Origin of the sequence: Agromyces sp. NPDC052230 (genome assembly GCF_040679595.1) — a bacterium.
Taxonomy (GTDB): domain Bacteria; phylum Actinomycetota; class Actinomycetes; order Actinomycetales; family Microbacteriaceae; genus Agromyces.
Map to the genome: position 1 here is coordinate 1 of NZ_JBFAVC010000002.1, position 226,394 is coordinate 226,394.

The window sequence follows — 226,394 nt, forward strand, 5'->3', positions numbered from 1 at the left end:
CGACGGGGTCGGCGAACAGCCGCGGCTGTGCCACGACCGGCGCGCCCTCGAGTTCGAGGCCGCGGCATCCGCTCGCCTCTCTGTCCTCGAAGCAAGCGCCGTCAGGTATGCACCGCAGGCATCGCCGGCCGGATGTTCTGGTTGATGTGGAAGAGGTTCCCTGGGTCGTATTCACCTTTGATCGCTGCCAGACGGTCGTAGTTGGCGCCGTAGGCCGCTCTGATCCGATCCTGTCCCTCGTCCATCATCATGTTGACGTAGGCGCCGCCGGCGGAGTGCGGGTGGAGGTCAGCCCAGTAGTCCTTGGCCCAGTCGGTCACGAGTGCCCTGTTCGCGGGATCGGGGTCGACCCCGCCGATGACCTGCGCGAAGTCGGCCTGCCGGAACGCCCACGGCGTCTCGTCGGCCGCGACGTCATGCACGGCCCCGCTGATCGGGTAGAGATGCATGGACGACAGCGGAGTCGGCATCTCGTTGCCGTGAGCCACATGCTGTGCGATGGCGTCATCGCTCAGTTCGGCGAAGAAGTCCGCCTTCCAGTACCACTGCAGCCCCGCTGGGACGAGCGCGTCGAACGAGCTCTGCAGGGCGGGATAGGGCATCGGCTGGATTCCGTCGAGGGTCGGTGCGGCGAAGGCGCGCACCGGCGCGAACACGGCATCGGCGTGCTCGGTCGGACCGGAATAGCACCAGATGATGCCGCAGACCTTCTGACCACGCAGCTCGGGCGGGAACATCGGCGCGGGTGGAATCGTCATGAAGGCGAAGAAGCCGTTGAGCTCGCGTGGCGCCGAGGTGATGAAATCGCGGTACCAGCGAAGCACGTCGGTCGCACGCTCGATCGGCCAGAACGTGGGGCCGCCCACGACGGTGTCGACCGGATGCAACCGGAACTCGAACGACGTGACGACGCCGAAGTTGCCGCCACCACCGCGCACCGCCCAGAACAGGTCGGGGTGTTCACCCGCGCTCGCGCTGACGACGGCCCCATCGGCGAGCACCATGTCCACCCTGAGGAGGTTGTCGACGGTGAGCCCGTAGTGGCGGCTGAGGTGACCGGTGCCGCCGCCGAGCGTCAGCCCGCCCACACCCGTCGTCGACATGATGCCGCTCGGCGTCGCCAAGCCGAACTCGTGGGTCGCGCGATCCAGCTCGCCCAGGGTGCATCCGCCCGCGACTCGTACGGTCCGGCGGTCGGGGTCGATCCGGATGTCGCGCAGCTGCGACAGATCGATGACGAGACCGGCATCGACCGAACCCAGCCCGGGGCCGCTGTGCCCGCCTCCACGGACGGCGAGCTCGAGGTCGTTCGCGCGCGCGAAGTCCACCGAGCTGACGACGTCGGCCACGTCGGCACAGCGTACGATGACGGCCGGCCGTTTGTCGATCATCGCGTTGTAGAGCCTTCTGGCTTCGTCATAGCGCGGGTCATCGGGGAGGACCACGCTTCCACGAATTCCGGCGCCGAATCCGTCGATGGCTGAACCATCGACTTGCTTCCTGGGGCGTTCCACGGTGTCCATGGCGGCCACCTTCCTTTCGATCCTCGCGTTGGTGGACGAGTCGCGCGTGAGCGCAGGAACCAGATGAGCATGAGGGCGGATGCCGCGAGATAGAACGTGTGCAGGAACCAGATCGGACCGATGGGCAGGCTGAACACGTAGATGGAGTGCACGGCGTTGCCGGCGTTGGTGATCGCGAGGTTGGCGAGGCTGTACGACGCGAGGTCCTTGGTGCGCGCAGCCTTCACCAGCATGGGCAGGTAGCTCATGACGAAGAGGCCGGTCGACATGACGCCGGCGAGCACGGCGAGGTCCATCTCACCGAAGCCACGAATCCCGCCCGTTCATGGCTTCCACCTCCCTTCCGATCTGGCGTTGGTGATGGAACCAGCCTTGTGATAAGGAGGATTGTCGGCATCGGGCAGCGCCTTAAGGACTCCTCAGATTCCGCAGGCGTCCGTCGAAGCCGGCGTGGACTTCTCCCACGAAGGGAGGCCGCCATGGTCGCCGGAGCAGGGGTCGACGAATCACGAGCCGGGCGAGTCTCATCGAGCCTGTCGGCCCTTCCTGCGGACACGACGAGCTTCGTGGGGCGACGGCGCGACGTCGATCGCCTCCGGCGACGGCTTGCGGACTCCCGCCTGCTGACGCTGACGGGCCCGGGCGGCATCGGGAAGACGCGGCTGGCGATCGAGGTCGCTCGTCGATCGGTGAGGCGCTTTGCAGGCGGAACCTTCTTCGTCGAGCTCGCGGGCCTGCGCGAACCGGGACTTCTTCTGCCGACGATCGCCCGTGCCGTCGGCGTCGGGGAGTTCGACGGCGAATCGACGATCGCGGCGATTGCCGATCGTCTGGGGGAGTCCGGGTCGCTGCTCATCCTCGACAACTTCGAGCAGATCGTGAGCGCCGGCCCCGATGTGGGTCGATTGCTCGCGGCGAGTCCGACGCTTCGTGTGCTCGTGACGAGCCGTATCCCGACGCATCTGGCCGGCGAGAAGGAGTTCCGGGTCGCGTCGCTCGAGATTCCGGATCCGGGGGCGCCGGCGTCGCCCGAGGTGCTCGGTCGCGTCGAGGCACTCACCCTGTTCGTGGAGCGGGCCCGGGCGATTCGACCAGGCTTCGCGCTGACCGAACGGAGCGCACAGGCGATCGCCCAGATCTGTCGCCGTCTCGACGGCCTGCCCCTCGCCATCGAGCTCGCCGCCGCCCGAACGAAGGTCCTCTCCGCCGAGGCACTGCTGCAGCGCCTGGAGCGCGGGCTCCCTGCGCTCGCCGTGGGGCCTGCCGATGCCCCGGAACGGCAGCGTACGGTCGAGGCGACCATCACCTGGAGCTACGAACTGCTGGACTTCACGGAACGGCAGACGTTCGGGCGGCTCGGCGTCTTCGTCGGCGGATTCGACCTCACCGCCTCGGAGTACGTCCTGGCCGGCTCGGTCGACGGGCCCGACGCCGACGCGCTGGACCAGTTGAGCCGGCTCGTCGACCACAGCCTCCTGCAGGTCGACTCGGATGAGGACGGCGAGGTGCGCTTCAGGATGCTCGAGCCCATCCGCCGGTTTGCGCTCGATCAGCTCTCCGTCGCCGATTCGGTGTCGGTGCAAGACCGTCACCTCGAGTGGTGCATCGGGCTTGCGGAGGCGGTGGAAGGATGCGGCAACGAGTACACGCACGGGGAGCGGATGCGTCGCCTCGTCGCGGAGCGGGACAACATCCGCGCGGCGCTCGCCCACGCGCTCGAGCGTGGCGATGGGGACCGGCTCCTGCGATTGGCAGGGGCGCTCGATCGTCGATTCTGGCTGGCGATCGGCGACCTGGATCTCAGCGAGAGCCGGCGGTGGCTCGAGGTAGGGCTCGAGCTGGGGGTGGAGGCCCGCGGCCGCATCCGTGCGGGCGCGCTGCAGCGGCTCGCATCGACGCACGCCCTCTCATCGTCGCGATGGCGCTCCGCCCTCGAGGAAGCGCTGGCCGAATACGGACGCACGGGCGACGAGGTGGGGATGGCTGAAGCGATGTGTGCCCTTGGACTGACGGACGTGTACCGAGGGGATCTCACAGCCGCCGACGCCCGGTTGCGGCGGGGGCTCGAGCTCGCGCGCCGAGCGGGCGCCCCGCTGGTGCTCCATGCAGACCTGCGTGCCTCACTCGGCCTGCTCGCATACCGTCGTCGCGATGAGGGTCTGGGACGCGATGAGTTCGAGGAAGCGCTTCAACTGGCCCGGACCTCCGGCGACGCCGTCAGCGTCGCGACCGCGCTCGGCCACCTCGGCCGCCTCGCGATGACGGAGGCGGACGGTGAGCGCGCTCAGCGTCTGCTCGCGGAACGCGTGGAGCTGGCTCGCGTCATCGATGACCCGGAGTTGCTCACGTGGGCCCTCACCGACCTGGCATCGGAGCGGGTCGCTTCGGGGGAGCTCGACACAGCACGCGCACTGGTCCTCGAGGCGGCGCAGGCGAGCTCGAGGTTGAACTGGTGGTTCGAGGTCATGGTGCTCGATGCGCTGGCGCAGTGGCTGTGTGCCGCCGGCGAACTCGACGAGGCGGCGCGCTGCCTGTCCGCGGCTGATCGAACTCGGCCGGATACCGAGATGAACTGGGATCCCGATCGGGTGTCCACCAGAACCGTGTTGGCAGATCGCACCAGATCGGTGATGCATCGCACGGCGTTCGACGCCGCCTGGGATGACGCACGGGTGATGAGCCGTGCCGCCGTGATGGACCGGGCGCTCACCGCGATGCGTGCCGCCGATATCCGGCAGCGTGAAGCGACGCGTCGAGCCCGTGGCAATGGGGGCCTCAGCCCGCGCGAGCTCGAGGTCCTCGGCCTGATCGTCGACGGCCGATCCGACGGCGAGATCGCGGAGGAGTTGACCATCAGCAAGAAGACCGCCAGCGTGCACGTCGCGCACATCAAGGACAAGCTCGGGGCCGGAAGCCGCGTCGAGATCGCAACGGAGGGCATCCGGCTCGGACTGGTGCATCCCCTCGGTCTCGACCGGACCGATCTCGACCGCGTTGACCCCGACCGAGGCTGAGCGGTGATCGGCGAGCGGATGCCGCGGCGGCGCGCCGCGGCATCCGCTCGCGCTCAGGTGAGCCGGCGGTCACCCGGCGCGAGGACGCGGAACCACCGGTACCCGTAGGCGTCGAGCTCCACGTCGACGCGTCCGCGATCGTCGAGTTCGTCGGCGTTCACCGCGAACAGGTCGGACAGCACAGCGCCTTCGGGATGCGGTCCGAGTTCGAGGGTCACCGTGACGGGCCGGGGTGCGAAGTTGTGCACGGCGACGAAACGCAGGTGATCCTCGACGATGCGATGGGCCAGCACGGCCGGCTCGCCCACGTCGAGCAGCTCGAAGCGGCCCCAGCCGATCTCGGGCGAGGCGCGGTACCGCGCGGCGAAGGCGCGGATGGTGGCGAGCAGCGAGAGCGGGTCGTGCATCTGCGCCTCGACATTGACGTGCTCCGGCGCGTACCCGTCGGAAGGCGGCGTCGCCACGAGGCGGCTCGGAGCGGCTCGCGAGAATCCGCCGTTCTTCCCGCTCGTCCACTGCATCGGCGTCCGCACGCTCTGGCGCTTGCCCATCTCGCCGTTCTCACCCATGCCGATCTCCTCGCCGTAGAACAGCACGGGCGTGCCGGGCAGCGAGAAGAGCAGGCTGTAGACCATGCGCACGCGGCGCGGGTCGCCCTCGAGCATCGGGGGAAGGCGGCGTACGATGCCGCGGCCGTAGACGCGCATCCAGTCCTCGGGCGCGAATGCGTCGAAGACCTCCTCGCGTTCGGTCTCGCTCAGCTTGTCGAGGGTCAACTCGTCGTGGTTCCGCACGAAATTCGCCCACTGCTTCTCGGGTTCGAGCTGCGGTCGGCGCGCGAGCGTGTCGCGCAGCGGTGTCGCGTCCTGCCGGGCGAGCGAGAGATACAGGCGTTGCATCGCCTCGAAGTCGAACTGCATCGTCAACTCGGCCGGGTCGCCCTCGTGTCCGAAGAAGGCGAGCTGATCCTCGTACGTCAGATTCACCTCGCCGAGCAGGATCGCCTCGCTCGCCCGTCGCTGAAGGTACTGACGCAGGTCCCGCATGAGTTCATGCGGGTCGCCGACATCCTCGCCGTCGGGTGGTTCGATGAGGAACGGCACGGCATCGACACGGAAGCCGGTGATGCCGAGCTGGAGCCAGAATCCGACGGTCTTCGCGATCTCGTCCCGGACGTCGGGATTCGCGATGTTGAGGTCGGGCTGGTGCTTGTAGAACGAGTGCAGGTAGTGCTGGCCGGTGGGCTCGTGCCACTCCCACACCCCTTCCTCCTCGCCGGGGAAGACGCTCTCGGGCGGGTTGGGCGGCACCTCGTCGCGCCACACGTAGAAGTCGCGGTACGGCGAGTTGCGACTGCGCTTGGCCGACTGGAACCACGGGTGCCGGTCGGAGGTGTGGTTCATGACCAGGTCCATGATGACCCGGATGCCGCGATCCCGCGCCGCGCGGGTGAACGACACCACGTCGCCGAGCGAACCGAATCTCGGGTCCACGCCGACGAAGTCGACGATGTCGTAGCCGTCGTCGAGGTCGGGCGACGGTTGGAACGGCATGAGCCAGATGCACGTGACGCCGAGCTCTGCGAGGTGATCGAGCCGTTGGGCGAGTCCGTCGAAGTCGCCGCAGCCGTCGTCGTTCCAGTCCATGAACGTCTCGATGTCGAGGCAGTAGACGACGGCGGTCTTCCACCAGAGGTCGCCCCGATCGGTGACCCTCATCGCCCCGCCGCCTTGAGATCGGGGAGCACCCGTTCGCCGAACGCCTGAATGAACGCGTCCTGCTCGGTGCCGACGTGGTGCAGGTAGATGCGGTCCACGCCGAGCTCCGCGATGGCGGCCAGGTGGTCGAGATGGCGCGCGGTGTCGGCGGAGGCGATCAGGGTCTCCGCCACCTGTTCGGGCGTGGCATCCTGCGTGCGCTCGTCGAACTCCTCGGGCCGGGCGAGCTCCCAGGCGAGGTGCGCCGGCACGAGGCTCTGCCGCCACTGGTCGTGCGCGATCGCGACCGCTTCCTCGTCGGTGGCCGCCCAGCTGAGATGCACCTGCACGGCGACGGGTCCGTCTCCGCCCGCACCGCGGTAGGCGTCCATGACCCCGCGAAGCAGGTCGGGTGACTGGTCGATGGTGATGATGCCGTCGGCCCACGCGGCGGCCTCGCCGGCCGTCTCGGTGCTCACCGCGGCCGCGAAGAGCGGCGGCGGCACCTCGGGCAGGCTCCAGATGCGGGCGCGATCCACCCGGACCAGGCCGTCGGCCGAGACCTCTTCGCCGGCGAGCAGGTGCCGCATCACGTCGATGGTCTCGACGAGGCGCGCGTCGCGCTCGTCCTTCTCGGGCCAGGGGTCGCCGGTCACGTGCTCGTTCACGGCCTCGCCGCTGCCGATGGCGGCCCAGAAGCGCCCGGGGAACATCTCGCCCAAGGTGGCGATCTTCTGCGCGGCGACGGCAGGATGGTATCGCTGCCCGGGCGCGGTCACCACGCCGAGTGAGAATCGCGTGGCCTGGAGCGCGGCGCCGAGCCAGCTCCACGCGTAGCCGGAGTGCCCCTGTCGGACGCTCCACGGCTCGAAGTGGTCGCTGCACATGGCGGCGTCGAAGCCCGCCTCCTCGGCCTGCTGAACGGCGTGCAGCAGGCGGCTGGGCGGGAGTTGTTCGTGTGAGGCGTGGAATCCCACGATCGTCATGCGGAGTCCTTCCGTTCGGAGTCGAGGTTCTCGTGACGACCGCCCGGCGGCAACCCCTTGCCCGGCCGCCGCGAGCCGTGTACCGGGCGTTCCGGCGTGTGTGAGCGGCCTAGGCTTGTGGGCATGGCAGAACGCGCATCCTGGTCGCTCGGTGCGGCCCTCCGCGGGGTCTTCGGGGCGAAGACGATCGACGAGGACACGTGGGACGACCTCGAGTCCGCCCTCATCCGCGCCGATTTCGGGCCCGCGGTCACCGAGGAGATCGTGGAAGCCATCAAGGCGCAGGTCGAGCGGTATCGCACCACCGATCCCCGCGATGTCCAGCGGATGCTGCGCGAGCTCATCGAGGAGCGCCTCGCGAAGTACGACCCCACGCTGAAGCTCACCGAACGCCCTGCCGTCGTGCTCGTGGTGGGCGTCAACGGCGTCGGCAAGACCACGACGATCGGCAAGTTCGCCAAGTTCCTGCGCAACTACAACCGCTCCGTGCTCGTCGGCGCGGGCGACACGTTCCGGGCCGCCGCCGTCGACCAGCTGGCCACGTGGGCGGAGCGCGCGGGCGCGGGTATCGTGCGTCCCGAGCGCGAGGGCCAGGACCCGGCATCCGTCGCCTTCCAGACCGTCGAACAGGCCAAGCGCGACGGCATCGAGATCGTGCTCATCGACACCGCCGGCCGCCTGCACACCAAGGGCGGGCTCATGGATGAGCTCGGCAAGATCAAGCGCGTCGTCGAGAAGCAGGCGCCGATCAGCGAGGTGCTGCTCGTGCTCGACGCGACGACCGGGCAGAACGGGCTCGCGCAGGCCGAGGCGTTCATCGAACACGGTGGCGTCACCGGGCTCGTGCTCACCAAGCTCGACGGCAGCGCGAAGGGCGGGTTCGTGCTCGCGGTACAGGAGAAGACCGGGCTGCCGATCAAGCTCATCGGACAGGGCGAGGGCATCGGCGACCTCACGGGATTCACGCCGCACGTCTTCGCGCAGAAGCTCGTCGGATAAGCACGGGAGAGAGATCATGGCGACCGAGCACGATTACTTCGGAGTCATCGGCAACGACTGGTCGGAGATGGTGGAGTACGCCGACCAGCGCGTGGAGGTGGTGCTCGACGCCCAGGACGACGGCGCCCAGATCTCGGCCCTGGATGCCGCGGCCGCGCTCGTCGTGGAGCTCGAGCTCGTCGACGACGAGCTCCGGTCGGCGTTCGTGAGCCAGCTCGACGCGCGCAGTTCCCCAGTGGTGCGATTCCTCGATGTGCTGCTCGACTCCGAGCTCGAGCAGACGGAGGAGATCTGGGCCGCCATCGGCCGGGACTCCGGAGACCACCAGATCGACGCGCTCCGCTCCATGACCCTTGTGCGCGTCGATCTCCGACCCGAGGCGCATGGGCCGGGGGAGGTGTTCGCCGAGTTCGAGTACGCGCTCGCTCCCGAGGAGACCGATGAGCGGCTCATCGCGTCGATCGACGTCGGGCGCGAGCTCGTGGAGGTCCGCTTCGAGGGGTGAGCGCGGGCCCGCTCAGCGGGGACGCATCCGCTCTCGCCTAGAATCGGTGACACCATGGCTACTTTCGGAAACCTGTCTGACCGCCTCGCCGAGACCTTCAAGAATCTCCGCACCAAGGGCAAGCTGTCGGCCGCCGACGTCGACGGCACCGTGCGCGAGATCCGCCGCGCACTGCTCGACGCCGACGTCGCGCTCGACGTGGTCAAGCAGTTCACGTCGCACGTGCGCGAACGCGCCCTCGGCGACGAGGTCAACAAGGCGCTGAACCCCGCGCAGCAGGTGGTGCAGATCGTGAACGAGGAGCTCGTCGCGATCCTCGGCGGCGAGCAGCGCCGGCTGCAGTTCGCGAAGAACCCGCCCACCGTGATCATGCTCGCGGGCCTCCAGGGCGCCGGAAAGACGACCCTCGCGGGCAAGCTCGCGAAGTGGCTCGTGAAGGACGGCCACACGCCTATGCTCGTGGCCGCCGACCTGCAGCGCCCCAACGCGGTGAACCAGCTGCAGGTGGTGGGTGGCCAGGCGGGCGTCGCCGTCTTCGCGCCCGAGCCCGGCAACGGAGTCGGCGACCCCGTGAGGGTCGCGAAGGACGCCATGCAGCAGGCGACCCGTGCCCAGCACGACGTGGTCATCATCGACACCGCCGGCCGACTCGGCGTCGACGCCGAGATGATGAAGCAGGCCGCCGACATCCGCAAGGTGACGAATCCAGACGAGGTGCTGTTCGTCATCGACGCGATGATCGGCCAGGACGCCGTCACCACGGCCAAGGCGTTCCAGGACGGCGTCGACTTCACGGGCGTCGTGCTCTCCAAGCTCGACGGCGACGCACGCGGTGGCGCGGCGCTCAGCGTGGCCTCCGTCACGGGTCGCCCGATCATCTTCGCCTCGACCGGTGAGGGTCTCGACGACTTCGAGCCGTTCCACCCCGACCGCATGGCGAGCCGCATCCTCGACCTCGGCGACATCCTCACCCTCATCGAGCAGGCCCAGCAGGCCTTCGACGAGGAGGAGGCGCTGAAGGTCGCCGAGAAGCTCGCGACGGAGCAGTTCACGCTCGAGGACTTCCTCGCGCAGATGCAGCAGCTGCGCGGCGCAGGTTCCATCAAGAAGATGCTCGGCATGCTGCCCGGCGCGGGCGGCATGAAGCAGCAGCTCGAGAACTTCGACGAGCGCGAGATCGTGCGCACCGAGGCGATCATCCAGTCGATGACGCTGGCGGAGCGCCGCAATCCGAAGCTGCTCAACGGATCGCGGCGACTGCGCATCGCGCGTGGCTCCGGCATGACGGTGACCGACGTGAACCAGCTCGTGCAGCGATTCGAACAGGCCGCGAAGATGATGAAGACGGTCGCACGGGGCGGGATGCCGCAGATTCCCGGCATGGGACCGATCCCCGGTGGCGGTGGGTACGGCGGCGGAAAGCGGCAGGCCGTGAAGGGCAAGAAGAAGTCGGGTTCGCGTTCGGGGAACCCCGCGAAGCGGGCCGCCGAGAACGCCGCGATCGCGTCCGGCGCCCCGGCCGGCCAGGGTTCCGCTCCGGCAGGATCGGGCTTCGGCCTCGGTGGCGGCGGTGCGAAGGCGGCACCGAGCGAAGAGGAGCTCGCCGCGCTCCAGAAGCTGCTCGGGCGCTAACCGCTCGAGTCGGCGAGCCGGGCCTCGATCTCGAGCATCCGGTCGATCTCGAGCGATTGCGCCGTCGCGATGGCGCGAGCCCACCGGGCGACCCCGGGATCGCCGGCCTCCGCGAGCCGTGCCTCGGCCATCTCGACCGCGCCGCGATGGTGCGGGACCATGGCGGTGAGGAACAACGCATCGAACGCCGTACCGTCGAGTTCTGCGGCGCGGTCGAGTGTGGACCGACTGATCTCGCCGCGCATCGCCACGTCGTGACCATGGTCGGTGGTGCTGCCGTCGTCGCTCCGGCGCCTGTCGAGCCACGACCGCATGTTCGCCGCCTCGGCGGCCTGCGTCACACGCATACGGCTCGCGAGGTCGGCGAGCTCCGCATCGGCTGCGCGGGAAGCAGCCAGGTCGGCGAGCTCGACCGCCTGCCCATGGTGCACCACCATCGCGGCGATGAACGCGACATCGGCCTCGGTCGCACCTTCGGACGCCGACGGGGTTTCGGCGCCCGTCGTTGCGGATGCGCCACCGGGTGGGGCCGGCGTGACGAAGGCGGGCGGCGTGGCGTCCTCCCCGGGCGAGGCGGTGCAGCCCGACAGCGCGAGTGCCGCCGACATCGCGAGCAACGCGAACCCGCCGCGACGCCGCGACGGCCGGCCCGACCGGACGCTCCGAGGAAGCCGCTCGCTCACGACCGTGCCCGACGTCGGCGAGCGAGCAGCGCGAATGCGGCGGCACCGACGCCCACGACGGCGAGCACCACGAGCAGCACGAACGGCCACCACGGCGCCTCCTGCTCGGCGCGCGGCTCCGGTGCCGGCGGGGATTCGACGACCACGTCCACCGTGCCGATCGCGAGTCGTGGCTCCGACGTGTCGCCGCGCACGACGAGGTCGTAGCGGCCCGCCACGAGCGGACCGGGCAGTGCCACCTCGCTGGCCGCGAGCGACCCGTCTGCGCCCGCCGTGAGCGTCGCGAGCACCGCCTGCGACGGCATCCACCACACGTCGGCGGTCTCGCCCGGTTCGAGGGAGCCGGGCGGCAGCGACACCGACACCGTCGCCGGGGACGCGGGTTCGACGGTGGCCGGCGACACCACGAGCGTCTCGAGGGGCGCGCGTTCGGCCGCGGTCGTCGGCACAACGGGGGCTTCACGCCACACCCACCGGTAGCCCGGCTGCGTCTGCGGGTTCAGCCCCGCATCGTCGTACCGGGCGGCGTCGGCGAACAGCGGATCGGTGAGACGCAGCACCTCCAGCCCCTCGTACATGTCGCTCGCGTAGAGGTGCCCGCGGTACGGGTACACCGACCAGATCCCGGCCGTGTAGTCCATCGCGTAGCCGTAGTCGGGCCGGTCGAACCAGGTGAGTTCCACGGGGGCGGCGGGGTCGGTGAAGTCGATCACCGAGACGCCGCCCTCGAGCCAGGCCTGCGCGACGATGAACCGGCCGGGTACCGGCACGAGTCCGCCTGAGTGCGCGACGCACTTCTCGAGGTCGGACTGCGTGCGCGGCAGCTTGTAGGTGCCGGACTTCTCCAGGCCGTCGGGCTGGATGAGCCACACCGCGTCGGCGCCCCGGTCGCCGCCGAACGCCGGCGAGCACGTGTTGATGAACCCGTCGCCGAGCTCGTCCTGGAACACGACGCGCGTCGCGTCGTGGTCGAAGATGCCCGAGTGCCAGAACGCGACGGCCGGATCGCGCACGCGCTGCAGGACCACGGGCGCCAACGGGTCTGCGATCGAGAGCAGCAGCCCGTCGCCACGGCATGCCGCCACGGCGATGCCCTTCGCGGGGTAGGCCGTGATGTCGTGGCATCCGGTCGTCGACCTCGTCTCGGCGCCGCCGGCGACCCGGTCCTCAGGTCCGAAGGCGGTCGCGTCGTCGAACAGGTCGAGTTCGGCTACGATGCCCGCGCGCTGCGGGTCGTCGAGCGGCACCTCGACGACCTGCAGCGGATTGCGTCCGGTGCAGTTGAGGGAGGCCCCGCGGCTGTACGCGTTGACGTAGACGAACACGCGCTCGGTGCCGGCCGGGTCCGGGACGATCGTGTGCGTGTGCGAGCCGCACCGCGTGCGAATGGCGGCCACGTACTGCGGATCGCGTGGATCGGCGAGGTCGAAGATCCGGAGGCCCTCCCAGTTCTGCTCCGTCTCGGGCACACGCCGGGCCTGGCAGGAGTCGTCGGACATGGTCTCGTCGATCGAGACGATGACGAGGTTGCCGACCGCGCTGATGTCGCCCTGCCCGCCGGGGCAGGAGACTGCGCTCAGGAGCGCGGGAGCCGACGGGTCGGCGATGTCCCACACCGAGAACCCCGCATAGTTGCCCTGCACGAGGTGGTCGCCCGTGAAGGCCAGGTCGGAGTTGATGAAATCGGGGTCGTCGCCCTGCCGGAAGGGGTTGTCGCGGTGCGCGACCCACTCGAGTCCCGGGCCGATCGAGGGTTCGCGATCGGTCGGCTGCGCCGCGGCGGGCGACACGAGCACCGCGGCGCAGAGGGCGATCGCGGTCGCCACGGCGGCCGGCCACGTTCGCCGCGCACCGCGATCGCGCATGGCGTCAGGCTGCGGCGTCGCCGTCGTGACGGGCAGGTGCGCCGTCGACGAACTCGTCGTACGTCGGGCCGCGGAGCAGTTCGATGGGGCGCTGGCCGTCGTTCGCGCGCCGCGCCATCGCGTCGGCATCGAACGGGGAGCCGGATGCCACGAAGACGATGTTGCCGAGGCTCTCAGCGGCGACGACCGCCTGCGCGGCGAGCGCGATCGCCTCGGGGAAGACGGCGGCGAGCGTCGCGGCGACCTCGCGGCTCATCGTGAGCCCGCTGGTGGCGAGGGTGTTGACGACGATGAGCCCGCCGGGCCGCACGAGCTCCCGGAGGGCCGTGAAGAACTCGGCGGTCGACATGTGACGCGGCGAGACGCTGCCCGAGAACACGTCGACGACGGCCACGTCGTAGCCGCCGTCGGTCCGCGTCGAACGCTCGACCGCCGTGCGTCCGTCGTCGTACTCGATCGTGAGGTCGACGTCGTCGTCGAGCGGAAGCGTGCCGAGCACGAACTCGAGCAGCTCGCGGTGGAGTTCGACCACATGCTGCGAGGAGCCGGGCCGGGTCGCCCCGAGGTACCGCGGAATGGTGAGGGCACCCGCCCCGAGGTGCAGCGCCCTGATCGGAGCGCCGGGCTCGAGCCATCCGTCGATCACCGCTGCGACCAGTCGCGTGTACTCGAGCTGCAGGTCGTTCGGGTCGCGCGGATTGACGTGCGACTGCGTGATGCCCTCGACGAGGAGGGAGTACCCGCCGTTCGTGCCGCGCCCCGGCAGGAGTCGCGCACTGACGTGCTCGCCGTCGAGTTCGAGTCGCGGATCGCCCATGCGTCCCACCCTAGGTGGGCCGAACCCGGCTGGCCAGATGGCGCGGCGATGTCGGATGTCTCGGAGCGGGATTCCCCGAACCGTCGCGGGCAGCGCCTAAGATGTGCGCCAAGGGGTCGCGTCCGACGGTGGCGGCGACGCCGGCACTGCCGGGGGTGGGAGGCACGGTGCGGACGGTGACGGATCAGACGGCGATCGGCTGGGATGACCGCATCCTCGCCGCGCACACACTCCCGCACTTCATGCAGTCGAGCACCTGGGCGAAGACCCGGTCGGGCGGTCCGTGGGAGGCGTCGGAACGAGACCTGGGCGCTCTCCGGAGCTACCCCGTCCTGACGTTCGAGCGCCACGCGGAGGGATTCGGCATCCTCCAGCACCTGCCACGCGTGAGCGGTCTCGAGCCCGACGACGTCGCCCCGCTCACCGAACGCCTGCGTGCTGAGCGCGGCACGGCCTTCGCGACGAAGATCGAGGTGCACCAGCCACGAGACGAGCGACTCATCGCGGCATTCGAGGAGAGCGGGTGGCTGCCGACGCGAGCATCGCAGTACCGGCACACCGTCGTCGTCGAGACGGCCGCGGGCGAGGAGGAGCTGCTCGCCGGCATGAAGAAGCGGGCGCGGGCCGAGATCCGCATCGCGGAGCGGAACGGCGTGGTCGCCGAACGCGTCGACCTCGATGAGGAGAACCGCCGGCGCATGCTCGACCTCGTGCGCGAGACCGAGGAGCGTTCGGGCGCCTTCTTCCGCGGGGCCGAGTACCTCGAGCGCGTGTGGAGCGCGTTCGACGCCGACGACCGCGGCAGACTGTACTTCGCCAAGCACGAGGGGCGCGTGATCTCGGGCTCGTTCGTCGCCCTCTACGGCAGCGGCGCGTGGTACAAGGACGGCGGCTCGCTCCGCGACCGGCCGCAGCTCATGGCGTCGCGTTACCTGCAGTGGCAGATCATGCGTGATCTCGCGGCATCCGGCATCGAGCGATACGACCTCGGCCACGTGCCGCCGCCGAACGAGCCGGAAGCCCCCGGTCAGGGCGTGTTGACCTTCAAGAGCGCGTTCGCACGCGACGTGCTCGAGTACATGCCCGCCTTCCAGCTCTCGTACGAGGACCGCGCCGAGGCCTGGCGTCGCGGCGAGAGCGAGTTCCTCGCCGCCCACCACGCACGCACGGGCGACTACTGGTATTGAGCCAGGGTCAGGCGGCGTCACTCGCCGCGGACCGGTGATGCCCGCGCGCTACAGTGAGGCCGTGCGGCAGCGGATGTCGCCACCCCGACGACTTGGAGCACGAGCATGACGACCGGCAACGCCGACTACCGCGACTCGGGCCTGGCCTTCCCCGACGACTTCCTCTTCGGTTCGGCGACCGCGGCGTACCAGATCGAGGGCGCCGTGCGCGAGGACGGCCGGGGCGCGTCGATCTGGGACACCTTCAGCCACACGCCGGGCAGGATCTGGAACGACGACAACGGCGATCGGGCGTGCGACCACTACCACCGGATGGAGTCCGACCTCGACCTCATGGTGGAGCTCGGCCTCGAGGCCTACCGGTTCTCGATCGCCTGGCCACGCATCCAACCCACCGGCCGGGGGCCCGCGAACGAGGCGGGACTCGCGTTCTACGAGCGCCTCGTCGACGGGCTCATCGCCCGCGGCATCCGCCCGATCGCGACCCTCTACCACTGGGACCTGCCGCAGGCGCTCGAAGATGACGGCGGCTGGACGAACCGCGCGACCGCCGAGGCGTTCGCCGAGTACGCCCGCATCATGGGGGAGCGCCTCGGTGACCGGGTGCCCCTCTGGACGACCCTCAACGAGCCATGGTGCAGCGCCTACCTCGGCTACGGCTCAGGCGCGCACGCGCCGGGACACCTCGACGGCGCGAAGGCGCTCGCCGCGGTGCACCACCTGAACCTGGCGCACGGGCTGGCGGTCGCGGCGCTCCGGGAGGTCGTGACGAACGACCCGGGTTTCTCGATCACGTTGAATCTGCAGGTGATCCGTCCGTCGGGCCCCACCGGCGCCGAAGCGGTTCGCCGTATCGACGGCCTCGCGAACCGCGTCTTCCTCGGCCCCCTGCTCGAGGGCGAGTACCCGGCCGACGTCATCGCGGACACGGCGAATGTGACGGACTGGTCGTTCGTGAAGCCGGGCGACACCGAGCTCATCCGGCAGCCCATCGACCTGCTCGGCGTCAACTACTACTCGACCGTGACGGTCGAGATGTGGGACGGCGTCTCGCCGCGCGTCCGCGCCGACGGCCACGGCGACACGGGCGGCACGCCGTGGCCCGGATCCGAGCACGTCGAGTTCCTCCTGCAGCCCGGCCCGTACACGGCGATGGGCTGGAACATCGATCCCTCTGGCCTGGAGGATCTCCTGGTGCACCTGCACGAGGCCTACCCCGCGCTCCCGCTCATGGTCACCGAGAACGGGGCCGCCTTCGACGATCTCGTCACGCAGGAACCCGACGGGCCGGCCGTGCACGACCTCGACCGGATCGACTACCTGCAGCGGCATTTCGCGGCCGCCCACCGGGCGATGGCGCGTGGCGTCGACCTCCGCGGGTACCAGGTGTGGTCGCTCCTCGACAACTTCGAGTGGAGCTACGGCTACTCCAAGCGGTTCGGCATCGTGCGCGTCGACTACGACACGTTCGATCGGCTGCCGAAGGACAGCGCGAAGTGGTACTCGGAGCTCATCCGGACCCGGGCGATCCCGGGCTGAACCCCGGGTCGACCCCCTCGCGCAGCTCTCGGGAGAGGTGGGCGACCACGGCGGTCAGGTCATCGCCCGCGGCCTCGGCGACGCGCAGCTGTCGTTGATAGCTCGCGCCGCCGTCGAGCATGGTGCGCACCTGCTGCAACTCGGGGCCGCAGCCGAGTCGCTCGGCGACGGGAACGAGGGTGGTCACGAGGTCGCGGATGTCGTCTGAGACGAGCCGCTCGGTGCCCGCGACATCCGTGATGACCTCGGCGTCCATGCCGTAGCGCGCGGCCCGCCACTTGTTCTCGCGCACGTACCACGGCTGCAGCACCGTGAGCGTGCCGCCCTCGTCGAGGCGGGTCGACATCCACTCGACGAGACACTGCACGAGCGCGCCGATGGCGCCGAGCTCGGCGGCCGTCGACACGCCGTCGCAGACGCGCACCTCGACCGTGCCCCAGCGCGGCGACGGCCGGATGTCCCAGCGAACCTCCGTGTGGTCCTCGATGACGCCCGTGCGCACGAGGTCGTCGACGAAGCGCTCGTACGCGGCCCAGTCGGGCAGCGGATACGGCAACCCGGCGGTCGGCAGCTGCTGGAACATGAGTGCGCGATTCGAGGCGTAGCCGGTCTCGACGCCGGCCCAGAACGGGCTCGACGCCGAGAGCGCCTGCAGGTGCGGGAGATAGGCGAGCAGGCCGTCGAGGATCGGCAGGGCCTTGTCGCGGTCCTCGATGCCGACGTGCACGTGCACGCCCCAGATCATCATGTTGCGCCCCCACCACCGGGTGCGATCGATGAGCTTGTGATATCGCGGCTTGTCGGTGAGGTGCTGGTCGTACCACTGGCTGTACGGGTGCGAGCCGCTGCACATGAGTTCGTACTCGCCGAGTTCGTCGATGACGGCGCGCACCTCGGCGAGCTGCGCCTCGAGGTCGGCCACGGCGCCGGTGACCTGCTCGTGCACGCCGCTCACGAGCTCGACGGTGTTCGTGAGCAGCTCGGAGGTGATCGACGGATGCCGCCCGCCCTCGCTTCGCTCGTCGAGGAGCTCGAGCACCCGGTCGGCGATCGACGCCAGCTCCCCCGTGGCACGGTCGACGATCGCGACTTCCCACTCGAGACCCACGGTGGACCTGGCCGACCTCGCGAACTCGATCTCCATACGCGAACCCCCTCGCTACGGCGGATGCACCGATGTCGGCCCATCTTGGCATGCGACCCCGGCGATTATCCTTACGACGCGATATCTGCAAGAATGGTCAGTCGAGTTCTGTACCGCCCGACCCTCTATCCGGCGCGCAGAATCCCTATGAGCTTCCGCCGAGTGTGCACCCCACGCTCACGGCTGTCAGTTCGCCAACTTCATCACATCATCAGGAGAATTGTGGCTGTCAAGATCCGTCTCAAGCGCCTCGGCAAGATCCGTGCGCCGTACTACCGCATCGTCGTCGCCGACTCGCGCACCAAGCGCGATGGTCGCGTCATCGAGGAGATCGGCAAGTACCACCCCACCCAGAACCCGTCGTTCATCGAGGTCGACTCCGACCGCGCGCAGTACTGGCTCTCCGTCGGCGCCCAGCCGACCGAGCAGGTCGCCGCGATCCTCAAGCTCACGGGCGACTGGGGCAAGTTCAAGGGCGACAAGAACGCCACCTCGCGTGTTCAGGTCGCCGAGCCCAAGGCGGCGTACGTCGCCGACGAGGCGAAGAAGCCCGTGCTGAAGCCCAAGGCCGAGAAGCCGGCGAAGGTCGAAGCGGCCGCCGACGAGACGCCCGCCGACGAGGCCGCGACGGACGAGGCGTAGGCCTTGCTCCAGTCCGCGCTCGAACACCTCGTCAAGGGGATCGTCGATCACCCTGACGACGTGAAGGTCGTCGCCGCGTCGAGCGCACGCGGCGAGGTCCTCGAGGTTCACGTGAACCCCGAGGACCTCGGTCGCGTCATCGGGCGCGCCGGCCGCACCGCGAAGGCGCTCCGCACGCTCGTGACCGCACTCGCCGACGGCCGACGCGTCCGCGTCGACGTCGTCGACACCGACGACTGACGTGAGCGCCGCAGCCCGAACGCAGCTCCGGGTCGGCCGCCTCACGAAGGCGCACGGCCTGAAGGGCGCCCTCAAGCTCGAGCTCTACACCGACGACCCCGAGCGCCGTTTCGTACCCGGCGCGGAGTTCTCGCTGCAGGTGCCCGCCGATTCGCCGTGGCACGGCAAGCACCTCACGCTGCGCGAGCTCCGGTGGTACAACGGGCACCCCGTGGGCTTCTTCGACGGCGTCGACGACCGTTCCGCCGCGGAGGGCCTCGTGAAGGCCATCCTCTGGGTCGACCACGTCGACCAGGAGGCACCCGAGCCCGACGCATGGTACGACCACCAGCTCATCGGGCTCGCGGTGCTCCGCAACGGCGAGAAGGTCGGCGAGATCATCCACGTCGACCACCTTCCCGCGCAGGACCTGCTCATCGTGAAGACGCCGACCGGCGAGGTCATGGTGCCCTTCGTCGGCGCCATCGTCCCCGAGGTCGACGTGGCCGCCGGCACGGTCACGGTGACGCCTCCGGCCGGACTGTTCGAGGAGTTGGCCGAAGCGGATGACACGGCGGCCGAGCCGTCCGACGCCGCCGAGTAGGGTCGCTCGCATGCGGATCGACATCGTCACGATCTTCCCGTCGTTCTTCGACGTGCTCGATCTGTCGCTGCTCGGCAGGGCCCGTCAGTCGGGCCTGATCGAGGTGCACACGCACGACCTGCGGGACTTCACCCACGACCGGCACCGCACCGTCGACGACACGCCGTACGGCGGTGGCGCCGGCATGGTCATGAAGCCCGAGCCGTGGGGCGAGGCGCTCGACTCGATCGTCGGCGACGGGGCATCCGACGCCCTGCTCGTGCTGCCCTCGCCCGCGGGTGAGCCGTTCACGCAGGCCATCGCGCGCGAACTGGCCTCGGAGCAGCACGTCGTGTTCGCCTGCGGTCGCTACGAGGGCATCGACCAGCGCGTCGTCGACCACTACGCCACGCGGATGCGGGTGCGGCTCATCAGCCTCGGTGACTACGTGCTGAACGGCGGCGAGGTCGCCGTCATGGCCATGATCGAGGCGGCCGGACGGCTCGTTCCCGGCGTCGTCGGCAACCCCGAGAGCCTCGTCGAGGAGTCCCACGAGGACGGCCTTCTCGAGTACCCCAGCTACACGAAGCCCGCCGTCTGGCGGGGGCTCGACGTGCCGCCCGTGCTGCTCTCGGGCAACCACGGCAAGGTCGCCGAGTGGCGCCGCGAACAACAACTCGAGCGCACCGCGCGGGTGCGACCCGAGCTGCTCGGCGACGCCGCCGACGCGCCCGCCACCGACGCCCGCGACGCACCCGCCGACGCCTCCGCGTGAGGCACTCTTCACCTGCCGGAAACACCCGGGTGCGGTTCGCGAAACACGGCCTGCATAGCGTCGATGCCGGCGGGTGAGACCGGATTCCGCCGGAAAGCGCGGGTCTGGAGATGGTCGGGTCGAGTGAGACGGGCGTCCCGGCGGATCAGCTCGGCGCGCATCCACTCCGACTCGTCGCCGTCACGCACGGCGCTCCATCAGCGGAGAACCGCGAGGCGGTGATCCGCCTCGTCGACGGGGTGGCTTCCGAACGTCCCGATCTGGACGTCTCGATCAGCTTCGTCGACGCCTCGAACGCGGATGTCGCGGCGGCCCTCGCGGCCGATTCCGAGCACGACGCCGTCATCGTTCCCCTCGTGCTCTCGGCCGGATTCCACGTGCGCACGGGCCTCTCGCTCGGCCTCGATCGCCTCGGCGGCGGCGCCCACCTCGCGGCGGAGCTCGGGCCCGACGACCGCATCGTCGAGGTGCTCGCCGCGCGCCTCGATCGCCTCGGCCTCGCCGACGGCGACACCGTGCTGCTCGCCGCCGCCGGGTCCAACGACCCGCGAGCCGTGCGCGAGTGCTTCGAGACCGCGAGGCGCCTCGGACAGCGCCTCGGCCGTCCCGTCACCGTCGGCTTCATCGCCGCGGCCATCCCGCGGCTGCCCGACGCGATCGAGATGATCCGCGAGGTGCATCCCGGTTCGCGAGTCGTTGTGGGGCCGTACCTGCTCGCACCAGGCACGTTCTACGACGCGGCATCCGCCGCCGGCGCGGACATCATCGCCGACCCACTGCTGCTGCCGGGGGAGCCGGCCGCCGCCGAGCTCGTCGAACTGGTGCTCGAGCGCTACGACACCGCCGACGCCGGCACCCGCGAGCGGGCCTGACGCCTGGCGTGGAGCCGGTGAAACGGGCCTGACGGCTGGCGCCGCCGACGCCGTCAGGCCGTGAGGCTCGGGGTCTCGTCTGTCTCCGCCGCCCGTGCGAGCACGTCGGCGATGCGGCCCTTGCAGCCGCCGCATCCGGTGCCCGCGCGCGTGTCGCGGCCGACGCACTCGACGGTCGTGTTGCCGCCCGCGGCCGACTCCTCGATGCGACCGACCGTGACGCCGTTGCACCAGCACACCGTCGTCGACGGGGCGAACGCCTCGACGTCATCGCTCGGGTCGTAGTCGGGCCCGTCGAAACGCAGTAGGAGCGACCGGTCGGCGGGCAGCTCGCCGCGCCGCTCGAAGAGCAGCGTGAGCTCGGCGGCCGTTCGCGGCATGCCGACGCTCACGAACCCGGTGAGCCGGCCGTCCTCGGTGACCATCTTCACGTAGCGGAGGTGCTCGGGGTCGGCCCACTGCGACACGCGCCGGGTGGGCACCAGGGCGTCGTCGTCGAACGGGTCGGCCGAGACGTCGCCCACCGCGACCACGTCGACGTGCTCGGCCTTGAGCATCACGATGGGGTCCCGCTCGGTCGGCACCGTGGCATCCGCCGACAGGTCATCGACCGCGGCGTCGGCCGCGCCGGCGGCCGCGACCTCCGCCGCGAACCGGTCGGCGAGCCATGACGCCTGACGCCACCCGGGCCCGATGAGGCCCACGGGGGCGCCGGGCAGCACCCGCCGGCCGGCGAGCTCGTCGGTGCGATCGACGACCTGCGCGCAGTCGCCGATCGCGTACACATTCGGGTCGGTCCAGCTGCGAAGCCCGTGGTCGACCACGATGCCGACCGCCGTGCGGAGTCCCGCGAGCGTGGCGAGCTCGTTGCGCGGGGTCACCCCGCACGACAGCACGAGGAGATCGCCGCGCAACTGTTTTCCGTCGGCGGTGACGAGCAGGTCGAACCGTCGCGTCCCGTCGTCGTCGGTGCGGAAACCCACCGCCTCGGCGCGACTGTGCGCGACGACGGTGATGCCCGTGCGACGGAGCGCCGAACGCAGAACGTGGCCCGCGCCGCGGTCGAGATTGCGCGGCATGGGGTGCGGGCCGTGATGCACGACGCACACCTGCGCTCCGGCATGCGCGGCGGCGAGCGCGAGTTCGAGTCCGAGCACGCCCGCCCCCAGCACGATGATGCGACGGCGCTCGCGCACCGCCTCGAGCACCCGGTCCGCGTCGGCGAGATCGCGGAGCGTCGTGACGCCCTCGGGCAGGGCGTCCTCGTGTGCCACGAGTCGGTCGCCGTACTTCTCGAGTGCGGTGAGGTCGCGACGGTGTCGCTCCACGCCCTCGAGGGTCGGCACGTTGGCACGCGACCCGGTGGCGAGCACGAGGCGGTCGTACGGCAGTTCCTCGCCGGTGCGGAGCAGGACCATGCGGCGCTCGCGGTCGATCGAGGTCGCCGCGACGCCGAGCAGCACACGGGCACCGGCGGCCTCCGCGATGTCGCGGTCGCCGACGAGCATCGCATCGAGCTCGGTGTTGCCGACCGCGTACTCGGCGACGAGCACGCGGTTGTACGCCTCGACGTCCTCGCCGGCGACGATCGTGAGCGCAACGGCACCCGATGCGACCGACGGCAGCAGTTCCTCGACGAAGCGGGCGCCGACCGGGCCGTAGCCGACGAGGACGATCCTGAGGGCGGCGCTCATACGAGGACTCCGGCTTCCACGAGGCGCCTGGCGCGCACGACGTTGGTCTTGAACTCGGGCATCGACGAGACGGGGTCCACCGCGTCGCTCGTCAGGAGGTTCGCGGCCTGCTCGTCGCCGTAGTGGAACGGCAGGAACACGGCGTCGGGGCGGATGTCGGTGGTCAGTCGCACCCGGCAGTGCACGGTGCCGCGGGCGTTGCCGAGCTCGATGGGCTCACCGTCTTCGATGCCGAGCCTGTCGCCGGTCGACGGATGCATCGACGCGATCGCCTCGGGTCGCGCATCGTGGAGCTCGGCCACCCGCCGGGTCTGGGCGCCGCTCTGGTAGTGCTCGAGGAGACGCCCGGTGAGGAGCGTGAGCTCACCGTCGCCGGGACGCTGACGCGCCGAGTCGCGCATCGACACGGCGACGAGCCGCGCGCGACCGTCGGGGTGCGCGAACCGGTCGGCGAAGAGCCGTGGCGTTCCTCCGCTGCCGCGTGGGTACGGCCAATAGGCGGCCTCGCCGCGGTCGAGCAGCGCGTAGTCGATGCCCGAGTAGTCGGCGATACCGCCCTCCGAGGCGAGGCCCAGCTCCTCGAAGACGGCCGCGGGGTCGGTGTCGAACGTCGCCGTGCTCCCGAGCCGCCGGGCCAGTTCGGCGAACACCCACAGCTCGTCACGAACTCCCGGTGGCGGAGCGATCGCCCGGCGGCGACGGATGACGCGGCCCTCGAGGTTCGTCATGGTTCCCTCCTCCTCGGCCCACTGCGTCACCGGCAGCACCACGTCGGCGAGCGCGGCCGTCTCGGAGGGGAAGAAGTCGCACACCACGAGGAGGTCGAGCCTCGAGAGGCCCGCCCGCACGTCGGTGACGTTCGGCGACGAGACGACGAGGTTCGAGCCGTGCACGAGCAGCCCGCGCACACCGCCCGGCGCGCCGAGGGACTGCAGGAGCTCGACGGCGGGCACGCCCGGGCCGGGGATGACGGCCGGGTCCACGCCCCAGACGCGGGCGACGTGGGCACGCGCCTCGGGGTCGGTGATCTTGCGGTAGCCGGGCAGCTGGTCGCACTTCTGCCCGTGCTCGCGGCCGCCCTGGCCGTTGCCCTGGCCGGTCAGGGTGCCGTACCCGCTGCCGGGCCGACCCGGCAGTCCGAGGAGCAGCGCGAGGTTGATCGCCGCGGTGGCAGTGTCGGTGCCGTCGACGTGCTGCTCGACCCCACGGCCAGTCAGGATGAACGTGTTGCCGCCCGACGCGAGTCGCCGCGCGAGGTGGCGCACCGTCGGCGCCGGGACGCCCGTGACCGACTGCACGCGCTCGGGCCACCACGAGGCGACACTGCGGCGCACCGACTCGAAGCCGGTCGTGCGGGCAGCGAGGTAGTCGGCATCGACGAGCCGCTCGGCGATCACCACGTGGGTGAGACCGAGGAGGAGGGCGAGGTCGGTGCCGGGTGCCGGCTGCACGTGCATCCCGCGACCCTCGTCGGTGAGCCGCGCGGTCGGCGTGCGACGAGGGTCGACGACCACGACTCCACCGGCCGCCTGCGCGCCGGTGAGGTGGCCGATGAAGGGCGGCATGGTCTCGGCCACGTTGGTGCCGAGCAGGAGGATGGTCGACGCCGCGTCGAGGTCCTTGAGCGGGAACGGAAGCCCGCGGTCGACGCCGAATGCGCGATTGCCCGCCGCGGCGGCCGACGACATGCAGTACCGGCCGTTGTAGTCGATGCGGCTCGTGCCGAGCGCGAGCCGCGCGAACTTGCCGAGCAGGTACGCCTTCTCGTTCGTGAGACCGCCGCCGCCGAAGACGCCGACCGCGTCGGCGCCGTGCTGCGACCGGATGCCGCGCAGCCGGGTCGCGACGAGGTCGAGCGCCTCGTCCCAACTCGCCTCGCGCAGGGCGCCGTCGGAGCCGCGCACCAGGGGAGCGGTGAGCCGCGACGGAGCGCGGAGCAGCTCCGCCGACGTCCACCCCTTCTTGCAGAGCCCGCCGCGATTCGTCGGGAAGTCGCGTCCGGCGACCGCGACGGGCGCGGCCGAGGCATCCGGAGCCCCCGTCGGCGTCAGCGTCATGGCGCACTGGAGGGCGCAGTACGGGCAGTGCGTGTCGGCGGCGGCGGTCACTCGAGGCTCCTCAGATCCGCGTTCCGGCGCGACGGGCGCCGAACACGTAGACGACCGCGGTGAGCACGAGCATCCCGGCATACGCCCAGACGAACCAGCCGAGACCCGTCGTGTAGTCGCCGAACGTGGTCTTCGAGAGCCCGAGCAGCTGCGGGATGGCGAAGCCGCCGTACGCGCCGATCGCCGAGATGATGCCGAGGGCGGCGGCCGCCTTGCGCTGGGAGCTGATGTCGCCGGCAGTGCGGTGCGCATCGGTCGCGCCCGCCTTCAGGGCGAAGACCGTCGGGATCATGCGGTAGGTCGAGCCGTTCCCCACGCCGGAGGCGGTGAAGAGCAGGAGGAACAGGCCGAGGAACAGCCAGAAGTTGCCGACGGGGAGCGTCCAGATGACCGCGAGGGCACCGAGCGCCATCACCGCGAAGGAGGCGATCGTGATGGCCGCACCGCCGAAGCGGTCGGACAGCTTCCCACCGAACGGCCGCGCGAGCGACCCGACGAGTGCGCCCATGAAGGCGAGCGAGATCGACGCCGAGCCGACGGCGAACGTGGAGAAGTCGGGGAACTGGTCGGCGATGAGCTTCGGGAAGACACCTGCGAACCCGATGAACGAGCCGAAGGTGCCGATGTAGAGCACCGCGAGGACCCAGAGGTGCGGCTCGCGCAGCGCTGCGAGGGACGCGGCGACGTCGGCCTTCGCGCTCGACAGGTTGTCCATGTACCGGTAGGCGCCGAACATCGCGAGCAGGATGAACGGGATCCACACCCAGCCGGCGAGCGGGAGGTTCAGGGTCGCCGCCGCGCCGACCGTGATCACGATGGGCACCACGAACTGCGCCACCGAGGCGCCGAGATTGCCGCCGGCGGCGTTGAGGCCGAGCGCCCAGCCCTTCTCCCGCTGCGGGTAGAAGAAGGTGATGTTCGCCATCGAGCTCGCGAAGTTCCCGCCGCCGAATCCGGCGAGGGCCGCGATCGCGAGCATCACGGGGAACGGCGTGTCGGGGTTCGAGACCACGATTCCGAGGCTGATCGCGGGGATGAGCAGTAGGCCCGCCGAGACGATGGTCCAGTTGCGGCCGCCGAAGCGCGGCACCATGAAGGTGTACGGGATGCGGAGGGTGGCTCCCACCAGGGCGGGGATCGAGATGAGCCAGAAGATCTGGCCCGTGTCGAAGGTGAAGCCGGCCGCAGGCAGCGACACGACCACGATCGACCACAGCTGCCATACGACGAAGCCGAGGAACTCCGCGAAGATCGACCAGCGGAGGTTCCGGCGCGCGATGGTGCGGCCCTGCCCTTCCCACTGGACATGGTCCTCGGGGTTCCAGTTGTCGATCCATCGGCCGGGCCGCGTGGCGAGGGCCGGCGCGGCGGGCTCGACGGCGGTGGGTGCGAGGTGCGGGGGAGCGGTGCTCGTGGTGTCGGTCATCGTTGCCTCCGGGGGTCGGTCACGGGTGGAGATCGTGCTGCCGACGCTATGCGGCCGGTGTTTCGGCGGATCGTGCCGGTGGTAAACCCTGCGTCTCCACCTGCTCACCCGGGAGGGTGCGCCGTGTGAGGTCGAGGTCAGACATCGATCCGGTAGCCGCGCTTCACGACCGTCGCGATGAGCCCGGGCACCCCGAGCGTCTGTCGGAGGCGACTCAGCGCCACCTCGAGGGCGTGCTGATCGGTGGTCCCGGGCAGCGCGGCCGCGAGCCGGTCGCGTCCGACCACGGAGCCACGAGCCTGCACGAGCGTGCGAAGGATCGTGAGGGCCACCGGGGCGAGTGCGACCCGCCGGTCGACGACGTCGACGACCGAGCCACGCAGCGCGAGCGGTCCGTGCCGGGTCTCGAGGCGGATGATGCGGGTCGACTCCAGGTGCTCGCACACGAGCCGGATCAGCGCGCCCATGCGGTAGCGCTCGGGCTGGATGGGCTCGATGCCGGCTGCGAGCAGCGGTGCGGCCGTCACGGGACCGACGGCAGCAGCGACCACCGGACCGCACATGGCGTCGATGAGGTCGTCGTATCGGCCGCGCGCCTCGGCGGCGCTGAACAGCGCGTGCACCGCCGGGGCGCTCGTGAACGTGATGGCGTCGAGGCCGCCGGAGCAGACGGCGTCGATCAGCCGATCGACTCGGTCGTCGGTGTCGTCGGTCTCGATCCAGCGGTAGGGCTCGACGGTGAGGACGCGCGCGTGGGCCTCATGGAGGCGGTCGAGCTGCCACGGGTTCAGGAAGCCGTGCAGCTGCACCGCGACGGTGAGGCCGGGCGGGTACTTCACGAGCACCTCGTCGATGAGCGACTCGGTCGTCTCCTCCGCGCTCATGCCGACGTCATTGAGGCCGGCGGCACGGATGCCTCCGCGGGCCTTCGGCCCGCGCACGAGGATCGCGGTGTCGGCGAGCGCGTCGACGAGGTCCTCGCCGAGCCCCGCGGCATCCGCCACCTCGAACCACCGACGCACGCCGTACGCGGTCGTCGCGAGGAGCACGTCGGGCCGGGCCTCGATGATCGTTCGCGTGTCGGCGATCACGGGGTCGTCGGAGACCGCGTTGGCCATGCGCAGCGTGGGTGCATGCAGCACCTGCGCGCCGCGCCGTGCCAGCGCATCGATGAGGTCGGCCGACCTCCGGTCGCTCGTGACCCCGATGCGGAAGCCCTCGAGCTGGTCGGGGCGGAAACCGGGCGGGCACTCCAGGGTGTCGGTCATGACGTCACCGCCGCGAACCCTGCGGCGCGCGTCATCAGGTCGGCGGCGCTCGCGTCGCCGTCGTGCGCGAGCCGCACGACCTCGCCGACCACCACCACGGCGGGCGAGGAGACGCGGGCGCGACCGGCGGCGACGACGATGCCGGCGAGGTCGCCGACCGTCGTGCGCTGGCCGGCGCTGAATCCTCGCTCCACGATGGCGACGGGCATGTCGGCGCGCATGCCGTGGCGGGCGAGCCCTGCGGCGAGCTGCGGGAGCGAGTTCACGCCCATGAGCACGACGATGGTGCCGCCGAGTCCCGCGAGGTGCGCGAGCTCGTCGTCGGTGAGCGGGGCATGGCCCGACACGACGGTGAACAGGTGGCTCACACCGCGGTGCGTGAGGGGGATGCCGGCGGCTCCGGGCACGGCGACCGCGCTCGTGACGCCGGGGATCACCTCGACGGGCACGCCCACGGCGTGGCAGGCGAGCACCTCCTCGCTGCCGCGGCCGAGCACGTACGGGTCGCCGCCCTTCAGGCGCACGACGTGCCGGCCGGCGAGGGCGTGCTCGACGAGGAGCGCCTCGATGTCGGACTGGGGCACGGCATGGTGGCCGGGGCGCTTGCCGACGTCGACGAGCTCGGCGCCCGGCGCGAGCTCGGCCAGGCGCTCGTGGGGGGCGAGGCGGTCGTAGAGCACGACGTCGGCCCCCGCGAGCGCGCGCACGGCCGCGACGGTCAGGAGGTCCTCGCGGCCAGGCCCGCCGCCGACCAGGGTCACTCGGCCCCGGGTGGCCCCGCCAGGGGACATCCCGCCCGTCACGCGTCCGCTCCCCGGACGGGGATCGACGGCCCGGCGACGAGCACCGCCTCGCCTCGAGCGCGTTCCTCGGGTGTGGCGGGCCGGAACTGCCCGCGCTGGTCGGGCACCCGCGCGATCGACGGGTCGGGCGCGTTCGGCGCATTCACGAACGAGCGGAAGCGGCGAAGGCGGTCGGGGTCGGCGAGGGTCGCGGCCCACTCGTCCTCGTAGGAGTCGACGTGCCGCGCCACGGCCTGCTCGAGCTCGTCGGCGAGGCCGAGCGAGTCGTGCACCACGACGTCGCGCACGTGGTCGAGGCCGCCCTCGAGGTCCTCCATCCAGCGGGCGGTGCGCTGCAGGCGATCGGCCGTGCGGATGTAGTACATCAGGTAGCGGTCGATGTAGCGCAGGAGGGTCTCGTCGTCGAGGTCGCTCGCGAGGAGCTGCGCGTGGGCCGGCTGGAAGCCGCCGTTGCCGCCGACGTAGAGGTTCCAACCCTGCTCGGTCGCGATGACCCCGACGTCTTTGCCGCGGGCCTCGGCGCACTCCCGTGCGCAGCCCGAGACGCCGAACTTCAGCTTGTGCGGCGAACGCAGGCCGCGGTAGCGCAACTCGAGCTGCACGGCCATCGCGACCGAATCCTGCACGCCGTACCGGCACCACGTGGAGCCGACGCAGCTCTTCACATTGCGGAGCGACTTGCCGTATGCCTGCCCCGACTCGAAGCCGGCGTCGACGAGGCGCCGCCAGATCTCGGGAAGCTGGTCGAGGCGGGCGCCGAACAGGTCGATGCGCTGGCCGCCCGTGATCTTCGTGTAGAGGCCGAAGTCGGTGGCGACCTGCGCGATGACCGCCAGCTTCTGCGGTGTGATCTCGCCCGCCGGGATACGGGGGACGACCGAGTAGGTACCGTCCTTCTGCATGTTCGCCATGGCGCGGTCGTTGGTGTCCTGAAGGCCGCCGCGGCCGCCGTCGAGGATGTACGAACCCTGCTGGGTGGCGAGGATCGACCCGATGACGGGCTTGCAGACGTCGCAGCCGCGGCCGGTGCCGAGTCGCGCGATGATGTCGTCGAACGACGCCAGCTCGAGCACGCGGATCGACTCGAACAGCTCCTGCCGGGAGATGGCGAAGTGCTCGCAGAGGGCACGCGACGGCGTGACGCCCGCCTTCTTCAGTTCGGACTCGAGCAGCTTCTTCACGAGCGGCACGCAGGAGCCGCACTGGGTGCCGGCGCGCGTGCACGCCTTCAGCGCTCCGAGGTCGGTGCAGCCCTCCTCGTGGGCCTCGTGCTGCCCGTTGACGGCGTCGCGGATCGTGCCCGCCGCCACGTTGTTGCACGCGCACACCAGCGCCGCGGCGGGAAGTTCGTCGCCTGCGGGAGCCTCCATGCTCGACGCCGAGAGGTACGCCGCCGGCTCGGCCGACAGCTGCGTGCCGAGGAGCGGCCGCAGCGACGCGTACGGCGACGCGTCGCCCACGAAGATGCCGCCGAGCAGGGTTTTCGCGTCGTCGGTCACGACGAGCTTCTGGTAGAGGCCGCGGGCCGGGTCGGCGTACACGATCTCGAGCGCCTGCTCGGTGCGCGCGAGGGCGTCGCCGAAGCTCGCCACGTCGACGCCCGAGAGCTTCAGCTTCGTCGCGTCGTCGACGGTCGTGAACTCCGCCGCGCCGCCGAGGAGGCGGTCGGCGACGACCTCCGCCATGGCGTTGGCCGGCGCGACGAGGCCCGTGCAGCGGCCCTCGAAGCTCGCGACCTCGCCGATGGCCCAGATGTGCGGGGCGGATGTCGCGCACGACGTGTCGATCGCGACGCCGCCACGCGGCCCGAGCTCGAGCCCGAGGCCCCGCGCGAGCTCGTCGCGCGGGGTGATGCCGATGGCGAAGACGATGAGGTCGCAGGCGATGAGGCGGCCGTTCGTGAGCTGGACGGCCACGACCGCGTCATCCTCGACGACGACCTCGGCCGGACGCGCGCCGAGGTGGAGGCCGATGCCCTGCCCCGCGATGATGCGACCGAGCGCGCGCCCGGCGCCCTCGTCGAGCTGGGCCGACATGAGCCAGCCGCCGGAGTGCACCACCGCCGCGTGGGCGTCGAGCTTCGCCAGCCCGCCGGCCGCCTCGAGGCCGAGGAGCCCGCCTCCCGCGACGACGACCTGCGCGGGCCGGCCGTGCCGTTCGGCGAGTTCGCGGGTCTCGGCGACGAGCGCGTCGACGTCGTCGATCGTGCGGTAGACGCGGGCGTGCTCGTGGCCCGGGATGTCGGGGACGGGGGCGCTCGACCCGGTGGCGAGCACCAGGTCGTCCCAGTGCAGCGCACGGCCGGCCGAGGTGGTCGCGGTGCGGGCATCCCGGTCGATGTCGACGACGCGCTCGGCGGTGATGAGCCGGATGTGCCCGTCGGCCCACATCGAGGAGGGCTGGAGGGTGAGGTCGGCCGCGGCATCCGCAAGCCTCGTACTGAGCGCGACGCGGTCGTAGGGTTCGTGCACCTCCTCGCCGACGACGGTGACGCGGAGCCGGCGTTCGGTGTCGCGGGCGTGCAGGCTGTCGGCGAGTCGGTGCGCCGCGGGCCCGCCGCCGACGATGACGACGTCGCGCACGCCGGGCACGGCGTGGGTGGTCTCGGTCATGGCTGCCTCCGGGGGCTCGGTTGCAGCGAGCGTAGGACCGGGCCGTTTCGGCGCTGTTACGGCGACGTAACCTCGTGCACCCTCGACCGCACGGCCGCCCTCGGGCGATGTGAGCACGGTTTCACCTCGGGGAAACACGAGACCGCCACCCGCGGTAACAGACGGCACGTAGCGTCGCACCCACGACGACGAGAGGAGCCGGAATGACGCCGACGATGGAGCTGACGACCACCTGGGAGCGCACCTGCCGAGTCGACGATCTCGAGCCGGGCTGGGGCGAGGCCGCCCTGCTCGGCACCCGCCAGGTCGCACTCGTGCGGTTCGCCGGCGAGGAGGTGTACGCCGTCGACCACCACGATCCGCACACCGGTGCACCCGTCATGGCGCGGGGCATCGTCGGTTCGCGCGGCGACCGCCCCACGATCGCGTCGCCCCTGCACAAGGAGGTCTACGACCTCGGCACCGGCGAATGCTTCAGTGACGGGACGCTCGCGCTGCGCACCTATCGCACGCGCGTGGTCGGCGGCATGATCGAGGTGGAGCTCGACGGATGACCCGGCCGCCCGCGCTCGTCGCGGCCTCGCACGGCACGTCCTCCGCCGAGGGGCAGCGGGCCGTCGCGGCACTCGTGGACGGGGTACGGCACGCGGCGCCCGACCTCGTGGTGGCGGACGCGTTCGTCGACGTGCAGCAGCCCGACGTGGCATCCGTGCTGGATTCGATCCGCGCGGAGCACGACGCCGTGATCGTGCCGCTCCTGTTGTCGGCGGGGTACCACGTGCACGTGGACCTCGCGCGGGACGTGGCCGGGGCATCCGGTGCCGTCACCCTCGGCGGGGCCCTCGGACCCGATGACCGACTCGTGGACGTCCTCGGCGAGCGGTTGCGCGAGGCAGGGCTTCGCGACGACGACCGCGTCGTGCTCGCCGCGGCCGGGTCGAGCGACGCACGCGCGGTCGCGGACTGCCGCGATGTGGCGCGGAGGCTCGCACGCCGCCTCGGGCGTCCCGTCGCGGTGGGCTTCCTCTCGGCGGCGCGCCCCGCGCTGGCCGACGCGATCGCGCGCACCCGAGCGACGCATCCGGTCTCCCGCGTCGTCGCCGCCAGCTACCTGCTCGCGCCCGGCTACTTCCACGACCTCGCGGTGGCCGCGGGCGCGACCGTCACCACCGAGCCGCTGCTGCGGCCGGATGCCCCGCCGCCCGCCGGGCTCGTCGAACTCGTGCTCGATCGATACGCCGAAGCCGACGCGCTCAGCCGCGCTGCGTGAGCACGATCGCGTCGCCCTCGGTGACCGCGATGGTGTGCTCGGAGTGCGCTCCACGGGACCCGTCGGCGCTGCGCAGCGTCCAGCCGTCGGCATCGGTGAAGATCCGGTCGGTGGTCTCGAGGAACCACGGCTCGATCGCGACCACGAGTCCGGGCTTGAGCGGCAGGCCCCGACCGGGGCGGCCGTTGTTCGGGATGTGCGGGTCGCCGTGCATGGTGCGCCCGACGCCGTGGCCGCCGAAGTCGGTGTTGATCGAGTAGCCCTCGGCCTTCGCGACATCGGCGATCGCGCGCGAGATGTCGCCGATGCGGTTGCCGGCACGAGCCGCCGCGATGCCCGCGGCCAGGGCGCGTTCGGTGGTGTCGATGAGCCGGAGGTCTTCGGGCCTCGGCGTGCCGACGACGACCGAGATCGCCGAGTCGGTCACCCAGCCGTCCACCGACGCGGCGAAGTCGAGGCTCAGCAGGTCACCGTCACGCAGCCTGTAGTCGTGGGGGAGCCCGTGCAGCACGGCGTCGTTCACCGAGGTGCAGAGGACCTTGCCGAACGGGCTCGCGCCGAACGACGGGTGGTAGTCGATGTAGCAGCTCTCGGCGCCCGCCTTGCGGATCATCTCGTGCGCGAGCGCGTCGAGCTCGAGCAGGTTCACGCCGACGGCCGCGGCTTTCGACGTCGCCTCCAGCACGCTCGCCACGAAGCGGCCCGCGGGCCGCATCTCCTCGATCTCGGCGGGGGTCCTCAGTTCGATCACGCTCATCCTCTCCGCCTCCATTCTGTCGGCTCCGCCCTGAGTGAACACCCGGCCCGGGCGAAGGATGCCCGGGTTACGCTGTGGCCATGCTCATCCGGCGCGGATTCCTCTGGTGGCTGATCGCCGCGGCCGTCGTGCTGCCGATCTGGCTCGGCATCGGCTGGATCGCGTTCGGACAGGGAGGATGGGGCACCCTCGGCCTCGTCGTCACGGTGCCGATCGCGTTCATCACCCTCGGTGCGATCGCCCTGCTCGTCAGGATCCGCCCCACCGTGCGCGCCGAGCACGCCGCCTCGTGGCTCGACGTCGGCGTCGTCGGGGCCCTGCACGCCGCCATCATCGGCATCGGCTTCTACGGCGACACCGGCGCGTTCTTCGGCGTCATGGCCATCCTCCTCGCGATGGCCGCCTTCTGGTCGTCGGTGTGGCAGCTCGTCACCGACGGTGCCAAGCGCGTGCAGGCCACCATGGCCGAGTTCGAGCGCCTCGCGGCACAGCAGACCGGTCAGAGCACCGGGCCGGATGCCGCGTCCCGCCCCTTCAGCCGGCGCGACGAGGAGATCATCGTCATCGAGGAGCGCTCGGAGCGCTCGCAGCGCACCGACCGCGAGGAGTGACCGCAGGCGTCGCGACGGGGCATCCGCCGCCCGGAGTCGTCGGCGCTTTGGTGCGCCGGGCCGCGGCATGGCACAATAGACGATTGTGCCGCCGCATGGCTCTGCCTCCGGGGAGCACGCACAGTGCGAGCGATCGCGCAGGCGGCACCAGACACTTCCATCAATGATCCGCGTTCGACCGGTGGCGGGCGCAGAGAGCGAACCATCATGCACATCCTCGACCACGTCGACGCCGCGAGCCTGAGGTCGGACATCCCCGACTTCCGCCCCGGCGACACCGTCAAGGTGCACGTCAACATCGTCGAAGGCACGCGCTCGCGCATCCAGGTCTTCCAGGGCGTCGTCATCGGCCGCTCGGGCGAGGGCGTGCGCGAGACCTTCACGGTCCGCAAGGTCAGCTTCCAGGTCGGCGTCGAGCGCAAGTTCCCGGTGCACTCCCCGGTCATCGATCACATCGAGATCGTCACCCGCGGTGACGTTCGTCGCGCGAAGCTCTACTACCTGCGCAAGCTCCGCGGCAAGAAGGCCAAGATCAAGGAGAAGCGCGAGAGCTGATTCTCAGGCGCATCCGCCGCGCGTCGCGAGCGGCCGCGTCATCGTCACGAGCTCCCCACCCTTACACTGGGTGGGGAGCTCGGGCGGTTAAATGACAGAAGAATCAAGCACCACGCGGATGGACCGCGCGGGCTCGGCGTCGGCACGCCGGAAGAAGAGCACGCTGCTCTTCCTCCGAGACCTGCTCGTCATCTTCCTGGTGGCGGTGATGGTCTCGTTCCTCATCAAGACATTCCTCATCCGGTCGTTCTTCATCCCATCGCAGTCGATGGAGCAGACGCTCGTCCAAGATGACCGCATCATCGTGAACCAGCTGGTTCCCGAGGTCACACCCGTGTCGCGAGGCGACGTCGTCGTCTTCAAGGATCCGGGCGGATGGCTCCCCGCCCGCGCCGAGACGCAACAGCCGCCGCTCATCGCCGCGGTCGACTGGTTCCTCGCGTTCGTGGGCCTCTCGGCGCCCGATTCGAACGACCACCTCGTGAAGCGGGTCATCGGACTCTCGGGCGACCATGTCGTGTGCTGCAACGCGCTCGGTCAGCTCAGCGTCAACGGTGTGCCGATCGACGAACCGTACGTCGCGTTGCCGCCCGGCGAGACCAAGGTCTCGCGCGACGACTTCGACCAGGTGGTGCCCGACGACTCGCTGTGGGTCATGGGCGACAACCGCTACAACTCCAAGGACTCCCGGTACAACGGCGAGACGCCGCTCGAGGGGTTCGTGCCGCTCGAGAACGTCGTCGGCCGCGCTTTCGTGGTGAGCTGGCCCATCGACCACTGGATGTGGCTCGGCAACTACCCCGAGACGTTCGTGGGCGTCGACGAGGGAACGGGCTGACCGTGACACCACCCGTCCCGATTCCGTCGTTGAAGCTCGAGCGCGAGCTGTTCGGCTCGGGTGCGCCGGTGGTGCTCGCATGCGACGAGGTCGGCCGTGGGGCGCTCGCGGGCCCGGTCACCGTCGGGATCGTGCTCATCGATGCGAACGTGCGTCGCATGCCGGCGGGGCTGCGCGACTCCAAGCTCATGCCCGAGCCGAAGCGTGAGGCCATGGCGCCTCGCGCGGCGTCATGGGTCAACGCATGGGCCGTGGGCGAGGCATCAGCCGCGGAGATCGACGAGCACGGCATCATGGCGTGCCTCGGCCTCGCGGGCGCGCGCGCCTTCCAGGCACTCACCGCCGCCGTCGAGGTGGCCGCCGACGCGCCACTCGTCCTCGATGGCAACTACGACTGGCTGAGCGCCTCGATCGAGCGCCGCGTGCGGGTGAGCACCCGCATCAAGGCCGACCGCGACTGCGCATCGGTGGCCGCGGCATCCGTCATCGCGAAGGTGCACCGCGACGGCGGCATGCGCCGCTCCCACGACGACCTGCCCCTCTACGGATGGAACGAGAACAAGGGCTACTCGACGCCGGCCCACTTCGCCGCCCTCGACGAGCACGGCCCGAGCCACCTGCACCGGGCCACCTGGCTGCACGAGCGACCGGCCGAGGCGCCGACGCTCTTCGACCTCGGCGTAGGATGAGTTCCGATGGATGAGGACGAGTTCGAAGACTACGACCGCGAGGTCGAGCTGGCCCTGTACCGCGAGTACCGCGACATCGTGTCGCAGTTCCAATACGTGGTGGAGACCGAGCGTCGCTTCTACCTCGCGAACGAGGTGGAACTCGTGCGTCGTGACACCGAGCACGACTTCTACTTCGAGCTCAACATGAAGGACGTCTGGGTCTGGGACGTCTACCGCGCCGACCGGTTCGTGAAGTCGGTGCGCGTGCTCACCTTCAAGGACGTCAACGTCGAGGAGCTCGCGACCCGCGAGTTCGAGCTGCCCAAGGAGCTCGCGCTCGACGAGTAGGCGGTCGTCCTCGCGGCACCGATGCCCGACCTCGAGTCAGCTGTGCCGGCGCGCGAGGTGCACGGTTCCCTTTTCGCGGGCGTCGACCAGTTCGTCCCAGTGTTCCTCGGCCCAGGCGCACAACGCGGCGAGGGGTTCGAGCAGGCTCCTGCCGAGCGAGGTCAGGGCATAGGTAACCTGCCGTCCGTCGACGCTGCGCTCGACCAGGCCGTCGCGTTCCAGCGTTCGCAGTGACTGGGTGAGCACCTTCGGCGTCACCCTGGACAGCGGCACCTGCAGCTCGGAGAACCGCCGCGGCCCGCCCTCGAGACACCGCATGATCAGCGCCCCCCACTTGTCGCCCACCTTGACGGGCGACACGGTCGAGGGGCACAGCTCATCGAACATGTCGGCGGACAACTCTCTCATGTCGCCAAGCCTACGACCCCGACTCGACCGATCCCGGTGCGGCTCATCGCCAGCGGTGGCCGGCCCCGCAGGCCCTCTGCGTCGCCTGGGGAGATCACGCTGCGCGAGGTATCCGGGAGGGAACCATGCGTTGTCCTAGCGTTCTGGGTATGGCGAAGATCATCGTTTTCGGAGCAGGCGGACGGGCCGGACGGGCGATCGCGGCGGAGGCCGCACGGCGCGGGCACGAGGTGACCTCGGTCGTGCGGGATCCGCGCAGGATCGAGGGGGCGGTGGAGGGGAGCGTCACAGACGTGAAGGTGGTCGCGGAGTTGACCGCGGGGCAGGACGTCGTGGTGAACGCGGCGGCGGACATGTCGGTTCCCGCCGGGGAGTTCTTCCCGGCGGCGGCGAGGGCCCTCCTCGGTGGGCTCGGCGGGGCGCGGCTCGTCGGTGTCGGGCTGGCGTCGGTGCTGGCGACCGCGGACGGCACACTGCTGATGGACACCCCCGGCTACCCGAACGAGTACCGGGCGTTCTACCTGGGGCACGCGGCGGGGATGGAGGTCCTGAAGGAGTCGGACGCCAATTGGGTGGTGATCTCCCCGGCCGGGGACTTCGACCACACGGGCGAGAGCGCAGGACGGTACGAGCGCACGGACGCCGACGCCGGGGCGCGGATCACCTACGCCGACTTCGCACTGGCAGTCCTCGACGAGATCGAGAAGCCGAGCGTCCAGAGGACGCATTTCGGGGTGTCATGAACGACCCTGCGCGGGGTTGACGCCGTCCGCACCCGTCCTCCACATCGGGGTTGGATCGCGGACTCGCGTCGCTGACGCGACCGGCGGCCGATCAGGGTCGTGCACCGCGACACGCTGTTCGCGGAGGTGGTGCGGATGGCGCACAACGCGGAACTCGGTCGGCACGGCGAACAGCTCGCGGTCGATCACCTGGTCGGGCGCGGCATGACCGTGCTCGACCGCAACTGGCGGTGCCGGCTCGGTGAGATCGACATCGTCGCGCAAGACGGTCAGGACACGGTCTTCATCGAGGTGAAGACGCGCACGTCGCACGACTACGGGCATCCGTTCGAGGCGATCACGCCAGTGAAGCTCGCGCGACTGCGCCGGCTCGCGGTCGCCTGGTGCGAGGCCACGGAAGCGGCGGTCGGGCGCATCCGCATCGATGCCGTCGCCGTGCTCGCTCCCACCGAGGCGCCCGCGCTCATCGAGCATCTCGAGGGGATCAGCTGATGCCGGTCGCCCGCACCCGCTCGGTCGCCCTGCTCGGCCTCACGGGGTCGATCGTCGAGGTCGAGGCCGACCTGTCGAGCCAACTGCCCGGATTCGTGATCATCGGCCTGCCCGATGCGGCGCTCGGCGAGGCGCGCGAGCGCGTGCGATCCGCCGCTGTGAACGCGGGGTGCCCGCTTCCGCAGCGGAAGCTCACCATCAACCTCTCGCCGGCCGCGCTGCCGAAGCACGGCTCAGGGTTCGACCTGGCCATCGCCCTCGCGTGCCTCGCGGCATCCGGAGAGGTCTCCGTCGATTCCATCGACAGGGTCGTGCACCTCGGCGAGCTGGGCCTCGACGGTCGGCTGCGGCCGATCGACGGCATCCTGCCCGCGGTGCTCGCCGCGGTGCGTGCCGGACACGACACCGTCATGGTGCCCGAGGCGAACGCGGCCGAGGCCGCGCTCGTGCCGGGCGTCGAGGTGATCGGGGTCGCGTCGCTCCTCGAGGCCGCGATCCGCCACGGCGGCCGATTCGAGGAGCGACCGGTGGATCCGGTGCCCGCCCTCATGCGATCGGATGACGGGCCCGCCGCCATCGGGGATCTTGCGGATGTCGCGGGCAACCACGAGGCGGTCGATGCGCTCCTCACCGCCGCGGCCGGCGGCCACCACCTCTTCCTCCTCGGGCCTCCGGGAGCGGGCAAGACGATGCTCGCCTCGCGTCTGCCGGGCATCCTGCCCGATCTCGACCCGGGCGCTGCGCTCGAGGTCGCGTCCATCAGGTCGCTGTCGGGGCTCCCGCTCGGTGGCGCCCTCTCGAGCCGTCCGCCCTTCGAGGCGCCGCACCACACGGCGTCGGCCGCGGCGATGGTGGGTGGCGGCAGCCGCGTCATCCGCCCGGGTGCCGCGGTGCGCGCCTCGCACGGCGTGCTCTTCCTCGACGAGGCGCCCGAATTCCCCTCGGCGGTGCTCGACGTGTTGCGCCAACCGCTCGAGTCGGGATCGATCGCCATCCACCGGGCGAATGCCGTCGCGTCCTTCCCGGCTCGCTTCCAACTCGTGATCGCCGCGAACCCGTGCCCCTGCGGCAACGCCGGCGTGAAGGATTCGACGTGCACGTGCACGCCCGTGATGCGCCGGCGCTACCTCGCCCGCATCTCAGGCCCGCTCCTCGACCGCATCGACCTGCAGATCCCCGTCCCGCGCATCACGGCGGCCGCCCTCCGGGTGGCCAGTGAGCAGCCGGGCCTCACGAGCGCCGAGGCGCGCCGCAGGGTCGTCGAGGCACGTGCCGTCGCCAGCGAACGACTGCGCGGCACGCCGTGGCGGATGAACGCAGAGATGCCAGGACCGTGGCTCCGTGGCGCGGGGCGACTGCATCCGGGTGGCAAGGCCACGGCGGCCCTCGACTACGCCCTCGAGCGCGGAGGCATCACCATGCGCGGCTACGACCGGGTCCTGAAAACCGCCTGGACCCTTGCCGATCTCGACGGCGCGCCCACGCCCGACGCGGCCCATGTCGGCCGCGCGCTGCTGTTCCGGAAGGGGGTCACGCAATGAACGCGATCGAGAAGACGGCAGAGCAGTGGAGCGCCGAGTTCGCGGCGCTGCGGAGGCGAGGGGCGGGCTTCGAGGCGGGCTCGACCGATGCACCCGCCGAGCTCGACGCCTTCGCGAGGGCCGTCCTCGGCCTCGTCGCCGAACCAGGCGATGGCGTGCTCGGGCGTGCGATCGCAGCCATCGGCGCGGCCCGCACGGCAGAGCTCCTCCTGCAGCGTGCGACGGCAGGAATGCTGTCGGGCGCGATCGCCGAGGCCGGGGGCACCATCGACGAACGCGAGGCGGGCACTGGCCTCGACCGTTGGTTGCCACGACTCGATCACGCCGCCTTCGCGCGATCGCTCGTGCAGGCGGGCAGGGTCGGTGCGACGTTCCTCGTGCCCGGGGACGCCGCGTGGCCGGGCCGGCTCGATGAGTTGGGCCCGCACGCGCCCCTCGGCTTGTGGGTCCGTGGCCGCCCCGACGCGCTCGACGGTGGCACGCGACAGATCGCGCTCGTCGGCGCCCGTGCTGCGACCGGCTACGGCGAGCACGTCACCATGGAGGCATCCGCGGGCCTCGTCGACCGTGGCTTCACGGTCGTCTCGGGCGGTGCGTACGGCATCGACGGCATGGCGCATCGCGCCGCACTCGCGAGCAGTGGCGTGACGGTGGCGTTCCTGGCCGGCGGGGTCGACCGGTTCTATCCGCTCGGACACGAATCGCTGCTCACGCGCATCGCCGACACGGGAGCGGTCGTCTCGGAGCTCCCGTGCGGGGCGGCGCCCACGAAATGGAGGTTCCTCCAACGCAACAGGCTCATTGCAGCCGCGGCCGATGCGACGGTCGTGCTCGAGGCCGGCATGCGTTCGGGGTCCCTCAACACGGCCGGGCATGCCGCCGCGCTGGGCCGCCCCCTCGGTGCCGTACCCGGCCCGGTCACCAGCCCGGCGTCTGCGGGATGCCATCGACTGCTGCGCGAATTCGATGCCGTGTGCGTCATCGACGTCGAGCAGATGGCCGAGCTGGCCGGGGGAGCAGCGCCGGTGCGTACGCGCGGCGACGTCCGGCCGGGAGCGGCCGACTCCCGTCGCGGTGAGCCGGCGACGGCCGACCCGACGGCAGCCTCCAACGGGCTCGGTCCCGAGGCGGTCCGGGTCAGCGATGCCCTGAGCACCAGGGCTCCGCGCAGCATCGACGAACTGGCCCGCCGTTCGGGGATGTCGGTGCGCGAGGTGATGGGCGTGCTCGGGGTGCTCGAAGTCCACGGCGTCGCCGTGCGCCATGACGACGGCTGGCTCCGTCGCCGGAAGGGATGAAGCCCCTCCACCGGGGCGGGTGCAGACGCGTCAGCGCTCCGCCCACCAGCGCGGGAGATCGGCGATCGAGTCGAGGACGGCATCGGGTGTGACGTCCTCATGGAGATCTGACTCGGTGAACTTCCCGGTGCGCACGAGCACCCCCGCGAGTCCGGCTCGCTGAGCTCCCTCGACGTCGGTGCGGAGGTCGTCGCCGACCATCACGACCTGGCCGGGCCTGAGTCGCAGCTCGTCGACCGCCGTGCGGTAGAACGCCGGGTCGGGCTTGCCGAGCACCACGGCCTCGCGACCACTCGCGTACTCCAACGCGCGGACGTACGCGCCGGCGTCGAGGCGCAGACCGTCGTCGGCGCGCCAGTACCGGGTCAACCCGAGGGCGACGAGCGGCACGCGTGAGTCGCCCATGAGCAGGCGGAACGCGCGGTTCAGCGTCGCGAAGTCCCACCCGCTTCCGAGGTCGCCGACGATCACCGCCCCAGCGCCGTCCTCGGCGCGGGCGGGTAGCGACTCCATGCCGGTGAACTCGATCGCCGTGGCATCCGGAACGAACAGGGCGGGCCGCTCGATCTCATTGCGACGCAACCACACCGCGGCGGCCACACCCGGCGTGAGGATCTGCGATGGATCCGTCGTAATGCCCAGGCCCGCCAGCTTCTCGACGATCGCGCTGCGCGGGCGCGACGTGGTGTTCGTCACGTAGCGGTATGGGATGCCCTCGCGCATGAGCCACGCGACCGTTTCGGCGGCACCGGGAATCGCCCGGTCGCCGACATAGACGACTCCGTCGAGATCGAGCAGGACTCCCGCCATGCCTCCATGATGCATCGCGCGCACGACCCTATGCTGGGCGGGGACTCAAGCGCGAGGAGGCCTGGATGCAGCTCGGACGATATCCCGCAGCCCGACATGTCATCGCCCATGTGAGCGACACGCACCTGCTCGCAGGCGGGGCCCCGCTCGGCGGCGTGGCCGACACCGTGACGGCGCTCGAACGCACGACGACCCAACTCGGCCGGCTCGGCGGAGCTCTCGACGCGATCGTCGTCACCGGCGATGTCACCGACCTCGGCGAACCCGACGCGTATCGACGCGTGCGCTTGGCACTGGAACCGGTCGCCGAGGCGACCGGCGCCCGACTCGTCTGGGTGATGGGCAATCACGACGAGCGCGCGGCGTTCCGCTCCGAGCTCCTCGACGAGCCCGGCACCGACCAGCCCGTGCACCACGTCGTGCAGCTCGACGGCCTGCGCCTCATCTCGCTCGACACGAGTGTGCCCGGCTACCACCACGGCGCACTCGACACGACATCGCTCGCCTGGCTCGACGCCGTCCTGGCCGAGCCCGCGCCGGAGGGCACCTTGATCGCGATGCACCACGCGCCCATCGCGACCCCGCTCTCGCTCATGGACGTGCTCGAGCTCCGCGACCAGGACGAGCTCGCCGACATCGTGCGCGGGCGCGATGTGCGCATGATCCTCGGCGGGCACCTCCACTACGCCACGAACGGCACCTTCGCCGGCATCCCCGTCAGCGTCTCGGGCGCGACCGCCTACACGATGGACCTCTCGGCACCGCCCGGCGACCTCGTCGGCATCGACGGCGGTCGGTCGTTCACGCTCGTGCACGTCTACGACGACTCGATCGTCACGTCGGTGGTGCCGGTCGGGCCGTTCCCGCTCGTGACGAGCTTCGGCGCAGAGTTCCTCGCCGAACTCGAGGGGCTCTCGCCCGAGGAACGGCTCGAGCGGTTCTCACGCAAGCGGCCACCGAACCCGTGAGCGACCGATGACACTCGACCGGCTCGTCGACGACTACCTCGGCCACGTACGCACCGAGCGCGGTTACTCCGAGCACACCGTCGCCGCGTATCGCGCCGACCTCGTCGAGCTCGTCGACTTCGCGGAGGGTCGGCACATCGATGAGGTCGCCGGCCTCGACCTCGCCCTGCTGCGCGACTGGCTGTGGGCGGCGACGGAGCGCGGGCTCGCTCGAACGAGCATCGCCCGCCGCGCGGCCTCGGCACGCGGCTGGACGGCCTGGCTCCATCGGCGCGGCCTCATCGCCTCCGACCCCGGCGTGCGGCTCAAGGCACCCCGTGCACAACGGACGCTGCCGCGGGTCGTCACGGAACGGGCGCTTGCCGACGCACTCGCGGCCCTCGCCGACCGAGCAGCCGGGGGCGACCCCGTGGCCGTGCGCGATGCGGCCATCGCCGAGTTGCTCTACGCCTCTGCGCTCCGCGTCTCGGAGCTCGTCGGTCTCGACCTCGCCGACGTGGATCGCCGCCGCCGCACCGTGCGGGTCACCGGCAAGGGCGCGAAGGAGCGTGTGGTGCCGTACGGAGCGCCCGCCGCTCGTGCGCTCGACCGCTATCTCGAGAGCGCTCGCCCCGAGATGATCGCCGCCGCCGCGGAACACGGCGGGAAGACCGGGGGAGCCGCCACCGAGGCCGTGTTCGTCGGTGTCCGAGGTGGGCGCCTCGGCGTGCGCAGCGTGCATCGGCAGGTCGCGGCGATGCTCTCGTCGATCCCGGGCGCCGGACCCAGCGGGCCGCACGCGCTGCGCCACAGCGCGGCCACCCACCTGCTCGACGGAGGTGCCGACCTGCGTGCGGTGCAGGAGTTCCTCGGGCACGCGAGCCTCGGCACGACCCAGATCTACACGCACGTGTCCGCGGAGCGCCTCAAACAGAGCTATCGCACGGCGCATCCGCGCGCCTGAGTCACGGCCCCAGGGGTAGCAACACCGCGCGCGGCAATCCGCCGAGGAACAGGAACGGCGACACGTACTCGCCGTCGACCCTGACGCCGAAGTGCACGCACACCCCATCGCAGTGCCCGCCGGATGCCACGGTGCCCACCACGTCGCCGGGCTCCACCGCCGTGCCGGGCACAACGGACGCCTCGACCGGCTCGATCGCGCTCAACACGCCGTCGCCGTGGTCGATCGACACGACACCCCGCCCCGCCACCGGCCCCGCGAACCGAATCACGCCGGCTGCGGGTGCGACGACCGGGTCACCGGATGCCGCGGCCACGTCGATGCCGCGATGGCCGGCCGAGTACGGCGTGGGCGGCGCCCGGAACGGCGCGACCACGGAGATGGGTGGCGCGACCGGCCACTCCCACGGTTCCGACGGCACCGTCGGCTCGGCGACCACCGACCTGGCGGGGCCCGCATTCGCGGCCGCGGGCATGAGCAGCACGGCCGCGACGGAAGCGGCGAGCAGCAGGGCCGAGGCCACGATCACGAGCAGGCGACGGCGGCGGCCCGACGAGGGCACGGGAGGGCGGGAAGCGAGCATGCGTCGATGCTCGTCGCGCTCGCGGCATCCGTCGTCCGCATCCATGCGACCTGTGCGATCGAGACGCCTCAGCCCGGTTGGGGAGGACCGGTGCCGGTGGTAGAGTGTCGAGAGCGCCTCGGCCTGCCGGGGCGACTACGCGTGCCATTTCGGCCGACGACTCCACTCAGTCCACTCGCATGAGGCGGCGGAGCCGTGCCGGGCACCAGGGCTCTCGACCGCCGGTCGGGGCGACAACTGAGAACAGAAGGAGAACGGCTCATGGCCGTCGTCACCATTCGCCAGCTGCTCGACAGCGGCGTGCACTTCGGGCACCAGACCCGCCGTTGGAACCCGAAGATGAAGCGCTTCATCTTCACCGAGCGTTCCGGCATCTACATCATCGACCTGCAGCAGTCGCTCGCCTACATCGACAAGGCGTACGACTTCGTCAAGGAGACGGTCGCCCACGGCGGCACCATCCTCTTCGTCGGCACGAAGAAGCAGGCCCAGGAGTCCATCGCCGAGCAGGCGACCCGGGTCGGGCAGCCCTTCGTCAACCAGCGTTGGCTCGGTGGCCTCCTCACGAACTTCACCACGGTCTCCAAGCGCCTCGCGCGCATGAAGGAGCTCGAGGAGCTCGATTTCGAGGGCACCACGAGCGGCTTCACCAAGAAGGAACTGCTCATCAAGAAGCGCGAGCTCGACAAGTTGCACAAGTCGCTCGGCGGCATCCGCAACCTGACGAAGACCCCGTCGGCGCTCTGGGTGGTCGACACCAAGAAGGAGCACCTCGCGATCGACGAGGCCAAGAAGCTCGGCATCCCGGTCATCGGCATCCTCGACACCAACTGCGACCCTGATGAGGTGCAGTACCCCATCCCGGGCAACGACGACGCGATCCGTTCGGTGAGCCTGCTCACCCGCATCATCGCCGACGCCGCTGCCGAGGGCCTCATCGAGCGCCACCAGAAGCCCGAGGCCGAAGGCAACGTCTCCGCCGTCGAGCCGCTCGCCGAGTGGGAGCAGGAGCTCCTCCAGGCGCAGACCCCCGAGCAGTCCTCGGCCGAGACCGCCAAGGTCGACGAGGCGACCGCTGAGGCCGCCGAGGTCGAAGAGGTCGTCGAGGCCGTTTCGGCGGATGCCACCGCGGTCGCCGCGACCGAGTCCGAGGCCGACGCCGAGGGCGCCGCCGCTGCGGAGACCACCGCGGGCGACGCCGAGACCGCCGAAGCAGCGGACGCCGAGACCGCCGAAGCAGCCGACGTCGAGACCACCGAAGCAGCGGACGCCGACGCCGAGTCCAAGTAAGACCCCTCCACACACGACCACGAGTCCAGGAGACTTCCACAACATGGCCAACTTCACACTCGAAGACGTCAAGACCCTGCGCGAGCGCCTCGGCACCGGCATGGTCGACACCAAGAACGCGCTCGTCGAGGCAGACGGCGACCTCGAGAAGGCGGTCGAGCTCCTCCGCCTGAAGGGCGCGAAGGGCAACGCCAAGCGCGCCGACCGCTCCACCGCCGAGGGCCTCGTCGCCGCCGTCGACAACGGCGACGGCACCGCCACCCTCATCGAGCTCGCGTGCGAGACCGACTTCGTCGCCAAGGGCGACAAGTTCGTCGCGCTCGCCGAGCGCGTGCTCGCGGGCGTCGCGGCGGCTCGCGCCGCGACCGTCGAGGCCGCCCTGGCCGCGCCGGCCGACGGCAAGACCGTCGCCGACGTGATCAGCGAGGAGGCCGCGATCCTCGGCGAGAAGGTCGAGCTTCGCCGCATCCGCCTGGTGAAGGGCGAGCACTTCGCGATCTACCTGCACAAGACGTCGAAGGACCTGCCGCCGCAGGTCGGTGTCGTGCTCGGCTACTCGGGCGACGACACCGACACCGCCCGCAGCATCGCGCAGCACATCTCGTTCGCCGACCCCGAGTTCCTCACCCGCGACGACGTTCCGGCCGAGTCGGTCGAGAAGGAGCGTGCGATCGTCGAGCAGATCTCGCGCGAGGAGGGCAAGCCCGAGGCGGCCCTCCCGAAGATCATCGAGGGGCGCCTCGGAGCCTACTTCAAGCAGGTCGCCCTCCTCGAGCAGGACTACGCCAAGGACAACAAGCTCTCGGTCCGCAAGGTCGTCGAGGACGCGGGCCTCACGGTGAGCGACTTCGCTCGCTTCAAGGTCGGCGCCTAGGTCGAGATGAGGGAGTCCGGTTCGCGCGAGCGATCCGGACTCCCTTTTCCATGCGCGGAACCTCCGCGGTGGATTCCGCGAGTGGATGCCGCGGCCAGGCGTCCGACATGCATGGTCGTGGGGTGACATCCGGCACCGGCGACTGCGGCGAGGTCGGCGAAGCACTAGTTTTGACACGGGCACGAAGGGACGGGCGAGGATGACGGAACGCAGACGAAGGGTCATGTTGAAGCTCTCGGGCGAGGCGTTCGGTGGGGGGGCGCTCGGCGTCAATCCCGACGTGGTGGCCGCGCTGGCCAAGGAGATCGCGGATGCCGCGCGAACCGTCGAGGTCGCCATCGTGGTCGGCGGCGGCAACTTCTTCCGCGGCGCCGAGCTCTCGCAACGTGGCATGGACCGCGGACGCGCCGATTACATGGGCATGCTCGGCACCGTGATGAACTCGCTCGCGCTGCAGGACTTCCTCGAGCAGGCCGGCGCCGAGACGCGCGTGCAGTCGGCGATCTCGATGACGCAGGTCGCCGAACCGTACATCCCGCGCCGCGCCGAGCGGCACCTCGAGAAGGGGCGCGTCGTCATCTTCGGTGCCGGCGCCGGATTGCCCTACTTCTCGACCGACACGGTGGCGGCGCAACGCGCGCTGGAGATCGGCGCCGACGTGGTGCTGGTCGCCAAGAACGGTGTCGACGGCGTGTACTCCGACGACCCGCGCACCAATCCCGACGCGCACAAGATCGATCGGATCAGCTATCAGGAGGCTCTGCAGCGCGGCCTCAAGGTCGTCGACTCGACCGCGTTCAGCCTCTGCATGGACAACGGCATGCCCATGCAGGTCTTCGGCATGCAGCCGAGTGGCAACGTCACGGCCGCGATCCTCGGCTCCGACCTCGGCACCGTCGTCAGCAACGGCGTGCCGGTGTCGACCCGATAGGTGGCGGCGTCCCACTCGATAGACTGTTCCGAGTAGCGAACCGAAAAGGAGCCCCCGTGATCGCGGATGTACTTTCCGATGCCACCGCACGCATGCACAAGGCCGTCGAAGTCGCGAAAGACGACTTCGCGACCGTGCGCACGGGCCGGGCGAACCCCCAGATGTTCCAGAAGATCATGGTGAGCTACTACGGCACGCCCACGCCGCTGTCGCAGCTCGCCTCGCTGCAGAACCCCGAAGCGCGAACGCTCGTGGTGACGCCCTACGACAAGAGCGCGCTGCGCGACATCGAGCAGGCCATCCGCGACACCCCGAACCTCGGCGCCAACCCGTCGAACGACGGCAACATCATCCGCGTGACGCTCCCCGAGCTGACCGAGGAGCGCCGCAAGGAGTACGTGAAGATCGTGCGCTCCAAGGCGGAGGATGCCAAGGTCTCGGTCCGCAACATCCGTCGCAAGGCCAAAGACGACCTCGATGCGCTGAAGGGCGAGGTCGGCGACGACGAGGTGGCTCGCGGCGAGAAGGAGCTCGAGCACATCACGAAGACCAACGTCGACGCCATCGACGATGCGCTGAAGCGCAAGGAAGCCGAACTCCTCGAGGTCTGAGGGGCAGACGGATGTCGGGCGTCCCAGAGGGGGAGCAGTCGGACGCCGGGGGGCATGACCGCACCGCGCGTGACGAGTTCCGTGCGCAGGTGCATGCGCGCAAGGCCGATCTCGAACGACAGTTCGAGGCGTCCAGGGCCCAGTTCGACCAGGCGCAGGAGAAGATCCAGGCGCGCACCGGCCGCAACCTGATCCTCGCGATCGTCATCGGGCTCGTGTTCGGCGGCGTACTGCTGCTGAGCCTGCTCGTCATCAAAGAGCTGTTCATGCTCTTCGCGGTGCTGCTCGCGGGATTCGCCAGCTACGAGCTCGCGCAGGCGCTGCGCAAGGACGACTACCGCGTGCCCCGCATCCCGACGGTCGCGGTCGCCGTGGCGGCGGTGCCGGCGGCTTACTACGGCAGCGCCGGCGGGCAACTCCTCGCTGTCATCGTCGGCATCGTCATCGTCAGCCTGTGGCGGCTGGGGGAGCAGCTCGTACCGAGCCTTCGCCGCACGGGCCCGAGCCTCGTGCGCGACCTCATCGCCGGAACCTTCGTGCAGGGCTACGTCACGTTCCTCGCGACCTTCGCCGTCGTGCTCACGGCGGCCGAGGGCGGGCAGTGGTGGACGCTGGCCTTCATCGTCACCGCCGTTGCGGCAGACACGGGTGCCTATGCGTCGGGCCTCATGTTCGGCAAGCACCCGATGGCGCCCGTGATCAGTCCCAAGAAGACCTGGGAGGGCTTCGCCGGGGGAGCGCTGGCCAGCCTGATCGCCGGCGTCCTCCTCTCGACGCTCATGCTCGGCAACACCTGGTGGTTCGGCCTGATCTTCGGCGCCGCGATCTTCCTCACGGCCACGCTCGGAGACCTCGCCGAGTCGCTCGTGAAGCGCGACATCGGCATCAAGGACATGAGCTCGTGGCTGCCCGGGCACGGTGGATTCCTCGATCGGCTCGACTCGATCCTGCCGTCGGCCGCTGTTGCCTTCGTGGCGTTCCGGATCTTCGGTTGAGCGTCCGGGATAATGGTCCGGTGAGCTCCACCTTCCCACGCGCGCGAAAGCCCCAACTGGGCTACAACATCGATCAGGTCGAGGAGTTCCTGCGGGTGGCTCGGCGGGCCTACGACGGATCAGCCCGCCCCGGCGACCCGCCGCTGAGCTCCGAACGCATCCGGCTCACGGCGTTCGCCATGCAGAAGGGCGGCTACTCCACGGCGCACGTCGACGCCGCCCTCGAACGGCTCGAAGACGCATTCGCCGCCGAGGAGCGACAGGTCGCCGCCCGGCTGCACGGCACGGAGGCCTGGCTCAGCGAGGCCCGCACGACCGCGCAGGTGATCACGAACCGGCTCGCCCGTCCCGAGGGTGAGCGCTTCGATCGGGTCAGCCCTCTCGCGCTCGGCTACCGCGTTCGCGACGTCGATCGGTTCGCCGACAAGCTGACGCGGTACTTCCGCGACGGGTGGCCCATCTCGATCGACGATGTGCGCACGGTGGTGTTCACCACGCAGCGCGGCGGCTACCGCGAATCGCAGGTCGACCTCGTGCTCGACGCGGTCGTCGACGTGATGCTCGCGGTCCGGTGAGCAGTTCCACGCGGTCGAGCAGGGGTTCGACGAGGTCACGGCGGCTCCGATACACTCGACGAATCGTGGGCAGGCATATGGAATCGGATGGCGCGACCGCCGCTGAGCGCACGTACGCCACGCGCTCCCGCACCCGCGGTCCCGTCAAGCAGGCGGCCATCGTCATCTTCGCGTTCACGGCCTCGGTCAGCTTCCTCCTCGTCAACGTCGTCGACCCGTTCTCGGGTGCGACGGCCTCACCCGACTTCGCTCCCGGCGGCGATCGGTTCGGCGGCGCCGAGGTGCAGGCATACGCCGTCGACGGCGAGTACACCATCGGCGTGTCGCGAGAGGGCTACGTCGTCGAGAAGAAGCCCGAGGTGAAACTCGCGCCCGCCTCGACGTCGTCGTCCAGCGGATGGGCACCCCCGGCGATCACGCCCGACCCGGGTTCGGCGCAGGCCTATGCAGCCGGCGCCGTCGCCGCCCGCGGTTGGGCGTCGAGTGAGTTCGACTGCCTCGTGGCGCTCTGGAACAAGGAGTCCGGCTGGCGCGTGAACGCCTACAACGCGTCGAGCGGGGCGTACGGCATCCCGCAGTCGCTTCCGGGTTCGAAGATGGCGACCGCCGGGGCCGACTGGGAGACGAACGCCGCGACCCAGATCGAGTGGGGCCTCGGCTACATCCAGGGCCGCTACGGCACCCCATGCGGCGCGTGGGCCCACTCGCAGGACGTCGGCTGGTACTGACCGAGCGGATGCCGCGAGTCCGCAACGGGGCCGGGAGCCGACCCTAGACTGGAACCATGGTGCGCTCGAATCGGTCACGAGGTCGCGCGGCGCGTGCCCGAGGGCCGCATCCCGAGCTCGACGTCGAGCGCATGACGGCCGGCTGGCGGCGTACCGAGGTGCGCGGCGGGCGCGAGTGGAACGTCCAACCCGTCTCCGAGCAACAGGCCGTGAAGGCCTACCTCTGCCCCGGCTGCGGGCTCGACGTGACGCCGGGCGTCGCCCACCTCGTCGTGTGGCGCGCCGACGGCGTGCTGGGTGACGCCGCCGACCTCGCCGCACGCCGCCATTGGCACACCCACTGCTGGAGGATCGTCACCCCGTGAACCCCGAGAACCAGGTCGAGATCAGGGCCGGCGTCGAGCTGCCGGCGATTCGCGAGGAGATCGAACTGCACACCTCCGACGGCCTCACGCTCGTCGGAGAGCTGGCGACGCCGGTCGACCGACCACCCGTCGCCACGCTCGTCACGCTGCATCCGCTCCCGACGGCCGGTGGTTTCATGGACTCCCACGTCCTGCGGAAGGCGGCGGCCCGGCTGCCGGCGCTCGCCGATCTCGCCGTGCTGCGGTTCAACACGCGTGGCACCTCCTCACCGCGGGGCACGAGCGAGGGCACGTTCGGCGAGGGCATCGAGGAGCGGGCGGATGTCGCGGCCGCCATGCAGTTCGTCGCCGATCGCGGGCTGCCGAACCCCTGGCTGATCGGCTGGTCGTTCGGCACGGAACTGGCGCTCAAGTACGGGCTCGATCACGGCATCGCCGGGGCCGTGCTGCTCTCGCCGCCGCTGCACCGCACGACCGAGGAGGAGCTCCGTCGGTGGAATGCGTCGTCCGCGCCGATCGTCGCCCTGATCCCCGAGCACGACGACTTCTTGAAGCCCGAGGCCGCCGCCGAGCGCTTCGCCGTGCTGCCGCGGGTGCGGCGCATCGACGTGGCGGGGGGAAAGCATCTCTGGGTCGGGGAGGCGCAGACCCGCCGGGTGCTCGAGGAGATCGTGGCGGCCGTCAACCCGTCGGCGCTCCCGCTCCCGACCACGTGGCCGGCGACATCCGCCTCGAGCTGATTCCCGGCAGTCGGACGGCTCAGCGCTCGTTCTGGCGCGGAATCACGACCTGCTTGATGATGAGCAGTACGGATGCCGCGAAGGGGATCGCGATGAGCGCGCCGAGGATGCCGAGGAGCGAGCCGCCGGCGAGTGCGGCGATCACGACGAGCGCACCGGGCACCTTGACCGCGCGGGTCATGATGCGGGGACTCAATACGTATGCCTCGATCTGCATGTAGACGAGGTAGTAGACGGCGGCGATGAGTGCCGTGAGCGGCGAACCCAGACCCGGGATGAGGCACACCAGGACGATCAGCACCGAGCCCGAGAGCGTGCCGATGAGCGGCACGAGTGAGAACAGGAACGCGAGGAGTGCGAGGACGGCCGGGAACGGGGCGTTGATGATCGAGAGGAAGACGAAGCTCAGGATGCCGTTGACGGCGGCGAGCGAGACCTGGCCGAGCACGTATCGCCCGACCGATTGCGTGATCTGCTCGGTGAGGTCGGCGAACCGTGCTCGCTTGGAGGCGGGCACCAATTGGTAGCTCGCGCGCTTCATGCTGTTGAGGGACGCCGCGAAGTACAGCGTCAGGATCAGCACGATGACGATCGCGAAGACCCCGGTGCCGATGGCGACGGTGACCTGCAGCACCCCACCCGCGAGTTCGCTCAGCTTCTCGGGATTGGTGAAGAAGTCGGTGATCGCGGCCGTCACCTGCTCCTGCAGGTCGCTGATCGCGAGCTGCGGGAACTGCTCCTCGAGGGACTCGACCCAGTCGAAGCTGCTGACCCGCTCGATGATCCCGGGGAGCTCCTCGACGAGCTGACTCACCTGGTCGACGATGATCGGCACCACCGCGAGCACCAGGGCGGCGATCAGGAGGCCGACCCCCGTCATGACGATGACGATCGCCGCCCAACGCGGAAGCCCTCGGCGCTCGAGCCAGCTGATCGCCGGATCGAGGCCGAGGGCCAGGAAGAGTGCCGCGCCGATGTACGCGATGATCGTCGACAACGTCGCGATGGACGCGAGGATGAGCAGCCCGAGGCCGACCCCGAGCGTTCCGACGAGTCCGACTCGGAACGCGTTCTGGATCTTCATCGGCCGGCGCGTTCGCCGGTCAGCGCGACGTCTGCGCAGCCACCTGCTCGGCCGCAGTCAGCACGCCACGAAGGCTCTCGAAGTAGCCCGCAACCGCGTCGCGCTCGATCTTGATCTGCGACAGGCGGTCCTCGGCGTCGGCGACGAGGGCACGGGTGCGCTCCTCGGCGTCGGCGATGAGCTTGCGTGCCTGGTCGTGCGCCGCCGAGATGCGCTCGCGCGCCTCTTCGTCGGCCCGGTCGCGAACGGCCGCGATCTCGCTGCGCACCTTCGTCTCGAGGCGCTCGGCCTCGGCGCGGCTCTCGGCGGTGTGTGCCACCGCCTCGGCGAGCTCGGCGTTGGCGTCGTCGAGGAACTTCTGCGTCTGCGCAGCGGCCTCCTGGTGCGCTGCGAGGAGTTCCTGCTCGGCCTCGTCGCGCTTGCGGGTGAGCTCGGCTTCCAGGTCGAGATGTGCCTTCTCGATCTCTCGGCGCATGCGGTTGACCTCGTGCGTGGTCTTCTTGCGCATCGACGTCAACTGGTTGTCGAGGTCGATGCGGGCCTGCTCGGCCTCGGCCTCGAAGTCGGCGCGTGCCTGCTCCTGTTCGAGCGCGAGGTCGGCGCGCATCTGGTCGAGGTCGGCGGCGTGCTTGGCGCGGATGCGCTCGAGCTCATGCTGCAGCTTGAGGCGCGCGGCCTCGGCCTCGCGCTCGCGGTCGACCTTGGCCTGCTCCTTCTGCTGGGCGAGCTCCGCGCGACTGCCTTCGAGCTGGCGATCGAGGTCGGTGCGGGCCTGCTCGAGCTCGTGCTCGAGGGCCGCCCGGCGTTCGGCGATCTCGGCGTCGATGGCGGCACGTGACTCGGCCGTCTCGCGCTCGAGGTCGAGTCGCGACTGCTCCGTCTCGCGGGCCAGGTCGATGCGGGCCTGTTCGGTCTCCTTGGCGAGCTCGGCGCGGGCGCGGTCGAGCTCGATCGCCACCTCGGCTCGGGTCTGCTCGGTCTCCTGGGCGAGACCGGCCGCCGTGGCTCGAGCCTCGGTCGCCTCGGTGTTCGCCGCGACCAGGATCTCGGACGCCTTGCGTTCGGCCGCGGCCACCGTGGCGGCCGCCTCGCGCTTGGCGCTCGACCGGAGCTCGGCGGATTCGGTGGCCACGGCCCCGCGGATGGCGGCCGCATCGCGCGCCGCCTCCTGGCGGAGCTGCTCGCTCGCCTCGTGTGCGCGGGCCACCATGTCGTCGGCCTCGGCGCGGGCGTTCTCGAGCACGCGGTTGGCCTGGGATCGGGCCTCGCTCAGCGTGCGCTCGGCCACCTCGTGCGCGTCGGAGCGCATGAGGTGCGCCTCGTCCTCGGCGGCACGGCGGAGCTTCTCGGCGTCGATGTCGGCCTGCGCGATGAGGCGGGTCGACTGCTCCTCGGCGACCCGGAGCGTGTTCTCGAGCTTCGTGCCGAGGCCGGAGAAGGTGGGGCTGCCGACCTCCTCGAGCTCTGCAGTGAGTTCGTCGATGCGCGCGAGGAGGCGTTTACTCTCCTTCGCCTGTTCGGCGAGCTGGTTGTTCGCGTTGATGATGTCGCGTCGGAGCCCGTTGATGCTCTTATCGACTTCGTCCTTGTCGTATCCGCGGAACACCTGCGTGAACTCGGTCTCTTCGACGGCCATTCTTCCTCCGGGCTCTGTCCCGCGTTCGTGGGGGCTCATGCGGGATGTGTCGATTGTACGGGCACGCGGCGTCGCTCGTGCACGCTGCCCACAGGCTGTGGTTAGGAGACTCCCAGACACCGCCGGTAGTGTGGAATGTCTGTGTTCGAAGCCGCCAAGGTGGCACCGGAGGTTTGTTCGTGCGCTTCGCCCTCGCCATCGTGGCTTTCGTGGCCGCGGCCGTGATGATCGGGTTCGGGATCGCCCAACGCACCGTCTACCTCGACCCCGACCGCGTGACCCTCACCAGCCAGTTCGAGGAGGAGTCGCCCTACGTGGTGGTCCACCCCGACGCACTCGGCGCGTATCCCGGAAAGCAGACGCTGACCGTTTCCGGCTCCGAGACGGTCTTTCTCGCCTACGGCCGCACCTCCGACATCGAGTCCTGGCTCGGTGCCGAGCCGCACGTGGCCGTGCACTACGACGCCCAGACCGAGGAGTTCACGAGCGAGGTGGTGACCGGCGGATCCGAAGCGGACTCCCCGCCTGCCACCGGAACGCCGACGCCGACACCGACGCCCGCGCCCGCGCCCGCCGAGGGAGCGACCGAGACCGCGGATCCGGCCGTATCTCCCGCGGGCTCCGACCTCTGGCTCGACGAGCTCACCGAGGAGCGGTCGCTGACCACGACCATCGACGTGCCCGACGACATCGCCGTGCTGCTCGCCAGCGACGGCACCGCCCCGGCGCCCACCGACCTCGCGATCTCGTGGCCGCTCGACAACTCGACGCCGCTCGCCGGCCCCTTGATCGCCGGCGGTGCGCTCGTCTTCCTGATCGGGCTCATCCTGCTGTTCACGGGCTTCCTGCACCATCGCCGCTCGCGCGGACCTCGCCGCAACCTGCCCAAGGGCCCGCGTGGCAGGCTGCCGAGCGCACCGAAGCCGTCCACGCGGCAGGGCCTCACGGGGAGCAACCGTCGGGCCATCGGCCGAGCCCGGCGGATCGCGCTCGTGCCGCTCATCGCCGTGCCGGCCCTCGCCTTGAGCGCGTGCTCCGCCGACTACTGGCCGAGCTTCGACCAGACGGCATCCTCCACCGCTCCGGCGACGCCGTCCACGCCTCCTGCGACCGATGCGCCCGTCGAAGAGGACGAAGAGGAGATGGAGCCCGCCGTCACGGTGCCGCAGATGGAACGCATCATGCGGCGCGTCGCCGTCTTCGCCAAGGAGACCGACGACGCCCGCGACGCCACCGCCATCGCCGAGCGATTCACCGGACCGGCGCTCGAGGCGCGGGTCGCGAACTACACGATCCGCGGCACCCTGCCCGATCACCCGGCCCCCGTGGCCGTGCCGGCCTCGCCGCTCACGCTCACGCTCCCGCAGCAGGTGGCGGGTTGGCCGGCCAGCGGGCGCACGGTGCTCACGATCGCGCAGAACTCCGACCCGACGATCGCCCCGACGGCCCTGGTGCTCCAGCAGGTCACACCCCGTGACAACTACAAGATCGTCTACGCGATGTCGCTCGCACCCGACGCCGATGTTCCCGAGGTGGCGCCCGCATCCATCGGCGCTCCGCTCATCTCGCCCGAGTTCAAGGGCCTCGTGCTGCCCCCGGGCGAGGTCGCCGCGGCCTACGCCGACCTGCTGCTGCTGGGCGACGCCTCGGCGTCCTACGAGCTGTTCGACGCCGAGGGCGACGTGCTTCGCGAACAGCTCGGCCTGACGGGCCAGCAGGCGACCCGCGATTCGCTGCAGGGCAAGGAGGCCGCGATCGCGTTCTCCAACGCCGTCGGCGACAGCCCCACCATCGCGATGGCGACGAACGACTCGGGCGCCCTCGTGAGCGTCTCCATCGAGCAGACCGAGCAGGTGACGCCCACGAACGGCGGTACGATCGGCTTCGAGGCCGGCGCACCGGGTGCTGCCCTCTCGGGGTTCACCGACAAGAGCGCCAAGGGCGTGCAACGCGTCATCGGCGTGCAGTTGCTGTTCTATGTGCCGAGCGTCGGCTCGGACGAGCAGATCCGGCTCCTCGGCTGGTCCGAGGGCCTCATCGGAGCATCGGAGGTACCGTGACCGACCCCACACCGCTGAGCGGCCTTCGCGGAGCCGTCGACCTCTCCGCACTGGTGCAGCGTTCTCAGGCCTCGCCCCAGCAGGGCACTCAGCCGCGGCACGCCGCAAGCGGCGACCCGCTGGTCTTCGAGACGGATGACGCGTCGTTCGGTTCGACGCTGGAACTGTCGCGCACCGTCCCGGTCGTCGTCGTGCTGTGGGCCTCGTGGAGCGAGCAGTCGGCGCAACTCGTCGCCACCCTCGAGCGGCTCGTGCGTGCCCGCGAGGGGCGTCTCGTGCTCGCCGCGGCGGACGCCGACCGAAGCCCGCAGCTCGTACAGGCCTTCCAGGCGCAGGGGATCCCCACGGTGGTCGCGGTCGTCGCCGGGCAGCCGGTGCCGCTGTTCGCGGGCGTGCAGCCCGACGACGTGATCGCGCAGGTGTTCGACCAGCTCCTCGAGCTCGCCGCGCAGAACGGCGTCTCCGGACGTGTCGACGCCGACGGTCCCGAGGGCAATGGCGAGACCGACTCGGCCGAGCCCGCCGAGCCCCCGCTGCCGCCCCTGCACCAGGAGGCGTACGACGCGATCGAGCGGGGCGATTACGCCGCCGCGGCATCCGCGTACACCACGGCCATCGCGCAGGACCCGCGTGATTCGCTCGCGGTCGCGGGCCTCGCGCAGGTCAAGCTGCTCGGGCGCCTGCAGGGCAAGTCGCTCGACGAGATCCGGGGCGCCGCGGCATCCGCGCCCGACGATCTCGACGCGCAGCTCGACGTCGCTGATCTCGACCTCTCGGGCGGTCACGTCGAGGACGCGTTCGACCGGCTCCTCACGCTGTTTCCCAAGCTCGACGCCGACGGCAGGAAGCTCGTGCGCGAGCGGCTCCTCGAGTTCTTCGAGGTCGCCGGAGTCGAGGACCCGCGAGTCATCGCAGCGCGGCGTCGGTTGACGAACCTGCTGTACTGAGGCGCGGGCGTCTCGGTACGGCGCTGGTGCGCCTGCCTGCCCGACCACCGGATGCGGGGCCGGCGCTCCTACTCGACGTCGGGGTCGGGCGTGAACCAGACCGCCGCGAGCGGCGGCAGCGTGAACACCCCCGAGGCGGGCCGGCCGGCCCACGGGGTGTCGGTCGCCTCGACCCCGCCGAGGTTGCCGACGCCCGAGCCGCCGAACTCCGCGGCATCCGAGTTCAGCACCTCGCGCCAGCGGCCGGGAGCCGGAAGCCCGAGCCGGAAGCCCTCGTGCGGACGACCCGCGAAGTTCACGACGCAGAGGAGCGGCCGCCGCTCGCGGTCGTAGCGGAGGAACGCAATCACGTTCTCGGCCGCGGCGCCGCCCTCGACCCATGCGAAGCCCGCGGCGTCGTCGTCGAGCTGCCAGAGCGCGGCGATCGAGCGATAGGTGCGGTTCAGGGTGCCGACGAACTCGGCGAGTCGGCGGTGACTCGGCTGGTCGAGGATCCACCAGTCGAGGCCGCGCTCCTCGCTCCACTCGGAGAGCTGGCCGAACTCCTGTCCCATGAACAGCAACTGCTTGCCGGGGTGCGCCCACATGAACGACAGGTAGGCACGCACGTTCGCGAGCTGCTGCCAGTGATCGCCCGGCATCTTCCGCACGAGCGATCCCTTGCCGTGCACGACCTCGTCGTGGCTGATGGGCAGGAGGAAGTGCTCGCTGAACGCGTAGAGGAACGAGAACGTGAGGTCGTGGTGGTGGTGTGCGCGGTACATCGGGTCCTTCGAGATGTACTGCAGCGTGTCGTGCATCCAGCCCATGTTCCACTTGAATCCGAAGCCGAGCCCGCCCGAGCTGGTCGGGGCGGTCACGCCCGGCCAACTCGTCGACTCCTCGGCGATCATGACGACGCCGGGATTGCGCTTGTAGGCGGTTGCGGTCGCCTCCTGCAGGAAGCCGATCGCCTCGAGGTGCTCGCGGCCGCCGTGCACGTTCGGCAACCACTCGCCCGCTTCTCGCGAATAGTCGAGGTAGAGCATCGACGCGACGGCGTCGACGCGCAGCCCGTCGACGTGCATCTCCTCGAGCCAGAACAGCGCGTTGGCGACGAGGAAGTTGCGCACGCGCGGATTGCCGTAGTCGAAGACGTACGTGCCCCAGTCCTTCTGCTCGCCGCGCCTCGGGTCGGGGTGCTCGTAGAGCGGCTCGCCGTCGAAACGCGCGAGTGCCCAGTCGTCCTTCGGGAAGTGCCCGGGCACCCAGTCCATGATCACGCCGATGCCCGCGCGGTGCAGGCGGTCGATGAGGTACTTGAGGTCGTCGGGGCTGCCGAAGCGGCTGGTCACGGCGAAGTAGCCGGTCACCTGGTAGCCCCATGACCCGCCGAACGGATGCTCCGCCAGCGGCATGAACTCCACGTGCGTGTATCCCAGCCAGTCGAGGTACTCGATGAGCTCGTCGGCGACCTCGCGGTAGCCCTTTCCGGGGCGCCACGATCCGAGGTGGAGCTCGTACACGCTCATCGGCAGCTCGTGCGCGTTGGTGGTCGCGCGCCGCGACATCCACTCGTCATCGTCCCAGACGTGCGAGCTGACGCTCACGACGGACGCGGTGGCGGGCGAGACCTCGGCCTGGCGGGCCATCGGGTCGGCCTTCATGACCCAGTCGCTCGAGCCGGTGAGGAACTCGAACTTGTAGATCGTGCCGGGTGGCAGGTCGGGCACGAACAGCTCCCAGACGCCCGTGCCGCCCATGCTGCGCATGGCGTGACCCGAGCCGTCCCAGCGGTTGAACTCGCCGACGACGCGAGCCGCGCGCGCGTGCGGCGCCCACACCGTGAATCCAGTGCCGCGCACGCCGGCGCCTGCGCCCCAGTGCTCGCGATGGTGCGCGCCGAGGACGCGCCACAGCTCCTCGTGCCGGCCCTCGCCGATGAGGTGCAGGTCGAGGTCGCCGACCGTCGGCGCGAAGCGGTACGGGTCGTCGCTCGTCCACTCGTCGTCGCCGTAGCGCGCCCGCACCCGGTAGCCGGTCGGTCCGAAGTCGCCCACCCCTGCCCAGATGCCGTGTCCGACGTGGTCGAGGGGCACGATGGCGCCGTCGTCGAGGATCGCCTCGACGGCGTCGGCGAGCGGCCGCCGAGTGCGGATGACCGTGTGGACGCCCGGAGTGCCCCCGAGCTCGAACCCGTGCTGGCCCAGGACCGAGTGCGGGTCGGAGTGCCGACCCTCCGCGACGGCGGCGAGCACCTCGTCGGCGACGACGGGGCCGGTGCGAGGCATCCGGTCAGGCATCTGCGCCTCCATCCGCGCCGCGCACGATGTGCAGGATGTGCGCGGGCTGCGTGAACGCATCGAGGCGGACGTAGTTCGCGTCGCTCCACGTCCAGCGGTCGCCGGTCACGAGGTCGGCGACCTCGAATCGCGCACCGGGCTCGAGGCCGATCTCGGCGAAGTCGAGGTGCACCGTCGTCTCCCTGACGGAGTGGGGATCGACGTTGGCGACCACGATGATGGTGTCGTCTTCGCCGGTGGCGGTGAAGCGCCCTTCGAGGTGCTTCGAGTAGACGAGCACCGAGTCGTCCTCGCTCGCGTGGATGCGGAGGTTCCGCAGCTGCCCGAGCGCCGGGTGGTCGGCGCGGATGCGGTTGAGGATGCCGAGGTAGAGCGCGAGCGAGCGGCCCTCGCGTTCGGCGCCCGCGAAATCGCGGGGCTTGTACTCGTACTTCTCGTTGTCGATGGCCTCCTCGGCGCCCGGCCTCGCCACGGACTCGAAGAGCTCGAAGCCCGAGTACACGCCCCAGGTCGGCGCCGCGGTCGCGGCGATCGTCGCCCGCACCGTGAACGCGGCCGGCCCGCCGAACTGGAGGTACTCGGTGAGGATGTCGGGCGTGTTCACGAACAGGTTCGGACGCATGTAGTCGGCGGTCTCCTGGGAGACGGAGGTGAGGAACTCCTCGAGCTCGGCCTTGGTGTTGCGCCACGTGAAGTACGAGTACGACTGCTGGAAGCCCACCATCGCGAGCGCGCGCATCATCGCCGGCCGCGTGAACGCCTCGGCGAGGAAGACCACGTCGGGGTCGGTCGCATTGATGTCGCCGATGAGTCGCTCCCAGAACGGGAGTGGCTTGGTGTGCGGGTTGTCGACGCGGAAGATGCGCACGCCCTGCTTCATCCAGTGCCGCACGACGCGGGTGACCTCGACGACGAGGCCTTCGACGTCGTCGTCGAAGTTGATGGGGTAGATGTCCTGGTACTTCTTCGGCGGGTTCTCGGCGTAGCGGATGGTGCCGTCGGGCAATTGCGTGAACCAGTCCGGATGCTCCGTCACCCATGGGTGATCGGGGGACGCCTGCAGCGCGAGGTCGAGCGCGATCTCGATGCCGAGCGCCTCGGCGCGACGCACGAAGGCGCGGAAGTCGGCGAGCGAGCCGAGGTCGGGATGCACGGCGTCGTGGCCGCCGGGGGTGCCGTCGCGGAGCGGTCCGCCGATGGCCCACGGCGAACCGGGATCGTCGGGCCCGGGGTCGAGCGTGTTGTTGCGGCCCTTGCGGTTCGTCACGCCGATCGGATGGATCGGCGGCAGGTACACGACGTCGAAGCCCATCGCGGCGACCCCGTCGAGGCGCTTCGCGGCCGTGCGGAACGAGCCGCTGCGCCATCGGCCGTCCTTGAACCGGCGCGCGCCCTCCGAGCGCGGGAAGAACTCGTACCACGAGCCGACGCCCGCGCGACGGCGCTCGACGCGGATCTCATGTTCGGGGGAGTCGCTCGCGAGCCTCGTGAGCGGGCGCGGCACGAACTCGGCGAGGGCCGGGTCGTCGATGAGGGCGCGCCGGTCGGCGACGGGTGCCGCGTCGTCGCGCAGTGCGTCGGCGAGCGTCGTCAGCTGCTTCCGCACGGCACGGGGCCGTTCCGCTTCGGCTGCTGCTCGTTCCAGGAGACGTGCTCCGATCTCGAACATGAGCTCGACGTCGACGCCGGCGTCGACCTTGAGTGCCGCGTCGTGCCGCCAGGTGGCGACCTCGTCGTCGAAGCCCGTGACATGCCAATGCCAGACGCCCTGCTCGTCGAGGAGCGCCTTCGACTCCCAGCGGTCGGTGCCCGGCGCCAGTGGCGACATCCGCTCGCGCGTGACCCTGCCCGACGGGCTCGTGAGCACCAGCATGGCGCCCACCATGTCGTGCCCCTCACGGAAGACGGTCGCGCGGAACGGCACCACCTCGCCGACGAACGCCTTCGGTCTCCACCGCGCATCGGGGAGGGCGGGGGTGACCCCGGTCACCGGGATCCGGCCGGCCAGCACTGCGTTGGTCGTCACGGTTCGACCGTAGCGCGGATCGGGTGTGGGCGGCGTGACGCGCCGCCGCTTCCGAACGCCGCTGATGCTCGACCCGACCGAAATTCGATGCAGGCCGAAGAGAGGATATCCGATGACCGAAGTGCACAGCCGCACGTGAAGATGGTCGTCCGGTGACGGGTAAGGGGCTCCGGCCGCTTCCGTAGGAACCGAGTTCAGTTCGACCGCTGTCGTCCGGGCCCGCCCGACAGGTCGCGATCGAGACGGTTGCGGTGATCCGCATCCGCCTCGAGGCGCGTGCGGACCTGCTGCGGCTCGGCACCGGTGCCGGCGACCACGCGGTCGGGCCGGACGAGCACGACCCGGGCCTGGGCGGCGGGGGCGGATGCCTCGGGCTCGATCACCTCGTCGTCGCGCACGACGATCACGGGCAGGCCGCGCCAGCGCGGGTCGTCGGTAGCGGCTGCGGGCTCGTCGGCGCGTTGCCACATCACCCAGCACCAACCCGACTCGGGCAGGCGCGCGGAGAGTCGGCGACCGTCGGCGAGTATCGGGTTCGCCAGGCGACGACCGGCTCCTGGGCCTGCGCTCAGCGGGCCGTCGGGGTAGGCGGCCTCGAGCATTCCGGTGCTGCGGCCGAGTCTGGCCTGTACGCGGGGGAGCGCGAGCACGTGGGGCGCGATCCGGCCGAGCACGCGTCGGATCGCCCCGTTCCGTGTCGTCAGCAGGGCGGTCATTCGGGCGACGGTCTCGACCATCCGGCTCCCCGCGGCCCGGCGTTCGGCCTCGTAGCTGTCGAGGATGGATTCGGCCGCGGCGGGGGACGACGGTGCCCCTTCGACCTCCGCGAGCTTCCAGAGCAGGTTGTGGGCGTCCTGCAGTCCGGTGTTCAGCCCTTGGCCGCCGACGGGGCTGTGCACGTGGGCGGCGTCTCCGGCGAGGAACACGCGACCGCGGCGGTACGCGTCCGCCACCCCGTGCGTGAGGGAGAAGCGCGAGGTCCAGCCGACGTCGTGCACGCCGAACTCGAGGCCCGTGCGCTCCATGACGAGGGCGTCGAGATACGCCTCGTCGATGGTGGGGGCCTCGGCATCCGTCGCCGCGGGAACGTGGGCGATGATCCGCCAGCGACCGGGATCGGGCACCGGCACGATGATGAGGAGGCCCTGCGGCGCGAGGTAGGCATAGCCCTCGTCCTCCGCGAGGGGCAGCGAGCCCGCGACATCCGCCAGCAGGAACTCCACCCCGCTGTCGCGACGGTCGAGCCGGAGTCCAACGCGATCGCGCACCGTGCTGCGGCCCCCGTCGCACCCGATGACCCAGCGCGCACGCACGCGCTGCAGCCCGTCGACGGTCTCGACGTGGGCCTCGAGGTGGTCTTCCCGGTCGTCGAGCTCGACGAAGGCTGCTCCCCACTCGACCGCGCCGCCAAGCTCGGCGAGTCGCGACTCGAGGACCTGCTCCGTGGCGTACTGCGGGATGGACAGCCAGAACGGGTACGCGGTGTCGCCCCACGGGAGTCCGAGCAGATCCACCCTGGTGCGGCGCCCACGTGGCCCGGCGTGGGCGGTGATCGCCGCGAACGGCACCCCCTCGGCGAGCATGCGATCGGCGACACCCATGATCTCGAGCAGCTCCATCGTGCGGGCATGCGTGGCGAGTGCCTTGGAGTGCGTGGAGAGTCCGAGCTTGCGATCGATGATCCGTACCGACAGGCCGTGGCGCCGGGCCTCGCAGGCTGCGGCCAGCCCGGTGGGGCCGGCGCCGACGACCAGCACATCGACATCCGTGGACGCGGGCCGTTCGGAGAGTCCGGATGCATGGTCGCGAGAGGGGTTCATATCGTCAGCGTATCAAAATGAGACACTGACGTCTCGTTTCACTCGATTCTTCGGTATGGTGGAACCATGGATGCCACCTCCCCGGCCCCTCCACCGCGGCGTCGTGACGTTGCGCGTCACCGTGACCTGCTCATCGCCGCAGCCACCGAGGAATTCGCCCGCAATCCTGAAGCGTCGATGGCCGACATCGCCCGGGTCGCCCAGTTGACGAGGGCCACCGTGTACCGCCACTTCCCGAACCGCGACGCGCTCGAGGCGGCCATCCGATCGGAGGCGCTCGCCCGAGCGTCCGGGGCGCTCGCGGAAGGACGGCTCGACGAGGGCACCGCGCTGGAGGTCCTGCGGCGCGTGATCCAGGCCCTGAGCGCACAGGGCATGAGTCTGCGATTCATGCTGCTGCAGGGCCCCGATTCCGACCCGGAGTTCCTGGCCCAGCGCGCTCAGGTGCTGTCGCCGCTCGTCGACGTGGTGAGGCGAGGGCAACGCGAGGGCCTCCTCCACGAGGACCTCGCGCCCGAGTGGATCGTCACGGCGATGGCGTCGCTGCTCGTCGCTGCGGTGCGGGCGGCCCCGTCGCCGGATGCCGACGTGGCGGAGATGGTGCATCGGACGTTGATGTCCGGGGTCGCGACGGCAGCGAGCTGACCGTGGCATCCGGCACTCGACGTTCACACGTTCGTCATGCGCCCGCCCTAGGGTTGAGCGGGTGAAACCCATTCGCAAGTTCACCGTCCGTGCCGTCGTCCCGGCAGCGCTCTCGGCCCTCGAGGAGCTCGCGGCCAACCTGCGGTGGTCGTGGCATGAGCCCACGAAGCGCCTCTTCGAGCACATCGACCCCATTGTCTGGCAGAGCTCGCGACGCGACCCGGTGGCGTTCCTCGGGGAGGTCCACCCGGCGCGCCTCGACGAGCTCGCGCGCGACGAGGGCTACGTCGAGTGGGCCGAGCGCGAGCGCGCCGGCCTGCGCGAATACCTCGCCGAACCGCGCTGGTTCCAATCGCTCGGCGCGGATGCCCCGCGACTCGTCGCCTACTTCTCGCCGGAGTTCGGCATCACGGCGGCACTGCCGCAGTATTCGGGCGGACTCGGCATCCTCGCGGGCGATCACCTGAAGGCGGCATCCGACCTCGGCGTCCCGCTCGTCGGCGTGGGGCTGTTCTACAAGGCGGGCTACTTCCGGCAGTCGATCTCGGCCGACGGATGGCAGCAGGAGCGGTATCCCGTGCTCGACCCCGATGGGCTCCCCCTGTCGGTGCTGCGCCGACCCGACGGCGCTCCCGTGCAGGTGACCCTCGCCCTGCCCGACGATCAATCGCTGCACGCGCGCGTCTGGAAGGCGGCCGTCGGCCGCGTCACCCTGCTCATGCTCGACACCGACATCCCGGCGAACACCGACGAGCTGCGCACGGTGACCGACCGGCTCTACGGGGGTGGCGGCGAGCACCGGCTGCTGCAGGAGCTCCTGCTCGGCGTCGGCGGAGCCCGGGCCGTGCGCGCCTTCACCGAGCTCGCAGGGATGCCCGCGCCCGACGTGTTCCATATGAACGAGGGCCATGCCGGGTTCCTCGGGCTCGAGCGCATCGCGACCCACATCGCGGTCGGCCTCTCGTTCACCGAGGCGCTGCAGGTCGTTCGGGCTGGAACCGTGTTCACGACGCACACGCCCGTTCCCGCCGGCATCGACCGCTTCGATCGCGGCCTCGTCGAGCGGTACCTCTCGACGTCGCTGCTGCCCGGTGTCGAGCCCGCCGACGCATTGGCCCTCGGCGTCGAGCCCGGCGCCGACCCCGAGACGAGCGCGTTCAACATGGCGGTCATGGGGCTTCGCCTCGCGCAGCACGCCAACGGCGTCTCGAAGTTGCACGGCGAGGTGAGCCGGCGCATGTTCGGCGACCTCTGGCCCGGCTTCGACGCCGAGGAGGTGCCCATCACGTCGATCACGAACGGCGTGCACGCGCCCACCTGGACCGACCCCGCGCTCGTCAGCCTCGCCGAGTCGACGCTCGGCACGGCCGACCCCGAGCACGCCGACTGGTTGAGTCCGGCCCTCTCCGGCGGCGAGTTCTGGACGGTCAAGCGGCGGATGCGCCTCCAGCTCGTCGAGGACGCGCGCCGACGCCTGGCCGCAGCGTGGTCGGAGCAGCACGCGGGGGCCCAGGCGCCCGAGTGGGTGACGCGGGTGCTCGATCCCGACACGCTGACGGTCGGCTTCGCCCGTCGCGTGCCGACGTACAAGCGCCTCACGCTCATGCTGCAGGACCCCGAGCGGCTGAAGGCGATCCTCACGAACCCCGAGCGGCCCGTGCAGTTGGTGATCGCCGGCAAGTCGCATCCGGCCGACGACGAGGGCAAGCGGCTCATCCAGCAGCTCGTGCAGTTCGCACAGCAGCCCGGGCTGCGCGAGCGCATCGTGTTCCTGCCCGACTACGACATGGGCATGGCCGAGCTCCTCTACCCCGGCTGCGACGTGTGGCTGAACAACCCGCTGCGCCCGCTCGAGGCGTGCGGCACCTCGGGCATGAAGGCCGCCATGAACGGTGCACTCAACCTGTCGATCCTCGACGGTTGGTGGGCCGAGTACGCGGGCGACGATTACGGCTGGGTCATCCCGTCGGCGGATGCCGCGGGGGACGCCGGCGAGCGCGATGCCCTCGAGGCATCCGCCCTCTACGACCTGCTCGAGCACCGCGTCGCGACCCGGTACTACGAGCGCGACGGCGATGGAGTGCCCGAGGAGTGGGTGCGCCGGGTGCGCCAGACGCTCGCGACGCTCGCGCCCGAGCTCGGCGCCGACCGCATGGTCAAGCAGTACGTCGAGCGGCTCTACCGCCGGGCCGCCGAGCACGCGGCGAAGGTGGAGGCCGACGGCGATCGCGGCGCCCGCGAGCTCGCGGCATTCGATTCGCGCGTGCGCGCCGCCTGGCCGAAGGTGCACGTGACGCACGTCGAGTCGGGCGGGGTCGAATCGCCGCACGTCGGCGACGCGCTGCGCCTGCGGGCGTACGTCGAGCTCGACGGGCTCGCGGCCGACGATGTGACGGTCGAGGTCGTCTACGGACGCAGCCGCGTCGACGAGTCGATCGAGGACGTGCGACGCACCGCGCTCGAGCCCGATGGGGTTGCGGATGCCTCGGGCCCTCGCCTGTACACGGGCACGGTGGTGCTCGACCGGGCGGGTGCGTTCGGGTACACGGTGCGCGTGGTGCCGCGGCATCCGCTCATGCTCTCGACCGCGGAGCTGGGGCTCGTCGCCGTCGCCGGGTGAGGCGCCGATGCCGCGCGCCTCGCGGGCGTGCTTCGTGTCACAAACGGCGGATATACGATCCGGCGCGTCGGCGACGGACCGGATTCCGCGGGGTGGCGGATCGTATATCCGCAGAAATGGACACTTCGCTGCGTCGCCGGCGCGAGGGCGCGGCGACCGGCGCGCGGGGTCAGCGGACGCGGGCGATCGGGGCGTAGCGGCCCGAAGTGACGGCGATGAGGTCGTCGGGCGCGAGTTCGAGGTCGAGGCCACGGCGACCGCCCGAGACGTAGATCGTCTCGCAGAGGATCGCCGACTCGTCGAGCACGGTGGGCAGCGCCGTCTTCTGGCCGATGGGGCTGATGCCGCCCACGACGTACCCGGTCCTGCGCTCGGCCACGGCGGGGTCGGCCATCTCGGCGCGCTTTCCGCCGAGGGCCTGCGCAAGCGCCTTGAGGTCGAGCTGCATCGCGACCGGCACGATGCCGACCGCGAGCGCGCCGTCGACGTTCGCGAGAAGCGTCTTGAACACCCGATCGGGGTCGAGTCCGAGCTTCTCGGCGGCCTCCAGCCCGTAGGCTGCGGCGCGAGGGTCGTGCTCGTAGGCGTGCACCGTGAACGCGATGCCAGCCCGGGCGAGGGCGACCGTGGCGGGCGTGCCGGCCGAGGCATCCGCTCGCTTGGCCATCATCCGCCCCCGTGAGCCCGGAACAACACCATCGACAGCGGCGCCACGGCGATGCGATCACCAGCCGCGTGGTCGGCGCCCACGTCGACGGGCTCGTCGCCGGCCGAATCCCAGAGGCGCGTGTAACCCGTGACACCCTCGTGCACCGGCAACGCCACCTCGGTCTCGGTCTCGTGCGCGTGCACGACGAGGAGGATGCGGTTGAACGCCTCGAACTCGGGCGTCGATGCGGCGAGGTACTGCAGCGTGCGCTGCTCGGGCGAGTGCCAGTGGTCGATGGTCATGGTCGTGCCCGCGGCGTTGAACCAGTCCATCTGCGAGGCGCTCGGGGTCGTCTCGCCGAGGCGTCCGAACCGCACCGGCCGGATGGCCGGGTTCTCGGCCCGAAGGCGCAGCAGCCGTCGCACGGTCTCGACGAGTCGCTCGTCGCGTTCGGCCTCGTCCCACGCGATCCAGGTCAGCTCCGAGTCGTGGCAGTACGCGTTGTTGTTGCCGCGCTGGCTGCGGCCGTACTCGTCGCCCGCGGTGAGCATCGGCACGCCGGCCGAGAGCAGCAGGGTGCCGAGCAGGTTCCGGATGCTCCGCCGCCGCGCCGCGAGGATGCCCGCGTCATCCGTCTCGCCCTCGACGCCGTGATTGTAGGAGTTGTTGTTGTCGGTGCCGTCGCGGTTCTGCTCGCCGTTGCCGAGGTTGTGCTTCAGGTCGTACGCGGTGAGGTCGGCGAGCGTGAACCCGTCGTGCGCCGTCACGAAGTTGAGGCTCGCGAGGGGTCCGCGCTCGATGGAGAAGGTGTTCGACGAGCCCGCCAGACGGGTGGTGAAGCGGCCGATGCCGCTGCCGGCGGTGCCCGTCTCGCGTTCGCGACGCAGGTCGCCGAGCCAGAAATCGCGCATGCGGTCGCGGTAGCGGTCGTTCCACTCGCTGAAGCCGGCCGGGAAGTTGCCGGTCTGCCAGCCGCCGGGGCCGACGTCCCAGGGCTCGGCGATGAGCTTGGTGTCGCCGATCACGGGGTCGGCGAGCATCGCCTGCAGCAACGGATGCTCGGGCGTGTAGCCGCCGTGGTCGTCGCGGCCGAGCGTCGCGGCCAGGTCGAGGCGGAAGCCGTCGACCTGCAGTTCATCAGCGAAGTACCGCAGCGAGTCGAGCACGAGGCGCCTGGCCGCCTCGTTGCCGAAGTCGACGGTGTTGCCGCAGCCGGTCGTGTCGACGTAGCGTCCGTGCGCGTCGTGCCGGTAGTAGGAGGCATTGTCGATGCCGCGCAACGAGTACGTGGGACCCTCGCGCCCTTCCTCGGCCGTGTGGTTGTAGACGACGTCGAGCACCACCTCGAGGCCGGCCTCGTGGAGTCGGCGCACCATTCCGGCGAACTCGCGGCGCACGGCGTGCGCGCCCTCGGCCTGCGCAGCGGCGGATGCGTACGGCGCGTGGGCGGCGAAGAAGCCGAGCGTGTTGTACCCCCAGTAGTTCGGCCGCCCCTGTCGCACGAGCCGCTGCTCGGAGACGAACGCGTGCACGGGCAGGAGCTCGACCGTCGTGATGCCGAGCCCCGTGAGGTACTCGAGCGACGCGTCGTGCGCGAGCCCGGCGTAGGTGCCCCGCAACTGCTCGGGGATGCGTTCGTTGAGCTTCGAGAACCCGCGCACGTGCGCCTCGTAGATGACGGTGTGGTCGAGGGGGACGCGGGGCTTCGTCGTGCCGGCCCAATCGAATCCGGTGGATGCGAGCGAGTCGAGCGCGACGCCGCGCCAGGACCCGTCGGCGACGGGCGCGAGGCCCCGTGCGTACGGATCGAGCAGCGTGTGCGCCGGGTTGAACGCGTGGTCGAACCCGGCGGGGCCGTCGACGCGGAGGCCGTAGCGGGCACCTGGTATGAGGGCAGCGGATGTTCCCTCCCACACGCCGTGCTCATCGCGCTCGAGCGGCGTGCGCGAGGTCGCCCAGTCGAGGTCGCCGTCGGCGAACACCTCGAGCTCCACCGAGGTCGCGTGCGCGGACCAGACCCGGATCGTGCCGCCGTCCGTGCCCGTACGGACGCCGAGATCGTGCAAGGGGTCGGGCGCGGACATGCGTTCTACAGTAGTTCGTGTGGAAGCGCTCCCAGCGCCGCGGCCGAGGTGCCGCGAGACGCGGGTTCGGGAGAGACATCGGTTCGCTGAAAGGAGGTGTCGCCATGGTCTATCTCGACCACGCGGCGACGACCCCCATGCGCGCCGAGGCGATCGAGGCGCTCACGGCGTCGTTGCACGTCGTCGGCAATCCTTCGTCGATTCACAGTGCCGGGCAGGACGCCAAGCGCTTGCTCGAGGAGTCACGTGAGCGCGTCGCCGCGACGCTCGGCGCCGACGGCATCGAGGTCGTGTTCACGGGCAGCGGCACCGAGGCCGTGAACCTCGCGATCAAGGGGCTGTGGTGGAGCCGGCAGGCGGCCGTCCCTCGTCCGCGCATCATCGTCCCGGCGGGGGAGCACCACGCCACGCTCGACACCGTGGAGTGGCTGGCCGAACACGAGTGCGCCATCGTCGAGGAGGTGCCGCTCGACGAGGTCGGCCGCGTGCGGCTCGACGCGCTCGCCGCCGCACTCGATCGCGACGCGGCATCCGTGGCGCTCGTCACCATGATCTGGGCGAACAACGAGGTGGGCACCATCCAGCCGGTCGCCGAGGTCGCACGTCTCGCCGCGCGCGCCGGCGTGCCCCTGCACATCGACGCCATCGCCGCGTACGGGCAGGTGCCGATCGACGTCCACGGCCTGCGACGGGCGACGGATGCCCCGGCCGGCGCCGGGCTCGTCGCCCTCAGCGTCTCGGCGCACAAGATCGGCGGGCCCGTGGGCATCGGCGCGCTCGTGCTCGACCGGTCGGCGACGATCGAACCGCTCATCCACGGCGGCGGACAGCAGCGCAAGGTGCGCTCCGGCACCCAGGACGTGGCGGCGGCCGCGGCGTTCGCGGCGGCGGCATCCGCGGTGCACGAGCGCCTCGACGTCGATGCCGACCGGATGTCGCGGCTGCGTGATCGGCTCCTCGCCGGCGTCGTCTCCGCGGTGCCCGACGCGCGGCTCTCGGGCGACCCCTCGCCGGGCGGCAGGTTGCCCGGGAACGTCCACTTCTCGTTCCCGGGGTGCGAGGGCGACTCCCTGCTGTTCCTCCTCGACATGGCGGGGATCGCCGTGTCGACGGGGTCGGCCTGCCAGGCCGGCGTTCCCGAGCCGTCGCACGTGCTCATGGCGATGGGACGCTCCGAGGCCGACGCGCGCGGCGCGCTCCGCATCACGCTCGGGCACGAGTCGACCGACGCCGACGTCGATGCGTTCCTCGCGGCGCTGCCGGGCGCGTACGCGCAGGCGGCGCGCGCCGGCCTCGCCGCCCGGGCGACGTCGTTCGACCGCTGACACCCAGCGCTTTTCAGGAGTTATCCGGCGTGTCGTCGTCATGGGCGGCGCTTCGTCCTGAGATACGCAGCCACGAGGAGGTGGCCGCCTGAGAAACGCATTCGGTGACGGGGACCCCCGCCTGCGGCATCCGCTCAGCACCGGTTTCGTACACTGGAACGATGCGAGTTCTTGCAGCGATGAGCGGCGGCGTCGACAGCGCCGTTGCCGCTGCGCGCGCCGTCGACGCCGGACATGAGGTCGTGGGCGTGCATCTGGCACTCAGCCGCATGCCCGGAACGCTGCGCACCGGCAGCCGCGGCTGCTGCACCATCGAGGACTCGATGGACGCCCAGCGTGCCGCGAACGTGCTCGGCATCCCGTACTACGTGTGGGACTTCTCCGAGCGCTTCAAGGCCGACGTGGTCGACGACTTCATCGCCGAGTACTCCGCCGGGCGCACCCCGAACCCGTGCATGCGCTGCAACGAGCGCATCAAGTTCGCCGCGTTGCTCGAGAAGGCGCTGGCGCTCGGCTTCGACGCCGTGTGCACCGGTCATTACGCGACGATCGTGACGGATGCCGCGGGCAACCGCGAGCTCCACCGCGCGAGCGCGTGGGCGAAAGACCAGTCGTACGTGCTCGGCGTGCTCACCGCCGAGCAGCTCGCACACGCGTACTTCCCGCTCGGCGACACCCCCTCGAAGCAGCTCGTGCGCGAGGAAGCCGAGCGCCGCGGGCTGTCGGTCGCGCAGAAGCCCGACTCGCACGACATCTGCTTCATCCCCGACGGCGACACGCGCGGATGGCTCGCCGAGCGCGTCGGCACCGAGACGGGCGAGATCATCGACCGCACCGGCGCCGTCGTCGGCTCGCACGAGGGCGCGCACGCCTACACGGTGGGGCAGCGCCGCGGTCTGCGCCTCGGAACGCCAGCGCCCGACGGCAAGCCGCGCTTCGTGCTCGAAGTACGTCCGAAGGAGAACACCGTCGTGGTCGGGCCGAAGGAGGCGCTCGCGACCGCCGAGATCGCCGGGTCGCGCTACACGTGGGCGGGGCAGCCGCCGACGGATGCCTCGAGCCCGTTCGCGTGCGAGGTGCAGATCCGGGCGCACGCCGACCCCGTGCCCGCGGTGGCGGTCGTGGCCGGCGGTGAGCTCGTGATCACCCCGGAGCATCCGCTCGACGGGGTCGCACCGGGCCAGACCGCGGTCGTCTACGTCGGCACGCGCGTGCTCGGCCAGTGCACGATCGATCGCACGGTGAGCGCGGTCCCGGTCGACGCCTGAGCGCCGCTTCCCGGCACGGCATCCTCGCCGCAGCGACCGGTTTCGCGTAGATTCGCGCTGGCGCTCACCCCCGGCGCCCTTGCATGACGAGGAGATTCCAGTGTCCTACCCGCTGTACCCCGCCGATCCGACTGCAGACCCGGCCGAGCCGTTCCGAAGCCTCGACTCGGGGCCCATCACCCGTCCGGTGACCACCGCCCAGCCGCGTGCCGGCGCATGGGAGAACGCCGCCGACGCCCGCACCCTCACCACCGACGAGCTCCTCGAACGCCAGCGCGAGCAGTTCGGTGGAGTGAAGTTCGGCTCGGCGTTCTTCGGATGGGTCACGGCGGCGGCCATTGCCGTCACCCTCACGGGACTTCTCGCAGCGGGCGGCGCCGCCCTGCGCCTCGGAAAGCTGCTGAATCCCGTGACGTCGACCGGTTACGGCCCGTTCGATGCGCCGACGGTCGGCTGGATCGGTGTCGGCACGGGGCTTGCGATCGTGCTCATCGCCTTCTACTTCGGTGGCTACGTCGCCGGGCGCATGGCCCGATTCAGTGGCGTCGCGCAGGGTCTCGCCGTCTGGGCGTGGGCCATTGTCACGGTCATCGTCGCAGGCGTGCTCGTCGTGGTGCTCGGCGTCCCCTACGAGATCGTTACCGACCGCCTGGTCATGTTCTCGGGCCTCCTGATCACGGAGGATCTCCTCCTGACCGGGGGAATCGTCGCCGCGGCCGCCGTCGCCGTCGTGAGCCTGGGCGGGGCCCTCCTCGGGGGTCCGGCTGGTCTTCGCTTCCACCGGCGCGTCGACTCCCTGGGGCTGATCGGCTAGCTCGCCCGCTGCCGTCGACGCCGTCACCGGCGAAGTCTGAACACCGCCCGAATGTTCGCTGCATACGCGAGTACGAGAAATGCGCGTGTGTCAAGGCCTCTCCGGGCTCGCACCCCTCGTCGTAGGGTCGGATCGGCGCCGCAGGCATCACCCGTGAGCGGGGCCACAACGAGAGGGGACCACCATGAGCACCTCATCCGACCGGCCTGGCCGAGATCCGTATCCGGCGAACACGCCTGGAGTTCCTGCTGACCGCAACCGCGACGGCATCGACGACCGCCGTCAGGGCGTGGATCGCGACCGAGATGGTGTCGACGATCGCCGCGAGGCCGTGTCCCACGATCGCGACCGAGATGGTGTCGACGATCGGCGCGAGGCGGCGGTGCCGCCCGCAAGGCATGATCGTGACCGTGACGGCGTCGACGACCGACGCGAGGCCGTGGCCCACGATCGGAACCTGGTCGATCGCAGGGACGTCGCCGCACGCGAGCGCGAAGCGTTCGGCGGCGTGAAGGTCGGGGCGGCGTTCTTCGGCTGGCTGACCGCCTTCGGCACCGCCGTCATCCTCACCGCCCTGCTCGCCGCGACCGGCGCGGCGCTCGGCCTCGGCATCGCCGAATCCGACACCGCGGCCGACGATGCCGCCGTCGATGCCGAGACCGTCGGCTGGGTGGGCGCCATCGCGCTGCTCGTCATCCTGTTCATCGCGTACTACGCAGGCGGTTACGTCGCCGGGCGGATGGCGCGCTTCAACGGGATCCGCCAGGGCATCGCCGTCTGGGTGTGGGCGCTCGTCATCGCGATCATCGTCGCGCTGGTCAGCGTCGTCCTGGGAAGCCAGTACGACATCTTCGGCGAACTGAACGTGTTCCCGCGTATTCCGGTGGCTGAGGGCGACCTCACCGTGGCCGGCATCATCACCACGATCGTCGTGATCCTGGCGAGCCTCGGTGGCGCGATCCTCGGTGGCAAGGCCGGCACGCATTACCACCGCAAGGTGGACCGCGCGGGCTACGCCGTGGAGCGGTAGACCGCACAGCGTGAAGGCGGGGCGCGAGGGCGCCCCGCCTTTCGCGTATTCAGGAGATCGCGACGGCCGAGGACGGGCACGGGGCGATCGACCTCTGATGTACGGATCTCCTCGGTTGCGTGAAGATCGGTCGCGGCATCCGTGCCGGCGTCGGAGGCCGCCCATAGGATGGCGCCTGTGAGCGACATCCCAGCCGACTTCGAATCCGCCCGAGCCGAAGCGGAGGAACTGGCCGAACGCATCGAGCGCTATCGCACCACGTACTACTCCGAAGGTGTCAGCCTCGTCAGCGACGCCGAGTACGACGTGCTCTTCCACCGGCTCGAGGCCCTCGAACGCGAGTTCCCCGAGCTCGCCGGCCAGGACAGCCCCACACAGCAGGTCGGCGCGGCCCTGGTGTCGGCCGGATTCCCGCCGCACGAGCACGCCGAGCGCATGCTGAGCCTCGACAACGTCTTCACCCTCGACGAGTTCGCCGAGTGGGCGACGAAAGCCCAGGCGGCAGCCGGGCGGCCGGTGCGCTGGCTCTCGGAGCTCAAGATCGACGGCCTGGCGATCAGCCTCGCCTACCGCGACGGCGTGCTCGAGACGGCAACGACCCGCGGCGACGGCAGGGTCGGCGAGGACATCACCGAGAACGTCGACTTCATCCCCACGATCCCACGGCGCCTCGAGGGGGAGGGCTTCCCTCCGTTCTTCGAAGTCCGGGGCGAGGTCTTCCTCCGGTCGGCCGACTTCGAGGCGCTCAACGCGAGGCAGCACGCGCTGCAGGCCGAGTTCGCCGCCGAGCAGCGCGCCAAGGGCAAGGCCGATGACGCGATCCCGACGCGCTTCCCCGAGTTCGCGAACGCGCGTAACACCGCAGCCGGCAGCCTTCGCCAGCGCCGCGAGAACAAGTCGCGCCAGCAGCTCGAGCTCATGCGCGAGCGGCTCGGCCGGCTGTCGCTCTACCTGCACGGCATCGGCGCGTGGGACAACCCGCCAGTCTCGAGCCAATCCGAGATCTACGGCCTGCTCGCCGGATGGGGCCTGCCCGTCTCTCCGCACACGCGGGTCTTCGCCACGGTCGACGAGGTCACCGAGTTCATCGCACACCACGGCGAGCACCGCCACGACGTCGAACACGAGATCGACGGCATCGTCGTGAAGGTCGACGAGCTCGCGCTCCACGGCGAGCTCGGGGCGACCAGCCGGGCGCCGCGTTGGGCGATCGCGTACAAGTACCCGCCCGAGGAGGTGCACACGAAGCTGCTCGACATCCGGGTCGCGATCGGCCGCACCGGGCGGGCGACGCCGTACGCCGTGATGGCCCCCGTGAAGGTCCAGGGCAGCACGGTGGAACAGGCGACGCTCCACAACCAGGAGGTCGTGAAGGCCAAGGGCGTCCTCATCGGCGACACGGTGGTGCTCCGCAAGGCGGGCGACGTGATCCCCGAGATCCTCGGCGCCGTCGAAGAACTCCGCGACGGCGCCGAACGCGAATGGCAGATGCCCGCCGAGTGTCCCGAATGCGGCACGCCGCTTCGCCCCATGAAGGAGGGCGACATCGACCTCCGGTGCCCGAACGCGCGAAGCTGCCCCGCGCAGGTGCGCGGGCGCGTCGAGCACATCGGCTCACGCGGCGCGCTCGACATCGAGGCGCTCGGCGAGGTCACTGCCGCCGCACTGACGCAACCGTCGGTGCCGTCCACTCCGCCGCTCGTCACCGAGGCGGGAATGTTCGAACTCACCCTCGACGAGCTCGTGCCGATCGAGGTCGTCGTGCGCGACGCCGAGACCGGCGAGCCGAAGGTCGACGAGACGACGGGCGAGCCCGTGCGACGTGCGCCCTTCAAGCGGATCATCCGCCAAGGCACCAAGGCCCGGCCACCGGAGTACGGCCCGTCGGGGGCGGCGACGAAGCTCCTCGACGAACTCGAGAAGGCGAAGACGAAGCCGCTCTGGCGACTCCTCGTCTCGCTGAACATCCGCAACGTCGGCCCGGTCGCTGCGCGCGCGCTGGCCGACCACTTCGGGTCGCTCGACGCGATCCGTGCTGCGAGTCGCGAGGAGCTCGCGCAGGTGGAAGGTGTCGGCGGCATCATCGCCGACGCGCTGATCGAGTGGTTCGACGTCGACTGGCACCGCGAGATCGTCGAGCGCTGGGCGGCATCCGGCGTGCAGTTCACCACACCGGGACATCCTGGTCCGGGGCGAGCGGGCGAAGACGGTGGCGTGCTCTCGGGGCTCACGATCGTCGCCACGGGTTCCCTCGACGGGTTCACGCGCGAGGGCGCGCAGGAGGCCATCATCGCCGCGGGCGGCAAGGCCGCTTCGAGCGTGTCGAAGAAGACCGACTTCGTCGCGGCCGGCCCCGGGGCCGGGTCGAAGCTGGCCAAGGCGGAGGAGCTGGGCGTTCGGGTGATCGACGCAACGCAGTTCGCGCGACTCGTGAGCGAGGGGCCGGCGGCACTGGACACGTGACAAAGGCCGGGGGAGCAGATGGCGGATGATGACGCAGGCACGAGCCGACGCGACTTCCTGAGGATCGGCGGCGCCGCCGCGGCGGGTGCGGTGATCGGCGGCGGCATCGGCCAATGACCTCTTCAGCGCCGTCAATCTCGACGAGCCGCGTCCGACCGTGACGTGGCCCTCGACCACACCGCAGCACGGCGAGGGGCTGTTCGGCGCACCCCGTTAGAATCGGTGGGATCCCCATCCCGACACGACGGAGCAGCATGTCCGAAATCAGTGCGGAGCAGGTCGCCCATCTCGCGAACCTCGCCCGCATCGCGCTCACCGAGGAAGAGATCGAGCACCTCACGACGGAGCTCGGCCAGATCATGCAGGCGGTCGAGAAGGTGAGCGAGGTGGCCACGCCCGACGTGCCGCCGACGAGCCACCCCATCCCGATGCAGAACGTCTTCCGCGACGACGTGGTCGGCGACATCCTCACGGTCGAGCAGGCGCTCGCCGGCGCGCCCGAGTCCGATGGCAAGCGCTTCGTCGTCTCGGCGATCCTGGGGGAGGAGCAGTGAGCGAGCACCTGATCCGACTCACCGCCGCCGAACTCGGCGAGCGTCTCGCCTCGGGCGACGTCTCCTCGGTCGAGGCGACCCGCGCCCACCTCGACCGCATCGCCGCCGTCGACGGTGCGGTGCACGCGTTCCTGCACGTCGACGGCGAGCGCGCGCTCGAGACCGCGGCCGACGTCGACCGGCGCCGCGCGGCCGGCGAAGCCCTCGGTCCGCTCGCGGGCGTGCCGATCGCCATCAAGGACGTGCTCGTGACCGAGGGCATGCCCTCCACGGCGGGCTCGCGCATCCTCGAGGGCTGGGTGCCGCCGTACGACGCGACACCGGTGCGCAAGGTGCGCGAGGCCGGCATGATCCCACTCGGCAAGACCAATATGGACGAGTTCGCCATGGGCTCGTCCACCGAGCACTCCGCGTACGGCCCCACGTACAACCCGTGGGACCTCGAGCGCATCCCCGGCGGATCCGGCGGCGGCTCCGCGGCGGCCGTGGCGAGCTTCGAGGCGCCCGTCGCCCTCGGCAGCGACACGGGCGGCTCGATCCGCCAGCCCGCGCACGTCACCGGCACCGTCGGCGTCAAGCCCACCTACGGCGCGGTGAGCCGCTACGGCTCGATCGCGCTGGCCTCCTCGCTCGACCAGGTCGGGCCCGTCACCCGCACGGTGCTCGACGCCGCGCTCCTCCAAGACGTCATCGCGGGCCACGACCCGCACGACTCGACCTCCATCCCCGACGCGTGGCCGTCCATGGCCGAGGCGGTACGGCGAGCGGATGTCGCGGGCCTCCGAATCGGCGTGGTCAAGCAGCTCGACTCCGACGGGTTCCAGGCAGGCGTCCGCTCGCGCTTCCACGAGGCGCTCGAACTCCTCGAGCGCAACGGCGCCGAGATCGTGGAGGTGAGTGCCCCGCACTTCGAGTACTCGATCGCGGCGTACTACCTGATCCTTCCCGCCGAGGCATCCTCGAACCTCGCGAAGTTCGACTCGGTGCGCTTCGGCCTCAGGGTCACTCCCGAAGGCGGCGGCACCGTGGAGCAGGTCATGGGCGCCACCCGCGAGGCCGGCTTCGGCCCCGAGGTGAAGCGCCGCATCATCCTCGGCACGTACGCACTCTCGGCGGGCTACTACGACGCGTATTACGGCAGCGCCCAGAAGGTGCGCACCCTCGTGCAGCGCGACTTCGACGCCGCGTTCGCCGAGGTCGACGTGCTCGCGACGCCCACTGCGCCGACCACGGCCTTCAAGCTCGGCGAGAAGCTCGACGACCCGCTGGCGATGTACCTCAACGACGTCGCCACGATCCCGGCGAACCTCGCCGGCGTGCCCGGCATCTCGGTGCCGGCGGGGCTCGCCCCTGAAGACGGACTCCCCGTCGGCATCCAGTTCCTCGCGCCGGCCCGTGAGGATGCGCGCCTCTACAACGTGGGCGGCGCCCTCGAGCGACTTCTCGTCGAGCAGTGGGGCGGCCCGCTCCTCGACCGGGCTCCCGATCTTTCGTCACATGAGATGGCCGCGGCCGAGGAGGGTGTCGTCTGATGGCGCGCGCAGAACTGATGGACTTCGACGAGGCGCTCGAGCTGTTCGAGCCGGTCATCGGCCTCGAGGTGCACGTCGAGCTGAACACCCGCACGAAGATGTTCTCGGCCGCCCCGAACCCGGCGAACTCCGAGTTCCACGGCGCCGAGCCGAATACGCTCGTCGCTCCGGTCGACCTCGGCCTGCCGGGCTCGCTCCCAGTCGTGAACGGCGAGGCGGTGCGCAACTCGATCTCGCTCGGGCTCGCACTCGGCTGCAGCATCGCCGAGTCGTGCCGGTTCGCCCGGAAGAACTACTTCTACCCCGACCTGGCGAAGAACTACCAGATCTCGCAGTACGACGAGCCGATCGCGTTCGAGGGCTCGGTCGAGGTCGAGCTCGAGAACGGGCGGGTCTTCCAGGTGCCGATCGAACGCGCGCACATGGAGGAGGACGCCGGCAAGCTCACGCATGTGGGCGGCTCGACCGGTCGCATCCACGGCGCCGAGTACTCGCTCGTCGACTACAACCGCGCGGGCGTGCCGCTCGTCGAGATCGTCACCAAGCCGATCTTCGGCGGCGAAGCGGATGCCCCCGCGCTGGCGCGCGCCTACGTTTCGACCATCCGCGACATCGTCATCTCGCTGGGTATCTCCGAAGCGCGCATGGAGCGCGGGAACCTGCGCTGCGACGCGAACGTGTCGCTGCGCCGGCGTGGCGCCGAGAAGCTCGGCACGCGCACCGAGACGAAGAACGTCAACTCGTTCCGCTCGATCGAGCGGGCGGTGCGGCACGAGATCCAGCGTCAGGCGGCCATCCTCGCGAAGGGCGGCACCATCACGCAGGAGACCCGCCACTGGCACGAGGACACGGGCACCACGAGCCCGGGCCGGCCGAAGTCCGACGCCGACGACTACCGGTACTTCCCCGAGCCCGACCTGCTCCCGGTGGTGCCGTCGAACGAGCTCATCGAGGAACTGCGCGCCGCGCTGCCCGAGCCCCCGGCGGCGCGCCGTCGTCGGCTGAAGTCGGAGTGGGGTTTCACCGACCTCGAGTTCCAGGGCGTGGTGAACGCCGGGCTGCTCGTCGAGGTGACGGCGACCGTCGCGGCGGGCGCCTCGCCTGCCGCGGCGCGCAAGTGGTGGACCGGCGAGCTCACGCGGATCGCGAACGCCCGCGGCGAGGACCCGGCGGCGCTCGCCGAGCCGGCGCTCGTCGCCGAGCTGGCGGCGCTCGTCGACGAGGGCGTCCTCACCGACCGGCTCGCCCGCCAGGTACTCGAGGGCGTCATCGCCGGCGAAGGCTCGCCGCGCGAGATCGTCGACGCGCGCGGCCTCGCCGTCGTGTCCGACGACGGCGCGCTCGTCGCCGCGATCGACGAGGCGCTCGCCTCGCAGCCCGACGTGCTCGCGAAGATCCGCGACGGCAAGGTGCAGGCCGCCGGTGCCGTGATCGGCGCGGTCATGAAGGCCATGCACGGCAAGGCGGATGCCGCGCGCGTGCGCGAGCTCGTGCTCGAACGCGCCGCGGGTGCCGACGCCGACGCCGACGCCGACGCATAGCGGGGTCGCACCGCACTCACAGCGCGTTCAATGGCGGCGACCGTAGATTTGTCGTCCCCCGACCGATTGACGAGGACATCATGGGTTTCCTGGATCGACTGTTCGGCTCGTCTGACGAGCGCAACGCTCCTCCGCCGCGGCAGGCGCCGCCCGCACGACAGCTGAGCGAAGACGAACTGGCCGTCGAGCGCTACCGGTACCTCCTGCGCACGGCGCCGCCCGAGTCGATCGAGGCGGTGCATGCCGAGGCGTTCGCGAAGCTCACCCCCCAGCAGCGTGCCGAGGTGTTCCGGGCGCTCTCCGAACAGGCGCCGCCCGGCGAGCGGCTCGTCTCCGACGACCCGACCTCCCTCGCGCGCGCCGCGACGCGGGCGGAGGTGCGTGCGCCCGGCACCATGGAACGCGCATTCTCGGGCGCGGCCGCGGGCGGTGCCCGCGGGGGAGGCGGCGGGCCCTCGATGGGGCAGATGATCGGCAGCTCGATGCTCGGCACGATCGCCGGTGTGGTCATCGGCTCCGCCATCGCGCAGGCGTTCCTGCCCGACCCGTCTGCGTTCGAGGCCGGCGGCGAGGCTGGTGACGCCGGCGCGGATGCATCCGGTGCCGATGCCTCGGGTGACGCCGGCGGCGACTACGGGGGCGACGACGGTGGCGGAGGCTTCGGTGGGGGCGACTTCGGCGGAGGTGGCGATTTCGGCGGCGGTGACTTCGGGTTCTGACGAGCGCCGGCCGGTGGATGACAGCGGCACGGGCTAGGGTCGCACCATGAGCAAGCAGGACGGCTCGTCGCGCCAGGTCACGTCCGGCCCGGTCGACGATTCGGCGACGCCGATCCTGCACGTCGACATGGACGCGTTCTTCGTGTCCGTCGAGCTCCTGCGCCGCCCCGACCTCCGCGGCAAGCCCGTGCTCGTCGGCGGCACCGCAGGTCGCGGCGTGGTGGCCGCCGCGAGCTACGAGGCACGACGGTTCGGCGTGAACTCGGCGATGCCCATGTCGATCGCCCTGCAGCGCTGCCCGAACGCCGTCGTGCTCAGCGGCGATCACGCGAGCTATGCGAAGTACTCGAAGCAGGTGATGTCGATCTTCGGAGACATCACGCCCCTCGTGGAGACCCTGTCGATCGACGAGGCGTTCCTCGACGTGTCGGGCGCCAGGCGCCTGCACGGCAGCCCGGCCGAGATCGCCTGGATGATCCGAGAGCGGGTGCGCGCCGAGACGGGCCTCACGTGTTCCATCGGCGTCGCGGCCACGAAGTACGTCGCCAAGGTCGCCTCGAGCCGCGCCAAACCCGACGGCATGCTCGTGGTGCCCGCCGCCGACACGATCGCGTTCCTGCATCCGCTGCCCGTCTCGGCCCTGTGGGGCGTCGGCCGGGTCACCGAGGAGTCGCTCCTGCGACTGGGGCTCCGCACGGTCGGTGACGTCGCCGCGATGCCGCACGACGCCCTCGAGCGGGCCGTCGGCCCGGCGCTCGCGGCGCGACTGGGGCGGCTGGCGAACGGCATCGATCCGCGCGACGTGCACACGACCCGCGCCGAGAAGAGCATCGGGCACGAGAACACGTTCCACCACGACCTCACCGACCCCGACGAGATCCGACGCGAGCTGCTCCGCCTCTCGAACAACGTGGCGGTGCGGCTGCGCAAGGCGGGGCTCCTCGGTCGCACGGTGACACTCAAGCTCCGGTATGGAGATTTCCGCACCATCACGAGGTCGCGCACGCTGGCGGAGCCGACGGATGTCGCGCGCCGCATCTACGACGAGGCATCCGACGCCCTGGCGGAGCTCGTCGGCAACGGGGAGCGGGTGCGCCTCATCGGCGTGCGCGCCGAGCACCTGCGGCCATCGGGCGGCGGCGCGATGCTCTGGGATCCCGACGAGGAGTGGCGCGACGCCGAGCGCACGATCGATGAGGTCACCGCGAAGTTCGGCAGGGGCGCTGTGCGCCCGGCCACCCTCGTGCGTCCCGGCGGCGAGCGGCGGGATGACCGAGGTGCTCGCCAACGCCCCGGCTCCGATGACGATGACGCCGAGGCCGCCGCCGGGTGGGGGTGGTAGCCCGCGTCGCGGGCGGGTAGCGTGGCCGCATGGCTGAACTCGTACTGGAACTCGCAGAGACCGTCGCCGGCGTTGGCGTGAAGACCTCGTACGGGGAGACGGTCGACATCGACGGCACCAAGGTCGTGCCCGTGGCACTGAGCTACTACGGCTTCGGCGCGGGTGTCGGCAAAGACGAGAAGGGCGACGAGGGCACCGGCGGGGGCGGCGGCGGCGCGTCGATTCCGCTCGGAGCATATATCGGCCGCGGCGGCGACGTCCGGTTCGAACCGAACCTCATCGGACTGCTCCTCGTGGTCACGCCGCTCATCTGGGTGACGGGCAAGGCGCTCAAGGTCGTCATCCGCGCGCTGAAGCGCTGACGCGCAGACGCCGTCCTCCCGACGGCGTATACTCGGTGGCGAACACGGGAGTCCGGTGAGCCGGGCTGAGAGGAAGGTTCTCAACCTTCGACCGTCGAACCTGATCTGGGTCATGCCAGCGCAGGGAGGGCATCACATCTCAATCCCGTGCCTCTTTCCTCGAACAGAAAGGGCACGAACAGTGCACGCAACCGTCACCTCCACCGAATCCACCACCACCGGGTCGCGCCGGTTCCGCTGGCGGGTGGTGGACATCGTCGTCGCGAGCGTCATCGGCGTCGCGACCGGCCTCGTCTTCCTCTTCTGGAACAACGTCGGCTACGCCTGGTTCTCGGCGGCAGACGCCGTGACGCCCGGGCTCGGCGGAGTCGCCGTGGGTATCTGGCTCATCGGCGGCGTGCTCGGCGGACTCATCATCCGTAAGCCGGGCGCCGCGCTCTACGTCGAACTCCTGGCCGCCGTCGTCTCCGCGCTCATCGGCAACCAGTGGGGCATCGAGACCATCTATTCCGGAGTCGTACAGGGGCTCGGCGCCGAACTCGTCTTCGCCGCGTTCGCCTACCGACGCTTCGGCGTGCTGCCGGCCATCCTCGCCGGCGCTGCCGCCGGCGCCGCGGCGTGGACGCTCGAGCTCTTCACCTCGGGCAACCTGCAGAAGTCCGCGGAGTTCCTCGGCCTGTACTTCGCAACCGTCGTGATCTCGGGCGCCATCCTCGCCGGCCTGCTCGGCTGGCTCGTGGTGCGCGCCCTGGCCGCGACGGGTGCCCTGCACCGTTTCGCCGCCGGTCGGGACGTCACCGAACGGGTCTGATCCATGTCCGAATCCGCACCGGCGGGCCGCCCCGTCCGCGTCGAGGCGCGCGGATGGGGCTGGCGGCACGCCGGCCGTCTCCGGTGGGCGCTCGACGGCGTCGACCTCATCATCGAACGCGGTGAGCGGATCCTCCTGCTCGGCCCGTCGGGATCGGGCAAGTCGACACTGCTCCACGCGCTCGCCGGCGTCGTGGGCGACGACGACGAGGGGGAGCAGCGGGGCCAGCTCCTCCTCGACGGGGCGCCCGCCGGCGCCGCCCGCGGGCGGGCCGGCCTCGTGCTGCAGGATCCCGACTCGCAGGTGATCCTCGCTCGCGTGGGCGACGATGTCGCCTTCGGGTGCGAGAACCTCGGCGTGCCGCGCGACGAGATCTGGCGACGCGTCGGGGAGTCGCTCGACGCCGTCGGCCTCGACCTGCCGCTGGGCCATCCCACCTCGATGCTCTCAGGCGGGCAGAAGCAGCGCCTTTCGCTCGCGGGCGCGCTCGCGATGCGTCCGGGACTCCTGCTCCTCGACGAGCCCACGGCGAACCTCGACCCGGCCGGCGTCGGCGAGGTGCGCAATGCCGTCGCGCGGGTTCTCGAACGCACCGGGGCCACCTTCGTCGTGGTCGAGCATCGGGTCGACGTCTGGGTCGACCTGGTCGACCGGGTGGTCGTGCTCGGCGGCGACGGCTCCGTCCTCGCCGATGGTCCCCCCGAGGAGGTGCTCGAACGGCAGCGCGAGACACTGCTCGCGGCCGGCGTCTGGGTGCCGGGGGTACCACTCCCCATCGAGACCGTCGAAGACCGGGATGCCGGCGTCGGTGCAGGCGGGGCCCCGCACAGCGGACACGAGCCGATCCTCGCCGGGGAGCAGCTCGCCATCGGCCGTCGCCGCGATGCGGTCGTGCGCGCCGGGCTCGACGTCGTGCTGCCGGAGGCGCGTTCCACAGTGCTGGTCGGCCCGAATGGTGCGGGCAAGTCGACCCTGGCGCTCACCCTCGGCGGGCTGCTGGCGCCGCTCGCCGGCCGGGTCGTGGCATCCGATTCGCTGGCATCGGGACTGGGTGCCGCGCCCATCCGCTGGCGATCGCGCGACCTGTTGACCCGCATCGGCACGGTCTTCCAGGAGCCCGAGCACCAGTTCGTGGCGTCAACGGTGCGCGGCGAGGTCGCGGTGGCGCCGCGCGCGCTCGGCCTGCCCGCCTCGGAGATCGCGACGCGTGCCGACGAGGTGCTCGCGCGGCTCCGGCTCGATCGGCTCGCCGGGGCCAACCCGTTCACCCTGTCGGGTGGCGAGCAGCGGCGGCTCTCGGTCGCCGCGGTGCTGGTTGCGCGTCCCCGTGTCGTGATCCTCGACGAACCCACCTTCGGACAGGACCGGGTGACGTGGCTCGAGCTGGTGCAGCTCCTGCGTGACCTCGTCGACGACGGGGTGACGCTCCTCTCGGTGACGCACGATGCCGCGTACCGCGACGTGCTCGGCGACCATCGCCTGGAGCTCGCGGCATCCGTGGATCCCGCACCCGTGCCCACGCCCGGCGGCCGGTCATGACCGCGCAGGCCGTGGCGACCGATGGGGGGTTCAGGCCGGATGCCCCGCGCCTCCGGTTCGTCGACCGCGTCAACCCGGTGACCCGCCTCGCGGCGGTGATGGTGTTGACCACGCCGCTCCTGCTCACGGTCGACTGGCTGAGCGCTGCCGTGGCCCTCGGCGTGCAACTCGTGCTCTTCGCGCTCGCCGGCGTGACGCCGCGCCTCCTCGTCGCGCGCACCTGGCCGATCCTCATCGCCGCGCCGATCGCCGGCGTGAGCATGCTCCTGTATGGGCGCCCCGAGGGCACGGAGTACTGGAGCTTCTGGCTCGCCCGCATCACCGACGGGTCGATCGAGCTGGCGGTCGCGGTCACGGTGCGCGTCCTCGCGATCGGCCTGCCCGCGGCCCTGCTGTTCCTCCGCGTCGATCCGACCGAGCTCGCCGACGGGCTCGCGCAGATCGCCCGCCTCCCCGCGCGATTCGTGCTCGGGGCCCTGGCGGCGACGCGCCTCGTCGGCCTCTTCGTCGAGGACTGGCGAGCGATGGGCCTGTCGCGGCGGGCGCGCGGCATCGGCGATCACGGCGCGCTTCGGCGCATCGCGACCATGGCATTCGCACTTCTCGTGCTGGCCATCAGGCGCGGCAGCAAGCTCGCCACCGCCATGGAGGCACGCGGCTTCGGCTCGGATGTCCCACGCACCTGGGCCCGGAAGTCGCGAGTCGGGGTCGTCGATGCAATGCTCCTCGTGATCGCCGCCGCGATCGCCGCGATCGCGATCGCCGCGGCACTGTGGGCGGGCACGTTCCATCCGGTGTGGGCGTGACGCAGGATGCGCCTGAGCGGCGCGTGGCCATTGCCGCAACCTCGGTGCGTGGCACGGCACCGGCGCTGCGGGCGGTGTTCGATGCGGTACGGGGCATCCGTCGCCCGCTCGTGCTCATCGACGGGCCGAGCGGCGCGGGCAAGAGCCTCCTGGCCGACGCGTTGCACGCGGCGTGGCCCGGCAGGCCGCCGACGCTCGTGCGTCTCGACGACGTGTACCCGGGCTGGACGGGCCTGGAACGCGCTGGCGCGACCTTGGCCCGCACCCTCGTTCCGCCCGTGCGTCGCGGTGTCGTGGGTCGTTGGCGCCGGTGGGACTGGGGGAGGTCGCGCCCTGGCGCGCTCCAGCACCTCCACCCGGGTGGCCCGCTCATCATCGAGGGCTGCGGTGCGTTCGTCGTCGGCGAAGGCGTACGGGCGGCGGTGCGGGTCTGGGTCGATGCCCCCGACGCGCTGCGGAAGCGGCGTGCGCTCGACCGCGACCGTGGTGCGTACGACCCCTTCTGGGATCTCTGGGAGCGTCAGTGGCGCCGGTACGTGCATCGCGTGTCGCCCGAGCGTCGCGCCGACGTGCGCGTGCGCGCCCGCGACGCTCGGGCTAACGTAGAGGCATGAGCGCAGACACGGCCAGATCCGAGTACGTCGCCGAGTTCATCGACGGCCCCCTCGAAGGCGACTTCGAGCATCGGGTGCTCGTCGGCGGCAAGCCCGAGTCCCGTGTCGGCATGATGGCCGCCGTCGATGGCCTCGAGTCCCTGTTCTGGTACGACGCCGTCGAACAGCGCGAGGTCAACGGGCAGCTACGCGTGCGCTTCCGGTTCGACGCCGACGACTCCGACCCGGTGGAGTTCGATCAGGACGACAACGACTGACGACCGGGCACGCGCCCGACGGCCCGTTCGCGGTGAGGTCCGTGCGGGTCAGCCGTCCTGGTCGGCGAGGAACGCGCCGATGACCGGTGCGGGATGCGTGAGGCGCCAGATCGGACCGGGGTCGCGGATGTCTCCCGACAGCGTCAATGGCGAGGCGAGGTCGCCGCTCGAGGTCGGCACGGTCACCCGGCCCACCTCCCTGCCGTCGGGCGCGGTCGAGAACGCGTTGACGGCGACGGACGCCTCGCCGAACGCGTTGCCCCACGCGGCATCCGTTCGGCTGACCGACGCGACGACGTCGGCGCGGTCGCCCCACGGCGCCGTGACCGTGGCGTAGCGCATGCCCGCCTCGATGATCGTCACGGGTGCGGATGCGCCGACGGCCGATTCGACGGCGGCCGTGACGGCGGGATCGAGCGTCTCGTAGTCGGGCATCAGGAGCATCGCGCCGGTGATGCGGGTCGGCCCGCCGTCGGTGCCCTCGGCCGCCGGCAGCTCGGTCGTGAACACGTAGCTGAGGGCCGCCTGGTCGGTGAAGCTCCGGGTGATGGCGCGGACGCCGCCCTCCTCCGACCGGTCCACCACGTCGGGCACGCGGCGCGCACCGAGCGGCGCCTGGTCGGGGTCGTCGAGCATCGCGGCGAGCTCGGGGTCGGCGAGCACGAGCCCCGCGAGGCGGGCGAGCTCGTCGGCGGTGCCGACGTTGTCGCCCGAGAGGCCGGTGGCGTCGTCGACCCGGGTCGCGGTGAAGCCGTGCTCCGCAAGCCACGCGTTGGCCCGCTCGACATACGGTTCGACGCCGCCGAATGCCCAGCGCACGAGCGTGTCGGTGTGGTTGTTGCTCGACGCCAAGAGCACAGCGCGCACCACGTCGCGCTCGGTCCAGGTCTCACCGGGCGAGACCTGCAGTACGCGGGAGCCTTCGCCCGAGTAGCGGAGGTAGTCGCTGTAGTCCGCCGGGCCGATGGGGATGCCGGGACCCGAGCCGTCGGCCGGGAGGGGAAGGGATTCCAATGTGACGAGCAGGGTCACCAGCTTCGCGGCGCCGCCGATCGGCACGGGCGCCGTGTCGCCGCCCGTCGCGACGGTCTCGCTGGTGCCGTCGTCGGACAGCACCGCGAGCGCGCTGGCCCCAGTGTCGGGCAGGACGAGGGCGGGAACCTCCGCCGCCGACGTCACCGCGGGCTCGAGGCGGACGTCGACCGACGGCAGGGGCCCGAGCAGCATCGCCGGCCCGTACACACCCACGACGAGAATGGCGAGCGCGCCGCCGACGATGCCGACGATGCGGCCGGGGGAGGTCATGGGATCAGCGTAACGTGGCGGGATTCACGCCCAGCCCAGGTCGTGCAGCCGGTCGTCGTCGATGCCGTAGAAGTGCGCGATCTCGTGCACGAGGGTGACGTGGATCTCATCTCGGAGCTCGGCCTCGTCGGCCGCGATCGCGAGCAGCGGCTCGCGGTAGAGGATGATGCGGTCGGGCATCTCGCCGAAGCCGTACCGGTCGCGCTCCGTCAGCGCGAACCCGTCGTAGAGTCCGAGCAAGTCGAGGGAACCGTCTTCGGGGCGATCCTCGACGACGAAGACCACGTTCTCGAGGCCGTCGACCATGTCATCGGGCAGCCGGTCGAGTTCGTCGACCACGAGGGCCTCGAACGCTTCGGCATCGAGGTGCACGCGGTGCTCCGATCGACGTGCGTGGGGGACTACTTGGGGTGAGTAACGGGGCTTGAACCCGCGACCTCCTGGACCACAACCAGGCGCTCTACCGACTGAGCTATACCCACCATGTGTCGACCGCCGAAGCGAACTGGCAACTCAAAAGAGATTACTACACCTTGGCCTCGAACTCGTCCACGATGGACGCCGCGAGGGTCTGCAGCTCCTGGCTCGAGGGCCCCGGCTCGGTCACGAAGACCGCGCGGCGATAGTACTGGAGCTCCCGGATGGACTCGAGGATGTCGGCGAGAGCCCGGTGACCGCCGTTCTTGGCGGGGGAGTTGAAGTAGGCGCGGGGATACCAGCGCTTGGCGAGCTCCTTGATGGAGGACACATCGACGTTGCGGTAGTGCAGGTGCCCGTCGAGTCGCGGCATGAACTTCGCGAGGAAGGCCCGGTCGGTGCCGATCGAGTTGCCCGCGAGCGGCGCCCGCTGTTCGTCGGGCACGTGCTTGAGGACGTACTCGAGCACCTCGTACTCGGCCTCGGCGACGCTGACGCCGTTGGGGATCTCCTCGATGAGGCCCGACTCGGTGTGCATGGCGCGAACGAACTCGCCCATCGATTCGAGTGCGCTCGCATCGGGCTTGATCACGATGCTGAGGCCCGGGTCGACGGGGTTGAGGTCGTAGTCGGTGATGACGACGGCGATCTCGACGAGCTCATCGACCTCGAGGTCGAGCCCGGTCATCTCGCAGTCGATCCAGACCAGTCGGTCACTCGAGGTTGCCATGCGGCGAGTCTACCGGGGAGGTCGGACACGCCTGCCGCGGTGGCCGCGCCGGCATCGTCCCCCCGGAGAGATTCGAACTCCCGACCAAGTGGGTAGAAACCACCTGCTCTGTCCACTGAGCTACGGGGGGTGGCGGAGCGACGCACCAACAGCATATCCGGGGCGCCCGGGCGTCGTCGTCAGCTCTGGGCGGGCGCGCGCTCGTCGTCGGCGGGTCGGCTCGAGGCATCCGCTGATCGCCGATGCAGGGCGAGCCCGATCAGGGGGAAGAGGAGCACGGAGAGCATGCCGGCCCCGACCAGGGCGGCCGCGACGCCGCTCGAGAGCTCGCCGCGGTCGACGCCGATGGCGGTCACGGCCACGATGATCGGCAGCCCGGTGGCGCCGAACAGCGTCGTCGCGGCGAGATCCCGGCGGTTCGACCCGCGCGGTGCGGCGAGCATCGAGGGCAGTCCCCGCACGACGAGGAGCAGCACGAGGAAGATCGGCAGGAGGACGAGGGTGCGGATGTCACCCACGAGCGCTTCGAGGTCGAACGTCACGCCCGTGGCGATGAAGAAGATCGGCACGAGGAATCCGAATCCGAGCGCCTCGACCTTGCCCTCGATGGCCTCGATGTCGCGCGGCGGCGCGCCCGACAGGATGAGGCGGTAGAGCAGCCCGGCCGTGAATGCGCCGAGCAGCATGTCGAGTTCGAGCTCGACGCTGAGTGCGATGAGCGCGACCAGGACGAGCACGACGAGGCGTACGCCGAACTGGCCGCTCGTGTGCAGCGTAGCGTTGATGATGCGGTGCAGGTGACGACCGGCACCGCGCGCGGCGAGCCAGATGGCGCCGCCGGCCACCACAGCGAACGCGATGAGCACGAGTGCAGCCGTGAGCGGCGAACGACCGCTCAGGAAGAGCGAGATCGCGAGGAGCGGGGCGAACTCGCCGACGGCTCCGAGCGCGATCACGGCGATCCCGAAGGGGGTCCGCAGGTCGCCGGAGTCGCGCAGCACCGGCATGATCGTGCCGAGCGCCGTCGACGTGAGCGCGATGCCGATGAACGCGGCCGAGGCGAAGTCGGGTGCGAGCAGCGCGGCGAGGCCCACTCCGGCGGCCAGCGAGATGACCCAGCCGATCGCCGCGCGACCGAGCGGTCGGCCCCGGATGGCGCGGAAGTCGATCTCGTTCCCGGCGAGGAAGAAGAGCATGGCCAGGCCGAAGTCGGAGAAGAACGCCATGAGGTCGTCGGGCACGATCCAGCCGAGCATCGCCGGGCCGAGGGCCAGGCCCAGCACGATCTCGAACACGACGAGCGGGATGACGACCCACTGGGAGAGCGCGCGGACCAGAAGGGGAGCGGCGACCGCGACCGCCGGGAACAGCACCAGCGTGCCGATCGAGTAGTCCAACTCCGCCCCCCGGATCCCCTCTTGCACCCACGTGCGCCTGCGGCGATGCTATCGGAGCGCGGAAAGCCCGGCCGGGCCGGGTCCCCGTCGCGTTTCGTGCGCGAAACATCGCGGCGGTATCGTCGTGGGATGCGCGACCTGCAGGCGAGAATCATCGACGAGCTCCACGTCCGCCCGACCATCGACCCGGCCGAGCAGGTGCGTGCCCGGATCGAGTTCCTGAAGACCTACCTGCGTACCACGGGCGCAGCCGGCCTCGTGCTCGGCATCAGCGGGGGACAGGACTCCTCGCTCGCCGGCCGCCTCTGCCAGTTCGCAGTCGAGGAGCTCGCCGCCGAGGGCGATCCGGCGCGGTTCGTCGCCGTGCGGCTGCCCTACGGGGTGCAGCACGACGAGGCCGACGCGCAGCTGGCGCTCGACTTCATTCAGCCCGCCGAGACGATGGTCTTCAACATCGCCGAACCCGTCGATGAGCTCGCCGAGGAGGTCGCCGAGGCCACGGGCGTCGCCCTGACCGACTTCGGAAAGGGCAACGTGAAGGCCCGCATGCGCATGATCGCGCAGTACGCGATCGCCGGCGAGGGTCGGTTGCTCGTGGTCGGCACTGATCACGCGGCCGAGGCGGTCACGGGCTTCTTCACGAAGTACGGCGACGGCGGCGCCGACATCCTGCCCCTCACGGGTCTCACGAAACGCCAGGGCCGCGCGATGCTGCAGCATCTCGGCGCCCCCGAGCGGATCTACACGAAGGTGCCGACCGCCGACCTCCTCGACCACCACCCCGGCCAGGCCGACGAAGCGAACCTCGGCCTCACGTATCACGACATCGACGCGTTCCTCGAGGGCGAGCAGATCGACCCCGAGATCGCCGAGCGCATCGAGGCGCGGTTCCTGCAGACCCGCCACAAGCGAGCGGTGCCGGTGTCGATGTTCGACGACTGGTGGATCTGACCCGCTGACGCGCGGCTCAGTGCAGTCGGCTCAGTGCAGTCGGCTCAGTGCAGCCGGCTCAGGGCAGCCGGGCTCGGCTCAGGCGCGTGCGTCGTCGAGCGTGGGAGTCGGGGCGGTGTCGGTCGGAAGCGCCTCCGAGTCGGTCGGGCGCCGTGAGGTTTCGTCTCGGCGCGCCGCACGTTCGATCGTGGCAGCACTCCGGTAGCGCTCGTGGTGCTGTTCGGCGACCCAGGCGTCTTGTGCCTCGACGGCGGCCTGTTCGGGCTCCTGGCGCTGCGAGCGCCACCGCAGGAGGTCGTTCTGGAACTGCTTGCGGGTGCGCCCGGGCCGCCGCTGCCACTCGAGCAGCCGGTCGCGGAACTCGACGACCTCTGGGTCGAGCTGATACCCGAAGGTTGCGGACGCGCGCTTGAGTTCGTGCAGTTGGTGAGCCGCCCAGTTGGCCGCGACATCCGCTCCGTTGATCGGCAGCAGTCGCACCTGGATGTCGGCCTGCCCGACCATGCGATCGGCGAGCACCTGCTCTTGAGGAGTGAGCGAGTTCCAGACCGAGGCCTCGGTCGCGGCATCCACGAGCGCGGCGATCGCAGCGGCCCGGGCTTCGCGGTCGCGCTGCGCGACGAGGCGACGGATCGCCGTTCCGGCGATCCACGCGGCGAGCAGCCCAGAGGCCAGCATGGCCACGAAGAGCACCGCCGCTGCCAGCACGGTCGGGCGTGCCTCGTTCGAGGTCAACCATGAGATCAGGTCGTTCCACCACTCCATGGCTGCAGGCTAACGCCGTGGATGCCTTGTGCCCCTGATACCGCGCCGCATCACCGGAAGCACTCCGCGGCATCGCCCGCCGACCAGAATTCGCCGAGGTGCATCGAGCGGATGCCGCCGCCGACCACGCGGCGTGCGGCCCACCGTTCGAGACCGCCGACCTCGTGACGCTCGATGTGCCCGAGCACGGGCCCTCCCGTGCGGGAGACCCGCCAGAGCGACGGTGCCGCCGGCGTGATGGTGAGCCCGGAGACCGGGACAGGGAAGCTCTCGCGGGGCCGTGCGAGCATCGTGGTGGACATCGTCGCTCCTCTCCTCGTGCAGCCGGCCCTGCGTCTGCATCGAAGGTACGGTGAGCCACCGACATCCGTCAGGCCAAAGCGGTCCCGTCGGCGGCGTAGGGCTCGATGCGCGAGATCTCCTCGTCGCTGAGCGCTGCGGCGTCGAGCGCCGCGACGTTCTGCTCGAGCTGCTCGACGCTCGACGCACCGATGAGTGCGCTTGCGACGAGCGGTTCGCGCAGCACCCAGGAGAGCGCGAGCTGGGCGATCGTCTGCCCGCGATCCGCGGCGATCTCCTCCAGACCGCGAACGCGCTCGAGGTATTCGGGGCTGATGCGATCCGATGAGAGGAATCGGCTGGTGGCCGCTCGGGAATCGGCGGGTACGTCGCCGGAGAGGTACCGGTCGGTGAGGAGGCCCTGCGCGAGCGGCGAGAAGACGATGCTGGCAGCTCCCACCTTCTCGAGCGCCGGGAAGAGGCCGTCCTCGATGCGGCGGTCGAACATCGAGTACCGCGGCTGGTGGATCGTGAGCGGGACGCCCTCGGCCTCGAGCACGGCGGCGGCCGTGCGGGTCTGCTCGGGGTCGTAACTCGAGATGCCGACGTACAGCGCCTTGCCCTGACGCACGGCGTGCGCGAGCGCGCCCATGGTCTCCTCGATGGGCGTCTCGGGGTCGGGGCGGTGGGAATAGAAGATGTCGACGTAGTCGAGTCCCGTCCGGCGAAGGCTCTGGTCGAGGGACGCGAGGAGGTGCTTGCGCGAACCGAAGTCGCCGTAGGGGCCGGGCCACATCTCGTAGCCGGCCTTCGACGAGATGATGAGTTCGTCGCGGTACGGGGCCAGGTCGGTCGCGAGCATCCGGCCGAAGTTCTCCTCGGCGCCACCGGGCGGCGGGCCGTAGTTGTTCGCGAGGTCGAAGTGCGTGATGCCGAGATCGAAGGCGCGACGCACGATGGCGCGCTGGGTCTCGAAGGCGCGCTCGTGGCCGAAGTTGTGCCACAGGCCGAGCGAGAGTGCGGGGAGCTTGAGGCCGCTTCGGCCCACTCGGTTGTAGCGCATGCGGTCGTAGCGTTCCGGGGTGGCGACGAAGGTCATTCCGATACTCTAGAGCGATGGAAAGCTACGTTCTCGCGGGTGGCTGCTTCTGGTGCCTCGACGCCGTGTACCGCACCCTCCGTGGGGTCGAGGACGTCGTCTCGGGCTACACGGGCGGCTCCGTGCAGGACCCGAGCTATGAGGCCGTCTGCACGGGCCTCACCGGGCATGCCGAGGCGGTTCGGGTCGATTTCGATCCCGACGTCATCCCGCGCGGGGTCATCCTCGACGTGTTCTTCACTTTGCACGACCCGACCCAGCTGAATCGTCAGGGGGCGGATGTCGGAACGCAGTACCGTTCGGCGATGTTCCACCTCGACGACACCCAGCGCGAGGCGTTCGAGTCGGCACGTGACCGTGCGGCCGACTGGTGGCCCGGCCAGATCGTCACCGCCATCGAACCGCTGGCGGAGTTCTACCGCGCCGAGGAGTACCACCAGGACTTCTTCGCCAAGAACCCCGGCCAGGGCTACTGCCTCGCGGTCGCGTTGCCCAAGGTGCAGAAGATCCGGAAGTCGTACGCCGACTTCGTGCTCGCCTGACGACTCCTCCTCACCAGCCTGCTCGCGTCCCTGATCCTCCACGGTGGGCTCGGTGATCCCCGAATGGCCGGCGCCCGCGCCCGATGCTGGTGTGACGCGGCATCCGGGGCCTGGTCCGGCACGAGCAGCTCCGGATGCCGCGAGCCGCCGATTCGCGGCGGCGCAGGAGCCGAGGAGCACAGATGACCGACAGCATCACCGTCACGGGCGTCGTGGGCAGCGACCCGCGTGTGCACGTGACCACGCAGGGACTCGCGATCACGTCGTTCCGTCTCGCATCGACGAGGCGGTACTTCGATCGCGCCAAGGGCAGCTGGGAGGACGGCGAGACGAACTGGTACACGGTCTCGGCGTTCCGGCAGCTCGCACAGAACACCGCGGCATCCGTCGTCAAGGGCGAGCGGGTCGTGGTGCACGGCCGCCTACGCCTGCGGGCATGGGAGAACGGCGAGAAGTCGGGCATGGCCATCGAGATCGAGGCCGACGCGATCGGCCACGACCTCACCTGGGGAACGACGCAGCTCACGAAGGTGCGACTGGCGCGTGAGGCAGCCGACGGCGGCCAAGCGGTGGGGGACGATGCCGGCGCGTGGCCCGGCACGGAGGCGGCTCCCTTGGGTGACGCGTCCGTCGACGGGGCAGTCGAGCGAGCGGAGGAAGCGCCTGAGGATCCGTTCGTCGGTGAGCACGACGAGGATCGGTTCGAGAAGGCATCGGTCTGAGCGGAGCGCGGAGCGCGCAGCCGATCGCCCGATGGGGCCCGTGCCGCAGCATAGACTCGCTTCGGGCGGTCGGCACCCGCCGGAACAGGGGAGCGATGACGAGCCGTCTCGGCACCTCCGCCGCCATGGCGCTCGCCGGGGCTACGATCATCCTCGCCACCACCGCCGGATGCACCGCGACCTCTCCGGCTCCGACGCCGAGGCCCACGCCCACGCCCACGGGGTCGGCGCCCGTGGCCACCGGCGAGGCGACGCCCGCGCCGAGCCCGCCGCCGACGCTGCGGCCCACGCTCGCGGCCGGTGAGAACCGCGCGTACTTCGACGCGGTGAATCTCGCCGTGGTCGCCGCGAACCCGTCGGCCGGCGGGCGCGACTTCATCGACGCGCTCGTGGCCGCCGGATTCGACAAGAGTCAGATGGAGGTCACCGCCGACCGCACGACCGTCGACCTGGAGGCCGACTCGGTGCAGTTCGCCGTGCTCTTCCAGGGGGAGTGCCTCATCGGCCAATACGGATCGGGATCCGGCGGCTACCAGAGTGCGCTGCAGCCACCCCTCGGCACGGGCGGATGCCTCGTCGGGGATACCCGGCCCATCGACTGGTAGGTCCGGTCGACGCCGTGAGATGGCGACCCCGAGCCCCCGTAGACTGGTACGAATATGGCTGACTACATTTACTCGATGGTTCGCGCCCGCAAGGCGGTCGGCGACAAGGTCATTCTGGACGACGTCACCATGGCGTTCCTCCCCGGCGCGAAGATCGGCGTCGTGGGCCCGAACGGCGCCGGAAAGTCGACGATCCTGAAGATCATGGCCGGCCTCGACCAGCCCTCCAACGGCGAGGCGAGGCTGACGCCCGGGTATTCCGTCGGCATCCTCATGCAGGAGCCCGAGCTCGACGAGACCAAGACGGTGCTCGAGAACGTGCAGGAGGGCGTCGGCCCGATCAAGGCGAAGGTCGACCGGTTCAACGAGATCTCGCTCGCGATGGCCGAGCCCGACGCCGACTTCGACGCGCTCCTGGCCGAGATGGGCAGCCTCCAGGAGGACATCGACAGGGCCGATGCGTGGGATCTCGACTCCCAGCTCGAGCAGGCGATGGACGCGCTGCGCTGCCCGCCCGGCGATGAGAAGGTGTCGGTGCTCTCGGGCGGTGAGAAGCGCCGCGTGGCGCTCTGCAAGCTCCTGCTGCAGAAGCCCGACCTCCTCCTGCTCGACGAGCCCACGAACCACCTCGACGCCGAGAGCGTGCTCTGGCTCGAGCAGCACCTCGCGAAGTACCCCGGCGCCGTGCTCGCCGTGACCCACGATCGGTACTTCCTCGACCATGTCGCGGAGTGGATCTGCGAGGTCGACCGCGGCCGCCTCTACCCGTACGAGGGCAACTACTCGACGTACCTCGAGAAGAAGCAGGAGCGCCTCTCCGTCCAGGGCAAGAAGGACGCGAAGCTCGCCAAGCGCCTCGCCGACGAGCTCGACTGGGTGCGTTCGAACGCGAAGGGCCGTCAGGCGAAGTCGAAGGCCCGTCTCGCGCGCTACGAGGAGATGGCCGCCGAGGCGGAGCGCACGAAGAAGCTCGACTTCGAGGAGATCCAGATCCCGCCGGGTCCGCGACTCGGCAACCTCGTGCTCGAGGCGAAGGACCTGGAGAAGGGCTTCGGCGACCGCACGCTCATCGTGGGCCTCAGGTTCACGCTGCCCCGCAACGGCATCGTGGGCATCATCGGGCCGAACGGTGTCGGCAAGACGACGCTGTTCAAGACCATCGTCGGCATGGAACCGCTCGACGGCGGCGAACTGAAGATCGGCGAGACCGTCAAGATCTCCTACGTCGACCAGTCACGCGGCGGCATCGATCCCAAGAAGACGCTCTGGGAGGTCGTGTCCGACGGTCTCGACTACATCCAGGTGGGCAAGACCGAGGTGCCGAGCCGCGCGTACGTGTCGACGTTCGGCTTCAAGGGCCCCGACCAGCAGAAGCCGGCCGGCGTGCTCTCGGGTGGTGAGCGCAACCGGCTGAACCTCGCGCTCACCCTGAAGCAGGGCGGCAACCTCCTGCTCCTCGACGAGCCCACCAACGACCTCGACGTCGAGACGCTGTCGAGCCTCGAGAACGCGCTCCTCGAGTTCCCGGGCTGCGCTGTGGTCATCACCCACGATCGGTGGTTCCTCGACCGCATCGCGACGCATATCCTCGCCTATGAGGGCACCGAGGAGAACCCCTCGTACTGGCACTGGTTCGAGGGCAACTTCGAGGCGTACGAGGCGAATAAGATCGAGCGTCTCGGGCCCGAGGCCGCGAAGCCGCATCGCTCCGCGTACCGCAAGCTCACGAGGCACTGACGTGCGCCTGCACGTGCCGACGCCGCTCCGATGGGGTGACCTCGACGCGTACGGTCACGTGAACAACGCTCGGATGCTGAGTCTTCTCGAGGAGGCTCGCATCCAGGCGTTCTGGGCCAGCGACGACACCTCCGAGCACGCCGTCGGCGCCACGACGGCGGTGATCGACGCGACGTCGGGTTCCGACACGCTTACGCTGATCGCGCGTCAGGAGGTCGAGTACCTCGCGCCGATCCCGTACCAGCGTCAGCCGCTCGACATCGAGCTGTGGATCGGTCACATGGGCGGCGCCAGCCTCGACGTCTGCTACGAGGTGTTCTCGCCGGTCGGGGTGCAGCCGCGAGCGCTGTACACGCGTGCGACCACGACGATCGTGCTGGTCGACGCGACATCCGGTCGACCGCGTCGAATCGGCGATGCCGAACGTGCCGCTTGGGAGCCGTACCTCGGCGAGCCGCTCGCCTACCGCCGGCGCTGACGCCGCGAGACGGCGCGGCTCAACGCTCCACCGGTTCGTCGCTGAACGAGCCCTCCCATACTGCGCGGCTGCCTGCCTCACCGATCCGCACGAGCGTCCACGTGGTGCCGGTGGCGACCGTGAGCGCCGCCAGCGTGAGCACGACGCCCACCACGGCGCGCACGGCCCGCACAGGGCGGCGCGCGGCATCCGCTCGGGTACGCCGTCGCGTAGCGACGAGGTCGACGACCGCCCAGGCGGCGATCGCCATGGCCAGCACGAGGAGCCCGATGAGCCAGGGCACGATGTCCTCGCCCTGGGCGGTGTGCTCCTGGATGAGCGGCGCGGGCGGAACGCGCTGCTCCAGCCACTTGCCCGCCTCGATGGTCACCAGGCCGAGCGGGAGCAGCAGCGCCGCTGCGGCGACCACGGGAATCCACAGGATGCGTCGGGCCGCCGGCCACGCCGCGATGAGCACGAGCGCCAGCGCCACGAGCGGTGTCAGCACGATCAGTGCATGGACGAGCAGGACGTGCAGCGGCAGGCCCGCGACGGTGTAGTCCACCTCAGGATGCGGCGACGATGCGATCGCCGGAGATGGCGATGGGGATCTCCGCGAGCGGCTCGAGGGCCGGGCCCTGGATGACCTCGCCCGTCGCGGCCTCGAACTTCGACCCGTGGCACGGGCAGTGGAACTCGTCACCCTTCGCCGCAACGATGCACTGCTGGTGCGTGCAGATGGCGCTGAACGCGACCACTTGACCCTCCGTCGGCTGTGCCACGAGCAGGGCTTGGCCGTTGACCGTCGTGGCGATGCTGCCGCCGACGGGGACGTCGGCGAGCGCCGCGATCTCATCGCCGACGGCGGGTGCATCGGGTGCGCCCGTCGCGCCCGTGCCGGGCTCATCGCTGACGCCGGTGGGGGTCGTGCCGGGCGAGGCATCCGGTGCGCACCCGGCCAGCGTCAGTGCGCTGCCGACCGCGCCGACCGAACCGAGCGCCAGTACCGTGCGCCTCGTGAGTTCCGTGGGATCCGTCATCGACTGAGCTCCTTCGTCCGCGACACTCGCGCGAGATGCGCGCCGTGCCCCATTCTGGAGGACGAGAACCGGCCTGCGGGCGAACCCACAGAATTCATTCAGTCGGATGCTTCCTCGCGGGGAATGCGGATCATGCCCTCCTGCGCCACGCTCGCGACGAGCACGCCCTCGCGCGTGTAGATGCGTCCCAGCGAGAGGCCCCGACCACCTCCGGCCGACGGTGATTCCTGCACGAACAGGAGCCACTCGTCGACCCGGGCATCGCGGTGCCACCACATGGCGTGGTCGAGGCTCGCGATCTTCAGGCCGGGCGTCGCCCACGCCACACCGTGGGCGCGGAGCACCGGTTCGAGGATGGAGTAGTCGCTCGCGTAGGCGAGTGCGGCGCGGTGCTGCTTGGGGTCGTCGGGGAGTCGTCCGAACGCCTTCATCCAGACCGCCTGCCGCGGCTCGCGATCGCCGTCGGCGCTGACGTAGATGGGCGATGGAATGTGTCGCACGTCGAACGCCCGGCCGTTCGACCAGTGGCGGGCGACGTCGTGGTCGAACTCGCCGAGGACCTCGGCGGTCGTGGGGAGGCCGTCGGGATCGGGGATCCCCTCGGGCATCTCGACCGCATGCTCGAGACCCTCCTCGTGTCGTTGGAACGAGGCGATGAGCGAGAGGATCGGCACGCCGTTCTGGAACGCGTGCGTGCGCCGCGTCGTGAACGACCGCCCGTCGTGGAGCCGATCGACGGAGAACGTGATCGGATGCGTGACGTCGCCCGGACGAAGGAAGTAGCCGTGCATCGAGTGGATGGGGCGGTCGGCGGGCACGGTGTGCATCGCCGCGATGAGCGACTGGGCGAGCACCTGACCGCCGAACACGCGCCCGTGCGGCATCCACTGCGACGGGCCCGTGAAGATGTCCTCGGTCGTGCGAGCGCCGGTATCGGTGAGGCGCAGTGTGCTGAGCAGGCCGTCGATGGGACCGTTCATCGTTCCTCCGTGTTGCTGGGGCGGGCCCGCCCGCAGATCGGCGGAACGCGGCCGCCGGAGAGGCGGCACTCCCTTGGTAGTTTAGACAGCAGATGGTTCAGCAATTCACGCTCGCGGACAGCCTTTCGCTCGGCGACCTGCATACATACCTGCAGCGCGCCGGGCGCGTCGAGGACGGTTCCGTGCGGCTGGTCGCGGGTTCGGGCATCCTCGCCGTGTACACGGCGATCCTGTACCCGCGAGGCATCCTCGACGAGAGTCCGACCGTGCTGGGCCTGCGCACCTTCCAGTTGTTCGAGACCGACGACTTCGACGTCGTCGTGCCGATGCGTTCGGTCGTCGAGCGCATCGTGCGGGCGCGGGGACAACTCGGCGACGACGACGAGTCGCGTCCGGTCACGATGACCCGGCCGCCCGAGGTGAACACCGTCACCTGGGCCGGCATCTCGCCGCCCCGTGGCGGGTGGCGGCCCCTCGCCGACACCGACTCCGCCACCCTCGAGCGAGCCGCCAGGGCGGGAATCGAGGAGGTCGCCGAGGCGATCCCCGAGGGCACCGGCGAGCAGCTCGTGCAGCGTGTGCGCTCCGAGGTGTGGGGTCGCGGCATCGAGGGGCTCGAGTACGTGCCGGCGGGTGCCGCGTTCGCGGTCTACAGTCTCGGCTTCCTCGGCGACGACCCCGTTCGCCTGTTCGAGACGGGTCCGTGGACGAGGCTCTCGTCGCGTCGCGGCCACGTGCTCGTGCGCCGGAAGCCGTGGACCCTCAAGGCGTAGGCGCCACCGGCGTCAGCCGCGCGCTATGGCACGCCCGGCAACCCGGCCGGTGAAGAGGCATCCGCCGAGGAAGGTGCCCTCGAGCGCGCGATACCCGTGCACGCCGCCACCGCCGAACCCGGCGGCCTCGCCGACCGCGTAGAGCCCCGGCACCGGTGCGCCGTCGGCGCCGAGCGCCCGCGACTCGAGGTCGGTCTGGATGCCGCCGAGGGACTTTCGGGTGAGCAGGTGCAGCTTCACGGCGATGAGCGGGCCCGCCTTCGGGTCCAGGATGCGGTGCGGCGTCGCCACGCGGATGAGCTTGTCGCCGCGGTACCGACGCGCGCCGCGCACGGCGGTGAGCTGGGGGTCCTTCGAGAAGTCGTTGTCGAGCTCGCGGTCGCGGGCGACGATCTCGCGTTCGATGTTGGTGGTGTCGATCGGCACCTCGGGGGAGAGGGCACGCATGCCGTCGAAGAGCTCGGGAAGGGTGTCGGCGACCACGAAGTCGACGCCGTGCTGCTTGAACGCCTCCACGGGGGCGGGCGCGCCGGAACCGAGGCGGTCGGCGAGGAGCCTCAGGTCCTTGCCGGTGAGGTCGGGGTTCTGCTCGCTGCCCGACAGCGCGAACTCCTTCTCGATGATCTTCTGGGTGAGCACGAACCACGAGTGCGCGTGTCCGGTCGCGACGATGTGCTCGAGCGTGCCGAGCGTGTCGAACCCGGGGAAGAGCGGCGCCGGAAGCCGCTTGCCCTCGGCGTCGAACCACAGCGACGAGGGACCGGGCAGGATCCGGATGCCGTGCAGCGGCCACACGGGCTCCCAGTTCGCGATGCCCTCGGTGTAGTGCCACATCCGGTCGCGGTTCACGAGTCTCGCGCCCGCCTGCTCGGAGACGGGGAGCATCCGGCCGTCGACGTGCGCGGGCACCCCCGAGAGCATCGCCGTCGGCGCCGGGCCCATGCGCTCGGGCCAGTACTGCCGCACCAGGTCGTGATTACCGCCGATGCCGCCGGATGCCACGACCACCGCCGCGGCCCGCACCTCGAACTCGCCGGTCGCATCGCGGTTGCTCGGCTCGCCGCGCTTCGCGGGGTCGTCGGCGAGTACCGTGCCGCGGACGCCGACCACCGCACCCGACTCGACGATGAGCTCGTCGACGCGGTGCCGATGCCGCAGTTCGACGAGACCCGCCGCCGCACCCGCGCGCACGCGGGCGATGAACGGCTCGAGCACGCCGGGGCCGGTGCCCCAGGTGATGTGGAAGCGCGGCACCGAGTTGCCGTGTCCGATGGCGCCGTACCCGCCCCGTTCGGCCCAGCCCACGACGGGGAAGAACCGCACGCCCTTCTCGTGCAGCCACGCACGCTTCTCGCCTGCGGAGAACTCGAGGTACGCCTCCGCCCAGCGGCGGCCCCATTCGTCCTCGTCGCGATCGAAGCCGGCGGTGCCGTCCCAGTCCTGCCGTGCGAGCTCGAGCGAGTCGCGGACGCCCATCCGGCGCTGCTCGGGCGAGTCGACGAGGAAGAGCCCGCCGAACGACCACCAGGCCTGCCCGCCGAGGCTCGCCTCGGGCTCCTGGTCGACGATCACGACGCGTTTGCCGGCGTCCACGAGTTCGGCGGCCGCGACGAGGCCGGAGAGGCCGGCGCCGACGATGATCGCGTCGGGCTCGAGGCGGGGTGCGGGTGAAGCGGCCACATGGACTCCTTCGTCTCGGGTGGTGCGTCGGTGTCGCGGATGCCGCGGCCGCGCGATCTCAGTCCTCGAACGTGTTGACCATCGCGAACGCGGCCCGCTCGAGGTAGTCCCAGAGGGTCTCCTCGGCGAGCGGGGGCAGGTCGAGCGTATCGAGCGCGTGGCGCATGTGCGCGAGCCAGCGGTCGCGGGCGTCGGGATTCACCTTGAAGGGCTGATGCCGCAGCCGCAGGCGGGGGTGGCCGCGCTGCTGGCTGTAGGTGCCCGGTCCGCCCCAGTACTGCTCGAGGAACATCGTGAGGCGCTCGGCGGCGGGCCCGAGGTCCTCCTCGGGGTACATGGGGCGTAGCACCGGGTCGTCGGCGACGCCGCGGTAGAACTCGGCGACGAGTCGCTCGAACGTGTCGCGACCCCCGACGGTCTCGTAGAACGACGGTGAGAGGGATGCATCCGTCATGGTGTGTCTCCGGTGGTGGGTGGCTGCGGCGCGCGAGGCGCCCGGTTCTTCTTCGTCGCGCGGGCCGAAGCCGCTTCGACCGTCGGATTCGGGGCGGTCTTCGGCGGCTTCGCGCCCTTCACCCGGGTGGCGCCCTCGAACCCCTCGAGGACGACGGTCGAGAGGCTCGGCAGCTTCACGTCCATCGCGTCGAGCGAGCGCTTGAGTCGCATCCGCAGCTCACGGGCGACGTCGTCCTTCGAGGAGGTGCGCACCTTCATGACGATGCGGAGCACCATCGCGTCGCTCGAGATCGACTCCAGGCCCCAGATCTCGGGCTTCTCGAGCACCCGGGAGCGCCACTTGCCCGACTGCGACATCTCGACGGCGGTGCGCAGCATCTCGGCCTCGACGGCATCGACGTCGGCGTCGTAGGGCACCGCGAGGTCGAGGATGATCCGCGCCCATCCCTGCGACATGTTGCCGACGCGCAGGATCTCGCCGTTGCGTACGAACCACAGGGTGCCGTTGACGTCGCGCACCTTGGTGATGCGGATCTGCACGTCCTCCACGATGCCGGTCGCCGGGCCGAGGTCGACGACGTCGCCGACGCCGAGCTGGTCCTCGATGACCATGAAGACACCGTTCAGCACGTCCTTCACGATGTTCTGCGCACCGAAGCCGAGGCCGGCGCCGATCGCGGCCGACAGGAGCGCGAACGAGCCGAGGATGTTCGGGTCGATGACGCTCACGATCATGAGGGTCACGATGATGAAGAGCGTCACGTTCACGACGTTCCGCAGCAGTGAACCCAGCGTGCGGGTGCGCTGCACGATTCGCACGGCAGCGAGCGGCGAGGCCTGCAGCGCCTGCGTGTCGGTGACCTGCTGCTTCTGCTTGACGCCCGTCACGATGCGCGTGACGATGCGCTCGATCACGAAGTGCAGGGCCAGTCGGATCAGGAGCGCGATCACGAGGATCACCACGACGGCGATGAGCTTGCCGGTGATGATGCCCCACGGGGTCAGCCAGAATGCGTCGAGTTGCTCCCACAGGGTGGTCTCGTCGGGGGCGGGCTCGAGTCGGAGCATGGTTCGACAGTCTACTGAGCCGCGCCCGAGAGGCTGCTGGCATCACGCGCGCGCGCCGTGAGGGCCCGCTCGAGCTCGTCGAGTTCCTCGGACACGAGCCGGTGCAGCGGCGCCGGCGCGGGGTTCGCGGCGAGCCAGGCGCGCGCCATGGCCGCGAGCTCCTCGTCGACGAGCGGCGAGGGGAACAACCGCGAGACGATGAGCGAGGCCATCGTGAAGCTCCGGCCGGCCCACACGTCCTGCAGCATCGCGAAGTAGTCGGTCGCCGTCGACGCGAGCAGTTCGGGCCGGGTCGTGCGCCGCCAGCCCTCGGCGATGGCGCGGGCGAGGTCGTTCGAGAGGCTCGTGTCGGTCGCGACGCGCCGCCACGCGGCATCCTTCACCGCCTGATCGGGGCGCGCAGCCCGCGCGGTCTCGGCGAGCTGACGACCCTTGGCCGTGTCGTCGAGCGCAAGTGCGGCGTCGATCTCATCGTCGGATGCCGCGCCGAGGGCGGCGCGCGCGACGACGAGCTCCCAGCGCAGGTCGAGGTCGATCGAGAGGCCGTCGAGCATGATCGAGCCGTCGAGGAGGCCGCCCAGCACGTCGGCATGCGCCGCGCTCGACGCGAGACGTGTGAACGCCTTGACGAACTGCAGTTGCCTGTCGGATCCCGGCTCGGCGAGCTCGGCGAGCGCCCAGACCGCGTCGCCCGCCTCCACCGAGAGCGTCTCGCGGTCCTCGGCGACGTAGCGGGAGAGCGCGAGCTCGAGGCGACCGAGGGCGAGCGCTCGCGCCGCCGACTGCGTCTCGCGCCCCACGCCGGCGAGCACGAGCCGCACGAAGTCGCTCGCGGGCAGTTCGGCGTCGCGCACCGCGTCCCACGCCGAGCCGAGCACCACGGCACGGGCGACGGGGTCGGCCAGGTCCGCGAGCCGTGCCACGGCCGTCGCGAACGATCGCTCGTCGAGCCGCACCTTCGCGTAGGTGAGGTCGTCGTCGTTCACGAGCAGCAGGTCGGGGCCGGCGAGTCCGACCAGCTCGGGGACGTCGGTGGAGGCACCGTCGATATCGAGCTCGATGCGGTGGGTGCGCACGAGGGCGCCATCGCCGTCGGCCTCGGCCTCGTCGGAGTAGCAGCCGATCGCGAGCCGGTGCGGGCGGAGGGTCGGATGCGTCGCGGCCGCGGACTGCTCGATGCGGGCCGCGGTGATCGTGCCCGAGGCATCCGTCTCGACCACCGCTCGCAGCGTGTTCACGCCGGCGGTCTCCAGCCACAGTTGCGACCAGCGCGTGAGGTCGCGCCCACTCGCCCGCTCGAGCTCTTCGAGCAGGTCACGGAGGGTCGCGTTGCCGCTCGCGTGCGCTGTGAGGTACGCGCCCACGCCCTGCTGGAACGCGTCGAGCCCGACCCACGCCACGAGCTGCTTCAGCACCGACGCGCCCTTGTCGTAGGTGATCTTGTCGAAGTTCACCTCGACATCGGCGAGGTCGCGGATCTCGGCGACGACCGGATGGGTCGAGGGCAACTGGTCCTGCTCGGCCGCGTGCGTCTTCTCGTCGCTCGCGAACGTCGCCCACACGCCCGTGAACTCGGTCACGTGTGACGTCGCGAGGTTCGACGCCCACGTGGCGAACGACTCGTTGAGCCAGAGGTCGTTCCACCACTTCATGGTCACGGAGTTGCCGAACCACATGTGGCTGAGCTCGTGCAGCACGACGATGGCACGCTGCTCTCGGCGGGCGTCGGAGACCCGCGCGCGGAACAGGTACGACTCGTTGAAGGTGACGGCGCCGACGTTCTCCATGGCGCCCCAGTTGTACTCGGGCACGAAGATCTGGTCGTACTTGCCGTAGGGGTAGGGCACCCCGAACGCGGTCTCGTAGAAGCCCAGGCCGGCCTGCACGGTCTCGAACATGACGTCGGGCTCGGCGTACTGCGCGAGCGAAGCTCGGGTGAAGAGGCCTAGCGGAACGTCGCGTCCGTCGACGCTGCGCGCTGAGCCGTGCCAGGCTGCGTAGGGGCCGGCGATGAGGGCGACGATGTAGCTCGAGACCACGGGACCCGGCTCGAAGGTCCAGGTTGCGGATGCCCCGTCGGGGTCGCGCTCCGGCTCGGGTGAGGGCGCGTTCGAGAGCACGGTCCAGTGCGCCGGCGCCGTGATCGTGAAGCGGAACGAGGCCTTCAGGTCGGGCTGGTCGAACACCGCGAAGACCCGGTTGGCCTCGGCGACCGCGAACTCGGTGTACAGGTAGGCCTCTCCGTCGACGGGGTCGACGAAACGGTGCAGGCCTTCGCCGGTGTTCGTGTAGCTCGCGTCGGCCACGACGTGCAGCTCGTTGTCGGCCTCGAGCTGCTCGAGGCGGATGCGCGTGCCGTCGCTCACCGCGGCCGGGTCGAGCGGTCGGCCGTTCAGGGTGATCGAGTGGATGGCGTCGGTGCACGCCTCGATGAAGGTCGCGCTGCCTGGGACGCCCGTGAACCGAACCGTCGTCTCGCTGCGGAACGTCTCGGCACCCCGAGTGAGATCGAGGACGACCTCATAGGACGGGGCGCTCACGACGGCGGAGCGCTCGGTCGCTTCGGCGCGCGTGAGGTTGGCAGCAGGCATGGCGGAACCCTTCGGATCGGTGTGCCCAGCCAGCCTAGCGACGGCGGCCGACTCACCCGGCTGCCGGCCGACCTACCGGCGGCCGCCCGACCTGCCGCCCGCCGGCCCCTGCGCCATGAGGCCGTGCTCGTAGGCGAGGATCACGAGGTGCACGCGGTCGCGGGCGTCGAGCTTCGTCAGGATGTGGCCGACGTGGGTCTTCACGGTCGATTCCGAGAGGAAGAAGCGCCCGGCGAGTTCGCCGTTGGTGAGGCCTTCGGCGATGGCGACGAGGATCTCGCGTTCCCGCGGGGTCAACGCGGCGATCGGGCTCGGCGCCGTGGAACCGTCGTGGTGCGCAGGCAACTCCCGGGAGAACAGCTCGATCATGCGCCGGGTGACTCGGGGCGAGAGCGCCGCATCGCCCTCGTGCACCGCACGGATCGCGGCGACGAGGTCTTGCGGGCGCACGTCCTTGAGCAGGAACCCGCTCGCGCCGGCCCGGATCGCGGCGAACGCGTACTCGTCGAGGTCGAACGTGGTGAGCACGATGACCTTCGGGGCCGACCGCGCCGCGATCACCTCGGCGGTGGCGGCGATGCCGTCCATGCCGGGCATCCGCACGTCCATGAGCATCACGTCGACGGATGTCTCGCCGGCGAGCCGGATGGCCTCGCGACCGTCGCCGGCCTCGCCGACGACCTCGATCCCTGGCTCCGCGTCGAGCACCATGTGGAAGCCCGCGCGCACGAGATCCTGGTCGTCGACGATCGCGACTCGGATGGGCGACGTTTCCCCGTTCATGGTTGGCCCTTCGGGTCTGGCGGCTCGGTCGGGAGGGTCGCGTGCAGGCGCCAGCCGTTCCCGGCGCGCGGCCCGACGTCGAGGGTGCCGCCGGAGAGCGCGACGCGTTCGCGGAGGCCCTCGAGCCCGCGGCCGGCGCCGGTCATCCGCGGGCTCGTGTGCACCGCGTCGTCCTCGATGGTGATCTCGACGGCGTCGTCACGATGCTCGATGAGCACCTCGACGTGCTGGGCCCGATCGGCGTGCCGGAGGACGTTCGTGAGCCCCTCCTGCACGATGCGGTAGGTCGCGAGCTGCAGGACGCTGCCGCTGACCGGCGCGCCCGCCGTGGTGAGACGCACCGGTAGCCCGGCCTCGCGGAATCCCTCGACGAGGTCGGGGATCGCGGCGGCGTCGGGCTGCGGCGACCGCGCGGCCGCGTCGCCCGAGGCGTCGTTCAGGACGCCGAGCATGCGGCGCATCTCGGTGAGCGCGTCGCGGCCGGCATCGGCGACGCGGCGCATGGCGTCGGCGGCTCGCGCAGGGTCGTGCTCGACGGTGGCGGCCGAGCCGTCGGCCAGCGTGATCATCACGGTGAGTCCGTGCGAGACGATGTCGTGCATCTCGCGGGCGATGCGAGCCCGCTCCGCGGCCGCGACGAGCTGCCGCTCCTGGTCCCGTTCCCGGGCGAGGTCGTGGGCGCGGGCGATGAGGGCGTCCAGGTAGCGCCGACGATTGCCCACGGTCACGCCGATGAGCGTGGCGATGAGCATGAAGACGGCGAACGTGATCGACGAGCCGAGCGCATCGAACTCGAAGGGGTCCACGACCAGCGCGTCGCGAAGCCACGTCGAGAGGTATGCCGCCGCTGCGCCGACCACGACCGACAGCCCGTAGGCGATCCACGCCGCTCGCGTCGACGCGTAGACGGCCATCGCGTAGAGCGCGATCAGGATGGCGAGGACGTCGATGGAGCCGGTCGGAGCGGACATCAGGCACGCGAGCCAGGCGAGCGCGAGCACGACCGACGGGTGCGAGCGACGGAACAGCAGGAGTCCCACCGCGCTGGCCACTGCGGTGGCGACGGCGGCGATCGTGACCGAGACCGGCAAGGCGTACTGGACGGCGCCGACGAGGGTGCCGATGACCGTCGGAATTCCGTAGATCCCGGCGATCAGCCCGTCGGCGAGCCGCGGATGCCGCGCCCAGAACCGCCGGATGACTCCGGGTGGCCTCGGCAGACGCAACTCGCCCTCGGCCACCCCATCAGGGTGGTCGAGGGCGAGCCGGGCTTCGGTCATGGACAGGACTCTACGCGTCGCGCCGTGCGAGCAGGACGGCTGCTCCGGCACCGGAAGCGCCAACCCAGCCGAGCACGACGAGCAGGTTCTGCCACCACTCGAGCGCGTCGTCGGGATCCATGGCGAACAGGTCGGTTCCTGCTGCAGAGAGCAGGTACGGCACCGCGTCCTGAGCCCAGTCGGCCGGGATCACCTGTACGAGGGTCGGCACCACGAGCACCAGTGCGACGACGATCGCGATGCCCCCCGCGCTCGAGCGCACCATGGTTCCGACGCCGAGCGAGAACACGGCAAGGAGCGCGAGGTAGAGGGTGGCGCCGAGCATCGCGGCGAGCACGTCGGGGTCGGCGACGCTCGCCGAGATGCCCTCGCCCGCGTAGACGATGGACGAGGCGGCGAAGGCGCCGACGAGCGACAGCGCTGCGACGAGGAATGTAACCAAGAACAGCACGATCGCCTTGGCCGCGAGCGTGGGGAGGCGCCGGGGGACCGCAGTGAGCGTCGAGCGGATCATGCCGGTTCGATACTCGCCGCTCATGACGAGTACGCCGAGTACTGCGACCACGAGCTGCGTGAGGCCGACGCCGACGGTCATCGTGCGCACGATGAGGTCGGTCTGCGCCTCGGCCGGCATTCCGGCCGTGATCTCATCGCCGAAGCCGCTGAGGCTGGTGAGCGCCAGGAGCAGGGACATGCCCGCGGCGAGCACGATCACGAGCAGGTACGACCAACCGGTGGACCGCAGGCTGCGGAGCTTGATCCACTCGGAGCGGAGCACGCCGCCGAATCCGAGCGTGGTTGTGCGGGCGGAACGAGGCTGCGCCGTTCCGGCAGCAGCGGGGGTGGGGGTGATGGTGGTCATCGGAGTGCCTCCGTGCGGTATTCGACGGCGTCGGCGGTGAGAGCCATGTAGGCCTCCTCGAGCGACGCGTTCAGGGTGGTGAGTTCGTGGATGGCGAGCGCGTGCTCGGCGGCGAGGTCGCCGATGCCGGATGCCTCGACGCCCGTGATCTCCAGCAGTCCCGCCTCGGAGCGCATGACGCTCACCTCGGCGCCGGCGAGCAGATCGGCGAGCTGCGACGCGTGCGGGGAGCGAACGCGGACGCGAGTCCCGGTGTTGCCGGCGATGACGTCGGCGACCGGGGCATCCGTGATGATCCGGCCCTTGCCGAGCACGATGAGGTGGTCGGCGGTGAGCGCCATCTCGCTCATGAGGTGCGAGGAGAGGAAGATCGTGCGACCTTCCGCGGCGAGGCTGCGCACGAGGCGGCGTACCCACTGCACGCCCTCGGGGTCGAGGCCGTTGACCGGCTCGTCGAGGAGGAGTGTCGCGGGGTCGCCGAGCAGTGCGGCGGCGATGCCGAGGCGTTGGCCCATGCCGAGTGAGAAGCCGCCGACGCGCTTCCGCGCGACCGACTCGAGGCCGGTGAGTTCGATGACCTCGCGCACGCGGCGTTCGCCGATGCCGTGCGTGGCGGCCATTGCGCGGAGGTGGTTCTCGGCGGTGCGCCCGGTGTGGATGGCCTTCGCATCGAGCAGCGCGCCCACTTCGTGGAGCGGTGCGCGGTGGTGTGCGTAGGGCTTGCCGTTGACCGTGACGCTGCCCGCCGTGGGGCGGTCGAGTCCCACGATCATACGCATCGTGGTGGATTTGCCGGCTCCGTTGGGGCCGAGGAATCCGGTGACGCGGCCGGGGTGCACGGTGAAGTCGAGTCCATCGACGGCGGTCTTCGCGCCGTAGCGCTTGGTGAGTCCTGCTGCGGTGATCATGTCTCCGACGCTACGGATGACGTGTCCTCCGCAGATCGGACGGCGGGACGGTTCCGGGGCGGTCGCGAGTGGTACCGGGGTACTACTCGCGACCGCCCCGGGACGCCGCTGGTGCTACTGCTGCGCGTCGCGCTCCTGCGCGGCGAGCGCCCGGTCGATGCCGGCGAGACGCTCGATCACGAGGCGACGCAGCGCGGGCACGTCGGGGTGCGAGTCCAGCCAGGCCCGGCTCGCATCCGCGAGGGCGCGGTTCGCGAGCGGCGACGGGTAGAGGCCGTCGACGAGCTTGTCGGCGATGGCGTAGCTGCGCTCGTCCCAGATGCGCTCGAGCATCGCGAAGTACCGTTCCACGAACGCCTCGAGCAATGCGGGGTCGCTCGCGCGAAGGAAGCCCTCGGCGGTCTCGCGCACGATCGTGTTGCTGGCGGTGTCCACGTCGATGAGCGACGACCATGCCCGCTCCTTCGCCTCCAGCGTCTGGATCGCGGCACGGGCGTTCGCGGCCGACTGCTGGCCCGTGGCCGTGTTGTCGGTCGCGAGGCGCTCGTCGATCTCGGCGTCGCCCGCACGACCCGAGGCGACGAGCGCGATGAGCAGCTCCCAGCCGAGGTCGGCGTCGATCTCGAGGCCCTCGAGCTGGAGCGAGCCGTCGTGCAGCGCTTGGAGCTCGTCGACGTGCGAGCTCGCCTCGGCAATGGTCGCGAAGTTCGTGACGAACTGGAACTGCGCGTCGCTGCCCGGCGCGGCCTCCTGGGCGAGGCGCCAGAACCCGTCGGCGAGGGTTCGGCGAGCCTCGGTCCGTCGCTCGGGCGCGACGTACGAGCTGGCGGCGAGCACGGCGTTCGCCAGCACGATGCGCAACGTCGTCGACTCCGTCTCGCTCGCGATGTTGCCGAGCACGAGGGCGAGGTAGTCGCCGGCTCGCGTCTCGGCGTCGCGCGTGGCATCCCATACCGAGCTCCACACGAGGGCGCGGGCGAGCGGGTCGGCGATCTCGGAGAGATTCGCGAGGGCCACGCCGTGCGAGGCCTCGTCGAGCCGGATCTTCGCGTAGGCCAGGTCGTCGTCGTTGAGCAGCACGAGGTCTGGGCGCGGGTGCCCGACGAGTTCGGCCACCTCGGTGCGCTCGCCGTCGACGTCGAGCTCGACGCGGTGGTCGCGCACGAGCCTGCCGTCCTTCAGGTTGTAGAACCCGATGGCGAGACGGTGCGGACGGATGGTGGGGTGCTCGACGATGGCGGACTGCAGCACGGCGAACGACGTGATGACGCCCGCGTCATCCGTCTCGATCTCGGAACGCAGCGTGTTGACCCCGGCGGTCTCGAGCCACAGGCCCGACCAGTCGGACAGGTCGCGGCCGCTCGAGACCTCGAGTTCGGCCAGAAGGTCGGCGAGGGTCGTGTTGCCCCAGGCGTGCTTCCGGAAGTAGGCGGACACGCCGGCGAAGAACGCGTCGACGCCGACCCAGGCGACCAGCTGCTTCAGCACCGAACCGCCCTTGGCGTACGTGATGCCGTCGAAGTTGACCTGCACGTCCTCGAGGTCGTTGATGGTGGCGACCACCGGATGCGTCGACGGCAATTGGTCTTGACGGTACGCCCAGCTCTTCTCCATCGAGTTGAACGTCGTCCACGCCTCGGTCCACTCGGTGGCCTCGGCGGTGGCGATGGTGGACGCCCACTCGGCGAACGACTCGTTCAGCCAGAGGTCGTTCCACCACTTCATGGTGACGAGGTCGCCGAACCACATGTGGGCGAGCTCGTGCAGGATCGTGACGACGCGACGCTCGCGAACGGCATCCGTTACCTTCGAGCGGAACACGTAGAACTCGGTGAACGTGACGGCGCCGGCGTTCTCCATCGCGCCCGCGTTGTACTCGGGCACGAAGAGCTGGTCGTACTTCGCGAAGGGGTAGGGCACGCCGAACTTGCGCTCGAAGTACTCGAAGCCCTGCTTGGTCTTCTCGAAGATGTAGTCGGCGTCGAGGAACTCGGAGAGGCTCTTGCGGCTGAACACGCCGAGCGGGATGACCCGGCCATCGGCCGACGTCAGCTCGTCGCGCACCACGGCGTACGGGCCCGCGATGAGCGCGGTGATGTAGCTCGAGATGCGGGGCGTGGGCTCGAACGCCCACGTCTTCGCGGGGGTGTCGCTGCCGTCGCCGGCGACCGCGTCGACCGGCTCGGGCGTCGGGGAGTTGGAGACGACCTCCCAGTGCGCGGGCGTCGTCACCGTGAACCGGAAGGAGGCCTTGAGGTCGGGCTGCTCGAACACCGCGAACATGCGCCGCGAGTCGGGCACCTCGAACTGCGTGTAGAGGTAGGCCTCGCCGTCGACGGGGTCGACGAACCGGTGCAGCCCCTCGCCCGTGTGCATGTACCGGCCGTCGGCGACGACGGTCAGTTCGTTCTCGGCGGCGAGGTTCGGCAGCTGGATGCGCACGCCGTCGCTCACCTCGGCGGGGTCGAGGGTCTCGCCGTTGAGGGTGACCGAGTGCACCTCCGCGGTGATCGCGTCGATGAACGTGGAGGCGCCCTTGGTCGCGGCGAACCGCACCGTGGTCGTGCTCCGGAACACGTCGGGGCCCGTCGTCACGTCGAGCACGACATCGTAGTCGTGCACGTCGACGAGCGCGGCGCGCTCCTCGGCTTCGAGCCTCGTGAGGTTCTCTCCTGGCAACTTGGTCTTCCTCTCCATGAGCGTTCGGGGGGCGCTCGTGGCGCCGTCGCACGATTGACCAGCCTAGTGCTCGGGCCTACCGTGGCGACATGCCGATGAGCGTCGATTCCAGTGCCTCGACTGCCGATCGATACCGCACCTTCGCCGACGTTGAGGCCCGCGGGATGTCGGCCACCTACGAGTCGTAGTCGACGAAGCGTCGCGGGCGATCCCGAGGTGGTCGCACTCATCGACGAGCTGCCGTCGCCGAAGCGCCAGCCCAATCTCGTGTTCTCGGCCGCCCGATTCCAGGGCGTGCCGACCGTCCCGTATCGCGTGTTCCGCGACTGGCTTCGTGAGCACTGGGTGGAGGTGCGGGCGACGGCGCTCTCGCACGCCACCCAGACCAACGAGGCGGCCAGGTGCGCCCTGCACGTGCCGGCGCTGGTGGGCATCGACGGCCCGATCGCGCTGCTCGAGGTCGGGGCATCCGCGGGTCTCTGCCTCTACCCTGACCGGTACAGCTACCGCTACCCGGGGCACCCGCAACTCGATCCCGCGACGGGACCCAGCCCGGTGGTGCTCGACTGCGAGGCGATCGGACCCGTGCCGGTGCCGACCCGGTTGCCCGAGGTGGTGTGGCGCGGCGGCATCGACCTCAACCCGCTCGACGTGCGACACCCCGACGACCTGGCGTGGCTCGACGCGCTCGTGTGGCCCGAGCACGACGACCGCCGGCAGCGCCTTCGTGCCGCTGCCGCCATCGCCGCGGACGATCCGCCGCGCATCGTCGCGGGCGACCTCAACGAGCGGCTCGTCGCGCTCGCCGCCGAGGTGCCCCGCGATGCGACCCTCGTGGTGTTCCACACGGTGGTGCTCATGTACGTCGATGCGCGGGAACGGCACCGGTTCGCCGAGACGGTGCAGGCGCTCCAGGGCCATTGGCTGTCGGTGGAACCGCGGGCGGCGCTCCCGGCGATCCGGGTGCGCGACGACGTGCCGAACGAGAGCTCCGACCTCGTGCTGGCCCTCGACGGGGTGCAGCTGGCGTGGGCGCAGCCGCACGGGCGCGCCATCCGGTGGGTGCCGAATCCCTAGACTTGGCGCATGCGCATCCACATCGCGACCGACCACGCCGGCCTCGAGTTCAGCCGCACGCTCGCCGGCCATCTGACCAACGGCGGTCATGAGGTCGTCGACCACGGCCCCGCCGAGTACGACGCGCTCGACGACTACCCGGCGTTCTGCATCAATGCGGCGCTCGCGGTCGCGCGCGACCAGGCGGCCGGCGTCAGGACGCTCGGCGTGGTCTTCGGCGGGTCGGGCAATGGCGAGCAGATCGCCGCGAACAAGGTGCACGGCATTCGCGCGGCCCTCGTGTGGAGCATGGACACGGCGATCCTCGCGCGCCAGCACAACGATGCCAACGTCATCTCGATCGGTGCCCGCCAGCACACCGTGGAGGAGGCGATCCGCTACATCGACGCGTTCATCGCCGAGCCGTTCTCGGGCGACGAACGGCACATGCGCCGCATCGCACAGCTCGCGGAGTACGAGACCACCGGCGACATCGCCGGCAAGGGCGTCGATGTCGCGGCGCCGAGCCCCGAGGCGTAGGAGCGCCGTTGCCCGAGGGACACTCCGTCCACCGCATCACCCGCCAGTTCGAGCGCAACTTCGTGGGCCAGGTCGTGCACGCGTCGAGCCCACAGGGCCGGTTCGCCGAGGGCGCAGCCGACCTCGACGGGCGACGGATGACCGACGCCCGCGCCGTGGGCAAGCAGATGTTCCTCGGCTTCGAGGGCGACCGGTGGCTGCGTGTGCACCTCGGCATGTACGGCGCGTGGGACTTCGCGGGTGACATCCTGATGGATGCCACGATCGCAGCGGCGAACGGCCGCATGGGCCAGACGAACCAGCGCGGCACCTTCCTCGACAGCCCGAACCCCGATGCGGTCGTGTTCGACCGGGCCGGCGAGAACTCCCTCACGTCGATCGGCGCCCCACGGCGCACGCGGCTGCGAATGTCGGAATCCGAGAAGGAGGGCGACGGGCTCGAGTCGTTCCCGCCCGAACCCATCGGCCAGGTGCGCGTGCGCCTCCTCACCGACACCGTCTGCGCCGACCTCCGGGGGCCGACCGCGTGCGAGGTGCTCGACCCGGCGCAGGTGGAGGCCGTCGTCGCGAAGCTCGGGCCCGATCCGCTGATCGACGTCGGGCAGGCGGCCGAAGACCGGTTCGCGGCAGCCGTCACGAAGAAGCCCACCCCGATCGCCCTCCTGCTCATGGACCAGAACGTCGTGGCCGGCATCGGCAACGTCTACCGGGCCGAATTGCTGTTCCGCGCCAGGCAGAACCCGCACACCCCGGGCCGGCTGGTGCCCGAGGAGCACGTGCGGCACCTGTGGCGCGACTGGTCGAGGCTGCTGCGCATCGGCGTCGAGACCGGTCAGATGATGACCATGGACGACCTCGACCCCGTGGCGTACCGGGCGGCGCTCGCGAACCGGGCCGATCGGCACTGGGTGTACAAGCGCGAGGGGCTGCCGTGCCGGGTGTGCGGCACGAACATCGTCATGGAGGAGCTCGGCGCCCGCAAGCTGTACTGGTGCCCCTACTGCCAGGCCTGAACCGACGGAATGCCTTCGAAGGCCAGCAACGGATGCCGGTCAGCCCAGGCCCTCCGGCAGCGACGGGTGCTCGCCGGGGAGCCGGCGGGGCTTCGGGATGATCAGGCCCAGGACACCCGCCACGACCGCTGCGCCGAGGCCGATGAGGAACGTGAGCTGGAACGCCTCGCTGGTCGGCACCTGGACTCCGCCCACGTCGATCGCGTACGCCGCGAGCACGGCCCCCATGACGGCCGCCGCAGCGCTCGTGCCGAGCGATCGCATGAGCGCGTTGAGCCCGTTGGCGGCGCCCGTCTCGGTCGCCGGAACCGCACGCATGATGAGGATCGGCATGGCTGCGTAGCCGAGCCCGATGCCGACACCGATCAGGGCGTTGACGAGCGCGATCTGCCACACCTCCGACGAGGCGACGAGCGCCACCGAGTAGGCGACGATCATCGCGGCGGCGCCGGCCACGAGCAGTGCGCGCGGGCCGAAGAGGCGGGTGAGGCGAGCGGCGACGGGCGACATCGCCATCATCACGAGCCCGGCCGGCATGATCACGAGGCTGGCCTGGAGGAGCGGCAGGCCGAGGCCGACGCCGGTGTCGGCGGGGAGCTCGAGCAGCTGCGGAAGGCTGATGTTCGACGAGAAGAACGCGAACCCCATGGCGATCGAGGCGAGGTTCGTGATGAGCACGGGCGGCCTGGCCGCAACCCGCAGGTCGACGAGGGGGTCGTCGAGCCGGAGCTCGAACCATCCCCAGGCGGTGAGCGTGGCGAGGCCGCCGAGGCCGAACGCGAGGGTCGCCGCCGACGTCCATCCCCACGCGTCGCCCTGCGACAGCGCGATGAGTACGCCCGACAGGCCGATCGCGAGGCCGACGACGCCGGGCAGGTCGAATCCGCCCGGCGCTCGCAGCGTGCTCACGGGCACGAGCCAGGCGACGAGCACGAAGAGCACGACGCCGAGGGCGGCGGCCATCCAGAAGAGCAGGTGCCAGTCGGCGTTGTCCGCGATGAGCGCGCTCACGGGCAGGCCCAGCGCTCCGCCGAACCCGAGCGTGGCGCTCACGAGCGCGACCGCGCCGCCGATCCGGTCCTCGTGCAGGTGGTCGCGGAGCACGGCGATGCCGAGCGGGATCACGCCGGTGACGGCGCCCTGCAGCGCGCGTCCGACGAGCAGCACGGGGAGCGACTGCGACGCGCCGGCGATCACGCTGCCCACGATGAGCACCGCGATGAGCGCCAACACGATGCGCCGCTTGCCGTACAGGTCGCCGAGCCGACCCGCGATGGGGGTGGTGATCGCGGCCGTGAGGAGCGTGACCGTCACGACCCACGCGGTCGCCTCACGGCTCTCGTCGAGCAGCTCGGGCAGCTCCGCCTGGATCGGTACGACGATCGTGAACATGAACGACGAGCATGCTCCGGCGAACGCGAGCACGGCGACGATGGGCCAGGTCGGGGGCGTGCGGCTGAGGCTCTTCCGTTCGTCCTCGTCGCGCCTGCTCATCCGCGACAGCCTATCGGCACCCGGTGCCGGTGCCGCCGAAGGTAGCGTGGAGGCATCCGACGGAAGGACAGCGATGCGGCAGAACCCGAGCTTCACCCTCGCGAGCGAGGAGGGCGTGAAGCAGCTCATCCGCGAGCACCCGTGGATGACGATCGTGAGCATGACGGATGCCGCGGGCCTCGTGGCATCCCACTATCCGGTGCTCCTCGACGAGACGGCCGACGGCATCGCGCTGCTCACCCACGTGGGCCGCCCCGACGAGGTCGTCCACGAGCTCGGTCGCCACGAGATCATGGTCATCGTGCAGGGTCCGCACGGCTACATCTCGCCGAGCTGGTACGACGCGAACCCCGCCGTGCCGACGTGGAACTTCGTCACCGCGCACCTCTACGGCACCCCTGAGCTCCTCGAACACGACGAGAACCTGCGCGTGCTCGAGCAGCTCGTCGACCACTTCGAGCTCGTCCTGCCCGAACCCCGGCGGATGCGCGGCACGCCCGAGAACTCCGCGTACGCCGACCGTATCTCCACGGGCACGGTGGGCCTGCGCATCCCGATCACGCGGTTCGTCGCGAAGAACAAGATGAGTCAGAACCGCCCCGCCGAGACGGTCGACCGCATCATCGACGAGCTCGAGGGCGACGGAGCCTACGCCAACCCGGCACTCGCCGCGCAGATGCGCCGCACGCACGAGGCGCTGCGGGCAGCCCGCGCATGATCGTCGAGACGTCCAGCACGGTGCGGGCGACGGATGCCCCGGCGCCGGTCCTCCTCGCCGGCGCCCGTCTCCCCGGCCGCGACGACCGCGTCGACGTGCACGTGGCGAACGGGGTGACCGCCTCGATCGCACCGGCGGGCACGGCGGCCGCGCCTGCGGGCGCAGAGCGGATCGACCTCGACGGCCGTTTCATCGTGCCCGGACTCCACGACCGGCACGTGCACTTCTCGCAGTGGTCCGTGTGGTCGCGCCGCCTCGACCTCGCGGGTGCCGACTCCGCCGCCGCGGCGGCAGCGCTCGTCGCTGGATGGATCGACCGTGGCGACGCCGAGGTCATCGGCGGCGGCTACCGCGACGGGCTCTGGCCCGATGCCCCGAGCCGCGAGCTGCTCGACCGCGTGTCGGGCGACGTGCCCGTCGTGCTCATCGCGGGTGACCTGCACGCGTGCTGGGTGAACACCGCCGCGGCGCGACGCCACGGGGTGGAGCACCTCGCGGGGGCGAGCGGCGTGCTCCGCGAGGACGACTGCTTCCGGCTCACCGGTGAACTCGACGACGTCTCCGACGACGTGCTCGACGAATGGGTCGCCGAGGCGGCAACAGCGGCAGCCGTCCGTGGCGTCGTCGGCATCACCGACTACGAGATGCGCTGGAACCGCGACGACTGGGCGCGCCGCGCTGCCGCGGGCTTCGACGCGGTGCGCGTGACGTTCGGCGTGTACACCCAGCACCTCGAGCGCGCCATCGGCGAGGGCCTGCGCACCGGCGACGAGCTGCCCGGCAGCGGCGGCCTCGTCACCGTCGGCGGCTACAAGGTCATCACCGACGGCTCGCTCAACACCCGCACCGCGTGGTGCGACGACCGCTACCCGGACCTCGGCGACGACGACCACCCCTTCGGGCTCGCGACGGTGCCGTACGACGAGCTCGTGCCGCTCCTCCGTCGCGCCCACGGGGGAGGCCTCGCCCCCGCGGTGCACGCGATCGGCGACCGCGCCAACGCGGCGGTGCTCGACGCCCTCGAGGCCGTCGCGCCCGGCGGCTGGAACCGGCTCGCCTCGATCGAGCACGCCCAGCTGCTCCGCCACGACGACGTCGCTCGCTTCGCGCGCCTCGGCATCGTGGCGAGCGTGCAGCCCGAGCACGCGATGGACGACCGCGACGTCGCCGACCGGTACTGGGCCGGGCGCACCGACCGCGCGTTCATGCTCGCCGAACTCGCCGCAGCCGGGGTCGAACTCGCGCTCGGCTCCGATGCCCCTGTCGCACCGCTCGACCCGTGGGTCGCGATCTCCGCGGCGGTGGGGCGCAGCCGCGACGGACGTGAGCCGTGGCATCCCGAGCAGGCGATCGAGGCTCGGGCCGCGCTCGCCGCATCGACCGGCGGGCGGGGTGCCGAGATCGCCGAGGGTGCGCCGGCCGACCTCGCGGTCGTCGAGCTCGATCCGCTCGCGGCATCCGTCGACCAACTCCGCACCATGCCGGTGGCCATGACCCTCCTCGGTGGACGCATCACGTACGACGCGCGCTGAGGCGAGCGCAGGCTGACCTGCGCCCTGACGCGGCGGATGCGCGGGGGATAACCCCCGCACCGATCCGGGCGCGCACCGGCTGGGGCGTCGGCGTCGTGATCGCGACGCTGGGTACATGCCGACACGTTCGAATCCCACCCCGATCCGCCGGCCCCGAGCCGTCGCCGGTGCGCTCGCGGCACTCGCCGCGGGCGCACTCGTCGCCGTCTCGTTCGCCGGCTGCGGCATCGTCGGGCCGACCCCGGTCTCCACGATCGGCAAGGTCGACTTCGAGACGCCGCTCGCCATCCCGCCGCTCGCCGAGTCCACGGTCGACGCCGACGGCACGCGCGTCTTCGCCCTCGAGGCGCGGTCGGGCACGACCGAGTTCACGCCTGGCTCCCCGAGCGACACGTGGGGCTTCAACGGCTCGTACCTCGGCCCGACCCTGATCGCCGAGCGTGGCGAACGCGTGCGCGTCGATGTCACCAACTCGCTCCAGGAGCCCACGACCGTGCACTGGCACGGCATGCACCTGCCCGCCGAGATGGACGGCGGTCCGCACCAGATGGTCGGCCCGGATGCCACGTGGTCGCCCGAGTGGCAGGTCGACCAGCAGGCGGCGACGCTCTGGTATCACCCGCACCCGCACGGTGAGACCGAGTCGCACGTGCAGCGCGGACTCGCCGGCATGTTCCTCGTCCAGGACGACGCCGAGCGGGCACTGCCGCTGCCTCGGGACTACGGCGTCGACGACGTGCCCGTCATCGTGCAGGACACCGGCTTCTCGGGCGACGGCGTGCGCGACGACGCGCAACGAGGCTTCGCCGGGGCGCTCGGCGACGAGCTCCTCGTGAACGGCACGCGCGGTCCCTACCTCGACGTGGCCGACGAGGTGGTGCGGCTGCGCCTGCTCAACGCGTCGACGGCACGCAGCTACGCGTTCACGTGGAGCGACGGCCGCCCCGTCGAGCTCATCGCCACCGACGGCGGGCTGCTCGAGGCATCCGTCGAACTCGACCACATCATGCTCTCTCCGGGCGAGCGTGCCGAGCTGCTGGTGCGTCCGACCCCGGGGGAGCGGCTCGTGCTGCGATCCGAGATGACGGCCGAGGCCGCGGGCATGATCGACTCGATCGCGGCGATGAACGGCGGCACCGACGCGTTCGACGTGCTCGAGCTGCGTGCTGCCGACACGCTCGGCCCGTCGCCAGCGCTGCCCGAGCATCTCGGCGAGCTGCCGCCGGTCGACACGAGCGAGGTCGCGACGACGCGCACGTTCACGCTCGACGGCTTCCAGCTCAACGGCGACGAGATGGAGATGGGCCGCGTCGACGAGACCGTCACGGTCGACACGACCGAGCGTTGGGTCATCGAGAACACCAGCCAGATGCCGCACAGCTTCCACGTGCACGACGTGCAGTTCCGCATCGCGTCCATCGACGGCGCCCCGCCGCCGCCGCACCTCGCGGGATGGAAGGACACCGTCTTCGCCACCCCCGAGACCGAGATCGAACTGATCCTCCGCTTCGAGGACTACGCCGATCCCGACACCCCGTACATGTACCACTGCCACCTCCTGTGGCACGAGGACCAGGGCATGATGGGCCAGTTCGCCGTCGTCGAGCCCGGTCAGTCTGCCACCATGACAGAAGGAAGTACGCACCATGAGCACTGAGAGCGCGAGCATCGATCGCATGACGAGCGACACGACCAGCAACACCACCGCCGAGCGAGCGGATGCCCCGCCCCGGCGTCGCGGGTACGGCGCCCTGTGGGCGAGCGTGCCCCGCGAATTCGGGTTCCTCATCCTCTCGTTGCCGATCGTGATCACCGGATTGGCGCTGCTGACGAGCCTGTTCTTCACGGGCCTCGGAGGCATCTTCATCGTCTTCGGCATCTTCCTCATCGTCGCCTCGCTCTACGTGGCACGCGGGTTCGGCATGTTCGAGCTGATGCGGCTGCGGTGGGCGGGCATGCGGCCCATCGCGCCGCCGCGCTGGCAGCAGACCGGTGGCGACCAGGGGTTCTGGCGCTCGCTGGTCGCACCGTTCGTCGACGGCCACTACTGGCTGTACCTGCTGCACGGCATGATCATCAACCCCATCGTCGGCATCTTCACCTGGGCGGTCACGGTCGCGTGGACCTCGGTGGCGCTCGCAGGCACCACGGGCTGGATCTGGCAGCGCTACATCCCCGACGGTGATCGTGGGCTGTTCCTCCACGATGTCATCCTCGACTGGATCTTCCCGGGCAACACGTTCGAGATCGATCCGGTCTTCGGCGAGCGCGTGTTCGAGTTCATCCTCGGGGTCGTCTTCCTCGTGCTGCTGCCGTTCGTCTTCCGCGGCCTCACGCTCCTGCACGACGTCATCGCCCGGGGGCTGCTCGGCGCGTGGCGGTCTGAGGCCCTCGAGGTCGAGGTCGCGCAGCTCGCCGCCTCCCGCGGCGCGGCCGTGCAGGCCGAGGACGCGTCGCTCCGCCGCCTCGAGCGGGACATCCATGACGGCCCGCAGCAGCGGCTCGTGCGGCTGCAGATGGACCTCGCCGCCATCGAGCGCAAGCTCGAGCGTGATCCAGAGTCGGCGCGTGAACTCCTCGGCGAAGCGCGCGACCAGGCCCGCGAGACCCTCGACGAGCTGCGCGCCCTGTCGCGCGGGTTCGCGCCGCCGATCCTGCAGGACCGCGGGCTCGCGGTCGCGCTCGAGTCGCTCGCCCTCCGCAGCCCGGTACCGGTCACCGTGGAGATCGACCTCGACGACGTGACGTTGCCCGCGCCCATCGAGCGGAACGCGTACTTCATCGCGGCCGAACTGCTCACGAACGCCGCGAAGCACTCCGAGGCGAGCGCGATCCGGCTGCGGGTGACGACGCGCGACGAGGGCGCCGCCGGCCACTGGATCGACGTGTGGGTGACCGACAACGGTCGCGGCGGCGCCTCCGCCGTACCGGGCCACGGGCTCGCCGGGCTCGATGAGCGCGTCCGCGGCCTGCGCGGCCTGCTCGTGATCGACAGCCCCGCGGGCGGGCCAACCTCGATCGGCGCGCACGTGCCGTTCGTGCCGCTCCCGCCCGTCGCGACATCCGGCACCGCCTGACGCTCGTCGCTAGTCTGGACGGCATGACGGATGCCGCCCCCAGCCCCTTGCGCATCGTGCTCGCCGAGGATTCGGTGCTGCTGCGCGAGGGGCTGGTGCGGCTCTTCGACGAAGCCGGGTTCGACACCGTCGGATCGTACGGCGACGCCGACTCGCTACTCGCCGAGGTCGAGACCACGAGCCCCGACGTCGCCGTGCTCGACGTACGCATGCCGCCGACGTTCCGCGACGAGGGCGTTCGGGCCGCGATCGAACTGCGCCGACGGATGCCGCGCCTCGGCGTGCTGCTGCTCAGCCAGTACGTCGAGGGCACCTACGCGCACGAGCTGCTCTCGTCGGGAAACGGCGGCATGGGCTACCTCCTGAAGGACCGCGTCGCCTCGCTCGACGAACTGCAGGACGCCGTGCAGCGCATCAGTGAGGGCGGCACCGTGCTCGATCCCCAGGTGGTCGCCGAGTTGCTGTCACGGCGGGGCGACCCGCTCGCCACGCTCACGCCACGCGAACGCGAGGTCATGGCGCTGATGGCCGAGGGCCGCACGAACGCGGGCATCGCGAAGCAGCTCTACATCGGCATCGGCGCCGTGGAGAAGAACGTGACCTCGATCTTCCAGAAGCTGGGCCTCGAGGACTCCGGCACCGACCACCGGCGCGTGCTCGCCGTGCTCACCTGGCTGCAGCGGTAGGCGGCGTCTCGTCGCTGCTGCGCCGGATGGGCTCGTGGGTGCGCAGCACGTGCCGGTACTGGCGGTATCCCCACGACATCCAGACCACGAACTGGGCGATCGCCGCGACGAGGCCGACGGCGATCGCCCAACCCACCGAGCCGGTGAGTGCGTAGAGGAGGGCGCCCACGAAGAGCCCGACGAGCGCGGTGTTCACGACGAGCATCACCATCATCGAACTCGCCGGGACCTGCGTGCGATTGCGGTCGGCGAACGCGTAGTACGTCTTGATCGCACCCGCCTGGTCGTCGGAGGTGCCCGTGATGAAGTACGGGGCGAGCCCCGGGTCGAGGTCGAGGTAGGCGCCACGGAGGCGGTTCATGGCGAGCACGTACACGAGGTCCTCGGTCGCCGTGTTGAACACCCGCAGTTGCGTGATGACGCCGAGCAGGACGAGCAGGAACAGCACGCCGAGCGCCGCGACCCCGAACCAACCGCGGAACTCCGTCGCATTGCCGAGCACGCCGAGGGTCACGAGGCCGGCCGAGACGAGCGTGAGGAAGATCGCGATACGGGTGAGCACCTCGCTCTGCGTCGTCGACCGGGAGGCCAGGAGGCTCCAGTGCTCGGTCGCGAGCAGCTGGGCGCGCAGCGACTTCTGCGCGTCGGTGAGAGCGGCCGCCGGCTCGGATGCCGGCGGAGACGCGTCGGGCCCGGGAGCATCCGCCATACCGGCATTCTGCACCCGGGCCCGACCGGCCGCCATCGGGGATGCCGCGGCAGCGCAGCCGGCCGAGGCGGGGCGTGGGTCAGCATGCCGCGCGACCGACCGACATCCTCGCGTCACGCGTTCGAGACGCTGACGACGACCTTGCCGAGGGCTTTCCCCGTGCCGTGCCGCGTGAGCGCCTCGGCAACCTCGGCGAGGTCGAAGACGCGGTCGATGTTGATGCGGATCTCGCCGGCCGCGCACTGCTCGGCGAGGGCGGTGAAGTGTTCGGGACCCTCCCGCACGAAGAGCACCCCGAGACGCGCGCCGGTGACGGCCCCGAGGAGCGTGCCGACGGTCAGCATCCGCAGCATCGTGCGCAGCGTGCCGCCCACCATGACGCACCGCCCGCCCCGGGCGAGTGCACGGCGATAGGCGAACACCGAGCGATGTGCAACGAGATCCACGATCACGTCGTAGGGGCCGGATCGGGTGAAGTCGCTCACGCGGTAGTCGATCACACGGTCGGCGCCGAGGTCGCGGAGGAAGTCGAGCTTGTCCGCATTGTCGACGGCGGTGACGTGCACGCCCGTACGCGCGGCGAGCTGGATGGCGAACGAGCCGGAGCCGCCGCCGGCTCCGTTGATGAGCAGGTGCTGGCCCGGCGACGCCAGCGCGACGGCCTGCTGGGCGATGGCGCCGGCCTGTGGGATCGTCGAGGCCTCCTCGAACGTCAGGGCACGGGGCTTCCGCGCGAGGGCCGACGCGGGCATCGCGACGTACTCGGCGAAGCCGCCGAGTCGCGGGATGTTGTCGCCATACACCTCGTCGCCGATGCCGAACCGCGTGACGCCCTCACCCACGGCCGCCACTCTCCCCGCAACGTCGGATCCCAGTATGCGTCGCCGCGGTCGGCGAAGCCCGCCGAAACGGGCGTAGCCCGGACTCCCCTGCAGGGCCTCCCAGTCCGACAGGTTCACCGAGGTGGCGACCACCTCGACCAGCACCTCACCGTGGTCCGGCTTCGGTACCGGCACGTCGCGGAGTTCGAGCTCGTCCACCGACCCGTATCGCTCATACACGACCGCTCGCACGGTCCGACCCTACACAGTCGTCAGGGCTGCGCGGCGGAGGCGGCGGGGGTCATGCCGCGATTCCGGCATGACCCCCGTACGCCCGCGGAATCGCTACTTCACCGAGATGTGCGAGAAGAGGAACCAGCGGTCCTTGTCGAGACCGCGACGGATCTCGATCGCGACGTCCTGGCTCGTTGGGTCGAGCTCTTCGAGGCCCTCGATCGCGTCGTTGACCTTCTCGGTGGCGAGGTCGATCTGCGCGATCACATCGGCGATCGCCTCGTCGTACGGCTGGAAGCCGAGCTTCGGGTTCACGGCGCCGCTCTTGTCGGCGACGGCCTTCAGTCGGCCGTCGACCGGGAGACCCAGCGCCACGACCCGCTCGGCGGCCACGTCGGCCCAGCCCTGGGCGTGGGCGACGACGTCGTCGAGGAGCTCGTGCACGGCGACGAAGTTGACACCGCGCACGTGCCAGTGCGCCTGCTTGCCGTTCACGGCGAGGGCGATGAGCTCCTGCACGACGGGCGTGAGGTACTGGGCGACCCCGGCCGCGACATCCGCGCTCGAGCCCTTGGTGGCCTTGGGTGATTCGGCCGCCTTCGTGGTCTTCTTCGGTGCGGTCTTCGTGTCGGTCATCCTGTCCACCTTCCCTGGAGCGTCTGTCCTTTTGGCAACGCTACGCGCGTGCCCCGGTATTTCTCGAACGGCCCGGCTCAGCCGGGGGCGGGGTTGACACGAGGGTGTGAGACTGGACGCATGTCGATGCGCTTCCTCGATGCCGCGCCCCGGTTCCTCTTCTTCACCGGCAAGGGCGGTGTCGGCAAGACCTCGGTGGCCTGCGCGGCCGCTGTTCAGCTGACGGCACGGGGGAGTCGGGTGCTGCTCGTGAGCACCGACCCCGCCTCGAACCTCGGTCAGGTGTTCGGCCTGACGATCGGGAACACGATCACCCAGATCCCGTCGGTCCCCGGCCTGTCGGCGCTCGAGATCGATCCCGAGCAGGCGGCCGAGGCGTATCGCGAGCGCATCATCGGGCCCGTGCGCGGCGTGCTTCCCGAGCATGAGATCGCGACGATCACCGAGAGCCTGTCGGGCTCGTGCACCAACGAGATCGCCTCCTTCGACGAGTTCACCGATCTGCTGACCGATGACGGCGCCTACGGGCACTACGACCACATCATCTTCGACACCGCGCCCACCGGGCACACGATCCGGCTGCTGCAGCTGCCGGGGTCCTGGACCGAGTTCCTCACGAGCGGCGGCGACGCCTCCTGCCTTGGCCCGCTCTCGGGCCTCGAGAAGCACAAGGCCGCATACTCGGGTGCCGTGCGCGCCCTCACCGACCCGTCGCGCACGAGGCTCGTGCTCGTGAGCCGGGCCCAGGCGTCGGCACTCGGCGAGATCGACCGCACCTTCGCGGAACTGACCGAGATCGGCATGTCCGACGGCTACGTCGTGATCAACGGCGTGCTTCCGGATGTCGCGGGCGACGAGCCGATCGCGGCAGCCGTGCGCGCGCGAGAGAACGAGGCGCTCGCAGCGATCCCCGCGGCGATCGCGGCGCTGCCGCGCGACCTCATCGACCTGAAGCCCTCGAACGTGGTGGGCGTCGACGCCCTGCAGACGCTCTTCGAGCCCGCGGCGGCGCCCGACGAGGGCGCGGCGCCGGTCGCGATCGAGACCGTGGCAGATGCACCGTTGTCGGTCCTCGTCGACGAGATCGAGCACGACGGCCACGGGCTCGTCATGTGCATGGGCAAGGGCGGCGTCGGCAAGACCACGATCGCGGCTGCCGTCGCCGTGGCCCTCGCCGAGCGGGGGCACGACGTGCTGCTCACCACCACCGATCCGGCGGCGCACCTCACCGAGACGCTCGACGGCGGGGCGACCGGGCTCACGGTATCTCGCATCGATCCCGACTCGGCCGTGCAGCGATACCGCGACCGGGCGATGGCCACGAAGGGCAAGGACCTCGATGCCGACGGTCGGGCGGCGCTCGCCGAGGACCTCATGTCGCCGTGCACGCAGGAGGTCGCGGTCTTCCACGAGTTCTCGCAGGCGATCCGCGAATCGCGTCGGAAGTTCGTCGTGATCGACACGGCGCCGACGGGGCACACGCTGCTCCTGCTGGACGCGACCGGCTCCTACCATCGAGACATCACTCGCCAGCTCGGCGGCGCCGCCGGCGTCACGCCGATGATGCGGCTGCAGGACCCCGCGCACACGAAGGTGATCCTGGTGACGCTGGCCGAGACCACGCCCGTGCTGGAGGCCGAGGAACTGCAGCGCGACCTGGAACGCGCGGGCATCCACCCGTGGGCCTGGATCGTGAACACCTCGATCGCCGCCGCGCATCCGCGCTCGCCGTTCCTGCGGAAGCGTGCCCGGAACGAGCTCGAGCAGCTGGATCGCGTGCAGCAGACGGCAGACCGGATCGCGGTGGTGCCGCTGCTGGCCGAGGAGCCGATCGGGATCGCACGGCTGTCGGCGCTGGCCGCGGAATCGCTCACCCCGCCATTGGAGCGGATGACGGGAATCGAACCCGCGTAATCAGTTTGGAAGACTGAGGCTCTACCATTGAGCTACATCCGCGCGCGCCCGCGTTCAGGCACTGGATCATCGTAGTACATCGCGTGGCCCGAGCCGTGACGGGGGCACCCGCGCGTCGGTGCCGCAGTGGGTCTCAGCGCAGCTCGGCGATCGTGTGCGCGACCCGGCGGGCGAGCCGCAGCTGCCGCTCGTACGTCGCCGCGAGCGCTACGAGTACGACGCCGGCGATTCCGAGCCACAGCCACCACCACACGGCTTCGTAGAGCCAGGTGATCCACGGCCAGAGCTGCGAGATCGCGTGCACGAGCAGCACCGCGCCGCCGAACAGCAGCGGAGCCTGCAGCCGCCGGGCGGCTCCCACCACGACGGCTACCACGGTCACGACTCCGAGCGCGACGATGCGCCACAGCTCGGGATCCGCGAAGTCGGCGATGAGCGCCGGAACGAGAAGCACCGCGAGGCCAGGGCCGACCGCGGGCCAGCTGCCCAGGGCGGGGGAGCGCCGCATCCGGAACGCACCGGCGCCGATGAGGGCCACGCCGATCGGCGCGGTGACGACGTCGAAGGGGTCGATCGCGCCCGGCACGAGCGCCATGACTCCGCCCAGTACGAGCACGGCGAGGGTGCTCCACGCGAAGATCGGCCCGGCGACCGGGCGCACTCTCGCCGCCGCGCCGACGATGTGCGCCACGGCCAGCAACGGGAAGAGCACCGCCGCACGGCGGAACGGCTCGACGGTGGAGACGATCGCGATCACGGTCGGGATCGAGGCCACGACGACGGATGCCGCGAGCACGGCCTCGGCGACGACGGCCGGGCTCGATCCGGTCCGAGCCCACGCGACGGCCACGACGACGCCGGCCGCGAGGGCGATCGCCGGCCAGAACTCCACCGCCAGGTCGCTCGGCTCCCCGACGGCGATGGCCGAGGCGCGCACGAGAGCCGCTCCCGTGAACGCGACCCACCCGGTCACCACTCCCAGAAGGCGGATCGGAACGGCCCGCGCCGTCTCGGGCAGGAAGATCGCGGCGAGCGCGACGACCGCGCCCGCCGCGACGAGCACGAGTGGACGCAGTTCGGAATCGGCGCTCGACGCGACGCTCGGAAGCACTGTGACCGCGGCGGCCGCAGCGAGCAGGAGGGTGCGGCCGGATGCCGTCGATCCCGGGGCGGTGCGGCGCCACGTGATCAACACGGCGGCGACGGCGAGCGCCGCGGCGAGGGGGAGGGTGTACGCCTCGACGTCGTCGACTCCGTCGCCCGCCAGCCGGGTCCACACCGCGGCCACCGCGAGCGCGAGGCTCAGCCAGGAGAGGTGTTGGCTGGGCGACGAACCGCCGATCGGGTCGCCGTCGAGGGCGGCCACGAGCAGCGGCACCGGCGCAAGCAGCACGAGGAGCAGCCATGCCTGGTCGCCCGCCGTCGGAACGGCGAGCAGGGCGACGAGTCCGGCGATCCCGAGTGCGACGCACCAGGCGGTTCGGACGGCCGGCGCGCGGCGCGCCGTGACGACCGGCGCGATCGCGGCGGCGAGGAGAACCGCGGCCCCCGCTCCGAGGATGGACGGTGGCGCATCGGGCACGGCCGCGAGTGCGCGTTCGAGCCCGACGGCGAGCAGGAGCGGACCGACCATGGCGAACGCGAGGCGCACGAGCGGGGGAGTCGGAGCGCGCAGCGCGGCGATGACGACCACCGCGGCCAAGGTCGCCGGGAGCCATTCGAGGTCGGTGTCCCCGACGAACGCCGCCGCGAACGCGCCGGTCGACGTCGCGGCAAGTGCGGGCAGCACGAGGGCGAGGCGATCGGGTTCGGAGAGGCGCGGCACGAACACGACTCCCGCCAGGAGGACAGCACCCACGATGCCGAGCCAGAACCACGGCGAATGCCAGGGCGGCACGGGGGTGAATCCCGACGCGATGATCCACGACGGCAGCGTGAACACGGCCACCGCGGCCAGGAGCATCGCCACCACGAGGTGCGCGGAGCCGACACCGCCGGCAACGCCCGTCGACCACACGCGGGGCGCCAGCAGGCGGCCGGCGATCGCGGTCGCGATCACACCCACCATGGTCCACGGCCACACCTCCGCGTTCGCGTACGCTGTCGACAGGGCGAGGCCGGCGGCGGCGACACCGAACACGGCGAGGGTCTGCACCAGTCCCGGCACGCGATCCGGGAAGCCGCTCGACGCGGCGAGCAGGCCGAACATGGCGACGCCGACGAAGATCGTGCTCGGCACCGCCGCGCCGGGGACGATTGCCCCCACCACGAGCAGACCCGTCACCGCGGCTGCGACCGGAACCACCGCGAATCGGTGCAGCGACCGGAGGATGAGGATCGTCGCGCTGGCTCCCACCGCGACGACGAACGGCACCAGTATCGTGCCGATGTCGAGGACGTCGGGATGCAGCGCCACGCGCTCATCAGCTCCGACCTGCCACGGCGAGGTGCCCGAGACCGCCCGCCAGCCCACGGAGGCGATGCCGACGAGCAGACCCGGGATCGCGGCGATCGCCGCCACGATCGCCGCTGCGACGAACGCGGCACGCGCCTCGGCACGGCCGGAAGGCGCAGCCCGAACCAAGCCGGCCGCGGCCGCGAGCACCGCGCCGGCGGACGCCGGAGCCAGCCAGATCGCGATCCCCTGGTCGAGCTCCGCCACGATGCCGATGGCCGGGGCGAGGGTCGCCGCCGCACCGGCGCCGATGGCCGCGGCCGGTCCCCATTCCGGGGACACTGCCGTTCGTGCCGCGCGTATCGCGATGAGGATGAGCACGGCGCCGGCCGCAACCGCGAGGAATGCCCACGTCTCTCCCCAGCTCACCTCGGGAAGCGACCAGTAGGCGGCCGCCAGCGATACCAGTCCGCCGCCGAACCCCGCAGCCAGCATGATCGCGCGCTCGGGCGAACGGCGCGAGATCGCGACCGTCGCTGCCCCGATGACGAGCGCTGCCAACCCGCCGAGCCACGCACCCGTTGCGGTACCGGGGTCTGCAGCGAACCCGAGGAGGAATGCGGCGCTCGGTGCCAGCGCTGCCGCCGCGAAGCCCGGTACGCGGATGCCGCTCACTGCCCGCGTCGCAGCCAGAACGCCGGCGACGATCGCGAACGCGAGTCCCGTGTAGGCCGCGGCGTTCAGCGCTTCCGTGCCGAAGAGCTCGTTCGCGCGGACGATCCAGACGTCGAGCAGCAGCAGGACGACGGCGACGGATGCCACGCCCTCCGCCGTGCCCGGCAGACGACGAGCTCGCAGCAGCCACGCGATGCCGAGCACGAGCACACTGGCCCCGGCGATGATGGCCGACCGCACCTCGAGGGTCGCCACCAGGTAGGCGACGAACAGGAAGACGATCGCCGTGACCGAGATGAGCACGACTCCGAGTGTCAGCAGCAGCACCTGCACGCCCGAGCGGCGTCGAGCCGGCGTAGCCGCAGCGACTGGTTGATCGGACTGCGGCGGGGCCGGCGGCGCGGCAACGCGCGCGGGCACCTCAGGCGCGGGCACCTCAGCCGCGGGCACCTCAGCCGCGGGCACCTCAGCCGCGGGCACGGGAGCCGAAACTGCTGCACCCGTCGCGGCCGCAATTGCACCGGCCGCGATCGACGTCGCGCTCGATACATCGCGCCGCTCGCGCGCCCGTTGGGCGTCGCGCATCTCCGTGATGATCCGCTGCCTGGCCGCCTCCATCTCGAAGACCTGCGTGGACGCGGCGAGCAGCTCCGACGACGCCGGCACCCCGAGATCGAGTCCGCATTCGATGCATCGTGTGGAGTACAGGGTCGCGAAGCACGCGGGGCACCGCGTCGTGTCGATGAGGTGCGCCGGATCAGACGGCCAGCGGCGCAGGTCCTCGGCACCACCGAGGTGCAGGCGGTCGGTCATGCGCACACTCTCCCACGTGCCGACGCTCCCGCGACGGTCCATCCACAGCGCCAGTTCGGGGGTCACCGCGGTGCATCGTCGGCCATCCGCTCCGACGTCGCATCCGCCGGGGCGCCCGTGCAGTAGACTTTCGGGGGTCCATCCGTGCTCCTGCATGCTTCGGCGTGCCGCGCGGATGGCACGACGAGTTGAGTCAGCGACTCGGGGCGTAGCTCAGCTTGGTAGAGCGCCCGCTTTGGGAGCGGGAGGTCGCAGGTTCAAATCCTGTCGCCCCGACGAGTCGCCGTGCGGCTCGACACGAACTTCCACACAACAGGAGATCTTCCACATGCCGACCACTTCGGTTGAGAAGCTGAGCCCCACGCGCGCCAAGCTCACCATCTCGGTGACGCCCGAGGAGCTGAAGCCCAGCATCGCCCACGCCTACGAGCACATCGCCGAGCAGATCAATGTGCCCGGCTTCCGCAAGGGCAAGGTGCCGCCGCCCATCATCGACCAGCGGGTCGGCAAGGCCGCGGTGCTCGAGCACGCGGTGAACGAGGGCATGGACGGCTTCTACCGTGCCGCGGTCACGGAACACGAGCTCCGCCCCCTCGGCCGCCCCGAGGCCGACATTGTCGAGTGGCCGAACGAGAAGGACTTCTCGGGCGATCTGCTCCTCGCCATCGAGGTCGATGTGCGCCCCGACGTCGAGCTTCCCGACTACGACGGTCTCGAGCTCACGGTCGACTCGGTCGAGGTCGGCGACGACGAGGTCCAGGACGAACTCGAGCGTCTCCGCAGTCGTTTCGGCACCCTCATCACCGTCGACCGTCCGGCCACCACGGGCGATTTCGTGACCCTCGACCTCGTCGCCACCATCGAGGGCACCGAGGTCGACACGGCGAGCGGCATCTCCTACGAGTTGGGATCGGGCGAGCTGCTCGAGGGCATCGACGACGCGCTCGAATCGCTCACCGCCGGCGAGACCACGACCTTCGAGTCGAAGCTCCTGGGTGGCGACCACGAGGGCGAGACCGCCGAGATCACCGTCACGGTCACGGCCGTCAAGGAGCGCGAGCTTCCTGAGGCCGACGACGACTTCGCGCAGATCGCGAGCGAGTTCGACACGCTCGACGAGCTCACCCAGAGCCTCAAGCAGCAGGTCTCGCGCAACAAGTCGTTCGGCCAGGGCACCCAGGCGCGCGACCTCCTCGTCGACAAGCTCCTCGAGCTCGTCGACGTGCCCGTCGCCGACAGCGTCATCGAGGACGAGGTGCACCGCCACCTCGAGTCCGAGGGTCGTCTCGAAGACGACGAGCACCGCGCCGAGGTCACCGAGTCGAGCACGAAGGCGTTCAAGACGCAGATCGTCCTCGACAAGATCGCCGAGGCCGAGAAGGTGCAGGTCAGCCAGGACGAGCTCACCCAGTACCTCGTGCAGGGCGCTGCGCAGTACGGCATGGACCCGAACGAGTTCGTGCAGGTGCTCAGCCAGAACGGCCAGATCCCCGCCATGGTCGGCGAGGTCGCGCGCAACAAGGCGCTCGCGATCGCGCTCGGTAAGGCCAAGGTGACGGATGCCGCGGGCAACGCCGTCGACCTCTCCGAGTTCACCGCCGTGGCCGACGCCGACGCCGACGACACGGCGGAGGGCGAGCAGCCCGAGGCCGCCGAGACGGTCGAGGCGCCCGCCGAGGCCGCCGCCGAGGAGAAGAAGCCCGCGCGCAAGCGTGCCGCGAAGAAGGACGACGACGCGGAGGAGCCCGCCGAGGCCGCCGCCGAGGAGAAGAAGCCCGCGCGCAAGCGTGCGGCCAAGAAGGCCGACGCCGAGTAATCACGATCGAATGCGAGGGCCGGATGCCGCGAGGCATCCGGCCCTCGTCCGTCCTCGCGCGTCGCCCCCACGACCTTTCGGTGGCTGACGACCTTGTGAACTCGACGTGATCCGGTGAAAGGTCGTCACGGGAAGGGAAAGCAGCATGGAGACGGACTGGCAGCGACGCGTCGACGCGGTATGGGCGGCCGCCGACGAACTCGGCGACGACGAGGTCATCCGCCGCATCGACGCACTCGCCGCCGAACGGCCGGGCGACGATCCGATCGCGCTCTTCGAACGCGCGGGGGCGCGCGACTCCGCAGACCGCGAGGCCGAGGCCGAGCCGCTGTACCGCGCTGCCCTCGACGGCGGGCTCACGGGATCCCTGCGGGTTCAGGCGCACATCCAGCTCGCGTCCACGATCCGGAACCTCGGCCGCCCGACGGAGTCGATCGCGCTTCTCGATGCCGTCGAGGCCGAGGCCGGCGAGCTCCGCGACGCGGTGGTCGCGTTCCGTGCCCTGGCCCGTGTCTCTGCGGGCGACGCCCGGCTCGCGGCATCCGAGGCCCTCGCCGCGCTCGCGCCGCACCTCTCCCGGTACCGCGTGTCGGTCGCGGCATACGCGGCGGAACTCGGCGCATCCGCCTAGGGCGAACAGCCCCGTCGGCGCGTGTTGCACCGGATAGATTCGAGTGAACGCGACAACCGAAACGGAGCGACACATGGCCGAAGTGACACCCCAGCCCGGTGTTTTCGATCGACTGCTGAAGGACCGCATCATCTGGCTGGGATCCGAGGTTCGTGACGAGAACGCCAACGAGATCGCGGCGAAGCTGTTGCTCCTCGCCGCCGAGGACCCCAAGAAGGACATCTACCTCTACGTCAACTCGCCCGGTGGGTCGATCACGGCGGGCATGGCGATCTACGACACCATGCAGTTCGTGCCGAACGACATCGTGACGGTGGGCATCGGCATGGCGGCGTCGATGGGCCAGCTCCTGCTCACGGCGGGCACCAAGGGCAAGCGCTACATCACCCCGAACGCGCGCGTGCTCCTGCACCAGCCCCATGGCGGCTTCGGTGGCACCGCGAGCGACATCCAGACGCAGGCACAGCTCATCCTCGACATGAAGAAGCGGCTCGCCGAGATCACCGCGGCGCAGACCGGCAAGTCCGTCGAGCAGATCAACGCCGACGGCGACCGCGACCGCTGGTTCAACGCCCAGCAGGCCCTCGAGTACGGCTTCGTCGACCACATCCGCGAGTCCGCACTCGACGTGTCCGGCGGCGGCGGAACCCAGGCGTGAGGAAGAGAGAGAACGAGCGAATGAACATCCCTGCAATCGGCGGCACCGCCTTCAGCGGCTTCCAGGCTCCGAGCTCGCGGTACATCCTGCCGAGCTTCGAGGAGCGCACGGCCTACGGCTACAAGCGCCAGGACCCGTACGCGAAGCTCTTCGAGGACCGCATCATCTTCCTCGGCGTGCAGGTCGACGACGCGTCGGCCGACGACATCATGGCCCAGCTGCTGGTGCTCGAGTCGATGGATCCCGACCGCGACATCATCCTCTACATCAATTCGCCCGGCGGCTCCTTCACGGCCATGACCGCCATCTACGACACGATGCAGTACATCCGCCCCGAGATCCAGACGGTCGTGCTCGGCCAGGCGGCGTCGGCCGCGGCCGTCATCGCGGCCGCCGGCACGCCGGGCAAGCGGCTCGCACTGCCGAACGCGCGGGTGCTCATCCACCAGCCGGCGATGGGGGAGGCGGGTCACGGCCAGGCGTCCGACATCGAGATCCAGGCGGCCGAGATCATGCGCATGCGCGAGTGGCTCGAGGAGACGCTCTCGCGTCACTCGAACCGCACCCAGGAGCAGGTCAACAACGACATCGATCGCGACAAGATCCTCTCGGCCGCCGAGGCGCTCGAGTACGGCCTCATCGACCAGGTGCTCTCGTCGCGCAAGACCCTGCCGGCGCTCACGCGGTAGATCGCTCACCGACCACGAGGGGCGGGTGCGGATGCCGCATCCGCCCCTCGGTCGTCTCCTTTCCGCCAATCCGTGGCGGTTCGGCCCCGCTGGCCCTGTCTCGGGCTAGGCTCGAAACAGACTCGACAGGGAGGGTTCGATGGCACGCATCGGGGAGAGCGCCGACCTGCTCAAGTGCTCCTTCTGCGGGAAGAGCCAGAAGCAGGTTCAGCAGCTCATCGCCGGACCCGGCGTCTACATCTGCGACGAGTGCGTCGAGCTCTGCAACGAGATCATCGAGGAGCGACTCGCCGAGGCCGGCGAGACCGAGGCCGGCGAGTTCGAGCTGCCGAAGCCGAAGGAGATCTTCGCGTTCCTCGAGGAGTACGTCATCGGCCAGGAGGCCGCGAAGAAGGCCCTCGCCGTCGCGGTCTACAACCACTACAAGCGGGTGCGGGCTCGTACCACCCTCACCTCGGCCGACCGGGCGCACGATGACATCGAGATCGCGAAGTCGAACATCCTCCTGATCGGGCCCACGGGCTGCGGCAAGACCTATCTCGCGCAGACGCTCGCGAAGCAGCTCAACGTACCCTTCGCGGTGGCGGATGCCACGGCCCTCACCGAGGCCGGCTACGTCGGCGAAGACGTCGAGAACATCCTCCTGAAGCTCATCCAGGCCGCCGACTACGACGTCAAGCGTGCCGAGACCGGCATCATCTACATCGACGAGATCGACAAGATCGCCCGCAAGGCCGAGAACCCGTCGATCACGAGGGATGTCTCGGGTGAGGGTGTGCAGCAGGCGCTGCTGAAGATCCTCGAGGGCACCGTGGCATCCGTGCCGCCGCAGGGTGGCCGCAAGCACCCGCACCAGGAGTTCATTCAGATCGACACGACGAACGTGCTGTTCATCGTGGCGGGCGCGTTCTCGGGCCTCGAAGACATCATCTCCTCACGTGCCGGCAAGCGCGGCATCGGATTCGGCGCCCCCCTGCACAGCAAGGAGGACGAGGCCGACATCTTCAGCGAGGTGCTTCCCGAAGACCTGCACAAGTACGGCCTCATCCCCGAGTTCATCGGTCGGCTGCCCGTGGTGGCCACGGTGATGCCGCTCGACCGCGACGCGCTCATGGAGATCCTCACGGTGCCGCGTAACGCGTTGGTGCGCCAGTACCAGCGCATGTTCCAGCTCGACGGCGTGGAGCTCGACTTCGAGCAGGCCGCGCTCGAGGCGATCGCCGACCTCGCGGTGCTGCGCCAGACCGGTGCCCGCGGCCTGCGCGCCATCATGGAGGAGGTGCTCGGACCGATCATGTTCGAGGTGCCCTCCTCGACGGGCGTCGCCCGGGTCGTCGTCACGAAGGCCGCGGTGCTCGACAACGCGGCTCCCACGATCGTGCCGCACAAGCCGCGCCGCGCCGAGAAGTCTGCGTAGCCGGTTCGGCCGGTCAGTCGTACACGCGCACCAGTTGCCAGCGCGCGCCGTCGTGTTCGACGTCGAACACGTGCGTCTCACCGTCGTCGGCGCTGGCCTGGAACCGCCAGCCCGAGATCGACAACGGCACCCGGCCCGGGGACACCTCATGGCCCGCCAGTGGCCCCCACCAGTCGCATGGACCCACCAGCGCGGTCGGCATATCGGTCACTCGGTAGCGGCGCGCACGCCAGACGAGACGCTCGGGCTCGCCGCCGTCGCTTGTCCAGACCTCGACGACCTCCTGCACGCGCGGCATGTCAACCTCCACGTATTCGAACGTATGTTCGAATACTAGCACTCGCGCTCATTGCGGCGGAGATACGATCCGCCACCCCGGGCGATCCGGCGCTGCCTCGGCGCGCCGGATCGTATCTCCGCAGAATTGGACACTTTCGAGGGCGCGCTGAGGACAGCGAGCGGATGCCGCGGGCTGCGGCGTCAGGCCAGGTCGTCGTCGCTGCGGGCGCCGAAGACGATCTCGTCCCAGCTCGGCATCGACGCGCGGCCCTTCTTCGACGGCCGGTTGGCGGGAGCGCTGGTGGCCGGCTTGCCGCCCCAGAGCGTACGAGCCGCGGTGCCCGGCTTGTCGTCGGCGGGCGTCTTCGACTCGGGCGCAGGCGGCGTCTCGGCGACGGGTGCAGGAGTGGGAAGCACCGGCTGCTGCTGCTCGTGGTCGGCCCCGCTCGCCGCCTCGCGTTCACCGCGCCGTCGGCGAAGCGCCTCGAGCAGGTCGGCCGTCTCGCCGAGCGTCGGCTTCGGTTCATCCGCTCGCTTGATCGCCGCGCGCGAGGCAGCTGGGCTCGACACGGGCGGCGTCGTGCGCGCATACGGCAGGGGCTCGAGGTGCGGGGCGGTGTCGAACTTGCCGTGATCGCTCTCCTCGAAGGTGAACGCGCCGCTGTCGAACCGGGACGGTTCCTCGGCGTCGGCCGCCACCGCTCGCAGCCGCGGGATCAGGCCGCCCTTCAGTTCGCCCTGCTGCGAGAGCGTCGTGGCCTCGGAGTTCAGCGGATGCAGCGCCTGCGTGCGCGGCTCGAAGCCCCAACGCGCGTCATGGTCGATGGAGTCGGCCGTGAACTCGAGCTTGACGATCCAGCCGCGTTCCTCATCCTTCCAACTGGCCCAACGCTCGCCGTGCACCCCGAGCTTCGCAAGCCGTTCGCGGATGACGCTGCCGAACGTGGGCGGGTCGTCGCCAGGATCGACCTCGGCCGCGACATGCACCGGAACCGCAAGCGCCGACGTCACGACGTGTTCGCGTTCGGCGAGCACCGGCCCCTCGAAGCGGCGGATGTAGTCGATCGACGCGCCGGTGACCTGCGCCACGTCCTCGGCCGACAGGCCGGAGCGGATGAGCGACTGCACCTCGCGGGGCGAGGGTTTGGGTCCGGTGTGCGTCTCGGGCTGCGCCTGACGAATCCGGGACTGCAGCACCTCGTCGATCTCGATCCGGAAGCGTGCTCCATCGTCGGAAGCGGCGAGCAACGCGCCGTTCTCGACTCCGATTACCTTGAGTTCCTGCATCAGCGACAAAGCCCTTCCGTGCCATCGTCTCCGCCCAAGGATGCCACGTCGTGGAAGGCGAGACCGGGAATAGCGCGGGCGCGGCGGAAGTTGAGCACGTAGCAGGTTGCCGGGCGGCGCAAGTGGTTTGCTTACGCACCCGAATTGATGCAGACTATGCCCGCCGAATCATCGGCACCGAAGAAATGGATGGGAATGGCAACGGATTACGACGCACCGCGGAAGACCGAGGACGACTCAGAGTCGATCGAGGCCCTCAAGGAGCGCGTCCCCGACAAGATGTCGGGAGTGGTGGATGTCGATGACGCCGACAACCCTGGAGGCTTCGACCTGCCCGGTGCCGATCTCTCCGACGTCGAGCTCGACGTCGTCGTGCTCCCGCCCCAGGCTGACGAGTTCACGTGTGTGAACTGCTTCCTCGTGAAGCATCGCTCGCAGATCGACCACGAGACGAAGCTCGGACCGATCTGCTTGGAGTGCGCCTCCTAGACGTCGCGCTCCGCAGTACCCGGCCGTCGTGATCCATTGATCGCGGCGGCCAGTTCTTTCGGGCGACGGCTCGAGAGCAACCAGTACGGAGTGGGGTCGGCCGGATCCGTGATCGGCACCTTGACGACCGGCTGCACCCATCCGCGGATGACGAGGAACGCCCGCGCATCGAGTCCGGTGCCGCGTTCGACGCGCGCTTGGGCGTCGAGCGCCGGCGTCGCCTCGCCCGTCTGGGCGAGCGGGATCTCAGCTCGGCCGGCCCGGAGCATCCCGTCGCCGACCTCGATGACCGGCGAGGTGAACGTGAGCGACCCCACCACCGCGAGGTAGAGGACGATGCCCGTGACGATGCCGGCGGGCATCGAGACGGGTGCGAGCACGAGGATGCTCGCGGGCACGAGCAGCAGGGTCGCGATGTAGATCCAGGGCGTCGGCCACAGTTTCTCGCGGTAGTCGGGCATGGCTCTATTCGATCAGACTTCTGCACTACCCTCGAACAGTGACCGAATCCGTCGATGTGCTGATCACGGCCGACCGCCTCCCGACCTACGCCCATCCGGGCGACGCGGGAGCCGACCTCCACGCTGCCGAGGCCGTCGAGCTCGCGCCCGGAGCGCGCGCCACGGTGGGAACCGGTGTCGCGATCGCCCTGCCCGACGGGTACGTCGCCTTCGTGGTTCCGCGCTCGGGCCTCGCCTTCAAGCACGGCATCACCATCGTGAACGCGCCGGGCACCGTCGACGCGGGCTACCGGGGCGAGATCAAGGTGGCGCTCCTCAACACCGACGCGACCGAGCCGTACACGATCGAGGCGGGCGACCGCATCGCCCAGCTCATCGTGATGCCCGTGAGTCGTGCCCGGTTCGTCGAGGTCGAGCGCCTCCCCGGCAGCATGCGCGGCGAGGGCGGGTTCGGTTCGACGGGATTCGGGGAGCACAGATCAGGAGTGAACGCGTGAGCGACATCGAGAACATCGACGACGTCCCCGTCGACCAGCCGAAGTCGGCACCCGAGGACCGTGCGGCCGCGGGGCCCTTCGACGAGTCGGAGGCCAACCCGGTACGTCCGTACGTCGACCTCGGCGGGGTCAAGGTGCTGCCCCGTGAGGGCCTGCACCTCCGCCTCGAGGTCGAGGAGGGCACCAAGCGGGTCGTGGCCATCGGGCTCGACTACGCCAATTCCACCCTGCAGGTGCAGCCGTTCGCGGCGCCGCGCTCGAGCGGGCTGTGGCACGAGATCCGCACGCAGATCGCCGACCAGATCGCCCGCCAGGGCGGCACGACCACGGTGCGCGAGGGCACCTTCGGGCCCGAGCTGCTCGCCCAGATCCCCGTCGCCGCCGGCGAGGCGCAGACGGGGCACATGCGACTCGCCCGCTTCATCGGCGTCGACGGCCCGCGCTGGTTCCTCCGTGGCGTCATCGCCGGCGAGGCGGCGGTCGATCCCACCGCGGCAGCCCAGGTCGAAGACCTCTTCCGATCCATCGTCGTCGTGCGCGGGTCCACGCCGATGCCGCCACGTGACCTGATCCCGCTGCGCATGCCGGCCACCGGCGCGACCCCGGCGTAACGCCATGTCCGATTCCGACGCTGCGCGCCGGCCCGACGACGATCGAGCGGATGCCCCGAGCCCCGAGCAGAACGGTGCGAACGAGTTCGGCCGGCAGCTCGCGGCCGCGGCCGAGCGCTCCGGTCTCGGCGGCATCGCCCGCGAGGAGTCGCTGACCGCGCGCGACCTGCTCGGAGCGCTCGGGGGAGTGCGCGGGCTCGCCGAGGCGATCCTGCCCGGGCTCGTCTTCCTCGTCGTCTACACGTTCACGAAGGAGCTCGTTCCCGCCCTCGTGGCATCGCTCGGGCTCGCCGTGGTCTTCACGGTCGTGCGGCTCGTGCGTCGGAGCGGGCCGTCGCAGGCCATCGCGGGACTCATCGGCGTCGGGGCATCCGCTGCCCTCGCCCTGTGGACGGGTCGTGCCGAGGACAACTACGTGCTCGGCTTCTACACGAACGCGGCCTACGGCGTGGCGTTGCTCGTGTCGCTGCTCGTGGGCTGGCCGCTGATCGGGCTCATCGTGGGATTCCTCGTCGGCGACGGCACAGCGTGGCGGGCCGACAAACGGAAGCTGCGCATCATGCAGTTCCTCACCCTCGTCTGGCTGGGGCTGTTCGCGGCTCGCCTGCTCGTGCAGCTGCCGTTCTACTTCGCGGGCAATGTCGAAGCACTCGGGGCCACGAGGCTGCTGATGGGCGTGCCGCTGTACGCGCTCGTGCTGGTGTTCACCTGGCTCGTCGTGCGGGCCGTGTATCCGTCGTCACCCCGCTCCCACGAGTGATAAGGTTATCTCGACGTCAAGATAAATCCGCGGGATCCGCGAAGGAGAGGACATCGTGTCTGCAGTGAACAGTTTTGGGGCGAAGGACACGCTCCACGTCGGTGACAAGTCCTACGAGATCTTCCGTCTCGATGCCGTGCCCGGCTACGAGAAACTTCCGTTCAGCCTCAAGGTGCTCCTCGAGAACCTCCTGCGCACCGAAGACGGCGCGAACGTCACCAAGACCCAGATCGAGGCGCTCGGCTCGTGGGTTCCCACCGCCGAGCCCGACACCGAGATCCAGTTCACCCCGGCACGCGTGGTGATGCAGGACTTCACCGGCGTGCCCTGCATCGTCGACCTCGCGACGATGCGTGAGGCGGTCGAGACCCTCGGCGGCGATCCGAACAAGATCAACCCGCTCGCGCCGGCCGAGATGGTCATCGACCACTCCGTCATCGCCGACCTCTTCGGCACCGAGAACGCGCTCGAGCGCAACGTCGAGATCGAGTACGAGCGCAACGGCGAGCGCTACCAGTTCCTCCGCTGGGGCCAGACCGCCTTCGACGACTTCAAGGTCGTGCCCCCGGGCACCGGCATCGTGCACCAGGTCAACATCGAGTACCTCGCGCGCGTGGCATTCACCCGCGAGGTGAACGGCGTGCTGCAGGCCTACCCCGACACCTGCGTCGGCACCGACTCGCACACCACCATGGTGAACGGCCTCGGCGTGCTCGGCTGGGGCGTCGGCGGCATCGAGGCCGAGGCCGCGATGCTCGGCCAGCCCGTCTCGATGCTCATCCCCAAGGTCGTCGGATTCAAGCTCTCGGGCGAGATCCCCGCGGGCGTCACCGCGACCGACGTCGTGCTCACGATCACCGACATGCTGCGCAAGCACGGGGTGGTGGGCAAGTTCGTCGAGTTCTTCGGCTCGGGCGTCGCCTCGGTGCCGCTGGCGAACCGGGCGACCATCGGCAACATGAGCCCCGAGTTCGGCTCCACCGCCGCGATCTTCCCGATCGACGACGTGACCCTTGACTACCTCCGCCTCACCGGCCGCACCGAAGAGCAGGTCGCGCTCGTCGAGGCCTACGCCAAGGCGCAGCGGCTGTGGCATGACGCGGACCACGAGCCCGTGTACTCGGAGTACATGGAACTCGACCTCTCCACGGTCGTGCCGTCGATCGCCGGCCCGAAGCGTCCGCAGGACCGCATCGTGCTCACCCGGGCGAAGCGGCAGTTCGAGGAGGACCTGACGAACTACGCCGAGGTCTCGCACGATCTCGTCGACCTCGAGGGCGCCGAGTCCTTCCCGGCCTCCGACCCGCCCGGCAACTCGCCCGAAGACGAGCACAGCCACCACCTGCACCACCACCGCAGTCACGCCCCGAAGACGGCGTCGAAGCCGATCCAGGTGCAGACGGCCGACGGCGCCAGCTACGTCCTCGACCACGGGGCCGTGACCATCGCCGCGATCACGTCGTGCACCAACACGTCGAATCCATCGGTCATGCTCGCCGCGGGCCTGCTTGCACGAAACGCGGTGCAGAAGGGCCTGAAGGTGAAGCCGTGGGTGAAGACCACCCTCGCGCCCGGTTCCAAGGTCGTCACCGAGTACTACGAGAAGGCCGGCCTCAACGACGACCTCGAGGCGCTCGGGTTCTACACCGTCGGCTACGGCTGCACGACCTGCATCGGCAACTCGGGTCCGCTCATCGAGGAGGTCTCGGCCGCCGTGCAGCAGAACGACCTCGCGGTCACCGCGGTGCTGTCGGGCAACCGCAACTTCGAGGGTCGCATCAACCCTGACGTGAAGATGAACTACCTCGCGAGCCCGCCGCTCGTGATCGCCTACTCCCTCGCAGGGTCGATGAACTTCGACTTCGAGACCGACCCGCTCGGTCAGGACTCCGACGGCAACGACGTGTTCCTCAAGGACATCTGGCCTGATGCCGCCGAGGTGCAGCAGACGATCGACCACTCGATCAACAAGGACATGTTCACGCACCAGTACGCGAGCGTCTTCGAGGGCGACGAGCGCTGGCGCGGGCTCGAGACGCCGACCGGCGCGACATTCGAGTGGGATGCCGACTCCACGTACGTGCGCAAGCCCCCGTACTTCGACGGCATGACGCTCGAGACCACGCCCGTCAGTGACATCGTGGGTGCACGCGTGCTCGCGAAGCTGGGCGACTCGGTCACGACCGACCACATCTCGCCGGCCGGCTCGATCAAGGCCGACAGCCCGGCGGGCACGTATCTCACCGAGCACGGCGTCGACCGCAAGGACTTCAACTCCTACGGCTCCCGCCGCGGCAACCACGAGGTGATGATCCGCGGCACGTTCGCGAACATCCGGCTGAGGAACCAGCTCCTCGACGGCGTCGAGGGCGGCTACACGCGCGACTTCACCCAGGCTGACGGCCCGCAGGCGTTCATCTACGACGCGAGCAGCAACTACCAGGCCCTGGGCACCCCGCTCGTGATCTTCGGCGGCAAGGAGTACGGCTCGGGTTCGTCGCGTGACTGGGCGGCCAAGGGCACGAGCCTGCTTGGCGTGAAGGCCGTCATCACTGAGAGCTTCGAGCGCATCCACCGCTCGAACCTCATCGGCATGGGCGTCGTTCCGCTGCAGTTCCCGGCCGGCGAGTCGGCCGACTCCCTCGGACTTGACGGCACCGAGGTCGTCTCGATCACGGGTCTCGAGCAGCTCAACGAGGGCGTCACCCCGCGCACCGTGCACGTCGTGGCCGAGCCGAGCGAACACTCGCCCGCCGGCAAGCAGCCCGTCGAGTTCGACGCGGTTGTGCGCATCGACACGCCCGGTGAGGCGGACTACTACCGCAACGGCGGCATCCTGCAGTACGTGCTGCGTTCGCTCGTGTAGCGTCCACATCCACGTTCGGGGCGGTCGGCACTTCGCCGATCGCCCCGAACTCTGCCCGGCCTCCCAGAATGCCCGGCGTAGACTCGATTCGATCCGCGGCACCCGTCGCGAGCACCCGGAGGCGCCACCAATGACCCTTCTCGAGACGATCTCAGGCCCACGCGATCTCGATGCGCTGGACCACGAGCAGCTCGAGCAGCTGGCACGTGAGGTACGCGAGTACCTCGTGGCATCCGTCTCGAAGACCGGCGGGCACCTGGGCCCGAATCTCGGCGTCGTCGAGATGACCATCGCGATCCACCGCGTGTTCGACTCGCCGCGCGACGCCATCGTGTTCGACACCGGCCATCAGTCGTACGTGCACAAGCTGCTCACGGGTCGCAAGGACCTCTCGACGCTCCGCCAGACCGGCGGGCTCGCCGGCTACCCGCAGCGCTCCGAATCCGAGCACGACATCGTCGAGAGCTCGCACGCCTCGAGCTCGCTGTCGTGGGCCGACGGCATCTCGAAGGCCTTCGAGATGACCGGACAGGACGACCGTCACGTCGTCGCCGTCGTGGGCGACGGCGCCCTCACCGGGGGCATGACGTGGGAGGCGCTCAACAACATCTCCGACGACAACACGCGTCGGCTCATCGTGGTCGTGAACGACAACGGCCGATCGTACGCGCCCACCATCGGCGGCATGGCGCGGTTCCTGAACTCGGTGCGCACGAAGCAGACCTATCGCGCCCTGCACCTCTCGAGCCGCGCGGCCTTCGACCGCATGGGCGCGCCGGCACGGGCCTTCTATCGCGGCGTCCGCGGCGGCCTGCACGGGTTCCTCAGCCGGTTCACGAACAACGAGGCGCTGTACTCCAACCTCGACATCAAGTACATCGGCCCGATCGACGGCCACGACGAGCGCGCCATGGAGGAGGCGCTCCGGCAGGCCAAGGACTACGGCGCGCCCGTCATCGTGCACGCCATCACCGACAAGGGCCGCGGCTACGAGCCGGCCCGCAACGACATCGCCGACCAGTTCCACGCGGTCGGCCAGATCGACCCCGAGACGGGAGAGTCGCTCGAGTCGTCGTCGTCACCGTCGTGGACGGGCGTGTTCGCCGACGAGCTCGTGCGCCTGGCCGAGCACAACGAGCGGCTCGTCGGCATCACCGCCGCGATGCTGCGCCCCACCGGGCTGCACCGCATGGCCGAACGGTTCCCGAGTCGCGTCTTCGACGTCGGCATCGCCGAGCAGCACGCCGCCACCTCCGCGGCCGGGCTCGCGTTCGGCGGCCTGCATCCCGTCGTCGCGGTCTACGCGACGTTCATCAACCGTGCGTTCGACCAGGTGCTCATGGATGTCGCCCTGCACAAGGCCGGGGTGACGTTCGTGCTCGATCGCGCCGGCGTCACCGGCCCCGACGGACCGAGCCACCACGGCGTGTGGGATCTCTCGATCCTCCAAGTGGTGCCCGGCATCAGAATCGCCGCGCCGCGCGACTCCATCCGCCTCGCGGAGGAGCTCGCCGAGGCCGTCGTCGTCGATGACGGGCCCACCGTGCTGCGGTTCCCCAAGGGCACCGTGGGTGTCGACTACGAGGCCGTGCGCCGCACGCCCGACGGCGTGGACGTGCTCGCCGAGTCGACGCGTAAAGACGTCCTGCTCGTGACGGTCGGGCCCATGGCGGGCATCGGCCTCGAGGTCGCCCAGCGTCTGGAGGCCCAGGGCATCGGTGCGACGGTCGTCGACCCGCGTTGGGTCGTTCCGGTGCCCGCGAGCGTGGTCGACTTCGCCCGCGAGCACCGGATCGTCGTGAGCCTCGAAGACGGCATCCGGGTCGGCGGCATCGGCACGCGCATTCGCCAGGACCTGCGCGAGGCCGGCGTCGACACCGCCGTCACCGAGATCGGCCTGCCCGACGAGTTCCTCGAGCACGGGTCCCGCGGCGACATCCTCGAGCGCGTCGGTCTCACCCCGCAGCACATCGCCCGCGACGTGACGGCCATGGTGCTCGGGTCGAAGCTGCCGCACGCCCGCGGCGCGGGGCTCGAGCGCGTGTCGAGCGAGGCCGGCTCGCAGCACGGCATCAGGCCGCGCTGACGCGTCGACGACGCCGGCACGCCCCAAGCGACGAAGCGGCCCCCGGCGGACTCGAGTCCGCCGGGGGCCGCATTCGCGTCGGCTGCTACGCGCCCGGCCCTGCGACCGGCGGGTGGTGGAACGTGTCGCCGAAGACCCGCTCGGATGCGCCCACGCGGTCGAGGTACGGCGTCACGCCGCCCATCTGGAACGGGAAGCCCGCGCCGAGGATCATGCAGAGGTCGAGGTCCTCCGCCTCGGCCACGACACCGTCGTCGAGCATCAACTTCGCCTCGCGAGCGAGGCCGTCCTCCAGGCGCACGAGGATCTCCTCGGGCGTCGACGGGTTGGATCCGCCCGAGACGAGCTTCAGCGCGCCCTTGTCGAAGCCCTTGACCTTGCCCTTGTCGTCCTTGTCGAGGAGCTTTCCGTACTCGGCGAGGCGGTGCAGGTTCTCCGAGCGGTAGAACCGGTCGGGGAACGCCGCGTGGTGCGTGTCGAGCACGTGCGCGCCCACCTTGAGGCCCACGAGGTCGAGCAGCTGCGACGGCGGCATCGGCAGGCCGAGCGGCGCGATCGCCTCGTCGACCGTCGCGAACGACGTGCCCTCGTCGACCGCGCGCATCGCCTCGCCGAGCAGCACGGCCAAGAGGCGATTCACGACGAAGCCGGGGGCGTCCGCGGTGATGACCGCGGTCTTCTTCAGCTTCGCGGCGGTCACCATCGCGGTCGAGAGGGTCGCGTCATCCGTCGCCGGGGTCTTCACGACCTCGATGAGCGGCATCACAGCCACGGGCGTGAAGAAGTGGAAGCCCACGACGCGCTCGGGGTGCGCGAGCTTCGCGCCGATCTGCTCGACTGAGAGCGATGACGTGTTCGTGGCGATCACGGCCTCGGGGGAGAGGAACGGCTCCACCTCGGCGAACACCTGCTGCTTGATCTCGAGCTCTTCGAACACGGCCTCGATGACCCAGTCGCAGTCGGCGAAGTCGGCCTTCTCGGTGGTGCCCGTGACGAGCGCCTTCAGGCGGTTCGCCTCGTCGGGGGAGACGCGGCCCTTCTCGAGCAGCTTGTCGACCTCGTCGGAGATGTAGCCAACGCCCTTGTCGACGCGCTCCTGGTCGATGTCGGTGATCACGACGGGCACCTGCAGCCGGCGCACGAACAGCAACGCGAGCTGGCTGGCCATGTACCCGGCGCCGAGCACGCCCACCTTGGTGACGGGCTTCGCCAGGGCCTTGTCGGGCGCGCCTGCCGGCCGCTTGGCGCGCTTCTGCACCAGGTTGAAGGCGTAGACGGATGCGTGGAGCTGGTCACCGACGATGAGGTCGGCCAACGCCTCGTCCTCGCGTTCGAAGCCCTCGGCCTTCGTGCCCGACTTCGCCGCCTTGAGCAGCTCGAGGGCGACGTAGGGGGACTTCGGCACGGAACCGATGCGGCTGCGCAGCATCTTGGTGGCGATGCCGATGGCGGCGTCCCACTTCACGAGCCGCTCCAGCTTGCCGGGCTCATTCGGGCGCTTCACCTTCACGCGCCCCGAGATCACGTCGTCGGCCCAGCGGATCGAGCTCTCGAGGAAGGTCACCGACGGGAAGAGCGCGTCGGCGATGCCGAGTTCGAGCACGTCATCGGCCTTGAGGGTGCGGTTCTGCTTCAGCGGGTTCTCGATCACGACCTTGAGGGCGTTCTCGATGCCGATGAGGTTCGGCAGGAGGTAGGCGCCGCCCCAGCCCGGGATGAGGCCGAGGAACACCTCGGGCAGTGCGACGGCGGGCACCGAGGCATCCACCGTGCGATAGTCGGCGTTCAGCGCGATCTCGAGGCCGCCGCCGAGGGCGAGGCCGTTGATGAACACGAACGAGGGCACGCCGAGCTCCGACACCTTGCCGAGCGCGTAGTGACCCAGCTGCCCCATGCGCAGTGCGACCTCGCGGTCGGGGATCTCGGCGACCTTCGAGAGGTCGGCGCCCGCGGCGAGGATGAAGGGCTTGCCGGTGACGGCGACGGCGTGGATCTCGCCGGCGGCGGCACGCGCCTTCAGCCCGTCGAGCGTCTTCGCGTACTCGAGCAGCGACACGGGGCCGAGGGTGTTCGGCCGGGTGTGGTCGCGTCCGTTGTCGAGGGTCACGAGGGCGAGGATGCCCCCGCCCGAGAGGGGTACCTCGCGCACGTGGGAGTGCGTGACGACCTCGTCTCCGGAGAGCGCCGCGAGCGGCTCGAAGTCGATCGTGGTGTAGTCGGTCATCGTGGTCGTCCTCAGGCCTTCTTCGCTGCCTTGCGCGAGTAGTTGGGGTTCTCCCAGATCATCGTGCCGCCCTGTCCGAGGCCGACGCACATGGTCGTCATGCCGTAGCGCACGTCGGGACGTTCGGCGAACTGGCTCGCGAGCTGGTTCATGAGGCGCACGCCCGACGAGGCGAGCGGGTGGCCGACCGCGATGGCGCCGCCCCACGGGTTGATCCGCGGATCCTCGTCGTCGATGCCGTAGTGGTCGAGGAACGAGAGCACCTGCACGGCGAAGGCCTCGTTGATCTCGAAGAGGTCGATGTCGTCGATCTTCAGGCCCGCCTTGCGGAGCGCCTTCTCGGTCGCCGGAATCGGGCCGATGCCCATGATCTCGGGGTCGACGCCGGCGAAGGCGAAGCTCACGAGCTTCATCTTGGGGGTGAGTCCGAGTTCCTTCGCGAGCGCGCCAGACGCGAGCATCGCGGCTGTGGCGCCGTCGTTGAGCCCGGACGCGTTGCCGGCGGTGACACGTCCGTGGGGCCGGAACGGCGTCTTCAACCCGCCGAGGCCCTCCATCGTGGTCTCGGGTCGCATGACCTCGTCACGCGTGGCGAGACCCCAGCCCTCGTCGGTGCGGATCGCAACGTGCACGAGATCGCGCTGGATCTTGCCCGCCTCGTATGCGGCGGCGGTCTTCTGCTGGCTCCCGAGCGCGTATCGGTCGCTGCGCTCCTTCGTGAGCTGCGGGAACCGGTCGTGGATGCGCTCGGCGGTCGCGCCCATGACGAGGGCGTCCTCGCCGACGAGCTTCTCGCTCACGAAGCGCGGGTTCGGGTCGACACCCGACCCCATCGGGTGGTGGCCCATGTGCTCGACGCCACCGGCGATCGCGAGGTCGTACATGCCGAACCCGATCGAGCTCGACATCATCGCGGCGGCCGTCATGGCCCCCGCGCACATGCGGTCGATGGCGAAGCCCGGCACCGACTTCGGGATGCCGGCGAGGATCGCCGCGGAACGCCCGATGGTGAGACCCTGGTCGCCCGTCTGCGTGGTGGCGGCGATCGCGACGTCGTCGATGCGATCCTTCGGCACGCTCGGGTTGCGTTCCAGCAATCCGACGATCGCCTTCACCACGAGGTCATCAGCCCTCGTGTTCCAGTACATGCCCTTCTCGCCGGCTCGTCCGAACGGGGTACGGACCCCGTCGACGAACACGACTTCAGCTCGTTCAGCCACGCTGCAGCTCCCTCGTATCGGTCAGGATGTGTCGATCCTATGGAGGCCCTCGCAGGCGGCGGAATCGCTTGACGGAACCTACGAAGCCCCGTGGATCGCGTCTTGGAGGGATTGTTCCGCGTCGACAAAGGCATCGGTGATCGTCTGTGCGGTTGCGTCAACCTGCCACGGCCGGGCGCCGAGTCGCTCGAGGGCCGCACCGATCGCTTCGACGCTGGTCTCGCGGGGCGGTGACCAGGCGAGACGACGCAGGTGATCGGGCGTCAGCACGTTCTCGACGGGCATCTCGAGGCCCTCGGCGACCTCGGCGACGGCCTGACGGGCCAGCCGGAGCCGTGCGTCGGCCTCGGGATTGCGCATCGCCCACGCTCGCGGCGGCGGCGGGGCGTCGGTCGGCACCCGCACGGCGGGCAGGTCGGTCGTCGCGAGCCCGCGGGCGACGGCCGCCCACCAGCGATCGAGCTCGGTGCGACTCGCGCGCCCGGTGAACTCGCGCAGGTCGGCGAGGGCGCGTCGGCTCTGCGGCAACGCCTTCGCCACGGCGAGGATCGCCGCGTCGGGCACCATGCGTCCCGGAGCGACGTCGAGCTCCGCGGCGCGGGCGTCGCGCGCAAGCCAGAGCTCGCGGGCCACGGCGAGGTTGCGCGGGCCGCGCACACCGTGGATGCCCGAGAGTCGACGCCAGGGCTCGGCCGCCGGCGGCTTCGCCTCGCGGTGCAGCACGGCCTCGAACTCCTGCCGGGCGAGGTCGGCCTTGCCGCTCTCGTCCAAGCGCTCGACGAGCTTGTCGCGCACGTCGACGAGGAGTTCCACGTCGAGTGCGGCGTACTGCAGCCACGACTGGGGGAGCGGCCGCGTCGACCAGTCGGATGCGGAGTGCTCCTTCGCGAGCTTGACGCCGAGCAGTTCCTCGACGACCGAGGCGAGGCCGACCCGCGGCATCCCGAGTAGGCGTGCTCCGAGCTCGGTGTCGAAGATGCGCTCGGGATCGAGGCCCACTTCACGGAGGCACGCGAGGTCCTGGCTGGCGGCGTGCAGCACCCATTCCTCGGGGCGGAGCGCCGACTGCAGCTCGGAGAAGTCGGGGATCTCGGGCGGATCGAAGAGGAACGTGCCGGCACCGCGGCGATACATCTGGATGAGGTACGCCCGCTGGGAGTACCGGAACCCGCTCGCCCGCTCGGCATCGACGGCGACCGGTCCTTCTCCTTCGGCGAGCCGTCCAACGGCATCGCCGAACTCGGCGGGCGAGGTGATCACCCGGAACTCATCCACGCTTGTTCCTCCGTCGCGGCAGGGCGGTCACCCCCTCGGATCGGGGCGGCAGTCCTGCGAGCATGCACAACAACTCTCCCCAGCCTTCCACATGGGGGCCTGCTGCGGCGTCGAGCGGGGTCCAGGAGGCGCGCAACTCGATCTGGGCGCCGTCGCCCTGCCGGGCGAGCTCGCCGAATCCCGTCGAGAGGATCTTGGTCGCGGTTCCGGATGCCGCGATGTAGCGCGCTCCCCGCGCGTCGAGCGCGTCGACGAGCCAGGACCATGCGACATCCGCCAGGAACGGGTCGAGGCCGATGTCGGTCTCGAGCGGAGCCTGGGCGAAGCAGACGACGCGGAAGCGGCCGCCCCACGCCTCGGGCTCGTCGGGGTCGTAGAGCAGCACGAAGCGGCCCGTGCCGAGATCGGAGTCGTCGCCGTGGCGGCTGGGCGAGACATCCGCCGACAATGCCACCGCGAACGGCGCGAGCGAGCCGGGTGCGGGGATCTCCGAGATGCGCAGCTCAGGCCGTGGCGAGGCCGCACGCAGCGATTCGAGCGCGGCCTCGAACTCGGGTGGCTGATGCGTCGCGGAGTCGGGCACGTGTGCAGACTAGAGTCTCCGGTGGAGCGGATGCGGGCGGCACGCCGCACGCGCCGTGCAGACGGGATCGCTTCACGGGAAGGGGTGCGGATGAGTCGACGTGCGGGAGTTCGCGACACCGTGGGATTGGCCGCCGGGGCGGCCGCGCTACTCGCAGCCGGCATGGCCGCGGTCGCGGCGATCACGGTGGTGCGATTCGCCAGGAAGGTCGTCATCCCCCCGATGGTGCGCGAGGAGGATGTGCGGATCACCTCCGTCGACCTGCCGCGCGGCGAGATCGTGCTCGCGGCATCCGACGAGTCGCGCATGCGTGGCCGCTACGGACTCTGGTTCGAGCGCGAGTCCGGTCATGCTCGCCTCGGTGAGGTCATCGACGAGAACGCACGCCATGTTCGCCGGCGCATCGAGCGGGTGGACTTCGGCCGGCTCGAGCGCGCCGAACGCGGTCGCATCAACGGCTTCTACCACCTGGGCCCGTGGGAACTCGGGCTGCCCTACGAGAACGTCGTCGTCGACACGCCGCTGGGTCCCGCCCCGGCGTGGGTGGTGCCCGCCGACGGTGCCACCGACCGGTGGATCATCCAGGTGCACGGCCGCGGTGCGAAACGGCAGGAGGGACTCCGCGCCGTGTCGCCCGCGCACGAGGTCGGGTGGACGACGCTCCTCATCTCCTACCGCAATGACGGGGAGGCACCCGAGAGCGAGGATCGGCGCTACGGTCTCGGCGGCACCGAGTGGGCCGACGTGGTGTCGGCCGTGCACTACGCGCGTGAGCACGGCGCCGAGCGCATCGTGCTCATGGGCTGGTCGATGGGCGGCGCCATCGTCCTGCAGTCGATCCTGCGCGCGCCCGCGGTGCGCGATCGTCTCGTGGGCGTCGTGCTCGATTCACCGGCGATCGACTGGATCGACATCCTCCGGTTCCAGGGCGAGGCACTCGGGCTCCCGCGCGGCCTCGGCGACGTCGTCTCTCGCCTCATCGGCGGGCCATGGAGCGGCGGACTCACCGGGCTTGCAGCGCCCATCGACGTGACCGAACTCGACCCCGTCGCCCGCGCGGATGAGTTCGACGTACCGATGCTGCTCATGCACAGCGAAGACGACGGCTTCGTGCCCATCGACGGGTCGCGTCGCCTCGCCGAAGCGCGCCCCGACCTCATCGAGTTCGAGGTGTTCGAGGGCGCCCGTCACACGAAGCTGTGGAACCACGACCCCGAGCGCTGGACGAGGCTCGTGCGCGGATGGCTCGAGCGCAGCTCGGAGTCGCCCGAGCGGATCGGCGAGGAGGCCGAGATCGCCGGTTAGGCCCCCGCGACGCGCTCGCGGAGCTGACGCTTGGCTCGCCCGAGCATGCCCGTCATACCGCGCACCCGGAGCGGCGACACCGCTTCGCCGAGTCCGAGCGACTGCGGGTAGTCGTCGGGGACGGCGAACACCTCGTCGGCTGTGAGTCCTTCGAGGCCCTGGGCGAGGATCGACGCGAATCCGCGAGTCGTCGGCGACTCCGCGGGGGCGGTCGCGTGCATGTGCACCCGCGCGTCGTCATCGAGCTCGACGAAGATGTAGACCGGCGACTGGCACTCCACGACACGTTCGAGCAGGTCGGGGTGGTCGGCGTACCGTTCGGGCAGGTCGGGGAGTTCGTTCGAGAACTCCAGCAGCAGCTGCAGGCGGTCCTTCACGCCGAGCGCGAGGAAGTCCTCGCGGGTCTCGGCGAGTCGGGCGGGGAGGGTCGTGGCATCCATCCGGTCCATTCTCCCACCGATGGCCGTGAGCCCGCCCGACGTCGTCGAACCATCAGCGCGTGGGGAGCTCGCCGCGCTCGGGGCCGGTGACGATGGGCACGCGCACGGCGCTGCCCCACTCGGTCCACGAGCCGTCGTAGTTGCGCACCTTCTCGAAGCCGAGCAGGTGCGTGAGCACGAACCAGGTGTGGCTCGAGCGCTCGCCGATGCGGCAGTACGCGATCACGTCGTCGGCCTCACCGAGGCCGGCCTCGTCGCGGTAGATCGCGTCGAGCTCCTCGCGCGGCTTGAAGGTGCCATCGGGGGCGGCAGCCCGAGCCCAGGGAACGGATGCCGCGGTCGGAATGTGCCCGCCGCGCAGCGCGCCCTCATCGGGGTACGCCGGCATGTGGGTTCGCTCACCCGTGTACTCCTCGGGGGAGCGCACGTCGATGAGCGGCAATTTGCCGAGGTTTGCGAGCACGTCGTCCTTGAAGGCACGCACGCGGGAGTCGTCGCGCTCGACCACCGGGTACTCGACGGGCCGCACCACCGGGGGTTCGGTCGTGATCGGTCGGCCCTCGGCGATCCACAGGTCGCGGCCGCCATCGAGGAGACGCACGTCCTCGTGGCCGAACAGCGTGAACACCCACAGCGCGTAGGCGGCCCACCAGTTGTTCTTGTCGCCGTAGATGACGACCGTCGTGTCGCGGGCGATGCCCTTCGAGCCGAGGAGTGCGGCGAACTGCTCGCCGTTCACGTAGTCGCGCACGACGGGGTCGTTGAGCTCGGTGTGCCAGTCGATCTTGACGGCGCCGGGGATGTGCCCGGTCTCGTAGAGCAGCACGTCCTCGTCGGACTCCACCACGACGAGCCCCGGTTGACCGAGGTGTTCGGCCAGCCATTCGGTGCTGACGAGGCGCTCGGGGTGCGCGTACTCGGCGAACTTGGCTGCGGAGTCGAACTCGGCGGACATGGAACCTCCAGGGATCGTCCGGTCGGACGGGGGTATGCGGGGAGCGGACTAGGCTGGTGACCTGTCCACCTCGAATCTACGCGGCGTGCGGGTGGAAGTCAGCATGCCCGACATCCGGTGCAACACGGGAGCCCCTCCACCATGACCACGGCCTCGCGCCACGCCCTCGTCCGACTCGTCGAACGGAACCCGTCGATCTCGGCCGACGAGATCGCGTCGGAGCTCATTCCGCCGCCGCAGTTCGAGCACGCCTCGTTCGAGTCGTACCGGCCCGACCCCGACCATCCGTCGCAGCAAGCCGCGCTCGACCGCCTCAAGGAGTTCGCGGGCGCATGGCGTGCCGCACAGCGGCCGGGCGGATTCTTCTCGCGGAAGCGTCCCGCGCGCATCGAGCTGCCGGGCGTCTACCTCGACGGCGGCTTCGGCGTCGGCAAGACCCACCTCCTCGCCGCACTCTGGCACGTCGCGCACGGGCCCAAGTACTTCGGCACCTTCATCGAGTACACGGCCCTCGTGGGCGCCCTCGGCTACGCGCAGGCCGTCGAACTCCTCCGCGGCGCCCGCCTCATCTGCATCGACGAGTTCGAGCTCGACGACCCGGGCGACACGATGCTCATGACGCGATTCCTCGGCGAGCTCATGGCGGGCGGCACGCGCGTCGCGGCCACCAGCAACACCCCGCCGAACGCACTCGGCGAGGGGCGCTTCGCAGCCTCCGACTTCCTGCGCGAGATCCACGCGCTCGCCGCGAACTTCGAGACGCTCCGCATCGACGGGCTCGACTACCGCCGGCGCGACACCGAAGGGCACGCCGAGGCGCTCGCCGACGATGCGGCCGTGGCCCATGCCGCCGATGCGCTCGCCGAACGCGGCCACCGGGTGTCGCTCGACCGGTTCGACGACCTCATGGCCCACCTCGCCACCGTGCACCCGTCGAAGTACATCAAGCTCATCGATGGACTCGAGATCATCGCCCTGCAGGGCGTGCACGAACTCAGCGACCAGAACGCGGCGCTCCGGCTCGTTGCATTCATCGACCGCGTGTACGACGCCGAGGTGCCCATCGTCTCGAGCGGCGTACCCCTCGACCGCGTCTTCGACGACGAGATGATGGCCGGCGGCTACCGCAAGAAGTACCTGCGGGCCATGAGCCGCATGATCGCGCTCACCACGGGCGAACTGCCTCCGCACGACTGACGCGCGGCCGCGGCATCCGTCATTCCCACCCGTTCCACCGCGTCCCGAAACGCGCTGTTTACATGAGCGCCGACGACGTAACAACACCGAAACGTGAGACGGAGCCGCTCGAAACGTCACCTCGTGAAACTTGGCGAACAGGATCCCCCACCTGATTCCCGAGAGAGGTTCGAGATGGATCAAGGCAACACCGCGTTCATACTGATTGCCGCAGCGCTCGTGCTGCTCATGACGCCAGGACTCGCATTCTTCTACGGCGGACTCGTCAAGGCGAAGAGCGTCATCAGCATGATGATGATGAGCTTCGGCGCGATGGGCCTCATCGGCGTGCTCTGGGTGCTCTTCGGCTATGCGATCGCATTCGCCAACGGCGGCACCGACGGCTACCTCGGGATCGACGGCCTCGTCGGCATCGACGTGGCCAACCTCGGCCTCGCCGGGCTCCTCGAGACGCCCGAGGATGCCGCGTTCCCGCCGCTTGCGTTCGTGGCCTTCCAGGCGACCTTCGCGATCATCACCGTCGCGCTCATCTCGGGCGCCATCGCCGACCGCGCGAAGTTCGGCGCGTGGATGATCTTCGCCGGCGTGTGGGCGACCCTCGTCTACTTCCCGGTGGCCAGCTGGGTGTTCAACTTCACGCTCGACCCCGAGACCCTCGCGTTCACCGACGGCGGCTGGATCACCTACGGCATGCAGGAGGCGTTCGGTGTCGGCGCCATCGACTTCGCCGGCGGCACTGCGGTGCACATCAACGCCGGTGCGGCCGCCCTCGCGCTCGCCCTTGTGCTGGGCAAGCGGGTCGGCTTCCAGAAGGGCGCCCACGTGCCACACAACCCGCCGTTCGTCCTCCTCGGCGCCGGTCTCCTGTGGTTCGGCTGGTTCGGCTTCAACGCCGGCTCCGAGCTCGCCGCCGATGGCACCGCCGCGCTCGCCTTCGTCAACACCATCGCGGCGCCCGCCGCAGCGCTCCTCGCCTGGCTCGTCGTCGAGAAGGTGCGCGACGGCAAGCCCACCTCGGTGGGTGCGGCATCCGGTGCCGTCGCGGGTCTCGTGGCGATCACTCCGGCCTGCGCCTCGCTGACGCCGTTCTGGGCGATCGTGCTCGGCCTCGTGGCCGGCGCCATCTGCGCGCTCGCGATCGACCTGAAGTTCAAGTTCGGCTTCGACGACTCGCTCGACGTCGTGGGCATCCACCTCGTCGGCGGCCTCATCGGAACGCTCTACCTCGGCTTCTTCGCCAACGGCACCGGCCTCATCTACAGCGGCGACGCCACGCAGCTGATGGTGCAGGCGATCGCGGCCTTCACGGTCATGGCGTTCTCGTTCGTGCTGAGCTACGCGATCGGCTGGGCCATCCAGAAGACCATCGGCTTCCGCGTCAAGAACGAGGACGAGATCGCCGGCATCGACACGGTCGTGCACGGCGAGGAGGGCTACAAGCTCGAGACCGTCTGACGACGCTGAATCACCGCGAGGGCGGTGGGGTAGTGTGCGGGTGTGCCAGACACCAGCCGCTTCCTCACTGCCCTCGGGCGTGTCATCCGGTCGCTCACGAGGGGTGGTTCCGGCGGAGCAGCGGATGCCCCGCGCCGCACGTCGACCGCCACGGGCGTCCTCTCACCGGGGCAGGCGGGCCACGACGCCACGGTCGAGCTCGACCCACGCGCCATCCGCCGCGTGCGGCTCGCCTACACGCCCGGACGCGACGGTGAGCCCGATCCCGGCGAGATCGTGTGGACCTGGGTGCCGTACGAGGAGAACGACGGGCGTGGCAAGGACCGCCCCGTCGTGATCGTGGCGGAATCGGGTACGGCCGACTTCCTCGCCGTGCAGCTCACCAGCAAGCCGCGCGACGGCGACCGCGACTACGTGCCGCTCGGCGTGGGCCCCTGGGATCCGCAGGGCCGGCCGAGCTGGGCGCGCATCGATCGCGTCTTCCGGGTGCGGGCGGGCGGCATGCGGCGCGAGGCAGCCTCCCTCGACGGGGAGCCGTATGCGCGGCTCGCGACCGAGCTGCGCGAGCGATACGGATGGCGTTGAGCGTGACCCTGGGACTGTCCCTGAAATGAAGAACGCCCCCAGTGGAGTGGGGGCGTTCGTGGGCGATGCCGGGCTCGAACCGACGACCTCTTCCGTGTGAAGGAAGCGCGCTACCAGCTGCGCCAATCGCCCATCGTGATGCGATCTGAACTCGTCTCGACCGCGGATTCGATACTAGCCGACGGGGGCGGGCGAATGCACATCGGAGCGGCGTGCCGCGAGGGCCGGAGGCCATGACACGCCCGGCGAACGGGACGGATAATCGCCATGACCGGGGTGAACGTGACGTGGGCCCCGCCCGGTTTGTGATTCGTTCACCGAATCCGTTAGAGTCGTTCTGCACGCAAAACAGCGAGCAATGCGGATGTGGCGCAGTGGTAGCGCATCACCTTGCCAAGGTGAGGGTCGCGAGTTCGAATCTCGTCATCCGCTCTGATCAAGCCGGCGCAAGCCGGTTTGTTCTTTGGTGGTGAACCCAAGCAACGGTGGATTGGCCGAGAGGCGAGGCAGCGGCCTGCAAAGCCGTATACACGGGTTCGAATCCCGTATCCACCTCCAAGCCGAGACTTCGCACTCGACTTGGGCGATTGGCGCAGCGGTAGCGCGCTTCCCTGACACGGAAGAGGTCACTGGTTCGATCCCAGTATCGCCCACCACGCCTGAACGGCCCGGATCCGCGGATCCGGGCCGTTCGCCGTCGCCGGCGGTGGTGTCGCCTCACGACAAGGGAAGCGCACGGGAGCATCCGATACGCTGCCCGATACGGCGCCCGACTTCGGGGTGGGCGCTCCCGGAGTGCGCCGTGGCGATGGGGTGATCATGCGGCTGCGACGACGACTCGCGACCGCCACCTTCGCGGCGGTCGGACTCGCGCTCCTTGGCGGCTGCGTCGGCCCGACCGGCAGCGGTGATCGGGGTTCCGTGGATGCATCCACTCCGCCCGCCGCCCCGGCGCTGACGTTCACGGCATCAGGCGACATCGGTGCGACCACGGAGTCGGCGAAGACGCTCGAGCAGATCCGTTCGCTCGAGCCCGATCTGCACCTCGCCCTCGGCGATCTCTCATATGGCGAGACCGGCGAGGAGGGCGTGTGGTGCGAGTTCGTCACCGATCGGATCGGCACCGGCATCCCATTCCAACTCCTGTCGGGCAACCACGAATCCGACGGGCTCAACGGCCACATCGACGTCTTCGCGGACTGCCTGCCGAATCGGCTCCCCGGGCTGGCGGGCGAGTACGCCCGTCAGTACTACGTCGACGTTCCCGCGAACGTTCCACTCGTGCGGTTCGTGATGATCTCGCCCGGCCTGACGTTCAGTGACGGCCCGTGGTTGTACGCCCCCGGCTCGGAGCGCTTCGAGTGGACGAGGGAAGCCATCGAGGGGGCGCGCGAGGCGGGGATCGGATGGGTTGTCGTGGGCATGCACAAGCCGTGCCTCTCGATCGGGAACTACGGATGCGATCCGGGACCGGAACTCGTCGACCTCCTCGTCTCCAGCGGCGTCGACCTCGTGGTGAGCGGACACGAACACCTCTACCAGCGGACCGTGCAACTCGGCATCGGCGACGGCTGCGCCTCGATCGCGCCCCAGCGCATCAGCGCGGCGTGTGTGGTCGACGAGGGGGCATCGGTGGATCAGGGGGGTGGCACCGTGTTCGTCACCGTCGGCACCGGCGGGACGGCGCTGCGCGACGTCCACACCGACGATCCCGACATGGCGTACTTCGGGGCCTGGTCGGGGGCCAATGCCGAACCGAGCTGGGGCAACCTCGAGGTCCGGCTCACGGAATCGTTCCTCGAGGCGGAGTTCATCGCTGCCGTCGGCTCCTTCGCCGACCGGTTCCGGATCGTCGCTCGCGACTGATCTCAGAGCTCGTCGCCCGGCAGCTCGGAGGCTTGTCGGATCCAGCTCGCAATGCGTTCGTCGTCGAACTCATCGTCTTCGTGGAGGTCGAGGTAGCGCACATGCTCGTGCTTGGATTCGCCCGGGGGAGGGGGATCCAGGGATGAGCCGTTCAGCCAGGTCACCCGTACGTAACGGGTGAAGCAGTGGTAGCTGAGGAACCATCCGTTGCCTTCGACGCCGTAGTACGGCGAGTTCCAGCGCACCGCCATGCGGACGTCGGGGACCGTCTTCACGATCAGGTCATGCAGACGCTGCCCGACGTCCTGTTTCCAGCCCGGCATCGCACGGAGGTACGCGTTGACGGGCTCCTCGCCGTCGCCCTTGGGGATCTGCGGGTTGCCGCCGGCTAACAGTCGCGGCTTCTCTGAGGCCTGCTCTGCCATACGCAGGATGGTAGTCCGCCTCGCTCGAAGCCTCCAGAGTGGGCGTTCGGATACCGGGCCGCACGCGCTCCCGATCCGCCTGGCCGTTCCAGCCTCGAAGTGCGGTCGTCGAGGTGTGGGTGTGTGGTCGTCGAACACCGTAGACCGAGAAGCGCTTCTCGAAAGACGATTGCGAGAAGTGAGAAGACGCGCTATGGCGTGAGCGTGACGGCGTCAGCCGTTCACAAACTGATCAAGCACCAGCGGCGGGTGGCTGATGCGCGTGCTGAACCACGACCACGCCTGACCGCCTGTCTGCTCGATCGCCGCCCAGGTGTCCTGGCCGGGCTGCACGTTCCGCAGGATGACCGTGATCACGCGGCGTCCGCTGAACGACACCGAGCCCGAGGCATCCACCGTGCCGCTGCCGGCATACCCGGTCGGCGCGAACGTGGCCGTGCCGAAGGCCTCCACGGCGAACGTGAAGACGTACGTGCCGACACTCGTCGCACCATAGGCGCCCGGGTTGAAGTGCACCGACACCGCGGGATTGCGGTTCGTCGACTCACGCCGGTCGAACCCGGCGAACGGCACGCCCGTGTCGGTCTGCAGGATCGTCGGCCGGATGAGGGTGAGGTTGGTGCGGCCGTGGCCGACCGTCTTGACGGGAGACAGCACCTCGATCGGCGCCCAGAAGATCGGACCATGGCCGAGGTGTCCGGCACGGAACTTCGTGGCCCAGTCCTCGGCGGTGAGGTCGTGCTCGAATTCGGGGAGGCGTACTTCGGTGTCGGGGCCCCGGTCCCCGACCTCCGGATCTGAACTGAACATGAGGTTGACTCTAGAACCGTGCGACTCCGGCCTCATCAGGGCGTGCACCGACGCGGCGGGCACGCGCGTGCCGCCGCACTACAGTTGAAGGGTTCGTTTCGACTCACAGGGAGTAGACCACAGTGGCCGACGGCTTCGAGCTCTTCACCGATCGATCCGTTGTCGCGATGCGCGTCAACGGCGAGCTCAAGGACCTCGCCACGATCGTCACCGACGCCGACACCGTCGAGCCGGTGACGATCGACTCGCCCGATGGCCTGAACATTCTCCGCCACTCCGCCGCCCACGTGCTGGCGCAGGCCGTGCAGAACGTCAACCCCGAGGCGAAGCTCGGCATCGGCCCGCCCGTGACCGACGGCTTCTATTACGATTTCGACGTCGCCGAGCCGTTCACCCCCGAGGACCTGAAGACCCTCGACAAGGAGATGGCCCGCATCATCCGCTCGGGTCAGCGATTCGTGCGCCGGGTCGTGAGCGACGACGAGGCCCGCGCCGAACTCGCGCACGAGCCGTACAAGCTCGAGCTCATCGGGCTCAAGGGAGCTGCGGCATCCGGTGACGACAATGAGAGCGTCGAGGTGGGCGGCGGCGAGCTGACGATCTACGACAACGTCGACCCCAAGACCGGCGAGGTCGCCTGGAAGGACCTCTGCCGGGGCCCGCACCTGCCGAACACGCGCATGATCGGCAACGGCTGGGCCCTCACTCGTCTCGCCGCGGCCTATTGGCGCGGCTCCGAGAAGAACCCGCAGCTGCAGCGCATCTACGGCACCGCCTGGCCCACGAAGGACGAACTGCGTGCCCACCAGCACCGGCTCGAGGAGGCGGCGCGCCGCGACCACCGCAAGCTCGGGCGCGAGCTCGACCTGTTCAGCTTCCCCGACGAGATCGGCTCGGGCCTCTCCGTGTGGCACCCCCGGGGCGGCGTCGTGCGCATGGAGATGGAGCAGCACGCGCGCCGTCGCCACGTCGCCGACGGCTACACCTACGTGTACACCCCGCACATCTCGAAGGAGGACCTCTTCCTCCAGTCGAACCACCTCGTCACGTACAAGGAGGGCATGTTCCCGCCCATCCGCATGGACGAGGAGCGCGACCCCGAGGGCAACGTCATCAAGCACGGCCAGGACTACTACCTGAAGCCGATGAACTGCCCGATGCACATCCTCATCTACAAGGAGCGCGCGCGCAGCTACCGCGACCTGCCGATGCGACTCGCCGAGAACGGCACGGTCTACCGCAACGAACTCTCGGGCGCGCTGCACGGGCTCACCCGGGTGCGCGGCTTCACGCAGGACGACTCGCACCTCTTCGTCACCCCCGAGCAACTCGAGGAGGAGGCGACCAAGGTCATCTCGTTCGTCATCTCGATGCTGCGCGACTTCGGGCTCGACGACTTCGAGCTCGAGCTCTCGATGCGCGACGACGAGAAGGACAAGTGGATCGGGTCCGACGAGTTCTGGGACTACGCGACGAACGCGCTGCGCAACGTGGCCCGGTCGAGTGGCCTGAAGCTCACCGAGATGCCGGGGGAGGCCGCGTTCTACGGGCCGAAGATCGACCTCAAGACCCGGGACGCGATCGGTCGCACCTGGCAACTGTCGACGGTGCAGGTCGACCCCAACCTGCCCGAGCGCTTCGGCCTCGAGTTCACCGACCGCGACGGTCAGAAGAAGCGACCCATCATGATCCACCGGGCGCTGTTCGGTTCGATCGAGCGGTTCTTCGCCATCCTGCTCGAGCACTACGCGGGTGCCTTCCCGGTGTGGCTCGCGCCCGTGCAGGTGGTCGGCATCCCGGTGGCCGACGAGTACGCCGAGTACCTCGGCGGCATCATCGACGAGCTCCGTCGTGCCGACGTGCGCGCCGAGATCGACACGAGCGACGACCGCATGCAGAAGAAGATCCGCACGCACACGCAGCAGAAGGTGCCGTTCCAGCTCATCGCGGGCGAGAACGACCGTGCCGCCGGGACCGTGAGCTTCCGGTTCCGCGACGGCAGCCAGGAGAACGGCGTGCCGATCGCAGAGGCGGTCGGCCGCATCCGAGCGGCGATCGACGACCGCCGCCAGGTCATGACGAAGGACGAACTCTGACGTGAGCGCCTACCAGCCCGACGAGTTCGAGGGCGTGCCGACGGATGCCGCAGCCGACATCGCCGGGGTCCCCGACGCGTTCCAGCGGCTCTGGACGCCCCACCGGCTGGTGTACATCCAGCACGGCCAGCAGCCCGACGAGCACGCCTGCCCGTTCTGCCGTGCCCCTGAGCTGAGCGACGAGGAGTCGCTCATCGTCGCGCGCGGCACGCATGCGTTCGTGCTGCTCAACCTCTATCCCTACAACAGCGGTCACCTGCTGGTGTGCCCGTACCGTCACGTCGCGACCTACGACGAGGCGTCGCCCGAGGAGGTCGCCGAGATCGGCGAGCTCACGCAGATCGCGATGCGCACGCTCAAGCGGGTTTCGAGGTGCGACGGCTTCAACCTCGGCATGAACCAGGGCCGCATCGCCGGGGCCGGCATCGCCGAGCACCTGCACCAGCACATCGTGCCGCGATGGGCGCTCGACTCGAACTTCTTCCCGATCATCGCCGGCACGAAGGCACTGCCGCGCCTGCTCGGCGAGGTCCGGCACGAGATCGCCGAGGCCTGGCCCGTCTGAGCCAGGGTCTCGATACGGCGCTCCGCGCCGACTCGACCACCGTGGCTCAGCGGACCTGCCGGACCTCGAACTGCATCCGCGGGTGTGCGTAGGCCTCCTGCGACTCGACGAGCTGCAGCTCGCGTTCGCCCGACTCGAGGGTGTTCGCGAGCAGGTCGAAGACGCTCGATGCGGTGCGCGCGAGGGCGTCCGCCGCGTCGCCCGTGCGGCGGTAGTGCGCGGTGAAGAGGGCCGCCGTGACATCCCCAGACCCGTTCGCCTTCAGCAGCAGGTGCGGGGTCTGCACGATCCAGGCACCGCGGTCGTCGACGGCGAGCATCTCGATCGTGCCCTCCTCGCGGTCGGGCCGCTCGACGCTCGTGACGAGCACGGTGCGCGGGCCCGTCGCTCGCGCGAGATCGACCGACTCGAGCGTCGACTCGAGCGATCCGGGCTCGGTCTCCGTGAGGTAGCCGAGCTCGAACTGGTTGGGGGTGATGAGGTCGGCGGCGGGCACCACCCGGTCGCGCAGCAGCACCGGGATCGCCGGCGCCACGAAGCATCCGCTCTTCGCATTGCCCATCACCGGGTCGCACGAGTAGACGGCCTCGGGGTTCGTCGCCTTGATGCGTGCGACCGTATCGAGGATCACGTCGGCGATGCCCTCGGAGCCCTGGTAGCCCGAGAGCACGACGTCGATGTGCGGGAACGCCCCGCGGTCCTCGATGCCGGCGATCACCTCGCGCACGTCGTCGGGGCTGATCAGCGGCCCGCGCCACGCACCGTAACCGGTGTGGTTCGAGAAGTTCACCGTAGAGACCGGCATGACCTCGACGCCGATGCGCTGGAGGGGGAACACGGCCGCGGAGTTGCCGACGTGGCCGTAGGCGACGGCGGACTGGATGGAGAGGACCTTCACCCCTCGATCATTCCACTCCGGTCGGCACGAGGCGGCCGCCCGCCGCCTGCACGGCGGCCGCGATGTCGGCGGCGAGCCGATCGGCGTCGGCGTCGCCGAGATCGTGCACGGTAAGCCGTAGGCGCCGGCTCGCAGCGGGAGCGTCGGCGAGCACGAACTCGTCACCGGCGCGCACGAGCCAGCCGCGCCGCATCAGCTGCTCCGACACGTCTCGCGCGGGCACCGGAAGCGCGACCCAGAGGTTGAGCCCGTCGCCGGCCGCGGCGGGCACTCCGAGCGCGGTGAGCCGGGCGGCGAACGCGTCGTTGCGGGCGGCGTAGTGCGCACCCGCTTCCGCGATCCGCGCGGCGACCTCGGGGTCGGTCACGAGTGCGAGCACGAGCCGCTGCAGCAGGTGACTCACCCAGGTGGTCCCGGGGGTGAGCCGCACCGCGAGACGCTCAGCGGTCTCGGGGTCGGAGGCCGTGACCGCGAGGCACATGTCGGGACCGAGGAACTTCGACACCGAGCGCACGAGCGCCCAACGCCGGTGGTCGGGGCCGATGAGCGAGCGGAACGGACGGCGCGACAGCATCGAGAAGTGGTCGTCCTCGATGACGAGGACGTACGGATGCGCGCGCAACACGTCGCGCAGCTCCTCGGCACGCCGTTCCGACAGGCTCGCGCCGGTCGGGTTCTGCGCCCGCGGCGTGCAGACGACGGCGCGAACGCCCTGGTCGAGTGCGGAACGCAGACCGTCGACGGTCATGCCCTCGTCGTCCACGGGCACGGGCACCGCGCGATATCCGCCCACGCGAACCGTGTGGATGCTCGTCAGGAAGCACGGATCCTCGAGCGCCACGGCGTCGTCGCGCACCAGCGCCTGGGCGAGGAGTCGTTCGACGGCATCGGCCGCACCGCTCGTGATCGTGAGCCGCTGGTCGGCCGGTGCGAGGTCGGCACGCATCCACGCGTCCGCCCAGCGCTCCAGGCCCGGGTCGATGACCGGCTCACCGTAGAGCACCGGCCGGCCCGCCATACCGGCGAGCGCGCGCGACGGGTCGGGGATGAGATCGGGGTCGGGATTCCCGGTCGCGACATCGCGGAGCACGCTGTCGGCGGCGAACCCCTCCTGCGCGACGGACGACCGTCCGGCGACGTGCGTGCCGCCGCGGCCGCGGGTGACGACCATGCCCGCTGCGATGAGCTGCCGGTACGCCGCGACGGCGGTGTTGCGGTTCACGCCGAGGTCGTCGGCGAGGTTGCGCACGGGCGGCAACGGGTCGCCGGGCTGCAGCGCGCCGCGTTCGATGAGCGCACGCACGCTCGCGGCGATGTCCGCGGCCGATCGGCCGGCGATCTCGAGGGTCATGTCACCAATCCATGGGTGCTGCGAAGCGTGGTCCGGTCCATGCTATCTTTTTGGCCTAGGCCAAGCCGACACCGTGTTTGAGAAATTGCGCGAATCCGCGCCATCCGTTGAAGGGAACCCCTGATGAGCACTGCCCAGACCGGCTCCAGCCGTGTGAAGCGCGGCCTCGCCGAGATGCTGAAGGGCGGCGTCATCATGGACGTCGTCACGGCCGAACAGGCACGCATCGCCGAGGACGCCGGCGCCGTCGCCGTGATGGCGCTCGAACGCGTGCCGGCCGACATCCGCGCCCAGGGCGGAGTCGCCCGGATGAGCGACCCCGACCTCATCGAGGCGATCATCGCCGAGGTCTCCATCCCCGTCATGGCCAAGGCCCGCATCGGCCACTTCGTCGAGGCGCAGGTGCTGCAGGCCCTCGACGTCGACTACATCGACGAGTCCGAAGTGCTCTCGCCCGCCGACTACGTGAACCACATCGACAAGTGGCAGTTCAACACGCCGTTCGTGTGCGGAGCCACCAACCTCGGCGAGGCGCTGCGCCGCATCAACGAGGGCGCCGCCATGATCCGCTCGAAGGGCGAGGCCGGCACGGGCGACGTGTCCGAGGCCACCAAGCACATCCGCAAGATCGCGAGCGAGATCAACCAGCTGAAGTCGATGACGCGCGACGAGATCTACGTCGCCGCGAAGGACCTGCAGGCGCCTTACGACCTCGTGCTCGAGGTCGCCGAGACCGGCAAGCTCCCGGTGGTGCTGTTCACGGCCGGTGGCGTCGCGACGCCGGCGGATGCCGCGATGATGATGCAGCTCGGCGCCGACGGCGTCTTCGTGGGCTCGGGCATCTTCAAGTCGGGCAACCCCGAGCAGCGGGCCGCGGCCATCGTCAAGGCGACCACGTTCTACGACGACCCCTCGGTCATCGCGGATGTCTCGCGCGGTCTCGGCGAGGCGATGGTCGGCATCAACGTGGGCGACCTCGCCGCACCGCACCGCCTGGCCGAGCGCGGCTGGTGACCCTTCGCGACCAGTCGCAGGGCACCGAGGGGGCATCCGGTCCTCGAGTCGGCGTCCTCGCGCTGCAGGGCGACTTCCGTGAGCACGCCCGGATTCTCGGCATCCTCGGCGCGCGCGTGTCGCTCGTGCGCCGCCCGGAGGACCTCCACCAGATCGACGGGCTCGTCATCCCCGGCGGGGAGTCGACCGTGATGGACAAGCTCTCGCGTGCGTTCGGCCTCGCGGAGCCGCTGCGGGCGAGCATCCGGGCCGGCCTGCCGGTGTACGGCACCTGCGCCGGCCTGATCATGCTCGCCGACACGCTCCTCGACGCGATCCCCGGCCAGCAGTCCTTCGGCGGGCTCGACGTCGTCGTGCGGCGGAACGCGTTCGGGTCGCAGAACCAGTCGTTCGAGACGGATATCGACGTGCCCGAGCTCGGCGGCGAGCCCGTGCACGCGGTGTTCATCCGCGGACCCGTGGTGGAGTCGGTCGGTCCGGCGGCCCGCGCGCTCGCAACGATCGCCGACGGCCGCGTCGTCGCGGTGGAGCAGGGCGACCTGATGGGCACCAGCTTCCATCCCGAGATCAACGGCGACCTGCGATTCCACGAGTACTTCCTGACGAAGGTGGGCGCACGCGCGAGCTCCGAGCCATCCACGTCGCCGTCGTCGCCCATGTAGCGCCGCAGCCGCACCCCACGTCAGAGTGGGGGGCATGAAACTGTACTCGGACTTCGGCGGCAGGCGTGCGGTGCAGGTCATCGGAGACCTCCTTGCGCTCGGGATCATCGCGTCGGCGGTGTGGGCGGCCATGATCGTTCACGCGTTCGTGACCCGGTTCGCCGACCTCGGCCGGCAACTCGAGGAGGCCGGCACCGGATTCCGCGGCAGCATGACGGACATCGGAGAGGCCCTCGGCGAGGTCCCCCTCATCGGACCGGGCATCGCCGAGCCGTTCAACGGAGCCAGTTCCGCCGGAGCGACGCTCGAGTCCGTGGGTCGAGGGCAACAGGACATCCTCGGCTGGATGGGGCTCTTCGCCGCCCTCGGCATCGCGGCGCTGCCCATCGCGGCGGTGCTCCTGCTGTGGGTCGTGCCCAGGCTCGTGCGCGCCTCCCGAGCCGGGCGCACGGTCGCCGTGCTGAGGCGTCCGGGCGGCGCCGACCTGCTCGCGCTGCGCGCGCTGACCGATCGGAACCTGCACGGCGTCCTCGCCGCCGACCCTGATGCGGTCGCCGGGTGGCGGCGCGGCGACGCTGAGACGATCCGCGCGCTGGCGGCGCTCGAGGCGCGTGCCGTCGGCGTCCGTCCGCCCGACGCTCGGGCGGCGCGGTCGCTAGCCTGAACGAATGACGCGATACATCGCGCTCCTCCGTGGGGTGAACGTCGGCGGCATCACCATCCGGTCCGCCGATCTGCGACGGCTCTTCGAGGAGCTCGGATTCGACGACGTGCGCACGGTGCTCGCGAGCGGCAACGTCGTCTTCGGCGCCGAGCGAGCGGATGCCGCGAAGCTGAAGTCGCGCATCGAGCGCGCGCTCTCCGAGCGGTTCGGCTATGACGCATGGATCGTGCTCATCACGCACGACCAGCTCGCACGCGCGATCGATCGATTCCCCTTCGACGCCTCGGATGCACGTCGTCAGCCGTGGGTCGTCTTCTGCTCGGATCCCGCCGTGCTCGACGAGCTCCTCGCCGACACCGGTCGGTTCGACGCCGACATCGATCCGTTGGCGAGGGGCGACGGCGTCGTCTACTGGAACCCGGTGAAGGGCACGACCGTCGACACGCCGTTCGCGAAGCTCCTCGCGAAGGCGAAGTTCAAGCCGACGACGACCAATCGCAACCTCCGCACGCTGCAGAAGCTCCTCGGCTGACGAGACCGGTCAGCCGACGGCTCCCCGACTCAGGGTTTTCCCCGGGGTGATCGGCGGGCTATCTCGGGGGCGAGCGGCCGCGGCATCCGCTTCGCTGGAACCCATGACCGAACGCCATCCCTCGACCGGCGCGCCCACCGCGCCCAGCGCTTCCGGCGCCCCCGCCTCCACCTGCCGCAGCGACGACGTGGTGCTGATCCACCGCGTGTTCCGCCGGCTCTTCGGCGAGGCGCCAGGCCTCGTTCGCGACGTCGCGCACGGCGACGTCGACCGGGCCGCATTCCTCGCCCGCCACCTGCACGGACTCACCCGGCTGCTGCACACGCACCACCGCGCGGAGGACGCGTTCTTCTGGGACCGGATGGAGGAGCGCGCGCCGGCCTGCGGGCTGCATGTGTCGCTGATGCGCAGCCAGCATCAGGCGGTGTCCGAACAGCTCGACGTCATCGACAGTCTCGTCGACGTCTGGGCGACCGAAGCCGATGTGCTCGACGCCGAACATCTCGCCGTCGCGCTCGACGAGGTCGACCGCACGCTCACCCAGCACCTCGCCGACGAGGAACGCGACGCGTTCCCGGTGCTCGACGCGGTGCTGAGCGACGAGGAGTGGGACGAGATCCAGACGGAGGTCGGCCGCGAGCGGCCGCCCCTGCCGCTCTTCCTCCTGCTCGGGCTGATCATCGACGGCATCCCCGAGGGGGAGCGCGACGCCTGGATGACCCGGGAACTGCCCGGACCGATGCGCCTTGCGTATCGACTGCTCGGTCGCCGGCGCTACAAGCGGGAGCTGCGCCGACTCCGCCCCGCCGCGTCCTCGCGGGAGGGCGTGCGTCGGCTGGCCTAGAATGTCGGGGTACTGACCACCCAGACGGGAGACGCATGTCCGGGCATTCCAAGTGGGCGACGACCAAGCACAAGAAGGCGATCATCGACTCGCGTCGTGCCAAGTCGTTCGCGAAGCTCATCAAGAACATCGAGGTGGCCGCCAAGATGGGTGGCGCCGACCTCTCGGGCAACCCGACGCTCGTCGACGCCGTGCAGAAGGCGAAGAAGACCTCCGTTCCGAACGACAACATCGACCGCGCCATCAAGCGCGGCGCCGGGCTCACCGGTGAGTCGATCGACTACACGACCATCATGTACGAGGGGTACGGTCCGAACGGTGTGGCCCTCCTCATCGAATGCCTCACCGACAACCGCAACCGCGCGGCCGCCGAAGTGCGCACGCTGATGACCCGCAACGGCGGCACCATGGCCGACCCCGGCTCCGTCGCGTACAACTTCGCCCGCAAGGGCGTCATCGTCGTGCCCGCCGAGGGCACCAGCGAAGACGACGTGCTCGCCGCGGTGCTCGACGCCGGCGCCGAGGAGGTCACGAACGAGGGCGAGACCTTCGAGGTCATCACCGAGGCATCCGACATGGTCGCCGCCCGTACCGCGCTGCAGGCCGCCGGCATCGACTACGACTCCGCCGACGCCGCGTTCGTGCCCAACCTGAAGGTCGAGATCGACGCCGAGACGGCGCGCAAGGTCTTCCGGTTGATCGACGCGCTCGAAGACAGCGACGACGTGCAGAACGTCTACAGCAACTTCGATCTGTCGCCCGAGGTCCAGGCCCAGCTCGAGGCCGAGGACTAGGCCGATCGCCGTGCGTGTGCTCGGCATCGACCCCGGCCTCACGCGCTGCGGCGTGGGCGTGGTCGACGTCGAGCCGAACCGCACGGCGCGGCTCGTGGACGTGGTCGTGCTGCGCTCACCCGCCGACCTCGACACGCCCCGCCGGCTGGCTCGCATCGCCGACGGACTGGAGGCCATCCTCGAGGAGCACCGCCCCCAGGCGGTCGCGCTCGAGCGGGTGTTTGCGAGGTCGGACGTCTCGACCATCATGGGCACCGCCCAGATCTCGGGTGTGGCCATGCTCATCGCCGCACGTCGGGCGCTGCCCGTCGCGCTGCACACGCCGAGCGAGGTGAAGGCGGCCATCACTGGCTACGGGCGTGCCGACAAGTCGCAGGTGGGCGCGATGGTCGCCCGCATCCTCGGCCTCGATGCGGTGCCGAAGCCGGCGGATGCAGCCGATGCGCTCGCCCTGGCGATCTGCCACGCCTGGCGCACCGGCGGAGTGGCCGGTGCGGCCGTGCTCGACTCGGCCGCAGCCGCGGCCGCGGTGACGGATGCCTCGACGCTCACGCCGGCGCAGCGAGCATGGATCGCCGCGGAGCGCTCCGCCGCGGTGTCGGGTGCGGCCCGTAGGCTGAAGGAGTGATCTCCTCTCTTCGCGGTCGCGTGCTCCGCGCGGCAGGCAGCTCGGTCGTGATCGAGGTCGGCGGTGTCGGATTCCACGTCAACGCCACGCCCGCCCTTGCGCTCGCCAGCCGCGAGGGCGACGAGATCACGGTGCACACGAGCCTCATCGTGCGCGAGGACGCGCTGACGCTCTTCGGCTTCGCCGCCCGCGCCGAACTCGAGGTCTTCGAACTCCTCATCGGGGTCACGGGCGTCGGCCCGAGGTCGGCGCTCGGGGTGCTCTCGGCGCTGTCGCCCGAGCAGATCGCGGCCGCAGTGCAGGCCGATGACGACGCCGTGTTCCGCAAGGTCAGCGGCATCGGGCCCAAGACGGCGAAGCTCATCACCGTCTCGCTCGCCGGCAAGCTCATGGCCACCGCGTCCAGGCCGGCGGCTCCCGTCACGGTCGCCACGGGGGGCGTGGCCGAGAGTGTGCTCGCGGCGCTCACCGGTCTCGGCTGGTCGGAGAAGGTGGCGGCCGAAGCCGTTGACGAGACGATGGCCGCGGCATCCGACACCGAGGCGGCCTCGGTGCCCGCGATACTCCGCCTCACGCTCTCGCGGCTCGGGCCCGCACAGCAGGCCGGGCGGGCACGATGAACCGCAACGAGATGAGCGACGAGGCCCAGGACCTCGACCTCACCGACCCGGTGCTCGCGTCCGAGGCCGAGCTCGCATTCGAAGGTGCGCTTCGTCCGCGCAGCCTTGCCGAGTTCGTCGGCCAGACCCGCGTGCGCGGGCAGCTCCAGCTGCTGCTCACGGCCGCCACGCTGCAGCAGCGCACGCCCGACCACATCCTGCTCGCCGGCCCACCGGGGCTCGGCAAGACGACCCTCGCCATGATCGTGGCGCACGAGGGCGGCCGGCCGCTGCGCATGTCGAGCGGGCCGGCCATCCAGCACGCCGGCGACCTCGCGGCGGTGCTCAGCTCGCTCGTGCCGGGTGAGGTGCTCTTCATCGACGAGATCCACCGCATGGCTCGCTCCGCCGAGGAGATGCTCTACCTCGCCATGGAGGACTTCCGCATCGACATCATGGTCGGCAAGGGCGCCGGCGCGACCTCGGTGCCGCTCGACCTCGCGCCGTTCACGCTCGTCGGCGCGACCACGCGTTCGGGTCTGCTGCCGAACCCGCTCCGCGACCGCTTCGGGTTCACGGCCCACCTCGAGTTCTACGACGAGGCCGAGCTCGAACAGGTGCTCGCCCGTGCCGCGACCATGCTCGGACTCGACATCGACCGCGAGGCGATCGCCGAGATCGCCGGGCGGTGCCGCGGCACGCCGCGTATCGCCAACCGCCTGCTCCGGCGGGTGCGCGACTACGCGCTGGTGCATGGCGGCCGACCCGACGTCGAGGCGGTGCGCGCCGCGCTCGACCTGTACGACGTCGACCCCCTCGGGCTCGACCGGCTGGACCGCGCGGTCATGCAGATCATCCTCACCCGCTTCGGCGGCGGACCGGTCGGCTTGAACACCCTCGCCGTCTCGGTCGGGGAGGAGTCCGAGACGATCGAGGCCGTCGTCGAGCCGTTCCTGGTGCGGATCGGGCTCATCACACGCACCCCCCGCGGCAGGGTGGCGACGCCCGCGGCCTGGCGGCATTTCGGACTGTCGAACGAAGCCTCGGAAGGCGCAGCGACCCTTCCCATCGATGACCTATAATCCATGAAGGCGTGATCCTCAGCGCCCTCGACTTCGTGCGGCACACCGCACCGGAAGGTTTTCCCCCTCATGACGTTCGATCCGTTCACCATCATCATGCTCGCCGTCCTGGCGGTGCTGATCTTCTTCATGTTCCGCAACTCGCGCAAGCGGCAGGCCGAGGCTCGCGAACTGCAGACGAAGGTCCAGCCGGGCGCGAAGGTGATGACCAACTTCGGCGTCTTCGGCACGATCCTCTCCATGGATGAAGAGGAGAACCAGGTGCTCATCGAGACCTCGCCCGGCACGGTCCTCACGGTGCACCGCCAGACCGTCGCGCGTGTGGTGGAGCCCGTCGAGGCCGCTCCCGTGACCGAGGTGGAGCCGGCCGTGGGCGATGCGGGCCCCGAGTTCGGCGAGCGATTCGACGAGACCCCGGGCGACGAGAGGCCCGACACCAAGAAGTCGGACGACTGAAGCTCCCCATCGAGGCTCGGCCCGCGCGTGATCGCGCGGGCTCTTGCAGAGAAAGCAGAACACGTGGCTGCACCAACCAAGCGGTCATCGAGGCCGGCCCCCGTTCGTAAGGCCTGGCGGTCGCTGACCTGGCTCGGCGTGATCATCGTCGGACTCTTCGCGATCAACGCGGCCGGCGTCATCTGGGGCGGCGGATCCTGGTCGCCGAAGCTCGCGCTCGACCTCGAGGGCGGCACCCAGATCATTCTCGAGCCCCGGGTCGAGACCGGCCAGTCGGTCTCGCAGGAGCAGCTCGACCAGGCCGTCTCGATCATCCGCCAGCGCGTCGACGCGTCAGGTGTCGCCGAGGCCGAGATCAACACCGAGGGCTCCAACGTCGTTGTGCGCATCCCCGGTGAACTCGACGACCAGACGCGCAATCGCATCGAATCGTCGGCGAAGCTCGAACTGCGGGCAGTGCTGCTCGCGGATATCGCGACCAACCAGTCGATCGACCCGAGCGCCAGCCCCGCGCCGACCGATCCCGCCGAGGAGTTGGAGTCGACGCCCACCGCCGAGCCGACCGACGGCAGTGACCCTGCGTGGGTCACGCCCGCCCTGCAGGAGGAGTTCGACACGTTCGACTGCTCGACGCTCGACGAGGCGGACACGAACGTCGCACCGGCCGACGAGCCGCTCGTGACCTGCGATGTCGAACGGGAAGTGAAGTACCTCCTCGGCCCAGTCGAGGCGAGCGGCGAGAACATCGTCAACGCCACGAACGGCATGGTGACGACGCAGACCGGTGCCAGCACGGGCCAATGGGCGGTCAACATCCAGTTCGACGAGAAGGGCACCGAGGACTTCGCCAAGGTCTCGACGCGCCTCTTCGCACTGCAGGCCGAGGGAGCCAGCCCGCGCGACCAGTTCGCATTCGTGCTCGACGGCGCCGTGCTCACCGCCCCGCAGATGAACGGCGCCATCACCGACGGCCGCCCGCAGATCACCGGTAGCTTCACGCAGGAGTCGTCGAAGACCCTTGCCGACCAGCTGAAGTTCGGCGCCCTGCCGATCAGCTTCAACGTGCAGTCGTCCGAGACCATCTCGCCGACGCTCGGCACCGCACAGTTGCAGTCGGGCATCGTCGCCGGCCTCATCGGCCTCATCCTCGTGGTGATCTACACGCTCTTCCAGTACCGCGCACTGGGGTCGGTGACGATCGCCTCGCTCGCGATCGCTGCGCTCGTCACGTATCTGATGATCACCATCCTGTCGTGGCGCCAGGGCTACCGCCTCTCGCTCGCGGGCATCGCCGGCCTCATCGTCGCGATCGGCTTCACGGCCGACTCGTTCATCGTGTACTTCGAACGTGTGCGCGACGAATTGCGCGACGGTCGACCCCTGGTCGGGGCTGTGGAAGCCGGCTGGAAGCGCGCATTCCGCACTGTGCTCGCCTCGAAGGGCGTCAACCTGCTGGCCGCCGTCGTGCTGTTCGTCCTCGCCGTCGGCAGTGTGAAGGGCTTCGCGTACACCCTCGGCCTCACGACGATCATCGACGTGGTCATCGTGATCCTGTTCACGCATCCCATGCTCCAACTCCTCGCGCAGACGCGGTTCTTCTCGAGCGGCAACCCGTGGTCGGGCCTCGATCCGAACGCCCTGGGCGCCGTGTACCGCGGGCGCGCGGAGTTCCGCAAGCCGGTCGCGGTGCCCGCGACCAAGGTGGCGTCGAGCGCGAAGGAGGCGCAGAAGCGCCAGACCATCGCAGAACGCAAGGCCACCGCCGGCGTCGGCAGCGGCACGGGCGAAGGCAAGGAGTCCTGATGGCCAACCGGCTCACCACATTCGGCAACGATCTCTATACGGGCAAGCGTTCGTTCAACTTCGTCGGCGGCCGCAACAAGTGGTACGCGATCGCCGCGGTGCTGATCATCCTGTCGGTGCTGATCCCCGTGCTCCGGGGCATCAACTTCAGCATCGAGTTCCGCGGGGGTTCGCAGTTCCAGATCGCCGGCATCGAGGACGCCGAGCCCGAGCCGGCGATCGAGGCCGTGGCATCCGTCGTGCCCGACGCGGCCACTCGCGTGACCATCGTCGGCGGCGACGGTGTGCGCGTGCAGACCGACCAGCTCGAGCAGGCCGAGTCGCGCGAGGTCACGACCGCCCTCGCGGAGGCGTACGACGTGCCCGAGAGCGAGGTCACGTCGTCATTCATCGGGCCCAGTTGGGGGGCGGACGTCACGAGGCAGGCCCTCGTCGGTCTCGCCGCCTTCCTGTTGTTCGCCTCCATCATCATGGCGCTGTACTTCCGCACGTGGAAGATGTCGCTCGCGGCGATGCTGGCGTTGATGGCCGACCTCATCGTCACCGTCGGGGTCTACTCCACCGTGGGATTCGAGATCAGCCCAGCTGCGACGATCGGCATCCTGACCATCCTCAGCTACTCGCTGTACGACACCGTCGTGGTCTTCGACAAGATCCGCGAGAACACCGCCGAAGACGGCACGGAGTCGAGGCGCACGTTCGCCGAGTCGGTGAACCTCGCGGTGAACCAGACCCTCGTGCGCTCGATCAACACGAGCGTGGTGGCGGCACTGCCGGTGGCCGCGATCCTCTTCATCGGAGCGGGCGTGCTCGGAGCCGACACGCTCCGTGACATCTCGCTGGCGCTCCTCATCGGCATCGTCGTGGGCACGTGGTCGACGGTGTTCATCGCCGCGCCGCTGTACTCGCAGCTGCGCGAGGGCGAGCCGGCGATCAAGCGGCACGACCAGAAGGTGCTCAAGGAGCGCGAACGCGCCGGTGCGGCATCCGGCGCCTCGGCGGAAGCGGTACCCACCGCATGACGTTCGCCTCGGGCGAGCGCGGCGCGAACCAGGTCTCGGAACGGCGATAATTGAGTTCTGGAGGTGTGCGCATGACTGAAGCGGGAGTCAATTCGACCGCTTCGCTGCGCCGCCTCGTACCCCGCATCTTCTCGAGGGCGCAGCCGTCGGGCGCGGTCGAGACGCTCATGCGCACCGTTCGGATGCACCATCCGAAGGCGGATCTCGCCCTCGTCGAGCGTGCGTACACGGTCGCCGAGCGCGCCCACGAGGGACAGAAACGCAAGAGCGGCGAGCCCTACATCACGCACCCCGTTGCGGTCGCCCAGATCCTGGCCGACCTCGGCATCGGGTCGAAGACGGTGGCCGCGGCACTGCTCCACGACACGGTGGAAGACACCGCCTACACGCTCGACCAGGTGCGCGCCGATTTCGGTGACGAGATCGCCATGCTCGTCGACGGCGTCACCAAGCTCGACAAGGTCAAGTACGGCGACTCCACCCAGGCCGAGACCGTGCGGAAGATGATCGTCGCGATGTCGAAGGACATCCGCGTGCTCATCATCAAGCTCGCCGACCGACTTCACAACGCCCGAACATGGGGCTTCGTGCCCGCCGAGTCGGCGACCCGTAAGGCCACCGAGACCCTCGAGATCTACGCACCCCTCGCACACCGGCTGGGCATCCAGGCCATCAAGCTCGAGCTCGAGGACCTGTCATTCGCCGTGCTCTACCCGAAGCTGTACGCCGAGATCGAGAGCCTCGTGAAGCAGCGCACGCCGCAACGCGAGGAGTTCGTCCAGAACGTCATCGACCTGGTCAGCGACGACCTGAAGGCCGCGAAGATCCGCGGCAAGGTGATGGGCCGGCCCAAGCAGTTCTACTCGATCTACCAGAAGATGATCGTGCGCGGGCGCGACTTCGACGAGATCTACGACCTCACCGGCATCCGCGTGCTCGTGAACTCGGTGCGCGACTGCTACGCCGTGCTCGGGGCGATTCACGCAAGGTGGACGCCGCTGCCCGGGCGCTTCAAGGACTACATCGCCACGCCGAAGTTCAACCTCTACCAGTCGCTGCACACCACGGTCATCGGACCGAAGGGGCGTGCGGTCGAGATCCAGATCCGCACCCACGACATGCATCAGCGTGCCGAGTACGGCGTCGCCGCGCACTGGAAGTACAAGGAGCGCATGAACGCCGGGCGCACCGCCGAGGTCGCGGGCACGAACGAGACCGACATGGCGTGGCTCGCGCACATCTCCGACTGGCAGGCCGAGACCGCCGACCCCGGCGAGTTCCTCGACTCGCTGCGCTTCGAGATCGGTGCGAAGGAGGTCTACGTCTTCACGCCCAAGGGCCGCGTGATCGGACTGCCCGCCGGCGCGACGCCGGTCGATTTCGCCTACGCCGTGCACACCGAGGTCGGTCACCGCACCATGGGCGCCAAGGTCAATGGCCGGCTGGTCCCGCTCGAGAGCGAGCTGAACAGTGGCGATGTGGTCGAGGTGTTCACCTCGAAGAACCCCGACTCGGGTCCGAGCCAGGACTGGCTCATGTTCGTCAAGAGCCCACGCGCGCGAAACAAGATCCGCCAGTGGTTCACGAAGGAACGCCGCGACGAGGCGATCGAGCAGGGCCGCGACGCGATCGCACGCGCGATGCGCAAGCAGAACCTCCCGCTCCAGAAGCTGATGAGCCAGGAGTCGTTCGCCGAGGTCGCCGCGCAGCTGAAGTACGACGACGTCTCATCGCTGTACGCCGCCGTCGGCGAGGGCCACGTGTCCACCCAGTCGGTGCTCGAGAAGGTCGTCGCACTCGTGCGCGACGTCGAGGAGGGCGACGAGCCCGAACTGCCGATGCCGGTGCGATCGCGCCCGCTGCCGCGAAGCTCGGACTCGGGCGTGCTCGTGCGCGGCGCACCCGACATCCTCGTGAAGCTCGCCCGTTGCTGCACACCGGTGCCGGGCGACAAGATCGTGGGCTTCGTCACCCGCGGCTCGGGTGTCTCCGTGCACCAGGCCGACTGCCACAACGTGCAGGGCCTGATGCAGGAGCCCGAACGCATGATCGACGTCGAATGGGCGCCGAGCTCGAAGAGCATCTTCCTCGTGCAGATCCAGATCGAGGCGCTCGACCGAGCCGGCCTCCTCTCCGATGTGACGCGCGTGTTGTCGGAACACCACGTCAACATCCTCTCCGCCAACGTCTCGACCTCGACCGATCGGCTCGCGCTCAGCAAGTTCGTGTTCGAGATGGGCGACACGACGCACCTCGACCGCGTGCTGAACGCCGTTCGGCGCATCGACGCCGTGTACGACGTCTACCGGGTGAGCGACGGCTGACCCGATCAGGCGACCGCGACGATCGCCGAGACCGCGACGGCGCGCTCGAGTCGTGCGAGCGCGAGCGACTTGTGCGGCATCCGCGTCGCGGCGTCGAGCCGCGCTCGGAGTGCTGAGCGGAGCCAGGGTCTCGGACCGATGAGCGCGCCGATGACGCCCTCGCCGCCCGTCGCGTCGTAGTCGGCGTCGCGCAGGAGATCGAAGCCGGTGCGCACCACGGAGGTGCAGCGGACGCGGCCGAACTCCACGACCTCGGACCCCTCGATCTTCACCTCGCGCACGGTCGCACGGGGATCGCCGATCGGGGCGATTCGTGCGCTGTGCGGCACGCAGAACTGGGCGACGGCGGGCGGCACCGTCAGGGCGCCGTGCACCCACGCGGCCGACATCCGCTCGATGACGAGCGGACGCGGCATCCGGAGCGCGATCACCGCGGCGCGGAAGGCGGGCAGGTCGGGTTCGTCGACCGGCGCCCACCCCTCGTCGATGGCGAAGAGCTCGCCATCGAGTCGTGCCGCACAGAGTTCGGCCATCGGGAGGTCGACGGTGCCGAGCACCGTGGGAAGTCGGGACATTCGCCCATGCTGGGGCATCGCCTCGGACGCGAAGGCGCTCTGGCTCGTCGCTGTGGAGAACATGGCCGCTCGGGCGGGTGCGCGGGGGAGTGGAAGCCGGCCGGGTCAGCCGCTGAGGTTCAACCGCCGACCGCCCTGAGCCAGGCCCGGCGTGCGTCGAGCGCCTCGCGTGCCGCGTCGGCGGCGCGAGTGTCGCCCGATGCTTCGGCGGCGGCGAGTTCGGCTTCGAGCTTGGCGATGGCGTCCTGCAGCTGGCCGACCATGCCCTCGGACCGCGCCTTCTTCTCGGGGTCCTCGCGCTCCCACTGCTGGTCCTCGAGGGACCGCACGTGCGTCTCGACCTTGCGCAGGCGATCCTCGACGGGGCGCACCTGGTCGCGGGGGACCCGGCCGATCTCGTCCCACTTGCGCTGAACGCGGTTGAGCGCGGCCCGTGCCTGCTTGGGATCCTTCTCGGCGAGCAGCTTCTCGGCCTCCTCCAGGAGGGCGAGCTTCTCGGTGAGGTTGGCGCGGTAGGCCTCGTCCTCCTGGGCGTCGACCTCGGCCTTGGCCTGGAAGAGCACGTCGCCGGCCGCCTTGAACTTCGCCCACAGGGAATCGTCGAGCTTCTTGCCCGCCCGACCGGCCTGCTTCCACTCGTCGAGGAGGGTGCGGTAGTCGGCCACGGCGTCGGCGCCGCGCGGGGCAAGGGCCTCTGCGCGTTCGATGAGGCTCTGCTTGCGGGATCGGACGTCGCGGTGGGCGGCGTCGAGCTCGGCGAAGAACGCCTTGCGGTGCTGTTCGATGGTGGAGCGAGCGGCACGGAAGCGCTTCCAGAGTTCGTTCGCCTCGTTCTTGGGCAGGCGGGGGCCGTCCTGCTGATGCTGCTGCCACCTCGCAAACAGCGCGTCGAGCTCGGCCGTCGCCTGCTTCCACTGCGTCTTCGCGGGGTCTTGGGCGGCAAGCGCCTCGGCTTGCTCGACGATCCGGGTGCGCTCGGCGAGGGCCTCGACGACGGCCGCCCTGGCCTCGGCCTGCTGCTGCTCGGTGAGCTCCTTCGTGGTGCCCGAGAGCGCCTCGAGGCGGCGGGCAAGCGAGTCCAGATCGCCGACCGCCTTGGCGGTCGCGACCGAATCACGCAGGTTGGCGACGGCCTTCGCGACGTCTGCCGCCGGAGCCCCTCGGCGAACGCGCTGCTCGAGGAGGCCCACCTGGCCCGCGAGGTCGGCGTACTTCCGTTCGAAGTAGGCGAGCGCCTCCTCGGGTGTGGCGTCGGGGTACTGGCCGACCTCTCGCTCACCGTCGGCCGTGCGTACGAAGACGGTGCCCGTCTCGTCGACGCGGCCCCACGGTTGCTGCTCTGAATCGGTCACGGCCTCACCCTGTCGTGGTCGGATGCCGCCAGCGGCGGCGATGACGGCATCAAGCCTATTGCACCGCTCGTGGGCGGTGCCGGACGTCACTCGACGGTGAACCCGGTGATCGTCACGGGCACCGCGGGAGCGCCGTCGGTGGCGCCATCGGCCGTGCCGGCGTCGGTGATGCCCGAGCGCAGCGCGTCGAGACCGCTGGTCACGCGACCGATCACCGTGTAGCCGCCGGCCTCGTCGGTGGGGAGGGCCGTGTCCTCGTAGACGATGAAGAACTGGCTGCCGTGGCTGTAGCCGTTCTGCTGCTGGCGGGCCATGGCGATGGTGCCTGCGGGATACGTCCCGTCTTCGGGCGCGTTCTCCACGGGTCCGTAGCTGTAGCCCGGCCCGCCGCTGCCGTCGCCGGCGGGGTCGCCGCACTGCAGCACCCAGATGTTGTCCTTGGTGAGACGGTGGCAGGCGGTGCCCACGTAGAAGCCCGACTGGACGAGGCTGATCTCGCTCGAGACGGCCTGCGGCGCGGCCTCGCCGTCGAGCTCGACGCCGAGCGCGATGTCGTTGAGGGTGAGCGTGCCGGTCCACGTGCGGCCCTCGGCGAGGTCGGGCGAGGGGACGTCGCCCTGGTTCTCGCCGGCGGGCGGCGTGGCCGTGGGGGTCGGCGTCGCCGTCGGCTCGGCCTCGGTGCTCCCGGGGCCGCCGTTGAAGTAGAGCAGCTGCACTGCGACCGCGAGGGCGAGCACGACGACGAGAGCGGCGACCGCGATCACGTTGTCGCGAGTGCGTCGGCGTTGCTTGCGGGCATGCACTTCCTGGCGGGCCTTGTAGGTGCGGAGGCGCGCCCGTTCCTCGCGCACCTGACGGTCGTTCGATGCCACGCATGCTCCTTCTCGGGACTCCTGCGTGCCGACTCTACGCAAGGCCCGGTTTCGGCACCAATCGTGCGGGGGAGCGGGCTTCGGTGTCGGATGCCGCGGCTACGCTTGATCGTATGGTGGACTCCGGCCCGGGGCTGCGCTCCGGCGCGACGCCGCTCGCGGTGCGTATGCGCCCGACGAGCCTCGACGAAGTCGCGGGTCAGCGCCACCTCCTCACCCCGGGGTCTCCGCTCGTCGCCCTCGCGAGCGACCGGTCGGGGGAGTCGGGATCGGTCTCGGTCATCCTCTGGGGCCCACCCGGCACCGGCAAGACGACGCTCGCCCAGGCCATCGCCCGCTCGTCGGGCCGGAAATTCGTCGAGCTCTCGGCGGTCACGGCCGGTGTCCGCGACGTTCGGCAGGTCATGGAGGAGGCACGCGCCAGCCGCGACCTCTACGGCCTCTCCACCGTGCTCTTCCTCGACGAGATCCACCGCTTCACGAAGGCCCAGCAGGACGCCCTCCTTCCCGGCGTCGAGAACGGCTGGGTCATCCTCGTCGCGGCGACGACCGAGAACCCGTCATTCTCGGTCATCTCGCCACTCCTGTCGCGTTCGCTGCTGCTCACGCTCGAACTCCTCACCGACGACGACCTCGGCGTGCTCGTCGACCGTGCGCTCGAGGACGACCGCGGACTCGCGGGCCGCGTCGAACTCGATCCCGAGGCGCGCGCCGCCATCATCCGGCTCGCCTCGGGCGATGCCAGGCGGGCGCTGACGGCCCTCGAGGCCGCTGCCGTCGCGGCCTCGCAGACCGTCGCCGTGGCCGAAGGCGATGAGGCGACGGATGCCGCGGCGCCGGCCAAGCCCGTGATCACCGCCGACGTCGTGGCTCGCGCCGTCGACCGCGCGCTCCTCAGATACGACCGCAACGGCGACGAGCACTACGACGTCATCAGCGCCTTCATCAAATCGGTCCGGGGTAGTGACGTCGATGCGGCGCTGCACTACCTCGCGCGGATGATCGAGGCGGGCGAGGATCCGAGGTTCATCGCCCGCCGCATCATCGTGCTCGCCTCGGAGGACATCGGCATGGCCGACCCCATGGCGCTCGGGGTCGCCGTCGCGGCCGCCGACGCCGTGCAGTACATCGGCATGCCGGAGGGGCGCATCCCGCTCGCCCAGGCTGTGGTGCACCTCGCCACCGCCCCGAAGTCGAACGCGGCGTACCTCGGCATCGACCAGGCGATCGCCGACGTGCGCGCCGGCAAGGCCGGCCGGGTGCCGAAGCACCTCCGCGACGCGCACTATCCCGGTGCGAAGCGGCTGGGTCACGGCAAGGGATACCTCTACCCGCACGACGATCCGATCGGCGTCGTGACGCAGGAATACCTGCCCGATCCGCTTCGCGGGGCCGTCTATTACGAGCCCACCGAGCACGGCAACGAGCGCGACGTCTCGGCACGGCTGGCCAAGCTTCGGCGCATCGTGCGGGGTGGCCGGTGACGTCGTGCGGGCACAGGCCGGCGTGATAGCATGTTCGCTGGCCTGAAGCCAGATTCTCGAGCGCGGCTGCGAGAGAGTCATCGGCGAATGGGTGCGATCTGTAGCCGATCCGCCCTTGGCGAATCCCTCTGACACAGACTTCCGGTGCGTGATCGCGCCGTGAATTCACACTTGAGATTCTTCCGAAAGGACATTCGTGTCGAACCAGTCACGTAGCAAGACCCGTCTCTCACGTGCGCTCGGCGTCGCCCTCACCCCGAAGGCCGCCAAGTACATGGAGAAGCGCCCGTACGCTCCCGGCGAGCACGGCCGCACGAAGCGCAAGCAGGACTCCGACTACGCGGTGCGCCTCCGCGAGAAGCAGCGCCTCCGCGCCCAGTACGGCATCCGCGAGAAGCAGCTGCGCATCGCCTTCAACGAGGCCCGTCGCACCGACGGCCTGACGGGTGAGAACCTCGTCGAGCTCCTCGAGATGCGCCTCGACGCACTCGTGCTGCGCGCCGGCTTCGCTCGCACGATCTCGCAGGCCCGCCAGTTCGTGGTGCACCGCCACATCGTCGTCGACGGCCAGATCGTCGACCGCCCCTCGTTCCGCGTGAAGCCCGGCCAGACCATCGGCGTCAAGCAGCGTTCCGAGGGCACCGAGCCGTTCCAGGTCGCCGCGGCCGGCGGCCACGTCGACGTGCTCCCCAAGCTCCCCGGCTACATCGACGTGCAGCTCGACAAGCTCCAGGCGACCCTCATCCGTCGTCCGAAGCGTGCCGAGGTCCCCGTGACCTGTGACGTCCAGCTCGTCGTCGAGTACTACGCCGCTCGCTGATCCGGCGCAGTTCGAGCAGGGGCCGCGGGGGCAACCCGCGGCCCCTGTTTCCGTCTTCGGCGCCATCGCTCGCCACTAGACTGTATGGATGCGTGCCGGGCGGTGGTCGCGCGGCTTCGAATCGTCAGAGGAGCACTTCGTGAAGAGCATGCTGTGGTTCGCCGTGGGCGTCGCAACCGGCTTCGTCGCCGCGCACCAGCTCAACCAGACCAAGCAGGGCCGGGAGTTCTTCTCCTCGATCGACGCCAAGGCCAGGGCCTTCGGCACGGCCATCGCCGAGGGCTACCACGAACGCGACGCCGAACTCCGAGCGCAGGGCGACTCCGCAGCCACGAGCTGACGCCCCTCGAACCGCCCGGCGCCCCGGGCAGCTGAACCAGAACGGAATCATGCAGACTGCAGACATCCGCCAGCGCTGGCTTGACTACTTCGCTGCGCGCGGCCACACCGTCGTGCCCTCGGCCTCGCTCGTCTCCGACGACCCGACGCTGCTCTTCACGGTTGCCGGAATGGTGCCGTTCGTCCCCTATCTCACCGGCCTCGTACCCCCGCCCTACCCCCGCGCGACCAGCGTGCAGAAGTGCATCCGCACGAACGACATCGAAGAGGTCGGCAGGACCCCTCGGCACGGCACGTTCTTCCAGATGTGCGGCAACTTCTCGTTCGGCGACTACTTCAAGGAAGGCGCGATCGCCTTCGCGTGGGAGTTGCTGACGACTCCCGAAGACGACGGCGGGCTCGGCTTCGACCCGAACGACCTCTGGGTCACCGTCTTCAGGGAGGACGATGAGGCCTTCGAGCTGTGGAAGAAGATCGCGGGCCTGCCCGACGAGCGCATCCAACGTCTCGACGAGGACACGAACTACTGGCACACCGGTCAGTCCGGTCCGGCGGGGCCGTGCTCCGAGATCTTCTTCGATCGTGGTCCCGCGTACGGCATCGATGGTGGGCCGGCGACCGACGACGACCGATACGTCGAGATCTGGAACCTCGTGTTCATGCAGTACCTGATCGACGATGTGACGTCGAAGACCGACTTCCGCGTCGTGCGCGAACTGCCGAAGAAGAACATCGACACCGGTATGGGGCTCGAGCGCGTGGCCTTCATCAAGCAGGGCGTCGACAACATGTACGAGATCGACCAGGTGCGCCCCGTGCTCGACCGCGCGGCCGAGTTGTCGGGCCGCGCCTACGGGGCGAACCACGATGACGACGTGCGCATGCGCGTCATCGCCGACCACGTTCGCTCCTCGCTCATGCTCATGAGCGATGGGGTCGCCCCGTCGAACGAGGGCCGCGGATACATCCTCCGCCGGCTCCTGCGTCGCACCATCCGGGCGATGCGCCTCCTCGGCGTGGACGGTCCCACGTTCCGCGAGCTCTTCGCGGCCTCGCGCGACGCCATGAAGGCGGCGTACCCCGAGGTCGCGCACGACTACGCGCACATCGAGCAGCTCGCCCTCGGTGAGGAGGAGACCTTCCTGCGCACCCTCGCCGCCGGCACGTCGATCCTCGACACCGCCGTCGCGTCGACCAAGCAGTCGGGCCGCGACGAGCTGGCGGGCGACACCGCGTTCCTCCTGCACGACACGTACGGGTTCCCCATCGAGCTCACCCTCGAGATGGCCGAGGAGGCGGGCCTCGCGGTCGACCGCGGCGCGTTCGACGAGCTCATGACGGCGCAGCGCACGCGCGCGAAGGCCGATGCCAAGTCGAAGAAGAAGGTGCTCGCCGACCTCTCGGTGTACGGCCAGTTCCGCGCGCACGGTGAGACGATCTTCACGGGCTACACCGACCTCACCACCGAATCGACCGTGCTCGGGGTCATCGTCGACGGTCAGCCCGTGCCCGTCGCGACCACGGGGCAGACGGCGGAGGTCATCCTCGCCGAGACGTCCCTCTACGCGGAGTCTGGCGGTCAGGCACCCGATCAGGGCCGCATCGTCGGCGATGGGTTCGAGCTGCAGGTGATCGACGTGCAGCGGCCCGTCAAGGGACTCATCAGCCACACGGTGAAGGTCGCCTCGGGCGAGGTGGGCGTCGGCGTGCCCGTGACGACCCTCGTCGACGAGGACTACCGGCGCGGCGCCACGCAGGCCCACTCGGGCACCCACATCGTGCACGCGGCGCTGCGACAGGTGCTCGGCCCGAACGCGCACCAGTCGGGGTCGTTCAACAAGGCCGGGTACCTCCGGCTCGACTACGGCTGGAACTCGGCGCTGTCGGCCGCCACGCGCAGCGAGATCGAGGAGATCTCGAACGACGCCATCCGCGACAACCTCGACGTGGTCACCCGTGAGATGACGCTCGATGAGGCGAAATCGCTCGGCGCGATGGCGCTCTTCGGCGAGAAGTACGGCGACGTCGTGCGTGTCGTCGACATCGGCGGTCCATGGTCGCGGGAGCTCTGCGCGGGCACGCACGTGTCGTCGAGCGCCGAGATCGGCATGATCAACATCGTCGGCGAGTCCTCGGTCGGCGCCTCCAACCGACGCGTGGAGTCGCTCGTCGGACGTGATGCGTTCAAGCGATTCGCGGCCGAACGGGCCCTCGTCAACGAGCTCACCAGCACGCTCAAGACCCGCCCCGAGCAGCTCGTCGATCGCGTGGGCGAGCTCGTGACGAGCCTGAAGACCGCCGAGAAGAAGATCCAGGCCTACGAGGCGCGGGCACTGAGCGACCGTGTTCCCGCGCTCGCGGCCAACGCCGTGCGCGCAGGTGACGTGCTCCTCGTGGCCGAGACGGTCGGCCGGCTCGGCTCGGGCGACGAGCTGCGTTCGCTGGCGACGGCCGTGCGCGGGAAGCTCGGCGACGCGGCATCCGTCGTCGCCCTGGCCGCCGAGGTCGGCGGAAAACCCGTCGCGATCGTGGCCACTTCGCCGGCGGCCCGCGACGCCGGAGCCAACGCCGGGGCGCTCGCGAAGACCATGGCGGGAGTGCTGGGCGGTGGTGGCGGCGGCAAGCCCGACCTCGCGCAGGGCGGCGGCAGCGACCTCTCGGCCATCCCCGCCGCGCTCGACGCGGTGCGGCGCGAGGTCGGCCGGTAGTCGGCATGCGATCGGGCGTGAGGCTCGGCATCGACGTGGGGCGCGTGCGCATCGGCGTCGCACGTTGCGATGCCGGCGCGCTCCTCGCCGTGCCGGTCGAAACGGTGCCGCGAGCGGCCGACGGCGACGCCGACGTGCACCGCGTGATCGAGTTGGCGGAGGAGTACGGGGCCTTCGAGCTGGTGGTGGGGCATCCGCTCGCATTATCGGGCGCCTCCACCGCCTCGACCGACGACGCGGTGGCCTTCGCCGAGCGGCTGGCGGCGAACGGCGCCACGGTGCGGCTCGTCGACGAGCGCCTGTCGACGGTGAGCGCCCAGCACGCCCTGCGGGCGGCCGGGCGGTCGACTCGCAGCCGGCGTCCAGTCGTCGACCAAGTCGCAGCCGTTATCATTCTGCAACACGCCATCGACACGGAGCGGGCGTCGGGCGTCGAGCCCGGGCACCTGCTCACGAGAGACGAAGGGTCGTCCCCCCTGTGACCCACCTCCCTCCCGCTTCCCCGGGCGGCGGACGAGAACGGCCTCCGATGTCCCGACGCGAGGCCCGCGAGGCAGAGCAACGGCGGGCCGCGCTGCTCGCCCAGCAGCAGGAACAGGCCGCGGCACCGCCGCCCCCGCCCCAACCGACGCAGGCCCCGGCCCAGCCCGCCCGACCGCAGTGGCAGGCGGCCGCGGCAGAGCCGCACGCGCCCGCCGCACCGCCGCCCACAGGTCCGCTCAACGCGCCGCGGCGGCCGGTGTACGACCGCGACCCGGCGCAGTGGCCCGACCAGCCGACCCCGGCCGCCGTCCCGGTCTCGCCGCGTCCCCCCGTGCAGTCGCCACTGCCCGCGCAGCCGCCGTTGCCCGCGCAGCCTCCCGCGCAATCCTGGCCGGCCGCGCAGCCACCGGCGCAAGCGTGGCCCGCCGCGCAGCAGCCCGCCGCCGAGCGCGACACCACGTTCCGGTGGCAACTCGACGACCCCTCCCCGTCGGCCCGGAGCGATCACCAGCACGACCGCCTCCCGTGGGACGACCAGCTCCAGACCCTCACCGCCGACCCCGACGACGAGACGCATGAGCGGCTCAGCCGCGCGGAGCGCCGAGCCCTCAAGCGCGACGGCTCCCACGACGAGGTTCGGCCGCGCGGCAGGGGCGCCTGGGGATGCCTCATCGGGCTGCTCATCGTGGGCGCCCTCGTCGCCGGCGCATACTTCTTCCTGCAGGGCCCCATCAGCGCCCTCATGGAGCGCTTCACGCCCGCCGAGGACTTCGCCGGCTCGGGCACCGGCGAGGTGATCTTCATGATCCACGACGGAGACACCGGCTCCGACATCGCCGAGAACCTCGTCGACGAGGGCGTCACGGCCTCGTACGACGCGTTCTACGACCTCCTGCTCCAGGAGACCCCCGAACCCGAGTTCCATCCCGGCGCCTACCTCCTCGCCGAGGAGATGAGCGCCGAGGCCGCACTCGACGCCCTGCTCGATCCGGCGAAGAAGCTCGAGAACACCGTGCTCATCACCGAGGGCACATGGGCCCGCGACGCGCTGGCCGAGGCATCCGCGGTGCTCGAGATCCCGATCGAGGAGCTCCAGGCCGCCGCTGCGAACCCGCAGGCGCTCGGCCTCCCGGCGGAGGCGACGAGCGTCGAGGGCTTCCTCTTCCCGGCGACGTACACCTTCAACCCCGGCGCCACCGCGCAGGAGATCGTGCAGACCATGGTCACCGAGAGCCTCGCGGCCTTCGACGCCGCCGGGGTTGCGCCCGAGGACCGCTATCGGGTCGCGACGCTCGCCTCGCTGATCGAGCGCGAGGGACTCCCGCAGGACTTCACGAAGGTCTCGCGGGTCATCCAGAACCGCCTCGAACAGGAGATGCCGCTGCAGTTCGACTCGACCGTGCACTACGGGCTCGGCGACAACTCGGTGGTCACGACGACCGACGCGGAGCGCGAGGACCCGGCGAACCCGTACAACACGTACGTGCACCAGGGACTGCCGCCCGGCCCGATCGGAAATCCGGGAGCCGAGGCGATCCAGGCCGCCCTCAACCCGGCCGACGGGACGTGGCTGTACTTCGTGACGGTCAACCCCGAGACCGGCGAGACGGTGTTCACCTCGACGTTCGAAGAGCACGAGGCCGCCGCCGAGCGGTTCTACCAATGGCTGGAGGAGCACCCCGACAATGGGCAGTGAGCTGCGCCGACTCGCCGTGCTCGGTTCACCGATCGCGCATTCGAAGAGTCCCGCGCTGCACCGCGCCGCATATCGCCGGCTCGGCCTCGACTGGGAGTACACCGCGATCGAGCTGCAGGGGCATGAGCTCGCCGACTTCATCGACGGGCTGGATGCCTCGTGGCGCGGCCTCTCGCTCACGATGCCGTTGAAGCACGACGTGCTGCCCCTCCTCGACGACCTCGACGAGATCGCAACCGCCACGGGAGCGGCCAACACCGTGTTCTTCGACGACGGCAGGCGACGAGGCTTCAACACGGATGTCGGCGGCATCGTGCGCACGCTCCGGGAAGCGGGTGTCGGCGGGGTGCACCGGGGCGTGATCGTCGGGGGTGGCGCCACCGCCGGCTCGGCGCTCGTGGCGATGTCGCAGCTCGGTGCCGCGAACGTGCGGGTGCTCGTGCGCCGCGGGGGCGCCGCCGCCGAGCTCGAGGCCCTCGGCACGCGTCTCGGCATCGCCGTCGAGGAGGGTGGCCTCGACGAGCTCGGCCGGATCGACGATGCGGAACTCGTCGTGAGCACCGTGCCCGGCGGCATCGACCTGGGCGTCGAGCCGCGCGCAGCCCTCGTGCAGCGCGCGCACCTCCTCGACGTGGCCTACGACCCGTGGCCGTCGCCGCTGGGATCGAGCTGGATCGCGGCGGGCGGCACGGTCGTGCACGGCCTCGGGATGCTGCTGCACCAGGCGCTCCTCCAGGTGCGGATCTTCGTGACCGGCGACCCGACGACCGAGCTGCCCGACGAGAGCGCCGTGCTCGCCGTCATGCGCGATTCCCTCTGATCCGGCTGTGGAAGGATAGGAGGCATGCTCCGTTGGCTCACTGCCGGAGAGTCGCACGGGCCTGAGCTCGTCGCGATCCTCGAGGGTCTTCCCGCCGGTATCCCCGTCTCACTCGACGCCATCCGCGCCGACCTCGCTCGACGCAAGCTCGGCTACGGTCGCGGCGCCCGCATGAAGTTCGAGCAGGACGAGCTCGCGATCTCAGGCGGGGTTCGACACGGGCAGAGCCTCGGCAGCCCCATCGCGGTGCGCATCGGCAACACCGAGTGGCCGAAGTGGCAGGAGGTCATGAGCCCCGAGCCCGTCGACCCGGCCACGCTCGGTCGCGGCCGCGGGGCGCCGCTCACCCGGCCCCGGCCCGGGCATGCCGACCTGGTCGGCATGCAGAAGTACGGGTTCGACGAGGCACGTCCGGTGCTCGAGCGTGCCAGCGCCCGCGAGACGGCGGCCCGCGTCGCCCTCGGCGCGATCGCACGGGCCTTCCTCGTCGAGCTCGGCATCCGCCTCGTGTCGCACACGATCGCCATCGGCCCGGTGCGGGTTCCCGAAGACCGCCCGCTTCCCCTGCCGGGCGATGTCGAGCGTCTCGATGCCGACCCCCTGCGCTGCTTCGACCCCGAGACCTCCGAACGCATGGTGGCCGAGGTCGACTCGGCCCACAAAGACGGCGACACCCTCGGCGGCGTCGTCGAGGTGCTGGCCTACGGCGTTCCGCCGGGCCTCGGTTCGTACGTGCACTGGGATCGGCGGCTCGACGCCCAACTCGCCGCCGCGCTCATGGGCATCCAGGCCATCAAGGGCGTCGAGGTCGGCGACGGCTTCACGACCACGACCCGTCGCGGCTCGGCCGCGCACGACGAGCTGCACCAGAGCGACGGCCGCATCGTGCGCGCGAGCGATCGCGCCGGCGGCACCGAGGGCGGCATGTCCACCGGCACCGTCCTGCGCGTGCGTGCCGGCATGAAGCCCATCGCGACCGTGCCGCACGCGCTGCCGACGGTCGACGTCGCCACGGGCGAGGCGGCGGCCGCACATCATCAGCGGTCGGATGTCTGCGCGGTGCCCGCGGCCGGCGTCGTGGCCGAGGCCATGGTGGCGCTCACCGTCGCCAACGCGGTGCTGGAGAAGTTCGGCGGCGACTCGGTGGGCGAGACCCGCCGCAACCTCGAGGCCTACCTCGCGGCGATCCCCGACGCGCTGCTCACCGAGATCGCGAGCTCGGAGGTCGCGGGCGACCGTGTCTGACGCGTCGCGGATCGCCCTGCCGATCGTGCTCATCGGCGCCATGGGGGCCGGTAAGTCCCGCGTCGGGCAGCGGCTCGCGGCATCCGTCGGCGCGCCGTTCATCGACACCGACGCGCGCATCACCGATCGTCACGGACCCATCGACCGGATCTTCGAGCGCGACGGCGAGGAGGTCTTCCGCCGGGTGGAGCGCGAAGCCGTCGCCGAGGCGCTCCGCGAGCCCGCGGTGATCTCGTTGGGCGGGGGCGCCGTGCTGCACCCCGACACGAAGGCGGATCTCGCCGCCCTGCCGGTGGTGTGGCTGCGGGTGTCGCCCGAGGCGGTCGCGTCGCGACTCACCGGCGGCAATCGGCCGCTCCTCGCGGAGGGCGGGCTCGCCACCTGGGCGGCGATCCTCGAGGAGCGCACTCCCGTCTACCGGGCGCTCGCCGACCTGGACATCGACACGTCGCGCCGCTCGGTCGCACGCATCGTCGAGGACATCACCGAGCACTTCGGAGGAGCACGATGACGCAGGACGCCCGCACGACCATCCGAGTCGGGGGCGAGTCGGGCTACGACGTCGTCGTGGGGCGTGGCGTCGTCGCCGGGCTCGGCGAGGCGCTGGGACCCGCGGTTCGCAAGGTGCTCGTCGTGCACGCGCCGACGCTCGGCGCCCGCGCGACCGAGCTCCGCGAGCTGCTCCAGGACCGGTTCGAGGTGCTGCTCGCCGAGGTGCCCGACGCGGAGGCCGGCAAGCGCGTCGAGGTCGCGGCGTTCTGCTGGCAGATCCTCGGCCAGGCAGACTTCACCCGCAGCGACGCGATCGTGGGACTCGGCGGGGGAGCGATCACCGACCTCGCGGGCTTCGTGGCGGCCACATGGCTTCGCGGGGTGCGCATCGTGCAGGTGCCGACGACAGTGCTCGGCATGGTCGACGCGGCGGTCGGCGGCAAGACCGGCATCAACACCAACGAGGGCAAGAACCTCGTCGGCGCCTTCCACGTCCCGGCCGCGGTGCTCTGCGACCTCGAGTTGCTCGACACGTTGCCGCGGAACGAGATCCTCGCCGGGTTCGCCGAGATCGTGAAGGCCGGATTCATCCGGTACCCCGAGATCCTCGACGTCATCGAGGCCGACCCCGAGATCGCGACGGATCCGGCGACGCCCGAATTCCGTCGGGTCGTCGAGCTCGCGATCCAGATGAAGGCCGACGTGGTCTCCGAGGACTTCACCGAGCAGGGGCTGCGCGAGATCCTGAACTACGGGCACACGCTCGGTCACGCCGTCGAGCACGCCGAGCGGTACCAGTGGCGGCACGGCGCGGCGATCTCCGTCGGCATGGCGTTCGCCGCCGAACTCGGCCGCCTCTCTGGGCGGCTCTCCGACGAGGTGGCCGACCGGCACAAGCGCGTGCTCGACCTGCTCGGCCTGCCCACCACGTATCCCGCCGGTCGCTGGAACACGCTGCTCGCGACCATGCAGCGCGACAAGAAGGCGCGCGCCGGGCAATTGCGCTTCATCGTGCTCGACGACCTCGCGAAGCCAACGGTGATGCAGGCACCCGACCAGTCGCTGCTGTTCGCGGCCTACCAGGAGATCGGCTCCTGACATGAAGGCGGGCGGATGCCGCAGCCGCGACATCCGCCCCGCTCCATGCGCTGCCCCGCTCGTTCACCCGTCGATAGGCTTGCCGCGTGACCACCACGATCCTCGTCCTCAACGGGCCGAACCTCGGCCGACTCGGCACGCGCGAGCCCGAGGTGTACGGCAGCGAGACGCTCGCCGACATCGGGGCCGGGCTCGCGGCATCCGCCCCCGACGACGTCGAGATCGACCTCCGCCAGACCGATGATGAGGCCGAGCTCATCGGCTGGATCCATGAGGCGGTCGATCGTCGCCTTCCGGTGGTGCTGAACCCGGCGGCGTTCACGCACTACAGCTACGCCCTCCGCGACGCGGCCGCCCAGCTGAAGGCCGCCGGCGTGCCGCTCGTGGAGGTGCACCTCTCGAACCCGCACACGCGCGAGACGTTCCGGCACACGAGCGTGATCTCGGGTGTCGCGACGGGTGTCATCGCCGGGTTCGGCGCGGATTCCTACCGTCTCGCGGTCGACTGGGTTCTGCGTTCGCGCGGGTGAGTCGACTACACTCGATCAGTCGCACGCGATCGCGCGTGCCCGCTGACTTCCCACGATCGATCGGAAACACTCCCAATGGCAAGCACCGCTGACATCAAGAACGGCGTCGTTCTCTCCATCGACGGCCAGCTGTGGAACGTCATCGAGTTCCAGCACGTCAAGCCCGGCAAGGGTGGTGCCTTCGTCCGCACGAAGCTGAAGAACGTCGTCACCGGCAAGGTCGTCGACCGCACGTACAACGCCGGGGCCAAGGTCGACATCGAGAACGTCGACCGTCGCGACTTCACCTACCTCTACAACGACGGTGAGGGCTTCGTGTTCATGGACGCGACGGACTACGACCAGATCACGGTTCCCGCCGCCACCGTCGGTGACGCGGCCAACTTCATGCTCGAGAACCAGTCGGTCACCATCGGCCTGAACAACGGCAATCCCCTCTACGTCGACCTCCCCGCGTCGGTCGTGCTCGAGATCACCTACACCGAGCCGGGCCTGCAGGGCGACCGATCGACGGGCGGCACGAAGCCCGCGACCGTCGAGACCGGCTACGAGATCCAGGTGCCCCTGTTCCTCGAGACCGGCACCAAGGTCAAGGTCGACACTCGCACAGGCGAGTACCTCGGCCGTGTGAACGAGTGAGCGCCCGCACGAAGGCGCGCAAGCGCGCCCTCGACATGCTGTACTCAGCCGACATGCGCCAGGTGCCGGTCGAGCGCGTGCTCGCCGTCGAGGCCGAGCGCGCGGTGAGCGAGCCCGAGCGACAGGCGTCCTGGTTGTACGCACGCGAGATCGTCGACGGCATCGTCGACCATCGTGACGAGATCGACGAGCTCATCACCACCCACTCACGCGGCTGGACGCTCGAGCGCATGCCGGCGGTCGACCGGGCGCTGCTGCGCATCGGCGTGTGGGAGATCGTCTACAACGACGCGGTGCCCGATCCCGTGGCGATCTCCGAAGCCGTCGAGGCGGCCACGGTGCTGTCGACGGATGACTCGGCCGGATTCGTGAACGGGCTCCTCGCGGCGATCTCACACGCGAAGGCCTAGGGCTCCCCGAGGGCTCCCGGTCGGTCGCCACGACCGCGGCGGCGATGGGGCATCCGAGCGGGGAGGCGGCCGCATCCGCAGGTGGTAACCCGGACGCGATTCGAGTGCGGACCCTCTGCGCTTTCCCACGCGACCCCTGATCCCGGGGGCGGGCGTCGACGGTTCACTGGAATCACTGCGCTACTTCGCGCGGATCGAACCCACACTCACCGCTCCGGAAGGAACCGTTCGTCATGTCCTCGTTCACCGCCACGCCCACCGACCTTCATCACGTCCGCCCGCGGCCGGTTCCGGCACCGCTCGGTCTCGTCGCCCGTCTCACCGCCCTCGAGGCGATGCTGAAGGCGATCCTCGAGCGCTGGAGCATTCCCGCCCTGCGCGTCGCCCTCGGCGCGGTCTTCGTCGCCTTCGGCGCGCTGAAGTTCTTCCCGGGCGTGAGCCCCGTCGAGCCGCTCGTCGAGGCCACCTGGGGCGTGTTGACGTTCGGCATCGTCGGCGGCCAGCTCGCCCTGGTGCTCACCGCGATCATCGAGACCCTCGCGGGCCTCGCCATCATCTCGGGCGTGTTCGCGCGCTTCGGCCTCGTGATGCTCGCGATCGCGTTCGTCGGCATCCTCTCGCCGCTGGTGTTCTTCCCGGGCGAGCTGTTCTCCGCCGCGGGCCCCACCCTGCTCGGCCAGTACGTGCTGAAGAACGTCGTGCTCATCGCGGCCGCCCTCGTGGTCGCCTCGAAGGCGCTCCGCGGCCCCGTCCGCTCGGCGCGATGACCGGTGGCACGGCCTTCCCAAGGGCGGAGCGCATCGCGCTCCGCCCTTCGGCGTCGCCTCAGACCTCGGCGGCGTGGGGTCGACGATCCGCCGCAGCAGCGGTCGCAGCACGGGTTCCCCAGGCCGCGAGCACCGCGGCCTCCGCCGCGTAGCCGATGAGTGTGCCGTGCGGCCAATAGCTGAGGGCGAAGGTCGAGATCACGAGGATCGGCAGCGTCGAACCCACCAGGACTCGCTCCCAGAGCGGGATGCCCTGCCGACGAGCCTTGATCGCCACAACCAGCGCGCAGACGCCGATGAACACGAGCACGAGGAACTCGGTGCCCCACATGAAACGCAGCGGGGCATTCGACGCATGGTTGAGGTAGCTGAGCAGGGTCACCGGCGCCCCGAGCAGCGTCGCCCAGCCGAGGACCCGTCCGCTCCGGCCGAGCGCGGCGAACGCCGGCCCGGTCGCCAACCAGATGAGCACGAACGACGGGGCGACGGCCGCCCCGAACACGAGGTAGAAGTCGTATTCGCCCATCCCACGCAGCCAGTCGCGGATTCCGTCGTAGACGGGCAGGTCGTCGAGGACGCGCAACCAACGCGGCGAGTGCGCTCCCGACCAGGCGGCCTGCTGTGGCGGGAGCAGGAAGAGCGCCCAGAGGGCGCCGGCGAGCGCCGCGGCGACGGCCAGCGGCCTGGATGGGTGCGTGCGCATCACCGCAGCGTAGCGACGAGGCATCCGGTCGCGGCATCCCTCGTCTGCGGCACACGGTAGACTCGTGCGAGTTGACAACCTTTAAGGCCGTCCCGTGAGGCGGAGAAGGGAGTCGGTCCGTGGCACGTGCCGTGCTCAATCAGGCTGACATCACGCGGGCGCTGACCCGCATCTCGCACGAGATCCTCGAGTCCAATCGCGGTAGCTCCGATCTCGTCCTCCTCGGCATCCCGACGCGCGGCGTCGTGCTCGCCCGTCGCATCGCCGAGACGATCGACCGCATCGAGCCCGACGCACCGGCCGCCCTGGCCGGGTCGCTCGACGTCACGATGTACCGCGACGACCTCGCGCGCACGCGCACCCGCACGCCCGCTCCCACCGAGGTGCCACCGGGCGGAATCGACGGCAAGACCGTCGTGCTCGTCGACGACGTGCTCTACTCGGGTCGCACGATCCGGGCCGCGCTCGACGCGCTGGCCGATCTCGGTCGCGCTCGCGCGGTCAGGCTCGCCGTACTCGTCGACCGCGGGCACCGCGAGTTCCCCATCCGCGCCGACTTCGTGGGCAAGAACCTGCCGAGCTCGACGCGGGAACGCATCAACGTGCGCCTCGCCGAGGTCGACGGCGACGACGCCGTGACGATCGAGGGCGGCGACGGGGGCGACGACTGATGCGCCACCTCCTCTCCACTCGCGACCTCGCCCGCGACGACGCGATCGAACTGCTCGACGTCGCCGAGGACATGGCCGCCGTGCAGGAACGCGAGGTGAAGAAGCTCCCGACGCTGCGTGGCCGCACGGTCGTGAACCTGTTCTTCGAGGACTCCACCCGCACCCGCATCTCGTTCGAGGCGGCCGCGAAACGGCTCTCGGCCGACGTCATCAACTTCAGCGCCAAGGGCTCGAGCGTCTCGAAGGGCGAGAGCCTGAAGGACACCGCGCAGACCCTGCAGGCCATGGGCGCCGACGCGGTGGTCATCCGCCACCACGCCTCGGGCGCCCCGCAGACGCTGGCGACGAGCGGCTGGATCGACGCGGGCGTGCTGAACGCCGGCGACGGCACGCACGAGCACCCCACGCAGGCACTCCTCGACGCGTTCACGATCCGCCGCCGCCTGCACGGCTCGGCGTCGCGCGGCCATGGCCTCGATGGCGTTCGAGTGGTCATCGTCGGCGACATCCTGCACTCGCGTGTCGCCCGCTCGAACGTCTGGCTGCTCACCACGCTCGGCGCCGAGGTGGAGCTCATCGCGCCGCCCACGCTCGTGCCCGTCGACATCTCGGCGTGGCCCGCGACGGTCGGCTACGACCTCGATGCCTCCCTCGCCGATTCGCCCGATGTCGTGATGATGCTGCGCATCCAGGCGGAACGGATGCGCGAGGCGTACTTCCCGAACAGCCGCGAGTACGCCCGCACCTGGGGGCTCGACGACGCCAGGTTCGACCGGCTGCCCCCGACTACGATGGTCATGCACCCCGGGCCCATGAACCGCGGGTTGGAGATCGCCGCTCGCGCCGCGGACTCGCCGCAGTCCACGGTGCGCGAGCAGGTCGCGAACGGAGTATCAGTGAGAATGGCCGCCCTCTACCTGTTGCTGTCCGGCGAACGGGGTGAGGCCTGATGACCGAGCGATTCATCATCACCGGAGCCGCCCTTCCGACGGGCGAGCGTGCCGACCTGTTGCTCGAAGACGGTGTCATCGCCGAGGTCGGCCGGGTCGCGGATGCCGCGGGCGCGACGCCCATCGACGCCGACGGGCTCATCGCCCTCCCGGGTCTCGTGGACCTGCACACCCACTTGCGCGAACCCGGCTACGAGCAGAGCGAGACCGTGCTCACCGGCACGCAGGCGGCGGCGGCCGGTGGGTTCACCGCCGTCTTCGCCATGGCGAACACCTTCCCGGTCGCGGATACCGCGGGAGTGGTCGAGCAGGAGGCGAGCCTCGGCCGCGCCGCCGGCTACGCCACCGTGCAGCCCATCGGAGCCGTCACCGTCGGCCTCAAGGGCGAGCAGCTCGCCGAGCTCGGCGCGATGGCGCGCTCGCGCGCCAAGGTGCGGGTGTTCAGCGACGACGGCTTCTGCGTCGCGGATCCGCTGCTCATGCGCCGTGCCCTCGAGTACGTGAAGGCGTTCGACGGCGTCATCGCCCAGCACGCCCAGGAGCCGCGGCTCACCGAGGGCGCGCAGATGAACGAGGGGGCCCTCTCGGGCGAGCTCGGGCTCACGGGCTGGCCCGCGGTCGCCGAGGAGTCGATCATCGCGCGCGACGTGCTGCTCGCGGAGCACGTGGGCAGCCGTCTGCACGTCTGCCACGTGTCCACCGCCGGATCGGTCGAGGTGATCCGCTGGGCGAAGGCCCGTGGCATCGACGTGACCGTCGAGGTGACGCCGCACCACCTGCTGCTCACCGAGGACCTGGCGTCGAGCTACGACCCGCGTTTCAAGGTGAATCCGCCGCTGCGTCGCGCCGAAGACGTCGAGGCGCTGCGCGCAGCCCTGGCCGACGGCACCATCGACATCGTCGCCACCGACCACGCGCCCCACCCCGTCGAGGCGAAGGAGAGCGAGTGGGAGGCGGCCGCCAACGGCATGATCGGACTCGAGTCCGCGCTGTCGGTCGTGCACGCCGCCGTCGTCGAGGCCGGCCTCATGACGTGGGCGGATGTCGCGCGCGTCATGTCCGCCGCGCCGGCGCGCATCGGCCGACTCGCCGGGCACGGCCAGCCCGTGGTCGCCGGGTCCCCGGCGGAGCTCACGCTCTACGACCCGGCCGCGGCATCCGAGTTCGACCTCGCTCGCCTTGCCGGGCGCAGTGCCAACTCGCCGTACCTCGGTCGTTCCCTCCCCGGACGGGTGGTCGCCACCTTCCACCGGGGGTACACGACGTTCCAGGACGGCGCAGTGCGTGCCGCCGACGAGGTCGCCCGCCTCGCCGCCGACGGCACGGAGGCGATCCGTGGATAAGTGGATCGGCGTCGTCGTCGCGGTCGCCGTCGTCGGCGCCGCTGCGTGGCTCATGCTGCGGTCGTGGAAGCGTCGCACGGTGCGCGACGAGAGCATGTCGGCGTACGCGCCGCCTGCACAGCATGGCGACCCCCTCGTCGAGACCGAGGTGCTCTACGTCGCGACGACGCCCGTCGGCCACCCGCTCGAACGCCTCGCGGTGCAGGGACTCGCATTCCGAGGGGCCGCGCACGTCGAGGTGCTCCCCGAGGGCGTCGTGATCCGCATCGCGGGGGAGCCGGCCATCTTCCTCCCCGCCGAGCGGATCGTCGAGGCCGGAGCGGCGACCTACGTGATCGACCGCGGTGTCGAGCCCGAGGGCCTCATCGCGATCACCTGGATCGTGCAGGTCGCCGACCCCGAGCTGGTCGCGCCCCACGTCGACAGCTACTTCAGGGCCCGGTATCCGGGCGACCCGGCACGCATCATCGCGGCCGTCAACGACATCGCCGCCGCGCCCATGGCGCCGCGGCCGGAACAGGAGAGTGAGGCCTCGGATGACTGAGACCCCGACACGTACCCAGGACCCCGCGGTCCTCGTCCTCGAGGACGGACGCCGCTACGAGGGGCGCGCCTACGGAGCACGCGGACGCACCCTCGGCGAGGCGGTCTTCGCGACCGGCATGACCGGCTACCAGGAGACCCTGACCGACCCGTCGTACGCGGGCCAGATCGTCATGATGACCGCGCCGCACATCGGCAACACGGGCATGAACGACGAGGACATGGAGTCCTCCCGCATCTGGGTGGCCGGCTTCGTGGTGCGCGAGCCCTCCCGCGTCGTCTCCAACTTCCGCTCCCAGCGGAGCCTCGACGACGACCTCGCCGAAGCCGGCATCGTCGGCATCAGCGGTGTCGACACGCGCGCGATCACACGGCACATCCGGTCGGCAGGCGCGATGCGCGCCGGCATCTTCTCGGGCGACGCCGCATCGCTCACGCACGGCGAGCAGCTCGAGCTCGTGCTCGGGGCGGCCGAGATGACCGGTCTGAACCTCTCGGGCGCCGTGTCCACGAGCGAGACCTACACGGTCGCCGCCGAGGGCGAGCGGGTCGGCTCGGTCGCCGTGCTCGATCTCGGGGTGAAGACCTCGACGCTGCGGTTCCTCGCCGAACGCGGCTTCGACGTGCACGTCGTGCCGCAGTCGATCACGCCCGAGGAGCTCCTCGAGATGGCGCCCGACGCGCTGTTCTTCTCGAACGGACCGGGCGACCCCGCGGCATCCGACCGCCACGTCGAGCTGCTGCGGGCGAGCCTGCGCGAGGGGCTCCCGTACTTCGGCATCTGCTTCGGCAACCAGCTGCTCGGCCGCGCGCTCGGCTTCGGCACCTACAAGCTGCCGTTCGGTCACCGCGGCATCAACCAGCCCGTGCTCGATCGTGCCACGGGTCGCGTCGAGATCACGTCGCACAACCACGGCTTCGCGGTGGACGCGCCCATCGACCGCGTGAGCGAGTCGAGCGAGGGCTTCGGCCGTGTCGAGGTGAGCCACTACGACCTCAATGACAATGTCGTGGAGGGGCTCAACTGCCTCGACATCCCGGCGTTCTCGGTGCAGTACCATCCCGAATCGGCAGCGGGCCCGCACGACGCCGAGTACCTGTTCGACCGGTTCCGCGAGATGGTCGTCACACACCGTTCGAGCGGCGGCTCCGCCACCGATGCGACCGACTCCGCGGCCACCGAGGGAGACAACGCCTGATGCCCAAGCGCGACGATATCAACAGCGTCCTCGTCATCGGATCGGGTCCGATCGTCATCGGCCAGGCGGCCGAGTTCGACTACTCGGGCACGCAGGCCTGCCGGGTGCTCCGGGCGGAGGGCGTGCGCGTCATCCTCGTGAACCCGAACCCCGCGACCATCATGACCGACCCGGGCTTCGCCGACGCCACGTACATCGAGCCGATCACCCCCGAGATCATCGAGTCGATCATCATCAAGGAGCGGCCCGACGCAGTGCTCCCGACCCTCGGTGGCCAGACCGCGCTGAACGCGGCCATCGCGCTGCACGACGCGGGCATCCTCGAGAAGCACGGCGTGGAGCTCATCGGCGCCAAGGTCGAGGCGATACGCAAGGGCGAGGACCGGCAGCTGTTCAAGGACCTCGTCGTCGAGGCCGGGGCGGATGTCGCGCGCTCGCACGTCGCGAAGACCCTCGATGAGGCCAAGGAGTTCGCGCTCGACCTCGGCTATCCGCTCGTCGTGCGACCCTCGTTCACGATGGGCGGCCTCGGATCGGGCTTCGCGTACACCGAGGAAGACCTGGTGCGCATCGTCACGCAGGGCCTGCAGAACTCGCCGACCACCGAGGTGCTCCTCGAGGAGTCGATCCTCGGCTGGAAGGAGTACGAGCTCGAGCTCATGCGCGACACGGCCGACAACACGGTCGTGGTCTGCTCGATCGAGAACGTCGATCCCGTCGGCGTGCACACGGGCGACTCGATCACGGTGGCGCCAGCGCTGACCCTGACCGACCGCGAGTACCAGAACCTGCGCGACATCGGCATCGACATCATCCGGGCCGTCGGCGTCGACACGGGCGGCTGCAACATCCAGTTCGCGGTGAACCCCGAGACCGGCCGGGTGATCGTCATCGAGATGAATCCGCGCGTCTCGCGTTCGTCGGCGCTCGCGTCGAAGGCGACCGGGTTCCCCATCGCGAAGATCGCCGCGAAGCTCGCCATCGGCTACCGCCTCGACGAGATCCCGAACGACATCACGCGCGTGACCCCGGCGAGCTTCGAGCCGACGCTCGACTACGTCGTGGTGAAGGTGCCGCGGTTCGCGTTCGAGAAGTTCCCGGCCGCCGACCCGACGCTCACGACGACCATGAAGTCCGTCGGCGAGGCCATGGCGATCGGGCGCAACTACGCGAGCGCCCTGCAGAAGGCGCTGCGCTCGCTCGAGAAGCGCGGCTCGTCGTTCCACTGGGGCCCCGAGGAGCGCACCGCCGACGAGCTCGTCGAGGCGACCCGGATCCCCACCGACGGCCGCATCGTGCTCGTTCAGCAGGCGCTGCGCCTGGGGGCGACCGTCGAGCAGCTGTTCGAGGCCACGAAGATCGACCCGTGGTTCCTCGACCAGATCGTGCTCATCAACGAGATCGCCGAGACCGTCGCGGCCGCCGACGCGCTCGACACCGACCTCATCATGCTCGCGAAGGACCACGGATTCTCGGATGCGCAGATCGGCCAGCTCCGCGGCTTCGGCGAGGCCGACGCACGCGAGGTGCGTCACATCCTCGGCATCCGCCCGGTGTACAAGACCGTCGACACGTGTGCGGGGGAGTTTCCGGCGCTCACGCCCTACCACTACTCGAGCTACGACCTCGAGACCGAGGTGGAGCCGAGCGACCGGCGCAAGGTCGTCATCCTCGGGTCGGGCCCGAACCGCATCGGCCAGGGCGTGGAGTTCGACTACTCGTGCGTGCACGCCTCGTTCGCCCTCTCCGACGCGGGCTTCGAAACGATCATGATCAACTGCAACCCCGAGACGGTCTCGACCGACTACGACACGAGCGACCGGCTCTACTTCGAGCCGCTCACGCTCGAGGACGTCCTCGAGGTCATCCACGCCGAGTCGCAGACCGGCGAGCTCGTCGGCGTCGTCGTGCAGCTCGGCGGCCAGACGGCGCTCGGGCTGGCCAAGGGCATCGAGGCGGCCGGAATCCCGATCCTCGGCACGACGCCCGACGCGATCGACCTCGCCGAGGAGCGCGGCCTGTTCAGCGAGATCCTCGACCGCGCCGGCCTCGTCTCCCCGCAGAACGGCACGGCCATCGACGTCGCGGGCGCCGTGCACGTCGCCGACGGCATCGGCTACCCCGTGCTGGTGCGCCCGAGCTACGTCCTCGGCGGCCGCGGCATGGAGATCGTGTACGACTCCGCGTCGCTCGCCGACTACTTCCTGCGCATCGAGGGCCAGGGCATCGTGGGCCCGAGTCATCCGCTGCTCGTCGACCGCTTCCTCGAGGACGCGATCGAGATCGACGTCGACGCGCTCTACGACGGCACCGACCTCTACATCGGCGGCGTCATGGAGCACATCGAGGAGGCCGGCATCCACTCCGGCGACTCGAGCTGCACGCTGCCGCCCGTGACGCTCGGCCGCGCCGAGGTCGACCGGGTGCGCGAGGCGACCCGCGGCATCGCCGAGGGCATCGGCGTGCGGGGCCTGCTCAACGTGCAGTTCGCGATCGGGGCGGGGGTGCTCTACGTGCTCGAGGCGAACCCGCGTGCGAGCCGCACGGTGCCGTTCGTCTCGAAGGCGCTCGGCATCCCGCTCGCCAAGGCGGCGTCCCGCATCATGGTGGGTGCGTCGATCGCCGACCTCATCGAGGAGGGCATGCTCCCGGCATCCGACGGATCGCGGGTGCCGCTCGACGCACCGGTCGCCGTGAAGGAGGCCGTGCTGCCGTTCCACCGCTTCCGCACGCGCGAGGGCATCATGGTCGACTCGGTGCTCGGCCCCGAGATGCGCTCGACCGGCGAGGTGATGGGCATCGACAAGGACTTCCCGACGGCGTTCGCCAAGAGCCAGCTCGCCGCATACGGCGGCATGCCGCTGTCCGGCACGGTGTTCGTGTCGGTGTCCGACCGAGACAAGCGCGCCATCGTGTTCCCCGTGCTGCGGCTGCAGCAGCTCGGATACGACATCGCCGCGACCGAAGGCACCGCCGAGGTGCTGCACCGGCACGGCATCACCGCGCGTGTCGTGCGCAAGTTCAGCGAGGGCCCATCGCCCGAAGGGGAGTCCGTCGTCGAGCTCATCAACCGGGGTGAGGTCCACGTCGTCGTGAACACGCCGAGCGGTCGCTCCTCGCGCGCCGACGGCTACGAGATCCGGGCCGCGGCTGTGGCATCCGACCTCCCGCTGTTCACCACCATCGCGGAGCTCTCGGCCGCCGTCGCGTCGCTCGATGCGGTGAGCGGCGGCTTCGAGGTGACGAGCCTGCAGGAGTACGCCGAGCGACGCGAGGCAGGGGTACCGGCATGAGCGGCGTGATCCCGTTCGGCGAGCGTCTGTCGGCGGCGTTCGCCGGGTACGGCCGGCTGTGCGTCGGCCTCGATCCGCACGCCTCGCTCCTCGACCTCTGGGGTCAGCCCGATTCTGCCGAGGGCGTGCGCGAGTTCGGCCTGCGGGTCGTCGAGGCCGCGGCGGGTCGCGCCGGCATCCTGAAGCCGCAGGTCGCGTTCTTCGAGCGTCATGGCGCTGCGGGCTACGCGGCGCTCGAGCGGGTCCTCAGCGAAGCCCGCGACGCCGGCCTCATCGTGATCGCCGACGTGAAGCGCGGCGACATCGGTTCGAGCGTCGCCGCGTACGGTGAGGCGTGGCTCACGCCGGGGTCCTCCCTCGAGGCCGATGCCATGACCATCAGCGCCTACCAGGGGCTCGGTTCGATCGAGGAGGTCTCGCGCGCGGCGCACGACGCGGGCAAGGGCCTCTTCGTGCTCGCCGCCACCTCGAACCCCGAGGCCGCCGCCATCCAGCGGGCGGTGCTGCAGCAGTCCAGCCGGGCGGGCTCGACGGTGGCGCAGGCGATCACGCAGGGCGTCATCGGCTGGAACCAGGAGCGGACGGATGCCGCAGGCACCGACCTCGGCTCCATGGGCGTCGTGTTCGGCGCGACCGTCGACCTCCGGCTCGCCGGCATCGACACCGACGCGGAGACCCCGCGGCCGGGGCTTCCGGTGCTCGCGCCCGGATTCGGCCACCAGGGAGCCGAGCCGGCCGACCTGCGCACGAGGTTCGGCGCGTTCGCCCCCGGCGTCATCCCGACCGAGTCGCGGTCGCTGCTCGCTGCCGGCCCTGACGGCATCGCCGACGCCATCGCACGTCGCCTCGACCAGTATGGAGCCGCAATTGGCTGAGTCCGCACCGAAGACCGCCGCGGCGCCGCCCGACGTCGACCGCGTCGCCGCCTCCCGCGCGGCCGTCGCCGCACGCCGTGCACGCGCCGTCGTGAAGGCGGCCGTCGCCGACGGCTCCCGCAGCCCGCTCGACGTGCTTCGTGCGGCGTACGAGGAGCCCGAGGGCGTCGAGGGACGCCTGCGCGTGACCGAGTTCCTGGCGTCGATCCCGGCGATCGGCACCACCAAGACCACCCGCATCATGCGAGACCTCGAGATCTCCCCGTCCAAGCGACTCGGCGGCCTCGGGCGATTGCAGCGCCGCCGTCTGCGCGAGTTCGTCGCCGAGTGGGTGGCGACGCACGGCGGAATCGGCGACCGCCTCGTCGTGCTCGCCGGCCCGACCGCCGTCGGCAAGGGCACCGTCGCGTCGTACATCCGCCGCAATCACCCCGAGGTGCGGCTGTCGGTCTCGGCGACGACGCGCCCGCCGCGACCCGGCGAGGTCGAGGGCGAGCACTACTACTTCGTCGGCGATGCCGAGTTCGACCGCATGGTCGAGGCCGGAGAGCTCCTCGAGTGGGCGACCGTGCACAACGCGTTCCGGTACGGCACGCCCCGCAGGCCCGTCGAAGACGCGATCGCCGCGGGCAACAGCGTGCTGCTCGAGATCGACATCCAGGGTGCGCGCTCGGTGCGCCGCGCCATGCCCGAGGCGACCCTCGTGTTCCTGCTCCCGCCGACGTGGGAGGAACTCGTGCGCCGACTCGTCGGCCGAGGCACTGAGAGCCCGGCCGAACAGCAGCGCCGACTCGAGACCGCGAAGGTCGAACTCGCGGCCGTCGAGGAGTTCGACCACCAGGTCGTGAACGTCGACGTCGGCGAGGCCGCGCAAAAGGTCGTAGACTTGATGAGGCCCCGAAAGGGTCGGCGTTGAGCTGCCCGGGCCCAGAGCTTGCGCGCACGCGGTGCGCTCGTCATTCGTTCTAAGGAGTCATTCCATGGCTGAGAAGCTGTCCGGCATCATCGATCCCCCCATCGACGACCTGCTCTCCAAGGTCGACTCGAAGTACCAGCTCGTGATCTTCGCGTCCAAGCGCGCGCGCCAGATCAACGACTACTACGCCGATCTGCACGAAGGCAGCCTCTTCGACAACGTCGGCCCGCTCGTCGACTCGTCGATCGACGACAAGCCCCTCTCGGTCGCACTGCACGAGATCAACGAGGACAAGCTGCGCCTCCGCCCCATCGGCGACTGAGCACGGCACGGATGTCGCCGCTCAACGTCGTCGTCGGCATCACGGGCGGCATCGCGGCGTACAAGGCCGTCGGCGTCGTCCGCGCGCTCGTGCTCGCCGGGCATGACGTCCACGTCGTGCCCACCGAGGGCGCGCTGCGCTTCGTCGGCCGGCCCACGCTCGAGGCGATCTCGCGCAACCCGGTGCACACCGACCTCTACGAGGGCGTCGCCGAGGTGCGACACGTGGCCATCGGCCAGGCCGCCGACCTCATCGTGATCGCACCCGCGACGGCGAACACCATCGCGAAGCTCGCCACCGGGCTCGCCGACGACCTGCTCGGCAACACGGTGCTCGCAAGCGAGGCGCCGGTCGTCATCGCGCCCGCGATGCACACCGAGATGTGGCGGCATCCGGCCACGCAGGCCAACATCGCCACCCTTCGCGCACGCGGCGTCACGATCGTCGGCCCGGCGGTCGGCCAGCTCACGGGCGCCGACAGCGGCCCCGGTCGCATGGAGGAGCCCGAGGCGATCGTCGCGGCGGCCCTGCGACGGGTCGATGCCTCCGCCCTGCGCGACCTGGCGGGCGTGCGCGTCGTCGTCACCGCGGGCGGCACGCGGGAGCCGCTCGATCCGGTGCGCTTCCTCGGCAACCGCTCGAGCGGCAAGCAGGGCGTCGCCATCGCCGACGCGGCCCGGGCCCGCGGCGCCGAGGTCACCCTCATCGCCGCGAACCTCGAGATCGCCGACCCGGTCGGCTGCGACATCCGCCGCGTATCGACCGCGCTCGAACTGCAGCAGGCGGTGACGGAGGCCGCGAAGGCCGCCGACGTCGTGGTCATGGCGGCCGCGGTCGCCGACTACCGACCGGCCGGTGTCAGCGAGTCCAAGATCAAGAAGGACGCGAGCGACGCCGGGCTGACCCTCGAGCTCGTCCGCAACCCCGACATCCTCGCCGGACTCGGCAACGCGCCCCACGACGGCACGCTGCTCGTGGGCTTCGCCGCCGAGACCGAACCCGACGACGAGCGCCTGCTCGCCCTCGGTCGGGCCAAGCGCGAGGCCAAGGGCGCCGACCTCCTCGTGGTCAACCGCGTCGGCTGGACCGAGGGGTTCGCGACCGACGAGAACCGCGTGCTCGTGATCGGACGGAGTGGCGACGTCGTCACGCGAGCACATGGAACGAAGATGTCGGTGGCCGACGACATCCTCGACGTGGTTGTCACGGAGATGGCGACCTCGCCCGCCCCCGCCGACCTGACGAAGGAACACGAGCCCACATGAGCGCACTCCGCCTCTTCACGTCCGAGTCCGTGACCGAGGGACACCCCGACAAGATCTGCGACCAGATCTCGGATTCGATCCTCGATGCCCTGCTCACCGTCGACCCGCACAGTCGGGTCGCGGTCGAGACGCTCGTGACGACGGGCCTCGTGCATGTGGCGGGAGAGGTGACCACCTCGGGATACGTGGAGATCCCGGCGATCGTGCGCGACCGGGTGACCTCGATCGGGTACACGTCGTCGGACGTGTGGTTCGACGGGCGATCCTGCGGGGTCTCGATCTCGATCGGCGCGCAGTCGCCCGACATCGCGCAGGGTGTCGACCATGCGTTCGAGGCGCGTGAGCGTGCCAGCGAGGACGCCCTCGACATGCAGGGCGCCGGCGACCAGGGCATCATGTTCGGGTACGCGACCCGCGAGACCCCTGAGCTCATGCCCGTGCCGATCTGGCTCGCACACCGTCTCGCGGAGCGGTTGAGCGAGGTGCGCAAGCGGGGCGAGCTCGACTACCTGCGACCCGACGGCAAGACGCAGGTGACGATCGGCTACGAGGGCCAGGTGCCGCGCACGATCGAGACGGTCGTGCTCTCCACCCAGCATTCGCCCGCCATCTCCACCGATCAGCTCCGGGCCGAGGTCGAGGAGCTCGTCATCCGGCCCGTGCTCGACACCGTCGAGCTCGCGCGGCCCGAGCTGGCCGTGCTCATCAACCCGACCGGGCGGTTCGAGATCGGCGGCCCGCAGGGCGATGCCGGCCTGACCGGCCGCAAGATCATCATCGACACCTACGGCGGAGCGAGCCGGCACGGTGGTGGTGCGTTCAGCGGCAAGGACCCGTCGAAGGTCGACCGCTCCGCGGCGTACGCGATGCGCTGGGTGGCGAAGAACGCCGTCGCGGCCGGCCTCGCCGACCGACTCGAGCTGCAGGTCGCGTACGCCATCGGCAAGGCGGCGCCCGTGGGGCTCTACGTCGAGTCGTTCGGCACGGCGCATGTGCCCGACGAGCGCATCATCGACGCCGTTCGGGAGGTCTTCGACCTCCGCCCGGCCGCGATCATTCGCGACCTCGACCTGCTGCGGCCCATCTACGCGCAGACCGCGGCGTACGGACACTTCGGCCGGGAGCTCCCCGACTTCACGTGGGAGCGGCTCGACCGCGTCGACGACCTGCGCGCCGCCGCCGGACTCTGAGATGCCGGGCGGCACCGTCGCCAGGGTGCTCGTCGACTCCCCGCTCCCGCAACTCGACCAGCTGTTCGACTACTCGGTTCCCGCCCGTCTCGCCGGCGCCGCGAAGGCGGGCGTACGCGTCAAGGTGCCGCTCCGCACGGGCGGCCGCATCGCCGACGGGTGGATCGTCGAGCTCACCGACGCGAGCGAGTACGCGGGCGCACTGAGCGAGCTCGACGACGTCGTCTCGGAGGTGGAGCTCCTGCGTCCCGAGGTGTGGGACCTCGCCCGAGCTGCTGCCGATCGAGCGGCCGGCAACGCGAGCGACATCCTGCGCCTCGCGATCCCGAGCCGCTACGTACGCGTCGAACGATCGTGGCTGGCGGCGGCCGAGCCCGATCCGGGGCCGCTGCCGACGTCGCTGCCGCCCATCCCCGGCGCCGAACCGGGCCGTCTCGAGGCCGGCATCGCCGGCGGCGAACGGATGACCCTCGCCGCCGATCCCCGTCCGGTGCGCCTCCCGACCGGCGAATGGGTCGGTGCGTGGGCGGCCACCCTTGCACAAGCCGCCGCGCACGCCCTCGCGGCCGACCGTTCGGCCCTGCTCGTCGTGCCCGACTACCGCGACCAGGCGCAGCTCGAGGCGGCGCTCGCGGCATCCGTCGATCCGCGGCGCGTGTTGCGGGCCGACGCGCGGCAGTCGGGCGGCGAACGGTACCGTTCGTTCCTCGAGGCGACCCGCGCCGACGCTCGCATCGTCGTGGGCAACCGATCGACGGTGTACTCGCCGGCCGCGCGACTCGGGCTCATCGCCATCTGGGACGACGGCGACCCGCTCCTGGCCGAACCCCTCGCTCCCGGCGTGCACGCACGCGACGCGGCGCTCATCCGCCAGGAGCAGTCGGGAGCGGCGCTGCTCCTCATCGGGCACACCCGCAGCGTCGACGTGCAGCGCCTCGTCGAGATCGGCTGGGTGCACGAGGTCGCGCCGTCGAAGCACGTGCGACCCCGCATCATCCCCACCGAGCAGCAGGCGAATCCCGAGCCCGGATCGGCGCGCATCCCAACCGTGGCGTGGCGGCAGGCCCAGGACGCGGTGCGCGAGGGACCGGTGCTCGTGCAGGTCGCCCGCCCGGGCAACGCACCGCTGCTCGCCTGCGATCGCTGTCGTGAGCCCGCTCGGTGCGCCGCGTGCGGGGGAGGCCTCGCCGTTCCGCGTGAGGGCGGCACCGCGCGGTGCGTGCTGTGCGGCACGAGTGCGAGCGGCTGGCGGTGTACCGTGTGCGACGGCACGAAGCTCCGCGCCGTCACGATCGGCGCGAGCCGCACGGCCGACGAACTCGGCCGCGCGTTCCCGCGCACGCGCGTGATCCTCTCCGACGGCGAACGGCCCGTGCTCCGGGTCGGCGCCGAGCCGGCCCTCGTCGTCGCGACGCGCGGCGCCGAGCCCGTCGCCGACGGCGGCTACCGTGCGGTGCTGCTCCTCGACGGCGAGCGGATGCTCCTGCGCGAATCCCTGCGCGTCGCCGAAGACTGCCTGCGGTGGTGGTCGAACGCGAGCGCCCTCGCGGCGCCCGGGGCGCCCGTGTTCCTGGTGGGCGTCGCCGGAGCCCTTGCCACGGCGCTCAGCACGTGGCGACAGTCGGACTGGGCCGATCGCGAGCTCGACGCGCGCCGCACGCTGCGGTTCCCGCCCGCCGTGCGGGTGGCGAGCGTGACCGCCGCCCGTGCAGCCGTGGCGCGCGCCGTCGAGGTCGTGCGGGATCTCGACGGCGTCGATGTGCTGGGGCCCGCACCGGCCGACGAGGAGGGTCTCGAGCGCGCGATCGTGCGCTTCGACTACGCGGCGGGGGCGCGCGTCGCCCGTGAGCTGCGCGCCGAGATGATCCGCATCGCCACCGAGCGCCGGCGGCCCGTGGCCGGGCGCCCGGTGCGGCGTCCGCCCGTGCTGCGGGTGCGTTTCGACGATCCCGAGGTGCCGTAGCCCGTGACGGCCCCGCGCCGTCCGCCACAATGGAGTGTGCAGAAGCTCCGCCTCGTCTTCGCCGGTACGCCGGCCGTCGCCGTCCCCTCGCTCGAACGGCTCGCCGCGAGCGGCCATGAGGTCGTCGCCGCGGTGACCCGGCCGGCGGCGCCGCTCGGCCGGAAGCGGGTGCTCACGCCGTCGCCCGTCGCGTCGGCGGCCGAGCGGCTCGGCATCCACGTCATCGAGGCGGCACGGCTCGACGCCGACGCGACCGGTCGCATCGGTGCGCTGCGTCCCGACCTCGGTGTCATCGTCGCGTACGGCGGGCTCGTGCGGGAACCGCTGCTCTCCGCGCCCACGCACGGCTGGATCAACCTGCACTTCTCGCTGCTGCCCGCGTGGCGTGGCGCCGCCCCCGTGCAGCACGCGCTCATCGCCGGCGACGCCGAGACCGGGGCATCCGTGTTCCGCCTCGTGCCCGAGCTCGACGCGGGCGACGTGTACGGCGAGCGACGCCGACCCGTCGGGCCCGACGAGACCGCCGGTGACCTGCTCGAGGCGCTCGCGGTGACGGGCGCAGAGTTGCTCGGCGAGGTCGTCGATGGGATCGCCGACGGCACGGCCGGCGCGACGCCCCAATCGGGTGAGCCGAGTTTCGCGCCCAAGCTCGGCATCGACGACGCGCGCCTCGACTGGACCCTGCCCGCGGCGCGCGTGCGCGACCGGTTCCGGGGCGTGACCCCCGAGCCCGGCGCGTGGACGACGGTCGACGACCAGCGGCTCAAGGTGCTCGAGCTCGTCGACGCTCCGGATGTCGGGGGTGCTCCGAATGTCGCGCCGCTGGCGCCGGGGGAGCTCACCGTATCGGGGCGACGCGTGCTCATCGGCACCGGGTCGCACCCCCTCGAGCTGCGCCGGGTGCAACCGGCCGGGCGCACGGCCATGCCCGCCGGGGACTGGTGGCGGGGCACCGGCCGCGACGGGCTGGTGGCGCGATGAGCGGCACCGCACGCCGCCGTCCCGGCGGTGGGGGCGGCGGCGAGCGGGGCAACGGACGCCCGGCGCGGCGCGTCCCTGCCGAGCGCATCTCGGCCGCACGCCTGGTCGCGTTCGACGTGCTCGAGGCGGTGCGCGCCGACGAGGCGTACGCGAACCTCCTGCTGCCCGCGCGCATCCGTCGGGCGGGTCTCAGCAGGGCGGATGCCGCATTCGCCACAGAACTGACCTATGGCACGCTCCGCATGCAGGGCCTGTACGACCTCGTGATCGAGCTCGCCGCCGGGCGCCCGACGGGCGAGATCGATCCCGCCGTGCTCGACGTGCTGCGTCTCGGCACGCATCAGCTCCTCGCCACGCGCGTACCGACGCATGCCGCCGTGTACGAGCAGGTCGGGCTCGCGCGCCGTGTGGCGCCCAAGGCCGCCGGGTTCGCCAACGCCGTGCTGCGCACCATCTCCCGCACCTCATCCGAGGCGTGGCGCGACCTCGCCGCCGAGGGCGCGCGGAACGACGACGATCGTCTCGCGCGCCTCGGGAGCCATCCCACCTGGGTGGTGCGCGCCTTCCGCGCCGCGCTCGAGCGCGAGGGACGCGCCGCAGAGCTCGGGGAACTCCTCGAGGCCGACAACGCCTCGCCCAGGGTCAACCTGGCGCTTCTGCCGGGCCTCGGCGTCGACACCACGCAGATCGAGGGCTTCGAGCCCGACCGGTTCTCGCCGATCGGCGCCACGGGCGCCGATCCCATCGGCGCGGCCGAGGCATCCGGAGGTCTCGTGCGCGTGCAGGACGAGGGTTCGCAGCTCGCCGCGCTCACCCTCACCCGCGCGGAGCCCGTGCGGGCGGGGGAGCGTTGGCTCGACCTGTGCGCCGGCCCCGGTGGCAAGACCGCGGTGCTCGCCGCCGAGGCGCTCGCGGGTGGTGCCACCCTCGTGGCGAACGAGCTGGTGCCGGCCCGAGCCGAGCTCGTGCGCCGTGCCATCGCGGCCGTACCGCTCGACGTCGACGTGCGAGTCGGCGATGGCCGCGAGCTCGACCCGGCCGTGCTCGGCGCCCCCGGCGGCTTCGACCGGATCCTCCTCGACGCGCCGTGCACCGGACTGGGCGCGCTCCGTCGCCGCCCCGAGGCGCGCTGGCGGAAGGCGCCGTCGGATGTCGCGGAGCTCACGAAGCTGCAGGGCGACCTGTTCGACGCGGCCGTCGGGGCGCTCGCGCCCGGCGGCATCCTCGCGTACGTGACGTGCTCGCCGCACACCGCGGAGACCCGGGGCGTGCTCGCCGCCGGACTCGACCGCTGGCGGGGCCGCGTCGAGCAACTCGACACCGAGGCGACCGCACAGGCCGTGTCGCGGCATCCGCTCGATCTCGCCGGCGGACCGGGCACCGTGCAGCTGTGGCCGCACCGGCACGGCACCGATGCCATGTTCATCGCGCTCGTGCGCCGCACCGACATCGACGCCGAATCCGCGGAACCCGCCGCCGCTTCCGCCGCCGCGCAACCGGTCGACGCGCCTCGGTAGGCTGGCGGGCATGACGACGCGGATCAACCCGAGCATCCTCGCTGCCGACTTCGCGAACCTCGAGCGCGAGCTCGCCCGCATCGACACGGCGGATCTCGTGCACGTCGACGTCATGGACAACCACTTCGTGCCGAACCTCACGTTCGGGCTGCAGATGGTGCAGCGCCTGCAACAGGTGTCGCCCATCCCGCTCGACGTGCACCTGATGATCGACGACCCCGATCGCTGGGGTCCGGCGTACGCGGAGGCGGGGGCGCACTCGGTCACCTTCCACGTCGAGGCGGCGGGGGAGCCCGTGTCGCTCGCGCGACGGCTGCGGGCCCTCGGCGCCCGTGCCGGCATCGCCCTCAAGCCCGGCACCGACGCGGCGCCTTACATCGACCTCCTGCCCGAGTTCGACCAGGTGCTCGTCATGACGGTCGAACCTGGGTTCGGCGGGCAGGCCTTCATCCCCGAGACCATGCCGAAGCTCGCACGGCTGGCCGACGTGATCCACGACGCCGGCCTCGACGTATGGTTGCAGGTCGACGGCGGCATCACCGAGGAGACCATCGGCATCGCGGCCGCCGCCGGAGCGGACACGTTCGTGGCGGGATCCCACGTCTTCAACGGCGACGTGCCCGCCGAGCGCATCGCCGCGCTCAGGGCGGCCGTGGCCGCCAACCCGCACAGCCACGCCCCCGAGCACCGGTAGTCTGGACGGGTGAAGACCTTCGACGATCTCTTCGTCGAGCTCAGCGACAAAGCCCGCACCCGCCCAGAGGGTTCCGGCACCGTGCGCCAGCTCGACGCGGGCGTGCACGCCATCGGCAAGAAGATCGTCGAAGAGGCGGCCGAGGTCTGGATGGCCGCCGAGTACCAGAGCGATGACGAGACCGCCGAGGAGATCTCGCAACTCGTCTACCACCTCCAGGTGCTCATGATCTCGAAGGGACTCACGCCCGCCGACGTGTACCGACATCTCTGATCACGCCCCATGACCGATCAGGACCGTCGACACGTCAGTGTTGCCAGAGACATAAGGCAGGAAATGCTCCGAATCGCCGTGCCCAACAAGGGCTCGCTCGCCGAGACCGCCGCGCAGATGCTGTGGGAGGCCGGGTACACCGGTCGCCGCGACCCGCGCGACCTGCACACCGCCGACCCCCGCAACGGGGTCGAGTTCTTCTACCTCCGTCCGCGTGACATCGCGACCTATGTCGGGTCGGGCGCACTCGACGTCGGCATCACGGGTCGCGACCTGCTGCTCGACTCGGGGTCAGAGGCGAACGAGATCGCGCCCCTCGGCTTCGGCGACTCCACCTTCCGCTTCGCCGGGCCCGATGGCCGGTTCCATGAGCTCGCCGATCTCGAGGGCGTGCGCGTCGCGACGAGCTACCCCGGGCTCGTGGGCGACTTCCTCGCGCAGCACGGCGTCACCGCGAAGCTCGTGAAGCTCGACGGCGCCGTCGAGTCGGCCGTGCGGCTCGGCGTGGCCGACGCCGTCGCCGACGTCGTCTCGACGGGGTCCACCCTGCGCAAGGCGGGCCTCGAGATCTTCGGGCCGGTCATCCTCGAGTCCGAGGCCGTGCTCATCGGCTCGGGCGTCGAGCGCCCGGGCGCCGCGACGTTGCTGCGTCGCCTTCAGGGCGTGCTCGTCGCCCGCCAGTACGTGCTCCTCGACTACGACGTTCCGCTCGAGCACCTCGAGCGGGCCACCGAGGCGGCCCCGGGCTTCGAGTCGCCGACGGTTTCGCCGCTGCACGATCCCGAGTGGGTCGCCGTGCGCGTCATGATCCCGCGCGTCGACATGAACCACGTGATGGACGAGCTCTACGCGCTCGGCGCGCGAGCGATCCTCGTGAGCGCCATCCACGCGGCGAGGCTGTGAGGCCCGCATGACGCTCGCCGTCCGTGTCATCCCGTGCCTCGACGTGGCCGCCGGCCGCGTCGTCAAGGGCGTGAACTTCCAGAACCTGCGTGATGCGGGCGACCCCGTCGAGCTCGCCGCGCGGTACTCCGAGCAGGGCGCCGACGAACTCACGTTCCTCGACGTCACCGCCACGGTCGACGACCGCTCGACGACCTACGACATGGTGCAGCGGGTGGCCGAGCAGGTCTTCATCCCGCTCACCGTGGGCGGCGGGGTGCGCTCACCCGAAGACGTCGCCCGGCTCCTCGGTCACGGTGCCGACAAGATCGGCGTCAACAGCGCGGCGATCGCCCGACCCGTGCTCGTGGCCGAGATCGCCGACCGGTTCGGCGCACAGGTGCTCGTGCTCTCGCTCGACGTCAAGCGGTCGGGCCGCACGGAGTCCGGCTTCGTGGTGACGACGCACGGCGGCCGCACCGAGACCGATCTCGACGCGCTCGAGTGGGCGCGCACCGCGATCGACCTCGGCGCGGGCGAGCTCCTCGTCAACTCGATCGACGCCGACGGCACCAAGCAGGGGTTCGACCTGGAGCTCACGGCGCTCATGCACGAACTCTCGCGTGTGCCGGTGATCGCCTCGGGCGGCGCCGGCTCGGTCGACGACTTCGCGCCGGCGATCGCCGCCGGTGCCGACGCGGTGCTCGCGGCATCCGTGTTCCACAACGGCGAGGTGACCATCGCCGAGGTGAAGGCCGCCCTCGCCGCCGATGGAAGGATCGTGCGATGACCCAGCCCGGAGACGAGGAGTTGGAGCGCGACGAGGAGGCGTGGTCGCCGGGCGCGTCACCGATGGATCGCGCGACATTCAACGCCGACGGGCTGCTGCCCGCGATCATCCAGCAGGAGGGCTCCGGCGAGGTGCTGATGCTCGGCTGGATGGACCGCGAGGCCATGCGGCGCACCCTCACCGAGGGTCGCGTCACCTTCTGGTCCCGGTCGCGGCAGGAGTACTGGCGCAAGGGCGACACCTCGGGGCACGTGCAGTACGTCCGCGCGGCCGCGCTCGACTGCGATGCCGACACCCTGCTCGTCACGGTCGAGCAGGTCGGCGCCGCGTGCCACACCGGTACCCGCACCTGCTTCGTCGGCGACCCGCTCGAGGTCGCGCAGGGCGCAGCCACCACCGACTGAACCGAGGAGAACCGCGTGTCAGGCGCCACCACCACGTTCGACGAGTTCACCGCACTGCTGCGGGGCCGGCGCGTCGTGCCGGTCACGCGCGAGCTCTTCGCCGACGGCGAGACTCCCGTGGGGATCTACCGCAAGCTCGCCGAGGGCCGACCGGGCACCTTTCTCCTCGAGTCGGCCGAGCAGGGCGGCATCTGGTCGCGCTACTCGTTCGTGGGGGCGTCCTCCTACGGCGTGCTGACCGAGCACGACGGCCGTGTCGAGTGGCAGGACTACGGGCTCTCCGCCGAGCGGGCGCTCGGCGACGCCGCCGATCTCGCGCCGCTCGCCGCGCTGGAGGCGCTCCACCAGCGCTGGGCCACCGAGGACGTGCCCGGTGCGCCGCCGTTGACCGGCGGACTCGTGGGGTTCATCGGCTGGGAGGCCATCCGCCAGATCGAGCGCCTGCCGAACCGGCCCCCGGCCGACTACCGGATGCCCGGACAGGCGTTCAGCTTCGTGTCCGAGCTCGTCGTCATCGACCACCGCACGGGCACCGTGCAGCTCGTCGCGTCCGTGCTCAACGACGGCGCGGAGGAGCCCGACGCCCTGTGGGTGGGCGCGCAGGAACGCCTCGACCGGATGCAGCGGGCCCTCGCCCGCCCGTCAGACGCGTGGCTCGCCGAGATCGACCTGACGACTCCGGCAACACCGCGCCACCGCACCGAGAAGGCCGACTTCCTCGCCGCCGTGGAGCGCTCCAAGGAGTACATCCGCGAGGGCGACATCTTCCAGGTCGTGATCTCGCAGCGGTTCGAGCAGGAGGTCACCGCACACCCGCTCGACGTGTACCGGGTGCTGCGCAGCCTCAACCCGAGCCCGTACATGTACGTGCTGCACCTCGACGACCCGGCGGGGGAGTCGTACTGGATCGTCGGCTCCTCGCCCGAGGCGCTCGTGAAGGTGCAGGACGGCCGGGTGTTCACGCATCCGATCGCGGGCTCGAAGCCGCGCGGGGCGACGCCCGAGGAGGACGCCGACCTCGAGGGCGAGCTCATCGCCGACCCGAAGGAGCAGGCCGAGCACCTCATGCTCGTCGACCTGGCCCGCAACGACCTCGCGAAGGTGTGCACCGCCGGTTCGGTCGAGGTGACGGAGTTCATGCGCGTCGAGCGCTTCAGCCACATCATGCACCTCGTGTCGAGCGTCGAGGGCGACCTCGAGCCCGGGCGGAACGCGGTCGACGTCTTCCGGGCGACATTCCCCGCCGGAACGCTGTCGGGCGCGCCCAAGCCGCGCGCGCTCGAGATCATCGACGAGCTGGAGCCTTCCCAGCGCGGCCTCTACGGCGGCGTCGTCGGCTACTTCGGATTCGGCGGCGACGCCGACCTCGCGATCGCCATCCGCACGGCGACCATCTCGGGCGGCGTCGCCCGGGTGCAGGCGGGGGGTGGTCTCGTCGCCGATTCGGTGCCCGAGTCCGAGTTCCAGGAGTCCCAGAACAAGGCCGCCGCGCCCCTGCGCGCCGTGGCCGTCGCGAACGCGCTGCGGAGGATCGAGTGAGGGTGAGCGCCGCCCGCATGAAGCTGCCCGCGATCCTCGCCTCGGTCGTCGGCGCGGGCCTCGCCCTGCTCTCGTGGAGCCAGACCTGGATCGAGGTGCGGTTGACGGATGCCGCGGCGAGCAGCACGGGCGAGATGATCTCGGTCCCCGGCAGCATCGCGTCGCCGGCTCTCGCGGCCCTCGGACTCGCCGGTCTCGCGCTCGTCGGGGCGCTCGCGATCGCCGGTCCCGGAATCCGTCTGGTGCTCGGCGTCCTCGAGGTGGTGCTCGGCGGATGCGTGCTGCTCGCGGCGGGCCTCAGCGTCGGCAACCCCGTCGGCGCGGTGTCGCCGGCGGTGACGGATGCCACGGGCGTCTCCGGTTCCGGCCCGACGGCCGAACTCGTGGCCGCCGCGGTGCCCACCGCGTGGCCGGTCGCCGCGTTCGTCGGCGGCGTCCTGCTGGTGGCGGCCGGAGTGGCCGTGATCGCGACGGGCACGCGTTGGCCCGCGTCCTCGCGCCGCTACCGCGCGGCCCGCCTCGTCGATGCCGAGGAAGCCGTGTCGGCCGCGGGTCGTGGGCGTGCGGCATCCGACCGCGCCATCGACGACTGGGACGAGCTCAGTCGGGGCGACGACCCCACGGACGAGCCGCAGCCGGGCGACAGCCGAGCCTGAGCCAGCCGCTAGACTGGCGGACGTCATCCCCGTCACGAAGGAGCATCAATGAGCACTGAGACCGCTGATCCCGGCCACGGACACTCGCCCGCGGCGTGGACCGCCGTCACGATCATGCTCATCGCCATCACGATCGGCACGGTGGCCTTCTTCCTCGACGTGCAGTGGCTCGTCTGGGCCTGCGCGGTCCTGCTCCTCGTCGGCCTCGTCGTCGGATGGCTCCTCGCCCGCGTGGGCTACGGGGTCGGCGGCGACAAGGTCGCGCCGAAGGCGCACTGACGCGTGCTCTCCGAGCTGACGGCGAACGCGGTCGCCGACGCTGAGGCGCGCCGCACGGCGCGCCCCCTCGTCGACGTCGAGCGCGAGGCGCTCATGCGCGATCCGGCGCTCGACGCGCTCGAGGCGCTGCGTCCCGGCGCGCGGGTCAAGATCATCGCCGAGATCAAGCGTTCGAGCCCGTCGCGCGGTGAGCTGGCGCCCATCCTCGATCCCGCGGCACTCGCCCGCAGCTACGAGCTCGGCGGCGCGAGCGCCATCAGCGTGCTCACCGAGGGTCGCCGGTTCGGCGGTTCCCTCGCCGACCTCGAGTCGGTGCGGGCGGCCGTGGCGCTGCCCCTGCTGCGCAAGGACTTCATCTCGACGCCCTATCAGGTGTTCGAGGCCCGCGCGGCCGGCGCCGACCTGGTGCTCCTCATCGTGGCCGCGCTCGACGACGCCACCCTCCGCGAGCTGTTCGACCTCATCGTCGACCTCGGCATGACGCCGCTCGTCGAGACCCACTCCGCCGAGGAGCTCGACCGCGCGGCGGCGCTGGGTGCGCAGCTCATCGGCGTGAACGCCCGCGACCTGTCGACCTTCGAGCTCGACCGCGACCTCTTCGGCCGGCTGGCCGACCGATTCCCAGACGGGGCCGTCCGCGTGGCCGAGTCGGCCGTGCAGTCGGCGGCCGACGTCGCCCACTATCGCGCGGCCGGCGCCGACGTCGTCCTCGTCGGCGAGGCGCTCGTCACGGGCGACCCTGTAGCCAATCTCCGAGCATTCCTGGCGGTGTGACATGGCGCTCAGAGCGCAGACCGGTCCGTACTTCGGCGACTTCGGCGGGCGATTCGTGCCCGAATCCCTCGTCGCCGCACTCGACGAGCTGAGCGAGGCCTACACGCTCGCCAAGCTCGATCCCGCCTTCGGCGCCGAGCTCGCCGAACTCGGCCGGAGCTACACCGGTCGTCCGTCGATCATCACCGAGGTGCCACGGTTCGCCGAGCACGCCGGCGGTGCTCGCGTCATCCTGAAGCGCGAAGACCTCAACCACACCGGGTCGCACAAGATCAACAACGTGCTGGGCCAGGCGCTGCTCACGAAGCGCATCGGCAAGCATCGCGTCATCGCCGAGACGGGGGCGGGCCAGCACGGCGTCGCGACCGCGACCGCCGCGGCGCTCTTCGGACTCGAGTGCACCATCTACATGGGCGAGGTCGACACCGAGCGCCAGGCGCTCAACGTCGCCCGCATGCGTCTGCTCGGCGCCGAGGTGGTGGCCGTGACCGCCGGTTCACGCACCCTGAAGGACGCCATCAACGAGGCGATGCGCGACTGGGTCACGAACGTCGAGACCACGAACTACATCTTCGGCACGGTCGCCGGCCCGCACCCGTTCCCCGAGATGGTTCGCGACTTCCAGAAGATCATCGGCGAGGAAGCGCGCCAACAGGTGCTCGACCTCACGGGCGCCCTGCCCACGGCGGTCACCGCGTGCGTCGGCGGCGGCTCCAACGCGATCGGCATCTTCCATGCGTTCCTCGACGACGCCGACGTCGCGCTCTACGGCTTCGAGGCCGGGGGAGAGGGCGTCGACACCGAGCGCCACGCGGCCACCATCACCATGGGCCGTCCGGGCGTGCTGCACGGCGCGCGCAGTTACCTCCTGCAGGACGAGGACGGGCAGACCGTCGAGTCGCACTCGATCTCGGCCGGACTCGACTACCCGGGCGTCGGCCCCGAGCACTCGTGGCTGTCGGCCCTCGGCCGCGCCCACTACCGCCCGGTGACGGATGCCGCGGCCATGAACGCCCTGCGCCTGCTCTCGCGCACCGAGGGCATCATCCCCGCCATCGAGTCGGCCCACGCCCTCGCCGGCACCATGGAGCTCGGCCGCGAGCTCGGACCCGGTGCGACGATCCTCGTGAACCTCTCGGGGCGCGGCGACAAGGACATGGACACGGCGGCGAAGTACTTCGAGCTCTACGACGAGGAGAACCCCAGTTGAGAACGGTGGGCACCGTCATCCGTCGCCGGAACGACGAGGCGAACGGCGCGCTCATCGGCTATCTCCCCGTCGGGTTCCCGACCCTCGATGAGAGCGTCGAGGCAGCCGTCGCCCTCGTCGAGAACGGCGTCGACGTGCTCGAGCTCGGGCTGCCGTACTCCGACCCCGTCATGGACGGCCCGGTCATCCAGGCGGCGACCCAGCAGGCCCTCGCGAACGGCTTCCGGCTCGCCGACGGCTTCGAGGCGGTGCGCCGCGTCACCGAGCGCACGGATGCCCCGGTGCTGATCATGACGTACTGGAATCCCGTCGTGCAGTACGGCGTCGACCGCTTCGCCGACGACCTCGCCGCGGCGGGCGGAGCGGGCCTCATCACGCCCGACCTCATCCCCGACGAGGGAGCCGTGTGGATCGCGGCATCCGAGCGCACCGGTCTCGACCGGGTGTTCCTGGCGGCGCCGACCTCCACCGACGATCGCATCCGCCAGGCGGTCGAAGCGAGCCGCGGCTTCGTGTACGCCGTCTCCACCATGGGCATCACGGGTGCGCGCAGCGACGTCGACCAGGCGGCACGCACGCTCGTCGCTCGCCTGAAGGAGGCCGGAGCGCCGGCCAGCTGCGTCGGGCTCGGCATCTCGACGGCGGCGCAGGTCGCCGAGGTGCTCGAGTACGCCGACGGCGCCATCGTGGGCTCCGCACTCGTCAAGGCGCTGGCCGACGGCGGTGCCGACGCCGCGGGAGCCCTCGCGGCCGAACTCGCGCGCGGCACGCGGGCCGAGTGAAGTACGCTGACTGAGGCCCACGCGGGCCGACGGTCTCCCGACGAAAGGCAGCAGCCCGAGTGATCGCTCCGCTCAGCATCCCGAGCCCCGACTACGACTGGCAGGCATGGGAGCTCAACCTGTTCGGGTTGCAGCTCAACATCAACACGTATGCGTTGTGCATCCTGCTCGGCATCGTCCTCGCGGTGATGATCACGTCGCGTCGGCTCACCAAGCGTGGCGCCGAGCCCGGCGTCGTGCTCGATATCGCACTCTGGGCGGTGCCGCTCGGCATCATCGGCGCGCGCATCTTCCACGTGCTCACCCACCCCGACGACTACTTCTACGAAGGTGCCAACGTCTGGAACCCGTTCGAGCCCGGTGCCATCTGGAACATCTGGGAGGGCGGCAACGCCATCTACGGCTCGCTCATCGGCGGCGCCGTCGGTGTCTGGATCGGCTGCCGCATGACGGGCATCCGCTTCTGGTCGTTCGCCGACGCCCTCGCGCCCGGCCTCCTCGTCGCACAGGCGGCCGGCCGCCTCGGCAACTGGTTCAATCACGAGCTCTTCGGCCAGCCCACCGACCTGCCGTGGGGCCTCGAGATCGAGTCGACGAATCCTGCGTTCCCCGCCGGGCTCGCCGAGGGCACGCTCTTCCACCCCACGTTCCTCTACGAGATCATCTGGAACCTCGCAGGCGCCGCGCTCATCATCTTCCTCGAGCGCAAGATCAACCTGCGCTGGGGCAAGGCGCTCGCGGTCTACCTCATCTGGTACGGCGTCGGTCGTTCGTTCTTCGAGTCGATCCGCGTCGACCCGAGCGAGATGTTCCTCGGCATCCGCTCGAATGTCTGGGCGTCGTTCGCGGCGATCGTGCTGGGCGTCGTCATCTTCCTCGTGCAGCGTCGCCGGCACACCGGCGACGAGCCGACCCCCTACGTTCCCGGACGTGAATGGAAGGGCCCCGACGCTGAGGTACACTCAGACGAAACCGAGTCCGACTCCGACTCCGACTCTCTCGACGATGGCGTCGAGGGCGAGAACACCGCAGGCAAGACGGCAGCCACAAGCTCGAGCCGGTCGACCTCTCCGTAGGGCCTCCTCCGCACGTTCTCCGACACGACGCCGCACCATGCGTCGTGACTTCCCTTCCTAGGGCCGACGACGTCCCCCGCTGACACCTAGTTGATGAGGACGGTCCACGTGTCGCTCACTCCACCCTTCTCGAGGTTCGGTCTCGTTCCCGACGCGCAGGGCATGTACGACCCCGCCGCCGAGAAGGACGCCTGCGGCCTCGCGATGGTCGCGACCCTCCGTGGCACGGCGGGTCATGACATCATCACGGCCGCGCTCGATGCGCTGCGCCACCTCGAGCACCGTGGTGCGGTCGGTTCCGACGCCGGCACCGGCGACGGCGCGGGCATCATCACCCAGGTACCAGACGACTTCCTCCGCGCCGTCGCGTCGTTCCCGCTGCCCGCGGCGGGCTCGTACGCGGTCGGAAACGCGTTCCTGCCCGTCGACCCGACCGCCAGGTCGAGTGTCAAGCGCCGGTTCGGCGATCTCGCGGCATCCGAGGGGCTCGAGGTCATCGGATGGCGCGAGGTGCCCGTGCGTCCCGACGAGCTCGGCACCCTCGCCCGTGCCGCCATGCCGGCCGTGCAGCAGGTGTTCGTGCGGTCCTCGGCGACCACGTCCGAGGGCGACCGCATCGACGGCATTGCGCTCGACCGGCTTGCGTTCCGGCTCCGCAAGCGCGCCGAACGGGAGCTCGACCTCTACTTCGCGTCGCTCTCGTGCCGCACGCTCGTGTACAAGGGCATGGTCACGACGCTGCAGCTCGAGCCCTTCTACCCCGACCTCTCCGACGAGCGGTTCGCCTCGAAGCTCGCCCTCGTGCACTCGCGCTACTCCACGAACACGTTCCCGTCGTGGCCGCTGGCGCAGCCGTTCCGGATGATCGCGCACAACGGTGAGATCAACACGATCCAGGGCAACCGCAACTGGATGCGCGCACGGCAGTCGCAGCTCGAGTCGGAGGTGCTCGGCGACCTGACCCCCATCCTTCCGATCGTGACGCCCGGAGCGAGCGACTCGGCCTCGTTCGACGAGGTCGTCGAGCTGCTCACGCTCGCGGGGCGCAGCCTCCCGCACGCGGTCATGATGATGGTTCCCGAGGCCTGGGAGAACCAGACCGAGATCGACCCCGAGCGCCGGGCGTTCTACGAGTACCACTCCATGCTGATGGAGCCGTGGGACGGTCCCGCCGCCATCGTGTTCACCGACGGCACGCTCGTCGGCGCCACGCTCGACCGCAACGGGCTGCGTCCAGGCCGCTACCTCGTCACCGACGACGGGCTCGTCGTGCTCGCGAGCGAGATCGGCGTGCTCGACATCGAGCCGAGCCGCATCGTGCGCAAGGGCCGGCTCCAGCCGGGCCGCATGTTCCTCGTCGACACCGAGGCGGGCCGCCTCATCGAGGACGACGAGATCAAGGCCCAGCTCGCGGCATCCGAACCCTGGGGGGACTGGCTCGAGGAAGGCCGGATCCGCCTCGCCGACCTCCCCGAGCGCGAGCACATCGTGCACCCGCCGGCCTCGGTGAATCGTCGGCAGCGCACCTTCGGCTACACCGAGGAGGAGGTGCGGATCCTCCTCGCGCCGATGGCGAAGGCGGGCCAGGAGCCGCTCGGTGCGATGGGATCCGACACGCCCGTCGCGGTGCTCTCGAAGCGGCCGCGGCTCCTGTTCGACTACTTCACGCAGCAGTTCGCGCAGGTCACCAACCCGCCGCTCGACTCGATCCGCGAGCAGGTCGTGACCTCGCTCGGCTCGTCGGTCGGGCCCGAGCGCAACCTCCTCTCGGCCGGACCCGAGCACGCCCACCAAGTGTCGTTGTCGTTCCCTGTGATCGACAACGACGAGCTCGCGAAGATCGTGCACATCGACCCGGCACCCGGTCGGCGCACGGCGGTGACGATCCGCGGCCTCTACCGATTCGACGAGGGGCCGAACGCGATGCGCGACCGCCTCGCCGCGATCTGCCGCGAGGTCGACGAGGCCATCGAGGAGGGCGCCGCGTTCATCGTGCTGAGCGACCGCGACTCCAACAAGGACCTCGCACCGATCCCGTCGCTCCTCATGCTCTCGGCCGTGCACCACCACCTCATCCGGGCCGAGAACCGCATGAAGGTCGGGCTCATCGTCGAGGCCGGCGACGTCCGCGAGGTCCACCACGTCGCGCTCCTCGTCGGCTACGGGGCCGCGGCCGTGAACCCCTACCTCGCGATGGAGACGTGCGAGGAGCTCGTGCGCTCGGGCGTCATCACCGGCATCACGCCCGAAGACGCCGTGCACAACGTCATCAAGGCGCTCGGCAAGGGCGTGCTGAAGATCATGTCGAAGATGGGCGTCTCGACCATCGCGTCGTACGCGGGCGCCCAGGCGTTCGAGGCCATCGGCCTCGGGCAGGAGTTCGTCGACGAGTACTTCACCGGAACCACCTCGAAGCTCGGCGGCGTCGGACTCGACGTCATCGCGGCGGAGAACCTGCATCGGCACACCTCGGCCTACCCCGAGGACGTCGCCGTGCGTGCGCACGAGCGTCTCGCGACGGGTGGCGAGTACCAGTGGCGTCGAGACGGATCGCCGCACCTCTTCAACCCCGAGACGGTCTTCCGCCTGCAGCACTCGACGCGCAACCGTCGCTACGACGTGTTCCGCGAGTACACCTCGCTCGTCGACACGCAGGCCGAGCAGCTGATGACCCTTCGCGGCATGTTCGCGCTCCGCACGGGCACGCGCCCGCCGGTGCCCATCGACGAGGTCGAGTCGGTCGAGTCCATCGTGAAGCGCTTCTCGACCGGAGCGATGAGCTACGGGTCGATCTCGAAGGAGGCGCATGAGTCGCTCGCCATCGCGATGAACCGGCTCGGCGCGAAGTCGAACACGGGCGAGGGCGGCGAGGACCTCGATCGCCTCCTCGACCCCGAGCGGCGCAGCGCCATCAAGCAGGTGGCCTCCGGCCGGTTCGGCGTGACGAGCATGTACCTCACGCACGCCGAGGACATCCAGATCAAGCTCGCCCAGGGCGCGAAGCCCGGCGAGGGCGGCCAGCTTCCGCCCGCGAAGGTGTACCCATGGGTCGCCCGCACGCGGCACGCGACGGCCGGCGTCGGCCTCATCTCACCCCCGCCGCACCATGACATCTACTCGATCGAAGACCTCAAGCAGCTCATCTTCGACCTGAAGCGCGCCAACCCCAAGGCACGCATCCACGTGAAGCTCGTGAGCCAGTCGGGCATCGGCGCGGTCGCCGCGGGCACCGCCAAGGCCCTCGCCGACGTCATCCTGGTCTCCGGCCACGACGGCGGCACCGGAGCGAGCCCGCTCAACTCGCTGAAGCACGCGGGCACGCCGTGGGAGCTCGGCCTCGCCGAGACCCAGCAGACGCTCATGCTCAACGGCATGCGCGACCGCGTGGTCGTGCAGGTCGACGGCCAGCTGAAGACCGGCCGCGACGTCGTCATCGGTGCGCTCCTCGGCGCCGAGGAGTTCGGCTTCGCCACGGCGCCGCTCGTCGTGCAGGGCTGCGTCATGATGCGCGTCTGCCACCTCGACACCTGCCCCGTCGGCGTCGCCACCCAGAATCCCGAGTTGCGCAAGCGCTTCAGCGGCAAGCCGGAGTTCGTGGTGAACTTCTTCGAGTTCATCGCCCAGGAGGTCCGCGAGTACCTCGCCGCGCTCGGCTTCCGGTCCATCGACGAGATCATCGGCCGTCGCGAGCTCCTCGACGTCGACCGCGCCGTCGATCACTGGAAGGCCTCCGGCCTCGACCTCTCGCCAGTGCTCGTCGGCCCCGATTTCGGCGAGTCGGAGCCGCGCCGCAACTTCCGCGCGCAAGACCACGAGCTCGACGAGCACTTCGACAACGAGCTCATCCGGCGCAGCCGCATCGTGCTCGAAGAAGGCGGCACCGTCGAGATCGCGCTGCCCATCAAGAACACCGAACGGGCCGTCGGCACCATGCTGGGCCACGAGGTCACCGTGCACCGCGGCGAACACGGCCTGCCGACCGGCTCGATCGACGTCACGCTCACCGGTTCGGCCGGGCAGTCCCTCGGCGCGTTCCTGCCGAGCGGCATCACGCTCCGCCTCGAGGGCGACTCGAACGACTACGTCGGCAAGGGACTCTCGGGCGGGCAGATCGTGGTGCGACCGCCCCGCGACAGCGGCTTCGTGGCGGAGCGCAACGTCATCGCCGGTAACGTCATCGGCTACGGCGCGACACGAGGCAGCATGTTCATCCGGGGCATCGTGGGAGAACGATTCCTCGTGCGCAACTCGGGTGCGACCGCGGTCGTCGAGGGCGTCGGCGACCACGCGCTCGAGTACATGACCGGCGGCCTCGCGCTCATCCTCGGTGCAACCGGACGGAACCTCGGCGCCGGCATGTCCGGTGGCACGGCGTACGTGCTCGACCTCCGCGAGGGTCGGGTGAACCGCGAGTCGCTCAGCGCGGGCGAGCTCGAACTGCTGCCACTCGGCAGCGCCGATCGGGAGATCGTGCGCGACCTGCTCGAGCAGCACCTCGAGACCACCGACTCGTCGGTCGCGGCCGCCCTCCTCGCCGAGGGCGACGCGGCATTCGATCGCTTCACCAAGGTGCTGCCGCGCGACTACGCCGCAGTGCTCCGTACCCGCCAGAGCGCGGTCGACGAGGGCCTCGACCCCGACGGCGACGTCGTCTGGACGCGAATTCTGGAGGTGACAGGTGGCTGACCCCAAGGGCTTTCTGAAGGTCACTGAGCGGGAGCTGCCCAAGCGGCGGCCCGTTCCGGTGCGCATCATGGACTGGAAAGAGGTCTACGAGCCGGGCGACTCCGCCCAGTTGCGTCGCCAGGCCGGTCGCTGCATGGACTGCGGCATCCCGTTCTGCCACCAGGGCTGCCCGCTCGGAAACCTCATCCCCGAGTGGAACGACCTCGTGCGGCGCGGCGAGGGCCGTGCGGCCATCGAGCGCCTGCACGCGACGAACAACTTCCCCGAGTTCACCGGCCGCCTCTGCCCGGCTCCGTGCGAGTCCGCCTGCGTGCTCGGCATCAACCAGCCTGCGGTGACCATCAAGCAGGTCGAGGTCTCGATCATCGATCAGGCGTGGGGCAACGGCTGGGTCCAGCCGCAGCCGCCCGGCCGCCTCACCGGCAAGACCGTGGCCGTGGTCGGCTCGGGGCCCGCGGGCCTCGCCGCCGCACAGCAGTTGACCCGGGCCGGTCACACCGTCGCGGTCTTCGAGCGCGACGACCGCATCGGCGGGCTGCTGCGCTACGGCATCCCCGACTTCAAGATGGAGAAGAAGCACCTCGACCAGCGCCTCGCGCAGATGACGGCCGAGGGAACCCGCTTCCGGGCCGGCGTCGAGATCGGCGTCGACATCTCGTGGGACCAGCTGCGCGAGCGGTACGACGCGGTCGTCATCGCGACGGGCGCCCTCGTGCCGCGCGACCTTCCGATTCCCGGTCGCGACCTGCCGGGCGTGCACTTCGCCATGGAGTACCTCACCCAGTCGAACCGGCATCTCGCGGGCGACCCCGTCTTCGACCAGATCACGGCCGAGGGCAAGCATGTCGTCGTCCTCGGCGGCGGCGATACCGGAGCCGACTGCATCGGCACGGCGCATCGCCAGGGTGCGCTCTCGGTGACGAACCTCGCCATCGGCAAGGTGCCGAGCGCCACGCGGCCGCCCGAGCAGCCATGGCCGATGCATCCCACCATCTTCGAGGTGCAGAGTGCGCACGAGGAGGGCGGCAACCGCCAGTTCCTCGCGTCCACCGTCGAGTTCCTCGCGAACGAGGTCGGCGAGCTTCGCGCCATCCGGATCGCCGAGACCGAGTACCTCGACGGCCGCCGCGTGCCGAAGGCCGGCTCCGAACGCGAGATCCCGGCCGACCTGGTGCTGCTCGCGCTGGGCTTCACCGGCCCCGAGACCCGCGACCTCGACGAGCAGCTCCAGCTGCCCGTGACCGACCGGGGCAACCTCGAACGTGACGCCGACTATGCGACCTCCCAGCCCGGTGTCTTCGTGGCCGGCGACGCCGGCCGGGGGCAGTCGCTCATCGTCTGGGCCATCGCCGAGGGCCGGGCTGCGGCATCCGCCGTCGACCGGTACCTTGAAGGCGAGACCGAACTGCCGCACCCGATCCCGGCGAACGCGCGGGCATTCTCCATCTGATCCCGGCGCCCGACGGCGCCCATCCACCCACCCCGCGCCACGGCGCAGAAATCGGGAGTACACACCACATGAGACGTGCGAAGATCGTGGCCACCCTCGGGCCGGCCACATCGAGCTACGAGCAGATCCGCGCGATCATCGACGCGGGCGTCGATGTCGCGAGGATGAACCTCAGCCACGGCACGTACGACGTCCACGAGGGCGTCTACCAGAACGTCCGGAAGGCCGCGAACGACTCCGGTCGCGCGGTCGCGGTGCTCGTCGACCTCCAAGGGCCGAAGATCCGCCTCGGCAAGTTCGCCGACGGCCCCTACGAGCTCGCCGAGGGCGACATCTTCAAGATCACGACCGAGGACATCGTCGGCAGCAAGGAGATCGCCAGCACGACCTTCAAGGGCCTCCCGAACGACGTGGAACCCGGAGACCATCTCCTGATCGACGATGGCAAGGTGCGCGTCGAGGTCGTCGAGAGCGACGGGAAGGTCGTCACGACCCGGGTCGTCGTCGCCGGCCCCGTCTCGAACAACAAGGGCATCAACCTGCCCGGCGTGGCGGTCAACGTGCCGGCGCTGTCGGAGAAGGACGAGGACGACCTGCGCTGGGGTCTCGAGCTGGGCGCCGACCTCATCGCGCTCTCCTTCGTCCGCAACGCCAACGACATCGAGCGCGTGCACGACATCATGGAGGAGGTCGGCCGTCGCGTGCCGGTCATCGCCAAGATCGAGAAGCCGCAGGCCGTCGAGGCGCTCGAGGGCATCATCGAGGCGTTCGACGGCATCATGGTCGCGCGCGGCGACCTCGGCGTCGAGCTGCCCCTCGAAGCGGTGCCC

The 226,394-nt window shown here is 70.4% G+C and carries 211 protein-coding genes, 8 tRNA genes and 1 riboswitch (1 of these 220 running past the window's edge); of the genes, 148 read left to right on the forward strand and 71 right to left on the reverse strand.

Annotation, left to right across the window (positions count from 1 at the left end; all coding sequences use genetic code 11):
- Window positions 1-101: 101 nt before the first annotated feature.
- The gene (locus AB0K73_RS05205; RefSeq protein ID WP_364774935.1) at window positions 102-1,445 is read right to left on the reverse strand and encodes an FAD-binding oxidoreductase; all 1,344 of its coding nucleotides are present in this window, start codon (window positions 1,443-1,445) and stop codon (window positions 102-104) included.
- Window positions 1,388-1,819 (reverse strand): hypothetical protein, encoded by a 432-nt coding sequence (locus AB0K73_RS05210; protein ID WP_360511334.1) that lies wholly within the window; start codon window positions 1,817-1,819, stop codon window positions 1,388-1,390. The genes AB0K73_RS05205 and AB0K73_RS05210 overlap by 58 nt, the downstream gene beginning before the upstream one ends.
- Before the next feature lie 183 nt (window positions 1,820-2,002).
- Here AB0K73_RS05210 and AB0K73_RS05215 point away from each other — a divergent pair, with 183 nt between their 5' ends.
- Window positions 2,003-4,537 carry a LuxR C-terminal-related transcriptional regulator gene (locus AB0K73_RS05215; RefSeq protein WP_360511336.1) on the forward strand — a complete coding sequence of 845 codons (2,535 nt, stop codon included), beginning with the start codon at window positions 2,003-2,005 and terminating at the stop codon, window positions 4,535-4,537.
- Window positions 4,538-4,590: 53 nt separating this feature from the next.
- On the opposite strand, the gene AB0K73_RS05220 is transcribed toward AB0K73_RS05215, so the two are convergent.
- Window positions 4,591-6,255 (reverse strand): alpha-amylase family protein, encoded by a 1,665-nt coding sequence (locus AB0K73_RS05220; RefSeq protein WP_360511338.1) that lies wholly within the window; start codon window positions 6,253-6,255, stop codon window positions 4,591-4,593.
- The gene (locus AB0K73_RS05225; RefSeq protein WP_360511340.1) at window positions 6,252-7,220 is read right to left on the reverse strand and encodes a TIGR03885 family FMN-dependent LLM class oxidoreductase; all 969 of its coding nucleotides are present in this window, start codon (window positions 7,218-7,220) and stop codon (window positions 6,252-6,254) included. The genes AB0K73_RS05220 and AB0K73_RS05225 overlap by 4 nt, the downstream gene beginning before the upstream one ends.
- Window positions 7,221-7,343: 123 nt before the next feature.
- Between AB0K73_RS05225 and ftsY the strand changes: the two genes are divergently transcribed.
- Genes ftsY through ffh form a run of 3 tightly spaced genes read left to right on the forward strand, consistent with a single transcriptional unit; the run spans window position 7,344 to window position 10,356 of the window.
- A complete protein-coding gene (gene ftsY, locus AB0K73_RS05230) occupies window positions 7,344-8,219 on the forward strand; it encodes a signal recognition particle-docking protein FtsY (RefSeq protein ID WP_360511342.1) in 876 nt (291 codons plus the stop codon).
- Window positions 8,220-8,235: 16 nt separating this feature from the next.
- Window positions 8,236-8,724 (forward strand): DUF2004 domain-containing protein, encoded by a 489-nt coding sequence (locus tag AB0K73_RS05235; protein WP_360511344.1) that lies wholly within the window; start codon window positions 8,236-8,238, stop codon window positions 8,722-8,724.
- Between the two features lie 54 nt (window positions 8,725-8,778).
- On the forward strand, window positions 8,779-10,356 hold the full coding sequence (ffh, locus tag AB0K73_RS05240; protein WP_360511346.1) for a signal recognition particle protein: 1,578 nt from the start codon (window positions 8,779-8,781) through the stop codon (window positions 10,354-10,356).
- Here the strand turns inward: ffh and AB0K73_RS05245 are convergent.
- From AB0K73_RS05245 to AB0K73_RS05255, 3 genes are all read right to left on the reverse strand, one after another.
- Complete coding sequence (locus tag AB0K73_RS05245; protein ID WP_360511348.1) at window positions 10,353-10,964, reverse strand: DUF305 domain-containing protein; 612 nt, start codon at window positions 10,962-10,964, stop codon at window positions 10,353-10,355. The two genes, ffh and AB0K73_RS05245, sit on opposite strands and share 4 nt — an antisense overlap.
- A 71-nt stretch (window positions 10,965-11,035) precedes the next feature.
- Entirely contained in the window at window positions 11,036-12,904 is a 1,869-nt protein-coding gene (locus AB0K73_RS05250) for a hypothetical protein (RefSeq protein ID WP_360511350.1), read from the reverse strand.
- A 4-nt stretch (window positions 12,905-12,908) separates the two neighbouring features.
- A complete protein-coding gene (locus tag AB0K73_RS05255) occupies window positions 12,909-13,721 on the reverse strand; it encodes a fused MFS/spermidine synthase (protein ID WP_360511352.1) in 813 nt (270 codons plus the stop codon).
- 176 nt (window positions 13,722-13,897) lie between these two features.
- On the opposite strand from AB0K73_RS05255, the gene AB0K73_RS05260 reads away from it, so the two are divergent.
- On the forward strand, window positions 13,898-14,908 hold the full coding sequence (locus tag AB0K73_RS05260; protein WP_360511354.1) for a peptidoglycan bridge formation glycyltransferase FemA/FemB family protein: 1,011 nt from the start codon (window positions 13,898-13,900) through the stop codon (window positions 14,906-14,908).
- A gap of 105 nt (window positions 14,909-15,013) precedes the next feature.
- A complete protein-coding gene (locus AB0K73_RS05265; RefSeq protein WP_360511356.1) occupies window positions 15,014-16,447 on the forward strand; it encodes a GH1 family beta-glucosidase in 1,434 nt (477 codons plus the stop codon).
- Here the strand turns inward: AB0K73_RS05265 and AB0K73_RS05270 are convergent.
- Window positions 16,419-17,591 carry a glutamate--cysteine ligase gene (locus tag AB0K73_RS05270; RefSeq protein WP_360511358.1) on the reverse strand — a complete coding sequence of 391 codons (1,173 nt, stop codon included), beginning with the start codon at window positions 17,589-17,591 and terminating at the stop codon, window positions 16,419-16,421. The genes AB0K73_RS05265 and AB0K73_RS05270 overlap by 29 nt on opposite strands.
- Before the next feature lie 222 nt (window positions 17,592-17,813).
- Between AB0K73_RS05270 and rpsP the strand changes: the two genes are divergently transcribed.
- The 5 genes from rpsP to AB0K73_RS05295 all read left to right on the forward strand — a co-directional run bounded on the left by rpsP (window position 17,814) and on the right by AB0K73_RS05295 (window position 20,682).
- A complete protein-coding gene (rpsP, locus tag AB0K73_RS05275) occupies window positions 17,814-18,233 on the forward strand; it encodes a 30S ribosomal protein S16 (RefSeq protein WP_360511360.1) in 420 nt (139 codons plus the stop codon).
- A gap of 3 nt (window positions 18,234-18,236) precedes the next feature.
- Window positions 18,237-18,473 (forward strand): RNA-binding protein, encoded by a 237-nt coding sequence (locus AB0K73_RS05280; RefSeq protein WP_136709415.1) that lies wholly within the window; start codon window positions 18,237-18,239, stop codon window positions 18,471-18,473.
- A gap of 1 nt (window position 18,474) precedes the next feature.
- Window positions 18,475-19,056 (forward strand): ribosome maturation factor RimM, encoded by a 582-nt coding sequence (gene rimM / locus AB0K73_RS05285; RefSeq protein WP_360511362.1) that lies wholly within the window; start codon window positions 18,475-18,477, stop codon window positions 19,054-19,056.
- A gap of 10 nt (window positions 19,057-19,066) precedes the next feature.
- Window positions 19,067-19,810, forward strand: coding sequence for a tRNA (guanosine(37)-N1)-methyltransferase TrmD (gene trmD, locus AB0K73_RS05290; protein WP_360511364.1), 744 nt, complete (start codon window positions 19,067-19,069; stop codon window positions 19,808-19,810).
- Between the two features lie 110 nt (window positions 19,811-19,920).
- On the forward strand, window positions 19,921-20,682 hold the full coding sequence (locus AB0K73_RS05295) for a CbiX/SirB N-terminal domain-containing protein (RefSeq protein WP_360511366.1): 762 nt from the start codon (window positions 19,921-19,923) through the stop codon (window positions 20,680-20,682).
- Between the two features lie 53 nt (window positions 20,683-20,735).
- Here the strand turns inward: AB0K73_RS05295 and AB0K73_RS05300 are convergent, their stop codons facing one another.
- The 6 genes from AB0K73_RS05300 to nirB form a co-directional block, all read right to left on the reverse strand.
- On the reverse strand, window positions 20,736-22,376 hold the full coding sequence (locus AB0K73_RS05300) for an FAD-dependent oxidoreductase (RefSeq protein ID WP_360511368.1): 1,641 nt from the start codon (window positions 22,374-22,376) through the stop codon (window positions 20,736-20,738).
- Window positions 22,373-24,484, reverse strand: a complete 2,112-nt coding sequence (locus AB0K73_RS05305) for a molybdopterin oxidoreductase family protein (RefSeq protein ID WP_360511370.1) — start codon at window positions 24,482-24,484, stop codon at window positions 22,373-22,375. The genes AB0K73_RS05300 and AB0K73_RS05305 overlap by 4 nt, the downstream gene beginning before the upstream one ends.
- Before the next feature lie 10 nt (window positions 24,485-24,494).
- Window positions 24,495-25,910, reverse strand: coding sequence for an MFS transporter (locus tag AB0K73_RS05310; protein ID WP_360511372.1), 1,416 nt, complete (start codon window positions 25,908-25,910; stop codon window positions 24,495-24,497).
- Window positions 25,911-26,047: 137 nt separating this feature from the next.
- A complete protein-coding gene (locus AB0K73_RS05315; protein ID WP_360511374.1) occupies window positions 26,048-27,178 on the reverse strand; it encodes a uroporphyrinogen-III synthase in 1,131 nt (376 codons plus the stop codon).
- Complete coding sequence (cobA, locus tag AB0K73_RS05320) at window positions 27,175-27,969, reverse strand: uroporphyrinogen-III C-methyltransferase (RefSeq protein WP_360512277.1); 795 nt, start codon at window positions 27,967-27,969, stop codon at window positions 27,175-27,177. The genes AB0K73_RS05315 and cobA overlap by 4 nt, the downstream gene beginning before the upstream one ends.
- An 8-nt stretch (window positions 27,970-27,977) precedes the next feature.
- A complete protein-coding gene (gene nirB, locus AB0K73_RS05325; RefSeq protein ID WP_360511376.1) occupies window positions 27,978-30,593 on the reverse strand; it encodes a nitrite reductase large subunit NirB in 2,616 nt (871 codons plus the stop codon).
- 203 nt (window positions 30,594-30,796) lie between these two features.
- Between nirB and nirD the strand changes: the two genes are divergently transcribed.
- Complete coding sequence (nirD, locus tag AB0K73_RS05330) at window positions 30,797-31,147, forward strand: nitrite reductase small subunit NirD (protein WP_360511378.1); 351 nt, start codon at window positions 30,797-30,799, stop codon at window positions 31,145-31,147.
- Window positions 31,144-31,863 carry a CbiX/SirB N-terminal domain-containing protein gene (locus AB0K73_RS05335; protein ID WP_360511380.1) on the forward strand — a complete coding sequence of 240 codons (720 nt, stop codon included), beginning with the start codon at window positions 31,144-31,146 and terminating at the stop codon, window positions 31,861-31,863. Before nirD ends, AB0K73_RS05335 begins: the two co-directional genes overlap by 4 nt.
- On the opposite strand, the gene map is transcribed toward AB0K73_RS05335, so the two are convergent.
- Window positions 31,847-32,614 (reverse strand): type I methionyl aminopeptidase, encoded by a 768-nt coding sequence (gene map, locus AB0K73_RS05340; RefSeq protein ID WP_360512279.1) that lies wholly within the window; start codon window positions 32,612-32,614, stop codon window positions 31,847-31,849. The two genes, AB0K73_RS05335 and map, sit on opposite strands and share 17 nt — an antisense overlap.
- Window positions 32,615-32,700: 86 nt before the next feature.
- Between map and AB0K73_RS05345 the strand changes: the two genes are divergently transcribed.
- The 5 genes from AB0K73_RS05345 (at window position 32,701) to AB0K73_RS05365 (ending at window position 35,643) form a co-directional block, all read left to right on the forward strand.
- Window positions 32,701-33,231 carry a hypothetical protein gene (locus tag AB0K73_RS05345; RefSeq protein WP_360511382.1) on the forward strand — a complete coding sequence of 177 codons (531 nt, stop codon included), beginning with the start codon at window positions 32,701-32,703 and terminating at the stop codon, window positions 33,229-33,231.
- A 207-nt stretch (window positions 33,232-33,438) separates the two neighbouring features.
- Entirely contained in the window at window positions 33,439-33,786 is a 348-nt protein-coding gene (rplS, locus tag AB0K73_RS05350) for a 50S ribosomal protein L19 (protein WP_360511384.1), read from the forward strand.
- A gap of 118 nt (window positions 33,787-33,904) precedes the next feature.
- Complete coding sequence (lepB, locus tag AB0K73_RS05355; protein ID WP_360511386.1) at window positions 33,905-34,624, forward strand: signal peptidase I; 720 nt, start codon at window positions 33,905-33,907, stop codon at window positions 34,622-34,624.
- A gap of 2 nt (window positions 34,625-34,626) precedes the next feature.
- The gene (locus tag AB0K73_RS05360; RefSeq protein WP_360511388.1) at window positions 34,627-35,313 is read left to right on the forward strand and encodes a ribonuclease HII; all 687 of its coding nucleotides are present in this window, start codon (window positions 34,627-34,629) and stop codon (window positions 35,311-35,313) included.
- A 6-nt stretch (window positions 35,314-35,319) separates the two neighbouring features.
- Window positions 35,320-35,643, forward strand: coding sequence for a DUF2469 family protein (locus tag AB0K73_RS05365; RefSeq protein ID WP_130352672.1), 324 nt, complete (start codon window positions 35,320-35,322; stop codon window positions 35,641-35,643).
- 36 nt (window positions 35,644-35,679) lie between these two features.
- On the opposite strand, the gene AB0K73_RS05370 is transcribed toward AB0K73_RS05365, so the two are convergent.
- Window positions 35,680-36,051, reverse strand: a complete 372-nt coding sequence (locus AB0K73_RS05370; RefSeq protein ID WP_364774945.1) for a helix-turn-helix domain-containing protein — start codon at window positions 36,049-36,051, stop codon at window positions 35,680-35,682.
- A 149-nt stretch (window positions 36,052-36,200) separates the two neighbouring features.
- Between AB0K73_RS05370 and AB0K73_RS05375 the strand changes: the two genes are divergently transcribed.
- The 4 genes from AB0K73_RS05375 to dprA all read left to right on the forward strand — a co-directional run bounded on the left by AB0K73_RS05375 (window position 36,201) and on the right by dprA (window position 40,125).
- Window positions 36,201-36,794 carry an NAD(P)H-binding protein gene (locus AB0K73_RS05375; protein WP_360511392.1) on the forward strand — a complete coding sequence of 198 codons (594 nt, stop codon included), beginning with the start codon at window positions 36,201-36,203 and terminating at the stop codon, window positions 36,792-36,794.
- A gap of 135 nt (window positions 36,795-36,929) precedes the next feature.
- A complete protein-coding gene (locus tag AB0K73_RS05380; RefSeq protein WP_360511394.1) occupies window positions 36,930-37,286 on the forward strand; it encodes a YraN family protein in 357 nt (118 codons plus the stop codon).
- Window positions 37,286-38,827 (forward strand): YifB family Mg chelatase-like AAA ATPase, encoded by a 1,542-nt coding sequence (locus tag AB0K73_RS05385; protein WP_360511396.1) that lies wholly within the window; start codon window positions 37,286-37,288, stop codon window positions 38,825-38,827. The genes AB0K73_RS05380 and AB0K73_RS05385 overlap by 1 nt, the downstream gene beginning before the upstream one ends.
- Window positions 38,824-40,125 (forward strand): DNA-processing protein DprA, encoded by a 1,302-nt coding sequence (gene dprA, locus AB0K73_RS05390; RefSeq protein ID WP_360511398.1) that lies wholly within the window; start codon window positions 38,824-38,826, stop codon window positions 40,123-40,125. The genes AB0K73_RS05385 and dprA overlap by 4 nt, the downstream gene beginning before the upstream one ends.
- 30 nt (window positions 40,126-40,155) lie before the next feature.
- Here the strand turns inward: dprA and AB0K73_RS05395 are convergent, their stop codons facing one another.
- Entirely contained in the window at window positions 40,156-40,935 is a 780-nt protein-coding gene (locus AB0K73_RS05395) for a TIGR01458 family HAD-type hydrolase (protein ID WP_360511400.1), read from the reverse strand.
- 65 nt (window positions 40,936-41,000) lie between these two features.
- Between AB0K73_RS05395 and AB0K73_RS05400 the strand changes: the two genes are divergently transcribed.
- Together AB0K73_RS05400 and AB0K73_RS05405 are read left to right on the forward strand one after the other, a co-directional pair.
- Window positions 41,001-41,903, forward strand: a complete 903-nt coding sequence (locus AB0K73_RS05400) for a phosphodiesterase (protein ID WP_360511402.1) — start codon at window positions 41,001-41,003, stop codon at window positions 41,901-41,903.
- Window positions 41,904-41,910: 7 nt separating this feature from the next.
- Window positions 41,911-42,846, forward strand: a complete 936-nt coding sequence (locus AB0K73_RS05405; RefSeq protein WP_360511404.1) for a tyrosine recombinase XerC — start codon at window positions 41,911-41,913, stop codon at window positions 42,844-42,846.
- 1 nt (window position 42,847) lies between these two features.
- Here AB0K73_RS05405 and AB0K73_RS05410 read toward each other — a convergent pair whose 3' ends face one another.
- A complete protein-coding gene (locus AB0K73_RS05410; RefSeq protein ID WP_360511406.1) occupies window positions 42,848-43,429 on the reverse strand; it encodes a M23 family metallopeptidase in 582 nt (193 codons plus the stop codon).
- Window positions 43,430-43,690: 261 nt separating this feature from the next.
- Between AB0K73_RS05410 and rpsB the strand changes: the two genes are divergently transcribed.
- The 9 genes from rpsB (at window position 43,691) to AB0K73_RS05455 (ending at window position 50,538) form a co-directional block, all read left to right on the forward strand.
- On the forward strand, window positions 43,691-44,719 hold the full coding sequence (rpsB, locus tag AB0K73_RS05415) for a 30S ribosomal protein S2 (RefSeq protein ID WP_360511408.1): 1,029 nt from the start codon (window positions 43,691-43,693) through the stop codon (window positions 44,717-44,719).
- A gap of 43 nt (window positions 44,720-44,762) precedes the next feature.
- Window positions 44,763-45,593 (forward strand): translation elongation factor Ts, encoded by an 831-nt coding sequence (gene tsf / locus AB0K73_RS05420; RefSeq protein WP_360511410.1) that lies wholly within the window; start codon window positions 44,763-44,765, stop codon window positions 45,591-45,593.
- A 199-nt stretch (window positions 45,594-45,792) separates the two neighbouring features.
- Window positions 45,793-46,524: a UMP kinase gene (pyrH, locus tag AB0K73_RS05425; protein WP_360511412.1), complete on the forward strand. Its 732-nt coding sequence runs from the start codon at window positions 45,793-45,795 to the stop codon at window positions 46,522-46,524.
- A gap of 56 nt (window positions 46,525-46,580) precedes the next feature.
- Window positions 46,581-47,135 (forward strand): ribosome recycling factor, encoded by a 555-nt coding sequence (gene frr, locus AB0K73_RS05430; protein ID WP_360511414.1) that lies wholly within the window; start codon window positions 46,581-46,583, stop codon window positions 47,133-47,135.
- Between the two features lie 11 nt (window positions 47,136-47,146).
- Entirely contained in the window at window positions 47,147-48,130 is a 984-nt protein-coding gene (locus AB0K73_RS05435; RefSeq protein WP_360511416.1) for a phosphatidate cytidylyltransferase, read from the forward strand.
- 20 nt (window positions 48,131-48,150) lie between these two features.
- The gene (locus tag AB0K73_RS05440) at window positions 48,151-48,705 is read left to right on the forward strand and encodes a DivIVA domain-containing protein (protein ID WP_360511418.1); all 555 of its coding nucleotides are present in this window, start codon (window positions 48,151-48,153) and stop codon (window positions 48,703-48,705) included.
- Window positions 48,706-48,770: 65 nt separating this feature from the next.
- Window positions 48,771-49,433 carry a lytic transglycosylase domain-containing protein gene (locus AB0K73_RS05445; protein WP_360511420.1) on the forward strand — a complete coding sequence of 221 codons (663 nt, stop codon included), beginning with the start codon at window positions 48,771-48,773 and terminating at the stop codon, window positions 49,431-49,433.
- Window positions 49,434-49,489: 56 nt separating this feature from the next.
- Window positions 49,490-49,798 (forward strand): hypothetical protein, encoded by a 309-nt coding sequence (locus AB0K73_RS05450; RefSeq protein WP_360511422.1) that lies wholly within the window; start codon window positions 49,490-49,492, stop codon window positions 49,796-49,798.
- Window positions 49,795-50,538 carry an alpha/beta hydrolase gene (locus AB0K73_RS05455; protein WP_360511424.1) on the forward strand — a complete coding sequence of 248 codons (744 nt, stop codon included), beginning with the start codon at window positions 49,795-49,797 and terminating at the stop codon, window positions 50,536-50,538. The genes AB0K73_RS05450 and AB0K73_RS05455 overlap by 4 nt, the downstream gene beginning before the upstream one ends.
- A gap of 19 nt (window positions 50,539-50,557) precedes the next feature.
- On the opposite strand, the gene AB0K73_RS05460 is transcribed toward AB0K73_RS05455, so the two are convergent.
- Entirely contained in the window at window positions 50,558-51,622 is a 1,065-nt protein-coding gene (locus AB0K73_RS05460; RefSeq protein WP_360511426.1) for an AI-2E family transporter, read from the reverse strand.
- A gap of 19 nt (window positions 51,623-51,641) precedes the next feature.
- A complete protein-coding gene (locus tag AB0K73_RS05465; RefSeq protein ID WP_360511428.1) occupies window positions 51,642-53,258 on the reverse strand; it encodes a hypothetical protein in 1,617 nt (538 codons plus the stop codon).
- 179 nt (window positions 53,259-53,437) lie between these two features.
- Between AB0K73_RS05465 and AB0K73_RS05470 the strand changes: the two genes are divergently transcribed.
- Window positions 53,438-55,318, forward strand: a complete 1,881-nt coding sequence (locus AB0K73_RS05470) for a hypothetical protein (protein WP_360511430.1) — start codon at window positions 53,438-53,440, stop codon at window positions 55,316-55,318.
- Window positions 55,315-56,265: a tetratricopeptide repeat protein gene (locus AB0K73_RS05475; RefSeq protein WP_360511432.1), complete on the forward strand. Its 951-nt coding sequence runs from the start codon at window positions 55,315-55,317 to the stop codon at window positions 56,263-56,265. Before AB0K73_RS05470 ends, AB0K73_RS05475 begins: the two co-directional genes overlap by 4 nt.
- A 68-nt stretch (window positions 56,266-56,333) precedes the next feature.
- Here AB0K73_RS05475 and glgB read toward each other — a convergent pair whose 3' ends face one another.
- From glgB to AB0K73_RS05490, 3 genes are all read right to left on the reverse strand, one after another.
- On the reverse strand, window positions 56,334-58,547 hold the full coding sequence (gene glgB, locus AB0K73_RS05480; RefSeq protein WP_360511434.1) for a 1,4-alpha-glucan branching protein GlgB: 2,214 nt from the start codon (window positions 58,545-58,547) through the stop codon (window positions 56,334-56,336).
- Window positions 58,540-60,573, reverse strand: a complete 2,034-nt coding sequence (locus AB0K73_RS05485; protein ID WP_360511436.1) for a maltotransferase domain-containing protein — start codon at window positions 60,571-60,573, stop codon at window positions 58,540-58,542. Before AB0K73_RS05485 ends, glgB begins: the two co-directional genes overlap by 8 nt.
- A gap of 194 nt (window positions 60,574-60,767) precedes the next feature.
- On the reverse strand, window positions 60,768-62,393 hold the full coding sequence (locus AB0K73_RS05490) for an FAD-dependent monooxygenase (protein ID WP_360511438.1): 1,626 nt from the start codon (window positions 62,391-62,393) through the stop codon (window positions 60,768-60,770).
- A gap of 66 nt (window positions 62,394-62,459) precedes the next feature.
- Here AB0K73_RS05490 and AB0K73_RS05495 point away from each other — a divergent pair, with 66 nt between their 5' ends.
- Both AB0K73_RS05495 and glgP read left to right on the forward strand, forming a co-directional pair.
- The gene (locus AB0K73_RS05495) at window positions 62,460-63,038 is read left to right on the forward strand and encodes a helix-turn-helix domain-containing protein (protein ID WP_360511440.1); all 579 of its coding nucleotides are present in this window, start codon (window positions 62,460-62,462) and stop codon (window positions 63,036-63,038) included.
- A 61-nt stretch (window positions 63,039-63,099) separates the two neighbouring features.
- Window positions 63,100-65,658, forward strand: coding sequence for an alpha-glucan family phosphorylase (glgP, locus tag AB0K73_RS05500; RefSeq protein WP_360511442.1), 2,559 nt, complete (start codon window positions 63,100-63,102; stop codon window positions 65,656-65,658).
- A gap of 169 nt (window positions 65,659-65,827) precedes the next feature.
- Here the strand turns inward: glgP and ybaK are convergent, their stop codons facing one another.
- Both ybaK and glgX read right to left on the reverse strand, forming a co-directional pair.
- Window positions 65,828-66,325, reverse strand: coding sequence for a Cys-tRNA(Pro) deacylase (ybaK, locus tag AB0K73_RS05505; protein ID WP_360512281.1), 498 nt, complete (start codon window positions 66,323-66,325; stop codon window positions 65,828-65,830).
- Entirely contained in the window at window positions 66,325-68,391 is a 2,067-nt protein-coding gene (gene glgX, locus AB0K73_RS05510; protein WP_360511444.1) for a glycogen debranching protein GlgX, read from the reverse strand. Before glgX ends, ybaK begins: the two co-directional genes overlap by 1 nt.
- A gap of 104 nt (window positions 68,392-68,495) precedes the next feature.
- On the opposite strand from glgX, the gene AB0K73_RS05515 reads away from it, so the two are divergent.
- The 3 genes from AB0K73_RS05515 (at window position 68,496) to AB0K73_RS05525 (ending at window position 71,798) form a co-directional block, all read left to right on the forward strand.
- Window positions 68,496-69,716, forward strand: a complete 1,221-nt coding sequence (locus tag AB0K73_RS05515) for a cysteine desulfurase family protein (protein ID WP_360511446.1) — start codon at window positions 68,496-68,498, stop codon at window positions 69,714-69,716.
- A gap of 161 nt (window positions 69,717-69,877) precedes the next feature.
- Window positions 69,878-70,984 (forward strand): tRNA 2-thiouridine(34) synthase MnmA, encoded by a 1,107-nt coding sequence (mnmA, locus tag AB0K73_RS05520; protein ID WP_360511448.1) that lies wholly within the window; start codon window positions 69,878-69,880, stop codon window positions 70,982-70,984.
- A 100-nt stretch (window positions 70,985-71,084) separates the two neighbouring features.
- A complete protein-coding gene (locus tag AB0K73_RS05525; RefSeq protein ID WP_360511450.1) occupies window positions 71,085-71,798 on the forward strand; it encodes a hypothetical protein in 714 nt (237 codons plus the stop codon).
- A 193-nt stretch (window positions 71,799-71,991) separates the two neighbouring features.
- Here AB0K73_RS05525 and AB0K73_RS05530 read toward each other — a convergent pair whose 3' ends face one another.
- The gene (locus AB0K73_RS05530) at window positions 71,992-72,246 is read right to left on the reverse strand and encodes a hypothetical protein (protein ID WP_360511452.1); all 255 of its coding nucleotides are present in this window, start codon (window positions 72,244-72,246) and stop codon (window positions 71,992-71,994) included.
- Here AB0K73_RS05530 and AB0K73_RS05535 point away from each other — a divergent pair.
- The 14 genes from AB0K73_RS05535 to AB0K73_RS05600 all read left to right on the forward strand — a co-directional run bounded on the left by AB0K73_RS05535 (window position 72,238) and on the right by AB0K73_RS05600 (window position 85,368).
- The gene (locus AB0K73_RS05535) at window positions 72,238-72,828 is read left to right on the forward strand and encodes a hypothetical protein (RefSeq protein WP_360511454.1); all 591 of its coding nucleotides are present in this window, start codon (window positions 72,238-72,240) and stop codon (window positions 72,826-72,828) included. The two genes, AB0K73_RS05530 and AB0K73_RS05535, sit on opposite strands and share 9 nt — an antisense overlap.
- Before the next feature lie 168 nt (window positions 72,829-72,996).
- A complete protein-coding gene (ligA, locus tag AB0K73_RS05540) occupies window positions 72,997-75,291 on the forward strand; it encodes an NAD-dependent DNA ligase LigA (protein ID WP_360511456.1) in 2,295 nt (764 codons plus the stop codon).
- A gap of 18 nt (window positions 75,292-75,309) precedes the next feature.
- Window positions 75,310-75,408: a twin-arginine translocation signal domain-containing protein gene (locus AB0K73_RS05545; RefSeq protein ID WP_360511458.1), complete on the forward strand. Its 99-nt coding sequence runs from the start codon at window positions 75,310-75,312 to the stop codon at window positions 75,406-75,408.
- Between the two features lie 137 nt (window positions 75,409-75,545).
- Window positions 75,546-75,845 carry an Asp-tRNA(Asn)/Glu-tRNA(Gln) amidotransferase subunit GatC gene (gatC, locus tag AB0K73_RS05550; protein WP_360511460.1) on the forward strand — a complete coding sequence of 100 codons (300 nt, stop codon included), beginning with the start codon at window positions 75,546-75,548 and terminating at the stop codon, window positions 75,843-75,845.
- Window positions 75,842-77,377: an Asp-tRNA(Asn)/Glu-tRNA(Gln) amidotransferase subunit GatA gene (gene gatA, locus AB0K73_RS05555; protein WP_360511462.1), complete on the forward strand. Its 1,536-nt coding sequence runs from the start codon at window positions 75,842-75,844 to the stop codon at window positions 77,375-77,377. Before gatC ends, gatA begins: the two co-directional genes overlap by 4 nt.
- Window positions 77,377-78,918 carry an Asp-tRNA(Asn)/Glu-tRNA(Gln) amidotransferase subunit GatB gene (gene gatB, locus AB0K73_RS05560; protein ID WP_360511464.1) on the forward strand — a complete coding sequence of 514 codons (1,542 nt, stop codon included), beginning with the start codon at window positions 77,377-77,379 and terminating at the stop codon, window positions 78,916-78,918. The genes gatA and gatB overlap by 1 nt, the downstream gene beginning before the upstream one ends.
- An 80-nt stretch (window positions 78,919-78,998) precedes the next feature.
- Window positions 78,999-79,637, forward strand: a complete 639-nt coding sequence (locus AB0K73_RS05565) for a hypothetical protein (RefSeq protein WP_360511466.1) — start codon at window positions 78,999-79,001, stop codon at window positions 79,635-79,637.
- A gap of 46 nt (window positions 79,638-79,683) precedes the next feature.
- Complete coding sequence (locus AB0K73_RS05570) at window positions 79,684-80,979, forward strand: DNA polymerase IV (protein WP_360511467.1); 1,296 nt, start codon at window positions 79,684-79,686, stop codon at window positions 80,977-80,979.
- Window positions 80,980-81,008: 29 nt separating this feature from the next.
- A complete protein-coding gene (locus AB0K73_RS05575; RefSeq protein ID WP_360511469.1) occupies window positions 81,009-81,341 on the forward strand; it encodes a hypothetical protein in 333 nt (110 codons plus the stop codon).
- Window positions 81,342-81,375: 34 nt separating this feature from the next.
- Window positions 81,376-81,485, forward strand: a riboswitch (TPP riboswitch).
- A gap of 37 nt (window positions 81,486-81,522) precedes the next feature.
- On the forward strand, window positions 81,523-82,152 hold the full coding sequence (locus tag AB0K73_RS05580) for an ECF transporter S component (RefSeq protein ID WP_360511471.1): 630 nt from the start codon (window positions 81,523-81,525) through the stop codon (window positions 82,150-82,152).
- A gap of 3 nt (window positions 82,153-82,155) precedes the next feature.
- Window positions 82,156-83,691 (forward strand): ABC transporter ATP-binding protein, encoded by a 1,536-nt coding sequence (locus tag AB0K73_RS05585; protein ID WP_360511473.1) that lies wholly within the window; start codon window positions 82,156-82,158, stop codon window positions 83,689-83,691.
- Window positions 83,688-84,497 carry an energy-coupling factor transporter transmembrane component T gene (locus tag AB0K73_RS05590; RefSeq protein ID WP_360511475.1) on the forward strand — a complete coding sequence of 270 codons (810 nt, stop codon included), beginning with the start codon at window positions 83,688-83,690 and terminating at the stop codon, window positions 84,495-84,497. Before AB0K73_RS05585 ends, AB0K73_RS05590 begins: the two co-directional genes overlap by 4 nt.
- Window positions 84,494-85,111, forward strand: a complete 618-nt coding sequence (locus AB0K73_RS05595) for an ATP-binding protein (RefSeq protein ID WP_360511477.1) — start codon at window positions 84,494-84,496, stop codon at window positions 85,109-85,111. Before AB0K73_RS05590 ends, AB0K73_RS05595 begins: the two co-directional genes overlap by 4 nt.
- Entirely contained in the window at window positions 85,108-85,368 is a 261-nt protein-coding gene (locus tag AB0K73_RS05600; RefSeq protein ID WP_360511479.1) for a hypothetical protein, read from the forward strand. Before AB0K73_RS05595 ends, AB0K73_RS05600 begins: the two co-directional genes overlap by 4 nt.
- A gap of 48 nt (window positions 85,369-85,416) precedes the next feature.
- On the opposite strand, the gene AB0K73_RS05605 is transcribed toward AB0K73_RS05600, so the two are convergent.
- The 6 genes from AB0K73_RS05605 to AB0K73_RS05630 form a co-directional block, all read right to left on the reverse strand.
- A complete protein-coding gene (locus AB0K73_RS05605) occupies window positions 85,417-86,673 on the reverse strand; it encodes a hypothetical protein (protein ID WP_360511481.1) in 1,257 nt (418 codons plus the stop codon).
- Window positions 86,674-86,697: 24 nt separating this feature from the next.
- On the reverse strand, window positions 86,698-87,045 hold the full coding sequence (locus tag AB0K73_RS05610; protein WP_360511483.1) for a metallopeptidase family protein: 348 nt from the start codon (window positions 87,043-87,045) through the stop codon (window positions 86,698-86,700).
- A gap of 34 nt (window positions 87,046-87,079) precedes the next feature.
- Window positions 87,080-87,155: transfer RNA gene (locus AB0K73_RS05615), tRNA-His, on the reverse strand.
- A 44-nt stretch (window positions 87,156-87,199) separates the two neighbouring features.
- Entirely contained in the window at window positions 87,200-87,820 is a 621-nt protein-coding gene (orn, locus tag AB0K73_RS05620; RefSeq protein WP_360511485.1) for an oligoribonuclease, read from the reverse strand.
- 57 nt (window positions 87,821-87,877) lie between these two features.
- Window positions 87,878-87,950: transfer RNA gene (locus tag AB0K73_RS05625), tRNA-Arg, on the reverse strand.
- 49 nt (window positions 87,951-87,999) lie between these two features.
- Window positions 88,000-89,217 (reverse strand): cation:proton antiporter, encoded by a 1,218-nt coding sequence (locus AB0K73_RS05630; protein WP_360511487.1) that lies wholly within the window; start codon window positions 89,215-89,217, stop codon window positions 88,000-88,002.
- A 129-nt stretch (window positions 89,218-89,346) separates the two neighbouring features.
- Here AB0K73_RS05630 and nadE point away from each other — a divergent pair, with 129 nt between their 5' ends.
- Entirely contained in the window at window positions 89,347-90,168 is an 822-nt protein-coding gene (gene nadE, locus AB0K73_RS05635) for an ammonia-dependent NAD(+) synthetase (protein WP_360511489.1), read from the forward strand.
- 78 nt (window positions 90,169-90,246) lie between these two features.
- Here the strand turns inward: nadE and AB0K73_RS05640 are convergent, their stop codons facing one another.
- The 3 genes from AB0K73_RS05640 to mgrA all read right to left on the reverse strand — a co-directional run bounded on the left by AB0K73_RS05640 (window position 90,247) and on the right by mgrA (window position 92,311).
- Window positions 90,247-90,933 carry a hypothetical protein gene (locus AB0K73_RS05640; protein WP_360511491.1) on the reverse strand — a complete coding sequence of 229 codons (687 nt, stop codon included), beginning with the start codon at window positions 90,931-90,933 and terminating at the stop codon, window positions 90,247-90,249.
- Window positions 90,934-90,983: 50 nt separating this feature from the next.
- On the reverse strand, window positions 90,984-91,235 hold the full coding sequence (locus tag AB0K73_RS05645; protein WP_360511493.1) for a hypothetical protein: 252 nt from the start codon (window positions 91,233-91,235) through the stop codon (window positions 90,984-90,986).
- Between the two features lie 68 nt (window positions 91,236-91,303).
- Window positions 91,304-92,311 carry an L-glyceraldehyde 3-phosphate reductase gene (gene mgrA, locus AB0K73_RS05650; RefSeq protein ID WP_360511495.1) on the reverse strand — a complete coding sequence of 336 codons (1,008 nt, stop codon included), beginning with the start codon at window positions 92,309-92,311 and terminating at the stop codon, window positions 91,304-91,306.
- Between the two features lie 17 nt (window positions 92,312-92,328).
- Here mgrA and msrA point away from each other — a divergent pair, with 17 nt between their 5' ends.
- From msrA to AB0K73_RS05675, 5 genes are all read left to right on the forward strand, one after another.
- Complete coding sequence (gene msrA / locus AB0K73_RS05655) at window positions 92,329-92,853, forward strand: peptide-methionine (S)-S-oxide reductase MsrA (RefSeq protein ID WP_360511498.1); 525 nt, start codon at window positions 92,329-92,331, stop codon at window positions 92,851-92,853.
- Window positions 92,854-93,035: 182 nt separating this feature from the next.
- Window positions 93,036-93,575, forward strand: a complete 540-nt coding sequence (ssb, locus tag AB0K73_RS05660; protein ID WP_360511500.1) for a single-stranded DNA-binding protein — start codon at window positions 93,036-93,038, stop codon at window positions 93,573-93,575.
- 95 nt (window positions 93,576-93,670) lie between these two features.
- A complete protein-coding gene (locus AB0K73_RS05665; RefSeq protein WP_360511502.1) occupies window positions 93,671-94,180 on the forward strand; it encodes a hypothetical protein in 510 nt (169 codons plus the stop codon).
- A 54-nt stretch (window positions 94,181-94,234) separates the two neighbouring features.
- Window positions 94,235-95,917 carry an energy-dependent translational throttle protein EttA gene (gene ettA / locus AB0K73_RS05670; protein ID WP_360511504.1) on the forward strand — a complete coding sequence of 561 codons (1,683 nt, stop codon included), beginning with the start codon at window positions 94,235-94,237 and terminating at the stop codon, window positions 95,915-95,917.
- A gap of 1 nt (window position 95,918) precedes the next feature.
- On the forward strand, window positions 95,919-96,395 hold the full coding sequence (locus AB0K73_RS05675) for a thioesterase family protein (protein WP_360511506.1): 477 nt from the start codon (window positions 95,919-95,921) through the stop codon (window positions 96,393-96,395).
- A gap of 19 nt (window positions 96,396-96,414) precedes the next feature.
- Here AB0K73_RS05675 and AB0K73_RS05680 read toward each other — a convergent pair whose 3' ends face one another.
- The 3 genes from AB0K73_RS05680 to AB0K73_RS05690 form a co-directional block, all read right to left on the reverse strand.
- A complete protein-coding gene (locus AB0K73_RS05680; protein WP_360511508.1) occupies window positions 96,415-96,939 on the reverse strand; it encodes a hypothetical protein in 525 nt (174 codons plus the stop codon).
- A 1-nt stretch (window position 96,940) separates the two neighbouring features.
- A complete protein-coding gene (locus AB0K73_RS05685) occupies window positions 96,941-97,414 on the reverse strand; it encodes a Rieske (2Fe-2S) protein (RefSeq protein ID WP_360511510.1) in 474 nt (157 codons plus the stop codon).
- Between the two features lie 98 nt (window positions 97,415-97,512).
- Entirely contained in the window at window positions 97,513-98,394 is an 882-nt protein-coding gene (locus AB0K73_RS05690) for an acyl-CoA thioesterase II (protein ID WP_360511512.1), read from the reverse strand.
- A gap of 92 nt (window positions 98,395-98,486) precedes the next feature.
- On the opposite strand from AB0K73_RS05690, the gene AB0K73_RS05695 reads away from it, so the two are divergent.
- Window positions 98,487-99,167 carry a hypothetical protein gene (locus AB0K73_RS05695; protein WP_360511514.1) on the forward strand — a complete coding sequence of 227 codons (681 nt, stop codon included), beginning with the start codon at window positions 98,487-98,489 and terminating at the stop codon, window positions 99,165-99,167.
- Between the two features lie 12 nt (window positions 99,168-99,179).
- Here AB0K73_RS05695 and AB0K73_RS05700 read toward each other — a convergent pair whose 3' ends face one another.
- The 9 genes from AB0K73_RS05700 to pepN (AB0K73_RS05740) form a co-directional block, all read right to left on the reverse strand.
- A complete protein-coding gene (locus tag AB0K73_RS05700; protein ID WP_360511516.1) occupies window positions 99,180-100,847 on the reverse strand; it encodes an FAD-binding dehydrogenase in 1,668 nt (555 codons plus the stop codon).
- A 58-nt stretch (window positions 100,848-100,905) separates the two neighbouring features.
- Window positions 100,906-101,301, reverse strand: coding sequence for a globin (locus tag AB0K73_RS05705; protein ID WP_360511518.1), 396 nt, complete (start codon window positions 101,299-101,301; stop codon window positions 100,906-100,908).
- Window positions 101,298-102,371 (reverse strand): mechanosensitive ion channel family protein, encoded by a 1,074-nt coding sequence (locus AB0K73_RS05710; protein ID WP_360511521.1) that lies wholly within the window; start codon window positions 102,369-102,371, stop codon window positions 101,298-101,300. The genes AB0K73_RS05705 and AB0K73_RS05710 overlap by 4 nt, the downstream gene beginning before the upstream one ends.
- 11 nt (window positions 102,372-102,382) lie before the next feature.
- Complete coding sequence (pepN, locus tag AB0K73_RS05715; protein ID WP_360511523.1) at window positions 102,383-104,962, reverse strand: aminopeptidase N; 2,580 nt, start codon at window positions 104,960-104,962, stop codon at window positions 102,383-102,385.
- A 72-nt stretch (window positions 104,963-105,034) separates the two neighbouring features.
- The gene (locus AB0K73_RS05720) at window positions 105,035-105,745 is read right to left on the reverse strand and encodes a response regulator transcription factor (protein ID WP_360511525.1); all 711 of its coding nucleotides are present in this window, start codon (window positions 105,743-105,745) and stop codon (window positions 105,035-105,037) included.
- Entirely contained in the window at window positions 105,742-107,025 is a 1,284-nt protein-coding gene (locus AB0K73_RS05725; protein WP_360511527.1) for a histidine kinase, read from the reverse strand. Before AB0K73_RS05725 ends, AB0K73_RS05720 begins: the two co-directional genes overlap by 4 nt.
- A gap of 10 nt (window positions 107,026-107,035) precedes the next feature.
- The gene (locus AB0K73_RS05730) at window positions 107,036-107,887 is read right to left on the reverse strand and encodes an ABC transporter permease (RefSeq protein ID WP_360511529.1); all 852 of its coding nucleotides are present in this window, start codon (window positions 107,885-107,887) and stop codon (window positions 107,036-107,038) included.
- Complete coding sequence (locus AB0K73_RS05735) at window positions 107,884-108,795, reverse strand: ATP-binding cassette domain-containing protein (RefSeq protein WP_360511531.1); 912 nt, start codon at window positions 108,793-108,795, stop codon at window positions 107,884-107,886. Before AB0K73_RS05735 ends, AB0K73_RS05730 begins: the two co-directional genes overlap by 4 nt.
- 114 nt (window positions 108,796-108,909) lie before the next feature.
- Window positions 108,910-111,474 (reverse strand): aminopeptidase N, encoded by a 2,565-nt coding sequence (pepN, locus tag AB0K73_RS05740; protein WP_360511533.1) that lies wholly within the window; start codon window positions 111,472-111,474, stop codon window positions 108,910-108,912.
- Between the two features lie 216 nt (window positions 111,475-111,690).
- Between pepN (AB0K73_RS05740) and AB0K73_RS05745 the strand changes: the two genes are divergently transcribed.
- Genes AB0K73_RS05745 through AB0K73_RS05755 form a run of 3 tightly spaced genes read left to right on the forward strand, consistent with a single transcriptional unit; the run spans window position 111,691 to window position 114,083 of the window.
- Complete coding sequence (locus AB0K73_RS05745) at window positions 111,691-112,551, forward strand: DUF2332 domain-containing protein (RefSeq protein ID WP_360511535.1); 861 nt, start codon at window positions 111,691-111,693, stop codon at window positions 112,549-112,551.
- Window positions 112,552-112,560: 9 nt separating this feature from the next.
- Window positions 112,561-113,070 (forward strand): ribose-5-phosphate isomerase, encoded by a 510-nt coding sequence (locus AB0K73_RS05750; protein WP_360511537.1) that lies wholly within the window; start codon window positions 112,561-112,563, stop codon window positions 113,068-113,070.
- An 8-nt stretch (window positions 113,071-113,078) separates the two neighbouring features.
- Window positions 113,079-114,083 carry a DNA-formamidopyrimidine glycosylase family protein gene (locus AB0K73_RS05755; RefSeq protein WP_360511539.1) on the forward strand — a complete coding sequence of 335 codons (1,005 nt, stop codon included), beginning with the start codon at window positions 113,079-113,081 and terminating at the stop codon, window positions 114,081-114,083.
- 39 nt (window positions 114,084-114,122) lie between these two features.
- Here the strand turns inward: AB0K73_RS05755 and AB0K73_RS05760 are convergent, their stop codons facing one another.
- On the reverse strand, window positions 114,123-115,577 hold the full coding sequence (locus tag AB0K73_RS05760) for an MFS transporter (protein WP_360511541.1): 1,455 nt from the start codon (window positions 115,575-115,577) through the stop codon (window positions 114,123-114,125).
- 73 nt (window positions 115,578-115,650) lie between these two features.
- Here AB0K73_RS05760 and AB0K73_RS05765 point away from each other — a divergent pair, with 73 nt between their 5' ends.
- The 5 genes from AB0K73_RS05765 (at window position 115,651) to AB0K73_RS05785 (ending at window position 121,590) form a co-directional block, all read left to right on the forward strand.
- Complete coding sequence (locus AB0K73_RS05765; protein ID WP_360511543.1) at window positions 115,651-116,295, forward strand: FMN-binding negative transcriptional regulator; 645 nt, start codon at window positions 115,651-115,653, stop codon at window positions 116,293-116,295.
- Window positions 116,292-117,827, forward strand: a complete 1,536-nt coding sequence (locus tag AB0K73_RS05770; protein WP_360511545.1) for an amidohydrolase family protein — start codon at window positions 116,292-116,294, stop codon at window positions 117,825-117,827. Before AB0K73_RS05765 ends, AB0K73_RS05770 begins: the two co-directional genes overlap by 4 nt.
- Window positions 117,828-117,942: 115 nt before the next feature.
- Window positions 117,943-119,484, forward strand: coding sequence for a multicopper oxidase domain-containing protein (locus tag AB0K73_RS05775; RefSeq protein ID WP_360511547.1), 1,542 nt, complete (start codon window positions 117,943-117,945; stop codon window positions 119,482-119,484).
- Window positions 119,474-120,904: a sensor domain-containing protein gene (locus AB0K73_RS05780; RefSeq protein ID WP_360511549.1), complete on the forward strand. Its 1,431-nt coding sequence runs from the start codon at window positions 119,474-119,476 to the stop codon at window positions 120,902-120,904. The genes AB0K73_RS05775 and AB0K73_RS05780 overlap by 11 nt, the downstream gene beginning before the upstream one ends.
- A gap of 23 nt (window positions 120,905-120,927) precedes the next feature.
- On the forward strand, window positions 120,928-121,590 hold the full coding sequence (locus tag AB0K73_RS05785; RefSeq protein ID WP_360511551.1) for a response regulator transcription factor: 663 nt from the start codon (window positions 120,928-120,930) through the stop codon (window positions 121,588-121,590).
- Here AB0K73_RS05785 and AB0K73_RS05790 read toward each other — a convergent pair.
- The 3 genes from AB0K73_RS05790 to AB0K73_RS05800 form a co-directional block, all read right to left on the reverse strand.
- Entirely contained in the window at window positions 121,571-122,299 is a 729-nt protein-coding gene (locus tag AB0K73_RS05790; protein ID WP_360511553.1) for a hypothetical protein, read from the reverse strand. The two genes, AB0K73_RS05785 and AB0K73_RS05790, sit on opposite strands and share 20 nt — an antisense overlap.
- Window positions 122,300-122,412: 113 nt before the next feature.
- The gene (locus AB0K73_RS05795) at window positions 122,413-123,372 is read right to left on the reverse strand and encodes an NAD(P)-dependent alcohol dehydrogenase (protein ID WP_360511555.1); all 960 of its coding nucleotides are present in this window, start codon (window positions 123,370-123,372) and stop codon (window positions 122,413-122,415) included.
- Between the two features lie 93 nt (window positions 123,373-123,465).
- On the reverse strand, window positions 123,466-123,990 hold the full coding sequence (locus AB0K73_RS05800) for a DNA starvation/stationary phase protection protein (protein WP_360511557.1): 525 nt from the start codon (window positions 123,988-123,990) through the stop codon (window positions 123,466-123,468).
- A 126-nt stretch (window positions 123,991-124,116) separates the two neighbouring features.
- Between AB0K73_RS05800 and arsA the strand changes: the two genes are divergently transcribed.
- Window positions 124,117-125,904, forward strand: coding sequence for an arsenical pump-driving ATPase (arsA, locus tag AB0K73_RS05805; protein ID WP_360512283.1), 1,788 nt, complete (start codon window positions 124,117-124,119; stop codon window positions 125,902-125,904).
- Here the strand turns inward: arsA and AB0K73_RS05810 are convergent.
- Together AB0K73_RS05810 and AB0K73_RS05815 are read right to left on the reverse strand one after the other, a co-directional pair.
- Window positions 125,873-125,946 (reverse strand) — tRNA-Gly (locus AB0K73_RS05810). The genes arsA and AB0K73_RS05810 overlap by 32 nt on opposite strands.
- A gap of 91 nt (window positions 125,947-126,037) precedes the next feature.
- On the reverse strand, window positions 126,038-129,787 hold the full coding sequence (locus AB0K73_RS05815) for a hypothetical protein (protein WP_360511559.1): 3,750 nt from the start codon (window positions 129,785-129,787) through the stop codon (window positions 126,038-126,040).
- Between the two features lie 202 nt (window positions 129,788-129,989).
- Between AB0K73_RS05815 and AB0K73_RS05820 the strand changes: the two genes are divergently transcribed.
- From AB0K73_RS05820 to clpX, 6 genes are all read left to right on the forward strand, one after another.
- Window positions 129,990-130,063, forward strand: a tRNA-Pro gene (locus AB0K73_RS05820).
- 52 nt (window positions 130,064-130,115) lie between these two features.
- Window positions 130,116-131,603, forward strand: coding sequence for a trigger factor (gene tig, locus AB0K73_RS05825; RefSeq protein WP_360511561.1), 1,488 nt, complete (start codon window positions 130,116-130,118; stop codon window positions 131,601-131,603).
- A gap of 145 nt (window positions 131,604-131,748) precedes the next feature.
- Complete coding sequence (locus AB0K73_RS05830; protein ID WP_360511563.1) at window positions 131,749-132,234, forward strand: tetratricopeptide repeat protein; 486 nt, start codon at window positions 131,749-131,751, stop codon at window positions 132,232-132,234.
- Window positions 132,235-132,307: 73 nt separating this feature from the next.
- Window positions 132,308-132,892 carry an ATP-dependent Clp protease proteolytic subunit gene (locus tag AB0K73_RS05835; RefSeq protein WP_360511565.1) on the forward strand — a complete coding sequence of 195 codons (585 nt, stop codon included), beginning with the start codon at window positions 132,308-132,310 and terminating at the stop codon, window positions 132,890-132,892.
- A 20-nt stretch (window positions 132,893-132,912) separates the two neighbouring features.
- Window positions 132,913-133,581 carry an ATP-dependent Clp protease proteolytic subunit gene (locus AB0K73_RS05840; protein WP_360511567.1) on the forward strand — a complete coding sequence of 223 codons (669 nt, stop codon included), beginning with the start codon at window positions 132,913-132,915 and terminating at the stop codon, window positions 133,579-133,581.
- A 139-nt stretch (window positions 133,582-133,720) separates the two neighbouring features.
- Window positions 133,721-134,998: an ATP-dependent Clp protease ATP-binding subunit ClpX gene (clpX, locus tag AB0K73_RS05845; protein WP_360511569.1), complete on the forward strand. Its 1,278-nt coding sequence runs from the start codon at window positions 133,721-133,723 to the stop codon at window positions 134,996-134,998.
- Between the two features lie 13 nt (window positions 134,999-135,011).
- On the opposite strand, the gene AB0K73_RS05850 is transcribed toward clpX, so the two are convergent.
- Both AB0K73_RS05850 and sepH read right to left on the reverse strand, forming a co-directional pair.
- Window positions 135,012-135,296 carry a hypothetical protein gene (locus tag AB0K73_RS05850; protein ID WP_360511571.1) on the reverse strand — a complete coding sequence of 95 codons (285 nt, stop codon included), beginning with the start codon at window positions 135,294-135,296 and terminating at the stop codon, window positions 135,012-135,014.
- A gap of 182 nt (window positions 135,297-135,478) precedes the next feature.
- Complete coding sequence (gene sepH / locus AB0K73_RS05855) at window positions 135,479-136,564, reverse strand: septation protein SepH (RefSeq protein ID WP_360511573.1); 1,086 nt, start codon at window positions 136,562-136,564, stop codon at window positions 135,479-135,481.
- A 195-nt stretch (window positions 136,565-136,759) separates the two neighbouring features.
- On the opposite strand from sepH, the gene AB0K73_RS05860 reads away from it, so the two are divergent.
- The gene (locus AB0K73_RS05860) at window positions 136,760-137,053 is read left to right on the forward strand and encodes a DUF4193 domain-containing protein (protein ID WP_056729312.1); all 294 of its coding nucleotides are present in this window, start codon (window positions 136,760-136,762) and stop codon (window positions 137,051-137,053) included.
- On the opposite strand, the gene AB0K73_RS05865 is transcribed toward AB0K73_RS05860, so the two are convergent.
- Window positions 137,050-137,514, reverse strand: a complete 465-nt coding sequence (locus tag AB0K73_RS05865; protein ID WP_360511575.1) for a DUF3093 domain-containing protein — start codon at window positions 137,512-137,514, stop codon at window positions 137,050-137,052. The genes AB0K73_RS05860 and AB0K73_RS05865 overlap by 4 nt on opposite strands.
- 38 nt (window positions 137,515-137,552) lie before the next feature.
- Between AB0K73_RS05865 and dut the strand changes: the two genes are divergently transcribed.
- The 5 genes from dut to dxs all read left to right on the forward strand — a co-directional run bounded on the left by dut (window position 137,553) and on the right by dxs (window position 144,334).
- Entirely contained in the window at window positions 137,553-138,011 is a 459-nt protein-coding gene (gene dut, locus AB0K73_RS05870; RefSeq protein ID WP_360511577.1) for a dUTP diphosphatase, read from the forward strand.
- Window positions 138,008-138,622 carry a DUF3710 domain-containing protein gene (locus AB0K73_RS05875; RefSeq protein WP_360511579.1) on the forward strand — a complete coding sequence of 205 codons (615 nt, stop codon included), beginning with the start codon at window positions 138,008-138,010 and terminating at the stop codon, window positions 138,620-138,622. Before dut ends, AB0K73_RS05875 begins: the two co-directional genes overlap by 4 nt.
- Before the next feature lie 4 nt (window positions 138,623-138,626).
- Window positions 138,627-139,382, forward strand: coding sequence for a DUF3159 domain-containing protein (locus tag AB0K73_RS05880; protein ID WP_360511581.1), 756 nt, complete (start codon window positions 138,627-138,629; stop codon window positions 139,380-139,382).
- Window positions 139,383-139,437: 55 nt separating this feature from the next.
- Window positions 139,438-142,248: an aconitate hydratase AcnA gene (gene acnA / locus AB0K73_RS05885; RefSeq protein ID WP_360511583.1), complete on the forward strand. Its 2,811-nt coding sequence runs from the start codon at window positions 139,438-139,440 to the stop codon at window positions 142,246-142,248.
- 130 nt (window positions 142,249-142,378) lie between these two features.
- Complete coding sequence (dxs, locus tag AB0K73_RS05890) at window positions 142,379-144,334, forward strand: 1-deoxy-D-xylulose-5-phosphate synthase (RefSeq protein ID WP_360511585.1); 1,956 nt, start codon at window positions 142,379-142,381, stop codon at window positions 144,332-144,334.
- Window positions 144,335-144,419: 85 nt separating this feature from the next.
- On the opposite strand, the gene AB0K73_RS05895 is transcribed toward dxs, so the two are convergent.
- The 4 genes from AB0K73_RS05895 to AB0K73_RS05910 all read right to left on the reverse strand — a co-directional run bounded on the left by AB0K73_RS05895 (window position 144,420) and on the right by AB0K73_RS05910 (window position 149,636).
- Window positions 144,420-146,558: a 3-hydroxyacyl-CoA dehydrogenase NAD-binding domain-containing protein gene (locus AB0K73_RS05895; protein ID WP_360511587.1), complete on the reverse strand. Its 2,139-nt coding sequence runs from the start codon at window positions 146,556-146,558 to the stop codon at window positions 144,420-144,422.
- A gap of 11 nt (window positions 146,559-146,569) precedes the next feature.
- Complete coding sequence (locus AB0K73_RS05900; RefSeq protein ID WP_360511589.1) at window positions 146,570-147,778, reverse strand: acetyl-CoA C-acyltransferase; 1,209 nt, start codon at window positions 147,776-147,778, stop codon at window positions 146,570-146,572.
- Between the two features lie 78 nt (window positions 147,779-147,856).
- Window positions 147,857-149,053, reverse strand: a complete 1,197-nt coding sequence (locus tag AB0K73_RS05905; protein ID WP_360511591.1) for a ribonuclease D — start codon at window positions 149,051-149,053, stop codon at window positions 147,857-147,859.
- Window positions 149,046-149,636: a DUF3000 domain-containing protein gene (locus AB0K73_RS05910; RefSeq protein WP_360511593.1), complete on the reverse strand. Its 591-nt coding sequence runs from the start codon at window positions 149,634-149,636 to the stop codon at window positions 149,046-149,048. Before AB0K73_RS05910 ends, AB0K73_RS05905 begins: the two co-directional genes overlap by 8 nt.
- A 90-nt stretch (window positions 149,637-149,726) precedes the next feature.
- On the opposite strand from AB0K73_RS05910, the gene AB0K73_RS05915 reads away from it, so the two are divergent.
- Window positions 149,727-150,941: an alpha/beta fold hydrolase gene (locus AB0K73_RS05915; RefSeq protein WP_360511595.1), complete on the forward strand. Its 1,215-nt coding sequence runs from the start codon at window positions 149,727-149,729 to the stop codon at window positions 150,939-150,941.
- On the opposite strand, the gene AB0K73_RS05920 is transcribed toward AB0K73_RS05915, so the two are convergent.
- Together AB0K73_RS05920 and AB0K73_RS05925 are read right to left on the reverse strand one after the other, a co-directional pair.
- Window positions 150,938-151,381, reverse strand: coding sequence for a SufE family protein (locus AB0K73_RS05920; protein ID WP_360511597.1), 444 nt, complete (start codon window positions 151,379-151,381; stop codon window positions 150,938-150,940). The two genes, AB0K73_RS05915 and AB0K73_RS05920, sit on opposite strands and share 4 nt — an antisense overlap.
- A 52-nt stretch (window positions 151,382-151,433) precedes the next feature.
- Window positions 151,434-152,336, reverse strand: coding sequence for a sulfurtransferase (locus tag AB0K73_RS05925; protein WP_360511599.1), 903 nt, complete (start codon window positions 152,334-152,336; stop codon window positions 151,434-151,436).
- 141 nt (window positions 152,337-152,477) lie between these two features.
- Between AB0K73_RS05925 and zapE the strand changes: the two genes are divergently transcribed.
- The 3 genes from zapE to AB0K73_RS05940 all read left to right on the forward strand — a co-directional run bounded on the left by zapE (window position 152,478) and on the right by AB0K73_RS05940 (window position 155,573).
- On the forward strand, window positions 152,478-153,533 hold the full coding sequence (zapE, locus tag AB0K73_RS05930; RefSeq protein ID WP_360511601.1) for a cell division protein ZapE: 1,056 nt from the start codon (window positions 152,478-152,480) through the stop codon (window positions 153,531-153,533).
- A 174-nt stretch (window positions 153,534-153,707) separates the two neighbouring features.
- On the forward strand, window positions 153,708-154,988 hold the full coding sequence (locus AB0K73_RS05935; RefSeq protein WP_360511603.1) for an ammonium transporter: 1,281 nt from the start codon (window positions 153,708-153,710) through the stop codon (window positions 154,986-154,988).
- Window positions 154,989-155,030: 42 nt separating this feature from the next.
- On the forward strand, window positions 155,031-155,573 hold the full coding sequence (locus AB0K73_RS05940) for a type II toxin-antitoxin system PemK/MazF family toxin (RefSeq protein ID WP_360511605.1): 543 nt from the start codon (window positions 155,031-155,033) through the stop codon (window positions 155,571-155,573).
- A gap of 59 nt (window positions 155,574-155,632) precedes the next feature.
- Here AB0K73_RS05940 and AB0K73_RS05945 read toward each other — a convergent pair.
- Window positions 155,633-155,705 (reverse strand) — tRNA-Val (locus tag AB0K73_RS05945).
- A 228-nt stretch (window positions 155,706-155,933) separates the two neighbouring features.
- Here AB0K73_RS05945 and AB0K73_RS05950 point away from each other — a divergent pair.
- From AB0K73_RS05950 to AB0K73_RS05965, 4 genes are all read left to right on the forward strand, one after another.
- Window positions 155,934-156,005, forward strand: a tRNA-Gly gene (locus AB0K73_RS05950).
- Window positions 156,006-156,057: 52 nt separating this feature from the next.
- Window positions 156,058-156,131: transfer RNA gene (locus tag AB0K73_RS05955), tRNA-Cys, on the forward strand.
- 23 nt (window positions 156,132-156,154) lie between these two features.
- A tRNA-Val gene (locus AB0K73_RS05960) sits at window positions 156,155-156,229 on the forward strand.
- A 163-nt stretch (window positions 156,230-156,392) separates the two neighbouring features.
- Window positions 156,393-157,439, forward strand: coding sequence for a metallophosphoesterase (locus AB0K73_RS05965; protein ID WP_360511607.1), 1,047 nt, complete (start codon window positions 156,393-156,395; stop codon window positions 157,437-157,439).
- A 2-nt stretch (window positions 157,440-157,441) separates the two neighbouring features.
- Here AB0K73_RS05965 and AB0K73_RS05970 read toward each other — a convergent pair whose 3' ends face one another.
- Together AB0K73_RS05970 and AB0K73_RS05975 are read right to left on the reverse strand one after the other, a co-directional pair.
- Complete coding sequence (locus tag AB0K73_RS05970) at window positions 157,442-157,864, reverse strand: DUF1801 domain-containing protein (protein WP_360511609.1); 423 nt, start codon at window positions 157,862-157,864, stop codon at window positions 157,442-157,444.
- Between the two features lie 213 nt (window positions 157,865-158,077).
- Window positions 158,078-158,674, reverse strand: a complete 597-nt coding sequence (locus AB0K73_RS05975) for a hypothetical protein (protein ID WP_360511611.1) — start codon at window positions 158,672-158,674, stop codon at window positions 158,078-158,080.
- Between the two features lie 167 nt (window positions 158,675-158,841).
- Here AB0K73_RS05975 and thrS point away from each other — a divergent pair, with 167 nt between their 5' ends.
- Both thrS and AB0K73_RS05985 read left to right on the forward strand, forming a co-directional pair.
- Entirely contained in the window at window positions 158,842-160,770 is a 1,929-nt protein-coding gene (gene thrS / locus AB0K73_RS05980; RefSeq protein WP_360512285.1) for a threonine--tRNA ligase, read from the forward strand.
- Window position 160,771: 1 nt separating this feature from the next.
- Window positions 160,772-161,335, forward strand: a complete 564-nt coding sequence (locus tag AB0K73_RS05985; RefSeq protein WP_360511613.1) for an HIT domain-containing protein — start codon at window positions 160,772-160,774, stop codon at window positions 161,333-161,335.
- 46 nt (window positions 161,336-161,381) lie between these two features.
- Here AB0K73_RS05985 and pdxY read toward each other — a convergent pair whose 3' ends face one another.
- Window positions 161,382-162,233: a pyridoxal kinase PdxY gene (gene pdxY / locus AB0K73_RS05990; protein ID WP_360511615.1), complete on the reverse strand. Its 852-nt coding sequence runs from the start codon at window positions 162,231-162,233 to the stop codon at window positions 161,382-161,384.
- A 7-nt stretch (window positions 162,234-162,240) separates the two neighbouring features.
- Window positions 162,241-163,584: an aminotransferase class I/II-fold pyridoxal phosphate-dependent enzyme gene (locus AB0K73_RS05995; protein ID WP_360511617.1), complete on the reverse strand. Its 1,344-nt coding sequence runs from the start codon at window positions 163,582-163,584 to the stop codon at window positions 162,241-162,243.
- 123 nt (window positions 163,585-163,707) lie between these two features.
- Between AB0K73_RS05995 and pdxS the strand changes: the two genes are divergently transcribed.
- The 13 genes from pdxS (at window position 163,708) to AB0K73_RS06060 (ending at window position 176,008) form a co-directional block, all read left to right on the forward strand.
- Window positions 163,708-164,598 carry a pyridoxal 5'-phosphate synthase lyase subunit PdxS gene (pdxS, locus tag AB0K73_RS06000; protein WP_360511619.1) on the forward strand — a complete coding sequence of 297 codons (891 nt, stop codon included), beginning with the start codon at window positions 163,708-163,710 and terminating at the stop codon, window positions 164,596-164,598.
- On the forward strand, window positions 164,595-165,260 hold the full coding sequence (gene pdxT / locus AB0K73_RS06005; RefSeq protein WP_360511621.1) for a pyridoxal 5'-phosphate synthase glutaminase subunit PdxT: 666 nt from the start codon (window positions 164,595-164,597) through the stop codon (window positions 165,258-165,260). Before pdxS ends, pdxT begins: the two co-directional genes overlap by 4 nt.
- A 34-nt stretch (window positions 165,261-165,294) precedes the next feature.
- The gene (locus tag AB0K73_RS06010; RefSeq protein ID WP_360511623.1) at window positions 165,295-165,924 is read left to right on the forward strand and encodes a hypothetical protein; all 630 of its coding nucleotides are present in this window, start codon (window positions 165,295-165,297) and stop codon (window positions 165,922-165,924) included.
- Between the two features lie 4 nt (window positions 165,925-165,928).
- Window positions 165,929-166,456 (forward strand): DUF1697 domain-containing protein, encoded by a 528-nt coding sequence (locus AB0K73_RS06015; RefSeq protein WP_360511625.1) that lies wholly within the window; start codon window positions 165,929-165,931, stop codon window positions 166,454-166,456.
- A 103-nt stretch (window positions 166,457-166,559) separates the two neighbouring features.
- Window positions 166,560-167,300: a hemerythrin domain-containing protein gene (locus AB0K73_RS06020; protein ID WP_360511627.1), complete on the forward strand. Its 741-nt coding sequence runs from the start codon at window positions 166,560-166,562 to the stop codon at window positions 167,298-167,300.
- Window positions 167,301-167,335: 35 nt separating this feature from the next.
- The gene (locus AB0K73_RS06025) at window positions 167,336-168,094 is read left to right on the forward strand and encodes a YebC/PmpR family DNA-binding transcriptional regulator (RefSeq protein ID WP_360511629.1); all 759 of its coding nucleotides are present in this window, start codon (window positions 167,336-167,338) and stop codon (window positions 168,092-168,094) included.
- Window positions 168,095-168,104: 10 nt separating this feature from the next.
- A complete protein-coding gene (gene ruvC, locus AB0K73_RS06030) occupies window positions 168,105-168,722 on the forward strand; it encodes a crossover junction endodeoxyribonuclease RuvC (protein ID WP_360511631.1) in 618 nt (205 codons plus the stop codon).
- Window positions 168,719-169,342, forward strand: coding sequence for a Holliday junction branch migration protein RuvA (ruvA, locus tag AB0K73_RS06035; RefSeq protein WP_360511633.1), 624 nt, complete (start codon window positions 168,719-168,721; stop codon window positions 169,340-169,342). Before ruvC ends, ruvA begins: the two co-directional genes overlap by 4 nt.
- A gap of 11 nt (window positions 169,343-169,353) precedes the next feature.
- The gene (gene ruvB / locus AB0K73_RS06040) at window positions 169,354-170,403 is read left to right on the forward strand and encodes a Holliday junction branch migration DNA helicase RuvB (RefSeq protein ID WP_360512288.1); all 1,050 of its coding nucleotides are present in this window, start codon (window positions 169,354-169,356) and stop codon (window positions 170,401-170,403) included.
- Between the two features lie 69 nt (window positions 170,404-170,472).
- The gene (gene yajC, locus AB0K73_RS06045; RefSeq protein WP_360511635.1) at window positions 170,473-170,859 is read left to right on the forward strand and encodes a preprotein translocase subunit YajC; all 387 of its coding nucleotides are present in this window, start codon (window positions 170,473-170,475) and stop codon (window positions 170,857-170,859) included.
- A 63-nt stretch (window positions 170,860-170,922) separates the two neighbouring features.
- Complete coding sequence (gene secD / locus AB0K73_RS06050) at window positions 170,923-172,662, forward strand: protein translocase subunit SecD (RefSeq protein WP_360511637.1); 1,740 nt, start codon at window positions 170,923-170,925, stop codon at window positions 172,660-172,662.
- Window positions 172,662-173,684, forward strand: coding sequence for a protein translocase subunit SecF (secF, locus tag AB0K73_RS06055; RefSeq protein WP_360511639.1), 1,023 nt, complete (start codon window positions 172,662-172,664; stop codon window positions 173,682-173,684). The genes secD and secF overlap by 1 nt, the downstream gene beginning before the upstream one ends.
- 71 nt (window positions 173,685-173,755) lie before the next feature.
- Window positions 173,756-176,008: a bifunctional (p)ppGpp synthetase/guanosine-3',5'-bis(diphosphate) 3'-pyrophosphohydrolase gene (locus AB0K73_RS06060; protein ID WP_360511641.1), complete on the forward strand. Its 2,253-nt coding sequence runs from the start codon at window positions 173,756-173,758 to the stop codon at window positions 176,006-176,008.
- A gap of 5 nt (window positions 176,009-176,013) precedes the next feature.
- Here the strand turns inward: AB0K73_RS06060 and AB0K73_RS06065 are convergent, their stop codons facing one another.
- From AB0K73_RS06065 to AB0K73_RS06075, 3 genes are all read right to left on the reverse strand, one after another.
- A complete protein-coding gene (locus AB0K73_RS06065) occupies window positions 176,014-176,583 on the reverse strand; it encodes a hypothetical protein (RefSeq protein ID WP_360511643.1) in 570 nt (189 codons plus the stop codon).
- Between the two features lie 119 nt (window positions 176,584-176,702).
- Window positions 176,703-177,935, reverse strand: coding sequence for a DUF349 domain-containing protein (locus tag AB0K73_RS06070; protein ID WP_360511645.1), 1,233 nt, complete (start codon window positions 177,933-177,935; stop codon window positions 176,703-176,705).
- A gap of 86 nt (window positions 177,936-178,021) precedes the next feature.
- A complete protein-coding gene (locus tag AB0K73_RS06075; protein ID WP_360511646.1) occupies window positions 178,022-178,807 on the reverse strand; it encodes a peptidylprolyl isomerase in 786 nt (261 codons plus the stop codon).
- A 113-nt stretch (window positions 178,808-178,920) separates the two neighbouring features.
- On the opposite strand from AB0K73_RS06075, the gene AB0K73_RS06080 reads away from it, so the two are divergent.
- The 14 genes from AB0K73_RS06080 to AB0K73_RS06145 all read left to right on the forward strand — a co-directional run bounded on the left by AB0K73_RS06080 (window position 178,921) and on the right by AB0K73_RS06145 (window position 192,338).
- The gene (locus AB0K73_RS06080; RefSeq protein ID WP_360511648.1) at window positions 178,921-180,291 is read left to right on the forward strand and encodes a replication-associated recombination protein A; all 1,371 of its coding nucleotides are present in this window, start codon (window positions 178,921-178,923) and stop codon (window positions 180,289-180,291) included.
- A 196-nt stretch (window positions 180,292-180,487) separates the two neighbouring features.
- Window positions 180,488-181,111, forward strand: coding sequence for a 30S ribosomal protein S4 (gene rpsD / locus AB0K73_RS06085; RefSeq protein WP_360511650.1), 624 nt, complete (start codon window positions 180,488-180,490; stop codon window positions 181,109-181,111).
- Window positions 181,112-181,259: 148 nt separating this feature from the next.
- Complete coding sequence (locus AB0K73_RS06090) at window positions 181,260-181,451, forward strand: hypothetical protein (protein ID WP_360512290.1); 192 nt, start codon at window positions 181,260-181,262, stop codon at window positions 181,449-181,451.
- Between the two features lie 49 nt (window positions 181,452-181,500).
- Window positions 181,501-184,158, forward strand: coding sequence for an alanine--tRNA ligase (alaS, locus tag AB0K73_RS06095; protein ID WP_360511652.1), 2,658 nt, complete (start codon window positions 181,501-181,503; stop codon window positions 184,156-184,158).
- 5 nt (window positions 184,159-184,163) lie between these two features.
- The gene (ruvX, locus tag AB0K73_RS06100; RefSeq protein ID WP_360511654.1) at window positions 184,164-184,640 is read left to right on the forward strand and encodes a Holliday junction resolvase RuvX; all 477 of its coding nucleotides are present in this window, start codon (window positions 184,164-184,166) and stop codon (window positions 184,638-184,640) included.
- A 47-nt stretch (window positions 184,641-184,687) separates the two neighbouring features.
- Complete coding sequence (gene mltG / locus AB0K73_RS06105; RefSeq protein WP_360511656.1) at window positions 184,688-186,337, forward strand: endolytic transglycosylase MltG; 1,650 nt, start codon at window positions 184,688-184,690, stop codon at window positions 186,335-186,337.
- Window positions 186,327-187,157, forward strand: a complete 831-nt coding sequence (locus AB0K73_RS06110; RefSeq protein ID WP_360511658.1) for a shikimate dehydrogenase — start codon at window positions 186,327-186,329, stop codon at window positions 187,155-187,157. The genes mltG and AB0K73_RS06110 overlap by 11 nt, the downstream gene beginning before the upstream one ends.
- A 24-nt stretch (window positions 187,158-187,181) precedes the next feature.
- Window positions 187,182-188,402 (forward strand): chorismate synthase, encoded by a 1,221-nt coding sequence (gene aroC / locus AB0K73_RS06115; RefSeq protein WP_360511660.1) that lies wholly within the window; start codon window positions 187,182-187,184, stop codon window positions 188,400-188,402.
- Window positions 188,395-188,913 carry a shikimate kinase gene (locus tag AB0K73_RS06120; RefSeq protein WP_360511662.1) on the forward strand — a complete coding sequence of 173 codons (519 nt, stop codon included), beginning with the start codon at window positions 188,395-188,397 and terminating at the stop codon, window positions 188,911-188,913. Before aroC ends, AB0K73_RS06120 begins: the two co-directional genes overlap by 8 nt.
- On the forward strand, window positions 188,910-189,992 hold the full coding sequence (aroB, locus tag AB0K73_RS06125; protein WP_360511664.1) for a 3-dehydroquinate synthase: 1,083 nt from the start codon (window positions 188,910-188,912) through the stop codon (window positions 189,990-189,992). Before AB0K73_RS06120 ends, aroB begins: the two co-directional genes overlap by 4 nt.
- 86 nt (window positions 189,993-190,078) lie before the next feature.
- Window positions 190,079-190,522: a type II 3-dehydroquinate dehydratase gene (locus AB0K73_RS06130; protein WP_360511666.1), complete on the forward strand. Its 444-nt coding sequence runs from the start codon at window positions 190,079-190,081 to the stop codon at window positions 190,520-190,522.
- A 75-nt stretch (window positions 190,523-190,597) separates the two neighbouring features.
- Window positions 190,598-191,161: an elongation factor P gene (gene efp / locus AB0K73_RS06135; protein WP_360511668.1), complete on the forward strand. Its 564-nt coding sequence runs from the start codon at window positions 190,598-190,600 to the stop codon at window positions 191,159-191,161.
- Window positions 191,158-191,571, forward strand: coding sequence for a transcription antitermination factor NusB (gene nusB / locus AB0K73_RS06140; protein ID WP_360511670.1), 414 nt, complete (start codon window positions 191,158-191,160; stop codon window positions 191,569-191,571). The genes efp and nusB overlap by 4 nt, the downstream gene beginning before the upstream one ends.
- A 233-nt stretch (window positions 191,572-191,804) precedes the next feature.
- Window positions 191,805-192,338, forward strand: coding sequence for a DoxX family protein (locus AB0K73_RS06145; protein WP_360511672.1), 534 nt, complete (start codon window positions 191,805-191,807; stop codon window positions 192,336-192,338).
- 58 nt (window positions 192,339-192,396) lie between these two features.
- Here AB0K73_RS06145 and AB0K73_RS06150 read toward each other — a convergent pair whose 3' ends face one another.
- Window positions 192,397-193,041, reverse strand: coding sequence for a hypothetical protein (locus AB0K73_RS06150; protein ID WP_360511674.1), 645 nt, complete (start codon window positions 193,039-193,041; stop codon window positions 192,397-192,399).
- A 119-nt stretch (window positions 193,042-193,160) separates the two neighbouring features.
- Here AB0K73_RS06150 and pyrR point away from each other — a divergent pair, with 119 nt between their 5' ends.
- From pyrR to pyk, 29 genes are all read left to right on the forward strand, one after another.
- Window positions 193,161-193,712: a bifunctional pyr operon transcriptional regulator/uracil phosphoribosyltransferase PyrR gene (gene pyrR / locus AB0K73_RS06155; protein WP_360511676.1), complete on the forward strand. Its 552-nt coding sequence runs from the start codon at window positions 193,161-193,163 to the stop codon at window positions 193,710-193,712.
- Window positions 193,712-194,662, forward strand: coding sequence for an aspartate carbamoyltransferase catalytic subunit (locus tag AB0K73_RS06160; protein ID WP_360511678.1), 951 nt, complete (start codon window positions 193,712-193,714; stop codon window positions 194,660-194,662). Before pyrR ends, AB0K73_RS06160 begins: the two co-directional genes overlap by 1 nt.
- Window positions 194,662-196,005 carry a dihydroorotase gene (locus tag AB0K73_RS06165; protein WP_360511680.1) on the forward strand — a complete coding sequence of 448 codons (1,344 nt, stop codon included), beginning with the start codon at window positions 194,662-194,664 and terminating at the stop codon, window positions 196,003-196,005. Before AB0K73_RS06160 ends, AB0K73_RS06165 begins: the two co-directional genes overlap by 1 nt.
- Complete coding sequence (locus AB0K73_RS06170; RefSeq protein ID WP_360511682.1) at window positions 195,998-196,549, forward strand: hypothetical protein; 552 nt, start codon at window positions 195,998-196,000, stop codon at window positions 196,547-196,549. The genes AB0K73_RS06165 and AB0K73_RS06170 overlap by 8 nt, the downstream gene beginning before the upstream one ends.
- Window positions 196,542-197,747, forward strand: coding sequence for a glutamine-hydrolyzing carbamoyl-phosphate synthase small subunit (gene carA / locus AB0K73_RS06175; RefSeq protein WP_360511684.1), 1,206 nt, complete (start codon window positions 196,542-196,544; stop codon window positions 197,745-197,747). Before AB0K73_RS06170 ends, carA begins: the two co-directional genes overlap by 8 nt.
- The gene (gene carB, locus AB0K73_RS06180) at window positions 197,747-201,040 is read left to right on the forward strand and encodes a carbamoyl-phosphate synthase large subunit (RefSeq protein WP_360511686.1); all 3,294 of its coding nucleotides are present in this window, start codon (window positions 197,747-197,749) and stop codon (window positions 201,038-201,040) included. The genes carA and carB overlap by 1 nt, the downstream gene beginning before the upstream one ends.
- On the forward strand, window positions 201,037-201,915 hold the full coding sequence (gene pyrF, locus AB0K73_RS06185; protein WP_360511688.1) for an orotidine-5'-phosphate decarboxylase: 879 nt from the start codon (window positions 201,037-201,039) through the stop codon (window positions 201,913-201,915). The genes carB and pyrF overlap by 4 nt, the downstream gene beginning before the upstream one ends.
- Entirely contained in the window at window positions 201,908-202,831 is a 924-nt protein-coding gene (gene gmk / locus AB0K73_RS06190; RefSeq protein ID WP_360511690.1) for a guanylate kinase, read from the forward strand. Before pyrF ends, gmk begins: the two co-directional genes overlap by 8 nt.
- Before the next feature lie 64 nt (window positions 202,832-202,895).
- Window positions 202,896-203,153 (forward strand): DNA-directed RNA polymerase subunit omega, encoded by a 258-nt coding sequence (gene rpoZ, locus AB0K73_RS06195; protein ID WP_056732021.1) that lies wholly within the window; start codon window positions 202,896-202,898, stop codon window positions 203,151-203,153.
- Window positions 203,154-203,164: 11 nt separating this feature from the next.
- On the forward strand, window positions 203,165-204,418 hold the full coding sequence (gene coaBC / locus AB0K73_RS06200; protein WP_360511693.1) for a bifunctional phosphopantothenoylcysteine decarboxylase/phosphopantothenate--cysteine ligase CoaBC: 1,254 nt from the start codon (window positions 203,165-203,167) through the stop codon (window positions 204,416-204,418).
- The gene (gene metK, locus AB0K73_RS06205) at window positions 204,415-205,608 is read left to right on the forward strand and encodes a methionine adenosyltransferase (RefSeq protein WP_360511694.1); all 1,194 of its coding nucleotides are present in this window, start codon (window positions 204,415-204,417) and stop codon (window positions 205,606-205,608) included. Before coaBC ends, metK begins: the two co-directional genes overlap by 4 nt.
- A gap of 1 nt (window position 205,609) precedes the next feature.
- Window positions 205,610-207,571: a primosomal protein N' gene (locus AB0K73_RS06210; RefSeq protein ID WP_360511696.1), complete on the forward strand. Its 1,962-nt coding sequence runs from the start codon at window positions 205,610-205,612 to the stop codon at window positions 207,569-207,571.
- 36 nt (window positions 207,572-207,607) lie between these two features.
- Window positions 207,608-208,552: a methionyl-tRNA formyltransferase gene (gene fmt / locus AB0K73_RS06215; RefSeq protein ID WP_360511698.1), complete on the forward strand. Its 945-nt coding sequence runs from the start codon at window positions 207,608-207,610 to the stop codon at window positions 208,550-208,552.
- Window positions 208,549-210,069: a transcription antitermination factor NusB gene (locus AB0K73_RS06220; protein ID WP_360511700.1), complete on the forward strand. Its 1,521-nt coding sequence runs from the start codon at window positions 208,549-208,551 to the stop codon at window positions 210,067-210,069. Before fmt ends, AB0K73_RS06220 begins: the two co-directional genes overlap by 4 nt.
- A gap of 10 nt (window positions 210,070-210,079) precedes the next feature.
- The gene (rpe, locus tag AB0K73_RS06225; RefSeq protein WP_360511702.1) at window positions 210,080-210,763 is read left to right on the forward strand and encodes a ribulose-phosphate 3-epimerase; all 684 of its coding nucleotides are present in this window, start codon (window positions 210,080-210,082) and stop codon (window positions 210,761-210,763) included.
- A gap of 9 nt (window positions 210,764-210,772) precedes the next feature.
- Window positions 210,773-211,036: a phosphoribosyl-ATP diphosphatase gene (locus AB0K73_RS06230; protein WP_360511704.1), complete on the forward strand. Its 264-nt coding sequence runs from the start codon at window positions 210,773-210,775 to the stop codon at window positions 211,034-211,036.
- Between the two features lie 63 nt (window positions 211,037-211,099).
- Window positions 211,100-211,939 carry an ATP phosphoribosyltransferase gene (gene hisG / locus AB0K73_RS06235; RefSeq protein WP_360511706.1) on the forward strand — a complete coding sequence of 280 codons (840 nt, stop codon included), beginning with the start codon at window positions 211,100-211,102 and terminating at the stop codon, window positions 211,937-211,939.
- A 7-nt stretch (window positions 211,940-211,946) separates the two neighbouring features.
- Window positions 211,947-212,708, forward strand: a complete 762-nt coding sequence (gene hisF, locus AB0K73_RS06240; protein ID WP_360511708.1) for an imidazole glycerol phosphate synthase subunit HisF — start codon at window positions 211,947-211,949, stop codon at window positions 212,706-212,708.
- 62 nt (window positions 212,709-212,770) lie between these two features.
- On the forward strand, window positions 212,771-213,112 hold the full coding sequence (gene hisI, locus AB0K73_RS06245; RefSeq protein ID WP_360512292.1) for a phosphoribosyl-AMP cyclohydrolase: 342 nt from the start codon (window positions 212,771-212,773) through the stop codon (window positions 213,110-213,112).
- Between the two features lie 15 nt (window positions 213,113-213,127).
- Entirely contained in the window at window positions 213,128-214,651 is a 1,524-nt protein-coding gene (locus AB0K73_RS06250; protein ID WP_360511710.1) for an anthranilate synthase component I, read from the forward strand.
- 2 nt (window positions 214,652-214,653) lie between these two features.
- On the forward strand, window positions 214,654-215,307 hold the full coding sequence (locus AB0K73_RS06255) for a Trp biosynthesis-associated membrane protein (protein ID WP_360511712.1): 654 nt from the start codon (window positions 214,654-214,656) through the stop codon (window positions 215,305-215,307).
- Between the two features lie 48 nt (window positions 215,308-215,355).
- A complete protein-coding gene (locus AB0K73_RS06260; RefSeq protein ID WP_360511714.1) occupies window positions 215,356-215,586 on the forward strand; it encodes a DUF6704 family protein in 231 nt (76 codons plus the stop codon).
- A 3-nt stretch (window positions 215,587-215,589) separates the two neighbouring features.
- Complete coding sequence (gene trpC, locus AB0K73_RS06265; RefSeq protein ID WP_360511716.1) at window positions 215,590-216,360, forward strand: indole-3-glycerol phosphate synthase TrpC; 771 nt, start codon at window positions 215,590-215,592, stop codon at window positions 216,358-216,360.
- Window position 216,361: 1 nt separating this feature from the next.
- Window positions 216,362-217,570 carry a tryptophan synthase subunit beta gene (gene trpB / locus AB0K73_RS06270; protein WP_360511718.1) on the forward strand — a complete coding sequence of 403 codons (1,209 nt, stop codon included), beginning with the start codon at window positions 216,362-216,364 and terminating at the stop codon, window positions 217,568-217,570.
- Window positions 217,567-218,352: a tryptophan synthase subunit alpha gene (gene trpA / locus AB0K73_RS06275; RefSeq protein ID WP_360511720.1), complete on the forward strand. Its 786-nt coding sequence runs from the start codon at window positions 217,567-217,569 to the stop codon at window positions 218,350-218,352. The genes trpB and trpA overlap by 4 nt, the downstream gene beginning before the upstream one ends.
- Before the next feature lie 59 nt (window positions 218,353-218,411).
- The gene (gene lgt, locus AB0K73_RS06280) at window positions 218,412-219,428 is read left to right on the forward strand and encodes a prolipoprotein diacylglyceryl transferase (RefSeq protein ID WP_360511722.1); all 1,017 of its coding nucleotides are present in this window, start codon (window positions 218,412-218,414) and stop codon (window positions 219,426-219,428) included.
- 162 nt (window positions 219,429-219,590) lie between these two features.
- Window positions 219,591-224,114, forward strand: coding sequence for a glutamate synthase large subunit (gene gltB / locus AB0K73_RS06285; RefSeq protein ID WP_360512294.1), 4,524 nt, complete (start codon window positions 219,591-219,593; stop codon window positions 224,112-224,114).
- Window positions 224,107-225,564 carry a glutamate synthase subunit beta gene (locus AB0K73_RS06290; protein ID WP_360511724.1) on the forward strand — a complete coding sequence of 486 codons (1,458 nt, stop codon included), beginning with the start codon at window positions 224,107-224,109 and terminating at the stop codon, window positions 225,562-225,564. The genes gltB and AB0K73_RS06290 overlap by 8 nt, the downstream gene beginning before the upstream one ends.
- Window positions 225,565-225,632: 68 nt before the next feature.
- Window positions 225,633-226,394, forward strand: partial view of a pyruvate kinase gene (gene pyk / locus AB0K73_RS06295; RefSeq protein WP_360511726.1) — the 5' portion only. 654 nt of this gene lie beyond the right edge of the window; 762 of the gene's 1,416 nt are visible here — the first part of the coding sequence; the start codon lies at window positions 225,633-225,635; the stop codon falls past the right edge of the window.

What these genes read in the sequence shown, in the direction of transcription:
- ettA (WP_360511504.1), top strand. Translation starts at nt 94,235, where the DNA reads ATGGCTGACTACATTTACTCGATGGTTCGCGCCCGCAAGGCGGTCGGC.
- AB0K73_RS05995 (WP_360511617.1), bottom strand. Translation starts at nt 163,584, where the DNA reads ATGACCCTCGAGATCGCCGGCCGATCGGCCGCGGACATCGCCGCGAGC.
- AB0K73_RS05465 (WP_360511428.1), bottom strand. Translation starts at nt 53,258, where the DNA reads ATGGCCGTCGAAGAGACCGAGTTCACGCAGGTGTTCCGCGGATACGAC.
- AB0K73_RS05850 (WP_360511571.1), bottom strand. Translation starts at nt 135,296, where the DNA reads ATGCCGCGCGTGCAGGAGGTCGTCGAGGTCTGGACAAGCGACGGCGGC.
- rpsB (WP_360511408.1), top strand. Translation starts at nt 43,691, where the DNA reads ATGGCCGTCGTCACCATTCGCCAGCTGCTCGACAGCGGCGTGCACTTC.
- AB0K73_RS05300 (WP_360511368.1), bottom strand. Translation starts at nt 22,376, where the DNA reads ATGAGCGCCGCCCTCAGGATCGTCCTCGTCGGCTACGGCCCGGTCGGC.
- AB0K73_RS05965 (WP_360511607.1), top strand. Translation starts at nt 156,393, where the DNA reads ATGCGGCTGCGACGACGACTCGCGACCGCCACCTTCGCGGCGGTCGGA.
- nadE (WP_360511489.1), top strand. Translation starts at nt 89,347, where the DNA reads ATGCGCGACCTGCAGGCGAGAATCATCGACGAGCTCCACGTCCGCCCG.
- ruvB (WP_360512288.1), top strand. Translation starts at nt 169,354, where the DNA reads ATGAGCGACGAGGCCCAGGACCTCGACCTCACCGACCCGGTGCTCGCG.
- AB0K73_RS05800 (WP_360511557.1), bottom strand. Translation starts at nt 123,990, where the DNA reads ATGACCGACACGAAGACCGCACCGAAGAAGACCACGAAGGCGGCCGAA.
- AB0K73_RS06165 (WP_360511680.1), top strand. Translation starts at nt 194,662, where the DNA reads ATGACCGAGCGATTCATCATCACCGGAGCCGCCCTTCCGACGGGCGAG.
- gatC (WP_360511460.1), top strand. Translation starts at nt 75,546, where the DNA reads ATGTCCGAAATCAGTGCGGAGCAGGTCGCCCATCTCGCGAACCTCGCC.
- AB0K73_RS05750 (WP_360511537.1), top strand. Translation starts at nt 112,561, where the DNA reads ATGCGCATCCACATCGCGACCGACCACGCCGGCCTCGAGTTCAGCCGC.
- AB0K73_RS05385 (WP_360511396.1), top strand. Translation starts at nt 37,286, where the DNA reads ATGCCGGTCGCCCGCACCCGCTCGGTCGCCCTGCTCGGCCTCACGGGG.
- AB0K73_RS05410 (WP_360511406.1), bottom strand. Translation starts at nt 43,429, where the DNA reads ATGCTCGCTTCCCGCCCTCCCGTGCCCTCGTCGGGCCGCCGCCGTCGC.
- arsA (WP_360512283.1), top strand. Translation starts at nt 124,117, where the DNA reads ATGCGCTTCCTCGATGCCGCGCCCCGGTTCCTCTTCTTCACCGGCAAG.
- AB0K73_RS05570 (WP_360511467.1), top strand. Translation starts at nt 79,684, where the DNA reads ATGAGCAAGCAGGACGGCTCGTCGCGCCAGGTCACGTCCGGCCCGGTC.
- AB0K73_RS05605 (WP_360511481.1), bottom strand. Translation starts at nt 86,673, where the DNA reads ATGACCTCCCCCGGCCGCATCGTCGGCATCGTCGGCGGCGCGCTCGCC.
- AB0K73_RS05235 (WP_360511344.1), top strand. Translation starts at nt 8,236, where the DNA reads ATGGCGACCGAGCACGATTACTTCGGAGTCATCGGCAACGACTGGTCG.
- AB0K73_RS05640 (WP_360511491.1), bottom strand. Translation starts at nt 90,933, where the DNA reads ATGGAGTGGTGGAACGACCTGATCTCATGGTTGACCTCGAACGAGGCA.
- AB0K73_RS05735 (WP_360511531.1), bottom strand. Translation starts at nt 108,795, where the DNA reads ATGATCACCGCAGCAGGACTCACCAAGCGCTACGGCGCGAAGACCGCC.
- AB0K73_RS05250 (WP_360511350.1), bottom strand. Translation starts at nt 12,904, where the DNA reads ATGCGCGATCGCGGTGCGCGGCGAACGTGGCCGGCCGCCGTGGCGACC.
- AB0K73_RS06160 (WP_360511678.1), top strand. Translation starts at nt 193,712, where the DNA reads ATGCGCCACCTCCTCTCCACTCGCGACCTCGCCCGCGACGACGCGATC.
- hisG (WP_360511706.1), top strand. Translation starts at nt 211,100, where the DNA reads ATGCTCCGAATCGCCGTGCCCAACAAGGGCTCGCTCGCCGAGACCGCC.
- AB0K73_RS05710 (WP_360511521.1), bottom strand. Translation starts at nt 102,371, where the DNA reads ATGCTCCGACTCGAGCCCGCCCCCGACGAGACCACCCTGTGGGAGCAA.
- AB0K73_RS05315 (WP_360511374.1), bottom strand. Translation starts at nt 27,178, where the DNA reads ATGACCGACACCCTGGAGTGCCCGCCCGGTTTCCGCCCCGACCAGCTC.
- AB0K73_RS05685 (WP_360511510.1), bottom strand. Translation starts at nt 97,414, where the DNA reads ATGACGGATCCCACGGAACTCACGAGGCGCACGGTACTGGCGCTCGGT.
- AB0K73_RS05295 (WP_360511366.1), top strand. Translation starts at nt 19,921, where the DNA reads ATGGTCGGGTCGAGTGAGACGGGCGTCCCGGCGGATCAGCTCGGCGCG.
- nirD (WP_360511378.1), top strand. Translation starts at nt 30,797, where the DNA reads ATGACGCCGACGATGGAGCTGACGACCACCTGGGAGCGCACCTGCCGA.
- AB0K73_RS05880 (WP_360511581.1), top strand. Translation starts at nt 138,627, where the DNA reads ATGTCCGATTCCGACGCTGCGCGCCGGCCCGACGACGATCGAGCGGAT.
- AB0K73_RS05725 (WP_360511527.1), bottom strand. Translation starts at nt 107,025, where the DNA reads ATGACCGAAGCCCGGCTCGCCCTCGACCACCCTGATGGGGTGGCCGAG.
- msrA (WP_360511498.1), top strand. Translation starts at nt 92,329, where the DNA reads ATGGAAAGCTACGTTCTCGCGGGTGGCTGCTTCTGGTGCCTCGACGCC.
- AB0K73_RS05690 (WP_360511512.1), bottom strand. Translation starts at nt 98,394, where the DNA reads ATGAACGGTCCCATCGACGGCCTGCTCAGCACACTGCGCCTCACCGAT.
- dxs (WP_360511585.1), top strand. Translation starts at nt 142,379, where the DNA reads ATGACCCTTCTCGAGACGATCTCAGGCCCACGCGATCTCGATGCGCTG.
- AB0K73_RS05545 (WP_360511458.1), top strand. Translation starts at nt 75,310, where the DNA reads ATGGCGGATGATGACGCAGGCACGAGCCGACGCGACTTCCTGAGGATC.
- AB0K73_RS05215 (WP_360511336.1), top strand. Translation starts at nt 2,003, where the DNA reads ATGGTCGCCGGAGCAGGGGTCGACGAATCACGAGCCGGGCGAGTCTCA.
- AB0K73_RS05645 (WP_360511493.1), bottom strand. Translation starts at nt 91,235, where the DNA reads ATGTCCACCACGATGCTCGCACGGCCCCGCGAGAGCTTCCCTGTCCCG.
- glgB (WP_360511434.1), bottom strand. Translation starts at nt 58,547, where the DNA reads ATGCCTGACCGGATGCCTCGCACCGGCCCCGTCGTCGCCGACGAGGTG.
- sepH (WP_360511573.1), bottom strand. Translation starts at nt 136,564, where the DNA reads ATGCAGGAACTCAAGGTAATCGGAGTCGAGAACGGCGCGTTGCTCGCC.
- AB0K73_RS06110 (WP_360511658.1), top strand. Translation starts at nt 186,327, where the DNA reads ATGGGCAGTGAGCTGCGCCGACTCGCCGTGCTCGGTTCACCGATCGCG.
- AB0K73_RS06025 (WP_360511629.1), top strand. Translation starts at nt 167,336, where the DNA reads ATGTCCGGGCATTCCAAGTGGGCGACGACCAAGCACAAGAAGGCGATC.
- pdxS (WP_360511619.1), top strand. Translation starts at nt 163,708, where the DNA reads ATGAGCACTGCCCAGACCGGCTCCAGCCGTGTGAAGCGCGGCCTCGCC.
- AB0K73_RS06220 (WP_360511700.1), top strand. Translation starts at nt 208,549, where the DNA reads ATGAGCGGCACCGCACGCCGCCGTCCCGGCGGTGGGGGCGGCGGCGAG.
- AB0K73_RS05975 (WP_360511611.1), bottom strand. Translation starts at nt 158,674, where the DNA reads ATGTTCAGTTCAGATCCGGAGGTCGGGGACCGGGGCCCCGACACCGAA.
- AB0K73_RS05590 (WP_360511475.1), top strand. Translation starts at nt 83,688, where the DNA reads ATGACCGCGCAGGCCGTGGCGACCGATGGGGGGTTCAGGCCGGATGCC.
- aroC (WP_360511660.1), top strand. Translation starts at nt 187,182, where the DNA reads ATGCTCCGTTGGCTCACTGCCGGAGAGTCGCACGGGCCTGAGCTCGTC.
- AB0K73_RS05935 (WP_360511603.1), top strand. Translation starts at nt 153,708, where the DNA reads ATGGATCAAGGCAACACCGCGTTCATACTGATTGCCGCAGCGCTCGTG.
- trmD (WP_360511364.1), top strand. Translation starts at nt 19,067, where the DNA reads ATGCGGATCGACATCGTCACGATCTTCCCGTCGTTCTTCGACGTGCTC.
- AB0K73_RS06010 (WP_360511623.1), top strand. Translation starts at nt 165,295, where the DNA reads ATGAAACTGTACTCGGACTTCGGCGGCAGGCGTGCGGTGCAGGTCATC.
- ftsY (WP_360511342.1), top strand. Translation starts at nt 7,344, where the DNA reads ATGGCAGAACGCGCATCCTGGTCGCTCGGTGCGGCCCTCCGCGGGGTC.
- mnmA (WP_360511448.1), top strand. Translation starts at nt 69,878, where the DNA reads ATGCGAGTTCTTGCAGCGATGAGCGGCGGCGTCGACAGCGCCGTTGCC.
- tig (WP_360511561.1), top strand. Translation starts at nt 130,116, where the DNA reads ATGCCGACCACTTCGGTTGAGAAGCTGAGCCCCACGCGCGCCAAGCTC.
- AB0K73_RS05255 (WP_360511352.1), bottom strand. Translation starts at nt 13,721, where the DNA reads ATGGGCGATCCGCGACTCGAACTCGACGGCGAGCACGTCAGTGCGCGA.
- AB0K73_RS05405 (WP_360511404.1), top strand. Translation starts at nt 41,911, where the DNA reads ATGACACTCGACCGGCTCGTCGACGACTACCTCGGCCACGTACGCACC.
- AB0K73_RS05785 (WP_360511551.1), top strand. Translation starts at nt 120,928, where the DNA reads ATGACGGATGCCGCCCCCAGCCCCTTGCGCATCGTGCTCGCCGAGGAT.
- AB0K73_RS06080 (WP_360511648.1), top strand. Translation starts at nt 178,921, where the DNA reads ATGGTGGACTCCGGCCCGGGGCTGCGCTCCGGCGCGACGCCGCTCGCG.
- hisF (WP_360511708.1), top strand. Translation starts at nt 211,947, where the DNA reads ATGACGCTCGCCGTCCGTGTCATCCCGTGCCTCGACGTGGCCGCCGGC.
- AB0K73_RS05310 (WP_360511372.1), bottom strand. Translation starts at nt 25,910, where the DNA reads ATGACCGACACCACGAGCACCGCTCCCCCGCACCTCGCACCCACCGCC.
- ffh (WP_360511346.1), top strand. Translation starts at nt 8,779, where the DNA reads ATGGCTACTTTCGGAAACCTGTCTGACCGCCTCGCCGAGACCTTCAAG.
- AB0K73_RS05775 (WP_360511547.1), top strand. Translation starts at nt 117,943, where the DNA reads ATGCCGACACGTTCGAATCCCACCCCGATCCGCCGGCCCCGAGCCGTC.
- AB0K73_RS05860 (WP_056729312.1), top strand. Translation starts at nt 136,760, where the DNA reads ATGGCAACGGATTACGACGCACCGCGGAAGACCGAGGACGACTCAGAG.
- AB0K73_RS05835 (WP_360511565.1), top strand. Translation starts at nt 132,308, where the DNA reads ATGGCCGAAGTGACACCCCAGCCCGGTGTTTTCGATCGACTGCTGAAG.
- AB0K73_RS05840 (WP_360511567.1), top strand. Translation starts at nt 132,913, where the DNA reads ATGAACATCCCTGCAATCGGCGGCACCGCCTTCAGCGGCTTCCAGGCT.
- AB0K73_RS05400 (WP_360511402.1), top strand. Translation starts at nt 41,001, where the DNA reads ATGCAGCTCGGACGATATCCCGCAGCCCGACATGTCATCGCCCATGTG.
- AB0K73_RS05265 (WP_360511356.1), top strand. Translation starts at nt 15,014, where the DNA reads ATGACGACCGGCAACGCCGACTACCGCGACTCGGGCCTGGCCTTCCCC.
- AB0K73_RS05345 (WP_360511382.1), top strand. Translation starts at nt 32,701, where the DNA reads ATGCTCATCCGGCGCGGATTCCTCTGGTGGCTGATCGCCGCGGCCGTC.
- ssb (WP_360511500.1), top strand. Translation starts at nt 93,036, where the DNA reads ATGACCGACAGCATCACCGTCACGGGCGTCGTGGGCAGCGACCCGCGT.
- rpoZ (WP_056732021.1), top strand. Translation starts at nt 202,896, where the DNA reads ATGGCTGAGAAGCTGTCCGGCATCATCGATCCCCCCATCGACGACCTG.
- AB0K73_RS06260 (WP_360511714.1), top strand. Translation starts at nt 215,356, where the DNA reads ATGAGCACTGAGACCGCTGATCCCGGCCACGGACACTCGCCCGCGGCG.
- gatB (WP_360511464.1), top strand. Translation starts at nt 77,377, where the DNA reads ATGGCGCGCGCAGAACTGATGGACTTCGACGAGGCGCTCGAGCTGTTC.
- coaBC (WP_360511693.1), top strand. Translation starts at nt 203,165, where the DNA reads ATGTCGCCGCTCAACGTCGTCGTCGGCATCACGGGCGGCATCGCGGCG.
- AB0K73_RS05770 (WP_360511545.1), top strand. Translation starts at nt 116,292, where the DNA reads ATGATCGTCGAGACGTCCAGCACGGTGCGGGCGACGGATGCCCCGGCG.
- yajC (WP_360511635.1), top strand. Translation starts at nt 170,473, where the DNA reads ATGACGTTCGATCCGTTCACCATCATCATGCTCGCCGTCCTGGCGGTG.
- tsf (WP_360511410.1), top strand. Translation starts at nt 44,763, where the DNA reads ATGGCCAACTTCACACTCGAAGACGTCAAGACCCTGCGCGAGCGCCTC.
- nirB (WP_360511376.1), bottom strand. Translation starts at nt 30,593, where the DNA reads ATGACCGAGACCACCCACGCCGTGCCCGGCGTGCGCGACGTCGTCATC.
- AB0K73_RS05370 (WP_364774945.1), bottom strand. Translation starts at nt 36,051, where the DNA reads ATGAGAGAGTTGTCCGCCGACATGTTCGATGAGCTGTGCCCCTCGACC.
- ruvX (WP_360511654.1), top strand. Translation starts at nt 184,164, where the DNA reads ATGCGATCGGGCGTGAGGCTCGGCATCGACGTGGGGCGCGTGCGCATC.
- pyrF (WP_360511688.1), top strand. Translation starts at nt 201,037, where the DNA reads ATGAGCGGCGTGATCCCGTTCGGCGAGCGTCTGTCGGCGGCGTTCGCC.
- alaS (WP_360511652.1), top strand. Translation starts at nt 181,501, where the DNA reads ATGCAGACTGCAGACATCCGCCAGCGCTGGCTTGACTACTTCGCTGCG.
- secF (WP_360511639.1), top strand. Translation starts at nt 172,662, where the DNA reads ATGGCCAACCGGCTCACCACATTCGGCAACGATCTCTATACGGGCAAG.
- hisI (WP_360512292.1), top strand. Translation starts at nt 212,771, where the DNA reads ATGGATCGCGCGACATTCAACGCCGACGGGCTGCTGCCCGCGATCATC.
- AB0K73_RS05245 (WP_360511348.1), bottom strand. Translation starts at nt 10,964, where the DNA reads ATGTCGGCGGCACTCGCGCTGTCGGGCTGCACCGCCTCGCCCGGGGAG.
- AB0K73_RS05895 (WP_360511587.1), bottom strand. Translation starts at nt 146,558, where the DNA reads ATGACCGACTACACCACGATCGACTTCGAGCCGCTCGCGGCGCTCTCC.
- metK (WP_360511694.1), top strand. Translation starts at nt 204,415, where the DNA reads ATGAGCGCACTCCGCCTCTTCACGTCCGAGTCCGTGACCGAGGGACAC.
- aroB (WP_360511664.1), top strand. Translation starts at nt 188,910, where the DNA reads ATGACGCAGGACGCCCGCACGACCATCCGAGTCGGGGGCGAGTCGGGC.
- AB0K73_RS05460 (WP_360511426.1), bottom strand. Translation starts at nt 51,622, where the DNA reads ATGAAGATCCAGAACGCGTTCCGAGTCGGACTCGTCGGAACGCTCGGG.
- rplS (WP_360511384.1), top strand. Translation starts at nt 33,439, where the DNA reads ATGCACATCCTCGACCACGTCGACGCCGCGAGCCTGAGGTCGGACATC.
- AB0K73_RS05395 (WP_360511400.1), bottom strand. Translation starts at nt 40,935, where the DNA reads ATGGCGGGAGTCCTGCTCGATCTCGACGGAGTCGTCTATGTCGGCGAC.
- dprA (WP_360511398.1), top strand. Translation starts at nt 38,824, where the DNA reads ATGAACGCGATCGAGAAGACGGCAGAGCAGTGGAGCGCCGAGTTCGCG.
- AB0K73_RS05585 (WP_360511473.1), top strand. Translation starts at nt 82,156, where the DNA reads ATGTCCGAATCCGCACCGGCGGGCCGCCCCGTCCGCGTCGAGGCGCGC.
- AB0K73_RS06145 (WP_360511672.1), top strand. Translation starts at nt 191,805, where the DNA reads ATGTCCTCGTTCACCGCCACGCCCACCGACCTTCATCACGTCCGCCCG.
- mltG (WP_360511656.1), top strand. Translation starts at nt 184,688, where the DNA reads ATGTCCCGACGCGAGGCCCGCGAGGCAGAGCAACGGCGGGCCGCGCTG.
- AB0K73_RS05335 (WP_360511380.1), top strand. Translation starts at nt 31,144, where the DNA reads ATGACCCGGCCGCCCGCGCTCGTCGCGGCCTCGCACGGCACGTCCTCC.
- trpB (WP_360511718.1), top strand. Translation starts at nt 216,362, where the DNA reads ATGGCGCTCAGAGCGCAGACCGGTCCGTACTTCGGCGACTTCGGCGGG.
- AB0K73_RS05225 (WP_360511340.1), bottom strand. Translation starts at nt 7,220, where the DNA reads ATGACGATCGTGGGATTCCACGCCTCACACGAACAACTCCCGCCCAGC.
- AB0K73_RS06015 (WP_360511625.1), top strand. Translation starts at nt 165,929, where the DNA reads ATGACGCGATACATCGCGCTCCTCCGTGGGGTGAACGTCGGCGGCATC.
- AB0K73_RS05760 (WP_360511541.1), bottom strand. Translation starts at nt 115,577, where the DNA reads ATGAGCAGGCGCGACGAGGACGAACGGAAGAGCCTCAGCCGCACGCCC.
- AB0K73_RS06150 (WP_360511674.1), bottom strand. Translation starts at nt 193,041, where the DNA reads ATGCGCACGCACCCATCCAGGCCGCTGGCCGTCGCCGCGGCGCTCGCC.
- pyrH (WP_360511412.1), top strand. Translation starts at nt 45,793, where the DNA reads ATGACGGAACGCAGACGAAGGGTCATGTTGAAGCTCTCGGGCGAGGCG.
- AB0K73_RS05730 (WP_360511529.1), bottom strand. Translation starts at nt 107,887, where the DNA reads ATGACCACCATCACCCCCACCCCCGCTGCTGCCGGAACGGCGCAGCCT.
- AB0K73_RS05490 (WP_360511438.1), bottom strand. Translation starts at nt 62,393, where the DNA reads ATGAACCCCTCTCGCGACCATGCATCCGGACTCTCCGAACGGCCCGCG.
- AB0K73_RS05515 (WP_360511446.1), top strand. Translation starts at nt 68,496, where the DNA reads ATGGTCTATCTCGACCACGCGGCGACGACCCCCATGCGCGCCGAGGCG.
- AB0K73_RS06065 (WP_360511643.1), bottom strand. Translation starts at nt 176,583, where the DNA reads ATGTCCCGACTTCCCACGGTGCTCGGCACCGTCGACCTCCCGATGGCC.
- clpX (WP_360511569.1), top strand. Translation starts at nt 133,721, where the DNA reads ATGGCACGCATCGGGGAGAGCGCCGACCTGCTCAAGTGCTCCTTCTGC.
- thrS (WP_360512285.1), top strand. Translation starts at nt 158,842, where the DNA reads ATGCGCGTCAACGGCGAGCTCAAGGACCTCGCCACGATCGTCACCGAC.
- AB0K73_RS06090 (WP_360512290.1), top strand. Translation starts at nt 181,260, where the DNA reads ATGCTGTGGTTCGCCGTGGGCGTCGCAACCGGCTTCGTCGCCGCGCAC.
- AB0K73_RS05220 (WP_360511338.1), bottom strand. Translation starts at nt 6,255, where the DNA reads ATGAGGGTCACCGATCGGGGCGACCTCTGGTGGAAGACCGCCGTCGTC.
- ybaK (WP_360512281.1), bottom strand. Translation starts at nt 66,325, where the DNA reads ATGGCCAAGCGAGCGGATGCCTCGGCCGGCACGCCCGCCACGGTCGCC.
- AB0K73_RS05780 (WP_360511549.1), top strand. Translation starts at nt 119,474, where the DNA reads ATGAGCACTGAGAGCGCGAGCATCGATCGCATGACGAGCGACACGACC.
- zapE (WP_360511601.1), top strand. Translation starts at nt 152,478, where the DNA reads ATGACCACGGCCTCGCGCCACGCCCTCGTCCGACTCGTCGAACGGAAC.
- AB0K73_RS05705 (WP_360511518.1), bottom strand. Translation starts at nt 101,301, where the DNA reads ATGACGGATGCATCCCTCTCACCGTCGTTCTACGAGACCGTCGGGGGT.
- AB0K73_RS06210 (WP_360511696.1), top strand. Translation starts at nt 205,610, where the DNA reads ATGCCGGGCGGCACCGTCGCCAGGGTGCTCGTCGACTCCCCGCTCCCG.
- AB0K73_RS06020 (WP_360511627.1), top strand. Translation starts at nt 166,560, where the DNA reads ATGACCGAACGCCATCCCTCGACCGGCGCGCCCACCGCGCCCAGCGCT.
- carB (WP_360511686.1), top strand. Translation starts at nt 197,747, where the DNA reads ATGCCCAAGCGCGACGATATCAACAGCGTCCTCGTCATCGGATCGGGT.
- AB0K73_RS05765 (WP_360511543.1), top strand. Translation starts at nt 115,651, where the DNA reads ATGCGGCAGAACCCGAGCTTCACCCTCGCGAGCGAGGAGGGCGTGAAG.
- AB0K73_RS05600 (WP_360511479.1), top strand. Translation starts at nt 85,108, where the DNA reads ATGAGCGCAGACACGGCCAGATCCGAGTACGTCGCCGAGTTCATCGAC.
- AB0K73_RS05925 (WP_360511599.1), bottom strand. Translation starts at nt 152,336, where the DNA reads ATGTCCGCCGAGTTCGACTCCGCAGCCAAGTTCGCCGAGTACGCGCAC.
- AB0K73_RS05565 (WP_360511466.1), top strand. Translation starts at nt 78,999, where the DNA reads ATGGGTTTCCTGGATCGACTGTTCGGCTCGTCTGACGAGCGCAACGCT.
- AB0K73_RS05435 (WP_360511416.1), top strand. Translation starts at nt 47,147, where the DNA reads ATGTCGGGCGTCCCAGAGGGGGAGCAGTCGGACGCCGGGGGGCATGAC.
- AB0K73_RS05970 (WP_360511609.1), bottom strand. Translation starts at nt 157,864, where the DNA reads ATGGCAGAGCAGGCCTCAGAGAAGCCGCGACTGTTAGCCGGCGGCAAC.
- gltB (WP_360512294.1), top strand. Translation starts at nt 219,591, where the DNA reads ATGTACGACCCCGCCGCCGAGAAGGACGCCTGCGGCCTCGCGATGGTC.
- carA (WP_360511684.1), top strand. Translation starts at nt 196,542, where the DNA reads ATGACTGAGACCCCGACACGTACCCAGGACCCCGCGGTCCTCGTCCTC.
- AB0K73_RS05375 (WP_360511392.1), top strand. Translation starts at nt 36,201, where the DNA reads ATGGCGAAGATCATCGTTTTCGGAGCAGGCGGACGGGCCGGACGGGCG.
- AB0K73_RS06060 (WP_360511641.1), top strand. Translation starts at nt 173,756, where the DNA reads ATGACTGAAGCGGGAGTCAATTCGACCGCTTCGCTGCGCCGCCTCGTA.
- cobA (WP_360512277.1), bottom strand. Translation starts at nt 27,969, where the DNA reads ATGTCCCCTGGCGGGGCCACCCGGGGCCGAGTGACCCTGGTCGGCGGC.
- rpe (WP_360511702.1), top strand. Translation starts at nt 210,080, where the DNA reads ATGACGACGCGGATCAACCCGAGCATCCTCGCTGCCGACTTCGCGAAC.
- ligA (WP_360511456.1), top strand. Translation starts at nt 72,997, where the DNA reads ATGGCGCCTGTGAGCGACATCCCAGCCGACTTCGAATCCGCCCGAGCC.
- efp (WP_360511668.1), top strand. Translation starts at nt 190,598, where the DNA reads ATGGCAAGCACCGCTGACATCAAGAACGGCGTCGTTCTCTCCATCGAC.
- AB0K73_RS05665 (WP_360511502.1), top strand. Translation starts at nt 93,671, where the DNA reads ATGACGAGCCGTCTCGGCACCTCCGCCGCCATGGCGCTCGCCGGGGCT.
- AB0K73_RS05865 (WP_360511575.1), bottom strand. Translation starts at nt 137,514, where the DNA reads ATGCCCGACTACCGCGAGAAACTGTGGCCGACGCCCTGGATCTACATC.
- lepB (WP_360511386.1), top strand. Translation starts at nt 33,905, where the DNA reads ATGGACCGCGCGGGCTCGGCGTCGGCACGCCGGAAGAAGAGCACGCTG.
- AB0K73_RS05815 (WP_360511559.1), bottom strand. Translation starts at nt 129,787, where the DNA reads ATGACCGACCGCCTGCACCTCGGTGGTGCCGAGGACCTGCGCCGCTGG.
- AB0K73_RS05365 (WP_130352672.1), top strand. Translation starts at nt 35,320, where the DNA reads ATGGATGAGGACGAGTTCGAAGACTACGACCGCGAGGTCGAGCTGGCC.
- AB0K73_RS05495 (WP_360511440.1), top strand. Translation starts at nt 62,460, where the DNA reads ATGGATGCCACCTCCCCGGCCCCTCCACCGCGGCGTCGTGACGTTGCG.
- AB0K73_RS05270 (WP_360511358.1), bottom strand. Translation starts at nt 17,591, where the DNA reads ATGGAGATCGAGTTCGCGAGGTCGGCCAGGTCCACCGTGGGTCTCGAG.
- glgX (WP_360511444.1), bottom strand. Translation starts at nt 68,391, where the DNA reads ATGTCCGCGCCCGACCCCTTGCACGATCTCGGCGTCCGTACGGGCACG.
- AB0K73_RS05380 (WP_360511394.1), top strand. Translation starts at nt 36,930, where the DNA reads ATGGCGCACAACGCGGAACTCGGTCGGCACGGCGAACAGCTCGCGGTC.
- orn (WP_360511485.1), bottom strand. Translation starts at nt 87,820, where the DNA reads ATGGCAACCTCGAGTGACCGACTGGTCTGGATCGACTGCGAGATGACC.
- AB0K73_RS05210 (WP_360511334.1), bottom strand. Translation starts at nt 1,819, where the DNA reads ATGGACCTCGCCGTGCTCGCCGGCGTCATGTCGACCGGCCTCTTCGTC.
- AB0K73_RS05695 (WP_360511514.1), top strand. Translation starts at nt 98,487, where the DNA reads ATGGTTCAGCAATTCACGCTCGCGGACAGCCTTTCGCTCGGCGACCTG.
- pepN (WP_360511523.1), bottom strand. Translation starts at nt 104,962, where the DNA reads ATGCCTGCTGCCAACCTCACGCGCGCCGAAGCGACCGAGCGCTCCGCC.
- AB0K73_RS05920 (WP_360511597.1), bottom strand. Translation starts at nt 151,381, where the DNA reads ATGGATGCCACGACCCTCCCCGCCCGACTCGCCGAGACCCGCGAGGAC.
- AB0K73_RS05830 (WP_360511563.1), top strand. Translation starts at nt 131,749, where the DNA reads ATGGAGACGGACTGGCAGCGACGCGTCGACGCGGTATGGGCGGCCGCC.
- mgrA (WP_360511495.1), bottom strand. Translation starts at nt 92,311, where the DNA reads ATGACCTTCGTCGCCACCCCGGAACGCTACGACCGCATGCGCTACAAC.
- AB0K73_RS05575 (WP_360511469.1), top strand. Translation starts at nt 81,009, where the DNA reads ATGGCTGAACTCGTACTGGAACTCGCAGAGACCGTCGCCGGCGTTGGC.
- AB0K73_RS05720 (WP_360511525.1), bottom strand. Translation starts at nt 105,745, where the DNA reads ATGAACGGGGAAACGTCGCCCATCCGAGTCGCGATCGTCGACGACCAG.
- AB0K73_RS05915 (WP_360511595.1), top strand. Translation starts at nt 149,727, where the DNA reads ATGAGTCGACGTGCGGGAGTTCGCGACACCGTGGGATTGGCCGCCGGG.
- AB0K73_RS05450 (WP_360511422.1), top strand. Translation starts at nt 49,490, where the DNA reads ATGGTGCGCTCGAATCGGTCACGAGGTCGCGCGGCGCGTGCCCGAGGG.
- AB0K73_RS05790 (WP_360511553.1), bottom strand. Translation starts at nt 122,299, where the DNA reads ATGGCGGATGCTCCCGGGCCCGACGCGTCTCCGCCGGCATCCGAGCCG.